The organism is Sphingopyxis sp. NJF-3 (assembly GCF_053514865.1).
In genome coordinates this window covers 2826441-3047116 of sequence record NZ_CM130726.1, presented here as the reverse complement: position 1 = coordinate 3047116, position 220676 = coordinate 2826441, and the positions used below count along the sequence as shown (strand labels likewise).

225 protein-coding genes and 2 pseudogenes (2 of these 227 cut by a window edge) are annotated in these 220676 nt (G+C 67.6%); 107 read left to right on the top strand and 120 right to left on the bottom strand.

Features of this window, described 5'->3' with window-relative positions; all coding sequences use genetic code 11:
• On the bottom strand, positions 1-861 hold the 5' portion of the coding sequence (locus tag ACOTSS_RS14860) for a fatty acyl-AMP ligase (protein WP_448688881.1). It extends 891 nt beyond the left edge of the window; the window shows 861 of its 1752 coding nt (coding positions 1-861); it begins with the start codon at positions 859-861; its stop codon lies beyond the left edge, outside the window.
• Positions 862-1084: 223 nt separating this feature from the next.
• On the opposite strand from ACOTSS_RS14860, the gene ACOTSS_RS14855 reads away from it, so the two are divergent.
• From ACOTSS_RS14855 to ACOTSS_RS14840, 4 genes and pseudogenes are all read left to right on the top strand, one after another.
• Complete coding sequence (locus tag ACOTSS_RS14855) at positions 1085-1615, top strand: hypothetical protein (protein WP_448688880.1); 531 nt, start codon at positions 1085-1087, stop codon at positions 1613-1615.
• Positions 1616-1648: 33 nt separating this feature from the next.
• Complete coding sequence (locus ACOTSS_RS14850) at positions 1649-2110, top strand: DUF192 domain-containing protein (RefSeq protein ID WP_448688879.1); 462 nt, start codon at positions 1649-1651, stop codon at positions 2108-2110.
• A gap of 76 nt (positions 2111-2186) precedes the next feature.
• Positions 2187-2573: an NADH:ubiquinone oxidoreductase subunit NDUFA12 gene (locus tag ACOTSS_RS14845; RefSeq protein ID WP_448688878.1), complete on the top strand. Its 387-nt coding sequence runs from the start codon at positions 2187-2189 to the stop codon at positions 2571-2573.
• Positions 2574-2581: 8 nt separating this feature from the next.
• Positions 2582-2983, top strand: a pseudogene (locus tag ACOTSS_RS14840) (DUF2155 domain-containing protein); the annotation flags it as partial.
• Between the two features lie 44 nt (positions 2984-3027).
• Here the strand turns inward: ACOTSS_RS14840 and aat are convergent.
• Together aat and ACOTSS_RS14830 are read right to left on the bottom strand one after the other, a co-directional pair.
• Positions 3028-3789 (bottom strand): leucyl/phenylalanyl-tRNA--protein transferase, encoded by a 762-nt coding sequence (aat, locus tag ACOTSS_RS14835; RefSeq protein ID WP_448691361.1) that lies wholly within the window; start codon positions 3787-3789, stop codon positions 3028-3030.
• A gap of 273 nt (positions 3790-4062) precedes the next feature.
• Entirely contained in the window at positions 4063-4884 is an 822-nt protein-coding gene (locus tag ACOTSS_RS14830) for a class I SAM-dependent methyltransferase (RefSeq protein WP_448688877.1), read from the bottom strand.
• 79 nt (positions 4885-4963) lie between these two features.
• Between ACOTSS_RS14830 and ACOTSS_RS14825 the strand changes: the two genes are divergently transcribed.
• Complete coding sequence (locus ACOTSS_RS14825) at positions 4964-5155, top strand: hypothetical protein (protein WP_448688876.1); 192 nt, start codon at positions 4964-4966, stop codon at positions 5153-5155.
• A 12-nt stretch (positions 5156-5167) separates the two neighbouring features.
• On the opposite strand, the gene ACOTSS_RS14820 is transcribed toward ACOTSS_RS14825, so the two are convergent.
• The gene (locus ACOTSS_RS14820; protein ID WP_448688875.1) at positions 5168-6652 is read right to left on the bottom strand and encodes a CpaF family protein; all 1485 of its coding nucleotides are present in this window, start codon (positions 6650-6652) and stop codon (positions 5168-5170) included.
• A 148-nt stretch (positions 6653-6800) separates the two neighbouring features.
• Here ACOTSS_RS14820 and ACOTSS_RS14815 point away from each other — a divergent pair, with 148 nt between their 5' ends.
• A complete protein-coding gene (locus tag ACOTSS_RS14815) occupies positions 6801-7262 on the top strand; it encodes a DUF6265 family protein (protein WP_448688874.1) in 462 nt (153 codons plus the stop codon).
• A gap of 272 nt (positions 7263-7534) precedes the next feature.
• Here the strand turns inward: ACOTSS_RS14815 and ACOTSS_RS14810 are convergent, their stop codons facing one another.
• From ACOTSS_RS14810 to ACOTSS_RS14790, 5 genes are all read right to left on the bottom strand, one after another.
• Positions 7535-7792 (bottom strand): ATP synthase F1 subunit epsilon, encoded by a 258-nt coding sequence (locus tag ACOTSS_RS14810; protein WP_095388666.1) that lies wholly within the window; start codon positions 7790-7792, stop codon positions 7535-7537.
• A gap of 152 nt (positions 7793-7944) precedes the next feature.
• The gene (gene atpD, locus ACOTSS_RS14805; protein WP_448688873.1) at positions 7945-9480 is read right to left on the bottom strand and encodes a F0F1 ATP synthase subunit beta; all 1536 of its coding nucleotides are present in this window, start codon (positions 9478-9480) and stop codon (positions 7945-7947) included.
• 24 nt (positions 9481-9504) lie between these two features.
• Positions 9505-10386, bottom strand: a complete 882-nt coding sequence (locus tag ACOTSS_RS14800) for a F0F1 ATP synthase subunit gamma (protein WP_448688872.1) — start codon at positions 10384-10386, stop codon at positions 9505-9507.
• 101 nt (positions 10387-10487) lie between these two features.
• Positions 10488-12017, bottom strand: a complete 1530-nt coding sequence (gene atpA, locus ACOTSS_RS14795) for a F0F1 ATP synthase subunit alpha (RefSeq protein WP_448688871.1) — start codon at positions 12015-12017, stop codon at positions 10488-10490.
• Positions 12018-12055: 38 nt separating this feature from the next.
• Complete coding sequence (locus ACOTSS_RS14790) at positions 12056-12622, bottom strand: F0F1 ATP synthase subunit delta (RefSeq protein WP_448688870.1); 567 nt, start codon at positions 12620-12622, stop codon at positions 12056-12058.
• A 257-nt stretch (positions 12623-12879) separates the two neighbouring features.
• Here ACOTSS_RS14790 and ACOTSS_RS14785 point away from each other — a divergent pair, with 257 nt between their 5' ends.
• On the top strand, positions 12880-13557 hold the full coding sequence (locus ACOTSS_RS14785) for a dienelactone hydrolase family protein (RefSeq protein ID WP_448688869.1): 678 nt from the start codon (positions 12880-12882) through the stop codon (positions 13555-13557).
• Between the two features lie 12 nt (positions 13558-13569).
• Here ACOTSS_RS14785 and ACOTSS_RS14780 read toward each other — a convergent pair whose 3' ends face one another.
• Together ACOTSS_RS14780 and ACOTSS_RS14775 are read right to left on the bottom strand one after the other, a co-directional pair.
• On the bottom strand, positions 13570-15129 hold the full coding sequence (locus ACOTSS_RS14780; RefSeq protein ID WP_448688868.1) for a S1C family serine protease: 1560 nt from the start codon (positions 15127-15129) through the stop codon (positions 13570-13572).
• A gap of 52 nt (positions 15130-15181) precedes the next feature.
• On the bottom strand, positions 15182-16003 hold the full coding sequence (locus ACOTSS_RS14775) for a DUF2306 domain-containing protein (RefSeq protein WP_448688867.1): 822 nt from the start codon (positions 16001-16003) through the stop codon (positions 15182-15184).
• A gap of 160 nt (positions 16004-16163) precedes the next feature.
• Between ACOTSS_RS14775 and ACOTSS_RS14770 the strand changes: the two genes are divergently transcribed.
• The 4 genes from ACOTSS_RS14770 to ACOTSS_RS14755 are packed head-to-tail and all read left to right on the top strand — an operon-like array spanning position 16164 to position 18938.
• On the top strand, positions 16164-16634 hold the full coding sequence (locus ACOTSS_RS14770) for a DUF1203 domain-containing protein (protein WP_448688866.1): 471 nt from the start codon (positions 16164-16166) through the stop codon (positions 16632-16634).
• Positions 16631-17692 carry a bifunctional DNA-binding transcriptional regulator/O6-methylguanine-DNA methyltransferase Ada gene (ada, locus tag ACOTSS_RS14765; RefSeq protein WP_448688865.1) on the top strand — a complete coding sequence of 354 codons (1062 nt, stop codon included), beginning with the start codon at positions 16631-16633 and terminating at the stop codon, positions 17690-17692. Before ACOTSS_RS14770 ends, ada begins: the two co-directional genes overlap by 4 nt.
• 14 nt (positions 17693-17706) lie before the next feature.
• On the top strand, positions 17707-18138 hold the full coding sequence (locus tag ACOTSS_RS14760) for a nuclear transport factor 2 family protein (protein WP_095388345.1): 432 nt from the start codon (positions 17707-17709) through the stop codon (positions 18136-18138).
• A 41-nt stretch (positions 18139-18179) separates the two neighbouring features.
• On the top strand, positions 18180-18938 hold the full coding sequence (locus ACOTSS_RS14755) for an isocitrate lyase/PEP mutase family protein (RefSeq protein WP_448688864.1): 759 nt from the start codon (positions 18180-18182) through the stop codon (positions 18936-18938).
• A gap of 130 nt (positions 18939-19068) precedes the next feature.
• Here the strand turns inward: ACOTSS_RS14755 and ACOTSS_RS14750 are convergent, their stop codons facing one another.
• The 5 genes from ACOTSS_RS14750 to ACOTSS_RS14730 form a co-directional block, all read right to left on the bottom strand.
• Entirely contained in the window at positions 19069-20667 is a 1599-nt protein-coding gene (locus ACOTSS_RS14750; RefSeq protein ID WP_448688863.1) for an alpha/beta hydrolase, read from the bottom strand.
• A gap of 55 nt (positions 20668-20722) precedes the next feature.
• On the bottom strand, positions 20723-22303 hold the full coding sequence (locus tag ACOTSS_RS14745; protein WP_448688862.1) for a hypothetical protein: 1581 nt from the start codon (positions 22301-22303) through the stop codon (positions 20723-20725).
• Between the two features lie 72 nt (positions 22304-22375).
• A complete protein-coding gene (locus ACOTSS_RS14740) occupies positions 22376-24544 on the bottom strand; it encodes a primosomal protein N' (protein WP_448688861.1) in 2169 nt (722 codons plus the stop codon).
• A 135-nt stretch (positions 24545-24679) separates the two neighbouring features.
• Positions 24680-25774 (bottom strand): PepSY-associated TM helix domain-containing protein, encoded by a 1095-nt coding sequence (locus ACOTSS_RS14735; protein WP_448688860.1) that lies wholly within the window; start codon positions 25772-25774, stop codon positions 24680-24682.
• Positions 25775-25778: 4 nt separating this feature from the next.
• Positions 25779-27944 carry a TonB-dependent receptor gene (locus ACOTSS_RS14730; protein WP_448688859.1) on the bottom strand — a complete coding sequence of 722 codons (2166 nt, stop codon included), beginning with the start codon at positions 27942-27944 and terminating at the stop codon, positions 25779-25781.
• 293 nt (positions 27945-28237) lie between these two features.
• Between ACOTSS_RS14730 and rmuC the strand changes: the two genes are divergently transcribed.
• Positions 28238-29596, top strand: coding sequence for a DNA recombination protein RmuC (gene rmuC / locus ACOTSS_RS14725; RefSeq protein WP_448688858.1), 1359 nt, complete (start codon positions 28238-28240; stop codon positions 29594-29596).
• A 253-nt stretch (positions 29597-29849) separates the two neighbouring features.
• A complete protein-coding gene (locus ACOTSS_RS14720) occupies positions 29850-30752 on the top strand; it encodes an IS1595 family transposase (protein ID WP_448688857.1) in 903 nt (300 codons plus the stop codon).
• Positions 30753-30832: 80 nt separating this feature from the next.
• Here the strand turns inward: ACOTSS_RS14720 and ACOTSS_RS14715 are convergent, their stop codons facing one another.
• Positions 30833-31792, bottom strand: coding sequence for a hypothetical protein (locus ACOTSS_RS14715; RefSeq protein ID WP_448688856.1), 960 nt, complete (start codon positions 31790-31792; stop codon positions 30833-30835).
• Positions 31793-31901: 109 nt separating this feature from the next.
• Between ACOTSS_RS14715 and ACOTSS_RS14710 the strand changes: the two genes are divergently transcribed.
• Positions 31902-32066 (top strand): hypothetical protein, encoded by a 165-nt coding sequence (locus ACOTSS_RS14710; protein ID WP_167919835.1) that lies wholly within the window; start codon positions 31902-31904, stop codon positions 32064-32066.
• A 59-nt stretch (positions 32067-32125) separates the two neighbouring features.
• On the opposite strand, the gene ACOTSS_RS14705 is transcribed toward ACOTSS_RS14710, so the two are convergent.
• The 8 genes from ACOTSS_RS14705 to ACOTSS_RS14670 all read right to left on the bottom strand — a co-directional run bounded on the left by ACOTSS_RS14705 (position 32126) and on the right by ACOTSS_RS14670 (position 38197).
• On the bottom strand, positions 32126-32827 hold the full coding sequence (locus ACOTSS_RS14705) for an META domain-containing protein (RefSeq protein ID WP_448688855.1): 702 nt from the start codon (positions 32825-32827) through the stop codon (positions 32126-32128).
• Between the two features lie 105 nt (positions 32828-32932).
• Positions 32933-33751, bottom strand: coding sequence for a TrmH family RNA methyltransferase (locus tag ACOTSS_RS14700; protein WP_448688854.1), 819 nt, complete (start codon positions 33749-33751; stop codon positions 32933-32935).
• Positions 33752-33755: 4 nt separating this feature from the next.
• Positions 33756-34034, bottom strand: a complete 279-nt coding sequence (locus ACOTSS_RS14695; protein ID WP_095388412.1) for an HPr family phosphocarrier protein — start codon at positions 34032-34034, stop codon at positions 33756-33758.
• Positions 34031-34426, bottom strand: coding sequence for a PTS sugar transporter subunit IIA (locus ACOTSS_RS14690; protein WP_448688853.1), 396 nt, complete (start codon positions 34424-34426; stop codon positions 34031-34033). The genes ACOTSS_RS14695 and ACOTSS_RS14690 overlap by 4 nt, the downstream gene beginning before the upstream one ends.
• A 47-nt stretch (positions 34427-34473) precedes the next feature.
• Positions 34474-35415, bottom strand: coding sequence for an RNase adapter RapZ (rapZ, locus tag ACOTSS_RS14685; RefSeq protein WP_448688852.1), 942 nt, complete (start codon positions 35413-35415; stop codon positions 34474-34476).
• Positions 35412-35858 (bottom strand): HPr kinase/phosphorylase, encoded by a 447-nt coding sequence (locus tag ACOTSS_RS14680; protein WP_448688851.1) that lies wholly within the window; start codon positions 35856-35858, stop codon positions 35412-35414. The genes rapZ and ACOTSS_RS14680 overlap by 4 nt, the downstream gene beginning before the upstream one ends.
• Before the next feature lie 46 nt (positions 35859-35904).
• Positions 35905-37521, bottom strand: coding sequence for an ATP-binding protein (locus ACOTSS_RS14675; RefSeq protein WP_448688850.1), 1617 nt, complete (start codon positions 37519-37521; stop codon positions 35905-35907).
• Positions 37487-38197, bottom strand: coding sequence for a response regulator (locus ACOTSS_RS14670; RefSeq protein ID WP_448688849.1), 711 nt, complete (start codon positions 38195-38197; stop codon positions 37487-37489). The genes ACOTSS_RS14675 and ACOTSS_RS14670 overlap by 35 nt, the downstream gene beginning before the upstream one ends.
• 282 nt (positions 38198-38479) lie before the next feature.
• On the opposite strand from ACOTSS_RS14670, the gene ACOTSS_RS14665 reads away from it, so the two are divergent.
• A complete protein-coding gene (locus tag ACOTSS_RS14665) occupies positions 38480-40081 on the top strand; it encodes a phosphoenolpyruvate carboxykinase (protein WP_448688848.1) in 1602 nt (533 codons plus the stop codon).
• A 48-nt stretch (positions 40082-40129) separates the two neighbouring features.
• Positions 40130-40582 (top strand): hypothetical protein, encoded by a 453-nt coding sequence (locus ACOTSS_RS14660; protein WP_448688847.1) that lies wholly within the window; start codon positions 40130-40132, stop codon positions 40580-40582.
• A 36-nt stretch (positions 40583-40618) separates the two neighbouring features.
• Here ACOTSS_RS14660 and ACOTSS_RS14655 read toward each other — a convergent pair whose 3' ends face one another.
• Positions 40619-42472 (bottom strand): DUF885 domain-containing protein, encoded by a 1854-nt coding sequence (locus ACOTSS_RS14655; RefSeq protein WP_448688846.1) that lies wholly within the window; start codon positions 42470-42472, stop codon positions 40619-40621.
• A 221-nt stretch (positions 42473-42693) separates the two neighbouring features.
• Positions 42694-43086: a DUF3597 domain-containing protein gene (locus tag ACOTSS_RS14650; RefSeq protein WP_095388422.1), complete on the bottom strand. Its 393-nt coding sequence runs from the start codon at positions 43084-43086 to the stop codon at positions 42694-42696.
• Positions 43087-43256: 170 nt separating this feature from the next.
• On the opposite strand from ACOTSS_RS14650, the gene ACOTSS_RS14645 reads away from it, so the two are divergent.
• On the top strand, positions 43257-43862 hold the full coding sequence (locus ACOTSS_RS14645) for a DUF937 domain-containing protein (RefSeq protein WP_448688845.1): 606 nt from the start codon (positions 43257-43259) through the stop codon (positions 43860-43862).
• Positions 43863-44068: 206 nt separating this feature from the next.
• Here the strand turns inward: ACOTSS_RS14645 and ACOTSS_RS14640 are convergent, their stop codons facing one another.
• From ACOTSS_RS14640 to rplU, 3 genes are all read right to left on the bottom strand, one after another.
• On the bottom strand, positions 44069-44683 hold the full coding sequence (locus ACOTSS_RS14640; protein WP_448688844.1) for a GNAT family N-acetyltransferase: 615 nt from the start codon (positions 44681-44683) through the stop codon (positions 44069-44071).
• A 240-nt stretch (positions 44684-44923) separates the two neighbouring features.
• Positions 44924-45193 carry a 50S ribosomal protein L27 gene (gene rpmA, locus ACOTSS_RS14635; protein WP_184096126.1) on the bottom strand — a complete coding sequence of 90 codons (270 nt, stop codon included), beginning with the start codon at positions 45191-45193 and terminating at the stop codon, positions 44924-44926.
• 44 nt (positions 45194-45237) lie between these two features.
• Complete coding sequence (gene rplU, locus ACOTSS_RS14630; RefSeq protein WP_448688843.1) at positions 45238-45708, bottom strand: 50S ribosomal protein L21; 471 nt, start codon at positions 45706-45708, stop codon at positions 45238-45240.
• 228 nt (positions 45709-45936) lie between these two features.
• On the opposite strand from rplU, the gene ACOTSS_RS14625 reads away from it, so the two are divergent.
• A complete protein-coding gene (locus ACOTSS_RS14625) occupies positions 45937-46458 on the top strand; it encodes a hypothetical protein (RefSeq protein ID WP_448688842.1) in 522 nt (173 codons plus the stop codon).
• Between the two features lie 117 nt (positions 46459-46575).
• Here the strand turns inward: ACOTSS_RS14625 and pspF are convergent, their stop codons facing one another.
• Entirely contained in the window at positions 46576-47604 is a 1029-nt protein-coding gene (pspF, locus tag ACOTSS_RS14620; RefSeq protein ID WP_448688841.1) for a phage shock protein operon transcriptional activator, read from the bottom strand.
• Positions 47605-47781: 177 nt separating this feature from the next.
• Here pspF and ACOTSS_RS14615 point away from each other — a divergent pair, with 177 nt between their 5' ends.
• The 10 genes from ACOTSS_RS14615 to ACOTSS_RS14570 all read left to right on the top strand — a co-directional run bounded on the left by ACOTSS_RS14615 (position 47782) and on the right by ACOTSS_RS14570 (position 51474).
• Positions 47782-47955 (top strand): hypothetical protein, encoded by a 174-nt coding sequence (locus ACOTSS_RS14615; RefSeq protein ID WP_448688840.1) that lies wholly within the window; start codon positions 47782-47784, stop codon positions 47953-47955.
• A gap of 92 nt (positions 47956-48047) precedes the next feature.
• The gene (gene pspA / locus ACOTSS_RS14610) at positions 48048-48710 is read left to right on the top strand and encodes a phage shock protein PspA (RefSeq protein WP_448688839.1); all 663 of its coding nucleotides are present in this window, start codon (positions 48048-48050) and stop codon (positions 48708-48710) included.
• Between the two features lie 12 nt (positions 48711-48722).
• Entirely contained in the window at positions 48723-48998 is a 276-nt protein-coding gene (pspB, locus tag ACOTSS_RS14605) for an envelope stress response membrane protein PspB (protein WP_448688838.1), read from the top strand.
• Position 48999: 1 nt separating this feature from the next.
• Entirely contained in the window at positions 49000-49380 is a 381-nt protein-coding gene (pspC, locus tag ACOTSS_RS14600; protein WP_448688837.1) for an envelope stress response membrane protein PspC, read from the top strand.
• A gap of 29 nt (positions 49381-49409) precedes the next feature.
• Entirely contained in the window at positions 49410-49709 is a 300-nt protein-coding gene (locus tag ACOTSS_RS14595; protein WP_448688836.1) for a hypothetical protein, read from the top strand.
• A gap of 16 nt (positions 49710-49725) precedes the next feature.
• Positions 49726-50043 carry a hypothetical protein gene (locus ACOTSS_RS14590; protein WP_095388433.1) on the top strand — a complete coding sequence of 106 codons (318 nt, stop codon included), beginning with the start codon at positions 49726-49728 and terminating at the stop codon, positions 50041-50043.
• 86 nt (positions 50044-50129) lie between these two features.
• Complete coding sequence (locus ACOTSS_RS14585) at positions 50130-50327, top strand: hypothetical protein (RefSeq protein WP_448691360.1); 198 nt, start codon at positions 50130-50132, stop codon at positions 50325-50327.
• A gap of 34 nt (positions 50328-50361) precedes the next feature.
• Positions 50362-50625, top strand: a complete 264-nt coding sequence (locus ACOTSS_RS14580) for a hypothetical protein (RefSeq protein WP_095388435.1) — start codon at positions 50362-50364, stop codon at positions 50623-50625.
• A 23-nt stretch (positions 50626-50648) separates the two neighbouring features.
• Positions 50649-50903 carry a hypothetical protein gene (locus ACOTSS_RS14575; RefSeq protein WP_095388436.1) on the top strand — a complete coding sequence of 85 codons (255 nt, stop codon included), beginning with the start codon at positions 50649-50651 and terminating at the stop codon, positions 50901-50903.
• A gap of 160 nt (positions 50904-51063) precedes the next feature.
• Positions 51064-51474 carry a SufE family protein gene (locus ACOTSS_RS14570; protein WP_448688835.1) on the top strand — a complete coding sequence of 137 codons (411 nt, stop codon included), beginning with the start codon at positions 51064-51066 and terminating at the stop codon, positions 51472-51474.
• Positions 51475-51714: 240 nt separating this feature from the next.
• On the opposite strand, the gene ACOTSS_RS14565 is transcribed toward ACOTSS_RS14570, so the two are convergent.
• The 6 genes from ACOTSS_RS14565 to ACOTSS_RS14540 form a co-directional block, all read right to left on the bottom strand.
• Positions 51715-54300 carry a TonB-dependent receptor gene (locus ACOTSS_RS14565; RefSeq protein ID WP_448688834.1) on the bottom strand — a complete coding sequence of 862 codons (2586 nt, stop codon included), beginning with the start codon at positions 54298-54300 and terminating at the stop codon, positions 51715-51717.
• 352 nt (positions 54301-54652) lie between these two features.
• Positions 54653-55921, bottom strand: a complete 1269-nt coding sequence (clpX, locus tag ACOTSS_RS14560) for an ATP-dependent Clp protease ATP-binding subunit ClpX (protein WP_448688833.1) — start codon at positions 55919-55921, stop codon at positions 54653-54655.
• Positions 55922-56103: 182 nt separating this feature from the next.
• Positions 56104-56754: an ATP-dependent Clp endopeptidase proteolytic subunit ClpP gene (clpP, locus tag ACOTSS_RS14555; protein ID WP_448688832.1), complete on the bottom strand. Its 651-nt coding sequence runs from the start codon at positions 56752-56754 to the stop codon at positions 56104-56106.
• A 720-nt stretch (positions 56755-57474) separates the two neighbouring features.
• Positions 57475-57813 carry a ferredoxin FdxA gene (gene fdxA, locus ACOTSS_RS14550; RefSeq protein ID WP_448688831.1) on the bottom strand — a complete coding sequence of 113 codons (339 nt, stop codon included), beginning with the start codon at positions 57811-57813 and terminating at the stop codon, positions 57475-57477.
• Between the two features lie 113 nt (positions 57814-57926).
• A complete protein-coding gene (locus ACOTSS_RS14545) occupies positions 57927-58286 on the bottom strand; it encodes an RNA-binding S4 domain-containing protein (protein WP_448688830.1) in 360 nt (119 codons plus the stop codon).
• A complete protein-coding gene (locus ACOTSS_RS14540) occupies positions 58286-61045 on the bottom strand; it encodes a helicase-related protein (RefSeq protein WP_448688829.1) in 2760 nt (919 codons plus the stop codon). The genes ACOTSS_RS14545 and ACOTSS_RS14540 overlap by 1 nt, the downstream gene beginning before the upstream one ends.
• Before the next feature lie 341 nt (positions 61046-61386).
• On the opposite strand from ACOTSS_RS14540, the gene ACOTSS_RS14535 reads away from it, so the two are divergent.
• From ACOTSS_RS14535 to ACOTSS_RS14520, 4 genes are all read left to right on the top strand, one after another.
• Positions 61387-62928 carry a M23 family metallopeptidase gene (locus ACOTSS_RS14535; protein ID WP_448691359.1) on the top strand — a complete coding sequence of 514 codons (1542 nt, stop codon included), beginning with the start codon at positions 61387-61389 and terminating at the stop codon, positions 62926-62928.
• Between the two features lie 184 nt (positions 62929-63112).
• Positions 63113-64111, top strand: a complete 999-nt coding sequence (hemB, locus tag ACOTSS_RS14530; RefSeq protein WP_448688828.1) for a porphobilinogen synthase — start codon at positions 63113-63115, stop codon at positions 64109-64111.
• A 13-nt stretch (positions 64112-64124) separates the two neighbouring features.
• Complete coding sequence (locus ACOTSS_RS14525; RefSeq protein ID WP_448688827.1) at positions 64125-66374, top strand: spermidine synthase; 2250 nt, start codon at positions 64125-64127, stop codon at positions 66372-66374.
• Positions 66371-66928: a gamma carbonic anhydrase family protein gene (locus ACOTSS_RS14520; protein WP_448688826.1), complete on the top strand. Its 558-nt coding sequence runs from the start codon at positions 66371-66373 to the stop codon at positions 66926-66928. Before ACOTSS_RS14525 ends, ACOTSS_RS14520 begins: the two co-directional genes overlap by 4 nt.
• A 20-nt stretch (positions 66929-66948) precedes the next feature.
• On the opposite strand, the gene ACOTSS_RS14515 is transcribed toward ACOTSS_RS14520, so the two are convergent.
• The 5 genes from ACOTSS_RS14515 to ACOTSS_RS14495 form a co-directional block, all read right to left on the bottom strand.
• Entirely contained in the window at positions 66949-67620 is a 672-nt protein-coding gene (locus ACOTSS_RS14515; protein WP_448688825.1) for an inner membrane-spanning protein YciB, read from the bottom strand.
• The gene (gene ftsY / locus ACOTSS_RS14510) at positions 67617-68543 is read right to left on the bottom strand and encodes a signal recognition particle-docking protein FtsY (protein ID WP_448688824.1); all 927 of its coding nucleotides are present in this window, start codon (positions 68541-68543) and stop codon (positions 67617-67619) included. The genes ACOTSS_RS14515 and ftsY overlap by 4 nt, the downstream gene beginning before the upstream one ends.
• A complete protein-coding gene (locus ACOTSS_RS14505; RefSeq protein ID WP_448688823.1) occupies positions 68540-69772 on the bottom strand; it encodes a MiaB/RimO family radical SAM methylthiotransferase in 1233 nt (410 codons plus the stop codon). Before ACOTSS_RS14505 ends, ftsY begins: the two co-directional genes overlap by 4 nt.
• A complete protein-coding gene (dapF, locus tag ACOTSS_RS14500; RefSeq protein WP_448688822.1) occupies positions 69769-70575 on the bottom strand; it encodes a diaminopimelate epimerase in 807 nt (268 codons plus the stop codon). Before dapF ends, ACOTSS_RS14505 begins: the two co-directional genes overlap by 4 nt.
• A gap of 89 nt (positions 70576-70664) precedes the next feature.
• Positions 70665-72302: a putative bifunctional diguanylate cyclase/phosphodiesterase gene (locus tag ACOTSS_RS14495; RefSeq protein WP_448688821.1), complete on the bottom strand. Its 1638-nt coding sequence runs from the start codon at positions 72300-72302 to the stop codon at positions 70665-70667.
• A gap of 584 nt (positions 72303-72886) precedes the next feature.
• On the opposite strand from ACOTSS_RS14495, the gene ACOTSS_RS14490 reads away from it, so the two are divergent.
• The 8 genes and pseudogenes from ACOTSS_RS14490 to ACOTSS_RS14455 all read left to right on the top strand — a co-directional run bounded on the left by ACOTSS_RS14490 (position 72887) and on the right by ACOTSS_RS14455 (position 78523).
• Positions 72887-73285 (top strand): hypothetical protein, encoded by a 399-nt coding sequence (locus tag ACOTSS_RS14490; RefSeq protein WP_448688820.1) that lies wholly within the window; start codon positions 72887-72889, stop codon positions 73283-73285.
• 71 nt (positions 73286-73356) lie between these two features.
• Positions 73357-73908 (top strand): hypothetical protein, encoded by a 552-nt coding sequence (locus ACOTSS_RS14485; protein WP_448688819.1) that lies wholly within the window; start codon positions 73357-73359, stop codon positions 73906-73908.
• Positions 73909-73946: 38 nt separating this feature from the next.
• Positions 73947-74834 carry an IS1 family transposase gene (locus ACOTSS_RS14480; RefSeq protein WP_448688818.1) on the top strand — a complete coding sequence of 296 codons (888 nt, stop codon included), beginning with the start codon at positions 73947-73949 and terminating at the stop codon, positions 74832-74834.
• A gap of 194 nt (positions 74835-75028) precedes the next feature.
• Entirely contained in the window at positions 75029-76495 is a 1467-nt protein-coding gene (gene ffh, locus ACOTSS_RS14475) for a signal recognition particle protein (protein ID WP_448688817.1), read from the top strand.
• A gap of 91 nt (positions 76496-76586) precedes the next feature.
• Positions 76587-77012 (top strand): annotated as a pseudogene (rpsP, locus tag ACOTSS_RS14470) (30S ribosomal protein S16); the annotation flags it as partial.
• 369 nt (positions 77013-77381) lie between these two features.
• Positions 77382-77837, top strand: a complete 456-nt coding sequence (gene rimM, locus ACOTSS_RS14465; protein WP_448688816.1) for a ribosome maturation factor RimM — start codon at positions 77382-77384, stop codon at positions 77835-77837.
• 30 nt (positions 77838-77867) lie between these two features.
• Positions 77868-78149, top strand: a complete 282-nt coding sequence (locus ACOTSS_RS14460; protein ID WP_448688815.1) for an AbrB/MazE/SpoVT family DNA-binding domain-containing protein — start codon at positions 77868-77870, stop codon at positions 78147-78149.
• A complete protein-coding gene (locus tag ACOTSS_RS14455; protein ID WP_448688814.1) occupies positions 78146-78523 on the top strand; it encodes a PIN domain-containing protein in 378 nt (125 codons plus the stop codon). The genes ACOTSS_RS14460 and ACOTSS_RS14455 overlap by 4 nt, the downstream gene beginning before the upstream one ends.
• A gap of 21 nt (positions 78524-78544) precedes the next feature.
• Here ACOTSS_RS14455 and ACOTSS_RS14450 read toward each other — a convergent pair whose 3' ends face one another.
• Positions 78545-78703 carry a hypothetical protein gene (locus ACOTSS_RS14450; protein ID WP_448688813.1) on the bottom strand — a complete coding sequence of 53 codons (159 nt, stop codon included), beginning with the start codon at positions 78701-78703 and terminating at the stop codon, positions 78545-78547.
• A 103-nt stretch (positions 78704-78806) separates the two neighbouring features.
• On the opposite strand from ACOTSS_RS14450, the gene ACOTSS_RS14445 reads away from it, so the two are divergent.
• The 6 genes from ACOTSS_RS14445 to ACOTSS_RS14420 all read left to right on the top strand — a co-directional run bounded on the left by ACOTSS_RS14445 (position 78807) and on the right by ACOTSS_RS14420 (position 83535).
• Complete coding sequence (locus ACOTSS_RS14445; protein ID WP_448688812.1) at positions 78807-79724, top strand: LysR substrate-binding domain-containing protein; 918 nt, start codon at positions 78807-78809, stop codon at positions 79722-79724.
• Positions 79721-80467 (top strand): tRNA (guanosine(37)-N1)-methyltransferase TrmD, encoded by a 747-nt coding sequence (gene trmD, locus ACOTSS_RS14440; protein WP_448688811.1) that lies wholly within the window; start codon positions 79721-79723, stop codon positions 80465-80467. The genes ACOTSS_RS14445 and trmD overlap by 4 nt, the downstream gene beginning before the upstream one ends.
• Positions 80464-80841: a 50S ribosomal protein L19 gene (gene rplS / locus ACOTSS_RS14435; protein WP_095388457.1), complete on the top strand. Its 378-nt coding sequence runs from the start codon at positions 80464-80466 to the stop codon at positions 80839-80841. Before trmD ends, rplS begins: the two co-directional genes overlap by 4 nt.
• A gap of 110 nt (positions 80842-80951) precedes the next feature.
• Positions 80952-81977 carry an aspartate-semialdehyde dehydrogenase gene (locus ACOTSS_RS14430; protein ID WP_448688810.1) on the top strand — a complete coding sequence of 342 codons (1026 nt, stop codon included), beginning with the start codon at positions 80952-80954 and terminating at the stop codon, positions 81975-81977.
• A gap of 156 nt (positions 81978-82133) precedes the next feature.
• Positions 82134-82763 carry a DUF2238 domain-containing protein gene (locus ACOTSS_RS14425; RefSeq protein WP_448688809.1) on the top strand — a complete coding sequence of 210 codons (630 nt, stop codon included), beginning with the start codon at positions 82134-82136 and terminating at the stop codon, positions 82761-82763.
• Between the two features lie 34 nt (positions 82764-82797).
• Positions 82798-83535 (top strand): DUF4336 domain-containing protein, encoded by a 738-nt coding sequence (locus ACOTSS_RS14420; RefSeq protein WP_448688808.1) that lies wholly within the window; start codon positions 82798-82800, stop codon positions 83533-83535.
• A 42-nt stretch (positions 83536-83577) separates the two neighbouring features.
• Here ACOTSS_RS14420 and ACOTSS_RS14415 read toward each other — a convergent pair whose 3' ends face one another.
• The 3 genes from ACOTSS_RS14415 to ACOTSS_RS14405 form a co-directional block, all read right to left on the bottom strand.
• Entirely contained in the window at positions 83578-85170 is a 1593-nt protein-coding gene (locus tag ACOTSS_RS14415) for a DHA2 family efflux MFS transporter permease subunit (RefSeq protein WP_448688807.1), read from the bottom strand.
• A gap of 197 nt (positions 85171-85367) precedes the next feature.
• Positions 85368-86498, bottom strand: a complete 1131-nt coding sequence (locus tag ACOTSS_RS14410) for an HlyD family secretion protein (RefSeq protein ID WP_448688806.1) — start codon at positions 86496-86498, stop codon at positions 85368-85370.
• Entirely contained in the window at positions 86495-86950 is a 456-nt protein-coding gene (locus ACOTSS_RS14405; protein ID WP_448688805.1) for a MarR family winged helix-turn-helix transcriptional regulator, read from the bottom strand. The genes ACOTSS_RS14410 and ACOTSS_RS14405 overlap by 4 nt, the downstream gene beginning before the upstream one ends.
• A 134-nt stretch (positions 86951-87084) precedes the next feature.
• Here ACOTSS_RS14405 and ACOTSS_RS14400 point away from each other — a divergent pair, with 134 nt between their 5' ends.
• The 3 genes from ACOTSS_RS14400 to ACOTSS_RS14390 all read left to right on the top strand — a co-directional run bounded on the left by ACOTSS_RS14400 (position 87085) and on the right by ACOTSS_RS14390 (position 91119).
• Entirely contained in the window at positions 87085-87732 is a 648-nt protein-coding gene (locus ACOTSS_RS14400) for a DsbA family protein (RefSeq protein ID WP_448688804.1), read from the top strand.
• 703 nt (positions 87733-88435) lie between these two features.
• On the top strand, positions 88436-89191 hold the full coding sequence (locus ACOTSS_RS14395) for an alpha/beta fold hydrolase (protein WP_448688803.1): 756 nt from the start codon (positions 88436-88438) through the stop codon (positions 89189-89191).
• Positions 89192-89265: 74 nt separating this feature from the next.
• Positions 89266-91119, top strand: coding sequence for a M2 family metallopeptidase (locus tag ACOTSS_RS14390; RefSeq protein WP_448688802.1), 1854 nt, complete (start codon positions 89266-89268; stop codon positions 91117-91119).
• A gap of 247 nt (positions 91120-91366) precedes the next feature.
• On the opposite strand, the gene ACOTSS_RS14385 is transcribed toward ACOTSS_RS14390, so the two are convergent.
• Entirely contained in the window at positions 91367-91696 is a 330-nt protein-coding gene (locus tag ACOTSS_RS14385) for an ArsR/SmtB family transcription factor (protein WP_448688801.1), read from the bottom strand.
• Between the two features lie 48 nt (positions 91697-91744).
• Here ACOTSS_RS14385 and ACOTSS_RS14380 point away from each other — a divergent pair, with 48 nt between their 5' ends.
• Positions 91745-92227 carry an SRPBCC family protein gene (locus tag ACOTSS_RS14380; RefSeq protein WP_448688800.1) on the top strand — a complete coding sequence of 161 codons (483 nt, stop codon included), beginning with the start codon at positions 91745-91747 and terminating at the stop codon, positions 92225-92227.
• Between the two features lie 68 nt (positions 92228-92295).
• On the opposite strand, the gene ACOTSS_RS14375 is transcribed toward ACOTSS_RS14380, so the two are convergent.
• From ACOTSS_RS14375 to ACOTSS_RS14360, 4 genes are all read right to left on the bottom strand, one after another.
• On the bottom strand, positions 92296-93171 hold the full coding sequence (locus ACOTSS_RS14375; RefSeq protein ID WP_448688799.1) for an OmpA family protein: 876 nt from the start codon (positions 93169-93171) through the stop codon (positions 92296-92298).
• A 185-nt stretch (positions 93172-93356) separates the two neighbouring features.
• Positions 93357-94130: an SDR family NAD(P)-dependent oxidoreductase gene (locus ACOTSS_RS14370; protein WP_448688798.1), complete on the bottom strand. Its 774-nt coding sequence runs from the start codon at positions 94128-94130 to the stop codon at positions 93357-93359.
• Positions 94127-95611, bottom strand: a complete 1485-nt coding sequence (locus ACOTSS_RS14365; protein WP_448688797.1) for an AMP nucleosidase — start codon at positions 95609-95611, stop codon at positions 94127-94129. Before ACOTSS_RS14365 ends, ACOTSS_RS14370 begins: the two co-directional genes overlap by 4 nt.
• Before the next feature lie 87 nt (positions 95612-95698).
• Complete coding sequence (locus ACOTSS_RS14360; protein WP_448688796.1) at positions 95699-96178, bottom strand: redoxin family protein; 480 nt, start codon at positions 96176-96178, stop codon at positions 95699-95701.
• Positions 96179-96533: 355 nt separating this feature from the next.
• On the opposite strand from ACOTSS_RS14360, the gene ACOTSS_RS14355 reads away from it, so the two are divergent.
• Positions 96534-97097, top strand: coding sequence for a YqgE/AlgH family protein (locus tag ACOTSS_RS14355; protein ID WP_448688795.1), 564 nt, complete (start codon positions 96534-96536; stop codon positions 97095-97097).
• Between the two features lie 44 nt (positions 97098-97141).
• Here ACOTSS_RS14355 and ACOTSS_RS14350 read toward each other — a convergent pair whose 3' ends face one another.
• Entirely contained in the window at positions 97142-97540 is a 399-nt protein-coding gene (locus ACOTSS_RS14350) for a hypothetical protein (RefSeq protein ID WP_448688794.1), read from the bottom strand.
• Between the two features lie 417 nt (positions 97541-97957).
• Here ACOTSS_RS14350 and ahcY point away from each other — a divergent pair, with 417 nt between their 5' ends.
• Positions 97958-99364: an adenosylhomocysteinase gene (gene ahcY / locus ACOTSS_RS14345; protein WP_448688793.1), complete on the top strand. Its 1407-nt coding sequence runs from the start codon at positions 97958-97960 to the stop codon at positions 99362-99364.
• Positions 99365-99421: 57 nt separating this feature from the next.
• Here ahcY and ACOTSS_RS14340 read toward each other — a convergent pair whose 3' ends face one another.
• From ACOTSS_RS14340 to ACOTSS_RS14330, 3 genes are all read right to left on the bottom strand, one after another.
• Positions 99422-101017 (bottom strand): sulfotransferase, encoded by a 1596-nt coding sequence (locus ACOTSS_RS14340; protein ID WP_448688792.1) that lies wholly within the window; start codon positions 101015-101017, stop codon positions 99422-99424.
• Between the two features lie 11 nt (positions 101018-101028).
• Positions 101029-101814, bottom strand: a complete 786-nt coding sequence (locus tag ACOTSS_RS14335) for a hypothetical protein (protein WP_448688791.1) — start codon at positions 101812-101814, stop codon at positions 101029-101031.
• An 80-nt stretch (positions 101815-101894) separates the two neighbouring features.
• Positions 101895-105089, bottom strand: a complete 3195-nt coding sequence (locus ACOTSS_RS14330) for a TonB-dependent receptor domain-containing protein (protein ID WP_448688790.1) — start codon at positions 105087-105089, stop codon at positions 101895-101897.
• A 334-nt stretch (positions 105090-105423) separates the two neighbouring features.
• On the opposite strand from ACOTSS_RS14330, the gene ACOTSS_RS14325 reads away from it, so the two are divergent.
• The 7 genes from ACOTSS_RS14325 (at position 105424) to trxA (ending at position 116995) form a co-directional block, all read left to right on the top strand.
• Positions 105424-107781: a PAS-domain containing protein gene (locus ACOTSS_RS14325; RefSeq protein ID WP_448688789.1), complete on the top strand. Its 2358-nt coding sequence runs from the start codon at positions 105424-105426 to the stop codon at positions 107779-107781.
• Positions 107778-108230, top strand: a complete 453-nt coding sequence (tsaE, locus tag ACOTSS_RS14320; protein ID WP_448688788.1) for a tRNA (adenosine(37)-N6)-threonylcarbamoyltransferase complex ATPase subunit type 1 TsaE — start codon at positions 107778-107780, stop codon at positions 108228-108230. The genes ACOTSS_RS14325 and tsaE overlap by 4 nt, the downstream gene beginning before the upstream one ends.
• Positions 108215-109216, top strand: coding sequence for an aminoglycoside phosphotransferase family protein (locus tag ACOTSS_RS14315; protein WP_448688787.1), 1002 nt, complete (start codon positions 108215-108217; stop codon positions 109214-109216). Before tsaE ends, ACOTSS_RS14315 begins: the two co-directional genes overlap by 16 nt.
• On the top strand, positions 109213-109932 hold the full coding sequence (locus ACOTSS_RS14310; protein ID WP_448688786.1) for a nucleotidyltransferase family protein: 720 nt from the start codon (positions 109213-109215) through the stop codon (positions 109930-109932). Before ACOTSS_RS14315 ends, ACOTSS_RS14310 begins: the two co-directional genes overlap by 4 nt.
• A 150-nt stretch (positions 109933-110082) precedes the next feature.
• On the top strand, positions 110083-113058 hold the full coding sequence (gene addB / locus ACOTSS_RS14305) for a double-strand break repair protein AddB (RefSeq protein WP_448688785.1): 2976 nt from the start codon (positions 110083-110085) through the stop codon (positions 113056-113058).
• Entirely contained in the window at positions 113055-116639 is a 3585-nt protein-coding gene (locus ACOTSS_RS14300) for a UvrD-helicase domain-containing protein (RefSeq protein WP_448688784.1), read from the top strand. Before addB ends, ACOTSS_RS14300 begins: the two co-directional genes overlap by 4 nt.
• A 35-nt stretch (positions 116640-116674) precedes the next feature.
• Positions 116675-116995 (top strand): thioredoxin TrxA, encoded by a 321-nt coding sequence (trxA, locus tag ACOTSS_RS14295; RefSeq protein WP_448691358.1) that lies wholly within the window; start codon positions 116675-116677, stop codon positions 116993-116995.
• A 101-nt stretch (positions 116996-117096) separates the two neighbouring features.
• On the opposite strand, the gene argJ is transcribed toward trxA, so the two are convergent.
• The 11 genes from argJ to clpA all read right to left on the bottom strand — a co-directional run bounded on the left by argJ (position 117097) and on the right by clpA (position 130576).
• Positions 117097-118323, bottom strand: coding sequence for a bifunctional glutamate N-acetyltransferase/amino-acid acetyltransferase ArgJ (gene argJ, locus ACOTSS_RS14290; RefSeq protein ID WP_448688783.1), 1227 nt, complete (start codon positions 118321-118323; stop codon positions 117097-117099).
• A 173-nt stretch (positions 118324-118496) separates the two neighbouring features.
• Positions 118497-119930, bottom strand: coding sequence for an aldehyde dehydrogenase family protein (locus tag ACOTSS_RS14285; RefSeq protein WP_448688782.1), 1434 nt, complete (start codon positions 119928-119930; stop codon positions 118497-118499).
• A gap of 85 nt (positions 119931-120015) precedes the next feature.
• Positions 120016-121341, bottom strand: a complete 1326-nt coding sequence (locus tag ACOTSS_RS14280; protein ID WP_448688781.1) for a M20/M25/M40 family metallo-hydrolase — start codon at positions 121339-121341, stop codon at positions 120016-120018.
• A gap of 237 nt (positions 121342-121578) precedes the next feature.
• Positions 121579-122991 (bottom strand): type I glutamate--ammonia ligase, encoded by a 1413-nt coding sequence (glnA, locus tag ACOTSS_RS14275; RefSeq protein WP_448688780.1) that lies wholly within the window; start codon positions 122989-122991, stop codon positions 121579-121581.
• A gap of 70 nt (positions 122992-123061) precedes the next feature.
• Positions 123062-123400 carry a P-II family nitrogen regulator gene (locus ACOTSS_RS14270; protein WP_095388486.1) on the bottom strand — a complete coding sequence of 113 codons (339 nt, stop codon included), beginning with the start codon at positions 123398-123400 and terminating at the stop codon, positions 123062-123064.
• A 472-nt stretch (positions 123401-123872) separates the two neighbouring features.
• Entirely contained in the window at positions 123873-126056 is a 2184-nt protein-coding gene (locus tag ACOTSS_RS14265) for a PQQ-dependent dehydrogenase, methanol/ethanol family (RefSeq protein WP_448688779.1), read from the bottom strand.
• 190 nt (positions 126057-126246) lie between these two features.
• A complete protein-coding gene (gene map / locus ACOTSS_RS14260; protein WP_448688778.1) occupies positions 126247-127086 on the bottom strand; it encodes a type I methionyl aminopeptidase in 840 nt (279 codons plus the stop codon).
• A 46-nt stretch (positions 127087-127132) separates the two neighbouring features.
• Positions 127133-127516 (bottom strand): type II toxin-antitoxin system death-on-curing family toxin, encoded by a 384-nt coding sequence (locus ACOTSS_RS14255; RefSeq protein ID WP_448688777.1) that lies wholly within the window; start codon positions 127514-127516, stop codon positions 127133-127135.
• Between the two features lie 9 nt (positions 127517-127525).
• On the bottom strand, positions 127526-127753 hold the full coding sequence (locus ACOTSS_RS14250; RefSeq protein ID WP_448688776.1) for an AbrB/MazE/SpoVT family DNA-binding domain-containing protein: 228 nt from the start codon (positions 127751-127753) through the stop codon (positions 127526-127528).
• A gap of 51 nt (positions 127754-127804) precedes the next feature.
• The gene (locus tag ACOTSS_RS14245; RefSeq protein WP_448688775.1) at positions 127805-128137 is read right to left on the bottom strand and encodes a DUF2185 domain-containing protein; all 333 of its coding nucleotides are present in this window, start codon (positions 128135-128137) and stop codon (positions 127805-127807) included.
• 102 nt (positions 128138-128239) lie between these two features.
• A complete protein-coding gene (gene clpA, locus ACOTSS_RS14240; protein WP_448688774.1) occupies positions 128240-130576 on the bottom strand; it encodes an ATP-dependent Clp protease ATP-binding subunit ClpA in 2337 nt (778 codons plus the stop codon).
• 388 nt (positions 130577-130964) lie between these two features.
• Between clpA and ACOTSS_RS14235 the strand changes: the two genes are divergently transcribed.
• Positions 130965-132449, top strand: a complete 1485-nt coding sequence (locus ACOTSS_RS14235; RefSeq protein WP_448688773.1) for a peroxidase family protein — start codon at positions 130965-130967, stop codon at positions 132447-132449.
• 42 nt (positions 132450-132491) lie between these two features.
• Here ACOTSS_RS14235 and ACOTSS_RS14230 read toward each other — a convergent pair whose 3' ends face one another.
• Positions 132492-132689, bottom strand: coding sequence for a DUF1192 domain-containing protein (locus ACOTSS_RS14230; protein WP_095388491.1), 198 nt, complete (start codon positions 132687-132689; stop codon positions 132492-132494).
• Between the two features lie 117 nt (positions 132690-132806).
• On the opposite strand from ACOTSS_RS14230, the gene ACOTSS_RS14225 reads away from it, so the two are divergent.
• From ACOTSS_RS14225 to ACOTSS_RS14215, 3 genes are read left to right on the top strand one after another with little or no spacing between them, the layout of a single operon-like run.
• Positions 132807-133805, top strand: a complete 999-nt coding sequence (locus ACOTSS_RS14225) for an NAD(P)H-quinone oxidoreductase (protein ID WP_448688772.1) — start codon at positions 132807-132809, stop codon at positions 133803-133805.
• A 47-nt stretch (positions 133806-133852) separates the two neighbouring features.
• Entirely contained in the window at positions 133853-134431 is a 579-nt protein-coding gene (locus ACOTSS_RS14220; protein ID WP_448688771.1) for a phosphoribosyltransferase, read from the top strand.
• Positions 134424-135449, top strand: a complete 1026-nt coding sequence (locus tag ACOTSS_RS14215; RefSeq protein ID WP_448688770.1) for an adenosine deaminase — start codon at positions 134424-134426, stop codon at positions 135447-135449. Before ACOTSS_RS14220 ends, ACOTSS_RS14215 begins: the two co-directional genes overlap by 8 nt.
• 12 nt (positions 135450-135461) lie before the next feature.
• Here the strand turns inward: ACOTSS_RS14215 and ACOTSS_RS14210 are convergent, their stop codons facing one another.
• The 6 genes from ACOTSS_RS14210 to ACOTSS_RS14185 all read right to left on the bottom strand — a co-directional run bounded on the left by ACOTSS_RS14210 (position 135462) and on the right by ACOTSS_RS14185 (position 142437).
• On the bottom strand, positions 135462-136502 hold the full coding sequence (locus tag ACOTSS_RS14210) for a rod shape-determining protein (protein WP_095388495.1): 1041 nt from the start codon (positions 136500-136502) through the stop codon (positions 135462-135464).
• 164 nt (positions 136503-136666) lie between these two features.
• Entirely contained in the window at positions 136667-138766 is a 2100-nt protein-coding gene (locus ACOTSS_RS14205; protein ID WP_448688769.1) for a TonB-dependent receptor plug domain-containing protein, read from the bottom strand.
• Positions 138763-139518, bottom strand: a complete 756-nt coding sequence (locus ACOTSS_RS14200; RefSeq protein ID WP_448688768.1) for a hypothetical protein — start codon at positions 139516-139518, stop codon at positions 138763-138765. The genes ACOTSS_RS14205 and ACOTSS_RS14200 overlap by 4 nt, the downstream gene beginning before the upstream one ends.
• A gap of 119 nt (positions 139519-139637) precedes the next feature.
• Positions 139638-141350 carry a M56 family metallopeptidase gene (locus tag ACOTSS_RS14195; RefSeq protein ID WP_448688767.1) on the bottom strand — a complete coding sequence of 571 codons (1713 nt, stop codon included), beginning with the start codon at positions 141348-141350 and terminating at the stop codon, positions 139638-139640.
• Entirely contained in the window at positions 141347-141724 is a 378-nt protein-coding gene (locus tag ACOTSS_RS14190) for a BlaI/MecI/CopY family transcriptional regulator (protein WP_095388498.1), read from the bottom strand. The genes ACOTSS_RS14195 and ACOTSS_RS14190 overlap by 4 nt, the downstream gene beginning before the upstream one ends.
• Positions 141725-141969: 245 nt before the next feature.
• Complete coding sequence (locus tag ACOTSS_RS14185) at positions 141970-142437, bottom strand: GNAT family N-acetyltransferase (RefSeq protein ID WP_448688766.1); 468 nt, start codon at positions 142435-142437, stop codon at positions 141970-141972.
• A gap of 345 nt (positions 142438-142782) precedes the next feature.
• Here ACOTSS_RS14185 and ACOTSS_RS14180 point away from each other — a divergent pair, with 345 nt between their 5' ends.
• The 12 genes from ACOTSS_RS14180 to ACOTSS_RS14125 all read left to right on the top strand — a co-directional run bounded on the left by ACOTSS_RS14180 (position 142783) and on the right by ACOTSS_RS14125 (position 151123).
• Positions 142783-143256 (top strand): hypothetical protein, encoded by a 474-nt coding sequence (locus ACOTSS_RS14180; protein WP_448688765.1) that lies wholly within the window; start codon positions 142783-142785, stop codon positions 143254-143256.
• Positions 143257-143291: 35 nt separating this feature from the next.
• Entirely contained in the window at positions 143292-144581 is a 1290-nt protein-coding gene (locus tag ACOTSS_RS14175; RefSeq protein WP_448691357.1) for a DNA-packaging protein, read from the top strand.
• A gap of 154 nt (positions 144582-144735) precedes the next feature.
• Positions 144736-145035 (top strand): GIY-YIG nuclease family protein, encoded by a 300-nt coding sequence (locus tag ACOTSS_RS14170; protein ID WP_448688764.1) that lies wholly within the window; start codon positions 144736-144738, stop codon positions 145033-145035.
• Positions 145036-145117: 82 nt separating this feature from the next.
• Positions 145118-146224 (top strand): phage portal protein, encoded by a 1107-nt coding sequence (locus tag ACOTSS_RS14165; RefSeq protein ID WP_448688763.1) that lies wholly within the window; start codon positions 145118-145120, stop codon positions 146222-146224.
• Positions 146225-146333: 109 nt separating this feature from the next.
• On the top strand, positions 146334-146645 hold the full coding sequence (locus ACOTSS_RS14160) for a DUF6127 family protein (RefSeq protein WP_448688762.1): 312 nt from the start codon (positions 146334-146336) through the stop codon (positions 146643-146645).
• The gene (locus ACOTSS_RS14155; protein WP_448688761.1) at positions 146642-147094 is read left to right on the top strand and encodes an HK97 family phage prohead protease; all 453 of its coding nucleotides are present in this window, start codon (positions 146642-146644) and stop codon (positions 147092-147094) included. The genes ACOTSS_RS14160 and ACOTSS_RS14155 overlap by 4 nt, the downstream gene beginning before the upstream one ends.
• Positions 147095-147099: 5 nt before the next feature.
• Complete coding sequence (locus tag ACOTSS_RS14150) at positions 147100-148239, top strand: phage major capsid protein (RefSeq protein WP_448688760.1); 1140 nt, start codon at positions 147100-147102, stop codon at positions 148237-148239.
• Between the two features lie 107 nt (positions 148240-148346).
• The gene (locus tag ACOTSS_RS14145; RefSeq protein ID WP_448688759.1) at positions 148347-149732 is read left to right on the top strand and encodes a tail fiber domain-containing protein; all 1386 of its coding nucleotides are present in this window, start codon (positions 148347-148349) and stop codon (positions 149730-149732) included.
• Complete coding sequence (locus ACOTSS_RS14140; protein ID WP_448688758.1) at positions 149729-149890, top strand: hypothetical protein; 162 nt, start codon at positions 149729-149731, stop codon at positions 149888-149890. The genes ACOTSS_RS14145 and ACOTSS_RS14140 overlap by 4 nt, the downstream gene beginning before the upstream one ends.
• An 11-nt stretch (positions 149891-149901) precedes the next feature.
• Positions 149902-150183, top strand: a complete 282-nt coding sequence (locus ACOTSS_RS14135; RefSeq protein ID WP_448688757.1) for a phage fiber-tail adaptor protein — start codon at positions 149902-149904, stop codon at positions 150181-150183.
• Positions 150180-150731: a head-tail connector protein gene (locus tag ACOTSS_RS14130; protein WP_448688756.1), complete on the top strand. Its 552-nt coding sequence runs from the start codon at positions 150180-150182 to the stop codon at positions 150729-150731. Before ACOTSS_RS14135 ends, ACOTSS_RS14130 begins: the two co-directional genes overlap by 4 nt.
• Positions 150728-151123, top strand: a complete 396-nt coding sequence (locus ACOTSS_RS14125) for a DUF3168 domain-containing protein (RefSeq protein ID WP_448688755.1) — start codon at positions 150728-150730, stop codon at positions 151121-151123. Before ACOTSS_RS14130 ends, ACOTSS_RS14125 begins: the two co-directional genes overlap by 4 nt.
• Positions 151124-151162: 39 nt before the next feature.
• Here ACOTSS_RS14125 and ACOTSS_RS14120 read toward each other — a convergent pair whose 3' ends face one another.
• Entirely contained in the window at positions 151163-151498 is a 336-nt protein-coding gene (locus tag ACOTSS_RS14120; RefSeq protein ID WP_448688754.1) for a hypothetical protein, read from the bottom strand.
• 49 nt (positions 151499-151547) lie between these two features.
• Here ACOTSS_RS14120 and ACOTSS_RS14115 point away from each other — a divergent pair, with 49 nt between their 5' ends.
• From ACOTSS_RS14115 to ACOTSS_RS14090, 6 genes are all read left to right on the top strand, one after another.
• Complete coding sequence (locus ACOTSS_RS14115; RefSeq protein WP_448688753.1) at positions 151548-151955, top strand: phage major tail protein, TP901-1 family; 408 nt, start codon at positions 151548-151550, stop codon at positions 151953-151955.
• Positions 151956-151969: 14 nt separating this feature from the next.
• The gene (locus tag ACOTSS_RS14110; RefSeq protein ID WP_448691356.1) at positions 151970-152278 is read left to right on the top strand and encodes a gene transfer agent family protein; all 309 of its coding nucleotides are present in this window, start codon (positions 151970-151972) and stop codon (positions 152276-152278) included.
• Positions 152279-152409: 131 nt separating this feature from the next.
• The gene (locus tag ACOTSS_RS14105) at positions 152410-153786 is read left to right on the top strand and encodes a GTA baseplate fiber-binding domain-containing protein (protein WP_448688752.1); all 1377 of its coding nucleotides are present in this window, start codon (positions 152410-152412) and stop codon (positions 153784-153786) included.
• A gap of 9 nt (positions 153787-153795) precedes the next feature.
• Complete coding sequence (locus ACOTSS_RS14100; RefSeq protein WP_448688751.1) at positions 153796-154251, top strand: DUF2793 domain-containing protein; 456 nt, start codon at positions 153796-153798, stop codon at positions 154249-154251.
• Between the two features lie 130 nt (positions 154252-154381).
• On the top strand, positions 154382-155500 hold the full coding sequence (locus ACOTSS_RS14095; protein ID WP_448688750.1) for an OmpA family protein: 1119 nt from the start codon (positions 154382-154384) through the stop codon (positions 155498-155500).
• Positions 155501-155739: 239 nt separating this feature from the next.
• Positions 155740-156165, top strand: a complete 426-nt coding sequence (locus ACOTSS_RS14090; RefSeq protein ID WP_448688749.1) for an ExbD/TolR family protein — start codon at positions 155740-155742, stop codon at positions 156163-156165.
• A 47-nt stretch (positions 156166-156212) separates the two neighbouring features.
• Here ACOTSS_RS14090 and ACOTSS_RS14085 read toward each other — a convergent pair whose 3' ends face one another.
• Complete coding sequence (locus ACOTSS_RS14085; RefSeq protein ID WP_448688748.1) at positions 156213-156749, bottom strand: DUF1993 domain-containing protein; 537 nt, start codon at positions 156747-156749, stop codon at positions 156213-156215.
• A gap of 15 nt (positions 156750-156764) precedes the next feature.
• Positions 156765-158570, bottom strand: coding sequence for an ABC transporter transmembrane domain-containing protein (locus ACOTSS_RS14080; RefSeq protein WP_448688747.1), 1806 nt, complete (start codon positions 158568-158570; stop codon positions 156765-156767).
• 175 nt (positions 158571-158745) lie between these two features.
• Between ACOTSS_RS14080 and ACOTSS_RS14075 the strand changes: the two genes are divergently transcribed.
• On the top strand, positions 158746-159963 hold the full coding sequence (locus ACOTSS_RS14075) for a polyhydroxyalkanoate depolymerase (RefSeq protein ID WP_448688746.1): 1218 nt from the start codon (positions 158746-158748) through the stop codon (positions 159961-159963).
• A gap of 329 nt (positions 159964-160292) precedes the next feature.
• Here the strand turns inward: ACOTSS_RS14075 and ACOTSS_RS14070 are convergent, their stop codons facing one another.
• On the bottom strand, positions 160293-160688 hold the full coding sequence (locus ACOTSS_RS14070) for a YkvA family protein (protein WP_448688745.1): 396 nt from the start codon (positions 160686-160688) through the stop codon (positions 160293-160295).
• Positions 160689-160712: 24 nt separating this feature from the next.
• Between ACOTSS_RS14070 and ACOTSS_RS14065 the strand changes: the two genes are divergently transcribed.
• Positions 160713-161705 (top strand): dipeptide epimerase, encoded by a 993-nt coding sequence (locus ACOTSS_RS14065; RefSeq protein WP_448688744.1) that lies wholly within the window; start codon positions 160713-160715, stop codon positions 161703-161705.
• Here the strand turns inward: ACOTSS_RS14065 and ACOTSS_RS14060 are convergent.
• Positions 161698-162093, bottom strand: a complete 396-nt coding sequence (locus tag ACOTSS_RS14060; RefSeq protein WP_448688743.1) for a DUF805 domain-containing protein — start codon at positions 162091-162093, stop codon at positions 161698-161700. The genes ACOTSS_RS14065 and ACOTSS_RS14060 overlap by 8 nt on opposite strands.
• Before the next feature lie 65 nt (positions 162094-162158).
• Complete coding sequence (locus ACOTSS_RS14055) at positions 162159-162539, bottom strand: VOC family protein (RefSeq protein ID WP_448688742.1); 381 nt, start codon at positions 162537-162539, stop codon at positions 162159-162161.
• An 83-nt stretch (positions 162540-162622) separates the two neighbouring features.
• Here ACOTSS_RS14055 and soxR point away from each other — a divergent pair, with 83 nt between their 5' ends.
• Positions 162623-163093, top strand: coding sequence for a redox-sensitive transcriptional activator SoxR (soxR, locus tag ACOTSS_RS14050; RefSeq protein WP_095388523.1), 471 nt, complete (start codon positions 162623-162625; stop codon positions 163091-163093).
• An 8-nt stretch (positions 163094-163101) separates the two neighbouring features.
• Here soxR and ACOTSS_RS14045 read toward each other — a convergent pair whose 3' ends face one another.
• The 8 genes from ACOTSS_RS14045 to ACOTSS_RS14010 form a co-directional block, all read right to left on the bottom strand.
• Positions 163102-163905, bottom strand: a complete 804-nt coding sequence (locus ACOTSS_RS14045; RefSeq protein ID WP_448688741.1) for an SDR family NAD(P)-dependent oxidoreductase — start codon at positions 163903-163905, stop codon at positions 163102-163104.
• A gap of 5 nt (positions 163906-163910) precedes the next feature.
• On the bottom strand, positions 163911-164201 hold the full coding sequence (locus ACOTSS_RS14040; protein WP_448688740.1) for a putative quinol monooxygenase: 291 nt from the start codon (positions 164199-164201) through the stop codon (positions 163911-163913).
• A gap of 16 nt (positions 164202-164217) precedes the next feature.
• Positions 164218-164814: a carboxymuconolactone decarboxylase family protein gene (locus ACOTSS_RS14035; RefSeq protein WP_448688739.1), complete on the bottom strand. Its 597-nt coding sequence runs from the start codon at positions 164812-164814 to the stop codon at positions 164218-164220.
• A 15-nt stretch (positions 164815-164829) separates the two neighbouring features.
• Positions 164830-166011 (bottom strand): acetyl-CoA C-acyltransferase, encoded by a 1182-nt coding sequence (locus tag ACOTSS_RS14030; RefSeq protein WP_448688738.1) that lies wholly within the window; start codon positions 166009-166011, stop codon positions 164830-164832.
• Positions 166012-166074: 63 nt separating this feature from the next.
• Positions 166075-166533 (bottom strand): MaoC family dehydratase, encoded by a 459-nt coding sequence (locus tag ACOTSS_RS14025; RefSeq protein ID WP_448688737.1) that lies wholly within the window; start codon positions 166531-166533, stop codon positions 166075-166077.
• A 94-nt stretch (positions 166534-166627) separates the two neighbouring features.
• Positions 166628-167818, bottom strand: a complete 1191-nt coding sequence (locus tag ACOTSS_RS14020; RefSeq protein ID WP_448688736.1) for a mechanosensitive ion channel family protein — start codon at positions 167816-167818, stop codon at positions 166628-166630.
• 263 nt (positions 167819-168081) lie between these two features.
• Complete coding sequence (locus ACOTSS_RS14015; RefSeq protein WP_448688735.1) at positions 168082-169464, bottom strand: putative O-glycosylation ligase, exosortase A system-associated; 1383 nt, start codon at positions 169462-169464, stop codon at positions 168082-168084.
• Complete coding sequence (locus tag ACOTSS_RS14010) at positions 169457-169621, bottom strand: hypothetical protein (protein WP_448688734.1); 165 nt, start codon at positions 169619-169621, stop codon at positions 169457-169459. The genes ACOTSS_RS14015 and ACOTSS_RS14010 overlap by 8 nt, the downstream gene beginning before the upstream one ends.
• Positions 169622-169731: 110 nt before the next feature.
• Here ACOTSS_RS14010 and ACOTSS_RS14005 point away from each other — a divergent pair, with 110 nt between their 5' ends.
• Positions 169732-170952, top strand: a complete 1221-nt coding sequence (locus tag ACOTSS_RS14005; protein ID WP_448688733.1) for a TIGR04063 family PEP-CTERM/XrtA system glycosyltransferase — start codon at positions 169732-169734, stop codon at positions 170950-170952.
• Between the two features lie 14 nt (positions 170953-170966).
• Positions 170967-171791 (top strand): hypothetical protein, encoded by an 825-nt coding sequence (locus ACOTSS_RS14000; RefSeq protein ID WP_448688732.1) that lies wholly within the window; start codon positions 170967-170969, stop codon positions 171789-171791.
• Positions 171792-171817: 26 nt separating this feature from the next.
• On the opposite strand, the gene ACOTSS_RS13995 is transcribed toward ACOTSS_RS14000, so the two are convergent.
• Together ACOTSS_RS13995 and ACOTSS_RS13990 are read right to left on the bottom strand one after the other, a co-directional pair.
• On the bottom strand, positions 171818-172144 hold the full coding sequence (locus ACOTSS_RS13995; protein ID WP_448688731.1) for a hypothetical protein: 327 nt from the start codon (positions 172142-172144) through the stop codon (positions 171818-171820).
• Positions 172141-172404, bottom strand: a complete 264-nt coding sequence (locus tag ACOTSS_RS13990) for a hypothetical protein (protein ID WP_448688730.1) — start codon at positions 172402-172404, stop codon at positions 172141-172143. The genes ACOTSS_RS13995 and ACOTSS_RS13990 overlap by 4 nt, the downstream gene beginning before the upstream one ends.
• Before the next feature lie 125 nt (positions 172405-172529).
• Between ACOTSS_RS13990 and ACOTSS_RS13985 the strand changes: the two genes are divergently transcribed.
• Positions 172530-173198, top strand: a complete 669-nt coding sequence (locus tag ACOTSS_RS13985) for a S24 family peptidase (protein WP_448688729.1) — start codon at positions 172530-172532, stop codon at positions 173196-173198.
• Between the two features lie 27 nt (positions 173199-173225).
• On the opposite strand, the gene ACOTSS_RS13980 is transcribed toward ACOTSS_RS13985, so the two are convergent.
• The 6 genes from ACOTSS_RS13980 to ACOTSS_RS13955 all read right to left on the bottom strand — a co-directional run bounded on the left by ACOTSS_RS13980 (position 173226) and on the right by ACOTSS_RS13955 (position 178196).
• Complete coding sequence (locus tag ACOTSS_RS13980) at positions 173226-173546, bottom strand: DMT family transporter (RefSeq protein WP_448688728.1); 321 nt, start codon at positions 173544-173546, stop codon at positions 173226-173228.
• Between the two features lie 190 nt (positions 173547-173736).
• A complete protein-coding gene (locus tag ACOTSS_RS13975) occupies positions 173737-174687 on the bottom strand; it encodes a hypothetical protein (RefSeq protein WP_448688727.1) in 951 nt (316 codons plus the stop codon).
• Positions 174672-175271: an ABC-type transport auxiliary lipoprotein family protein gene (locus ACOTSS_RS13970; RefSeq protein WP_448688726.1), complete on the bottom strand. Its 600-nt coding sequence runs from the start codon at positions 175269-175271 to the stop codon at positions 174672-174674. Before ACOTSS_RS13970 ends, ACOTSS_RS13975 begins: the two co-directional genes overlap by 16 nt.
• Before the next feature lie 11 nt (positions 175272-175282).
• Positions 175283-176224, bottom strand: coding sequence for an MlaD family protein (locus ACOTSS_RS13965; RefSeq protein WP_095387063.1), 942 nt, complete (start codon positions 176222-176224; stop codon positions 175283-175285).
• A complete protein-coding gene (locus ACOTSS_RS13960) occupies positions 176224-177090 on the bottom strand; it encodes an ABC transporter ATP-binding protein (RefSeq protein ID WP_448688725.1) in 867 nt (288 codons plus the stop codon). The genes ACOTSS_RS13965 and ACOTSS_RS13960 overlap by 1 nt, the downstream gene beginning before the upstream one ends.
• Positions 177090-178196, bottom strand: a complete 1107-nt coding sequence (locus tag ACOTSS_RS13955; protein ID WP_448688724.1) for an MlaE family lipid ABC transporter permease subunit — start codon at positions 178194-178196, stop codon at positions 177090-177092. Before ACOTSS_RS13955 ends, ACOTSS_RS13960 begins: the two co-directional genes overlap by 1 nt.
• Before the next feature lie 101 nt (positions 178197-178297).
• Between ACOTSS_RS13955 and ACOTSS_RS13950 the strand changes: the two genes are divergently transcribed.
• Positions 178298-179008: an HAD family hydrolase gene (locus ACOTSS_RS13950; RefSeq protein ID WP_448688723.1), complete on the top strand. Its 711-nt coding sequence runs from the start codon at positions 178298-178300 to the stop codon at positions 179006-179008.
• Between the two features lie 180 nt (positions 179009-179188).
• Here the strand turns inward: ACOTSS_RS13950 and ACOTSS_RS13945 are convergent, their stop codons facing one another.
• The 6 genes from ACOTSS_RS13945 to lgt form a co-directional block, all read right to left on the bottom strand.
• Positions 179189-180511: a cystathionine gamma-synthase family protein gene (locus tag ACOTSS_RS13945; RefSeq protein ID WP_448688722.1), complete on the bottom strand. Its 1323-nt coding sequence runs from the start codon at positions 180509-180511 to the stop codon at positions 179189-179191.
• Between the two features lie 71 nt (positions 180512-180582).
• Complete coding sequence (locus tag ACOTSS_RS13940) at positions 180583-181866, bottom strand: MFS transporter (protein ID WP_448688721.1); 1284 nt, start codon at positions 181864-181866, stop codon at positions 180583-180585.
• Positions 181867-181925: 59 nt separating this feature from the next.
• Positions 181926-182696 carry a peptidoglycan editing factor PgeF gene (gene pgeF, locus ACOTSS_RS13935; RefSeq protein ID WP_448688720.1) on the bottom strand — a complete coding sequence of 257 codons (771 nt, stop codon included), beginning with the start codon at positions 182694-182696 and terminating at the stop codon, positions 181926-181928.
• A complete protein-coding gene (locus tag ACOTSS_RS13930) occupies positions 182693-183211 on the bottom strand; it encodes an N-acetyltransferase family protein (protein ID WP_448688719.1) in 519 nt (172 codons plus the stop codon). The genes pgeF and ACOTSS_RS13930 overlap by 4 nt, the downstream gene beginning before the upstream one ends.
• Positions 183208-184245, bottom strand: coding sequence for a class I SAM-dependent methyltransferase (locus tag ACOTSS_RS13925; RefSeq protein ID WP_448688718.1), 1038 nt, complete (start codon positions 184243-184245; stop codon positions 183208-183210). The genes ACOTSS_RS13930 and ACOTSS_RS13925 overlap by 4 nt, the downstream gene beginning before the upstream one ends.
• 25 nt (positions 184246-184270) lie before the next feature.
• Positions 184271-185146 (bottom strand): prolipoprotein diacylglyceryl transferase, encoded by an 876-nt coding sequence (gene lgt / locus ACOTSS_RS13920; protein WP_448688717.1) that lies wholly within the window; start codon positions 185144-185146, stop codon positions 184271-184273.
• 77 nt (positions 185147-185223) lie between these two features.
• On the opposite strand from lgt, the gene ACOTSS_RS13915 reads away from it, so the two are divergent.
• From ACOTSS_RS13915 to ACOTSS_RS13900, 4 genes are all read left to right on the top strand, one after another.
• Positions 185224-186930 (top strand): class I adenylate-forming enzyme family protein, encoded by a 1707-nt coding sequence (locus tag ACOTSS_RS13915; protein WP_448688716.1) that lies wholly within the window; start codon positions 185224-185226, stop codon positions 186928-186930.
• A gap of 181 nt (positions 186931-187111) precedes the next feature.
• On the top strand, positions 187112-187945 hold the full coding sequence (locus ACOTSS_RS13910) for a cytochrome b/b6 domain-containing protein (protein ID WP_448688715.1): 834 nt from the start codon (positions 187112-187114) through the stop codon (positions 187943-187945).
• Complete coding sequence (locus ACOTSS_RS13905; RefSeq protein ID WP_448688714.1) at positions 187942-188721, top strand: molybdopterin-binding protein; 780 nt, start codon at positions 187942-187944, stop codon at positions 188719-188721. Before ACOTSS_RS13910 ends, ACOTSS_RS13905 begins: the two co-directional genes overlap by 4 nt.
• A gap of 24 nt (positions 188722-188745) precedes the next feature.
• Positions 188746-189981: a class I SAM-dependent methyltransferase gene (locus ACOTSS_RS13900; RefSeq protein ID WP_448688713.1), complete on the top strand. Its 1236-nt coding sequence runs from the start codon at positions 188746-188748 to the stop codon at positions 189979-189981.
• An 11-nt stretch (positions 189982-189992) separates the two neighbouring features.
• Here ACOTSS_RS13900 and ACOTSS_RS13895 read toward each other — a convergent pair whose 3' ends face one another.
• Together ACOTSS_RS13895 and ACOTSS_RS13890 are read right to left on the bottom strand one after the other, a co-directional pair.
• Positions 189993-190430, bottom strand: a complete 438-nt coding sequence (locus tag ACOTSS_RS13895; protein WP_448688712.1) for a DUF1801 domain-containing protein — start codon at positions 190428-190430, stop codon at positions 189993-189995.
• Between the two features lie 41 nt (positions 190431-190471).
• Positions 190472-191500 (bottom strand): hypothetical protein, encoded by a 1029-nt coding sequence (locus ACOTSS_RS13890; protein WP_448688711.1) that lies wholly within the window; start codon positions 191498-191500, stop codon positions 190472-190474.
• 161 nt (positions 191501-191661) lie between these two features.
• Here ACOTSS_RS13890 and ACOTSS_RS13885 point away from each other — a divergent pair, with 161 nt between their 5' ends.
• From ACOTSS_RS13885 to ACOTSS_RS13865, 5 genes are all read left to right on the top strand, one after another.
• On the top strand, positions 191662-192879 hold the full coding sequence (locus ACOTSS_RS13885; protein WP_448688710.1) for an argininosuccinate synthase: 1218 nt from the start codon (positions 191662-191664) through the stop codon (positions 192877-192879).
• Positions 192880-193188: 309 nt separating this feature from the next.
• Complete coding sequence (locus ACOTSS_RS13880) at positions 193189-193350, top strand: hypothetical protein (RefSeq protein ID WP_448688709.1); 162 nt, start codon at positions 193189-193191, stop codon at positions 193348-193350.
• A gap of 151 nt (positions 193351-193501) precedes the next feature.
• Positions 193502-194239 carry a hypothetical protein gene (locus tag ACOTSS_RS13875; protein ID WP_448688708.1) on the top strand — a complete coding sequence of 246 codons (738 nt, stop codon included), beginning with the start codon at positions 193502-193504 and terminating at the stop codon, positions 194237-194239.
• A gap of 41 nt (positions 194240-194280) precedes the next feature.
• Complete coding sequence (locus tag ACOTSS_RS13870; RefSeq protein WP_448688707.1) at positions 194281-195291, top strand: threonine aldolase family protein; 1011 nt, start codon at positions 194281-194283, stop codon at positions 195289-195291.
• Positions 195288-196253 carry a DMT family transporter gene (locus ACOTSS_RS13865; protein ID WP_448688706.1) on the top strand — a complete coding sequence of 322 codons (966 nt, stop codon included), beginning with the start codon at positions 195288-195290 and terminating at the stop codon, positions 196251-196253. The genes ACOTSS_RS13870 and ACOTSS_RS13865 overlap by 4 nt, the downstream gene beginning before the upstream one ends.
• Here ACOTSS_RS13865 and murA read toward each other — a convergent pair.
• From murA to ACOTSS_RS13840, 5 genes are all read right to left on the bottom strand, one after another.
• Entirely contained in the window at positions 196250-197536 is a 1287-nt protein-coding gene (gene murA, locus ACOTSS_RS13860; protein ID WP_448688705.1) for a UDP-N-acetylglucosamine 1-carboxyvinyltransferase, read from the bottom strand. The two genes, ACOTSS_RS13865 and murA, sit on opposite strands and share 4 nt — an antisense overlap.
• 63 nt (positions 197537-197599) lie before the next feature.
• Positions 197600-199177, bottom strand: a complete 1578-nt coding sequence (locus ACOTSS_RS13855; protein ID WP_448688704.1) for an ABC-F family ATP-binding cassette domain-containing protein — start codon at positions 199175-199177, stop codon at positions 197600-197602.
• 131 nt (positions 199178-199308) lie between these two features.
• A complete protein-coding gene (locus ACOTSS_RS13850) occupies positions 199309-200277 on the bottom strand; it encodes a magnesium and cobalt transport protein CorA (RefSeq protein ID WP_448688703.1) in 969 nt (322 codons plus the stop codon).
• Positions 200278-200338: 61 nt separating this feature from the next.
• Complete coding sequence (locus ACOTSS_RS13845; RefSeq protein WP_448688702.1) at positions 200339-200800, bottom strand: N-acetyltransferase family protein; 462 nt, start codon at positions 200798-200800, stop codon at positions 200339-200341.
• A 1-nt stretch (position 200801) separates the two neighbouring features.
• On the bottom strand, positions 200802-201371 hold the full coding sequence (locus ACOTSS_RS13840) for a hypothetical protein (RefSeq protein WP_448688701.1): 570 nt from the start codon (positions 201369-201371) through the stop codon (positions 200802-200804).
• A 209-nt stretch (positions 201372-201580) separates the two neighbouring features.
• On the opposite strand from ACOTSS_RS13840, the gene ACOTSS_RS13835 reads away from it, so the two are divergent.
• The gene (locus ACOTSS_RS13835; RefSeq protein ID WP_448688700.1) at positions 201581-202243 is read left to right on the top strand and encodes a cell cycle transcriptional regulator TrcR; all 663 of its coding nucleotides are present in this window, start codon (positions 201581-201583) and stop codon (positions 202241-202243) included.
• A 3-nt stretch (positions 202244-202246) separates the two neighbouring features.
• Positions 202247-203374: an MBL fold metallo-hydrolase gene (locus tag ACOTSS_RS13830; protein ID WP_448688699.1), complete on the top strand. Its 1128-nt coding sequence runs from the start codon at positions 202247-202249 to the stop codon at positions 203372-203374.
• A gap of 25 nt (positions 203375-203399) precedes the next feature.
• On the opposite strand, the gene ACOTSS_RS13825 is transcribed toward ACOTSS_RS13830, so the two are convergent.
• Positions 203400-203675 carry a hypothetical protein gene (locus ACOTSS_RS13825; RefSeq protein ID WP_448688698.1) on the bottom strand — a complete coding sequence of 92 codons (276 nt, stop codon included), beginning with the start codon at positions 203673-203675 and terminating at the stop codon, positions 203400-203402.
• A gap of 133 nt (positions 203676-203808) precedes the next feature.
• Between ACOTSS_RS13825 and ACOTSS_RS13820 the strand changes: the two genes are divergently transcribed.
• Positions 203809-204966, top strand: a complete 1158-nt coding sequence (locus ACOTSS_RS13820) for a DUF481 domain-containing protein (protein ID WP_448688697.1) — start codon at positions 203809-203811, stop codon at positions 204964-204966.
• On the opposite strand, the gene ACOTSS_RS13815 is transcribed toward ACOTSS_RS13820, so the two are convergent.
• The 9 genes from ACOTSS_RS13815 to ACOTSS_RS13775 form a co-directional block, all read right to left on the bottom strand.
• Positions 204963-205418: a VOC family protein gene (locus ACOTSS_RS13815; protein WP_448688696.1), complete on the bottom strand. Its 456-nt coding sequence runs from the start codon at positions 205416-205418 to the stop codon at positions 204963-204965. The two genes, ACOTSS_RS13820 and ACOTSS_RS13815, sit on opposite strands and share 4 nt — an antisense overlap.
• A gap of 3 nt (positions 205419-205421) precedes the next feature.
• A complete protein-coding gene (locus ACOTSS_RS13810) occupies positions 205422-206945 on the bottom strand; it encodes a fumarate hydratase (protein ID WP_448688695.1) in 1524 nt (507 codons plus the stop codon).
• A gap of 104 nt (positions 206946-207049) precedes the next feature.
• Entirely contained in the window at positions 207050-207514 is a 465-nt protein-coding gene (locus ACOTSS_RS13805; protein WP_448688694.1) for a Fur family transcriptional regulator, read from the bottom strand.
• Positions 207515-207605: 91 nt separating this feature from the next.
• Positions 207606-208037: a MerC domain-containing protein gene (locus tag ACOTSS_RS13800; RefSeq protein WP_255247115.1), complete on the bottom strand. Its 432-nt coding sequence runs from the start codon at positions 208035-208037 to the stop codon at positions 207606-207608.
• Positions 208038-208157: 120 nt separating this feature from the next.
• The gene (gene cobT, locus ACOTSS_RS13795; protein ID WP_448688693.1) at positions 208158-209981 is read right to left on the bottom strand and encodes a cobaltochelatase subunit CobT; all 1824 of its coding nucleotides are present in this window, start codon (positions 209979-209981) and stop codon (positions 208158-208160) included.
• Entirely contained in the window at positions 209978-211168 is a 1191-nt protein-coding gene (locus tag ACOTSS_RS13790) for an alpha/beta hydrolase (RefSeq protein WP_448688692.1), read from the bottom strand. Before ACOTSS_RS13790 ends, cobT begins: the two co-directional genes overlap by 4 nt.
• 95 nt (positions 211169-211263) lie before the next feature.
• Positions 211264-212253, bottom strand: coding sequence for a cobaltochelatase subunit CobS (gene cobS / locus ACOTSS_RS13785; RefSeq protein ID WP_448688691.1), 990 nt, complete (start codon positions 212251-212253; stop codon positions 211264-211266).
• A gap of 199 nt (positions 212254-212452) precedes the next feature.
• A complete protein-coding gene (locus tag ACOTSS_RS13780; RefSeq protein ID WP_095387093.1) occupies positions 212453-212890 on the bottom strand; it encodes an ester cyclase in 438 nt (145 codons plus the stop codon).
• Between the two features lie 11 nt (positions 212891-212901).
• Positions 212902-213492, bottom strand: a complete 591-nt coding sequence (locus tag ACOTSS_RS13775) for a DnaJ domain-containing protein (RefSeq protein ID WP_095387094.1) — start codon at positions 213490-213492, stop codon at positions 212902-212904.
• A 28-nt stretch (positions 213493-213520) separates the two neighbouring features.
• Here ACOTSS_RS13775 and ACOTSS_RS13770 point away from each other — a divergent pair, with 28 nt between their 5' ends.
• From ACOTSS_RS13770 to ACOTSS_RS13745, 6 genes are all read left to right on the top strand, one after another.
• Positions 213521-213799: a BolA family protein gene (locus ACOTSS_RS13770; protein ID WP_255247116.1), complete on the top strand. Its 279-nt coding sequence runs from the start codon at positions 213521-213523 to the stop codon at positions 213797-213799.
• An 11-nt stretch (positions 213800-213810) separates the two neighbouring features.
• Positions 213811-214167, top strand: a complete 357-nt coding sequence (locus ACOTSS_RS13765) for a DUF2200 domain-containing protein (protein WP_448688690.1) — start codon at positions 213811-213813, stop codon at positions 214165-214167.
• Positions 214168-214192: 25 nt separating this feature from the next.
• Positions 214193-215077, top strand: coding sequence for a pirin family protein (locus tag ACOTSS_RS13760; RefSeq protein ID WP_448688689.1), 885 nt, complete (start codon positions 214193-214195; stop codon positions 215075-215077).
• A gap of 421 nt (positions 215078-215498) precedes the next feature.
• Positions 215499-216434 (top strand): alpha/beta fold hydrolase, encoded by a 936-nt coding sequence (locus tag ACOTSS_RS13755; protein ID WP_448688688.1) that lies wholly within the window; start codon positions 215499-215501, stop codon positions 216432-216434.
• Positions 216435-216454: 20 nt separating this feature from the next.
• On the top strand, positions 216455-217699 hold the full coding sequence (locus ACOTSS_RS13750; protein WP_448688687.1) for a low temperature requirement protein A: 1245 nt from the start codon (positions 216455-216457) through the stop codon (positions 217697-217699).
• 1 nt (position 217700) lies between these two features.
• Positions 217701-217946 (top strand): hypothetical protein, encoded by a 246-nt coding sequence (locus ACOTSS_RS13745; protein WP_448688686.1) that lies wholly within the window; start codon positions 217701-217703, stop codon positions 217944-217946.
• Between the two features lie 389 nt (positions 217947-218335).
• Here the strand turns inward: ACOTSS_RS13745 and ACOTSS_RS13740 are convergent, their stop codons facing one another.
• The gene (locus tag ACOTSS_RS13740; RefSeq protein ID WP_448688685.1) at positions 218336-218734 is read right to left on the bottom strand and encodes a hypothetical protein; all 399 of its coding nucleotides are present in this window, start codon (positions 218732-218734) and stop codon (positions 218336-218338) included.
• Positions 218735-218742: 8 nt separating this feature from the next.
• Between ACOTSS_RS13740 and ACOTSS_RS13735 the strand changes: the two genes are divergently transcribed.
• Positions 218743-219897 (top strand): serine hydrolase domain-containing protein, encoded by a 1155-nt coding sequence (locus ACOTSS_RS13735; RefSeq protein WP_448688684.1) that lies wholly within the window; start codon positions 218743-218745, stop codon positions 219895-219897.
• A gap of 121 nt (positions 219898-220018) precedes the next feature.
• On the opposite strand, the gene ACOTSS_RS13730 is transcribed toward ACOTSS_RS13735, so the two are convergent.
• On the bottom strand, positions 220019-220676 hold the 3' portion of the coding sequence (locus ACOTSS_RS13730; RefSeq protein ID WP_448688683.1) for a PhzF family phenazine biosynthesis protein. It continues 167 nt past the right edge of the window; the window shows 658 of its 825 coding nt (coding positions 168-825); its start codon lies off the right edge, out of view; its stop codon occupies positions 220019-220021.

Below are 220676 nucleotides of genomic sequence, written 5' to 3'. Positions count from 1 at the left end.
GCCGAAGGTCGGCGAATAGCTGAGGGTCGTGCCCTGATTGCGGCTGATCAGGTCGAGCCAAGCGAGCGGGCGGCGGGCGAAATCCTCGGTCTTGAGATAGTCGACCGACACCTGATTCGCGACCGGCGACAGGAAGCAGCCGACGAGGCCCATGTCGTGATACCAGGGCAGCCACGACACGCAGCGGTCGCTGTCCTGGAGGTGCATGCCGTGCGAATGCGCCGACAGATTGTTGAGCAGCGCGCCGTGGGTGACCGCGACGCCGTGCGGGAAACGCGTCGAGCCGCTGCTGTACTGGAGATAGCAGGTTTCGTCGGTCTTCTGCTCGGGAAGCTCGGTGACGGGGGCGGCGCGCTTTTCGAACTCGCTCCAGTCGACGGGGGCGACAGCCTTCGCCTCGGCCGCCTCGGTCGCCATCGCCGCGATCTCGGGCGGGAAGAACAGCATCACGGGGTCGCAGCTGGTGAGCTGGACGATGAGCTGGCCGACATAGGATTCGCGGCCGCCGAAGCTGGTCGGGAGCGGCAGCGGGACCGGCCAGGCGCCCGCGTAGATGGTGCCGAAGAAGAGCGCGGCGAATTCGGGGCCGGTCTCCGCGATCAGCGCGATGCGGTCGCCGGGCTTCACGCCTGCGGCGACGAGCCGGTAGGCGGCGCGCTTCGCATCCTCCTTGAGCTCGCGATAGCTGTAGGCGCGCACCAGCTTGCCGCGCGGATCGTGAAAATTGAGCCCGCGCGTCCCCGCGGCGGCATAATCGAGCGCTTCGCCGACGGTGGCGAAGTCCGAAAAGCGGCGCGGCTGCGCGCATTCGGTGGGCGTGGGGACGAGTTCGTCCGGTGCGACGTTGTTTTTTTCGGTCATAGGGGGTGCAAAGTCCCGGGAAGCGGGGTGCGCGGCAACAAGCATGTCATCTTTCGGATCCATGATGGCGCTCGGCGATCCCTTGCAAGTGGAACAAATCGGCCCTTTTCGGACCTTGATGGCCCGATATGGCGGCGCTGGTCGTTCTCAATCGGGCCCGACTGTGGCATAAACATGGCATATGCCCAATCGCCGCGCTCCATCCGACCGCCGGAAAAAGTCGTTGGACGCCGCACGGCTCGACGAGCTGGCGCTCGCCTATGTCGCGCGATTCGCGACGAGCAGGGCCAAGCTGGCACGCTATCTCGCTCGAAAGATACGCGAATCCGACTGGACGGACGAAGCGGACGCCATGACGTCATGCGAAGCGGTCGTCGCGAAAATGGAGCGGCTCGGCTTCGTCGACGACCGGCAATATGCGGCGATGCGCGGCGCGGCGATGACGCGGCGCGGGCTCGGCGCGCGGCGGGTGAAGGCGCAGCTCTGGGTCGACGGCATCGGCGAGGCCGACGCGGGCGAGGCGATCGAAAGCGCCGAGGCGGCGGCGTTCGCCGCGGCGATCGGCTTTGCACGGCGGCGGCGGGTCGGCCCCTATGCGAGCGGGCCGACCGCCGACCCCGCACTGCGCGAGCGCCAGGTCGCGGCCTTCGCGCGCGCGGGCCACGCGCCCGGCCTCGCGCGCCGCATCCTCGCGATCGCGCCGGGTGACGAAGCGGCGCTGGCGGCGCTGGACGAGGGCGCGGCGCTCGACTAGGAAAAGCCCCCGTTCTGGCGAAAGGAAGTGCCGATGCGCGTGATCTTGACCGCTCTTGCTCTGACGATGGCGATGCCGATGTCCGCCTGCGCCAGGGACAGCGACGCCCAATCGGAAAGCGCGGCGACGATCCCGCTGACGATCCGGGAAGGCGGCAAGACGCACAAGTTCAACGTCGAGGTCGCCCGCACCAGCGAGGAGCAGGCCCGCGGGCTGATGTTCCGCACCAGCCTGCCCGCCGACGGCGGCATGATCTTCCCCTTTCCCAAGCCGCGGATCGCGAGCTTCTGGATGAAGAACACGCTGATCCCGCTCGACATGATCTTCATCCGCGCCGACGGCAGCATCGACCGGATCGCCGAGAACACGATTCCCGAATCCCTCGATCCGGTGGTCAGCGGCGGCGACGTCGCGGCGGTGCTCGAACTCGCGGGCGGCACCGCGGCGAAGCTCGGCCTCGACGAGGATGCGACGGTGAGCTGGAAGGATCGTTGAGGCGGGCGCATAAACGTCCGAGCCGCGCCCTTTCGCGCTTGCGAAGCGCACGGCCTTACCTGTAAACGCCGCAGCCATGAGCATCCTGGGCAAGATTTTCACCTGGTGGGACGGCGCGACCGTCGGCACGTTGTTGAACAGCTGGCGCACCGGCACGCAGGTCGGCGAGGACGGCCTCGGCAACCGCTATTTCCGTTCGCGCGACGGCAAGCGGCGCTGGGTCCTCTACAAGGGGTCGAACGATGCGAGCCGGGTGCCGCCCGAATGGCACGGCTGGCTGCACGGCACCTTCGACGAACTGCCCGCCGAGGTGCTGCCTGCGCCGCGCGCGTGGGAAAAGGATCCGACCGCGAACCTGACCGGCAGCCTCGGCGCCTATCGCCCCGCGGGCGCGCTCGAACGCGGCGGCCGCCGTGCCGCCGCGACCGGCGATTACGAGGCCTGGCGGCCCGGCGCCGAGTGAGCCTCGTCATGCCGCGTCCGCTTGCTTCCGCGCTCGTCCTGCTGCTGGCGGTTCCGGCGCTGGTGGGATGCGACCGCGCGGCGGACAAGACGGGCGGAAACGCCAAGACGCCCGAGGTCGTGCGCTCCGAAACCGTGCCGCAGGAAGTCGGCGGCATCGAAGGCGCGACCCCGATGGGCGAGCGCGTCGCGGTGCTCGGCCTGCTCAACAAGCGCAACGGGCTGGTCCGCGACCTTGAGATGAAGCCCGGCGAATCGGTGCGCGTCGGCCGCGCGATCGTGCGCCTGCGCGCCTGCGAGCAGACCGCGCCGTGGGAAGATCCGCCCGAGACCGGCGCCTTCGTGCAACTGACGGTGCAGGATCAGCGCGACGACAAATGGTATCGTGTCTTTTCGGGCTGGATCTTCAAGGAACGGCCCGAGCGCAACATCATCCAGCACCCGATCTTCGACGTCTATGTCAAAAGCTGCGCGATGACATATCCGGGCGGTGAACCCGTCGCGCGGTCGGTGCCCAAGGCCGCATCGGGTGCGGCGCCCAAGGCGTCGAGTGCCCCCCAGTCGCCGGCGACGAACGGTGGCGAAGGCAGTGCGGCGCCGCCGGCCGCGCCTGCTGCGCCCGCGCCAGCCGCTCCCTCGGCGCCCGACAGCACCGAATAAAGCCGCGCGAGATAGTCGGCCTGCGGGATTTCGATCGCGCCGAGGCTCGCGAGATGCGGGGTGATGAACTGGCAGTCGAGCAATCGCCAGCCGCCCGCGCGCAGCCGCGCGACGAGGTGCGCGAGCGCGACCTTCGACGCATCGCGCGCCCGGCTGACCATCGATTCGCCGAAGAAGGCGCGCCCGAGCGACACGCCGTAGAGCCCGCCCGCGAGCTCGCCGTCCAGCCAGCATTCGACGCTGTGCGCGTGGCCGAGGCGGAACAATCGCTCGTAACTCGCCTTGATCACCGGATTGATCCAGGTCGTCGGCCGGTCGGGGGCGGACTCGGCGCAGAGCGCGAGCATGTCCGGAAAGACGGTGTCGGTGGTGACGCGGAAGCGGTCGGCGACGATCGTTTTCCTGAGGCTGCGCGACAGGCGGAAGCCATCGAGCGGCAGGATCGCGCGCAGCCGCGGCTCGACCCAATGCACCGACGGGTCGTCGGCCCCGTCGGCCATCGGGAACAGCCCCTGCGCATAGGCGCTGAGCAGCAGCGCGGGGTCGATGGTGCCAATGTGACGGGTCACAATCCGCCCTTCGCGCGACCGAGGCGTCAAAATGGCGAAGAGATCGGACGGAAATGCCCGCCGGGAACAGTGGTTCTGTTTTCAAGGGCATTTTCGTTCGAGATCGAAGCCATTTTGACGTCCCTCCGGGATTTGACCGATTTTGCCCATGGCCGCGTCAGCGAGCCTTGGAATATTCTTATATGCCTGCGCCTCACTTCCTCGCCCTGAACAAAATCGCTTCAAACCTCGGTCGCGTGAAGGGCGGATTGTGACCCGGGGTCAGGGCGCGGGCTTCACGAATTTCAGCGTCATGCGGTCCGATTCGCCGATCGCCAGATATTTTTCGCGCCCCTCGTCCTTCTGGCTCAGCGTCGGGGGCAGCGTCCAGACGCCGCCCGGATAATCGTGCGTGTCCTTCGGGTTGGCGTTGACGTCGCTTTCGCCCGCGAGCTTGAAGCCCGCGGCCTCGGCGAAGCCGACGACCGACGAGCGCTTCATATAGCCGCTCTTTTCCTCGAGCGCTGAATCCATCGCCTCGGGCAGGCGGTGGTCGACGACGCCAAGAGTGCCGCCGGGCTTGAGCATCGCATAGATCTGCCGGAACGCCTCGGCGGTATTGTCGCTGCCGTCGAAGCGCCAGTTGTGGACGTTGCGGAAGGTCAACACGACGTCGGCGCTGCCGTCGGGCACCTTCGTGCCGTCCTTGTTCGGGAATTCGGCGAGCTTGACCGCGCCATAGACGTCGGGCTTGCCCGCCTGCCACGCTTCGATCGTCTTGAGCCGGCCCGCGGGCGCCGCGGCGTAGAGGGTGCCGCCGCCGGCCCTGGTCAGCGGGGCGAGAATTTCGGTGTACCAGCCGCCGCCGGGCCACAGCTCGACGATCGTGTCGCCGGGCTTCACGCCGAAGAAGGCGAGCGTTTCGGCGGGGTGGCGATAGCGGTCGCGCGCGGTGTTGGCGGGGGTGCGGCTCGGCGCGGCGACGGCGGCGTCGATCGCGCCCTTGTCGGTGCTTTCCTGCGCGGTGGCCTTGCCCGACGGGGCGCTGCATGCGGCGCAGGCGGCGATCAGAAGGGCACTTGCAACGGAAGGAAAATGACGCATATCGGCACCTCTCGGCTGGGGAGGACCGGTCGCGCCGGCCCGGGTGGGCGGCGGCCATAGTGCGAAGGGAGCCCGATCAATGCAAGTGTCCATGCTGTCGGTCAGCATCGGCGCCGCCGCGCTGTTCGGGGTCGCCGAGGTCGCCGACTGGCGCCGCCGCCACCGCCGCGACGTCGACAATGTCGGCTTCATGCCGTGGCGCGGAATCGCGCTCGCCTCGGTCGCGGTCGCGCTGCTGAGCGCGGCGGTGTGGCTGCATCAGGGCGGCTAGGCGCGGCGGCGCCTAGAGGCACGCCTCCAGAAACGGCTGGTCGAACCCGAATTGGCGGGCCTTTTCCAGCGTATAGGGGCGCAGGCCCATCGCGCGATATTCGCCGACGATCTTGCCGTCCTTGTCCTCGTCCAGATATTCGAACTTGAACAGTTCCTGGGTGACGATGACGTCGCCTTCCATGCCGATCACCTCGGTGACGTTGGTGACACGGCGCGAGCCGTCGCGCAGGCGCTTGATCTGGACGATCAGGTCGACCGAGTCGGCGATCTGCTTCGAGATCGCCTCCTTCGGGATCTTGATGTCGCCCATCAGCACCATATTCTCCATACGGCCGAGGCATTCGCGCGGGCTGTTCGAGTGGAGCGTGCACATCGACCCGTCGTGGCCGGTGTTCATCGCCGCTAGCAGGTCGAAGCATTCGGCGCCGCGGACCTCGCCCATGATGATGCGGTCGGGACGCATGCGGAGAGCGTTCTTGACGAGGTCACCCATGTGGATCGCGCCATTGCCCTCGAGGTTCGCGGGGCGCGTTTCGAGCGGCAGCCAGTGCGGCTGCTGCAGGCGGAGTTCGGCGGCGTCCTCGATCGTCAGCACGCGTTCGCCGGGGTCGATCATCTTGGAGAGGGCGTTGAGCATCGTCGTCTTGCCCGAGCCGGTGCCGCCCGAGATGACGATGTTGAAGCGGCTGGCGCCCGCGATCTTCAGCGCGGTGCACATCTTCTGACTCATCGCGCCCCATTGGCAAAGCATGTCGAGCGTGATCGGCTTGGCCGAGAATTTACGAATCGAGATCGCGGTGCCGCGCAGGCTCAGCGGCGGCACGATGACGTTGACGCGGCTGCCGTCCTTCAGGCGCGCGTCGGCGAGCGGCGTGGTCTGGTCGACGCGGCGGCCGACCAGGTTGCAGATGCGCTGCGCGATCTGAAAGAGATGCTGTTCGTCGCGGAACTGGATCGGTGCGATGACGAGCTGACCCTTGCGCTCGACATAGGTCTGGTAGGGGCCGTTGACCATGATGTCCGAAATGTCGGGGTCGGCGAGCAATTCCTCGAGCGGGCCAAAGCCGAGCAATTCGTCGACGAGCACCTTCTCGAGCGCGAACTGCTCGCGGCGGTTGAGCGTGATGCGCAGCTCGGCGAGCACTTCGAGGATGATCGGGCGGAATTCCTCGGTCAGCTCGTCCTTGCTCAGCGTCGCCGCGGCCTCGGGGTCGACGCGTTCGAGCAGGCGCGGCAGCACCTGTTCCTTGATCTTGTGCACCGACGCCTCGAAACCCTGGAGCTTCTCGGGCTCCATCGCCTCGGCGCTCGACCGCTGGTTCAGCCGGTCCATCGCCTCGAGCTCGGGAGTAAGGCCGCCCGGCGCGGGCTCGGGGATCGGCGCCGTATCGAGCGCGGGGAACTGGCCGCCGCCGGCGGCGCCCCCCTGCATCGGCTTGGCCACGCCAAAGGCGGGGCGGCCCGCGGTTCCCGGTCGGCGTCCGAATGCACTCATCGTTTCACCCTGCTTCGCTTCGGTCCTATTGCGGGAGTTGCCGCGGCTTTCGCTGGCGAACCCCCGTCGAGCAGGGTGAATAAGGGGGAAACTTTGATATTCTCCTAATGCCGCGGCGGGATGTTCCGCGCGGAGGAGGGGAATGACGATGCGAATCATGATCTTGGGGCTGGCGGCCCTGCTCGCGGCGTCGCCGCTCGCGGCCGCCGATTCGCCCGAACTGCCCGGCTGGATGGAGGGAGCGTGGGAGCAGACGGCCTCCGAAGGGCGCTGGGCCGACGAATATTGGACCCCGCCGCGCGGCGGCATCATGGTCGGCGCGGCGCGAATCGGGAAGGGCGACGCCCTCGGCGTGTTCGAGCATACGCGGATCGTGCGCAAGCCCGACGGAACGCTCGCCTTCGTCGCGCAGCCGTTCGGGGGGGCGGCGGCGGAATTCCCGATGGTCGCGGTGGGGGAGCGGATGATCGAGTTCGCCAACCCGGCGCATGATTATCCGCAGCGCATCCGCTATTGGCGTGAGGGGAACCGGCTGAAGGCGCGCATCTCGCTGATGGACGGCAGCAAGGCCGAGGATTGGGATTACGGCCGGATGGGCGGCGGGGGATAGGGGCGTCAGGCCACAATGAATGCGGGCCGAGAGAACGTCCGTTCATGACCGGTTGCTGCCATATCCGACGTGTACCCCGGCGAAAGCCGGGGCCCAGGGCTTCGTCGCGCATCCCTAGCTTTTTATCGCCCTGGACCCCGGCTTTCGCCGGGGCACACAATGGAATGGAAACGTCCGCTTCCCACCCCAAAGCCCGCATTCCCACCCGGCAGGACAGGCAAAGAAAAGGGCCCCGAAGGGCCCCTTTGATCCGGCGATAAGCCGTGCGCGCGTCAGCCCGCGATATGTTCGGCGAGGACGGTCAGGCCCGCCTCGTTCACTTCGGCGAAGCCGCCTTCGACCTCGATCGTCTCGGGCGCCGCGCCCGCGCTCGCGTAGATGGTCAGCGGGCCGTTGCGCAGCGTCGCCATGAAGGGCGCGTGGCCTTCGAGCACCGAGAAATCGCCCTCGCTGCCCGGCACGGTGACCATATAGACGTCGCTCGACCGCTCGAGGCGGGCGGGGGTGACGAGTTCGAACTTCAGGGCCATAGTTTCTGTTCCTATAGCCCCTCCCCTTCAGGGGAGGGGTTGGGGTGGGGCCGCCGGCATGGCGCTGCCGTTCTGGCCCACCCCGCTGCGACTAGCCGGCAAAGCCGGCAAGTCTCGCTGCCTCTCCCCTGAAGAGGGGAGAGGATAAGGGATTACGCCTCTTCGGCCAGCTTCGCGGCCTTGGCGACGACTTCGTCGATGCCGCCGACCATGTAGAAGGCGGCTTCGGGCAGATGGTCATATTCGCCGTCGACCACCGCCTTGAACGACTTCACCGTGTCCTCGATCGCGACGAACTTGCCGGGGATGCCGGTGAAGACTTCGGCGACGTGGAAGGGCTGCGACAGGAAGCGCTGGATCTTGCGCGCGCGGGCGACGACCAGCTTATCTTCTTCCGAAAGCTCGTCCATGCCGAGGATGGCGATGATGTCCTGCAGCGACTTGTACTTCTGCAGCGTTTCCTGAACGCGGCGGGCGGTCTCGTAATGCTCCTGTCCGACGGTCGCGGCGGTCAGCACGCGCGAAGTCGAGTCGAGCGGGTCGACCGCGGGATAGATGCCGAGTTCCGAGATCGCGCGGTTCAGCGTGGTCGTCGCGTCGAGGTGGGCGAAGGAGGTCGCCGGCGCCGGGTCGGTCAAGTCGTCCGCGGGGACGTAAATGGCCTGCACCGAGGTGATCGAGCCCTTGTTGGTCGAGGTGATGCGTTCCTGCAGCGCGCCCATGTCGGTCGACAGCGTCGGCTGGTAGCCCACCGCCGAGGGAATGCGGCCGAGCAGCGCCGACACTTCCGAACCCGCCTGCGTGAAGCGGAAGATGTTGTCGACGAAGAAGAGCACGTCCTGCCCTTCCTGGTCGCGGAAATATTCGGCCATGGTCAGGCCCGAGAGCGCGACGCGGGCGCGGGCGCCCGGGGGCTCGTTCATCTGGCCGAACACCAGCGCCACCTTCGACCCGTCGGGGGTCGGGTTGCCGTCCTTGTCCTTGGCGATGACGCCGGCGTCGAGGAATTCGTGATAGAGGTCGTTGCCTTCGCGGGTGCGTTCACCGACGCCCGCGAACACGCTGACGCCGCCGTGGCCCTTGGCGATGTTGTTGATCAGTTCCTGGATGAGCACGGTCTTGCCGACGCCGGCGCCGCCGAACAGGCCGATCTTGCCGCCCTTGGCATAGGGGGCGATGAGGTCGATGACCTTGATGCCGGTGACGAGGATCGCGGCTTCGGTCGACTGGTCGACGAATTCGGGAGCCTTGGCGTGGATCGGCGCCTTCATGTCGGTGCCGACCGGGCCGCGTTCGTCGATCGGGTCGCCGATGACGTTGAGGATGCGGCCGAGCGTCTGAGGGCCGACAGGGACCGAAATCTGCGCGCCGGTGTCGGTGACAGGCTGGCCGCGGGTCAGGCCGTCGGTCGCGTCCATCGCGATCGTGCGGACGGTGTTTTCGCCGAGGTGCTGCGCGACTTCGAGGACGAGGCGGTTGCCGTTGTTGTCGGTTTCGAGCGCGTTCAGAATCGCGGGCAGCGCGCCGGTGAACTGGACGTCGACGACGGCGCCGATGACCTGCGCGATACGGCCCGTGGCGGTGCCGGCGGGGGCCGCCTTCTTGGGAGCAGCGGCCTTCTTCGGCGCGGCAGCCTTGGGCGCGGCGGCCTTCTTGGCGGGAGCCTTCTTCTCGGGAGCGGTAGCCATTAGTTTCTTCCTTGCCTGGATAGCTTAGAGCGCTTCGGCGCCAGCGATGATTTCGATGAGTTCGGTGGTGATCGCCGCCTGACGCGTGCGGTTGTAGACGATGGTCAGCTTGTTGATCAGGTCGCCCGCGTTGCGCGTCGCATTGTCCATCGCGGTCATCGACGCGCCCTGTTCGGACGCGGCGTTTTCAAGGAGGCCCTTGAAGATCTGGATGGTGACGTTGCGCGGCAGGAGGTCGGCGAGGATCGCCTCCTCGTCGGGTTCATATTCAACCGAAGCCCCGGACCCCGATCCGGGGGCGGCGCCTTCGGGCGGCGGGACCGGGATCATCTGCTGCCCGGTCGCGATCTGGAGCAGCGCCGAACGGAACTTCGAATAGAAGAGGTGCGCGACGTCGAAGGCGCCGGCTTCGTAAAGCTCCATCACCTTCGCCGAGATTTCGTGCGCCTGTTCGAAGCCGATGTCGCGGATGCCGGTCGTCTCATACTGTTCGATGATCTGGCCGGGGAAGAGGCGCGCGATCACCGGGCGGCCCTTGCGGCCGACGAGGTAGAAGAGAACCTTCTTGCCCTCGGCCTGCAACTCGAGCGCCTTGTCGCGCGCCGCCTTGACGATGTTCGAGTTGAACGCGCCGGCAAGGCCGCGGTCGCTGTTGAGCACGACGAGCAGGTGCGTGTCGCTCTTGCCCGTGCCGGCCAGCAGCTTCGGCGCCGAATCCGACGCGCCGACCTTCGATGCGAGGCTGGCGACGACGCCTTCGAGGCGCTCGGCGTAAGGACGCGCGGCCTCGGCCGCGGCCTGCGCCTTGCGCAGTTTCGCCGCGGCGACCATCTTCTTGGCCTTGGTGATCTTCTGGGTCGATTTGACCGAGACGATCCGCCCTTTGAGTTCCTTAAGCGATGCCATTACGGCCCCTTTAATTCGTCATCCCAGCGAAAGCTGGGATCGGTATCGGACTGTCACTCCATCCCGGAAGCGATCCCAGCTTTCGCTGGGATGACGGAAAATTACGCGAAAATCTTGGCGAAGGCGTCGAGCGCCGCGACCAGACCCTTCTTGGCGTCGTCGCCCAGATCCTTGCTGTCGCGGATCGCCTTCAGCACGTCGGCGTGGTCGCTGCGCAGATAGGCGAGCATCGCCTGCTCGTAGCGCGAGACGTCGGTCGTCGCGACAGTGTCGAGATAGCCGTTGGTGCCGGCGAAGATCGACGCGGTCTGTTCCTCGAACGGCATCGGGTGGAACTGCGGCTGCTTCAGGAGCTGCGTCAGGCGCGCGCCGCGGTTGAGCAGCTTCTGCGTCGAGGCGTCGAGGTCCGAACCGAACTGCGCGAAGGCTTCCATTTCGCGATACTGTGCGAGCTCGAGCTTGATCGAGCCCGACACCTTCTTCATCGCCTTGGTCTGCGCGGCCGAGCCGACGCGCGACACCGACAGACCGACGTTGATCGCGGGGCGGATACCGGCGTTGAACAGGTTGGTTTCGAGGAAGATCTGGCCGTCGGTGATCGAAATCACGTTGGTCGGGATGTAGGCCGACACGTCGCCCGCCTGCGTTTCGATGATCGGCAGCGCGGTGAGCGAGCCTGAGCCATTGTCGCTGTTCATCTTCGCGGCGCGCTCGAGCAGGCGGCTGTGGAGATAGAAGACGTCGCCGGGATAGGCTTCGCGGCCCGGCGGGCGGCGCAGCAGCAGCGACATCTGACGATAGGCGACCGCCTGCTTGGAAAGGTCGTCATAGACGATCACGGCGTGCATGCCGTTGTCGCGGAAAAACTCGCCCATCGTCACGCCGGTGTAGGGCGCGAGATATTGCAGCGGTGCGGGCTCCGACGCGGTCGCGGCGACGACGATCGAATATTCCATCGCGCCATTTTCTTCGAGCTGGCGGACGATCTGCGCGACGGTCGAGCGCTTCTGGCCGACGGCAACGTAGATGCAGTAAAGCTTCTTCGATTCGTCGGTGCCCTTGTTCGCTTCCTTCTGGTTGATGAAGGTGTCGATCGCGACGGCGGTCTTGCCGGTCTGGCGGTCGCCGATGATCAGTTCGCGCTGGCCGCGGCCGACGGGGACAAGGGCGTCGAGCGCCTTGAGGCCGGTCTGGACAGGCTCGTGGACCGAGGTGCGCGGGATGATGCCCGGCGCCTTCACCTCGACGCGCATGCGCTTGTCGGCCTTGATCGGGCCCTTGCCGTCGATCGGGTTGCCGAGGCCATCGACGACGCGGCCGAGCAGGCCCTTGCCGACGGGGACGTCGACGATCGTGCCGGTACGCTTGACGGTGTCGCCTTCCTTGATCTCCGAGTCCGAGCCGAAGATCACGATGCCGACATTGTCGGCTTCGAGGTTGAGCGCCATGCCCTTCACGCCATTGGCGAACTCGACCATTTCACCGGCCTGGACATTGTCGAGGCCGTGGACGCGGGCGATGCCGTCGCCGACCGAGAGAACCGAGCCGATCTCGCTGACCGTGGCGTCGGTCCCGAAATTGGCGATCTGGTCCTTGATGACCTTGCTGATTTCAGCGGCGCGGATTTCCATTATTCAGCCTTTCATCGGGCAGTGTGGCGTAGGGCTTTTCAGCCCTTCATCGCCTGTGCGAAGCTATTGAGACGGGTACGGATGCTGCCGTCGATCAGCTGGCTGCCCAGCTGGACGACGAGGCCGCCGAGGATGGCGGGGTCGACGGTCGTGGCGATGCTGACATCGCGGCCGACACGGGTCTTGAGATTGGCGGCGAGCGCCTTGATCTGCTCGGCGCTGAGCGGGTGCGCGCTGGTGACCTTTGCGGTCACTTCGCCGCGGTGCGCCGCCACGATCGCGTCGAAGGCGCCGATCATGCCGGAAAGGTCGGCGAGACGGCGGTTTTCGGCGAGCACGCCCAGAAACCTGGTCGTCAGCGAATCGAGCTTCATCGCCTTGGCGACGGCGGCCACGGCGTTGGCGGCGTCGGTGCGGCTGACGACGGGGCTGGCTACGAGCGCTGCAAGATCGGCCGAATCGGCGAGCCCCTGGCGTAGCGCGGCGAGACTGGCCTGAACGCTGTCGATGGCGTTCGATTCGCGCGCCAGATCGAACAGCGCGCTGGCATAGCGGCCCGCGAGGCCCGCCGTGATGTTGCCCTGAATGCCGCCGGAATTCTCCACGCGCGAAAGTCCTTCTTTAACGATCCCGAGGGGGATGGCTGCGCGGATTTCATGGCGTCCGAAGATGCCCCCGCTGCACAGTCGCGGCGCGCGTAGCAACGATTTTGCTGCAATGCAAGGCGGGGGTGGGGGCTTATACCACAGGACCCCATGTCCGTTCGTCCTGAGCTTGTCGAAGGACCGTCCTTTCTCCTAAGTGGCGAAGGAAGAACGGCCCTTCGACAAGCTCAGGGCGAACGGGAAACGGAGGAAGGTTCATGGGCGAGATGATCCGGATGACGATGGACGACCGTGCGGAGATTGCGGTCTATCACGCCCGGGCCGAGGGCGAGCGCCGCGGCGGGCTTGTCCTCATCCAGGAAATCTTCGGGGTCACCGACCATATCCGCGAGCTATGCGACGAATATGCCGCCGACGGCTATGAGGTGCTGTCCCCCGCGCTGTTCGACCGCGAGCATCCGGGGTTCGAGAGCGACTATTCGGGGCCGCAGTTCGAGCGCGCGATCGAACTGGCGCGGACGCTCCACCCGTTCGAGCAAAGCCTGAAGGACGCGCAGACCTGCATCGACGCGCTCAAGGGCAAAGGTCCCGTCTTCATCACCGGCTATTGCTATGGCGGGTCGGTCGCGTGGCGGATGGCGCAGATCAGCCCCGACCTCGCGGCCGCGTCGGCCTATTACGGCAGCCTGGTGCCGACGCAGTTCGCCGACGAGGCGCCGGGGTGCGCGGCGATCGCGCACTTCGGCCGTTTCGATGCCGGCATCCCGATGGAAGGCGTCGAGGCGCTGATCGCCAAGGATCATCCGACCGCGCAGGTCTTCGTCTATGAGGCGGGGCACGGCTTCAACAGCGACCGCCGCAAGGATTATCACGAGCCGAGCGCCGATCTCGCGCGCGAGCGGACGTTGATGCTGTTCAAGGCGTGCGGGGGATAGGGGGCGAGACCCTTATTCCTTCGCGGCGGCGGACGCCGCCTGCTTCGCCGCCGGGCCGCCGAGCTTCTGGCATTCGTAGACCAGCCGCTCGTTGGGGGTCGGCGGCAGCGCGCTCTTGATCGCTTCCTGCTGGGTGGCGAAGGCGGCAAGCGCTTCGGCGTCGGCGGTGCAGCCCTTGATCGTCGCGCCGGCGCGGATCTCGCGCGCCTTGGCCATCGTCTCGGCGTCGAGCAGATAGCGGTCGACGCGATATTCCTGCCCGGCGGGGTCGATCGACGCGATGGTCACCGTCGCTTCCTCATTGGGAACGAGGATGCGCTGCCAGCGCCCGTCGGAGCCTTGCGCATATTGGGTGCGCTGGTTGACGCAGCCGCCCTTGCCGAGCGTGACCGGAACGTCGTTGGTCGACGACACGGTGATGCGGCTGCGGTTCGGCTGGATCGTGCAGAGGAAGCTGCCCTCGGCGAGCGCCGGGATCGCGGGCGTCGCGGCGGGGTCGGCGGCCGCATCGTCGGCGACGTCGGCGTGCGCGTCGGGGCGGGTCAGGAACAGGATCGCCGCGATCAGGATCAGCGCCGCGCCGCCGCCGCCTGCGATCTTGGCCTGGCGCAGCTTCCGCTGGCTGTAGAAGAGCAGGCCCGCGCCGCCGCCGAGCGCGCCGAGGACGAAGAGCACCCCGGCGAGCGCGATGCGATTCTCGCGCGAGACCAGCGCGGCGTCGTTCGCGCGCTGCAGCTTCGCTTCGCGTTCGAGCTTCGCCGCCGCGGCCTTGGCGGCATTCGCTTCGGCGGTGGCGCGCGCTTCGGCATCGGTCGCGGCGCGGTCGCGCTCCGACGCTTCGGCGAGCGAGAGGCAGGGGGTGCCGACGCTGGTGTAGTCCTGCCGCGCATCGGCGAGGAAGCGCGCGATCTCGCGCACCGAAATCGCGAAGGCGAAGGGCGAATCGCCATCGTCGGCGCGGGTGATGAAGGTGTTGATACCGACGATGCGCCCGCACTGGTCGACGAGCGGCCCGCCCGAATTGCCGCGCGAGATCTTGGCGGTGTGGACGAGCGTCGCGATGCCGTCGACGCTCTGGGTGTTCGATATATTGCCCTCGCTGCGCACCGGGGTGCGCGGGGTGATATAGTCGGCGGCGCTGCGCGCGGTCGCGAGGTCGACGTTGCCCGGATAGCCCAGGGCGACGACGTCGGCGCCCGAATCGAGCGGGCCGGTGTAGATGGCGGCCGACGGCACGCGTCCCTCGGTGATTTCGATCAGCGCGAGGTCGCGCTTGGTGTCGATCGCGATCAGCTTGCCGGCATAGCTTTTCTGCCCCTCCGACGGGACGACGCCGAGCGCGACATTCTGCGGATATTTGGCGGCCGATTCGACGACATGCGCGTTGGTCAGGATCCGCGTCGGTGTGAGCGCGATGCCGCTGCCGTGACCGAAGCCGACGACCTCGCCTTCGACCATCGCGACGGTGACGACGCGGACGACGCTGCGTGAGACCGCGCTGATGTCGTCGGCGGCGCGCGCCGGCAGGGTGAGAGCGAAAAGGGCGAGCAGCAGCGTGATCAGGCGGGTCATGGGGCGACCCTAATCGCTGAGGCGGCGAAGGCAAGCGCGCCCGGGTCGGACCCTAGATATAGGGGCCCCACATCATCATCCAGGCCCCGGCACTGCCGATGAGAATGACGAGGCCGCTGAGTAGCAGAAGCGCTGCGATGCCCGCCTTGGCCCTTGGCGTTCCGCGCGCGCCGACGCGGAGATAGAGCTCCGTCACGGCAAGCGGCAGCAGCGAATTGGCAAAGGCAAGGAAGAGGTCGAAGGGACCGTCCATCGCCCGGCCGATCCCCGCGCCGCCGGTCGCGATGCCCCAGGCCATATAACCCACGCGCATGAACCATACCGCGCTTGCGACCGCGAAAAGACGCAGCGCCCAGCGGCGATGCTCGACAAAGCGGCGCGCACGGGCGGTTCGATAAGCCATGGCGGCGAAAGCCAGGATAAGGAGGGCGTCGAGCGTGATGCCGAACGCGCCCGTCAGATTGAGCCACGTCCCGCGTCCCCAGGTCAGCCACAAGCCGCCGAGCGACAGCATCAACGCACTGACCAGATAGAGTCGCCCGTTCCAGCGGTGAAGGACGGGCCAGCGGCCGCGGATTGCGGGGACGAGCTGGACCAGCCCGCTGAAGGTGATGACGGCCGCCATCACGACATGCGCGGCGAAGAAGAGATTCCCGCTCGTATCGCCCGCGACGAAGCCCTTGATCAGGGGTTTGGTGTTCCATGCAGCGAAATCGCCCGAGAGCGACGAGGGATAGTAGAAGAAGAGGATGAAGGCGGTGAAGAGAAGCTGCCCCGCCGCGATCGAAAGATAGCATAAGGTCGCGGCGCGGGAGAGCCAGTCGATGCGCCGCGCGGAACGGGCGGGCGCGAACGATGCGTCGACGGTCGCCATGAGCTCTCCTTCGAATCGGCGCAAAGATGTCCGAGATCCACAGGTGAGTCAATGATATAATACAGTAATACACTTGGGCTTCGCGCTTTGAACGCAAGCATCGGGACGCGTTGATCGGCGCGGCGTGGCAGAGGGGATCAAGACGAGAAAGGACGACGATATGACCTATGCCATTACCGGCCTCGACCCCGAACCCTTCGCGCCGCTGTTCGCGATGAGCGACGCCGAACTCGCGGCGCGCGGCGCCCGCCGGGTGACGGCGGACGCCGACCGCGGCTTCCCGTGCCGTATCAGCCTCGACGATGCGCGCGCGGGCGAGGAACTGATCCTGCTCCACCATGTCCACCACGATGTGGCGACACCCTATCGCAGCGCCTATGCTATCTATGTGCAGCAGGGCGTCGCGGCGGCGACCTGGCGCAACGCCCCGCCGCCGGTGTTCGCGGGCCGTACGCTCGCGCTACGCGCCTTCGACGGCGAGGGAATGCTGCGAACCGCGCGGCTCGCGGGGCCGGGCGAAGCCGACGGCGCGATCCGCGACCTGTTCGCCGACCCCGCCACTACCTATATCGACGCGCATAACGCCGCCTACGGCTGTTTCGCCGCGCGGATCGAAAGGGACGAGCCATGAGCTTCGCCGCGATGACCGACGACGAGCGCTGGGAGGCGATGCGCCGCCGCGACAAGGCCCATGACGGGCGCTTCATCGTCGGGGTGCTGACCACCGGCATCTATTGCCGGCCGAGCTGCGGCGCGCGTCAGCCCTTGCGGGCGAACGTCCGCTTTTTTGCCGACGGCGCCGGCGCACGCGCGGCGGGGCTGCGCCCGTGCAAGCGCTGCCTGCCCGACGACGTCGGGCGCGACGAGGCGGCGGTGATCGCGGCGATCGCCGCGATCAAGGGAAGCGAGGAACCGCTCGCGCTCGCCGATCTTGCGCAGCGCACCGGCTATTCGCCGACCCATTTCCAGCGCGTCTTCACCCGCCACACCGGCCTGTCGCCCGCCGCCTATGCCCGCGCGCTGCGCGAGGAGCGGGCGCGCGCGGCGCTGAGCGACGCGGAACGGGTGACCGACGCAATCTATGACGCCGGCTTTTCGGGGCCTTCGCGCTTTTACGGACATATGGAGGGACGCATGGGTATGACGGCTTCGGCCTGGGTGAATGGCGGCAAGGGCGCGACGATCCACTGGGCGGTCGTGCCGACGAGCCTCGGCGACATGCTGGTCGCGGCGACCGACAAGGGCGTGTGCCGTCTGTCGTTCGCCGAGGGGCGCGAGGCGCTGGAGAACCGCTTCCCGGCCGCGATGCTGGTCGAGGGCGGCGCCGAGTTCGAGGCGCTGCTGAAGGAGGTCGTCGACGCGGTCGAGACGCCCGCGCAGGGCTTCGACCATATCCCGATCGACGTGAAGGGCACCGCCTTTCAGGAAGCGGTGTGGCGCGAGCTCCGGAAAATTCCCGCGGGCGAGACGCGCAGTTATAGCGATATCGCCGCCGCGGTGGGCAAGCCCAATGCGGTGCGCGCGGCGGGGAGCGCCAATGGCGCAAATAACGTGGCGGTGCTCATCCCGTGCCACCGCGTGGTGCGCAGCGACGGGTCTCTGGGCGGCTACGCCTATGGGCTGGAGATCAAGGACGAGTTGCTGCGCCGCGAATCCGCGCCTGCGCAGCGCCGCCTCGGCGAATTCTGAAAAAGGCGCGCGCCATGCAGGGCAAGGAAGCCGCTTTCGCCATCTGGCGCGCCTTTGCGACGCGCGATGCCGACGCGATTCGCGCGGTCCTGACCGAGGATGTCGAATGGCGGGCGCCGCCGCGTAACGCGACGGCGATGGCGTTGGGGGTGACCGATCATATGATCGGCCCCGACGCAATCATCCGTTTCATCCTCGAGGATTTTCCGAGGCTGTTTTCCGCTGGCATGCGGGTCGAACCGATTTCGGTGACCGCCGAGGGCGAGCGCGTCGTGTTCGAGCAGCGCCAGAGCGCGACCTTGGCCAACGGGCGTCGCTATGCGATCGATTATGTCTTCATCTTTGAAATGAAAGGGACGCGCGTCCATCGTATCCGCGAGTATATGGATACGCAGGGCGGCCGTGATCAGGTCTTCGGTTCGGCGCCGGCCGGCCAGATCGTCTGAGGCGCAAATGCCATCCACATCGAACCCATGGGAGTTGTCGCATGACTGACAAGATTGCCGAATTCCGCGCGCTGCATGTTCCGGGCGACCCGCTGATCCTCGTCAACATCTGGGACGCGGGAAGCGCGAAGGCGGTGGCCGCGGCGGGCGCGAAGGCGATCGCGACCGGCAGCTTCGGCGTCGCGGGCGCGCAGGGGCGGGCCGACGGCGAGGACTTTCCGATCGAGGATGTGTTCGAAAATCTCGCGCGCATCCTGTCGGTAACCGGGCTGCCCGTCACCATCGACATGGAATCGGGCTATGGCGCCGATGCGGCGGCGGTCGGCGCCTCGGTCGGTCGCGCGCGGGCGGCGGGCGCGGCGGGGATCAACATGGAGGACCGGCTGCCCGGCGCGAACGAGCTCCTGCCGGTCGGCGAAGCGGCCGCGCGCTATCGCGCGGCGGCCGATACCGGCCTCTTCGTCAACGCGCGCTGCGATGTGTTTCGCGGGGCCGATGCAGCGAAGGACGGCGACGCGCTCGTTGCCGCGACGCTCGAACGCGCGCGCGCCTATGCCGACGCCGGGGCGGGCGGGCTGTTCGTGCCCTTCCTCGCCGACGCGAAATGCATCGGCGCGATCTGCGAGGGCTCCCCGCTGCCGGTCAATATCCTGCGCGGCAAGGGCGGTCCGACGCACAGGGAGCTCGCTGGATTGGGCGTCGCGCGGATCAGCCACGGGCACCAGCCGTGGGCGGCGGCGATGGCGTGGCTGACCGGGCAGGCGGCTCAGGTGCTGGGCGGGGACGAGCCGGATTATTGAGGGCAGCAAGGGCGCGACGCTCATCGGATTCGTCATTGCGAGGAGCGAAGCGACGCGGCAATCCAGCATGGCGTAAACCGCCCTGGATTGCTTCCCCCGGCTTTCGCCGGGTCGCAATGACGAGGGTGGGTCAGGGCGCCTTCGCCCCCTCCGGCCGCGCCACCGCATACATCTCCTTGGCGATGGTCTTCATCAGCGCCATCCGGTCGTCGCCCTCGCTGTAGAGGTCGAAATGGGTGCGGCCGGGGACGAAGCGGAACGAGGATTTCGCGCCGAGCCCGTCGAGCACCGCTTTCAGCCGGCGCGCCGGCCCGTCGAGGTAGAAGGTGTCGGCGTCGCCGACGATCAGGTGGATCTTGCCGTCGAGGTCGGGCTGGAGACGCGTCCAGTCGCGCGCGACGATATGCGCGATGTCGTAATGGTCGCGCCAATAGCCGGCGACCGCGGGGTCGATTTTGCCGGTCGCGCGGTCGAACAGCGGACACGGGCGCCCGTCGGGGCAGCGCGGCGAGAAGACCCAGTCGAAGCTCGCGAACTGGCCGCCATAGGCGCCGAGCGCGGCTTCGAGCTGCGCGAACTGACGGAGCGTCGCGATCACCTTGCCCTTGTCGCGGATCAGCGGGAAATCCTGCCCGTCGGCGCCGGCATAGGCATTGGCGTTCGCGGCGTAGATGTCGATATTGGTGAAGTCGTGGAAGTCGCTGGCGTCGGGTGCGGTCGGCCAGGTGCCGCCGAAGACCTTGGGATAGGCGACTTGCAGCCACAGGGTCGACCAGCCGCCCGAGCTGTGGCCGTTGAGGAAGCGTCCCGAGGCGCGCGCGTCCATGCGATATTTGGCTTCGAGCGCCGGGATCGCCTCGGTCGTCAGCGCCGCGCCCCATGGGCCGTTGTTCGCCGAATCGGCGAATTCATGGGTTCCGGTCGCGATATGATGGTCGAGGATCACCCAGATCATCGGCGGCATCTCGCCCTTCGCCATCATCGCCGCGACGCCCGCCGCGTTCATCTTCGCGCTGTCGAGCGTGCTGCCGAAGCCGCCGTCCGAATAGGCGGTCGGATAGGTGCCTTTCCCTTCCTTGTAGCCCGGCGGCAGCGCGACCCAGCCCTTGATCGCGGTCGCGCGGCCCGAGAAGCCGGTCATCAGCTTCGACGGGATGTCGACCGCCTCGACATTCTTCAATCCCGCTTCGACTTCGGCGCGTTTGTCGGCGGGAAGCGATGCGAGCCGCGCGTCGAAGCCGCGCGCCGGGATTTCGGTGGACAGCGTCAGCGTCGGGACCGGGCCGGGCAGCGTCGCCTCGACCACTGCCGAAACGAGGTCGCCCGCGCCGCGCCCGCCGTAATTATAGTCGTGGTTGCGGTCGAGCACCGCCTGCAGCCGGTAGGTGCCGGGAGCGAGCTTCGACCAGGCGGTCGGGAAGGCGTCGGCTTCCGTCCCGACAAGCGCGGGGGTGTCCGGAGCGAGATGCGCGACCTCGAGCGCGGCGACCGCGGTGCCGGTCGGGTCGAAGGGCGAGGTATCGACCTCCTCCTGCGGCTTGGCGCCAGGCTCGATCCTTTGCGCGAAGACGAGCAGCCGGCCGCTCGCGTCGCCGCCGATATCCTGCGCCGTGACCACCGGCACCGCGAGCGGCGCGGGGTCGGCGTGGACGGCGCCCGGCGCGGCGAGCGCCAGGGCGATGGCGGGGACGAGGAGCGAAAGCGCGCGGTGCGAGACGGAGCGGATCATGGCGCAGGTCTAACCCTGCGACGCCCGCTGTAAAGCCCGTTCGGCCGCGCGGGCCCTACTTCTCGCCCTCGCTTTCCATCTTCTTGAAGATTTCGGCGATCTTGGCGCGCGCCTCGTCGAGCTTCTTGTCGTCGATCGCCTTGACCACCGCGAGCAGCAGATTCTCTTCCTTGCCCTCATGACCCTGGAAGGCGATCGGCGCGATCACCGTGCGCGCGAGGTCGCCCTTGCCGTCGTCGAGCAGCTGGCGCGTCATGAGCAGGCGATATTGCGGATCGAAGGAGGCTTCGGGATAGACCTGTTCGAGCGCGGTGACGGCCGGCGCCGGGATCGCCTCGCCCGCTTGGCGGAAAGAGAGATAATAGCCGACCGCCGGGCGCGGATCGAGTTCGTCGAGGTGGCGCGCCTTGATGAAATAGGGCCGCGCCTTGGCATAGGCGCTCTTGTCCGCCTTGCCGCGGCCCATGAACACATTGGCCTTCAGAAGATTGGCGGCGGACGATTCGGGATCGAGCGTCAGCGCCCGATCAGCGGCGGCATCGGCGGCATCCCAGTTGCGTGCGTCGATCTGCGCTTCGCCAACCCAGAGTTGCGCGGGCAGGCTGCCGGCAAAGGCCGCGTCCTTGCCCGCCACGTCGCTGGCGACATCGCGCGCCTCCTTGCGGTCGACCCCGCGCTGCGAGCGCATATGGTCGCGGATCAGCGCTTCTTCCGCCGCGGTCAGGCGGCGCATCGCGACCTTGGGTTCGACATAATGACCGGGCTTCACGTCATAGCCGAGGAAGGGACCGCGCTTGTAGCGGCGCACTTCCCTTTGCAGCGCATCGAGGTCGCCGAAGACGCGCTTCGCGGCGGTCAGGCTGTCCTCGCCGCTGTTGAGCGCCTTCAGATAGGTGAGGAGCTGACCCTTCCGCTCGGGCGCGAAGTTCAGATAGTGCGAGAGCAGCCAGCCGAAGGTGTAGGACTGATACTGCTGCATCCCGCTCAGCGTCGCCTTGGTGTCGAACAGGCGGACGAGCGGGATGTCGGGCAGGGCATCGAGCGCTGCGCCGCGCGCCTGCGGGACGTCGCCGACGTGGAAGCTGCCGTCGTCCATGAAGCGGATGGTGCTGTAGAGTTCGGCCGAGCCTTCGGTATACCATTGCGGATAGGCGGTGCTGAAGTTCGACAGCATGAAATGGTGCGTATATTCGTGGAGCAGTACCGTCCTGATGTCGAGCCGCGGCCCGGTCTGGATGCCCTTGCTCGTCGCGATGCGCTCGCGTGCCGGGACGAAGGCGACCGGATTGCCCGCGCGCGGAATATAGAAGCCGGCGACGCCCGATCCCGATGCGTGGGCGAAGACCGCGATATTGTCGGTGTCACCGGTGCGATAGACCTTGACCCGGTTCGCCGCGCCGACCTCGGGGCCGGGGACCGGCATGCCCTGGAGCGTGCGCAGCGCGTTGTCGAACCGTTCGAGCAATGCCGCGAATTTCTCGGCATCATCGCGATCGCTTTCCGAATAGACGACGAAGTGCGAGGTCTGCGCTTCCCACCATTCGGCCCGCGCCGCCGGACTGGCGAGCATCGCGAGCATCGCTGCCACCGCGCCCAGGAGCCGTGCGGCCCCGCGCTTCCATGCCGTCCCCGTCACTGTCCATATCCCCCTTGCTGTTCCTCAGCGGCGCAGCATAGCGGGCGCCGCCGCGCCTTCAAGTGTTTGGGTTCAAACGAAGCTGTAGGGATCGACGTCGATCGCGAGCCGCGCCTTCGCCGGCCAGTCGATGCGCCCGACCCAGTCGCGGATCGCTCCCTGCAGGTCGAAGCTGCGCGGGGCGTGGAGGAGGAGGCGGAAGCGGTGGCGGCCGCGCAGCATCGCGAGCGGGGCGGGGGCGGGGCCGTAGATGGCGAGGCCGTCCGCGACCGGCGCCTTCTGCCCCAGCCGCTGCGCGACCCCGCGCGCGACCTCGATATCCTCCGACGAGATGACGAGCGCGGCGAAGCGGCCATAGGGCGGAGCGCCGGCAAATTTCCGTGCCGCCGCCTCGGCGGCGTAGAAGCCCTCGCGGTCGTTCGCGACGAGCGCGGCCATGACGGGAGCATCGGGAACGCGCGTCTGGATCAGCACCTCGCCCGGCTTGACCCCGCGCCCGGCGCGCCCCGCGACCTGCGCGATCTGCTGGAAGGTGCGCTCCGACGCGCGAAGGTCGCCGCCGTCGAGGCCGAGGTCGGCGTCGACGACGCCGACGAGCGTGAGGTTGGGGAAATGATAGCCCTTGGTGACGAGCTGGGTGCCGATGATGATGTCGATGAGGCCGCCCTCGACATTGTCGACGAACTCGGCGGCCTTGGCGGGCGACCAGAGCGTGTCGGAGGTGACGATGGCCGTCCTTGCCTCGGGAAAGCGTGAGCCCACCTCGTCGGCGACGCGCTCGACACCGGGGCCACAGGCGACGAGGCTGTCCTCGTCCTCGCATTCGGGGCAGAGCCGCGGCGGCGGCATGACATGGCCGCAATGGTGGCAGGCGAGGCGGTGGACGAGCCGGTGCTCGACCATCCACGCGGTGCAGTTCGGGCACTGGATGCGGTGCCCGCAGGTGCGGCAGAGGGTCAGCGGCGCGAAGCCGCGGCGGTTCAGGAAGAGGAGGCTCTGCTCGCCCTTGTCGAGCCGGTCGGTGAGGGCATCGACCAGCGGCGGGGCCAGCCAGCGGCCGCGGTCGGGCGGGTCCTGCCGCATGTCGATCGCCGCGAGGTCGGGCAGCGTCGCGCCGCCGTAGCGGGCAGGGAGGATGATGTGGCGGTAGCGTCCGGCCTCGACCTGAGCGAGGCTTTCGAGCGCCGGGGTCGCGCTCGCGAGGATCACCGGCAGCCCCTCGAAATGCCCGCGCATCACCGCGACGTCGCGCGCGTGATAATGGACGCCGTCCTCCTGCTTGAAGCTCGTCTCGTGTGCTTCGTCGACGACGATGACGCCGAGGCGGGCATAGGGGAGAAAGAGCGCCGAGCGCGCCCCGACCACGATCTTCGCATCTCCGCTCGCAATGGCGTGCCACGCGCGGCGGCGCTCGGTCGAGCGCAGCCCCGAGTGCCACGCGACGGGCTCGCAGCCGAAGCGCGCCGCGAAGCGGGTGAGCATCGGCTCGGTCAGCGCGATTTCGGGAAGGAGGACGAGCGCCTGCTGGTCCGCTTCGATCGCGGCGGCGATCGCCTCCATATAGACTTCGGTCTTGCCCGATCCGGTGACGCCGTCGAGGAGCAACGTCTCGAAGGTCGCGGCGGCGACCGCCTCGCGGAGTTGCTGCGCCGCGGCCGATTGTTCGGCGGACAGGTCGGGCGGGGCGAAGGCCGGGTCGGGTTCGGGATAGAGGGCGTCGGCCGACACGCTCACCGCCTCGAGCGCGCCGGCTTGCACCAGCCCGCGGATCACCGCCTCGCTGACCTCGGCGAGCGCGGCGAGTTCGCGCACCATGCCCTGCCGGTCGCCGATCTTTTCGAGCGCCACCGTGCGCTGCGGCGTCATCCGCGTGGGCCGCTCGCCGGTGGCGCGATATTCGACGATCGGCCGCCGCGCGTCGGCGAAGGCGGCGCCGGGCAGCACCATGCGCAGCACCGCGCCGGGCGGCGCGAGGTAATAGTCGCTCGTCCATTCGACGAGGCGGCGCAGCGGCGCGGGCACCGGCGGCACCGGCACGATCTCGTAAAGATTGCGGAGGCGATTGTCGCCGACAGCTTCGGGGGCGCCGAAACTTTCATCCTCCCACACCACTCCGCCCATCCGCCGCGGTCCGAGCGGCGCGACGACGACGCTGCCGAGCGGCGCCTCGCTGCCGTAGGGCACGCGATAGTCGAGCGGGCCGAGAGCGGCGGTGAGAAGGAGGACGCGGGCGCGGGTCATGGGGCTGGGCAGGATATAGGGCGCTGCCGGAAATAGGAAAGCGACGGTTTGAGAGTTGTCGCCCCCGCGAAGGCGCGGGCCATTGTCGGCGTAGCGCGAGGTCGCCAGCGGCCCCCGCCTTCGCGGGGGCGACGGTCAGCTTGCCGCCAGCGCCGCCGTCTTCATCGCCCGCCTTGCCGGCTTCGGTCGGCGGAACCAGAAGGTCCAGACCGCGAAGCTGCCGAGCATGGTCAGCGACAGGCCCGAGATCGTCAGCACGAGCCGCCAGGGAAGCCCGCCGACCTTGCCCGCGTGGAGCGGATAGGCCTTGTTGAACGCCTGCGCGCCGGGCGCCATCGCCAGCGCGTCGCGCGCGCCGAGCACGCGGCCGGTCGCTGCGTCGAACCACAAGGTCGTGCGCCCGTTGGGCAGCCATTCGGCCTGCTGCCGCATCCGCAGGCTGATCGGCTCGCCGGCTTTGCGCGGCAGGCTGAGGATGCGGAATTCGGCGCCCGGAAAGCGCCGCCGCGCCTCGGCGAGCATCGCGGCATAGTCGGGCTTCGCGGCGAGCGGCCCGCTTTCATATTTCGGCGGTTCCATCGACTTCACGGTTTCGGCGACGGGCCCGAAGGGCGCGACCATCGCCATCGCGAAGGGGCGAAAGATCATCATCGTGCCGGTGACGAGCGACAGGAGGAGCAGCGGCGCGACGACGATGCCGAGGTCGCGGTGGTGCGTGACGATGGCGGGGCGGCTCATCCGCTTCGGCCACAGGCGGAGACGGAAGGTCTTGCGGGTGCGCCACCACAGGATCACGCCCGAGATCACGAAGAACAGGCCGCACAGCCCCGCGGCGCCGATCACCCATTCGCCGTTGTCGCCCGCGAAAAGATGGTGGTGGAAGTCGAAGATCCAGAGTTCGGGCCGCTCCCACTGGCTCGCCCAGCGCGTCATGACCTGGCCCGATTGATCGGCGTAGAAGCCGGCGCCTTCGCCGAACGTAAAGCGCCCCTGATGCAGCCCGAAGCCGTCGCGGGCATAGATGATGCCTTGAGGGCTTCCGGGCAGCGCCATGATCGCCTCGGTCGCGGCGGTGACGCTCGCGAGGTCGGTGCGCAGCGGGTCGCCCGCGTGCGCGACGCCGATCCACGCGTCCTTGTGGAGCAGGATCGTGCCCGACAGGCCGAGCAGCGCCAGCACGAGGCCGATCAGGCCCCCTGTCCAGCGATGGAGCGTGTCGAGCAGCTTCACGGGGCTAGAACCGGTAATCCCAGCCGAGCGTGAAGGTGCGCCCGCGTCCGGCGAAGTTGAAGAAATTGTCGGTCGGGCGCTGGGTGTCGCTCGCGTAGCTGATATATTGCTCGTCGAACAGATTCTGCACCGCGAGGCTGAGGCCGCCGAAACCGGTCTGATAGCGGACGAGGGCGTCGGTCAGCACATAGCCTTCGAAATCATTGCGCGGGTCGCGGCCGGGCCCGTCGAACCCGCGCGACAGGTAGAATTGGGTCTGCACGCGCGCCGATAGCGGACCCCGGGCATAGGCGGCGGCTAGGTTGACGCGATCGGGCGAGATGTTCGCACCGTCGAGGTCGGTATCGACCACCCCGTCCTGATCCGCGTCGAAGCGGCCGTTGATGTGCGAATAGCCGGTCGACAGCGTCAGCCCCTCGATCGGCATCTTGACCGCGAGGTTGATCTCGATCCCCTCGATCTCGACGCGCTGGCGCACGACGTCGAAAATGCCGTCGGGCCGCGCGATCAGCAGTTGGCCCTTGGTGCTCGTCGACCAGAAATAGGTCGCGCTGGCGTCGAGCGGGCCGCGTTTCACCTCGACCCCGATTTCGCGGTTGTTGGTGACGATCGGCGAGATGTCGAGGAAATCGTCGATATCGACGCCGCTGGTCTTCACCGCGCGGGTGATGCGGCCGACGTCGGGCGCGGTATAGCCCTCGGCGTAGCTCGCATAGGCGCGAATGCCGGCAAGCGGCTCGACGATGACGCCGCCGTTGATCAGCACGTCGTCGAACGACGGACTGCCGCCCGCGACGTCGACCCCGCCATAGGTCGCCGGATCGCTGCCGTCATAGGTGTTCGCGGCGAGGGTGTGATAGCCCGAGATCTTGATCTTCACATTCTCGTAGCGCGCGCCGCCGGCGAGGCGCACGACGCCGTCCATCAGCTTCAGGTTCGCCTGCCCGAAAGGCGCGAAGCTGCGGAACTCGGTCGGCGGCACCCAGACGCGGTCGGTCGCGATCAGTCTTTGCTCGGTCGTGTCCCACAGCGCGTCGAAGCCCGCGATCAGCGTCAGCGCCTCGAAGCCCGGCACCGCCCGCTCATAGCTCAGCTTGCCGCCGATCTTGCGGCTGCGGTTCTGCGACTGGTCGAACAAGGTGCCTTCGGGCGCGATCGCCGGGTCCTGGAAGCTCGCGATCGGATTGGGCTCGCCGCCGAAGGTGTCGCGGCTGCGGTTCCAGAAGATCTGGCTGATGAAATTGCCGCCGCCAAGGTCGGTGTCGGTCAGCGACAGGGCGACGCTTTCGGTGCGGTTGGTGGCGGGCACGCCGGGCGGCGTTCCGCGCCGCGCGCTGGTCGGCAGCCCCGCCGCCTTGTTGCCCGCGACCGCCTCGTAATCGCCGTCGCCCTCGAGTTCGAAGCGGCTGGCGATCAGGTCGAGCCGCATCGTGTCGGTGACCGCATAGCCGAAGCGGCCGAAAAGCGAGAGCGCCTGCGAATCCATGGTTTCGCCCTGCGTCAGGTTGATCCCGATCGGCCGGCCCTCGCCGTCGCGGAACAGGCCGCGCCGTTCGTAAGCGGCGCCGACCGACGCGTCGAAGCGCCCCGCCTTGTACTGGACCAGCCCCGCGACCTTGCCGCCCATGCCCGCGCCCGAAAAATCATCGTCGGCGGTACCCTGGAGCAGCGCGCGGCCGGTGACGCCCTCTTCGCTTGGGGCGCCGACGGTGACCTGATTGACGATGCCGCCCGTGCCACCGATTCCCTGCAGCGCATTCGATCCGAAGATCACCTCGACCCGGTCGACGAAGAAGCCGTCGATGGTGAAACCGTCGCGGCTGCCGTCGCGCAGCGGGGTCGACTGCGGGATGCCGTTGATCGCATAAAGCGGCGCGCGGCCGCGCAGCGTCTCGCCCGCGCCCGACAGTTTCTGCCGTGTCGGCGAGAAGCTGGGGATCAGCGTCGCGACCGCGTCGGTCACCGAACCCGAAATCGCGATCTGCTGGTCGAGCGTCTCCTTGTCGATCACGTCGATCGTCAGCGGCAGCGCGTTCGGCGGCAGGATGGTGCGCGCGGCGGTGACGACGATGCTGTCCGCATCGTTGCCCGCGGCCGCGGGGTCCTGCGCGAAGGCGGGCGAGGACAGCGCGGTGCAGGCAAGCGTGGCGGCGACCAATTTGCGATTCATTCTCATCTCCTGTTCCGGAGTGGCCGCTAATGCGAGCGATTTGCAGATGCAAGGCTTTTCGGCTTGCCCGGCTGGAAGGCCGTTTTCGACCGGAAGTGGACAAAAATAACGTGATCCCCGGCGAAGGCCGGGGTCCAGAGCGTAACCGCGCAGCGTCGGCGCTCCAACGCCCTGGACCCCGGCCTTCGCCGGGGATCACAAAAGAGGGAAACGTCCGCTTCCCACCCCAAAACGGACCTGCCTGACCAATTAGCCCCTAGCCAAGCCCCAGGCGTTCATTCTATGTTCCGCGCATGACCATCGCCTCGCTGCTCACCGCCCTTGTCGCTCTCGTCGTCGGCGCGCTGATCGGCTGGCTGTTCGCGGGGCGGCAGGCGGGCGGGCTTCAGGCCGAGCGCGACGGACTCGCCGAACGGTTCAAAACCGCGGTGGCCGACCTCGCCGCCGAGGCCGAGGCGCGCAAGGCGGCCGACCTGCAGCTTTCGGCGCTGCTCGCCGAGCAGAAGGCGCGCGATGCGGCGCATGATGCGCAGATCGCCCAGCTCAAGGATGCGCAGACGGCGCTCACCGCGCAGTTCCGCGAGGTCGGGCAGGCGATGCTCGGCGAGGCGCAGAAGGCCTTTCTCGAACGCGCCGAAGCGCGCTTCAAGCAGAGCGAGGAGAGTGCAGGAAAGAGTTTAGAGGCACTGCTGCAGCCGGTTCACCAGCGACTCGCCAAATATGAGGAGGCTGTCGGCAAGGTCGAAGCTGATCGGCAGAGTGCCTTCGGAATTCTGCAAGGGCAGATCGAATCGATGCGGGCACAGAACGAGCGCGTTTCGAGCGAAGCGGCAAAGCTGGTCAACGCGCTCAGGAACGCGCCCAAGGCGCGCGGGCGCTGGGGCGAACAGCAACTCCGCAATGTGCTCGAAAGCTGCGGGCTTTCCGAATACGCCGATTTCCAGACCGAGGTCAGCGTCGCGGACGGCGACGGCGGGCGGCTGCGTCCCGACGTCGTCGTGAAAGTGCCGGGCGGGCAGAGCCTCGTCATCGACGCCAAAGTGTCGCTCAACGCCTATCAGGATGCGTTCGGCGCGGTCGACGAGCGCGAGAAGGTCAAGCACCTTGCCGCGCATGCCGCGGCGATGAAGGCGCACGTCAATACGCTCGGCGCCAAGAGCTATTGGAACCAGTTCGACGACACGCCCGACTTCGTCGTGATGTTCGTACCGGGCGAACATTTCCTCGCCGCCGCGCTCGATCAGGACCACGAGCTTTGGGATTATGCCTTCGAACGCAAGGTGCTGCTTGCCACCCCGACTAACCTAATAGCGATCGCGCGTACCATCGCGGCGGTCTGGCGGCAGGAGAAGGTTGCAGGACAGGCGCGAGAGATCGCGGCTCTTGGCAAAGAGCTCTATGCGCGCATGTCAGTGATGGGCTCGCATATCGCGCGGGTTGGTCGCAATCTTGATCAGGCAACGGGTGCGTACAATGCCTTTGTTGGCAGTTTCGAATCGCAGGTGCTGACGCAAGCGCGACGTTTCGAGAGTTTGGACATAGAAACTGGAGACAGGTCACTTGCGACTCCGCCCGCGGCGGAGCAGAATGCTCGTCTCATTACTCGAATACCGACGACCGAGCCTCCAACGGAGAACGGCGTCGATGCCTAGCTTGACCAGCTGACCCCATTAACGGGAGGAATGTAATATGGGCCCATAAAGATTGAAATGAGCGGAACGTGCCGTGACGGTGATGCTAAGATTCCCTTAGAAGATCTGACTATCCTCCCGAGAGATTGTATTTCATTGCAGCGACGGGGTTTTCGGAAGTCCTATTTATATTCTTGCTGAACAACAATCGCGGTTCGTCTGATGGGGGTGTATCCCCTTTACATACGTAACGGATTGAGCTATACAATGAGGCATGAGCACGAAGCCCCTAACCACCGCGCAGTTCTTTCGGGTCTATCCTGACGACGAAACCTGCCTCCAGCACCTGTTTGACGTTCGCTTTGGACAGGGCTTCACCTGCCCCTCGTGCGAGCGCCCCGCTAACTGGTATCGCATCAAGGCGGAGCGCGCCTATTCGTGCCAGTGGTGCGGCCATCACCTGCACCCGACTGTCGGCACGCCGTTCGAGCAGACCCGCACCCCGCTGCAATTCTGGTTCTATGCCATCCATCTTTTCACGGTGACCCGGCACGGCGTCAGCGCGAAGGAATTGCAGCGCCAGCTTGGCGTCACTTACAAGACGGCTTGGCGCATGGCCGCGAAAATCCGCGAGCATATGGCCGACGTTGACGGCGAGCGCCCGATCGGTGGCCCCGGCACCAATGTCGAAATCGACGAAACCCTTATGGGCGGCGTCAAGAAGGGCACTCACAATCGCGGTAGCGCAGCCAAGACGGTCGTTGTCGGCGCCCTAGAGCGCGGTGGTGACATTGTGACGGCGGTTGTCCCCAACCAGCGCCGCGAGACGCTGGAGCCGTTCGTGAAGACCAATGTGCGCCTTGGCGGCAATATCCATACCGACGAACTGCGTAGCTATGCGCGCCTTTCGGAAGCCGGTTATCGCCATGCCCGCGTGAACCACGGCGCGGAAGAATATGCCTATTACGATTATCGCCTTGCCGAGACGGTGACCGTCAACGGGATCGAGAATTTCTGGCGTCACCTGAAATGCTCGATCAACGGCACTCACACCAGCGTCAGCGCCAAGCACCTTGGCCGCTACGTCAAAGAGTTTGAATATCGCTTCAATCGTCGCAGTCGTCCGCAGACGATGCTTCCTGAGCTTCTTTCGACGTTCCGGCCATTGAAAGGATAGTCCTTTCGAGGGCGTCAGCGTCGCCAACGTCGCCATCATGCTCGGCGATAAACTGGTCTAGCTTGCCCTCGTCGCGGGCCTTACGAAGGGTCGTCATCCAAAAGGTCTCCTTGCTTCCCGTCGCCGCCGTTGATCAAGCTGTGCACCTTGATGATCGCAAACGACGGTTCAGCATCCGGGTCAATCCGTGATGTCGTCATCTCCATCTCGACATCGAGCCAATAAGGGATGTCGAAGTGTATCTGCCCCGACTGAAAGCGGCCTAGCCACTCCAAGTCGTCCATCGAAGCCCATACGGCGCGGCTAGCCCATTTTATCTCCCATTGCGCCTTGCCTTCATTGCGCTGCGTCCTGACGCTTACAATCGTCCTTATTGGCGTCCGGTTGTAAGGGTCCGCTTCGGGCGCCGGAAGTAGGTGGTTCGGCGGCTGTGCGATGAATTCCTTCGCTTCGTCCTCGTTCCACTCCACGGTGGGTTTATTGTCCCGGTAAAACCCAAGGGTCTTATAGCCAGGGGTTTCGAGCGGCCTCAGAACCTTCTTCCCAAGCTCGATCATTTGCGGATCAGAGGCCAGCAAATAAGTGTTGTTGTTGACCGTGATCGGTGAACCGCCGCCGTCCTGAATGATCGTGGTTTGCCCGCCGTGCTGCTCAGTTTCGAGCGCAATCGGAGGGGCGTTCTTTTCCGTCGAAAATCGCTTCCAAAACCAGAATACACCACCGGCAACACCGCCCGGAAGAAGCAAGTCAAGCAACTCGGCTATCTCTTTGGCGGTCTTGTATTGCTCCGTCCCGAAAAGGTGCTTGGCGCTTTCAAGAATGCTTTGGACGATGTGAATGTCGAGCTGGAAGCACTGCTGCTCCACGTCCGCTTTCACAAGAACCTTCATCGACGCCGCATCGCCATTGAATTTTTTGTTGGCGAGTTGAACCATTTCGGCGAGGGCAAGCAAAGCAGGCGCCAGCGCCTGAACGTCCATTTGATGATCGTCGAGGGCCGGGCCGTCGTATCTAATCGTGGTCGTGACGTGCTTGCTCATGGATTCCCCCGTTTAGGCCCTACGGGCCTAACACATCCTGAACCGCCGATTCACGTATGCGAAGGGGATACACCCCGTCTGATGTGGCCCTCCATAGAGGAGAACAGCTATGTCGATGCTGCACAAATATTGCGCTGAAGTTGAGCCGAACGCTTGGCAGTGGTTTATCACCACTCCGGAAGGCCGATGGATTGCGGTATCTGCATGCAAGTTTCCGAATTTTTCGGAAGCAATGCAAGCATTGAAGAGCTTTCTTAAGTTGCTGAAGCCTTAGCTGAAGCGCGAGATTGCTGGTCGAGGAGAGGCAGGCGAAATTCGCCTGCCTCTTTCTATTTAGATCACCCGCTTCAGCACCGCCGTCTGCCCGCCGGCACCGGTCAGGATCAGCGTGCCGTCGGACGGGAAGGTCAGGCTGACCGGGCTCGCCATCAGCTTGAAGAAGGCGCCTTCCTGCGCCATTCCCGCGCCCGGGCATGCCATTTCGGTCGCCATCAGCGGCCCCGCGCTCAGCGTCCGGCCGTCGCTGGTATAGGTCCCCGAAAAGCGGTTGCAGCCCGCGCTGCCGCTCATCTTCTTGCCGTCAAAGGCGAGCGAGGTCGGTCGATCCTTTGCGACCGTCGCGCCGCCGATCGACACGAAGATCCAGTTCGTCCCCGCGAGTTCCTCGGGCGCGAGGATGCCGCCGCCGCAGCCCTTCACCCTCTTGCCGTCGGCGGTGACGGTCACCGTGTCGCGATAGCGGCGGTCGCTCATCCCGTCGCTGCATTCGGCGTGGGTGACGTCGACGGCGAGTCGCTTGCCGGCATAGCGCTCGCCGTTGAACGATGGCCGCGCGCCGGGGTTCGGCTCCAATATCTTCGTGTCGCCATAGTCGCCGGTATAGTTGAGCAGGCCCGGCGTGATCTCGAGCGTCCAGCCGGGCTCGGTGCCGATCGCCATATAGGCGGCGGGCTGGGCGCCGGGCGCCTGCGGCGGAATCGCGGTGCACGCCGCGAGGGCGAAGGGCAGGGCGAGCAGGGGCAGGAAGCGGGTCACGGCAGCTATCTCCTTCTTCCGTCATGCTGAAACAGGTTCAGGGTGACGAAACTCTGTGAGCGCGGAGCATAGCTGCGGCTCAGATGTCAGGACGCTGAACCGCGACTATCGGTTCCGCCGCTGGTTCAGCACCTCATAGGCCATCACCGCGCCCGCGACCGCGGCGTTGAGGCTGTCGGCCTTGCCCATCATCGGCATCTTCACGCGCACGTCGGCAGCCGCGGCATAGGCTTCGGGCAGGCCCTGCGATTCATTGCCGATGAGGATGAAGGTCGGCGCGGCGTAGCGCACCGCCTGATAATCCTTCGTATCGCCCCCCAGCCAGGTCGCGACCAGTTCGCCCGGCCCCGCGCGCAGCCAGGCGAGGAAATCGTCCCAGCGTGCCTGCACCAGCCGCTGCGTGAAGATCGCCCCCATGCTCGCGCGCACCGCCTCGACCGCATAGGGATCGGTCGATTCGTCCAGGAGAATCAGCCCGCCCGCGCCGACCGCGTCGCCGGTGCGCAGCATCGTGCCGAGGTTGCCCGGATCGCGCAGCCGCTCGGCGACGAGCCAGATCGGCGCGGCGGCGCGGTCGAGATCGGCGAGGCGCGTCTTCGGCTCGGCGTAGATGCCGACCACCGTTTGCGGATTGTCCTTGCCCGACAATTTGGAGAGGATCGCGGGCGTCGTGTCGACCACCTCACCGCCGCCCGCCAGCGTCGCCTCGACCAGCGCCTTCGTCAGCGGATGCGCGGCGGCGCCTTCGTCGGCGAGGAACAGCCATTGCGGGAGCACCCCCGCCTCGCGCGCCTCGGTCGCGATGCGCAGCCCTTCGGCGAGGAACAGCCCCTCGGCGCGGCGGTGGCGCTTCTCGCGCAGCAGCCGCATCCGCTTGACCAGCGGATTGGAGAGGCTTTCGATTCTCGAGCGGCGACCCGTCATGGGATCAATCCTCGCCGAAGCTGTCCTTGACCAATCCGACGAGCTTGAGCAGCGCGGCGTCGGCGCCGTCGCCCTTCGTGTGGATGGTGATCGAATCGCCCTTCGCGGCGCCCAGCATCATCAGCCCCATGATCGAGGTGCCATTGACGCGGTTGCCGCCCTTTTCGACCTCGACCATCACGCTCTCGGGCAGGCGACTGACGAAAGTGACGAATTTGGCGCTGGCGCGCGCGTGAAGACCGCGCTGGTTGGTGATTTCGACGGTCTCCGACAATTCGCTCAAAGGCCCACTCCCAGCATTTCCGACGCCACCGATATATATTTCTGTCCCGCCTCGCGCGCGGCGATCACCGCCGGGCGTAGCTCCATCGTCTTGCGCGCACTTTCGAGCCGGATCAACATCGGCAGGTTGACGCCCGCGATCACCTCGGTCCGTCCGGCTTCGAGCAGGCTGATCGCGAGGTTGGAGGGGGTGCCGCCGAACAGGTCGGTCAGCATGATGACGCCGCGGCCCTCGTCGACCGCGCGAATCGCCTCGGCGATTTCGCGCCGCCGCATCTCCATATTGTCGTTGGGGCCGATGCACACGGTCGCCACCGCGCGCTGCGGGCCCACGACATGCTCCATCGCGGTGACCATTTCCTCGGCGAGTCGGCCGTGCGTCACGAGAACCATTCCGATGAGCGGCAATGCTTTATCGCTAGGCATGCAGTCGGGGACCCTTATGCTTTGCCGCCGGATGCGGGCGGGGGCTTGCCCTCAAGCCCATCTTGCGGGGCCGAGTCAAGATTGCGATGGATGACGTTGGGGGCGTGGCCGGCGATGCGCAGCGCGCTCGCGACGCGCTCGGCGACGTGCACCGAGCGGTGCCGCCCGCCGGTGCAGCCGAACGCGATGGTGACATAGCTTTTTCCCTCTGCGCGGTAGCGCGGCAGCAGGGTGAGCAGCAGCGCCTCGATCTGCGCCACCGTCATTTCATAGGCGGGGTCGGCCGCGATATAGGCGGAGACGTCGGCATCGAGCCCGGTGCCCGGGCGCAGCTTCGCGTCCCAGTGCGGATTGCGCAGATAGCGCATGTCGAACACCAGGTCGGCGTTGCGCGGCAGCCCGCGCGCGAAGCCGAAGCTCATCACGGTCAGCGACGGCTCGTCGTCGCCGACGTCGGCGAAGCGCTGGCGGATTTCCTGTTGCAGGTCGTTGCTGCTGTAATTGGTCGTGTCGACGACATGCTCGGCCCAGCGGCGGAGCGATTCCATCATCTCGCGCTCGCGGGCGATGCCGTCGGCGGCGGGGCGGTCCTCGGCGAGCGGATGGCGCCGCCGCGTTTCGGAAAAGCGGCGTTCGAGTTCGGCCCCGGCACAGTCGAGGAACAGCGTCTGGATGTCGCGCCCGCCCGCCTCGCGCAGTTCCTTGATCCGCTTGACGAGCCGCGACGGCTTGAAGCCGCGGCTGCGGCTGTCGATGCCGACCGCGATCGGGCGGCTCGCCTCGCTCGGCTTGGCGGGGGCCTCGATCAGCGCTTCGAGCAGCGACAGCGGCAGATTGTCGACGACCTCCCACCCCAGATCCTCGAGCACCCTGAGCACGGTCGACTTGCCCGCGCCCGAGAGGCCGGTGACAAGGAGCAGGCGCGGCTCGGCGGCCGCCGGCATCGAATCGCTCATGCCGCGGCCTCCAGCCGGTCGAGCGCGAGCAATATCTTGACGGGCGCCGAGGCTTCGAACGCCGACAGGGTCACCGCGGGAAGCGTTTGTCCCGCCACCGTCTCGACCTGGTTCGCAGGAGGCATGCGCTCGTAGCGCTCGGCCAGTCGCACCGCGAGAGCGATCGGCACCGGTGCGGTCCATGGCTGTTCGACGATGCCGATGCCGCGCACTTCCATCTTGCCCGCGAGCTCGGCGGGCGGGCGGCACCACAGTCGGCCGCGATCGGACCAGACGTCGCAGCGGTCGTCGGCGACCAGCCGCGCGCCGCGGTCGATCAACCGCAATGCCAGATCGGACTTGCCGCGCCCCGACGGGCCGAGCAGCAAAATCCCCCGGCTGCCGGCAGCGACGCAGCTTGCGTGGATATTGGCAACGGGGCGAGTGGTCCGGCTCGGAAGCATGCGGCGAGGCTTACCGGCGCGCGCGCGGCGCCGCAAGGCGGATGGGCTATGCTGTCCCGCCTTCTTCGGCCGCGGGCAGGGTGATCAGCAGGCTGGCGCCGGGCTTGCCGTCGTCGCGATCGGCGGCGGCGATCGTCCCGCCATGCCCCTCGACGATCGTGCGCGCGATCGCGAGGCCGAGCCCGCTGTGGCGCCCGAAGGCCTCGCCATCGGGGCGCTCGCTGTGAAAGCGGCGGAAAATCGCCTCGCGCTGCGCGGGTTCGATCCCCGGCCCATCGTCGTCGACGCCGATATGCACCTCCTGCCCCAGCCGCGTCGCGCGCACGCAGACGAGACCGGCCTCGGGCGAGAAGCTGATCGCATTGTCGATGATATTGTCGATCGCGCGCTCGAGCCGGTGGCCGTCGCCCATCACCGTCGCGGTGCCCTTGCGCGGGCGCGCGAAGGCGATGCGCGGCTGCGGGCCGCCGCCCTGCTCGGCGCGCGCGGCGCGCGAGGCGAGCATCGATTCGATCATCAGCCCGACGTCAATCGGCTCGAACAGGGTGCGCGACAATTGCGCGTCGATGCGGCTTGCATCGCTGATGTCGCTGACCAGCCGGTCGAGCCGGCGCACATCCTCGTCGGCGATGGCGAGAAGCTGGGCACGCTGTTCGTCGGTCCTGACCCGCCCGAGCCCCTCGATCGCCGAGCGCACCGAGGCGATCGGATTCTTGAGCTCGTGCGTCACGTCGGCGGCGAAATGCTCGCCGGCGTCGATGCGCTCGCGCAGCGCCTGCGTCATGTCGCTGAGCGCGCGGGCGAGGGTGCCGATCTCGTCGCGGCGGCTCGGCAGGCGCGGGACGACCACCTCGCGCGCGCGGCCGAGGCGGACGCGCACCGCGGCGCGCGCGAGGCGGCGCAGCGGGCGGACGATGGTGCGCGCGAGGAAGAGCGAAAGCAGCACCGACGCGATCAGCACCATCGCGAGGACGACCGCGAGGCGGAAGCGTTCGGCGCGCACCGTCCGCGTGATGTCGCGGGCGTTGATCGTCATCAGCATCACTTCGGGGGTTTCGAGGTCGACCACCCGCGTCGCGCTGAGCAGCGGGGTGCGCTCGGGCGCGTAGCGGAAGCGGCTCGTGCCCTCGCCGCTGCGCTGCGTCTCGACGACCTCGGGCCAGGCGCCGCCGCGATCGATCGCGGGCTCCTCGAACTCGGGATAGGCGGGCGCGCCGACGATCCAGTCGATGCCGCGGTCCATCGCGCGCGCCGCGTCGCGCTTCCACGGCTGCAGATCGGGATCGCGCAGCGTGTAGGTCGGCGGGCCGTGCGCGAAGCTGTCGTCGAGCTTGTGCCCGTCCGGGGCATAGAAGCGCAGCCGCGACTCGGTCGCGCGGGCGAATTCGCCGATCAGCCGCTCGCGCTGGTCGGGCCGCGCCGATTCGAGCGCGCTGTCGAGCATCGCGAGCTGGTCCTCCATCACCCCGATCCGCGTGTCGATCAGCCGGGTGCGATAGGTGTCGAGATAGAAGAAGCCGCCCGCGAGCAGCGCGACCGCGAGGATGTTGACCACCAGGATGCGCGTCGTCAGCGACCAGCGCGCCGACCAGACGAGCGGCAGCTCCTCGGCAGCGGCGGCGCGGTTGTCAGCCCTCGTCAGCAAAGCGGTATCCGGCGCCATAGAGGGTCGCGATCGCGTCGAAGTCGGGGTCGACCTCGCGGAACTTGCGGCGCAGGCGCTTGATGTGGCTGTCGATCGTGCGGTCGTCGATATAGACGTCGTCCTGATAGGCCGCATCCATCAGCTGGTTGCGGCTGCGCACGATCCCGGGGCGGCTGGCGAGCGTTTCGAGGATCAGGAATTCGGTCACGGTCAGCGTCACGTCCTGGCCATCCCAGGCGACCTTGTGCCGCGCCGGGTCCATCGTCAGCCGTCCGCGCGTGATCGGTTCGGCGACGGGCTCGTCCTCCTCGCTCGGTGCGCTCCTGTTGAGTTCGACGCGGCGCAGGATCGCGCGGATGCGCGCGATCACCAGCCGCTGCGAGAAAGGCTTGGCGATATAGTCGTCGGCGCCCATCGCGAGCCCCAGCGCCTCGTCGATCTCGTCGTCCTTGCTGGTCAGGAAGATGACGGGGAGCTGGCTTTTCTCGCGCAGCCGGCGGAGCAGTTCGAGCCCGTCCATCCGCGGCATCTTGATGTCGAAGACCGCGAGGTCGGGCGGATTGTCGATCAGCGGCTTCAGCGCCGCCTCGCCGTCCGAATAGACGCGCGTGACGAAGCCTTCGGCCTGTAGCGCGATCGACAGGGATTGCAGGATGTTGCGGTCGTCGTCGACCAGCGCGATGGTTGCCGTCATGCTCTTTCCGTAGGGGCGGGACCCGGTGCCGGATTAACCGATACCGCACCCACCGACAACCGCGGTGGCATGTCACCGGTTCCCCTACGGCGCACTCGTCGCGCGCCCGGCACGGGTCCCGCTTTAATCTTTGACCTCATCGGCCATCGCCGCTAACGCGACCGGGAATTTTCGGAATCGGCGTCATCGTCGGCACCCATTCACGATGCGGGCCTGCCCTTTTGCTCGGCGGGCGTTGCATAGGTATGCAAGGGTCCGGCGGCAAAGGGAAAGGCCAGGGCAATGACCAAGGTGGTGATCGGTAGCGAGACCGTGGAAACGCGGGCGGACGTGGCCGAAAACTGGGGCACGGCGCAGCTCGTCGAGGAAGCGGCGCGCCACGGCGAAGGCCTGCTCGCCAAGGACGGCCCGCTTGTCGTCGCGACCGGCCAGCACACCGGGCGCAGCGCGAAGGACAAGTTCATCGTCCAGGACGGCGAGACTGTCGACACCATCTGGTGGGGCAAGACCAATGTGCCGATGACGCCCGCGCACTTCGCCGCGCTGAAGGCCGATTTCTTCGCGCATCTCGCCTCGCGCGACCGCCTCTATCGCCAGCAGCTCTTCGGCGGCTCGCAGGCGGAGCATCGCGTCGGCGTCCAGGTCGTCACCGAACTCGCGTGGCACAGCCAGTTCATCCGCACCCTGCTCTGCCGCCCGACCGCGGCCGAGCTCGCGGCGTTCGAGGATGAATATACGATCGTCGACCTGCCGAGCTTCCGCGCCGACCCCGCGAAGCACGGCACGCGCAGCGAGACGGTGGTCGCGGTCAACTTCGCCGAGAAGCTCGTGCTGATCGGCGGCACCGCCTATGCGGGCGAGATGAAGAAGTCGGTGTTCGGTATCCTCAACTATCTGCTCCCGGTGAAGGGCGTGATGCCGATGCACTGTTCGGCGAACATCGGTCCCGATGGCGATACCGCGGTCTTCTTCGGGCTTTCGGGCACCGGCAAGACGACGCTGTCGGCCGACGCCTCGCGCACGCTGATCGGCGACGACGAGCATGGCTGGTCGGACACCGCGGTCTTCAACTTCGAGGGCGGTTGCTACGCCAAGATGATCCGCCTGTCCGAAGAGGCCGAGCCCGAAATCTATGCGACCACCCGCCGCTTCGGCACGGTGCTCGAAAATGTCGTGATCGACCCCGCGACGCGCACGCTGGATCTCGACGATAACAGCCTCGCCGAGAACACCCGCGGCGCCTATCCGATCGACTTCATCCCGAACGCGTCGGAGGCGAACATGGGGCCGGTGCCGCGCACCGTGATCATGCTCACCGCCGATGCCTTTGGCGTGCTGCCCCCGATCGCCAAGCTGACCCCCGACCAGGCGATGTATCATTTCCTGTCGGGCTATACCGCGAAGGTCGCGGGGACCGAGATCGGCGTGACCGAGCCCGAGGCGACCTTCTCGACCTGCTTCGGCGCCCCCTTCATGCCGCGCCACCCGTCGGTCTATGGCAATCTTTTGAAGGACCGCATCGCCAAGGGCGGGGTCCAGTGCTGGCTCGTCAACACCGGCTGGACCGGCGGCATGGCGACGATGGACGGCATCAAGCGCATGCCGATCAAGGCGACCCGCGCGCTGCTCAACGCCGCGCTCGACGGTAGCCTGAACGATGCCGAGTTCCGCAAGGACCCGAACTTCGGCTTCCTCGTCCCGGTCGCGGTTCCGGGGGTCGACGCCGCACTGCTCGACCCGCGCGAGGCGTGGGCCGACAAGGCGGCCTATGACCGCACGGCCGAGGCGCTGGTGCAGCAATTCATCGACAATTTCGCGCAATTCGCGGACCATGTCGACGAAGGCGTTCGCCAGGCCGCTCCGCAGGCGGCCGTCGCAGCCTGATTCCGCCCGGTTCCTCCGGGTGGCCCATCACCCGGAAGGAACCGGACGATGACCATCGATTATTCGCCGCGCCTGTTCGAGCGCGACCATGACATTCGCGCGCTCGGCGAGGGGCTGCTCGCCTGCGCCTTGCCGCGCGAGGCGTGGACGCACGAGGCGCATCTCGCCGCCTGCCTGTGGCTGCTGACCGAGCGGCCCGACATCGACGTCGATGCCGAGATCGCGGGGCTGATCCGCCGTTTCAACGAAAGCGTCGGCGGCGTGAACGACGACAGCCAGGGCTATCACGACAGCATCACCCGCGCCTATGTCGCGGGGGTGCGGCTGTTCCTCTCGGAAACGGCCGAGACAGGGCTGGCGGCGCGCGTCAACGCGCTGCTGCTGTCGCCGATGGGCGGGCGCGATTGGCCGCTGCGCTTCTACAGCCGCGAGCTGCTGTTCTCGGTCGCGGCGCGGCGGGGGTATGTCGAACCCGACCAAGCGCCTTTGCCGGGAGGGTAAGGCGACCCCCCGGGTCGAGACCGGGGTGACGTCGGTTCAGACCTTCGCCCCCGCGATATATTCGTCGACATTCTTCGCGAGCACGTCGAGCGGGACGTTGCCACCTTCGACCACGACATTATCGAAATCGCGCAGGTCGTATTTCGCCCCCAGTGCCGCCTGAGCGCGGCCGCGCTGGCGGACGATCTCGCTGTGGCCGACCTTGTAGCCGCACGCCTGGCCCGCCCAGCTGCAATAGCGGTCGACCTCGCTCGACACTTCGAGCGGGTTCGATCCGTTGCGCTCGACGAAGAAGCGGACGCCCTCCTCGCGCGTCCAGCGTTTCGCATGGAGCCCGGTGTCGACGACGAGGCGGCAGGCGCGGAAGGCCAGCGACTGGAGATAGCCGAGCCGCCCGACCTCGAAATCGTCGTAGAGGCCGAGCTCGTCGGCGAGCTGCTCGGCATAGAGCGCCCACCCTTCCGAATAGGCGTTGAAGGCCAGCATCGAGCGGATCAGCGGCATCTTGTTGGCATATTCGCCCTGCCAGACATGCCCCGGGATCGCCTCGTGCATCGCAAGGTCGGGGAGCGAATATTTGCTGTGCAGGTCGGTGGTGCGCAGGTTGATCCAGAATTTTCCCGGAATGCTGCCGTCGATCGACCCCGCGCCGCCATAGGCCGCTGGCGCGCCGGGTTCCTCGGCCAGAGGGAGCCGCTTGACCTCGACATTGCCCTTCACCAGCGTGCGGAAGGCGCGCGGCAGCTCGGCGCGAATCTTGCCGAGCCAGGTCTGGATATAGGCCTTGATCTCCTCGCGTCCCTTGTCGCCTTCGGGGAATTTGTAGCGCGGGTCCCGCGCGAGCGCGTTCATCCGCGCGCCGACCGGGCCCTCGCTGTAACCGAGTTTCTTGAGGATCGGGTCCATCCGCCCGTGAAGCTCGGCGAGTTGGTCGAGCCCCATCTGGTGGACCTCGTCGGGGGTCATGCGGGTGGTGGTCGAGGCGCGCAGCCCCCAAGCATACCATTCGTCGCCGCCCGGCCGCGCCCATAGTCCTGCGTCCATCGTCGCCTTGGGCCGCTGCGCGCGCATCTCGGCGATCTGGCGTTCGAGCGCGGGAACGACCGCGCCCTTGACGATCCGTTCGGCGCGGGCACCCCAGTCGCCGGAGATCTTCTGTTCCCCGGTCCGTTGGACGAGGCTGGCGACCAGCCCGCCTCCCGCGTGCGCGTCGGCAAGGCTCGCGTCCATCTGCTTCAGCGCGGCGTCGATCAGGAAGGCGGGGGCGATCACTCCTTGCGCGCGCGCCGCCTTCAGCCGCTCGGTCTCGCCGTCGAGTGCGGCGGGATAGGCGTTGAGGCGCGCGAGATACGCCTCGGCATCGGCGGCACTCCGCACCGGATGATCGCTGTCGAGAAAGCGCGGCACGTCGAGATAGGCGCCGACATTCTGGATCACGACATAGGGCGTGTTGCGCCAGCCGCCGACCGCGACGTCGCCATAGGGGAGAGCGAAGCCCTCGAGCGCGACGCTGTAGGCGCTGTCGACGACCGCGAGGCTGGTGCGCGTGGCATGGTCGAGCCCACTCGAGTCGACGGCGCGCACGCGCGCGAGGTCGGCCTTCAGCGTCGCGGCGAGAGCGGCGACCCCGGCGGGCGAGCGGTCGGACAATTGTCCGCGCATCCGGGCGCGATCGCCGGTGTCGATGCCGAGCGCGGTCGCGCCCTCGGGGCCGTGGGTGAGGAGATTGTCGGCGACCGAGTCGAGCAGCGCCGATGCTGGGGGTGTGGCGGGCGCGGTTTCCGCCGCGGCAGCGGGGACGCGCGCGGCGATGGCGAGGCCCGCAGTGCCGGCGCCGAGTGCAGCGAGCGTCTGGCGGCGGCTGACGGGGGTGGAAAATCTGTCTGACATGCGGCGGCTCCCTCGCGACCTTGTTTCTTGTGAAACCTTCCTAGGGGGCAGGACGCGTCGGTCAATGGCGCCGCACTTAAAAGCCCCTCCTCTTTAGAGGAGGGGTTGGGGTGGTGGCGCGCGACAGCGCGCACGGAGCCATGCACCACCCCGCTGCGACTAACGAGCAAGCTCGTAAGTCTCGCTGCCCCTCCTCTGAAGAGGAGGGGCGACATTCACGCTCAGTCCGTCAGGTCGGCCGGCACCTTGCCGCCGTTGGCCGCGAGTTCGCGCATCACCGCCTTGTGCAGCCAGATGTTCATCTCGGCGCTGCCGTTGAGTTCGCCGGTATAGCCGAGCTCCTGCGCCAGTTCCTTGCGGTTCTGGAGGCTGGGGTCGATTTCGAGCAGCTTCATCAGGTCGACGATCGACGTGCGCCAGTTGAGCGGTTGGGTCGCATAGGCGTTCTGCGCGGTCAGGATGGCCTCGACATCGACCTCGCTGATCGCGGCCGGCGCGGCGGGGACGGGCTGCGGCGCAGCCGGAGCGGCGGTCGTCGCGGGGGCGGCGGCGGGCTCGGCGGCCGCAGCCTTCTTGCCGAAAATCGCATCCTTGATCTTGCCGAAAATGCTCATGATTGGGACTCCCACTTTCTTGGTGCGGCTGATCCGAAGATAGACGGCCGCAGACTGCATAGTGACGCAGCGGGATGACAGGAGAATGAACGGACTCGTCCTCCCCCCGCGCGCTGCTATAACAACCCGCATCGGCGCATTTCGATCCGCGCCATCAGACGGAGGCATCCATGAATCTGACCGACATTCTCCAGCAGGCCGGCGGCATCGAATCGATGGCGAAGGAATTGGGCGTTTCGCCCGGCGTCGCGCAGCAAGGCGCCGACGCGCTGCTCCCCGCGATCCTCGGCGGATTCAAGAAGCAAGCGCAGGGCGGGGGGCTCGAAGGGCTCGGCGGCCTGATCGGCCAGCTCGGCGGTGGCGGATTGCTCGACTCGGTGCTCGGATCGCAGCCGACCCCGGTCGGGCAGGGTAACGAGGTGCTCGGCCAGATCTTCGGCTCGAAGGACGTCAGCCGCACCGTCGCGGGCGACGCGGCGGCGAAGACCGGCCTCGACGCCGGGCTGCTCAAGCAGATGCTGCCGATGCTCGCGATGATGGTCGCGGGCTATATGGCGAAGCAGGGCGGCGAGGGCGGCGAGGGCAGCGGTGGCGGGCTGGGCGGGCTCGGTGGCATCCTCGGCAATGTGCTCGGCGGCGCGGTCGGCGGCGGTGCCGCGCCGTCGGCGGGCGGGCTCGCGGGCAGTCTCGGCGGTCTCGGTAAGCTCATCGACATGGACGGCGACGGCAACCCGCTCGACGATATCCTCGGCATGGCGGGCAAGCTGCGGGGGTGACCCCTGTTAGGCCCTCCCCTTCAGGGGAGGGCAGCGAAACTTGGCGGCTTGCCGCCTAGTTGCAGCGGGTGGGGGTAGCGGCCTTGCGCAAGGCCGATGCCCCCCACCCCAACCCAGTGTCAGGTAAACCGTCCCCCGGACGGTTTAGGTCATGCCGGGGGCATGACCGGCCTGACACTCCTGAAGGAGAGGGGCTTATCGATCGATCACGCGGCCTGCAGCCGCCATTCGTCGCGAAGGGTGTCGGGCCATCGCGCGGCGCCGAGCATGGCGACGGGCCCTTCGTCGCCGTCGCCATCATTGCCCGGCGCCGCGATGTCGCGGGCATATTCGACCGTCGGCGCGGCCCGGCCGCGGCCGAGGCTGCCGCGCAGCGGACGCCGCCCGGTGGGCCGGAAGCCGAGCTTGCGCAGCACCGCGCCCGAGGCCGGATTGTCGGCGAAATGCGAGGCGACCAGCCGGCCGATGCCGAGCGTGCGGGCAAGGTCGATCATGTGCCGCCCCGCCTCGGTCGCATAGCCGAGACCCCAGAAGGGCCGCGCGACCCAATAGCCGAGCTCGACCTCGCCGCTCTCCATCCGGTCCATCCCGACGCCGCCGATCAGGCGCGGTGCGCTCGCGGTGCGCTGGATCATCAGGAAGCGGCTCGGGTGGCCCTCGGTCCAGGTCGACAGAAAGGCGCGGGCGTCGTCCTCGCGATAGGGCCAGGGCGCGCGCGACAGGTTGCGCACGATCGCCTCGTCGCCGATCGCGCGCGCAAGTGCGGGAGCATCTTCGTGCCAGCCGGGCCGCAGCAAGAGTCTTTCGGTGCGTGCAAACATTTTCGTCACTCCCATTTGCCGGTCGCCGTGGCGCCAGATGGTGACGCTTTGACGACAGTTGATATGCGAGGGAGATGATCGGCCCCATTTTCGCGCCCGGCGCCGAAGCGGCGGATTTCGGGCAAGAAAAAAGGGAGACCGGGGGCGACCCGTCTCCCTCTTTTCGAACCTGGTTTCCGCGTTGGGCGGAAAGGGCGGCTCCGGGTCGTCCCTGGTGGACGACCTCGGTGAAGTCGTCCCTTATTCGGCGGCGTCTGCCATACAGTCGACCGACACATATTTGCGGCCAAGCTTGCCGTCGTGGAATCGGACGCGGCCGTCGGCGGTCGCGAACAGCGTGTGGTCCTTGCCCATCCCGACGTTGACGCCCGGATAGACCTTGGTGCCGCGCTGACGCACGATAATGTTGCCGCCGATCACGTCCTGACCGCCGAACTTCTTCACGCCAAGGCGGCGGCCGGCTGAGTCGCGACCGTTGCGCGAAGAACCGCCTGCTTTCTTATGTGCCATGACTGATGCTCCTTAATCTCTTGGGCCGAGCCGCGGGGTCGCGCTCAGGCGTCCTTCTTGGGGGCCGCCTTCTTGGCGGCGGGCTTCTTGGCGGGCGCGGCCTTCTCGGCGGCGGCTTCCTTCTTGGGGGCAGCGGCCTTCTTAGGCGCGGCTTCCTTGGCCGGGGCGGCGTCGTCCGCCTTCGGAGCGGCTTCCTTCTTCGGCGCGGCCTTCTTGGCATCGCCGACGGCGAGGATGCGCAGCAGCGTCAGCGACTGACGGTGACCGTTGCGGCGGCGGTAGTTGTGCCGGCGGCGCTTCTTGAAGACGATGACCTTTTCGCCGCGCGTCTGGGCGATGATCTCGGCCGAGACGGCCAGACCCTTGGCGTCCTTCATCTCGCCGCCGTCGCCGGCCAGCAGGACGTCGCCCAGCGACACGGTGTCGCCCGCTTCACCTTCGATTTTCTCGACGGCGATCTTGTCTCCAGCGGCGACGCGATACTGCTTGCCGCCCGTGCGCACGATTGCGAACATGGTCTTCCATCCAATCAGAAACTAAAACACCCGCGCTGCCGGTCACCCGCCGAGGCAGATGATTTTTCCGGCATGCGGGAAAGTCAGCGCCACTAGCGAGCCGGGGCGGTGCTGTCAACCGCATATTTCCGCGTTTTTCGGGGTTTCGGCCGCGCCCCGCGAGCCGGTGCGCGTCCGGGCCCCGATTCGGCTTGCCGCCCGGCGCCGCGGCCCATATCAGGAGCGGCGATGACGCGCATCCCCCATCTTCTCCCCGCGGCGATCGCGGCCTCCCTGTCGCTGTCGGCGTGCGCCGCGGCGCAGGAAAGCCATGCCCCGTCGCTCGCCAAGCGCCCGGTCGAGGGGCGATTCGACGTCGCGCCGCCCGCGGTGGTCGTCGCGCCGCCGGGGCCGCTGCCGACCGATCTCGCGGGGCGGCTCGCGCGCTGGGAATCGGACGCGGTCCAGGCGCAGCAAGCGTTCGCCGCAGAGCGCAACATCACCGCGCCGCTCGTGGCATCGGCCGCGGGCTCTGCGATGTCGAGCGAGCGGTGGGTGGTCGCGCAGCAGGCGATTTCGCGGCTGATCGCGACGCGCGCGCCGCTGACCGGCGCGCTCGCCGACATCGACCGCCTCTATGTCGACCGCAGCGTCGAGGAGGCGATCGACGGCTTGCCCGACATCTATGCGCTGCGCGACCGGCTCACCGAAATGGTGTCGGCGCAGGACGCGGTGATCGGCGCGCTCGAGGCGCAGCTGCCGGGGCGGTAGGGGCATTTGATATAGAGGGCGTCGCCTCCGCGAAGGCGGGGGCCGCTGGCGACCTTCTCCTGCGATGCTGTGCAAAACGACGACGGCCCCCGCCTTCGCGGGGGCGACGTTGTCAAATCACTGATTCAATCCGTGCTTCTTCAGCGCGTGGCGGATCTGGTCGTAGCTGAGCCCGAGCACTTCGGCCGCGACCTTCTGGTTGTAGCGGCAGCGCGCCATCGTGTCGGCCAGTATCTGCCGCTCATAGCCGTCGACCGCGGCGCGCAGGTCGCTGACCGGGCCGGCGGGCGGCGCGGCGGCGGCGGGGTGCGAGGGAGCGGGCGCCGCCGCGGGCGCTGCGCCGTCTTTCACCTTGGGCCGGTGAACCGGCTGCCACGGGCTCGCGAAGGGGTCGAAGCTCAGCGCGTCGACCGGCTTTTCGGGGTCGGGCCAGCGATAGATGGCGCGCTCGATGACGTTTCGCAGTTCGCGGACATTGCCCGGCCAGTCGTGGCCCTCCATCTGCGCGAGAGCGCGCGGGCCGAAGCCGGGCCATTCCTCCCAGCCGAGCACTGCCGCCATGCGCTGCCCGAAATAGGTGGCGAGCACCTCGATGTCGCCTTCGCGAGCGCGCAGCGGGGGAAGGGTGATGACCTCGAACGACAGCCGGTCGAGCAAGTCGGCGCGAAAGCGGTTCTCCTCGACCAGCGCGGGCAGATGCTCGTTGGTCGCCGCGACGATGCGCACGTCGACGCGGATCGGGCGCGACGAACCGACGCGCGTCACCTCGCCATATTCGACCGCGCGCAAGAGGCGCTCCTGCGCACCCATCGACATGGTCGCGAGCTCGTCGAGGAACAGGGTGCCGCCGTCGGCCTCCTCGAAGCGTCCGGCGCGGCTGCGCGTCGCGCCGGTGAAGGCGCCCGCCTCGTGCCCGAACAGCTCCGATTCGATCAGCGTCTCGGGCATCGCGGCGCAGTTCATGATCAGATAGGGCTTGTCCCAGCGCGCCGACAGGCGGTGGAGGCGCTCGGCGATCAGTTCCTTGCCTGTGCCGCGCTCGCCGATCACCAGCACCGGGCGGTCGAGCGTCGCCGCCTGGCTCGCGCGTTCGACCGCGTCCTGGAAGGTCGCGGACTGGCCGATGAACTGCGTTTCGCGCTCCATTCCCAATCATTGGCAATATTTCCCGCTGATTGGCAAGCCAAATCGGCTTTAAACCCAAATCCGATGCGAGTCCGCGCGTTTTTCTGCCGTTCGGGCCAATTGGCACACCCCCTGCATAGGTTCGAGGGAACCGGCACGACTTTGCGCCGGAGCAGCGAGAACAGGGAAGGTTGATCCATGAAAACGACGTTTGCCCAGGCCGCCACTTTCGCGCTCAGCGCGGCGGGAGCGCTGGCCATCCTCGTTGGCGTGATCGACCAGCCCCAGGTCGCCGTCAGCGCCACCGGACACCCCGTCGGCGCGCTGGCGGTGACCGCTGCGATAGCCCCGGCGGTCAGTCCCTTGGCCTGACCGGCTCTGGTGCCGGGGCACTCTCCCCCCTTGCCCCGCCCCGGCACCAGCATTCATTCAAGGTCTCAAGAGTTTCGACAGGAGTTAGTAACATGGGTATTTTTTCACGGACCCGCGACATCATCGCCGCCAACGTCACCGATCTGCTCGACCGCGCGGAGGATCCCGAAAAGATGATCCGCCAGATCATCTTCGAGATGAACGAGACGCTGGTCGAGGTCCGCGCGTCGGCCGCCCGCACCATCGCGGACCAGAAGGAAATGCGCCGCCACATCGCCAAGCTCGAAGGGCTGCAGGACAGCTGGAAGGAAAAGGCCGAGCTCGCGCTGTCGAAGGACCGCGAAGACCTCGCCACCGCGGCGCTGGTCGAAAAGCAGAAGGCCGGCGACATGGCCGAGCGGCTGAAGAGCGAGATTGCGGTTCTCGACGATGCGCTCAAGGGCTATGAAGCCGATATCGCCAAGCTGCAGAAGAAGCTCAGCGAAGCGCGCGCGCGCCAGTCGAGCGTCGTCAACCGCCTCGAAAGCGCCGAGAATCGCTACAAGCTGCGCGAAATGACCAACGGCGACCGCGTCGAGGATGCCTTCTCGCGTTTCGAAATCCTCGAACGCCGCGTCGACGAAGCCGAAGGTCGCGCCGAAGCGCTGGGCCTCGGCTACAAGAAGTCGCTCGACGAGGAGATTGCCGAGCTGCAGGCCGCCGACAAGGTCGCCGACGAGCTCGCCGCGCTGAAGGCCGCGCAGGGCAAGAAATAAGGAGCCGGAGCGATGGACGAGATCATCATCGTACCCGTCGTCATCGGCACCCTCTTCCTCGGCCTGCCGTGGCTGATCCTCCACTATATCACCAAGTGGAAGCAGGCGAAGACGCTGACCGGCGAGGACGAGCAACTGCTCGACGAACTTTACGATACGGCTCGAAGGCTCGAGAATCGTCTTCATACCGTGGAACGCATCATCAGCGCCGACCATCCCGACTTCCGCCCCGCGGTACGCAGCGACGAGGATCTGGCGCAGCTCGAAAATACAAGCAGGAGGAACTGAGATGTCTGCCAGCCGCACGAAATTCTATCTCGACAAGCAGAACGCCAAATGGAGCGGCGTGTGCGCGGGGATCGCGGACTATAGCGGCGTCGATGTCCTCTGGGTGCGCGTCGGCGCGGTGCTGCTGACCTTGATGGGCGGCTTCCCCTGGACGCTGATCGCCTATTGGATGGTCGCCTGGATGGGAACGCCCAAGCCCTTCGCGCTCTACGGCTCGAACGAGGAGGCGCGGTTCTGGCAGGGCGTGCGCTCGAACCCCAGCGCTTCGGCGCGCGACATCCGTTCGCGCTTCCGCGACATCGACCGCCGGATCGCCGACATCGAGCAATATTACACCAGCCACAACCGCCGCCTCGCCGACGAAATCGACGCGCTGCGCTGAGCGAAGGCCGGGCAACAGGGAGAAGAGCTATGAGTTTCGGTGGCCCCGCCTTCGTCCTCGCCATCATCGCCATGTCGATGATCGGATGGATGGCGACGACATGGATGCGCGCCAAGCACGGCTATCCGGTCGAGAATGAATGGGGCGGCACGGTTCATCGAACCGCCCCCGACGCTGATCGAAAAATCGCGCTGCTCGAAGGCGACAATGCCAAGCTGGCCGACAAGATCACGCGGCTCGAAGACCGGATTTCGGTGCTCGAGCGGATCGCGACCGACGCGAACGGTGGGGCGGCTCAGCTCGCCGACCAGATCGACCGGCTGCGCTGAGAGGAAAGAGAAGATCATGAATCTCGATATTTTATATGCCCTGGCCCCCGTCGCCGCGATCATCGGCGTCAGCGCGGTCGGCGGCTGGGTGCTGACGACCTGGATGCGGATCAAGAACGGCTACCCGCTCGACGGCGCCTGGGGCCAGGCGATCTATCCCAAGACCAGCGACGAGACGATCGAACGCGTCAAGCTGATCAGCCAGGAAAACGCCCAGCTTCGCGCCGAGCTCGGTTCGGTCAAGGATCGCCTCGCGGTGATCGAGCGCATCGTCACCGACGAGAGCCACCGGGTGGCGAGCGAGATCGAGGCGCTGCGGCGCCCGGCGAACTGAACGAAAGGAGCGCGCCCGTGGACAGCTGGGTTCAATTCTTCCTCATCGTCGTCGGTCTGCCCGTCGTGCTCGGCATCGGCAGCGACATGTTCCGCCGCCATCTGAAATTCAAGGAACGGCAACTGACCGCGATATCGCACGAAACGGCGGAAAAGGCCGCGCAATATGCGGCGCAGACCGAACGGCTGGAGGAACGCGTCCGCGTCCTCGAACGCATCGTCACCGACAAGGGCGTCGATGTCGCCGACGAAATCGAAAAGCTGCGCGACGCGCCGCTCAACTGAACAACGACAAGAATCAGGCGAAAGGATCCTTCCCATGAACCCCTTTGAAATGGTCATCGGCATCGTCCTCATCGTGACGATCGGGAGCATCATCCGCGCGAAATACGGCGTGCGGCGCGACCATCGCGGCGGCGAATATTTCGTGGCCCAGGACAATGCCGAGACCAAGGCGCTGCAGGCCGAGATTCGCGCGCTCAAGGAGCGCATCCAGGTTCTCGAACGCATCGCCACCGACCACAACCGCGCCGCCAGCCTCGACGAAGAGATCGAGAAGCTGCGCGACCGGTCCCTCCCGTAACGCGACGAAGAAGGAGCCGACCCATGGCCGCCATAACGTCCGAGATTAGCACCCATCTGATCACCGCCGCGATCGCGCTCAGCGCCCTGACCATCATCAGCCTGGTCGCGCTGCGCGGCTGGCGCGACTGGATCCAGCTCAAGCGCGAGGAACTCGCGGCGGGCCATACCCCGGCGCAGGATGCGACCGTGCCGCACGCCGGATCGCGGATCGAAATCGCCGATCTGAAGGAACGGCTGCGCAAATTGGAAGCGATTGCCGCGGGGGTGGATCTGTAACCCTCCAACCATAAATCCGCGTCATTGCGAGCGAAGCGAAGCAATCCATGGCGGTTTACGCACACTCTGGATTGCTTCGCTCCGCTCGCAATGACGCTATTGGGATGGCGAACCAGTCGCCCTCTTTCCCTCCGGGGTAGTTTCTGCCACTGCCGCGCCCATGCGCAGCCTCTCCGACATCTTCGACGAATATGATTTCCTCGACGGCGACGATCGCTATCGCCTGCTGATCGAGCTCGGGCGCGAGCTTGAGCCTATGCCCGAGGCGCTCAAGACCGACGCGACGCTCGTGCGCGGCTGCTCGGCGAGCGTCTGGGTCTATCCGGTGCCGCAGGATGATGGCCGGCTCCATTTCCTCGCCGACAGCAATGCCGCGATCACGAAGGGTATCGTCGCGCTCGTCCTCGCCGCGGTGCAGGACAAGCCCGCGGCCGAGGTGGCGGGCATGGACATCGCCGCCGCGCTTGCTCCCTTCGACCTGACGCGCCAGCTCTCGTCGAACCGCACCCAGGGCGTCCCCAACATGATCGCGCTGGTCCAGGACACGGCGCGCAGGATCGCCGCGGGCTGAGCACGGCTCCGCGATGGGAGCATCGCTGGTGACGGCTTTCCGGTTTTTATCGGCACTCTGTGATCCCGGCGAAAGCCGGGGTTCAGAGCGCGACCGCGCAGCGCCAGCGCTATAACGCCCTGGACCCCGGCTTTCGCCGGGGATCACGTCGGATAGGATTGCAATCGGTCGAACACTGCCAACAGAAAAGGGCGCGGGAGTTGCCTCCCGCGCCCTGATCTTTTCCGGCGATGCCGCGGCTTAGAAGCCGACGATGATCGAACCGATGAAGGTGCGCGGCGCGCCGATCTGGACGAACGGGGCCGAATTGTCGACCAGCTGACCGTCGAAACCGCCGACATAGAGCTTGTCGAACAGGTTGGTGACGTTGAACTGGAAGTAGGTCTTGTCGCCAAGGCCCGCCCATTCGAGACCGACGCGCGCGTCGAGGTCGACGATCGTGTAGGCCGGGGTCTTCGCCTCGTACACCTTGTTTCCACCGATGACCAACGGCAGGTTCTGGTCGTTCACGTAGCGCGGGCCGGTCCGCTTGACCTGCGCGCCGAGCTGGATCGGACCAAGTTCGCCCTGCACACGGCCGCCGAAGGTGTAGACGGGCGAGCCCGATTCACGCTTGCCCTTGGTCAGCGCATAGGCCGGGTCGCCGACGGTCTCGCACAGCGCCTGATTGTTATCGACCTGGCTCTGGCTGCAGATGCCGTTCTGGACATTGTCCTTGATCTTCGACTTCAGGTACGAACCGAAGGCGTAGATCGTGAACTCGGGGATCGGACGGTAGGAGACGCTGCCGTCGATGCCATATTTGTCGACACGGCCGAGGTTCCGATAGACGTTGCGCTCGGTCTCGGGGTCGAACGACGAGGCGAGACGATCGTTGAAGATCGTGTACCACAGCCCGACCTGCGCCTGCACCTGGCTGCTGCTGTAGCGCACGCCCGCGTCGAAATTGTCGGTCGTTTCCGGGATCGGGTTGGCCGACGGGGTGTTCGCGGGGAAGAAGAAAGCGTTGTAGAGGTTGTCCGTGCCCGGAACCTGCACGCCCTTCGAATAGTTGGCGAAGACGCTGAGGTCTTCGGTCACGTCATAGGTCAGGCCGACGTTCGGCGTGAACTTGTTATACTTGCGAACGCGGCGCTGCGGGCCCTGCACCGGCGAGGTGACGCCGGGGCCGGTCGAAACGGTCGGATTGTGCTCCAGCCATTCCGCCAAGGCTTCGTCGTTGGTGCTGAAGCACTGGACCGAACCCGACACGCTCGAGGCGACGCAATTGTTGGTCAGGTCGCGCTTGAACATCTTGTACGAACCGCCGATCTGGATCGTCAGCGCGCCGAATTCGCCGCGATACTCGCCGCCGAACATGTTCAGCATGGCGATCGACTTGCGGTCGCGCTTCTGCAGGACGTTGCCATCGGCATCGGTCAGCGGATCGTTGACCGGGAAGACGTCGATCGGCGAACCGTCGAGCTTCAGGAAGCCCGTCTGGCCGGTCTGACGATGGCTGGCGCGATCGAAGCTGTAGAAGACGCGGAAGGTGTTGCTGTCGTCGAGGTCGTAGCGCAGACCCGCGATGACGCCGACGCGGTCGGTCTGCGTCTGGCTGGGCGCCAACACACGGACGGTGTCGAGCAGGTCGCCGTCGCCGTTGAGGTCGCGGCCGTAATAGGGGCTGTTGTTGATGTAGCCGGTCTGCAGCGAGACGCCCGCGGTCGGATCGACGTCGGCGAAGCCTTCGTTACCGGTCGCCGTGCCGCCGCCGTTGGCCTTCACATATTGATAGCTCGGATCGATCGTCAGGACGAGGCCGTCCGACAGGGTGAAGCGCGAGTTGACGCGGATGTTGCCGGTGTTCGACGGGTTGAAGCGTTCGTCGAAGGTCGAGCCGCAGCTGTTGGCCGTGTCGCGGACGCCGGGGGTCGCCACCGTGTTGATCTGGCAGCGCGCGATCCCATAATCGCGTTCGTCCTTGGTCTGGGGGAAGCCGCCCGTAACGTCGCGGTCGGTGCGCAGGCCGACCGAGCCGAAGAAATTGTTGCGGTTCTCGTTATAGTGGCCCGAGATCGCGACGAAGTCGCCATTGTCGCCGATCGGCTGATAGATTTTGGCGTTGTACTGCTGCTTGTCGATCTTGCCCTTGTGCGACGGGACGCCGGGCATGTCGACATTGCCGAACACCGTGTCGTTGGTCGCGGTGCTGGCCGAGAAGAAGGCGCGCGTGCCCCACGGGGTGAAGACGCCCGTGTCGACCATGCCGAAGATGCGGAAGAAGTTGAAGTCGCCGGCCGAGCCGACGAGCTTGACGCCGAATTCCTCGCCCGGGTTGCGGGTGCGGTAGTTGACGGTCGAGCCCGAGGCCGCGGCGGTCGGGCTGTCGACGTCGGTCGAGCCGAGGTTGACGTTGACCTGCTCGATCAGTTCGGGGTCGAGCTGCTGGTTCGAATAGAGCGCATAGTTGCCCGAGTCGTTGAGCGGGATGCCGTCGAAGGTCTGGTTGATGCGGGTGTTGTCGAAACCGCGGATCGACATCTTGCCGCCGGCCGAGCCGAAGGGGTCGTTGTTCTGGAAGCTGACGCCGGGAAGCTGGTTGATGATGTCGTTGACGGTCTGGCCCGGCGCCTGGTGCGCGATGAATTCCTGGGTCAGGACGGCCTTCGCCTTGGTCGTGTCGGGCGCGACGACGCCGCCGACGCCCTGGTTCGCACGCGAACCGGTAACGACGATCTCGTTTTCGAAGTCCTGCGAACCCGTCGACTGGGCAAAGGCAGGCGTGGAAATCAGCGCGACCGGAATCAGCGCGACGCTGGCGGCAAGCGTGTGACGAAATTTCATGACAGGATGTCCCCTTGGTGGTTGGCTGTCGGCCGTAGCGTGCGACAGGCACGCGATAACCTGGCCGGGCCCCTGACGCCCCTCTATGGCATGATTGTGACAGTGCAACCCCGCAGCTGACGTCGCGCGAAGAGGATGCAGCGGAAAAGCGCGGTTTTTCTGTTACAATGAACAGGGATCCGCCAAGGCGGGCAGATATTTTTTCGGCAACTGTTGCTGCAATGCAACATCGGGCCGGGGCCGACTCGGTCCGCCACGCCCGTCGTCCGTTTCGGCGTCGGCGCGGCGGACGGAGATGCGGCGCGGAGGGGGACGGCCGGTGGCGGCCTGGAAGCGGTGCGCGCGCCGCGACTCAGGCGGCGTCGCCCGCTTCCTTTGCCTTGTCGGCATAGACGCGCACCGGCTGCTTGCGGCCCTCGACGACATCCTTGTCGACGACGATCTCGACCACGTCGGTCAGGTCGGGCAGGTCGAACATCGTATCGAGCAGGATCGCCTCGACGATCGAGCGCAACCCGCGCGCGCCGGTCTTGCGTTCGATCGCCTTCCTGGCGACCGCGACCAGCGCATCGTCGGTGAAGGTCAGCGCGACCTCCTCCAGATCGAACAGCTTCCTGTACTGCTTGACCAGCGCATTCTTGGGCTCGCCCAAAATCTTGACCAGCGCATCGACGTCGAGGTCCTCGAGCGTCGCGATGACGGGGAGGCGGCCGACGAATTCGGGGATCAGGCCGAACTTGAGGAGATCCTCGGGCTCGATCTGCTTCAGCACCTCGCCCGCGCGACGCTCGTCGGGGCCGGCAACATGCGCGCCGAAGCCGATCGACTTGCCCTGCAGGCGGTCGCCGATGATCTTTTCGAGGCCGGCGAAGGCGCCGCCCGCGATGAAGAGGATGTTGGTCGTGTCGACCTGCAGGAATTCCTGCTGCGGATGCTTGCGCCCGCCCTGCGGCGGAACGCTCGCGGTCGTGCCTTCCATCAGCTTCAGCAGCGCCTGCTGCACGCCTTCGCCCGACACGTCGCGGGTGATCGAGGGATTTTCGGCTTTGCGGCTGATCTTGTCGATCTCGTCGATATAGACGATGCCGCGCTGCGCCTTTTCGACATTGTAGTCGGAGGATTGCAGCAGCTTGAGGATGATATTCTCGACATCCTCGCCGACATAGCCCGCCTCGGTCAGCGTCGTCGCGTCGGCCATGGTGAAGGGCACGTCGAGGAAGCGCGCGAGCGTCTGCGCCAGCAGCGTCTTGCCGCTGCCGGTCGGGCCGACGAGCAGGATGTTCGACTTCGCCAGTTCGACATCGTCGCCGCGGCCGCTGTTCGCGAGGCGCTTGTAATGGTTGTGCACCGCGACAGACAGCACGCGCTTCGCGGTGTTCTGGCCGATCACATAGGCGTCGAGATGCTGGCAGATCTCCAGCGGCGTCGGCACCGCGCCGTCCTTGCGCGCGGCGACCCCGCCCTTGATCTCTTCGCGGATGATGTCGTTGCAGAGCTCGACGCATTCGTCGCAGATGAACACGGTCGGTCCGGCAATCAGCTTGCGGACTTCGTGCTGCGACTTGCCGCAGAAGGAGCAGTAGAGAGTGCTCTTGCTGTCCGAGCCGCTCAATTTGGTCATAAAACTTCCTTTGGCCGGCACCAGAAAGGGCGCCGCCGCCTATATCCTAGCCCCCGTCCACCCAATTACAATATGGCAATTGGGTGACACGGAGACAATGTTTCGCCCCGGTTCTGCCTAGCGACGGGCGGCGAAGGACGCGTCAAGAAACGCGGTTACCGCGATCTTGCCGCGCCTGGCGCTCAGGGTGTCGGGCCTTCGCTCGGCTCGCTCGGCGCGTCTGTATCGGGCATGCCCGGGCGGCGGTCGAACACCTGGTCGACGATGCCGAATTCCTTGGCTTCGTCGGCCTCGAGGAAGGTGTCGCGATCCATCGCCTTCTCGATCTCTTTCAGCGACTTGCCGGTATATTTGACGTAGAGGTCGTTCATCCGCTTGCGGATGCGGAGGATTTCCTTGGCCTGGATCTCGATGTCCGACGCCATGCCGCGCGCGCCGCCCGACGGCTGGTGCACCATCACGCGCGCGTTCGACAGCGCGACGCGCATGCCGGGCTCGCCCGCGGCGAGGAGGAAGCTGCCCATCGACGCCGCCTGGCCGATGCACACCGTGCCGACGCGCGGGCGGATATATTGCATCGTGTCGTGGATCGCCATGCCCGCCGTGACGACCCCGCCCGGCGAGTTGATGTACATATAGATGTCCTTCTTCGGGTTTTCCGATTCGAGGAACAGCAGCTGGGCGACGATCAGCGAGGCCATCTGGTCCTCGACCTCGCCGGTGACGAAGACGATCCGTTCGCGCAGCAGGCGGGAGAAGATGTCGAAGCTGCGTTCGCCGCGGCTCGTCTGTTCGACGACGACGGGAACAAGGGCGGCGAGCGGGTCGATCATGCGAATTTCGTCCTTATTTATCCGGGTTGCCGCGCCGAGGACCGGCCGACTGCCCCACCGCGTTCTACATCGGCGGCAAGGCGACGGGTTTCAAGGGGGCAAATCGGGCCGAATGGTTCAAGAGGCGGATCGTTGACCTTCGCTTCCGGGCAGGAGGCGATGAAGGGGATGACCCGCGACATTTTTTTCAAAGGTCACGAAGTTCACGGCGCGTCTTATCGCGGCCTAGGTCCGGGATCCGTCGGCCAACGGCGGCGCGGCAATTCCAAAGTTCAGGAAAGTTCAGCCTATTGCATTCCCCCGATGTCGGCCTCGCGGTGCGCTGAATGCTCCGGGTACGCCTCGCCATGGCCGCCCCGGTAAGCTGGGCCGCTCCACCGACTGAAAGCTGGCACAGCCGGATAATGTAGGAAAGACCTATTTGAGGGCGATGTCTGCTTTGGGGTGGGGAGCGGACGTTGCGTCCCGATAAGCCTCTCCCCTTCAGGGGAGGGGCAACGCAGACTTGGCAGCTTGCTGCCTAGTCGGAGTGGGGTGGGGTCTATCGGCCTTGCGCAAGGCCGATAGACCCCACCCCAACCCCTCCCCTGAAGGGGAGGGGCTTTCTCTCTGCCTATGGCTGCAACCGACCGTTAGCGGCCCTTGCGAACCATCGCCCCGGCCAAAAGGAAAAGGGGCGGGAGTGACCCCGCCCCGATCGCCCGTCGCCGGTTCCGCGAATCAATCGCCCTCGCCGGGTTCGGCCGAGAAGAATTTCTCATATTTCCCTTCGACGCCCTTATATTCGTCGGCGTCGGCGGGGCTGTCCTTCTTGGTCGTGATGTTCGGCCATTCGGCGCTGAACTTCGAATTGACCTCGAGCCATTTCTCGAGGCCGCTTTCGGTGTCGGGCAGGATCGCCTCGGCCGGGCATTCGGGTTCGCAGACGCCGCAGTCGATGCACTCGTTCGGGTTGATGACGAGCATATTCTCGCCCTCATAGAAACAGTCGACCGGACAGACCTCGACGCAGTCCATATATTTGCAGCGGATGCAGGCGTCGGTGACGACATAGGTCATGGGTAACGGCTCCCTTATCGCGGCGCATCGGCGCCGTTCGACTGTACTGATTCCCCGCCTCTATGCCGCGTGGCGGCGGCGCGTCAACGCTTTCGGGCAGTTGCGAATCACTCTCACTCCATAGGCTCCGCGGCGCCATCATGGGCGACAGCTTTTCCTTCGCCGCTGATAGCCGCGTTGGGGGCGGCCGGCGGGTCGGGGGTCAGCCGCCGGTAATGCGCCTGCGCCTCGCTTGCCGGGCCGCGGCGGCCGGGGAGCGACAGGAGGCGCAGCACCTCGATCCGTTCGCCGATGGGGAGGACGAGCGTCTGTCCCGCGTGCACCGCGCACGACGCGCGGGTGACCCGCCGCCCGTCGAGGCGGATATGCCCCGCCGCGATCAGCGCCTGGGCGAGGCTGCGCGAGCGCGCGAAGCGCAGATACCACAGCAGCTTGTCGAGCCGGATGCTCCCTGCCGCGCCGGGGCTCGCCATCAGTCCTCCCGCGCGCCCGCGAGCAGAGCGGCGAGCCCGGCGAACGGGCTGTGCGGTGAGGGACCGCGACGCGCGGGGCGGTCGGGCCGCGCCGGACGGGGCGCGGCGGACGGAGGCTTGCCGTTCTTGCCTTTCTTCGGCCTCGGCGGCTTCGCGGCGCGGGGCGCCTGGGCGTTCTGCGGGCCGGGGCGGGGCTCGGCGCCCTTGCGGCGGTGCCGGGGGCCGCGTCGCTTCTCGCCACTGCGGCGGCCGAGCCAGCGCCAGCGCTCGAGCGCCGGATCGCCGACGCTGCGGAAACCGAAGCTGCCGAGCAGCGCGCGCCGCGCCTCGGCGTCGAGGCCGAGCGAGGTGGCGAGCGCGGGGTCGATCGCGAAGCCGGGTGGCTCCGCGGCCTGCGCCTCGTCGCCCTCGTGCACTTCGGTGTCGTCGTGCGGCTCGCCGCCCGCGATCGGCGCGGTCGGCGGCGCGACCGCCTGCATCCGTGCCGCATGCGCCTGGCGCGCGAGCTTTTCGGCCATGTCGATGCGCAGCCAGCCGGTGGCGCAGCGGCGAAAGCCCGCGATGCGCAGCCCCTCGGGACTGCCCTGCTTCTGCAGGACGGCGCCGTGCGGCGGCAGCGCGGGCATCGCGCCGCCCTGCTGCGCGGCGATCAGCGCGGCGCGCCAGCGCACCGCCTCGGGCTTCAACAGCTGCGGGTGGAAGATGTCGAGCGACCCGATGGTGAGGCCGAGCTTGCGGAGCTGCGGCCGCTCCTCGGCGCTCATCGCCGCGAGCTGCTCGTCGACGGCGGCGCGCTCGACCAACCCGCTGCCGTCGGCCATCGCCGCGAGCAGCGCGCGGACGCGCGGCGGGGTGAACAGGTCGCCTGCCGCCGCGCCCATCGCGGCGAGCGGCGCGGCATGGCGTGCGAGCTGCTCGGCGACGAACGCCTGCAGCCGCTCGGCGATCGCCTGCACCTGCGGCGGGTCGAGCCGGCGCAGTGCGGGTTCGAGCAGGACGGCCGGCTGGACCAGCGTCGTGCCGCGCGCGAGCGTCGCGATCACATGGCCGTGCCAGGCGAGCCGCGGCGGCGCGCCCGCCTCGCCGACCAGCGACAGCGCGCCGCCGTCGCCTTCGGCCAGCGCGGTGGCGCGCCGCGCGAGCTCGGCGCGCAGATGCTTTTCGGCGGCGGCGAGCAGCAGCCGGTGGTCGCTCGCCCGCGCCTGTGCATCGACCTTGAACTGGAATCCGGTCAGCGTCCCGATCGGCTCGCCGTCGACCGCGACCGTGCCGTCGGCGCCGACCGCGACGGGCAGCGCGGCGTGGCGCTGCCCCGCGTCGCGGATGAGGAGCGCGAGCCGGCGGTCGACGAAGCGCTGCGCGAGCGCCGCGTGCAGCGCGTCGGAGAGGCGCGCTTCAAGGTCCTGCGTCCGCGCCGTCCAGCCCGCGGCGTCGGCGATCCAGTCGCCGCGCTGCGCGATGAAGCAGAGCGTGCGCACCGCCGCGATCCGGCTCGCGAGCTGGTCGATGTCGCCCTCGACATCGTCGAGCCGCGCCAGCCGCCGCGCGAACCAGTCGGGGTCGATCATCCCGTCGCCGTTCGTCCGCCATTGCCACAGCTTCAGCACCGTGCGGCTGTGATGCTCGGGGCCGAGCTGCTCGAAGTCGGGCAGGCCGCACGCATCCCACAAGCGTGCGACCGCGACGGCGTCGGTCGCGCGCGCCAGCACCTCCATGTCGCCCGCGAGATGCTTCAGCACCGCAAGGTCGACCGCCTCGGGCGCGGCGCGCAGTGCAGCGTGCACGGGCGGGCGGCCGAGATCGCCGATCAGCCGGTCGAGCGAGTCGAAGCGCGGGCTCGGCTCGCGCCAGAACAGGCTGGCGAGCGGCGGGAAATGATGCCCTTCGATCGCCGCGATTTCTTCGGGCGTCATCCCGCCCTGCGGCAGGCCGATGGTGCCGAAGCTGCCGTCCTGCTGGTGCCGCCCGGCGCGCCCCGCGATCTGCGCCATCTCGGCGATGGTCAGTCGGCGGAGGCGGCGCCCGTCGAACTTCTGGAGGCTCGCGAAGGCTACATGCTGGACGTCGAGGTTGAGCCCCATGCCGATCGCGTCAGTGGCGACCAGATAGTCGACCTCGCCCGCCTCGAACATCGCGACCTGCGCGTTGCGGGTGCGCGGACTGAGCGCCCCCATCACCACCGCGGCGCCGCCCGCGAACCGGCGCAGCATCTCGGCGATCGCATAGACCTCCTCGGCCGAGAAGGCGACGATCGCCGACCGCCTGGGCAGGCGCGACAGCTTCATCGGCCCCGCGTAGCTCAGCGTCGAAAAGCGCGGCCGGGTGACGATTTCGGCCTCGGGCACCAGGTCGCGGACGAGGCCCGTGATGCTCGCCGACCCCAGGATCATCGTCTCTTCGCGTCCGCGCGCGCGCAGCATCCGGTCGGTGAAGACATGGCCGCGCTCGGGATCGGCGCCGAGCTGCGCTTCGTCGATGCCGACGAAGGCGACGTCGCGTTCCACCGGCAGCGCCTCCATGGTGCCGAGCAGATAGCGCGCGTCGGGCGGCATGATTCGCTCTTCGCCGGTGACCAGCGCGACCTGATTCGCGCCCTTGATCCGGGCGACCCGGTCATAGACCTCGCGCGCGAGCAGGCGCAGCGGAAAGCCCATCATGCCGCTGGCATGGGCGGTCAGGCGCTCGACCGCCAAATGGGTTTTGCCGGTGTTGGTGGGGCCAAGGACGGCCTTGACCGGATGGGACGAGGGAGATGGCATATTCTTGTGGCGCGATGCTGGCATGGGCGGCGTTGCGGTGCAACAGGCGATCGGTGAGCAGCGGCGATTTGGACCTCACCGTCATCCCGGCGAAGGCCGGGATCTCGACCTCGCATCGCAACGCACCGGCGAGATCCCGGCCTTCGCCGGGATGACGGGGGTACGGGTTACCCCGCCCCGGCCACGGCCCGTCGCAACGCGAATCGGCGAGCGGGGCGTTAAATTGACTTTAACGGCCTTTGTTTACACAAAACGGCACGGAGACACATCGGCGCGATCGCAAAATGGGCGCGCCGAGCGGGGGTTGCATCTTGTACCAGCGCCACGAACCCATCGCGGGGATGACCGGCAATGCGGCCGCGTTGGCGATGTCGCAGGCCATTCCTCTGCAACGGGGACACGCCGGCGCCGAGCCGCTGCTGACATGGCGCGAACGCCTCGCCCAGCTCGACCTCGTTCCCGATCTTGGCGCCGATATCGGTTCGGGCGAATGGTGGCGCGGCCTTGCGACGCTGACACTGCTGTGCGGCGCGGCGATCGCGACCTTCCCCGGCGTCGAGCCGCTCGGCGTCGGCGGCGCGCCCGCGCTCGACACCGCCGATTTCAACGAAGCGCGCGCGCAGATGATCGTGCCGCTCGCGCTCGGTGCCGACACCGGCCGCCACATGGCGGCGACCGACGCGGTGCGCCCGCTGGCCCAGACCCCCGAACGGCCGCAGATCGAACTCACCGCCACGCTGGGCAGCGGCGACAGCTTCGCGCGCCTCCTCGAACGCTCGGGCGTCGGCAGCACCGAGGCGCAGGCGCTCGCGAGCCAGGTCGCGGCCGCCGTCCCGCTCGCCGATATCGCGCCGGGCACGCGCATCGACCTCATCCTCGGCCGCCGCGCGGCGCGCACCATGCCGCGTCCGGTCGAGGCGCTTGCGATGCGCGCGCGCTTCGACCTTCGGATCGAGATGGAACGGGCGGGCGATCGCCTGGTGATGCGCCGCATCCCGATCGCGGTCGACGCGACGCCGCTGCGCATCCGCGGCCGGGTCGGCGACAGCCTCTATCGCGCGGCGCGCGCCGCCGGGGCGCCGCCCGAGGCGATCCAGTCCTATCTGCGGGTGATCAGCCGACAGATGCCGGTTTCGGCGATCCGCGCCTCCGACGAATATGACATCATCGTCGAGCACCGCCGCGCCGAGACGGGCGAGAGCGAGACCGGCAAGCTGCTCTATGCCGGGCTGATCCGCGGCGGCAAGCCGAAGCTGTCGATGCTCGAATGGACCAAGGACGGCCGCGCGCAATGGTTCGAGGCGTCGGGCGTCGGGCAGCAGCGCGGCGGCATGGTGCGCCCGACCAACGGCCGCGTCACCTCGACCTTCGGCATGCGCCGCCACCCGATCCTCGGCTACCGCCGCATGCACAGCGGCATCGATTTCGGCGGCGGCTACGGCGCGCCCATCTATGCCGTCAGCGACGGCGTGGTCACCGTCGCGGGCCGCACCGGCGGTTTCGGCAATTATGTGAAGCTCAACCACGGCGGCGGCCTCGGCACCGGCTATGGCCATATGAGCCGCATCGCGGTGCGCGCGGGCCAGCATGTCCGCCGCGGCCAGGTGATCGGCTATATCGGCACCACCGGCCTGTCGACCGGCCCGCATCTCCACTATGAGCTCTATCGCAACGGCCATGCGGTGAACCCGGCGTCGGTGAGCTTCGTCACCAAGGCGCAGCTCGAGGGCAAGGAACTCGCCGATTTCCGCGCCCGCATCCGCCAGCTCACCGCAGTCGCGCCCGGCGCCGCGCTGGCGCCGATCGCCCCGAAGCAGATTGAGGGACCGAAGCTCGGCAGCCTTGCCGATGTTGCGTCGAAGCGGGCGGGGGACGGGATTTGACGGGGCTACGCCCTCCCCTTCAGGGGAGGGCAGCGAGACTTGCCAGCTTGCTGGCTTAGTCGCAGCGGGTGGGGGCTATCCGCCTTGCGCACGGCCGATAGACCCCACCCCAACCCCTCCCCTGAAGGGGAGGGGCTTTAGAAGAACCATTTGCCCGCCGTCAAAGCGCGGCTATGCACGCGCCATGACTCACGCCGCTTTCCCCGACCTTCGCCTCCGTCGTACCCGCCGCACCGGCTGGAGCCGCGCGATGGTGCGCGAAACGCAGCTTTCGCCCGCGAACCTCATCTGGCCGCTGTTCGTGTGCGCGGGTGAGGGGACCGAGGAGCCGGTCGCGAGCCTGCCCGGCGTGTCGCGCTGGTCGGTCGACCTGCTCGTCGAACGCGCGAAGGATGCGGTCGCGGCGGGCATCCCCTGCCTCGCGCTCTTTCCCTATACCGAAGCCGACCGCCGCAGCGAGGACGGCGCCGAGGCGCTCAACCCCGACAATCTGATGTGCCGTGCGACCGCCGCGATCAAGGAGGCGCTTGGCGACGCCATCGGCGTGCTCACCGACGTCGCGCTCGACCCCTATACCAGCCATGGGCAGGACGGGCTGCTCGACGAAGCGGGCTATGTGGTCAACGACCCGACGGTCGAGGTGCTCGTCGGCCAGGCGCTCAACCAGGCACGCGCGGGCGCCGACATCATCGCGCCCAGCGACATGATGGACGGCCGCGTCGGCGCGATCCGCGCCGCGCTTGAGGCCGAGGGCTTCGGCCATGTCCAGATCATGAGCTACGCCGCCAAATATGCCTCGGCCTTCTATGGCCCGTTCCGCGACGCGGTGGGCTCGCGCGGGCTTTTGAAGGGCGACAAGAAGACCTATCAGATGGACCCCGCCAATGCCGAGGAGGCACTGCGCGAGGTGGCGCAGGATTTGGCCGAGGGCGCCGACAGCGTGATGGTCAAGCCGGGCCTGCCCTATCTCGACATCGTCCGGCTGGTGAAGGATCATTTCGCGGTCCCCGTCTACGCCTATCAGGTGTCGGGCGAATATGCGATGATCGAGGCCGCGGTGGCCGCCGGCGCGGGGGAGCGCGACGCGCTCGTCCTCGAAACCCTGCTCGCCTTCCGCCGCGCGGGCGCGTCGGGGGTGCTCAGCTATCACGCGCTCCACGCGGCGCGGCTGCTCTCCAGTTGATCGACGAGGGCGCATGACCGCTTCGCCGCGCCGCTGGCTGTTCGTGCTGACGATCCTCGTCGGCAGCTTTCTGCTCTTCCTCGTCCAGCCGATGGTCGCGCGGATGGTGCTGCCGCGGCTCGGCGGCGCGCCGGCGGTGTGGAACAGCGCGATGCTGGTCTATCAGGCGCTGCTGCTCGGCGGCTACGCCTATGCGCATTGGCTCGGACGGTTCGCGATACGCCGGCAGGCGGGAATCCATCTCGCGCTGCTCGTCCTCGCGGCGATCTGGCTGCCGATCGGCATCGCGCAGCTGCCGCCGCCCGCGCCGGGGCAGGAGGCGCTGTGGGTGCCCTTGCTCCTCACCGCTTCGATCGGCCCGGTGTTTTTCGTCGTCGCGGCGCAGGCGCCGCTGATGCAGCGCTGGTTCGCCGCCGACGTGCGAGCGGGCGATCCCTATATCCTCTATGCCGCGTCGAACCTCGGCAGCTTCGCGGGGCTGATCAGCTATCCCGCGCTCGTCGAGCCGAACCTGCCGCTTGCGGTGCAAAGCTGGGGCTGGACCGCGGGCTATGCGGTGCTGGTGCTGCTCGTCGCGGCGAGCGCCGTGGCGCGCTGGCGCGGCTCGGTGGCGCTTCCCGATGCCGCCGCCGATGCGGGCGAGCCGCGCCCGGCGCTGCGCCGCCAGCTTCACTGGCTGGTCATCGCCGCGGTGCCCTCGGGGCTGATGCTGTCGACGACGACGCACCTCACCACCGACATCGTCGCGATGCCGCTGCTCTGGGTGTTGCCGCTGGGGCTTTATCTGCTGAGCTTCGTCATCGCCTTTTCGACCGCCGATCGGGCGACGCAGGTGGTGACGGCGATCGCGCCGGCGGTGCTGCTGGCGGTCGGCGGGCTCGCGCTGCTGAGCTCGGGCGGCGGGTCTATGATGGTCGCACTCGCCAGCCTCGCGATGCTGTTCGTCGTTGCGACGGCGCTTCACGGCTATCTCTATCATTTGCGCCCGGCGCCGCAGCATCTGACGCTTTTCTACCTTGTCATGTCGGCGGGAGGAGTGCTCGGCGGGCTGTTCGCGGCACTGATCGCCCCGCTGCTTTTCGATTGGGTCTATGAGCATCCGCTGCTGATCCTCGCGGCGGCGATGCTGCTGCCGCTGCCCGTCCTGTTCCCGTGGGACAAGTGGATCGGGCTCGCGCCGAAGACCGCGCGCTTCGTCGTGGCCGGGCTGGTCGCGGTCGCGGCCTTCGCCTGCTGGCACATGGCGAGCGGCTGGACCGGGCGGCTCGAGGGCGCCACCCTGGCATGGGGGGCGGGACTGCTCGCGATCGGGCTGGCGGTGATCGGCTGGCGCTGGGCCTATGTGCCCGTGCTCGCGCTGCTCATGCTTGGCGTCGGCGGCTGGGACACGGTGCAGGAAAGCTTTACCGGCATGCGTGTGCGCAGCTATTTCGGCGTCTATACCGTCACCGACGATCCATACCGCGAGCAAAGGCGGCTCGCACACGGCACGACGTTGCACGGACTTCAGCGCACCGACGCGGGACATGAATATGACCCGACGACCTATTATGGCCACCAGTCGGGGGTCGGGCTGACGCTCGACAAAGCGGCGGTGCTCGCCGGGCCCGACGCGGCGATCGGAATCGTCGGGCTGGGGGCCGGAACATTGTCCTGTTATCGGCGGCCCGGACAGCATTGGACGATCTTCGAAATCGACCCGGCGATGGTCGATATCGCGCGCGATCCGGCCAAGTTCAGCTTTCTGTCGCATTGCGCGGGGAATACGCCGATCGTGCTGGGCGACGCGCGGCTCGAGATCGCCAAGCAACCGCCGGCGCGGCTCGATATTCTCGTCATCGATGCCTTTTCCTCGGACGCGATCCCGCTCCATCTGCTGACGAGGGAAGCAATCGGCATCTATGCCCGCGCGCTGAAACCCGACGGCATATTGCTGATCCATATCTCGAACCGCTTCTTCGACCTCGAACCCGTGCTCGCGGCCGAGGCGGAGGCACGCGGCTGGTCGGCGGCGATCCGCATGGACCCGTCGGGGCAGGAGGATGAGTATAGCGCGCTCACCGGATCGAACTGGGTCGCGCTGACCGCGACGCCGGGGCGCCTTGCGCAATTGACGGGCCCCCTCCGGCCGCGCGACAAGGCGCAGGAGGATGGCGTATGGGTGCCGCTGAAGGCGCGGCCGCATTTCGACCGCTGGACCGACGATTATGCCTCGACGCTGCCGGTCCTGCTTTGGAACCACATCATCGGAGGCCGCGAATGATGCGCAGCGACATCTCTATCATCAGCGTGAATGGCAAGACGCCGCGAATCGACCCCAGTGCCTTCATCGCGCCCGGCTGCCGCATCATCGGCGACGTCGAGATCGGGCCCGACGTCAGCATCTGGTACAATTGCGTTCTGCGCGCCGACGTCAGCCACATCCGCGTCGGCGCGCGCAGCAACATCCAGGACGGCAGCATCGTCCATTGCGACGGCCCGATGCCGCACCGGCCCGAAGGCTATCCGACGATCATCGGCGAGGATGTGCTGATCGGCCACCTCGCGATGGTGCACGGTTGCACCCTCGCCGACCGGGCGTTCGTCGGCCTCAAGGCGACGGTGATGAACGGCTGCCGCGTGGGCAGCGACGCGATGCTCGCGGCGGGCGCGCTGCTGACCGAGCATAAGGAAATCCCCTCGCGCGAGCTATGGGCCGGCGCCCCGGCGCGCCGCGTACGCGAGATCGACGACGCGCAGGCGGCGGGAATGCAGGTGGGGGTCGCGCATTATGTGCTGAACGGACGGATGCACAAGGCGGCGGTGGAGGGGGATTAGACGGGAGAATTTGGTCGGGCTCAGCCTTCGGCTTCCTCCGCGACCGCCAGCCCGTTCTTCATCATCACCGGTAGCTGGGTCAGCGTGAAGAGGAAGGAAAGGGCGGTCACGCCCCAGACCTTGATCGTGAGCCAGAGGTCGAAGCTCATCCGCCCCGCCTGGATCAGCTCGTACATCGCATGATTGGCAACCCCGAGCGCCGCGAAGAACAGGCCCCAGTTGCGCGACAGCGCCAGCCAGCCCGTCTCGGTCAGCCCGTCGAGCGCCGATTGCAGCAGATATTTGAGCATCGGCTTTTTGAGCGCCCAGCCGCCGAGCAGAAGGACCGCGAAGGCGGCATAGATGATCGTCGGCTTCATCACGATGAAGCGTTCGTCGTGGAACCAGACGGTCAGCGCGCCGAAGCCGAGAACGAGGATGCCCGACATCCACAGCATCGGCGAGATCTTGCCGAGCTTCCATTTCGACACCGCCATCGCGATGACGATCGCGACCATGAAGGCGAGCGTGCCCTTGATCGCGCCCGCCGTCGCCGCGAAGGCGCCGGTGCCGCCCGAGGTGAATTTATAGGTCAAGAAGAAGACGAGCAGCGGCCCGAAATCGATCGCGAAATTGAGCCAGCCATGCCTGGCGGGCGGCGGCGCCGGGATGGCTTCGGGGCCGGAGGGAAGCTGGTCGAGCGGCTCGCTCATCGGATATTTCCTGCAATGATGCCCGCGATCTCGTCGGCGTCGAAGGGGCGAAGGTCGTCGATCGTCTCGCCGATTCCGATCGCGTGGATCGGCAGGCCGTGCCGCTCGGCCGCGGCGACGAGGACGCCGCCGCGCGCGGTGCCGTCGAGCTTGGTCATGACGAGGCCGGTGACCCCCGCGACCTCGCGGAACACGTCGATCTGCGACAGCGCGTTCTGTCCCGTCGTCGCGTCGAGGACGAGCACGACGTCGTGCGGCGCGGCGGGGTTGAGGCGGCCGAGCACGCGCTTGATCTTGGCGAGCTCGTCCATCAGTTCGCGCTTGTTCTGAAGGCGGCCGGCCGTGTCGACGATCAGCACGTCGATGCCGGTCGCGGTCGCCTGCTTGACCGCGTCGAAGACGATGCCCGCCGCGTCGCCGCCCTCGGGCCCCGCCATGATCGGCACGCCGAGCCGCTCGGCCCAGACCTTCAATTGCCCGATCGCGGCGGCGCGGAAGGTGTCGCCCGCGACGAGCATCACGCCATAATCCTGTTCCTGGAACAGGTGCGCGAGCTTGGCGATCGTGGTCGTCTTGCCCGATCCGTTGACGCCGATCACCAATATGACCTGCGGGCGCGGAAAAGCGTCGACTTCCAGCGGTTCGGCGACGGGGCGCAGCACCGCCGCGATCTCGTCGGCGACGATCTTGCGCAGCTCCTCGGTGCCGCCCGCGACCGCGTCGCGCCGCGCGGCGAGCCGCTCGCGGATGCGCCCCGCCATGCCGGGGCCGAGGTCGGCGGTGATCAGCGCATCCTCGATCCGGTCGAGATCGTCGTCGTCGAGCCGCGCCTTGCCGGTCAGCCCGGCGAGATTCTCGCCCAGCCGCTCCGACGTGCGCTTGAGGCCGCCGAACAGCCGCTCGCTCCAGCTCGCGCCGCTCATGCCGCGATCCTTTCGGCGATCATCCGGTCGCCGTCGCGCGCGGCGAGGCGCACCGGCACGATGCTCCCGGGCGCGGCGGGAGCGGTCAGCGCCAGCGCGGCGAAAGTCTCGCCATGTCCGGTCAGCCCGTCGCGCTCGACCAGCATCGCCGCTGTGCCGCCCGCCTGCGCGTCGAGCCACGCATGGCGCCGCCGCGCATTGGCCGCGCGCAGGGTCGCCGCGCGCTCGCGCGCCACGCTGCGCCCGACCTGCGGCATCCGCGCGGCGGGGGTGCCGGCGCGCGGGCTATAGGGAAAGATATGGCCGAAGACGATGTCGGCATCGTCGATCAGGGCCAGGCTGTTGGCGAACATCTTGTCATCCTCGGTCGGAAATCCGGCGATCAGGTCGGCGCCGATCGCGATGGCGGGCCGCGCGGCCTTCAGCCGTTCGGCGAGCCGCACCGCGTCGGCGCGGCGGTGGCGGCGCTTCATCCGCGTCAGCACCATGTCGTCGCCCGCCTGCAGCGACAGATGGACGTGCGGCATCACCCGCGCTTCCTCCGTCAACAGCGCGAACAGCGGGTCGTCGACCCGGTCGGGGTCGAGCGACGAGAGGCGGAGGCGCTCGACGGGCAGCGCCAGCAGCGCCTCGACCAGCGCGGCGAGACTGGTGCCGCTGTCGTCGCCATAGCTGGCGAGATCGACCCCGGTCAGCACGATCTCGCGCTGCCCGCGGTCCAGCGCGATGCGCGCGGCGGCGAGCACGGCGTCGACGGTGGCCGAGCGCGCGGCGCCGCGCGCAAGCACCGTGGCGCAGAAGGTGCAATCATGCGAACAGCCGGTCTGGACGCCGAGGAAGGCGCGGGCGTGGTCGGCGCCGGAAAGGGCGGGGGTGTAGGCACCCTTCGACGGGCTCGGGGCGAACGGTTCAGGGAGAGATGCTTCGTAGCTTTCCGTCGCACCCTTGGCATCATTCGACACCACCCGCGCGCCCATGTCGGCAAAGCGCTGCGCCTCCAGTTCCGCCGCGCATCCGGTCACCACGACGTCCGCGCCCGGCCGCTCGCGCAGCGCGCGGCGCACCGCCTGTCGCGCCTGCCGCACCGCTTCATCGGTCACCGCGCAGCTGTTGAAGACGATCGTATCGGCCGCGCCCGCGCGCAGCGCCGCCGCGCGCACGGCCTCGCCCTCGGCGATGTTGAGCCGGCACCCGAAATTGACGACCTCGACGCCCGCGGCAGCGCTCATCCGAAGCGCGCCCAGTCGGTTTCGCCCTCGAACACGCGCGTCGCCGCGCCGCTCATCACGATCGGCTCGCCTTCGGCCCAGCGGATGACGAGGTCGCCCCCGGGCAGCGAGATGGTGACCGGCGACTGGACCAGCCCGGCGCGGATTGCCGCCACGGCGGTCGCGCAGGCGCCGGTGCCGCACGCCTGCGTCAGCCCGACCCCGCGCTCCCACACGCGGAGCTGCAACTGGTTCTCGCCATCGAGGCTCGCGACATTGACGTTGACGCGCTCGGGAAACAGCGGGTCGGTCTCGATCCGCGGCCCGAGGTCGGCGAGCGCGACCGCGTCGGCCTCGGGCACGAAGAAGATGATGTGCGGATTGCCGACATTGACCGCCGCGCCATGTTCGAGTTCGTCCCACGCGACCGGCATGTCGCGCGTGTCCATCGGCATCGCGAGCGGGATCTGCTCCCATTCGAAGGCGGGTTCGCCCAGCGTCACCTCGGCGCCGCCGTCGGCCGGCGTGACGCGCAACATGCCGCCCAGCGTCTCGATCACCGCGGGCTGGCCGATCAGCGTCGCGACGCAGCGCGTCGCATTGCCGCACGCCTCGACCTCGCCGCCGTCGGCGTTGAAGATACGCATCCTCACATCGGCATTCTCGGAGGGTTCGAGCAGGATCAGCTGGTCGCAGCCGATGCCGTGGCGCCGGTCGGCGATCGCATGCGCGCGCGCCGCCGTCATCTCGACCGCGCCCTCGCGCGCGTCGATCACGACGAAGTCGTTGCCGAGGCCGTGCATCTTGGTGAAGCGATCCGCCATGTTCGCGCATGTAAGGGCGCGCAGGCGGGAAGTCTAGCGAGGCAGGCGCGGGCGCGTCGGTCTATGCGACCGCGAAGGGAGGGGAGGGCTTAGGCTGTCTTGCGCAGCGGTGTATCGTGCGCTGGGTCAGCTTCCATTGGCACCACCGGCGTCCGCAGCAGTCCGCGCTCGGCGAGCATCGCGGCGGTGTCGCCGGCCGACATCGCGCGGCCATAGTGCCAGCCCTGGCCCTTGGCGCAGCCGAGCCGCGTCAGTTCGGCCGCGGTCGCGGCATCCTCGACGCCTTCGGCGGTGATCGGCATGCCCAGGCTCTCGCCCAGCCGGACGATCGCGACGACGATCGCCTGCGCGTCGGCGCTGCCGCGCATCGCGGCGACGAAGCTCTTGTCGATCTTGATCCGGTCGAACGGCAGCGCGCGCAGGTGCGACAGCGAGCTGTAGCCGGTGCCGAAATCGTCGAGCGCGAGCGAAACCCCCTGATTCTTGAGGCTGGTGACGATCGAGCGGACGAGCGGCAGATTCTCGAACAGCGAGCTTTCGGTGATCTCGACCTCGAGCTGGCTCGCGGGGAAGCCCGTTTCGACGAGCAGCTTGGTCAGCTTCTGGCTGAACCACGGATCCTTCAATTGCTGCGGCGAGATGTTGACCGCCAGCGCGATCGACGGGTCCCAGCCCTTGGCGACCTCCATCGCGTCGCGGATGACGCGCAGCGACAGCTCGCCGATGAGCCCGCTGTCCTCGGCGACCGGAATGAAGCGTTCGGGCGGAATCATGCCATGCTCGGGCGAATCCCAGCGCATCAGCATCTCGAATCCCATCAGCCGGCCGCTGGCGATGTCGACCTGCGGCTCGAAATGCGGAACGAATTCGCCGCGCGGCATGCCAGCGCGGATGCCGGTTTCGATCTGATTGCGGACCTGCACCGCCATTTCCATGCCGGGTTCGAACCAGATATGGCGGTTCCGGCCCTTTTCCTTGCAGTGATACATGGCGATGTCGGCCTGGCGCACCAGCGTTTCCATCGCCGCGTCGCTGCCGGCTGCGAGCGCGATGCCCAGCGAGCTGCCGATGCGGATCTGCTGGCCTTCATAGGCGACCGGCTCTTCGAGCGCGAGGACCAGCGCCGCGGCGAGCGCGTCGATATCGGGCCGCGCCGCGGGTTCGAAGACGAGCATCGCGACGAATTCGTCGCCGCCCAGCCGCGCCTTGGTCGCGCTCGGCGGCAGGATCGCGGTGATCCGCTCCGCGGCGACCTGCAGCACGCGGTCGCCCGCGACATGGCCGTGGATGTCGTTGACGGTCTTGAAATGGTCGAGGTCGAGCAGCAGCAGCGCGACATGGCGTTTTTCAGCGGCAGCCGCGGCGATCAGCGACGGACCGGCGGCGAGCAGCGCGCGGCGGTTGAGATAGCCGGTCAAGGGGTCGGTGTCGGCGAGGTAGCGCGCCCGCTTCTCGGCGAGCGTGCGCTCGCGAATCTCGCGGTTGAGGTCGTCGTAACGGCGCCAGCCGAACAGGATCAGCGCGATATTGAGGATCAGCGTCGCCGCGAGCACCTGGTCGGTGCCGCCGCCGACGCCGCCGAGCGCGCGCACCACCGACTGCATCACATTGCTGCCGGTGCCGACGAACAGCAGGATGGCAGCCACGACGATGCCGCCCGCGACGATGTCGCGCCTCGCCCCCTCGCTGCGATCCCATTCTTTCGGCACGGCCGTCCCAACGGTCATAGACATGTCCCCACAGTCGGGCCTCCTTGCACCCGAAGCGGTGAAATTTGCGTTAAGTGAGGAAGGGCGCCGTCTTTGCGGCTCGGGGTAGTGGGCCAGTTTGAATTTCCACCTGTGGATGGTTCGCGCACCTCTCTTATCGCGTCACCCTGAACTTGTTTCAGGGTCCATGGCCTGTCCTCGAATAGTGCGCGGCGGGGCAGGAGAGACCTGGCCATGGATGCTGAAACAAGTTCAGGGTGACGAAGGAAGAAAAAGCCCGCTCTTTATCCAAGCGGAAATTCAAACTGACCCACTACCCGGCTCGGGGTAGTGTCTCAGTTTGAATTTAGCCGGAGATATGCCGGAAGCTCCGCACCGCGCCACCGGATGGAACCTTGAACTAGCCGGGAGGGTTCCCATATCAAGGTCCAAGGGATTTGACGCTGAGAGCGCGAATCAGGCGAGCGGAGCACTCCGCCTCCGTATTACGGCCCGAGACGCGAGGGCCGTAATACGTTGCACTTTCATTGTCAATCGCCTAGAGTTTGCGGAAGGCGTTCCGCGAGGTTCAGGCCGCGTTCAATCGCGATCTCTTAACGTGAATGAAACGCTTACAGTGGATGGAGTTTATCATGCCTAGGGGTCCGCAAGGACAAAAGCGACCAGCCGACGTGATTGGTAACGCAATTATGGTTGGCCGGATTGCCACGGGCGATTTGGTTGACGAGACAACCAGCGGGGCTGGCCGATCCGCTGGTGGCATAGGAAGGGCGAAAGCTCTTTCTCAGGCCAAGAGAAGGGAAATTGCCAGCGGAGCTGCAAGGGCACGTTGGCATAAAGATGAAATGGAAAATGACATGACACATACCGCGCAAAAGGAGACTACCGCGACCAGTGGTCGTGAGGCTGTGCGTATGTATCCGAACAACAGCCTCCGCGACCCGGTTCGTGAGTTCGAAAACACCGTTTTGACTGTCGTCAAAAACACCTTTACGAAATAACTGTTTCGTAGCAGAGTTTGGCCCCCCGTCCGCAAGGACGGGGGGCTTTTCTTTTTGTTCGGTAGAAAAAAATGATAGAGAACATTTTTCGCGCATTGGAAGACGAGACTTATTTTGTCGAAAAGGTTGGGGCGCATTTTAGGTCAGTTCCGAACGAGTTAAACCCGGTTCTGCAATGCCAGGTCGAGGTCGATGATGCTCGTCTGAAATTCGCTCACAATGAATATACGCAAGGTGTGAAACGCTTCTCGATGTTTCTGCAATCGGGCGATCCCGATCATTATAAACGGGCAGGAGCATTGCTACACGCGCTCTACCTGAGCGAGCCAATCGTGAGCGTTACGTTCGACCCTCAACTGGAAGACGTTGATACGCTGTCTCAGCCTCTTGGGGTGTCCTATGGCGACGCCGAAGACTGCCTATCGTTCGGGCATTTTTATCACGAGTATCATAATGAATTTACGGCGTTCTCTCTCGCATTCGATAGCTGCCGTCAGTTCGTTCTAGCAGAACCAACTGCAATCGATTTTGAATATGTCCATACCGTCTGCACGTATCTGAGAAACAACGGAAATCTTAGCGTAGAATCCCTGTTCATAATGTTCAAAAGTCTTATGCGATAATGCTTGCATAGGCAAAAAAGTTCAGTATGAATTGGGGCATGAACAAGCTGCCCCTCGCCAAACGCATCCAAATCCTCGCAATGCTCTGCGAAGGTTCGTCGATGCGGTCGATCAGCCGCGTTGCCGACGTGTCGATCAACACCGTCTCGAAGCTGCTCGTTGAAGCTGGCGAGGCTTGCCTGACCATCCACGACGAAGCGGTGCGCGACGTGAAGGCCTCGCGCATCCAATGCGACGAGATTTGGTCTTTCTGCCATGCCAAGCAAAAGAACGTCGCGGCTGCGAAAGCCGCGCCGGAAGGCGCGGGCGACGTCTGGACTTGGACCGCGATTGACGCCGATACCAAGCTTATCGTGTCCTACTATGTTGGCGACCGCTCGGGCGAAAGCGCGATGGTGCTTATGGACGATTTGCAATCGCGCCTCGCCAATCGCGTCCAGCTCACCACCGATGGCCACCGCGCCTATCTGGAAGCCGTCGAAGGCACGTTCGGCGGCGACGTCGATTATGCCCAGCTCGTGAAGCTCTACGGCCCGACGATCACCGCACCGGGCCGCTACAGCCCCGCCGAGTGCATCGGGGCAAAGAAGGTCCGCCGCGAAGGCAATCCCGACATTGCCCATGTCTCGACCAGCTATGTCGAGCGCCAGAATCTGACCATGCGCATGTCGATGCGTCGGTTCACCCACCTGACCAACGCCTTCTCAAAGAAAATCGACAACCATATCCACGCGCTGGCGCTCTATTTCGTGTTCTACAATTTCACCCGCATCCATAAGACGCTGCGCATGTCGCCCGCGATGGCCGCTGGCATCACCGACCGCCTTTGGTCGCTGGATGATGTGATTGCCAAGGTCGACGAGCTGGCACCGGCACCCGCGAAGCGCGGCCCTTACAAGAAACGGGGCGAGGCAAATTCAAACTGAGACACTACCCGGCTCGGGGTGGACTTGCCTTCTTCCCCGCTTTCCCGTAAGGGCGCCCCGTTCGGCCGCATCTTGCGGGCGGGCATATCGACATCCGCGACGGGAAAGTCTGTCCACGGATAGCCGCTGGTTGGCGAGGTTTCGCTCACCGGCGTCTTTTGCGTTGCGGTGTCGAAGGAAGGATTTTGGGCCACATGTTCGACAGTCTGAGCAATCGGCTTGGCGATGTTTTCGGGAAGCTCCGCGGCCGCGGCGCGCTGACCGAGGCCGACGTGCGCGCGGCGATGCGCGAAGTGCGAATCGCCCTGCTCGAAGCCGACGTCGCGCTGCCCGTCGTGCGCAGCTTCGTCGATCAGGTCACCGAACTCGCGGTCGGCCAGAATGTCCTGCGCTCGGTCACGCCGGGGCAGCAGGTGGTCAAGATCGTCAGCGACGCGCTGACCGAAATGCTCGGCTCCGAAACCGCCGAGCTCGACCTCAATGTCACCCCGCCGGCGGTGATCATGATGGTCGGCCTGCAGGGCTCGGGCAAGACCACCACCACCGCGAAGATCGCGAAGCGGCTGAAGGACAAGGAGCGCAAGAAGGTGCTGATGGCGTCGCTCGACGTCAACCGCCCCGCCGCGCAGGAACAACTCGCCGTCCTCGGCACCCAGATCGACGTCGCGACGCTGCCGATCGTCGCCGGCCAGCAGCCGGTCGAGATCGCGAACCGCGCGATGCAGGCGGCGAAGCTCCAGGGCTATGACGTCCTCATGCTCGACACCGCGGGCCGGCTCCACGTCGACCAGCAGCTGATGGACGAGATGCAGGCGGTGTCGCGCGCCGCCAACCCGGCCGAAACCCTGCTTGTCGTCGACAGCCTGACCGGCCAGGACGCGGTGCAGGTCGCGCAGCGCTTCACCGATCAGGTGCCGCTCACCGGCGTCGTCCTGACCCGGATGGACGGCGACGCGCGCGGCGGCGCCGCGCTGTCGATGCGCGCGGTTACCGGCAAGCCGATCAAGTTCGCGGGCACGGGCGAGAAGCTCGACGGGCTCGAACTCTTCCAGCCCTCGCGCATCGCGGGCCGCATCCTCGGCATGGGCGACGTCGTCAGCCTCGTCGAGCGCGCCGCCGAGACGATCCAGGCCGAAGAGGCCGAGGCGATGGCGAAGAAGATGGCGAAGGGTCAGTTCGACCTCGACGATCTTCGCACGCAATTGAACCAGATGCGCCGCATGGGCGGCATCGGCGCGCTCGCGGGGATGATCCCGGGCCTCAAGAAGGCGCAGGCGGCGATGGCGCAGAGCGGCGCCGACGACAAGATGCTGGTCCACTTCGACGCGATCATGGGGTCGATGACCCCCAAGGAGCGCGCGAAGCCCGACCTGATCAACGCGAAGCGCAAGATCCGCATCGCCAACGGCTCGGGCACCAGCGTGCAGCAGGTGAACAAGGTGCTCAAGATGCACCAGGAAATGTCCACCGCGATGAAGCGCATCCGCAAGATGGGCGGGCTCAAGGGGCTCGGCGCGCTGTTCGGCAAGGGCGGCGGCATTCCCGGCATGGGTGGCGGCGCCATGGGCGGCATGGGCGGCGGCGGTCCCGCCGGCCTGCCCGGCCTCGGCGGCGGGGCGATCCCGCCCGAGCTCGCCAATCTGATGAATAAGAAGAAGTGACGGCCCCGACAGGCCGTCATCCCCGCGAAGGCGGGGATCCAGAGTTTACGAAGACCCAGGTTTGAATTGAATTAGAAAGAAGGATTACATCATGGCTACCTCCATTCGCCTTTCGCGCGGCGGTTCGAAAAAGCGCCCCTATTACAAGATCGTCGTCGCCGATTCGCGCAGCCCGCGCGATGGCCGCTTCATCGAGCGTATCGGCAGCTACAACCCGCTGCTCGGCAAGGACAATCCCGAGCGCGTGAAGCTCGACGGCGAGCGTGCCGCGCACTGGCTCTCGGTCGGCGCGCAGCCCACCGACCGCGTCGCCCGCTTCCTCGATGCCGCGGGCATCAAGGAACGCGCCGCGCGCAACAACCCCAAGAAGGCCGAGCCGGGCGAGAAGGCCAAGGAACGCGCCGAAGAAAAGGCCGCGAAGCTGGCCGAGGCCGAAGAGGCTGCCAAGGAAGCCGCCGCCGCTCCGGCTGAAGAGGCGCCCGCCGAAGAGGCCGCCGCTCCCGAAGCCGCCGAGTCCGACGCGACCGGTTCGGTGAAGAGCGAGGAAACCGCCGAAGCCGTCGCCGACGCGGTGGCCGACGAAGTCCCCGCCGAAGCGACCGCCGAAGACGCGGCCGCGATCGCCGAGGAAGTCGCCGAAGGCGGCCCGGTTGCCGAAGAAGCGCCTGCCGCTGAAGAGGCTCCGGCCGAAGAAGCCGGCGAAGAAAAGGCCGAAGGCTAAGACATGTCTCCCCCCTCCCCTTCAGGGGAGGGGTCGGGGGTGGGGGCTCGCAGACGAGCGCCTGCGCCCGCTACCCCCCACCCCAACCCCTCCCCTGAAGGGGAGGGGCTTGAGAGTCGTGCGAATCGCCCCGTCACCCTCGCCGCCATCGCCGGCGCGCATGGGGTGCGGGGCGAGGTCCGCCTCAAACTGTTCGGGGAAGGCGCGGACGCTCTCCGCGCCTTTTCCGCATTCGACGCGGGCGCCCGCAAGCTGACGCTGGCATCGGTGCGCCCCGTGAACCAGGGCGCGGTCGCGCGCTTTGCCGAGGTCACCGACCGCGCCGCCGCCGAGGCGCTGCGCGGGACGCTGCTGACCGTTCCCCGCTCGGCGCTGCCGCCGCTCGGCCCCGGCGAATATTATCATCACGACCTGATCGGCCTCGCCTGCACCTCGACCGACGGCGAAGCGCTGGGAACTGTCGTCGCGGTCGAGAATTTCGGCGCCGGCGACATTCTCGAGATCGAGCGGCCGGCCGAACCCGGCAAGAAACCGGGGCGCTTCATGGTGCCGATGATCCCGCAGGCGGTGCCCGAATGGAGCGACGCGGTGGTCCTGATTGACGCGGCCTTCGTCGAATAGTATATACATTTTGTATATACGGAGCGCGCCATGACCAAGGAATATCGAGCGAAAGTCTTCAAATCGGGCAATTCACTGGCGCTGCGTCTGCCCAAGGCGCTCGGGCTGGAAGAAGGCACCGAAATGATCGTCCGCGAAGAGCGCGGTGAGTTCCGTTTCGAGCCCGCAGACAAGCCCAAGGCGAAGATCGACGTCAGCGGTTTCTGGGGCAAGGCGCCGTGGTTGAAGGTTCCTCCGCGCGAAGATTTCGAGGAGCGGCCGAGCACGGTCGCGGCGCGCAAGGCCGCCGAGGAAGCGGCAAAGAAGGGGTGATCCGCTACCTCATCGATGCCGATTGCGCGATTTATGCGATGACGGCGCGCTACGAACCGCTGCGCACGCGGCTCACTGCATGCGCGCCGGGCGACGTCGCCATTTCGGCGATCAGCTTCGCCGAGATCGCCTTGGGGAGCGAGCAGGGGAGGCCGCCGCTACCTGAGGTTCTGGAGGCTTTTCTCGCGGCCATCCCCCTCGTTCCTTTCGATGAGTCCGCGGCGCGGGCCTATTCGAAACTCCCTTTCCGACGCGCGCGCTTCGACCGCTTGCTGGCGGCCCATGCGCTGAGCCTGGATGTCGTGGTTATCACCAACAACGAAGGCGATTTCGCCGATGTGCCAGGGCTCCGCGTCGAGAATTGGACGCGGTAACCCCGGCTTTGGCTAATTTTCTCACACGCCGATGCGCCGGCGGACGTCGATGTCGCGCGCGTCGCGGCGGCGGCGCAGTCGCGCGATTGCGCCTGCGATTCGCGCGAAGCCGCGGTCGAGGTCGGCGCTGAAGCGGCCGTGATTTTCGGCCCAGCCGCGCATCCACATTTCGTCGATCATCGATTGTCTCCTGCCGGGTGGTTGCCCCTCAGATGCGCCTTGCGCGGCGAGCCGGCCAACAAAAGCTTTGCGGCACAGCATAAGGCAGGCTTATAGGTCTCCGATGTCGAAACTGCCGCCCCTTGCCGCGATACGCGCCTTCGAATCGGCCGGAAGGCTGGAGAATTTCTCGCGTGCCGCCGAGGAACTCGGGATGACGCAGGCCGCGGTCAGCTATCAGGTCCGCCAATTGGAAGACCGGCTCGGCCGCGCGCTGTTCGTGCGCGAGAAAGGGCGGGTGCGGCTGTCGGAAACGGGGCAGCGGCTGCTTCCCGCGATCCGCGCCGCTTTCGCCTCGATGGACGACGCCTTCGCGGCGCTCGGCGACGACGAGGCCGAGGTGCTGACGATCAACGCCGCGGTGACCTTCGGCGGCACCTGGCTCAGCGCGCGCATCGGGCGCTTCCAGCTTCGCTACCCCGATCTTGCGGTGCGGCTCTCGATGTCGAACGACTATGTCGATTTCGACGCGTCGAACGTCGACGTCGCGATCCGTATCGGCCGCGGCGGCTGGCCGGGGCTGCGCGGCGATTTCCTGTTCCGCAGCCATGTGACGCCGATCTGTTCGCCCGCCTTTCGCGACGCCAACCGGATCGCGGCGCCCGCCGACCTGCTGCGCGTCGAGCGTCTCGCGCCGAACGACGGCTGGTGGGCCGGCTGGCTCGCCGAGGCCGGCGTCGACGTCGCGCCGCCGCCGCGCCGCGGGGTCGTGCTCGACAGCCAGCTTCAGGAGGCGAGCGCGGTGCAGGGCGGCTATGGCATCGCCTTGATGACCCCGCTGCTGTGGCGCGCCGAGCTCGACAGCGGGCGGATGGTCCAGCCTTTCGACACGCTCTACCAGCCCGGCAGCGCCAACTGGCTCGTCTATCGCGAGGGCCGCAGCCGCGTCCGCAAGATCGAACGCTTCCGCGAATGGTTGCACGAGGAGATGGAAAAGGATCGTCCCCTGCTTCCCGAGGCGCTATGGCGGCCGCTGCCATGACCTTCACCGCCGTCCCCCTGACCCTCTATCCCGACATGTTCCCCGGCCCGCTCGGGCACAGCATGGCCGGGCGCGCGCTCGAGAGCGGGACATGGGCCTGCGCGCCGGTGCAGATTCGCGACTTCGCGACCGACCGGCACCGCACCGTCGACGATACCCCCGCGGGCGGCGGCGCGGGGATGGTGCTCAAGGCCGACGTGCTGGGCCGCGCGATCGATCACGCGGCCGCCGCGCATCCGGGGCTGCCCCTGCTCGCGATGACGCCGCGCGGCGCGCCCGTGACCCAGGCCCGCGTGCGCGACCTTGCGGCGGGTCCGGGGGCGATCATCCTCTGCGGCCGGTTCGAGGGCTTCGACGAGCGGATTTTCGACGCACGCCCCGTCGAACAGCTGTCGATGGGCGACATCGTCCTTTCCGGCGGAGAGATGGCGGCGCTGCTGCTTCTGGACGCTTGCATTCGGCTGCTTCCCGGCGTAATGGGCGCGTCTTCCAGCGGGGACGACGAATCGTTCGAGAACGGTCTGATCGAATATCCGCACTATACCCGACCTGTCACATGGGAAGGGCGCACGATCCCCGAAGTGCTGCGATCGGGGGATCATGCGAAGATCGCTGCCTGGCGGAAACAAAGGGCGGAAGAGGACACACGGTTACGCAGGCCGGACCTTTGGGAGCGCCATGAGGGCGCTCGGGCCCGACCTGCCTCTGGCGCGCGGCAACAGAAGAAGGACCAGAGGCCATGAACCTCATCCAGACGATCGAAGCCGAAGAAATCGCCAAGGCCGGCAAAGAGATTCCGACGTTCCGCCCCGGCGACACGCTGCGCGTCGGCGTACGCGTCGTCGAAGGCGAGCGCACCCGCGTCCAGAATTTCGAGGGCGTGTGCATCGCGCGTTCGAACAAGGGCATGGGCTCGAACTTCACCGTACGCAAGCTGTCGTTCGGCGAAGGCGTCGAGCGCGTCTTCCCGCTCTATTCGCCCAACATCGACAGCATTACCGTCGTCCGCAAGGGCGCCGTCCGTCGTGCGAAGCTCTATTATCTGCGGGGCCGCACCGGTAAATCGGCGCGTATTGCGGAACGCCGCGAATACCGGTCGGAAGCCGGCGAAGGCTAAGGAGAGCTTCTCCTTCATAAAGCCGAAACAGCTTTCCAAAACGACCGGTTCCGCCAACAGGCAGAACCGGTCGTTTTTCGTTTCAGACACCAGCATCAAAGGACAAATTCATGGGTTACCGGATCGTCGTCGCGGGTGCGACGGGCAATGTCGGACGCGAAGTCCTCGCCATCCTCGCCGAGCGCGAATTTCCCTATGACGAACTCGCGGCGGTCGCCTCGTCGCGCAGCCAGGGCGACGAGATCGAGATCGGCGACACCGGCAAGACCGTGAAATGCCAGAATATCGAGAACTTCGACTGGGCGGGCTGGGACATGGCGATCTTCGCGATCGGCTCCGACGCGACCGCGATCCACGCGCCCAAGGCCGCGGCGGCGGGCTGCGTGGTGATCGACAATTCGTCGCTCTACCGGATGGACCCCGACGTGCCGCTGATCGTGCCCGAGGTGAACCCCGACGCGATCGACGGCTACACAAAGAAGAATATCATCGCCAACCCGAACTGCTCGACCGCGCAGATGGTCGTCGCGCTGAAGCCGCTCCATGATGCGGCGACGATCAGGCGCGTCGTCGTCTCGACCTATCAGTCGGTATCGGGCGCGGGCAAGGCCGGGATGGACGAGCTGTGGAACCAGACGCGCCAGATCTTCGTCGGCGACGAGAAGGACGTGAGCAAGTTCACCAAGCAGATCGCCTTCAACGTCATCCCGCACATCGACAAGTTCCTCGACGACGGCTCGACCAAGGAGGAATGGAAGATGGTCGTCGAAACGAAGAAGATCCTCGATCCCAAGATCAAGGTCACCGCGACCTGCGTCCGCGTGCCGGTGTTCGTCGGGCATAGCGAGGCGATCAACGTCGAAATGGAGAAGGAATTGTCGGCCGAGGAAGCCCAGCGCCTCCTGCGCGAGGCGCCCGGCGTCGTGCTCCACGACAAGCGCGAGGACGGCGGCTACATCACCCCGGTCGAAGCCGTCGGCGATTTCGCGACCTTCGTCAGCCGCGTCCGCGAGGACCCGACGATCGAGAACGGCCTCAACCTCTGGTGCGTCAGCGACAATCTCCGCAAGGGCGCGGCGCTCAACGCGGTGCAGATCGCCGAACTGCTTGGCCGCCGGCATCTGAAGAAAGGGTGAGTGTCCAAGCCCCTCCTCTTCAGAGGAGGGGCAGCGAGCCCCGGATAAGTCCGGGGCGCAGCGGGGTGGTCTCCCTCAAAGGCGTCCACCACCCCAAACCCCTCCTCTGAAGAGGAGGGGCTTAAATGCCTCGATGGGAACGGCTAGGAATGGGTCATGCCCGCCGGCCTCTCCGCCCTCCCCCGCCTCCAGCGCCTCCTTCTCGGCCTGCTCCTCGCGCTGCTTCTCCTCGCGCAGATCGCCCAGCCTTACCCCGCCATCGCGCCGCTCCAGCACATCCCGACCGCGCTGCTGCTCGTCGCCGCGCCGTGGCTGCTCAGCCGCTGGCCGCTCTCGACCCCGGCGCTCGCTTGCATCATCCTGTTCTTCGCGCTGCACACGCTCGGCGGCCGCTATATCTACAGCAACGTCCCCTATGACGAGTGGGCGCGTGCGTTGACCGGCCGGGGACTGTCGGAGGCATTCGGCTGGACGCGCAACCATTACGACCGCCTCGTCCATTTCGCCTTCGGTCTGCTTTCGACGGTGCCGGTGGCGGAGGTCGCGCGGCGCTACGGCGGCCTGTCGCGGTGCGGCGCGATGCTCGCGGTCGCCGGGTGGGTTCTGTCGCTGTCGTGCCTCTACGAGATTTTCGAATGGCTGCTGACGATCGTCGCTGCGGGCGAGACCGCCGACCGCTACAATGGGCAGCAGGGCGATATCTGGGACGCGCAAAAGGACATGGCGCTCGCCGCGCTCGGCGCGGTCATGGTGGTGGCGCTGCCGCGCGGCAGGGCGGCGATTTGAACCAACCGCCGCTTTGCTGATAGGCTGCGGCGCGATGGACAGTTTCACGCCCTATGCGCCGCTCTATGTCCCCAAGCCGTTCGGCGAAGCGATCTGGATCGTCGACGGCCCCGAAATCCGCATGGATTATGCCTTCGGTTCGATCCCCTTTCCGACGCGGATGACGGTGGTGCGGCTCGCCGACGGCGGGCTCTGGCTCCATTCGCCGGTCGCGCCCGACGACGCGCTGTTCGCGGCGATCGACCGGCTGGGGCCGGTGGCCTGGCTCGTCGCGCCGAACAGCATCCATTACTGGCATGTCGCCGACTGGCAGCGGCGCTATCCGCACGCGAAGACCGCCGCGGTGCCGGGGCTCGCCGAAAAAGCGAAGCGGCCCTTTCGCATCGACGCGGTGCTGGAGGGCGATGGCGCGCCGTGGCCGCGCGAAGAGGTGGAGGCCGTGCTCGTCCCCGGCACCGCGGTCAGCGAGGCGGTCTTCTTCCACGCCACGTCGCGCACCGTGATCCTCGCCGACCTGATCGAGAATTTCGAGCCGCGGCGCGTGCGCAATCCCCTCTATCGCTGGCTGATCCACCTCTCGGGTGCCGCCGCGCCGCACGGAAAGGCGCCGATCGACCTCCGCCTGACCTTCTGGCCGAAACGGCGCGCGGTGCGCGCGGCGGTGGCGTCGATCCTCGCCTGGCCCTGCGAGCGCATCGTCATGGCGCACGGCTTGCCTTATGCCCTGGACGGCGCCGCCGAACTGCGCCGGGCTTTCGCATGGGCGCGGTGAGGGGGAAGGGCGGCCGTTATCACGGAATGGCGATGAAGTGCCCTAATGCCCCATGTCCGCCGCCGACGCTTTCGGGCCGCCGCGGGCGGGCGGGCGCAGCAGGATGACGAGCGGCACCGACAGCAGCGTCACCCACATCATCGCCCAGAAATCGTCGATATAGGCGACCATCGCCGCCTGCCGGTTGATCTCGGCATTGACCATCGCCATCGCACTCGCGCCGAATGAGCCGAGGCGGTCGGAGGTCGAGGGGTCGATCAGCGGCACCGCGGTGCTCGTGATATGCGCGACCAGATCCTCGTGGCTGCGCTGGGTGTTCGCGCCGAGCAGCGTCGTCACCACCGAAATGCCGACCGACGCGCCCACGCTGCGCACGAGGTTGAGCAGGCTCGCGCCGTCGGTCCGGTGCGTCGGGCCGAGCGTCGCGAAGGCCATGGTGTTGAGCGGGATGAAGACCAGCCCCATGCCCAGCCCCTGCACCAGCCCGCTGACGACCACCGGCCAGGCGCCCATCATCAGCGACCATTGGCTCATCTGGTAGAGCGAGTAAGCGGCGATGAGCAGGCCGCTGCCGACCAGCCAGCGCGCGTCGATCCGCCCGAGCAGCTGCCCGGCGACCGACATGCTGATGAAGATGCCGATGCCGCGCACCGCGAGCACCCAGCCGGTGTCGATCACCGGCCAGCCGAACAGCCGCTGAAGCATCGGCGGCAACAGCGCCATCGACGAGAACATGACGATGCCGATCACCACCATGAAGCCAAGCGCGGTGAGCAGGTTGCGGTCGGCGAGCATCTTGCGGTCGAACAGCGTGTTGCGCCCCGTCAGCAGGTGAACGAAGAACATCCACAGGCAGGCGGCGGCGACGCCGGTTTCGATCCATATCTCGATGCTGTCGAACCAGTCCTTCTGCGCGCCGCGGTCGAGCATGAGCTGGAGCGAGGCGAGGCCGAGCGCGAGCATCGAAAAGCCGAACAGGTCGAACTTGCGGTCCTTGCGCGCAGTCGCGGGGAGCAGCGCCCACATCAGCGCCAGCGTCGCGAGCCCGACCGGCAGGTTGACGTAAAAGACCCAGCGCCAGTTGACCGACTCGGTCAGCCAGCCGCCGAGGATCGGCCCCATGATCGGCCCGACCATGATCCCCATGCCCCAGATCGACATCGCGCGCGCGTGGCGCTCGGGCGGATTGATGTCGAGCATCACCGACTGCGACAGCGGTCCGATGAAGGCGGCGCTGATCCCCTGGAGAAAGCGGAAGGCGACCATTTCCTCGAGATTCTGGGCCGCGCCGCACGCCATCGAGGCGATGATGAAGCCGACGACCGAGGCGAGGAACAGCGGGCGCCGGCCGATGCGGTCGGCGAGCCAGCCGGTGATCGGCATCGCGACCGCCGAAGCGATGATATAGCTGGTCAGCACCCAGTTCACCGTCTCGCTCGTCGCGCCGAGGCTCGACTGCATGTGCGGGATCGCGACATTGGCGATCGTCGTGTCGAGGATCTGCATCACCGACGCGCCCATCACGGCGACGGTCAGCAGGCCGCGATAGCGGACCTGCTCGTGGAGCGGGCGGTCGTCGCTGACGACCGTCGCCGCGGGCGCGGCGCGGCGGCGGGGAAAGGCACGGCTGACCATTACGCGGCGTTTGCGGGGCTAAAGCCCCTCCCCTTCAGGGAGGGGTTGGGGTGGGGTCCATCGGCCTTGCGCAAGGCCGATGGACCCCACCCGCTGCGACTAGCGAGCAAGCTCGCAAGTCTCGCTGCCCTCCCCTGAAGGGGAGGGCGGGAGTTGGGCCGCGAAGCACGGCCACCAGGCCCACGTCAGCCATAGTCTCACTTGCCCTTTGCCGGGCACCCGCCCGACGTGATCACCTTCACCTCGGTCGAAAGTCCGGCGATCATGTCGCGCTTCGCGACCTCGTCGAAGGCGATGCGCACCGGCACGCGCTGGGTCACCTTGACCCAGTTGCCGGTCGCGTTCTGCGCGGGCAGCACCGAAAATTCGCTGCCCGTTCCCGCGCCGATCGTCTTCACATGGCCGCGCACGACCAGCCCCGGATAGGCGTCGAAGCGCATTTCGGCGGGCTGGCCGACGCACATGTCGGCGAGGTCGGTCTCCTTGAAATTGGCCTCGACCCACGGATGTCCGGTGTCGACCAGCGTTACCGCGGGCAGCCCCGCGACCATCATCTGCCCGACCTGCAGCCGATCCGATTCGGCGACGCGCCCCGCGCTCGGCGCGCGCACCTCGGTGCGGCCGAGGTCGACCTGGGCCTGCGCGCGCTGGACGCGCGCGGCTTCGACCTGCGGGTTGGTGCCGCTGGCGCCGGTGGCGAGCTTGGCACGCGCCTCGGCGGCGTCGGCGCGCGCCTGGCCCAGGCTCGCGCGCGCCTGCTCGACCGCGTGCTTCGCGGCGTCATAGGCGGCCTTGGTCGTGAAGCCCTTGTCCATCAGCGCGGCCTGCCGCTGGAAATTGGCCTCGGCGAAGGCGATATCCTCTTCGGCCGCCTTGATGTCGACGTTGGTCGCGGCGAGGCTCGCCGACAGATTGCCGACGTCGACCTTGGCGGCGTCGATCGCCGCGCCCGCCTGCGCGACGGTCAGCGCATAGGGGCGCCCGTCGATGCGGAACAGCAGGTCGCCCGCCCTGACCTCCTGACCCTCGCGCACCGCGACCTCGGTGATCAGCCCGCCGACCTCGGCCGCGACCGACACCTTGTCCATCTGGACATAGGCGTTGTCGGTCGACACCGATCCGCCGCTGGTCAGCCACCAGACGCCGCCCGCGATCGCGAGCGCCGCGGGCACGCCGAACATCAGCGCGCGCGTGCGCCAGCCCGGTTTGGCCTCATCTTCGGGTGCGGGGGAGGCGGGGGCGGCCGGTGGCACCGGATCGGCCTTGGGGGCGGCGCGCGGCGGCTTGGCGTCCTCGGCCTTGGGGCGGGTGGGGGAGAGCTGGGTCATTCTGCGGCCTCTGTTTCGGTCTCGGTGTTCGCGTCGCGGCGCGACAGGTTGCAGCGGACGCGCCCGACGAGCGCGATCAGCTGCGCCCGTTCGGCGTCGTCCAGCCCTTCGGTGGCTTCCTCGGTCAGCCGGTCGGCCGTCCGGCGCATGACCTTCAGAAGGTCGCGCGCGCGCGGCGTCAGGTGGAGCTGCCAGGCGCGGCGGTCGGTCGGATCGGCGCGGCGCTCGACCAGCCCGGCCTCGGCCAGCCGGTCGACCATCCGCGACAGGGTGATCGGCTCGACCTCGATCAGCTCGGCGAGCGGCCCCTGCCGGATCCCCTCGTGGCGTTTCAGATAGCTGATCAGCCGCCACTGCAGCGCGGTCACGCCGCTGTCCTTCGTGCGCGCGTTGAACGCGCGGCGAAACAGCCGCGCGGTGTCGTTCAGCAGAAAGCCGATCGTCTCGTTCATGGCAGCAGATATAATAGCAATAGCTATTATAGGCAATGCCGCAGTGCAACATGGGCGAAACGCTTTGGGTTCATTCCGGTGGCAATCATCCCGACGATGCTTGCGCCGCGCCGCTTTTTGGGCAGGATGCCCCCATGAGTCTTTCCGCCGACCTCTTCTGGTCCTTTCGCTCGCCCTATTCCTACCTCGCGATCGGCCGCTACCGCGCGCTTGCCGCGAGCCATGCGGTCGACATCAACCTGCGCCCCGTCTACCCGCTCGCAATCCGCCAGCCCGACTTCTTCGAGCGCAACCATCCCAACTGGCTCAGCTACACGATGCGCGACATGATCCGCGTCGCGCAATTCCACGGCATCCCCTTCGGCCCGCCGCGCCCCGACCCGATCGTCCAGAATGTGACGACGCGCGAGATCGCCGCCGAACAGCCCTATATCTATCGCCTCACCCGGCTCGGCCAGGCCGCCTCGCGCCGCGGCAAGAGCCTCGCCTTCTGCGACGAGGCTGCGCAGCTCATCTGGGGCGGGGCAAAGGACTGGCACCTCGGCGACCATCTCGCCGGTGCGGCGAAGCGCGCCGGGCTCGACCTCGCCGAACTCGACGCCGAGGCCGAGCGCGACGCCGAGGCGCTCGATACCGAAATTGCGGCCAACCAGGTCGCGCTCGAAATCGCGGGCCATTGGGGCGTGCCGACGCTGGTTTTCGATGGCGAACCTTTCTTCGGGCAGGACCGGATCGAGATGGCGCGGTGGCGCATGGAGCAGAAGGGGCTGCAGCCGCGCTGAATGGGTGCGGGTGATGTTCGGGCGTAATCGGGGTGCGAAAGGCTGGGAAGGGGTGGAGAGCGGACCTCCCCATTTTCCCTATCCCGGGTCCCGATCCGGGATCGATGGCCGCAAGGGCGTATGGGACTTAGGGTCCGGCACCGGCCGGGAACCCTGCAGCAATATTGGCAAAGTTCAGGAAAGTTCAGCCCTGTGGATCGCCGGATCTGGACCTCCCCGCGTGCGGGATGCCGGGCACGCCCCGCGGTGATCGCACCGGCGAGCGACAGTCTTTATCCACCCAATGAAAGAGCCCGATGAAGGCTGACACAGCGGAATAATGTAGGAAAGGCCTATTTGAAGGCGGCGCCGGTTTGGGGTGGGGAGCTGCCATTTCCCACTTTCGTCATTCCCGCGAAAGCGGGAACCCAGTGTGGGACCAGCCGACGCACGCTCTGGGTTCCCGCTTTCGCGGGAATGACGACGTTATGGGACGCGGAATGTCGCTAAGCGGTCGGTTTCAGATAGTCGTCATCCCGGACTTGATCCGGGATCCATTCCTTCCACGGAGCGTCAATGGATCCCGGATCAAGTCCGGGATGACGATCAAAATAATGTCGTCTTCCGGCCGAAAGCGGCTATTCCCGCTCGTGTCGAGCGAAGTCGAGACAGCCGCTCCCATTCGCCGTTGCGTGAACCGGAATGCGGCGCGTAAGGCAAGGTAATGACGATCGAACCCCAATATTTCGAAGCGCGTGACGGCGTGCGGCTGGCATGGCGCGAAATGGGCGAGGGCGCGCCGGTGGTGCTGCTGCACGGCCTCTTCTCGAGCGCCGAGGTCAACTGGATCAAGTTCGGCACCGCGGCGCGCGTCGCCGCGGACGGCTTTCGCGTCATCATGCCCGACCTGCGCGTTCACGGATCGAGCGCGGCGCCGCACGGGGCGGAGCATTATCCGCCCGACGTGCTCGTCGACGACCTTCAGGATCTGGTCGCGCACCTCGGCCTTTCCGATTTCGACCTCGGCGGCTTTTCGCTCGGCGCGCGCACCAGCGTTCGCGCGGTGGTCGCGGGGATGCGCCCGAAGCGGCTGATCCTCGGCGGCATGGGGCTCGCGGGGCTCGCCGGCTGGCAGCGGCGCGGGGCATTTTTCAAGCGGGTGATCGCCGAATATGACAGCGCGAAGCGCGGCGACGACACCTGGCTGTCGGTGCAGTTCATGAAGACGATGAAGGTCGACCGGATCGCCGCAGGGCATCTGCTCGACAGCTTCACCGATACCGCGCCGGACGCGCTCGCGGCGCTGACGATGCCGGTGCTCGTCGTGTGCGGTGACAAGGATCAGGACAATGGCTCGGCCGGGGAGCTGGTCGCGGCGCTGGCCGACGCAAGGCTCGCGACGATCCCGGGAACCCATATGTCGAGCGTGACCGAGCCCGAACTCGGCGAGGCGATCGCGCACTTCCTGACCGCCGCTTGACCGGGCTGGCGGGGCGGTCCAGACTGGCGGCCATCGCGCCACAGAGCGCCATGATCATCCAGAGGACGCACCCCATGAAAGCCATGATTTCGACCCTGTCGCTTGCGCTGTCGCTCGCGCTCGCCGCGAGCCCGGCGCTCGCGCAGGAGGCCGCGCCCGCCGCGGCCGAGGCGACGCCGGCCGCTGCCCCCACCGCCGCCGATGCCGACGCCTTCATCGCCGCCGCCGAAAAGGATCTGTTCGACTATTCGGTCGAGGCGAGCCAGGTGAACTGGGTCAACTACAACTTCATCACCGAGGACACCGACGCGATGGCGGCGCGGATCAATGCCGTCGGCACCGAGAAATCGGTCAAATATGCGCTCGAAGCCGCCAAATATGTGAATGTGCCGGGGCTGAGCGCCGACACGAAGCGCAAGCTCGACATCTTGCGCAACGGCATCGTGCTCCCCGCCCCGACGACCGAGGGCGCCGCGACCGAGCTCAACCGGATCGCGACCGATCTCTCGTCGCAATATGGCAAGGGCAAGGGCACCCTCGACGGCAAGCCGATCTCGGGCTCCGACATCGAGGCCGAGATGGGCAATCTCGAGCATACGCCGGCCGAGTTCGCCGAGATGTGGACGAGCTGGCACGACAATGTCGGCGCGCCGATGAAGGACGACTACGCAAAGATGGTCGGCATCGCCAACGAGGGCGCGAAGGAGCTGGGGTTCGCAGATACCGGCGCGATGTGGCGGTCGGGATACGACATGCCGCCCGAGGAGTTCGCGAAGACCACCGAGCGATTGTGGCAGGAGGTGAAGCCGCTCTACATGGCGCTCCACACCTATGTCCGCTGGAAGCTGAACGAGAAATATGGCGACGCGGTGCAGCCCAAGACCGGCCCGATCCGCGCCGACCTGCTCGGCAATATGTGGGCGCAGGAATGGGGCAATATCTACCCGCTCGTCGCGCCCGCGGGTTCGGGCGACCTCGGCTACGACATCGGCGATCTGCTGAAGGCGAAAGGCAAGACGCCGCTCGACATGGTCAAGGCGGGCGAGAATTTCTATTCCTCGCTCGGCTTCGCGCCGCTGCCCGAAACCTTCTGGAAGCGCAGCCTGTTCGTGAAGCCCGCCGACCGCGAGGTCGTGTGCCACGCCTCGGCGTGGGACATCGACAACAAGGACGATGTCCGCATCAAGATGTGCACCAAGGTGAATTCGGACGATTTCGTCACGATCCACCACGAACTCGGCCATAATTATTACCAGCGCGCCTACAACAAGCAGCCGTTCCTCTACCTCAACGGCGCCAACGACGGTTTCCACGAAGCGATCGGCGATTTCGTCGCGCTGTCGATCACGCCGCAATATCTGGTCGACATCGGCCTGCTCGACAAGGCGCAGGTGCCCGGCGCCGACAAGGATGTCGGCCTGTTGCTGCGGCAGGCGATGGACAAGGTCGCCTTCCTGCCCTTCGGCCTGCTCGTCGATCGGTGGCGCTGGGGGGTGTTCGACGGCACGATCCAGCCCGCCGACTACAACAAGGCGTGGACGCAGCTCCGCCTGCAATATCAGGGCATCATCCCGCCGGGCGAGCGGCCCGCGAATGCCTTCGACCCGGGCGCCAAATATCATATCCCGGCGAGCACCCCCTATTCGCGCTATTTCCTCGCGCGCGTGCTGCAGTTCCAATTCTATCAGGCGGCGTGCAAGCAGGCGGGATGGAAGGGCCCGCTCCACCGCTGTTCCTTCTATGGCAACAAGGCGGTCGGCGCGAAGCTCAATGCGATGCTCGAAATGGGCGCCTCGAAGCCCTGGCCCGACGCGCTCCAGGCCTTCACCGGCAGCCGCGAGATGTCGGGCAAGGCGATGGCCGACTATTTCGCGCCGCTGAAGAAATGGCTCGACGAACAGAACAAGGGCAAGCCGACGGGGTGGTGATTGCGGTTACGAGGATGTGACAAGGGCCGGGGAGGCGACTCCCCGGCCTTTTTTCATGCGGAATGCAAGGGCGTTTTGGGGTGGATTTGAGCCATTCCCCTCCCTTTTAGGGAGGGGTTAGGGGTGGGTGCGCGAGTGGAGCGAGCCACGAAAGAACGCCGACTTCGGCGGCTACCCACCCCCAGCCCCTCCCTAAAAGGGAGGGGAGAAGGTATGGCCGCTATCGGTCATGGGCTGCCGTTCCCCGTCATCGCCCCGCCTCCACCGCCTGCTTGAACCGCGCCAGCCGCGCTGTCGCCGCGGCGGCGTGCGGGCCGATCCAGCGGTCGTGGATGTCGTGGATCGGCATCGCGTCGAGGTGGTTCCAGCGCTCGCGCCCTCGACGCTCGGCGATGACCAGCCCGGCATCTTCCAGCACTTTCAGATGTTGCATCACCGTGCAGCGGTCGATTTCGGGGAAATGCTCGCACAGCGTGCCGGTGGTCAGCGGCTGGTCCTTGAGGTCGTCGAGGATCTGGCGCCGCACCGCATGGGCGAGCGCCTTGAAGATGCGGTCGTAATCGTCGTGGATTGACATGTTATAAATTTATAACATAAACTGCACCAACTCAAGCGGAGAATGATCATGGAACTGAAATTCCGAGTCGCGGCGCGGATCGCGAAGCCGGTGCACGAGGTGTTCGAGGCGGTCGCCGACCCCGCGAAGCTGTCGCATTATTTCACCACCGGCGGCGCCAAGGGCCGGCTTGAGACCGGGGCAACTGTCGAGTGGGACTTCCATGACTTTCCGGGGGCCTTCCCCGTCTATGTCATCGAGGTCGTGGAGGACGAGAAGATCGTGCTCGAATGGCAAGCGAGCGAGGGTGAGGCGCACAATGTCGAGGGCAGCGAGCCCAAGGACGCCGATTACCGCACGCGGGTGACGATGAGCTTCAAGGGCCTCGACGACGGCCGCACCCTGGTCGAGATCGCCGAGGAAGGCTGGCGCGAAAACCAGGGCGCGCTCAGCGCATCCTACGGCAATTGCCAGGGCTGGTCGCAGATGCTCTGCGCGCTCAAGATGTGGATCGAGCACGGCATCAATCTGCGCGAGGGCATGTATAAATAACCGGCCCTCCCCGCGGCGAAGCGGGAAGGGCCGGGAATGCAGGGTGGGCGAACGCCCTCCAATGCATCCTAGATTCCGTCGACAGCCTTGCTGACGAGGATATTCACCGCGACGCGGCGGTTCTGCGCCTTGCCTTCGGGGGTGCTGTTGTCCGCCGCCGGGTCGGCCTCGGCCATGCCGGTCGGGGTCAGCATGCGATAGGGTTTCCAGCCGCAGGCCTGCTGCAGGTAATTGACGACACCGCTGGCGCGCTTTTCGCTCAGCGTCTGGTTCAGTTCCTGGCTTCCCGTGGAATCGGTGTAGCCGACGACGAGCAGCAGCGCATTGTCCATCGCCTCGGCCTGGCTCGCCGCGGCGCAGAGATCGGACTTCGCCTGGGCCGACAGCACCGCCTTGCCGGTGTCGAAGTTCACGTTCGTCGTGCCTTTGACGTTATACTGGTCGATGTCGCCCACGCGACCACGCAGCGCCTCGGTCGCCGCAGTCTGTTCGGCGAAGCGCTGGTTGGTGCCGGTGCGGATCATCGACGCGGTCCGCAGATCCTTGTTCTTGAGCGCGATCTTGCTCGCCACCAGGCCGCCTTCCCACTGCAGCGTCTCGACGCTGACCGGGAGGCCGTTGAGCAGCGAATCCGCCGCCAGCTTGTCGCTGCTGAGCCCCAGGAACCCGCCGCTACCCTTGATCCTGGTCGCATCGACGAGGGCGATCGTCGTGTCGGCGCCGTCGGCGGTCGTGACCTGCATGCTGCCGTCGCTCCGCGCGGAGATGATGCCCTCGATTTCGGGCCCCTTCGCCATCTGGGCGAGGTCGGGCATGAGCTGGCCGTTGACGATCACATTGTCGCTTGCGGGCGCATCCTGCGCCTGCGCGGCCAGACTGACCGTTGCCGTCCCCGCAAGCAGGGCGAGCAACATGAATTTCGGACTCTTGGAAACCGCTCCCATACGCTACTCCTTTGAACTGGATCGGCAGGGTCCTGCGGTTGACATGGCCCCTTCCGGCACAGGATTACGCCCGGCAAGGACGGAAGTTGCGCAGGTCGTCGAGCGCATTGCACGGCTCGGCTAATCGTGCGGAGGGAGCAAAAGCGCCCGAATCCGCGCCTTTTTGACAATTAAACGAGCTATATTCAGGCGTTACGCGCCGTCAGCCCGCCGTCGACGGGAATCACCGCCCCGGTGATGTAGCTCGCGGCGGGAAGCACGAGGCTCAGCGTCACATGCGCGACCTCTTCGGGCTCGCCATAGCGGCGGAGCGCGGTGCGGCGCCTGGCGAAGACCGCCTTGTCCGCTTCGGGCACGGCGTCGGTCATGCCGGTGCGGATCGGGCCGGGGCAGATGCAGTTGACCATGATCCCCTCCTTGCCGAGATCGACCGCGAGCCCGCGGGTCAGGCCGGTGACCCCGGTCTTCGCCGCGACATAGGGCGTATCGCCCGGCGTCGCGCCGAGCCCTTCGGTCGAGGCGATGTTGACGATCCGCGCGGCGTCGCTCCGGCGGAGCCACGGCAATGCGGCGCGGACCATGCGCTGGTGCGCGGTCAGCATCACCGCGATCGCGCGGTGCCAGATCGCTTCATATTCGTCCTCGGCGTCGAGCGGGGCGAAGCTCGAGACACCGGCATTGTTGATCAGGATGTCGATGCCGCCGAAATGCGCCGCGACCTCGCCGACGACATGGCGGATCGCGGCGCCGTCGGACACGTCGAGCGCGAAGGCCTTCGCATCGGGGCCCGCTTCGGCCGCGACCGCCTCGCACGCGGCGAGGTCGAGGTCGGTGACCGCGACCTTCGCGCCCTCGCTCGCGAGGAGCAGCGCCGTCGCGCGGCCCATGCCGCTCGCGGCGCCGGTGACGATCGCGACGCGGCCGGCGATGGAGCGCGAGAGGGTGGGGGCACCGCTCACCGGAACGGCGGCTCGTTGAAGGCGCGCAATTTTCGGCTGTGCAGCTTCGCGCCTTCGTCGTGGAGCAGTTCGCAGGCGCGGATGCCGATCTGGAGGTGCGCGGCGATCGCTTCCTCATAGAAACGGTTCGCCTGCCCCGGCAGCTTGAGTTCGCCGTGGAGCGGCTTGTCCGAAACGCAGAGCAGCGTCCCGTAAGGCACGCGGAAGCGATAGCCCTGCGCGGCGATGGTCGCCGATTCCATGTCGATGCCGATCGCGCGCGACTGCGAGAAGCGCAGCGCCGAATCGGTGTAGCGCAGTTCCCAGTTGCGGTCGTCGGTGGTGACGACGGTGCCGGTGCGCATCCGTTTCTTGAGGTCGGCCCCGCTGGTCCCCGACACCGCCTCGGCGGCGCTGGCGAGCGCCTGCTGCATTTCGGCGATCGGCGGGACCGGGATTTCGACCGGCAGCACCGCGTCGAGGATATGGTCGTCGCGAAGATAGGCGTGCGCCAGCACATAGTCGCCGATCCGCTGGCTGGGGCGGAGGCCGCCGCAATGCCCGATCATCAGCCACGCCTCTGGCCGCAGCACCGCGAGGTGGTCGCAGATCGTCTTGGCGTTCGAGGGGCCGACCCCGATGTTGACGAGGGTGATGCCGCTGCCGTCCTCGGCGATCAGATGATAGGCGGGCATCTGGTGCCGCCGCCACGCGCTGTCGGCGACGAGCGCGCTCGCGTTGGTACCGGGCTGGTCGACATAGAGACCCGCGGCCCCCGCGAGCGCGGTATAGCGGCCCTGGCCGACCTGCGCGCCCGCCCAGGCGACGAATTCATCGACATAGCGGTGATAGTTGGTGAACAGGATGTAGCGCTGGAAATGCTCGGGCGCGGTGCCGGTATAGTGGCGCAGGCGCGCGAGGCTGAAATCGGTGCGCAGCGCGTCGAACAGCGCAAGCGGCTGCGGCGCGGTCGGGTCGAGCCCGAAAAGGCCGTCGGCGAGCTCGTCGCCGATGTCGGCGAGCTCCGTGGTCGGAAAATGCCGCGCGAGTTCGAGCGGTGTGACGCGGCCCATATCCGACCCGTCGCTCGCGTCGAGCACATAGGGAAAGGGGATCTGCTGGCCGGTGCGGATCACCGAGAGGTCGACGTCATAGTGGCGCGTGAGCAGCATCAGCTGCGCGCGCAGATAATCCTCGAACAGGTCGGGGCGGGTGACGGTGGTGACGAATTCGCCGGCATGTTCGAAACGGCCGAAGGCGAGGTTATGCCCCTGGCCTTCGCGCAGCTCGCCATTGGTGACGAGACGCAGCGCCGGATAGTCGAAAAGACCGGTCGAAGCGGCGTCGGCGGGCGGCAGCGTGCCGTCGTGTACATAAGCGGCGATGGCCGATTTGAGAGCGGAAACCGATGCCTTGAAGCGGCTTTTCAGCTCGTCGAGAATGTCCTCGACGCGGGCGGTGGGATCGGCGGTGTTGGATGTTTGCGATGAGGATGATGTCATCGCGACGCTGTTGCACGAAATTGTGACAAAAGGGAAGAGGGCCCCACCTTAAGCCCCTCCCCTGAAGGGGAGGGGTTTGAGGCATTCCTACAGCTGTTCGAGCATATGGTCGGCGCTCGACACCTTGAATTCGCCGGGCGCTTCGACGTTGAGCTGTTCGACGACGCCGTCGTTGACGATCATCGAAAAGCGCTGGCCTCGGGTGCCCATGCCGAACGCCTTGCCGTCCATCGTCAGGCCGACCGCCTTGGCGAAATCGCCATTGCCGTCGGCGAGCATGGTAATCTGATCGGCGTCGCCGGCCTTGCCCCATGCGCCCATGACGAAGGCGTCGTTGACCGCGGTGCAGGCGATCTCGTCGATGCCCTTGGCCTTCAATTCCTCGGCCTTGTCGACATAGCCGGGCAGATGCTTCGCCGAGCAGGTCGGGGTGAAGGCGCCGGGAACCGAGAAGAGCGCGACCTTGCGGCCCTTGAAATATTCGGCGGCGTTCACCTGTTCGGGACCGTTGTCGGTCACCTTCACCAGCGTCGCTTCGGGCAGCTTGTCTCCGGTCGCAATGGTCATCTCGGCATCCTTTCGTTGAGGGGATATCTGGAACCCGAGAGATTGGGGCGCGGGCGGGTGGAGTCAAGCGGGGCGGGGGAATTTCGAGGATGGCGGGTAGCGGCCGGTAGCGGCCAATCAAATCCTCCCCGCTTTGCGGGGAGGGGGACCGCCGAAGGCGGTGGAGGGGGCAGGCGGTCTGAAGCGGGCGCCGCGTAAGGACGCGAACCCCCTCCGTCAGCCGCTGCGCGGCTGCCACCTCCCCACAAGTGGGGAGGATCTGAACATCCGCTCCCCACCCCATCGCTGCCACTCCCCGCGAGGCCTCGACCCAAAGAGGCTGGACCCACCGCGCGGGCACGTCCATGATGGGGCGATGGATACGGCGCCCCCTTGGTTCACCGGCCAGCTGCTGCTCGCGCTGCCCGGGATCGGCGATCCCCGCTTCGAGCATTCGGTGATCGCGATGATCAGTCACGATGAAGAGGGCGCTATGGGGATCGGCGTCGCCGACCCGATCGGCGGCATGACCGTGGGTGCGGTGCTCGACCAGCTCGAGATCGCACACGAGGATCCGCTCGATGGGCCGGTGTTTCTCGGCGGGCCGGTCGAGCCATCGCGAGGCTTCGTTCTGCACAGCCGCGACTGGGGCGGCGAGGGAGCGGTGCAGGTGTCGGACCGCTGGATGATTTCGAGTTCGCACGACATCTTGCGCGCGATCGGCGAAGGGCGCGGGCCTGCGCGCTGGCTGGTCGCGCTCGGCTATGCCGGCTGGTCGCCGGGGCAGCTCGAGGGGGAAATGGTGCGCCACGGCTGGCACGTCACGCCGGGCAGCGATGCCTTATTGTTCGACACGCCGCCCGACCGGCGCTGGCAGGCGGCCTTCGCCGAAGCGGGGGTCGATGCGCGGTTGCTCACCACGGAGGGCGGCGAGGCGTAACCGGTCGCGGCCCCCGCTTTCAAAGGGGCGACGGCTTTCGTCGATTAGTGCGCCAGCGCGAGCTGTTCGCGGCCGCCGGCGAGGTTGGCAAGGGCGGTGCGCGCGGCCCAGCGCGAGTCCATGTAATCGCCGTTCGCGAGTTCGAGGTCGTAGCGGATCGGGCTGACGGCCGCGGCTTCATAGGCCGCCTTCGCGTCGGCGGTGCGGCCGAGCCGGGCATAGGCGGTGCCGAGGTTGATCAGCCGCGACGGATCGCGCGCGTCGAGCCGGGTGTCGCCGGTCAGTTTTTCGACCGCCGCCTGATTCTCGCCCGCCCGCAGTTCCGCAAAGGCGACCGGCAGCACCGTCTCGTCGGTTTGCGGCGCGGTAACCACCACGATCGATTGCGCCGCGGCGGGCGTTGCAAAGACCAGAGCGACGAGCGGCAGCAGGATTTTTTTCATCTCGATTATCTCCCCGAAAACTTGGACCGATTTTCTCGCTCGCAGGCAAAAAAGTCAATGTTTTCGGCTATTTGTAACATAGTTGTCACAAATGCCATCTATGCTTATCGCAAGTCGCATTATAAGTCAGGATTTTCAGAATCTTGGCGGTGGGCGACTCGTGTCACAATTCTCGCGCTCCGATTGTCATAATGGGTGCGGCGGAAAAAAATTTTCGACGTCGCCGACGTGGGCGGCCAGTGATTCGCGCCCCGGTTGCGGTTCGGGTTTCGGTTCGCCCGTCCGGTGAGCCGCGCTTCCCTTGCGATATAAAGAATAGTTTATATTTGATCCCAAGAGCTCTTTGGGCTAGGGCGCGCAACATAATTGCGCCGCCGCGTCGACGCGTCCGCGCCCGCCTGACAGGAGACATGCATCGTGGCCACTCTCGCCGCCGACACCCGTGACTATGTGATCGCCGACATCGCCCTCGCCGACTTCGGCCGCAAGGAAATCGCGATCGCCGAAACCGAAATGCCCGGCCTGATGGCGCTGCGCGCCGAATATGGCGCGGCGCAGCCGCTGAAGGGCGCGCGCATCACCGGCTCGCTGCACATGACGATCCAGACCGCGGTGCTGATCGAGACGCTGATCGCGCTCGGCGCCGAGGTGCGCTGGGCGACCTGCAACATCTTCTCGACCCAGGACCATGCCGCCGCCGCAATCGCCGCGGGCGGGACGCCGGTGTTCGCGGTGAAGGGCGAAAGCCTGGCCGATTATTGGGACTATGTCGGCCGCATCTTCGACTGGGGCGACACCACGTCGAATATCATCCTCGACGATGGCGGCGACGCCACCATGTTCGCGCTGTGGGGCGCGAAGATCGAGGCCGGCGCGACGCTGCCCGCGCCCGAGAATGAGGAAGAAGTCGAGTTCCAGCGCGCGCTGAAGGCGTTCGTCGCGGCGAACCCCGGCTATCTGACCAAGACGGTCAAGGCGCTGAAGGGGGTGTCGGAAGAAACGACGACCGGCGTGCATCGCCTGTACGAGATCGCGAAGAAGGGCGAGCTGCCCTTCCCGGCGATCAACGTCAACGACAGCGTCACCAAGTCGAAGTTCGACAACCTCTATGGCTGCAAGGAAAGCCTGGTCGACGCGATCCGCCGTGCAACCGACGTGATGCTGGCGGGCAAGGTCGCCGCGGTTGCGGGCTTCGGCGACGTCGGCAAGGGCTCGGCGGCGTCGCTTCGCAACGGCGGCGCGCGCGTGCTCGTCACCGAAATCGACCCGATCTGCGCGCTGCAGGCGGCGATGGAGGGCTATGAGGTCGTGACGATGGACGAGGCGGTCCAGCGCGCCGACATCTTCTGCACCGCGACCGGCAACGCCGACGTGATCACCGCCGAGCATATGGCGGCGATGAAGCCGATGGCGATCGTGTGCAACATCGGCCATTTCGACAGTGAGATCCAGATCGCGGCGCTCGCCAATTACAAGTGGACCGAGGTCAAGCCCGGCACCGACCTCGTCCAGTTCCCCGACGGCAAGGAAATCATCGTCCTCGCCAAGGGCCGCCTCGTGAACCTCGGCTGTGCCACCGGCCACCCGTCGTTCGTGATGTCGTCGAGCTTCACCAACCAGGTGCTCGCGCAGATCGAATTGTTCACCAAGGGCGAGCAGTACGAGAACGACGTCTATGTCCTGCCCAAGCACCTCGACGAGAAGGTCGCGGCGCTGCACCTTGAGAAGCTGGGCGTGAAATTGAGCAAGCTGACCCAGAAGCAGGCCGATTATATCGGCGTGCCGGTCGAGGGGCCCTTCAAGCCCGATCATTATCGTTACTGAGCGCAACCTCGCGCAGTGCGGATGGAAAGGGGGCGCCGGAGTTTCCGGCGCCCTTTTCTATTCCGCCAAGTCCCCCAGCGCGTCACGCAGCGGGCCGAGCCATTCGGCATAGGGGCGCCAGACCTCCATGCCGTCGCGGTTGAGCGGACGGCGCACCTGCTCGCTCGACGGGGTGCGCACGACGCGGTCGAGCTTATGGAATTCGAGGATCGCGGGGTCCCAGTCGAGCCCGAGATGCGTGAGCGCCGGGCGTAACTGCGATTCGGGATCGGCGACCAATGCCGCATAGTCGATGTGGTGAACGAGCCCCGGCGCGACGCGACCGAGATGCGTCATCAGCCGCACATAGTCGACATAGCATTGTCCGATGTCGGTGAGCGCAAAGGATGCGCCGTGCGCGCGAGAGAAATTCTGGGTGAAGTTGGAGAAGCAGCAGTCCATCGCCGGGCGGCGGATGTCGAGGAACTTCGCTTGCGGCAATATCTTGCGCAGGAACAGGATGTTGCTCCAGTTGTGCGGGAGCTTGTCGACGAAATAACGCTTGCCGGTCCTGCGGTGCAACGCCGCGCGGCGGAGATAGTCCTCGCCCATCGCCGCTGCCTGATCGGGGCCGATGCCGGCAATGAGCTGCGGCACGGTGACGGGGCCGCGCCGCGTCGCCATCTCGATCGCGCCGCGCAGGATCGCCGGGGCGTAGGCGAGTTCGCCGACGGATTCGATATCGCGATGGCTACCGAGCATCTGTTCGAGCAGGGTCGAGCCCGAGCGTGGCAGGCTGACGATGAACACCGGCACGCTGTCGCCGAGCGATGCGGCGGGTAATACATCGAAGAAGGCCGGGCCGATCGACTGCTCGATTTCGGTGACTTCGGCGGTCAGTTCGCGCGCATCGTAGCCGATGCTGTCGGCGCGTTGGCGATTCGCCTCGGCATAATGACGAAACGCCTCGGCATATTGTTCGCGATCGTGGAGCGCGCGCGCGAGCGCAAAATGCAGCGGTGCGCTGTTGCGCACATCGACCGCGACGGCGATTCCCCGGCGAATCTCGGCGATGTCGGCGTTGCTGAGCAGCTTGCGCTTGATGCTGGCGAGGCTCCACCAGGCTTCGCCATATTCATAGTCGAGCGCGGCCGCCTTGCGATAGGCGGCGGCGGCGGCGGTGGAGTCGCCGGCAGCGCGCAGACTGTGCCCGAGCGCGACCCAGTTGGCGGGCTTGCCGGGCTCGGTCTCGGTCAGCCGCTGCTGGATCGTCCGCGCTTCGTCCACCCGCCCGAGTTTTTCGAGGATATGCGCGCGGGCGGCCGGCAGCTCGGTATCCGGGTTGCCCTCCTCGAGTGCCGTCAACATGGCTTCGGCCTCGGCTAGTCGTTCCTGCTGTTCGAGAACCGAGGCAAGCTGGCGGCGGAGCGCCCGGCTGTCGCCGCCCTTGGCGAGTGCGGCGCGCAGGAAATGCTCGGCCTGGCCGAGCGCGCCAAGCAGGACCGCGATCCTGCCGAGCGTGGCGAGTCCCTGCGGTTCGTCGGGGTTGCGGCGCAGATGTTCGATGGCCCGCTGGGCGGCTTCCTCGTAGCGGCCGGCGGCGATCAGTTCGTCTGCCTTGGCGAGCAGCGAATAGGCGACGACATCACCCTGCCGGCGGTTGGACGGTGGCATTCGGTCCCCCCTCAATCATAGCCGAGCAGCGCGCGCAGCCCCGGCGCCTGATAATCGACGAGCGCGCGGTGGCGCGGGCCGAGCGTATCGGGAAGTTCGATGCCGATGCCGGTCAAATTCTCGCGCGCGGTGCCGCTTTGCTTGCGATCCGACCCGACGCGAATCCGCTCGCGCCAGTCGCCGGGACGCTCGATCCCGCAAGCGTCGAGCAGGGCACCGAAAAAGGCGTCGGCATCGGGCGTGTCGAGCGCCCCGACGTGACGCACCATGTCCTCATAGGTCACGACATGGACCCGCGCGCCCAGCCAGGCGGCCGCATTCATTTCATAGATGTCGCGCAGCGACGGCGCTTTGCCCGGCAGGCCGAAGATCATCATCGTCAGCAACTCGTCGGCGGTGAGCGCGCCCGATTTCAGATGATCCATATTGCTGGCGAATTGTTCGGAAATGAAGAAGCGCGCGCGCGCTAGCACCCAGTCATAGGGGTCGCGATAGAGGAGGATGCGGCGCGCCGGCGCGGTTTCGATCGCCGAAGCGTCGGCGAGGAACAGATGGCCCCAGCTCAGCATCGGGCGCGCCGGATCGAAGGCGGCGCGATGCTGCGGCAGATTGGCCCATTGGATGAAGTCGCGGCCGTATTGCTGTTCGACCGGCACGAACATGCGCAGGATATTGCGCAGCAAGTGACTGCCACTTTTCGGCACGCTGTTCAGGAATACCGGCTGGCGCAGCGGCATTTGCGCAAAGCGGCGATTTTCGTCGTCGAGCGTATCGGCCTGGACGCGGACGGTTGGCATGGCCCGGCGGGCTCCCTTCGATCAAATGAAACGGGGCGGCATGTTGCCATGCCGCCCCGTCCCGCCGTCTGTCAAATCGATCAGAATTTGCTCGAGATGTTCAGGAAGGCGCGGCGCCCCGTGAACGGATATTGCGACGCGACGATCACCGGCCCGAGCGTCGAAATCTGGCCGCCGTTCAGCACCGACACGCGCGGCGGGCGGGTGTCGAACAGATTGGCGATGCCGAAGGTGATCTCGAACCGGTCGGCAATCTCCTGCGAGACCGAGACGTTGTGATAGAAGGTCGCCGGCGCCGTCAGCTTCGGGCAATAACGCCCGCGCAGCGACGAATCGATGCACGGATCGTCGCCGTTGCGGCGCAGGAAGTCGCCGACGTCCGACGTGCCGCCGATGACGTTCATCCCATAGAAGAAGGTGAAGCCGTCGCCGCTTTCCCAGGTGGCGCGGAAATCGCCGACCCATTGCGGCGAGCCGGCTTCGCCGTTCGTCGAGCTGGCCACCGAATTGGGGAGCAGCTTGAAGTCATCCTTGGTCTGCCAGGTCATGCCCGCAGTGAACGACAGGCGGCCGAGCTTCCCGAGGTCGTGGCGCAGGTTGAGCTCGACATCGACGCCGCTGTTCCGCTGGCTCGCGATGTTGACATATTGGTCATAGACCTCGTTCACGGCCAGCGGATCGGCGGTTTGGCCGCGCGTGAACAGGTTGCACAGCGGTTCGTTCGCGAAATCTTCCGAATCGTAGCAGCCGAAGACGATATTGCTCGCGCCGAGCTGGGTGATTTCGCTCTTCACCCTGATGTCGAAATAATCGACCGCGAGGTTGATCGTCGTGTCGGGCAGGAAGTCGAACTTCGGCGTCAGGATGGCGCCGGCCACCCATGCGCGCGAGGTTTCCGACCGCAACTGGCCGAGACCGCCCTGCGAAAAGGTGGTGGCGGTGATGTTGCCACCCGCATAGTCATCGGGAATCCCATCGGCGGCGCAATTGTCGGCCACGCGCCGCGTCGTCGAGCCGTCATCCACACCTTGCCCCCAGTTGACGCACGGGTCGATATCGCGCGCGCTGATGAAGCCGGTTTCGTTGGCGAGGAATTGTTCGAACAGCGCCGGGGCGCGGAACGATGTGCCATAGCTGCCGCGGAAGCGCAGCCAGTCGTTCACCGCCCAGTTGAGGCCCAGCTTATAGGTCCAGTTGCCATTGTCGCTGTCCGACACGCCGTCCGACTTGCGGGTCGATTTGACGCTGGTGACACGCGCCGCGGCCGACAGCGTCAGCTCTTCAAAGAAGGGCTTGTTGGCGAAGATCGGGATGTTGATTTCGCCGAACGCCTCCTTGGTGAAGCTCTTGCCCGCGGTGATCCCCGCCGCCGTCGAGCCCCAGGCGTTGCCGGCGCGGGTGATCTCACCCGGCACGTCGTTGATCCGGTCCTCGCGCCCGTTGAAACCGAGCGCGATCGCGACCGGGCCGGCGGGCAGGTCGAACAGCTTGCCCGACACCGTCCCTTCGATCGTTTTCTGGGTATAGACGGTCTTGCCTTCTTCCCAGTCGAACATGAAATCGACCTGTTCGGGCGTCATGTCGCCGCGCAGGAAATAAGGATCCATCCACGGCAGGTCGATGCACTGCTTGCCCGAGACCGGCAGGACCGTGCCGACGCACGAGCCCGCGAACTGCAGCCCCTGCGCGCGCCCGGAGTTGTAGACGTCCTGCAAAATCTGTTCGCTGCGATAGCGGCCGATGCTCTTGCTGTACTGGCCGTAGACTTCCCAGCGCCAGCCGCCGAAGAAGCTCCCGTCCTCGGGCGCCTCGCCGCGCAGGCCAAAGACGCCGCGATAATAATCGACCTTCTGGCTGTTGTCGGCGTGATTGGTGATCCCGGTCGGGCTGACGGTGTTCACGCCGCTCCAGCCGGGCGCCCAGATATTGGTGTTGCTGCCGGTGCCATAGAGGTCGCCGGTGTAACCGAAGTTCCAGAACTGGCGGAATCCGTTTTGGTAGGTCTTGCGCCGATTGAACAGGAATTCGCCGAACGCCTCGACCTCGTCCGACAGCTCGAAGGAGCCTTCGGCATAGGCGGTGATCAGCGTCGTCTTGGGGATGATCGTCTGTTCGTCATAGAAGGGGTGGTAATTATTCTGCACCGCCAGCGTGTCGGTGGTGTAGCCGACCGGGAACCAGCCCGCCGGGACGCCGATGTCGGCAGCGCCGGGGGCAACGAAGTTCCCGTCCCCGTCAAAGGTGGGGCCATATCCATAGGACGGCGGGCCGAAGGCAGGGATGCCCAGCCGCTCGCCCGGATACTGATACTGGATCAGCGTAACGGGGCCGCCCCGTGTCGTGTCGATACCCGTGTCGGGGCCGCCCGGCCCGTCGAGCCGCATGTTGCCGATATAGTCATAGGTCCAGACATGGCCCCACGGCAGATCCTCGCACTTCGGCTTGCCGGTGCGCGGGTCGATCAGGTCCGCGCGGCTCCCGTCCTCGCGGAAGGTATAGGCCTCGGGGCAGGCAAGATAGCTGCGATCGCCGCGCTTCAGTTCCTTGACGTGGGTATAATCGGCGGCGAGCAGAATGTGGCCGCGGCTGAAGGTCTTGCCCCATACGGCGCTGGCGCGATATTCCTCGCCGCCGCTGTCGAAGGGAACCGAGGTGTTCAGATTGAGTTCGAGCCCGTCGATGTCGGTTTTGGTCTTGATGTTGACAACGCCTGCGACCGCGTCGGAGCCATAGACCGACGAAGCGCCGGTTTTCAGGATTTCGACGCTGCCCGCGATCGAGGCGGGAAGGACGTTGAGGTCGAACGACGACACGCCGCCGCGGGTGCCCGCCGGGCCGGCGCGGCGACCGTTGAGCAGCACGAGAGTACGATTGGCGCCGAGGCCGCGAAGGTCGATCGTCTGCGCGCCGGGGCCGCCGTTGGTGACGAAGTTCGACGAAATCGCGGCGGTGATCTGGGTCGATCCGGCTGCGACCGGCGAGCTCTGCAGCGTCGAGGCGAGGTCGAACTTGCCTTCCTTCGATGCGATGCCGGGATCGATGACAGTAATCGGGTCGGGGCTGTTGAACGGCGTGACGGTGCTGATGCGCGAACCCGTGACGACGATCGAATCCTCGGGACTGGCAGGCGTCGGCGCGGCGACCGCTTCGTCATTCTGCGCGGCGTCGTCCGATTGCGCAAAGGCCGGCGTCGCGAGCATCACGGCCATCGCCGACACGCTCGCCAAACCCAGATTCCGCCGCAGACGCGGCGCGGCGCTCTTCATATCCTTCATATCGATGTTTCCCCGGTTTTTATTCAAGGCCGCATTTGCCCATTTGGCCTTACCAAAACGTCAAGTCCTTCGGGCGTCTTGGCGCCCTGGGACTTGCCATGACGGCGAGCGTTCCAAAGCTTTGCCCGCAAGTCAAGCGGGTTAGGGCGGCGCCCGATCCTTTCGGAAAGCGGCTGTGGCCGAACTGTCGCAGTCGACCAAGCGGCGTCCAGCTGCGACCGGCCGCTTCGGCGGCGCTGCGCCGAACGATTGAATCGCTCCATGACTGTCGATAGGGCGAGCATATGTCCATTGCACGACAGCCTGTCTTCCCACCGGTTCGGGCGCGACGCCGATGACGCAACCCCCGGGGGCGGTGTTCGCGCTGGGCCTGTTCGCGGCGCTGTGGCTGCTCGCGGGGCTGTGGGCGGTGGGGCGCGGGATCGCGATGCAGCGGCGCTCGGCCTTCGTCGCGGCGCAGACCGAACGGCTCGCGAGCCTGGTCGAGGCTTCGCCCTATCTGCCGGTCGTCGTGCGCGGCGATTGGCGGATCGAGGCGAGCGAGCGGCTCGGGCGCTGGCTGGGGCTCGACCGGGGCCCGCGCAACTTCGACGAACTCGCGGGGATCGAGCAGGGGCTCGACGCCGACGGGATCGAGGCGCTGCGCCAGGCCATCCTCGGCGCGCAGCGCGGCGCGCGGCCTTTCACGCTGAGCCTGCGGCCGCAGGGCGGCAGCCGCACGCTGGTGATCCAGGGCGCCGCGGCGCCGGTTGCGGTCGGCGGGCCGGGCAGCGTACTCCTGTGGCTGAGCGACGCGACCGACGGCGAGCAGGCGCTTGCCGACATGCGCCGCGAGCGCGACGAGGCGATGGCGGCGTTCGAGGCGCTGTCGGGGCTGATCGAGGCGGCGCCTTTTCCGATGTGGTTCCGCGACACCGAGCTGCGCCTCGCGCTCGTCAACCGCGCCTATGTCCGCGCGGTCGAGGCGGGGAGCGCGGGAGCGGTGATCGACGGCGGGGTGGAGCTGTGCGAGCCGGTCGCCGGGGTGAGCGCGGCCGACGCCGCCGATCAGGCGCGCGCGGCGGGTGCGGCACAGATGCGCACGGTGCCGGTGACCATCGAGGGCGAGCGCCGCATCATGCGCGTCGTCGACGTGCCGCTGGCGCCCGAGGGCGGCCGCGCGATCGGCGTCGCGGGCTATGCGATCGACGTTCAGGAGCTGGAAAGCGAGCGCGGGGTGCACCGGCGTTTCGCCGACACCCAGCGCGAACTGCTCGACCGGCTGTCGGCGGCGGTCGCGCAATTCGGCCCCGACCAGGCGCTCGTCTTTGCCAATCAGCCCTTCCGGCGGCTGTTCGACATCGATGGCGACGATGTCGCCGAGGGGACGCCCTTTGCCCGGTTGCTCGACGCGTGGCGCGAAAAGGGGAGGGTGCCCGAGGTGCGCGACTATCCCCAGTGGCGCGGGGCGCATGTCGGCTGGTTCGCGCTGCCGCGGGCGAGCGAGGAGGAGTGGTTGCTGCGCGACGGCACGCACCTGCGTCTCGTCGCTCAGCCGAGCCCCGACGGCGGGCTGCTGCTGATCGCCGAGGACCGCACCGAGCAGGTGCAGCTTGCAGGCGCGCGCGACACGCTGCTGCGCGTCCGCACCGCGACCTTCGACAATCTGTTCGAAGCGATCGCGGTCTTCGCCCCCGATGGCCGCTTGCACCTGTGGAACCAGCGTTTCCGCCGGCTGTGGGGAGTCGACGAACCGACGCTCGCCGCGCATCCGCGCGTCGACGCGCTGATGAACGGGCTCGCCGACCGGCTGGCGAAGCCGAACCAGATCAGCATCGTGCAGGAGGTGATCCGCGCCGCGACCCTGGAACGGACGCAGCGCGCAGGGCAGATCCGCTTCGGCGACGGGCGCCATTTCGATTTCGCCTCGATCCCGCTGCCCGACGGCAACGCGCTCCTCATCATGCTCGACGTCACCGACAGCCGGCGGATCGAAAGCGCGCTCCGCGAACGCAACGAGGCGCTGGAGGCGGCCGACAAGGTCAAGACCGCCTTCCTGTCGCGGATGAGCTATGAACTGCGCACGCCGCTGACCTCGATCGGCGGTTATGGCGAGATGCTGCAGGCGGGCTATGCCGGCAAGCTCGGCGACCAGCAGCAAGGCTATGTCGATGCGATCATGGATTCGGTCGCGGTGCTCGGGCGCCAGATCGACAATGTGCTCGACCTCGCGCAGGGCGAGGCGGGGACGCTCGCGATCGAGCGCGCGCCGGTCGACGTGCGCGCGCTGCTGGGGCAGGCGCTGGCCGATGCGCGGCCGCTCGCCGACGCCGAAGGGATCGAGTTGGTCGACAACATCTCCGCCGAACTCGGCACGATCGAAGGTGACGCGCCGCGGCTGTCGCGGCTCGTCGCCGGGCTGCTCGACAATGCGGTGCGCTTCACCGCGCCGACGCGGCGGACCGGCGGGCGGGTGCTCCTCCACGCCGAGGGCGATGCGCGCGGGGTCGACATCGTCGTCTCGGACAACGGCCCCGGCATGCCCGAGGCGGTCGCCGCGGTGACGCGGGGGCAGCAGGCGGGAACGCCGAGCGGTGGCATCGGCCTCGCCCTCGCGCGCCAGCTCGTCGCCGCGCACGGCGGCACGATGGAGGTGCTGAGCGAGAAGGGCCAGGGGACGCTGGTGCGCGTCAGCCTGCCGCGCGGGGCATGAGCGACTTTTCGTGCGGCTATGACCTGTCCGACGCCGACCGGATCGGCGGCGCGATCGGCTTGGCGCTCGCGCCGGGCGACGTGGTGTTGCTGTCGGGCGATCTCGGCGCGGGAAAGACGACGCTGGCGCGCGCAATGCTGAAGGCGCGGGGGCTTGCGGGCGAGGCGCCGAGCCCGACCTTCGCGATCGTCCAGCCCTATGCGCCGCCCGAGGTCGACCTCGCGATCGCGCACGTCGATCTCTATCGGATCGAGGACGAGGGCGAGCTGGTCGAGCTCGGGCTCGACGATTATCTGTACGACGGCGCGCTGCTGATCGAATGGCCCGATCGGCTGGGGGGGGCGGGCTGGCCCGACGCGCTGGCGCTGACGATTTCGGGGAGCGGAGCCGCGCGCGTCTTGACAGCCGATGTGCCGCCCGCTTGGGAGGCGCGATGGCCGCTCCGATGATTCCGCCCGCCCATGCGCCCGCCTTTCTCGCCGCGCACGGCTGGGGCGACGCCCAGATCCTGCCGCTCGCCGGCGACGCTTCGTTTCGCCGCTATTTCCGGGTCGTGGGCAAGGACCGGCAGGCGGTGCTGATGGACGCGCCGCCGCCGCACGAGGACCCCCGGCCCTTCGTGGCGGTCGCCGAATTCCTCTGTGCGCAAGGGCTGACCGCGCCCGCGATCATCGCGCGCGACCTCGACCTCGGGCTGCTGCTGATCGAGGATTTCGGCGACGTTCGGCTGCGCGAGACGCTCGACGCCGCGCCCGACGCCGAGGAACGATATTATGCCGGGGTGACCGACCTCCTCGTCCATCTGCATGCGCGGCCGCCGATGGCGGGGCTGCCGGTGCACGGGATCGAGCAATGGCTCGACGAGGTGATGCTGTTCACCGACTGGTATTGCCCCGCGGTGGATCTCGACGTCGACCGCGACGCTTTCCGGGCGGCGTGGGAGGCGGCGCTGGCGCCGGTCGCGGACGACGGGCTGCCGCGCGTCACGGTGCTGCGCGATTTCCACGCCGAGAATATCATGCTGGTCGAGGGGCGCGACGGGATCGCGCATTTCGGGCTGCTCGATTTCCAGGACGCGCTGGTCGGCCATCCCGCCTACGACCTCGCCTCGGTGCTCGAGGATGCGCGTCGCGACGTGTCGCCGGCGGTCGAGGCGACGATGCTCGATCGCTATGTCGCCGCGGCGGGGCGGGGAGAGGCCTATCGGCGCGCCTATTGGGCGCTCGCCGCGCAGCGCAACACGCGCATCCTGGGCGTCTTCGTCCGGCTGTGGAAGCGCGACGGCAAGCCCGGATACCGCCAGTTCCAGCCGCGCATGTGGGGGCTGCTCGAACGCGACCTCGCGCACCCCGCGCTTGTCGCCGTCCGGCAATGGTTCGACGCCAATGTCCCGGCTTCGAAACGGGCGGAGCTTTGGGTGGAGAAGGGGGCGTGAGCGCGAAGATCGACAGCGCGATGGTGATGGCGGCGGGGCTCGGCAAGCGGATGCGGCCGCTGACCGCGACGCGGCCGAAGCCGCTGGTGCGCGTCGCAGGCAAGCCGCTGATCGACCACAGCCTCGACCGGATCGCGGCGGCGGGCATCGGTCATGTCGTCGTCAACGTCCATTATCTCGCCGACGCGCTCGAGGCGCATCTCGCGGCGCAGAAGCGGCCGTTCAGCATCGCGATCTCCGACGAGCGCGGCCAGCTCCTCGAAACCGGCGGCGGGATGGTCAAGGCGCTGCCGCTGCTGACCGGTGACCCGATCCTGATCGTCAACAGCGACAATATCTGGACCGATGGGCCCGAGGACAGCATTCAGCATCTCGCCCGTCATTGGGACGCCGAGCGGATGGATGCGCTGCTGCTGCTGATCCGGCAGGCGAGCGCGTCGGGGCATGGCGGCAAGGGCGATTTCCACATGGACGGCGCGGGGCGGCTGACGCGCCGCAAGGCGGGGCGGATCGCGCCCTTCGTCTATACCGGCATCCAGCTGATTTCGCGGCGCTTTCTGGAGGGCGCGCCCGAGGGGCCGTTTTCGACCATGCTCCTCTGGGAACGCGCGATCGCGGCGGGGCGCCTCTATGGCCTGTCGCACATGGGGCAATGGTTCGACGTCGGCACGCCCGCGAGCATCGCACCGACCGAGGCGGCGCTCGGCGAGATTTGATTTCGCACATCGTCATTGCGAGGCCCCGGAGGGGCCGTGGCAATCTCCAGCAATCGTCCAACTTTGCCGATAGCTGGAGATTGCCTCGTCGCCTTCGGCTCCTCGCAATGACGATTCACAGAGGGGCGATCAATCTGTAAGCCGGGTTCGATGTCGTCGGCCAAGCATCCCACCCTCACCTCCATCCCGGTCCACCGGGCGTTCGCCGACGCGCTCGCCGCGGGGCTGATCGCGCGCTTCGCCGACGGGGCGCTGGGGCTCGCCGAGGGGCTGATCCTGCTGCCGAGCAACCGCGCGCGCAGCGCGGTGCAGGCGGCGTTCGTGCGCGCGGGGGGCAGGGGGCTGCTGATGCCGCGGCTCGCCGTGATCGGCGACGCCGACCTCGACGAGTCGGTGGCGCTCGCGCTCGACGGACTTGACGACGATCCGATTCCGCCCGCGATCGACCCGCTGCGCCGCCGCCTGCTGCTCGCCGAGCTGATCGAGCGCCACACGCCCGAAGGCGAGGCGCCGATCGCGGGCGCCGCGGCGTTCCAGCTTGCCGACGGGCTCGCGCGGGTGATCGACCAGCTCCATTATGAGGAGGTGCGGCCCGCAGCCCTGGTCGACCTCGACCTCGGCGCCTTCGCGGGCCATTGGCAGGCGTCGCTCGGGCGGCTGCGGCTGCTCGTCGATCATTGGCCCGCGGCTCTTGCGAAGACGGGAAGCATCGACCGCGCCGAGCGCCGCAACCGGCTGCTCGACCGGGTCGCGGCGGGATGGCAGGGCTCGCCGCCCGCGCGCTTCACCGTTGCAGCGGGGATCACCACCGCGGCGCCAGCGATCGCGCGCCTGCTGCGGACGGTCGCCGATCTGGAGCGCGGCATGGTCGTGCTGCCGGGGCTCGACCAGGCAATGGCGGCCGAGGAATGGGAGGCGCTCGGCCCGACGCGGTCCGACCCCGAAAATCCGGCGCGCCCGCTGGAAACCCATCCGCAATATCATCTGAAGCTGCTGCTCGATCGCATGGGCGCCAGCCGCGACGAGGTGACCCTGTGGGACGCGACGTCGGAGTATGACGGGCCCGCGGCGCGCACGCCCTTCGTCTCGTTGCTCTTCGCGCCCGCCGATTATACCGCGCAGTGGCAGGCGTCGGGCGACCTGTCGGCGGCGACCGCCGGGATTTCGGGCGCGGTCTTCGCCGACGACGGACAGGAGGCGCAGGGGATCGCGCTGCTGATGCGCGAGGCGGTTGAAACGCCGGGACGCACGGCGGCGCTCGTCACCCCCGACCGTGGCCTTGCCGAGCGCGTCGCGGCGGCGCTCGCGCGCTGGGGCATTTCGGTCGACGACAGCGCGGGCCAGCCCCTGTCGCGCACGCCGCCGGGGGCGCTGCTGTTGCTCCTCGCCGAGCTGGCCGCCGATTTCGATCCGGTCGCGCTGATATCGCTGCTCGGCCATCCGCTGGTCTGCAAGGGCGAGGGGCGGAGCGCGTGGCTCGACCAGGTCCGACGGCTCGACCTGACCCTGCGCGAGCCCGGACTGCGGCCCGGCTGGGACGGGGTGAGCGCGCGCATTGCGGAGCGCGCCGCCGACCCCAGGGCGCGCGGGCACGGGCCGGCGGTGCAGGTCCGCCCGTGGTGGGACGAGGTGGCAGGCACGCTGGGCGCGGCACTGGCGCCCTTCGCTTCGGGCCCCACGCCACCCGCAACCCTGCTGGCGTCGCTGCAGACGGGGCTCGAAACGCTCGCCGGCGATGCCGTCTGGGCGGGTCCGGCGGGGCGGATGCTCGCCGAGCTGTTCGACCAATGGGCGCTAGCGCGCGGCGACGGGCCGGCGCTCGTCGATCCGGCCGACTTTCCCGCGATGCTCGGGCAGTTGCTCGCGCAGGCCAGCGTGCGTCCGCCCTATGGCGGGCATCCGCGCCTCTTCATCTGGGGGCTGCTCGAAGCGCGGCTGCAGCGCGCCGACCGGATGATCCTCGGCGGGCTCGACGAGGGGCGCTGGCCCGCCGCAACCCAGCCCGACCCGTGGCTTGCGCCCGGCATCCGCCGCCTGCTCGGACTGCCCGCGCCCGAGCGGCAGCAGGGAATGGCGGCGCATGATTTCGCAGGCGCGCTCGGCGCGGGCGACATCGTGGTGACGCGCGCAGAGCGCAGCGGCGGCGACCCGGCGGTCGCCTCGCGCTTCTGGCTGCGGCTCGCGGCGCTGGCGGGCGACCTGCCCGAGCCGCGACCGGGCGGAGTGCCGCTGACCCGGCTCGCGGCCGAGCTCGACGCGCCGCCCGGCGATCCGCAGCCGGCGCCGCGGCCGGCGCCGCGCCCGCCCGCCGCCGATCGCCCGCGCCGGATCAGCGTCACCGCGGTCGATCGGCTCGCGCGCGATCCCTTTGCCTATTATGCGAACGCGATGCTCGGCCTGTCGGCGCTCGACCCGCTGAGCGCCGCCCCCGACCCACGCTGGCGCGGGACGCGGGTGCATCAATTGTTCGAGGATTGGGTGCGCGGCGGCGCGACGGCGGACGGGTTCGAGGCCGAACTCGCGGCGCTCGCCGCCGATCCCGCGCTCGACGCGCTCGACCGCGCCTTCTGGCTGCCGCGCATCGAGCCCGCGCTGCGCTGGGCGGCGGCGCAGGTCACCGGGGCCGAGGGACGCGTGCCGGTCGGGGTCGAGATGCGCGGCGAGATGGCGGCGGACGGCATCGCGCTGCACGGAAAGGCCGACCGTATCGACCGCGACGGCGAGGGGCGCCTTGCCATCGTCGACTATAAATCGGGCGGCGCGCCGAGCGCCAAGGCCGCGTTCGACAAGCTCGATAACCAGCTCGGTCTGCTCGGCCTGATCGCGCAGGCGGGCGGGGTCGAGGGCGTCGCGGCGGCCGAGGTCGGCGCGCTCGAATATTGGAGCCTGCGCCCCGATCGCCGCGCCGATGGGGTAGGGAAAATCTCCAACACTTACGGGCCGCGCAGCGGGCTCAAGAGCGCCGAGGAGGCGATCGGCCACGCCGCCGACGCGCTCGCCGACCTCGCCGGGCGCTTCCTGCTCGGCGACGCGCCCTTCGTGCCGGGCGAGGCGGCGGGCTATGGCGATTATGATCAGCTGATGCGCCGCGACGAATGGTTCGGGCGCGGCGAGGGCGAGCGATGAGCAAGCCCGTCGGCCTCGCGACGCTCGATCCGCGACAGACCGCCGCCGCCGATCCCGAAAGCCACGTCTGGCTCGGCGCATCGGCGGGGACGGGCAAGACGCAGGTGCTTTCGGCGCGCGTGCTGCGGCTGATGCTCGATGGCGTGTCGCCGGAGGCGATCCTGTGCATCACCTTCACCAAGGCGGGTGCCGCCGAAATGGCGCACCGCATCCATGAACGGCTTGCCGCCTGGGTGCGGATGGACGACGGCGACCTCCGGCTCGACCTGCGCGCGCTGGGGCTCGAATGGGACCGGCCGGGGCTGATGGCGCGCGCGCGGTCGCTGTTCGCCACGGTGATCGACAGCCCGGGCGGCGCGATCCGGGTACAGACGATCCACAGCTTCTGCCAGACCCTGCTCGCGAGCTTTCCGCTCGAAGCGAAGCTGCTGCCGGGCTTTCGCGCCATCGAGGAGGATGAGGCGGAGGCGCTCAAGCGCGCGGTGCTGGGCGCTTTGCTAAGCCCCTCCTCTTCAGAGGAGGGGTTTGGGGTGGTGGACGCCGGTGTGGGACACCACCCCGCTGCGACTAGGCCCGGCTTCGCCGAACCAAGTCTCGCTGCCCCTCCTCTGAATAGGAGGGGGGGAGAAACCGAACTGAACGACGCCGCGGCGATGCTGTCGCGGCGGCTGGGTCCCGATGCGGCGCTGGCTTTCCTTTCGCGCTGCGCCGCGGCGTTCGGCGGCCCGCGCGCGTCGCTGCCGCCCGCGGCGCACGACCTGCGCGCGGCGTTCGACCTGCCGGCGGGCGACGCCGATGCATGGGTTCGCGAACAGGTGGCGGCGGGCGCGATCGCCGATGCCGACATCAAGGCGGTCGCCGCGAGCGGGGCGGCATGGGGAACGAAGACCGGGCTCGCCTGCTCCGACGTGATGGTCGGCTGGCTGATGGGCGATACCGATGCGCGCGCGGCGATGCTCGGCGAGCTGATCGCCTGCTTCCTGACCGGCAAGGGCGAGCTGCGCGCCGATTTCGCGGGCGACAAGGGCAAGATGAAGGATTGCCTCGATGCGGCGGTGCGGATCGTCGAGGCGGCGCAGGGGATAGTTGGCACGGCCACCGCGATGCGCGTCGCCGACGAGCTCGCGGCGGCGTGGAAACTCGGCAGCCGTTTCGCCGAAGCCTATGCGCTCGCCAAGCGCGAGGCGGGGCTCGCCGATTTCGACGATCTGATCAGCCTCGCGGGCGCGCTGCTGCGCGTCAGCAGCTTTGGCGAATGGGTGCGCTTCAAGCTCGACCAGCGCACCGACCATATATTGGTCGACGAGGCGCAGGACACCAATATGCGCCAGTGGGGGATCGTCCTGTCGCTCGCCGAGGAATTTTTCGCGGGTAGCGGAGCGAAGGACGAGCGCATCCGCACGCTGTTCACCGTCGGCGACCGCAAGCAGGCGATCTTCGGCTTTCAGGGCACCGATCCGGGCGCCTTTGCCGACGCAAAGACGCTGTTCAAATTGCTGGCCGAGGAGACCCCGAATCCTCTGCAAGAGGTGGATCTCGTTTCCAATTACCGCTCGACCCCGGCTGTCTTGCAGGTCGCGGACGCCTGGCTGGAGGCGGGAGGGACCGGCCTGATGGGCCTCGACGGGGACGAGCCGCCGCACCGGCCGTTCCGCGATGTTCACGCGGGGCAGGTCGAATTGTGGGCGCCGCTGCCGGTCGGCAAGGCGCTCGACGCCGAAGCCGAGGATGCGGGCGAGGAAGAGAGCGGCGACGGCACCGCCCCGGCGTCCGACCCCGCCTCGATGCGGCTGGCGCGGGCGATCGCCGACGAGGTGCGGGACTGGACGCTGAACGGCAAGGACGGGCGCCCGGTCTCGCCGGGCGACATCATGATCCTCGTCCGGCGGCGGCGCGACCTCGCGGCGCGGATCGTCGCGCGGCTCCAGGCGCTGCATGTCCCCGTCGCCGGGGTCGACCGCTTCGCGCTGACCCAGCCGCTGGCGGTGCAGGACCTGATGGCGGCGATGCGCTTCGCGGTGCAGCCGCTCGACGATCTGAACCTCGCCGCGCTGCTCGTCTCGCCGCTGATCGGCTGGACGCAGGATCAGCTTTACGAGCGGACCCACAAGCGCGGCCGCGCGGCGATCTGGGAGCATCTGCGAAGCGCCGAGGGCGACGTTCCGGCAGCGACGATGGACGCCTTGCGCCACCTGCTCGGCATGGCCGATTTCACCACGCCCTTCCGCTTTCTGGAAACGGTGCTGTCGGGGCCGATCGACGCGCGGCGCAAGCTCTATGCGCGGCTGGGACGCGAGGCGCGCGACCCGATCGACGAGCTTCTGAACCAGGCGCTCGCCTTCGAGACGCGCGAGACGGTGTCGCTGCTCGGCTTCCTGACCGCGGTGTCGGGGAGCGGCGCCGACATCAAGCGCCAGACCGAGGCGCGCAGCGACGTGGTGCGGGTGATGACGGTGCACGGGTCGAAGGGGCTGCAGGCGCCGATCGTCATCCTCGCCGACGCGACCGACGATGCGGCGATCGGCCACCGGCCGTTCCGGGTCGACGTCGCGGGGTGGGAGAAGCTCCCCGTCTTCGCGCTGCCCGCCGACGAACGGCACGGGGCGCTTGCCGAGGCCTATCAGAAGGAAGCGCTGGCGGCGGCCCAGGAGCATTGGCGGCTGTTCTACGTCGCGATGACGCGCGCCGAGGAGATATTGGTCGTTGCGGGGGTGACGAAGAAGCCCGACCGCAGCATCCCCGAGGCGAGCTGGCACGCCGCCGTCGAGGACGTGCTGTCGGGCATGGGCAGCGAGTGGGAGGAGGCGGGCCCGATGTGGGGCCGCCGCCGCGTCCACCGCGCCAACGCCGGCAAATGGGCGCGCCGCGAAAAGGCGGCGAGGGCCGCGCCGCCGCCGCTCGTGCAGCCGGCCTGGGCGCACGCGCCGGCGCCCGAGGAAGCGCGCCCGCCGCGCCCGCTCGCGCCCTCGGCGCTGGGCGAGGACGATGTCGCGGTGCCGCCGCAAGGGACGGCGCGCGTCGCGGCGGTGACGCGCGGGCTGCTGCTCCACGCGCTGTTCGAGCGATTGCCGCCGGTCGCGGCGGAGAAGCGCCGCGCGGCGGCGCTGCGCTGGCTGGTCGCGCAGGCCCCGGCGCTGGACGATGCAGCGCGCGCGGCGATGGTCGACGAGGTGCTGGCGGTGCTGGACGACCCGGCGCACGCGGCGTTGTTCGGCCCCGGCAGCCTCGCCGAGGTGCCGCTATCGGCGGTCGTCGACGGAGGGTTGGTCGTGGCGGGGATCGTCGACCGGCTGCTCGTCACCGGGGATGCGGTGACGGTGATCGACTACAAGACCGGGCGGCAGGTGCCCGACGGAGCCGCCGACGTCGCGCCCGCCTATCTGCGGCAGATGGCGGCCTATCGCGACGCGCTCGGCGTCATCTTCCCGGGGCGGCGGATCGAGGCGGCGCTGCTCTATACCGCCGGGCCGAAGCTGATCCTTCTGGGCGACGATATTCTCGGCCCGCACAAGCCCGCCTTGCTGGCCGCCAAGGCGAATTTGCCGCCGGCGGGACTTGAGCCGGGGCCGCCGACTGCTTAGCTTGGGCCCCAAGAGGGAATTCAGGAGTGAAGATGATGGGTACCAAAGCGATCACCGACGACAGCTTCCAGGCCGATGTGCTCGACAGCGACACGCCGGTCCTCGTCGATTTCTGGGCCGAATGGTGCGGTCCGTGCAAGATGATCGGCCCGGCGCTCGAGGAAATCTCGGATGAATTGAACGGCAAGGTGGTGATCGCCAAGCTCAACATCGACGACCATCCGAACGCCCCCGCCAAATATGGCGTGCGCGGCATTCCGACGATGATCCTGTTCAAGAATGGCGAGATCGCCGAAACCAAGGTCGGCGCGGCGCCGAAGAGCGCATTGAAGGGCTGGCTCGAAGGAGCGCTGTAAAGCCCGGGGCCGTCGCCCCCGCGAAGGCGGGGGCCGCTAGCAACCTTACGCTACTCCGATAGCGGCCCCCGCCTTCGCGAGGGCGACGGTTTATAGAAAGCTCAGCTCCGATAATCGGCGTTGATGCTGATGTAGCCGTGGGTGAGGTCGCACGTCCACACCGTCGCGCGGCCTTCGCCGAGACCCAGGTCGGCGCCGATGCGGATTTCGAGACCCTTGAGATGCGCCGCGACCGGCGCCTCGTCATAACCGTCGACCGGCAGGCCGTCCTTCGCCACCCAATGGTCGCCGAAGCGGATCGCGAGACGGTCGCGGTCGGCGGGTTCGCCGGCCTTGCCCACCGCCATCACGACGCGGCCCCAATTCGCATCCTCGCCGGCGATCGCGGTCTTGACCAGCGGCGAATTGGCGATGGCGAGCGCGACGCGCTTCGCGCTGTCGTCGCTGACCGCGCCCGTCACCTGCACCTCGATGAATTTCGACGCGCCCTCGCCGTCGCGCACCACCTGATGCGCGAGGTCGAGCGCGACCTGCCGGATCGCGGCGTAGAGCGCATCGGCGCCGACATCGTCCCATGAGGCGAGGACAGGATTGCCCGCCTGGCCCGTCGCGAAGAGCAGCACCGTGTCGCTGGTCGAGGTGTCGCTGTCGACGGTGATGCTGTTGAACGTCCCGCCGGTCGCCTCGCTCAGCATCTGTTGCAGCAGCGGCGGCGCGACCGCGGCGTCGGTGAAGATATAGCCGAGCATCGTCGCCATGTCGGGGGCGATCATTCCCGATCCTTTGACGATCCCTGCGACCTGGACGATGCGGTCGCCGATGACGGCGCTCGCGGCGGAGCCCTTGGCGAAAGTATCGGTCGTGCCGATGGTCTCGGCCGCCGCCTCCCACGAACAGGGCGCGGCGGTCAGCGCCGCGGCGACGCCCTCGCGCGCCTTGTCCTTGGGCAGCGGCACGCCGATGACGCCGGTCGAGCTGACGAAGACTTCTTGCGGTGCGCAGCCGAGATGTTCGGCGACCTGCCCCATGATCTGCTCGACCGCCTCGCGCCCGCGATAGCCGGTGAAGGCGTTGCTGTTGCCGGCGTTGACGATCAGTGCGCGGCCCGCGCCGCCCTTCACCTGCTCGCGGCCGAGCTCGACCTCGGACGAGCAGCAGATATTGCGTGTGAACACGCCCGCGACGGTGGTGCCCGGCGCCAGCTCGACATAGGTGAGGTCGCAGCGGTCCCATGCCTTGTAGCGCGCGCGCGCGACGCGGAGCGTGACCCCGGCGATGTCGGGGAGGGCGGGGAAGGATGCGGGGGCGAGGGGGGAGCGGGTGGTCATGGTGGGGTGCGTTTAGCGGCAGATTGCCCAACGCAAAACCCCTCCTCTTCAGAGGAGGGGCAGCGAGACTTACGCGCTTTGCGCGTTAGTCGCAGCGGGGTGGTGCAAGCCGTCTTGCGCGCTATCGCGCGCCACCACCCCAACCCCTCCTCTGAAGAGGAGGGGCTTAAGGATCAGGCCGGTATCCCGCTGATCGCCTTGACTTCCATGAAGTCCTTGAGGCCGAAGAGCCCGCCTTCGCGGCCGTTGCCCGACGCCTTGTAGCCGCCGAAGGGCGCGCCCGGGCCGGGGCCCCAGGCGTTGACCGCGACCATGCCGGCGCGCAGCTTCGGCGCGACTTCGGCCGCTTTGGCGGGGTCGCCCGAGACGACGGCGGAAAGGCCATATTCGGTGTCGTTGGCGATATCGACCGCCTGATCGAGATCGTCATAGGCCATCACGGTCGCGACGGGGCCGAAGATCTCTTCCCTGGCGATCCGCATGTCGGGGGTGACGCCCGAGAAGACCGTCGGCTTGATATAATAGCCGCGATTGACGTTCGACGGCAGACCGGTGCCGCCGGTCTCCAGTGTCGCGCCTTCGTCGATCGCCGACTGGATCAGGCCCTGGATCTTGTCGAACTGTGCCTTGTTGACGACGGGGCCGATATGGCCGCCCTCGGCCATCGGGTCGCCGACCTGCGTGCCGTCGAACATCGCCTTGATCACGCCGACGGCCTCGCTCTCGCGGTCCTTGTGGACGAGAATGCGGGTCGGGGCGATGCAGCTCTGGCCGGTGTTGACCAGCACGCCCTGCACCGTCGGCGGCAGCACCGCCTCGAGGTCGGCGTCGGGGAGGACGATGTTCGGGGACTTGCCGCCGAGTTCCTGATGGACGCGCTTGACCGTGTCGGCCGCCGCCTTGGCGACGAGGATGCCGGCGCGGGTCGAGCCGGTGAAGCTCACCATCTCGATTCCCGGGTGAGCCGAGATCGCGTTTCCGACGGTCGGCCCGTCGCCCTGGACGAGGTTGAAGACGCCCGGCGGCACGCCAGCGGCGTCGAGGATCTCGGCGAAGATCGTCGCGTTGCCGGGGCATTCCTCCGACGGCTTCAGGACCATCGTGTTGCCCGCGGCGAGCGCCGGGGCGACCTTGAGCGCGATCTGGTTGAGCGGCCAGTTCCACGGCGTGATCATGCCGACGACGCCGATCGGTTCGTAGACGACCGTGTTCGCGCCATGCTGTTCGCTGAAGCTGAAATCCTTGAGCGCGGCGATCGTGCCCATGAAGCCGCCGATACCGGCGCCGACCTGCGCGGTGCCCGCGAAGCTGACCGGTGCGCCCATTTCGGCCGCCATCGACTGGGCGAGATCGGCGCCGCGCTTCTTATACTCCTCGACGATCCGGCCCAGCACCTCGAGCCGCTGCTCGCGGGTGGTCTGCGACCAGCTCTTGAACGCTTCCTTCGCCGCGGCGACGGCATCGTCGACGTCGGCCGCGGTGCCGAGCACGATGGTCGAGGCGGGTTCTTCGGTCGCCGGGTTGATGACCTGATGTTCCTTGCCGCCCTTGCTGTCGACCCACTGGCCGCCGATGAAATTCTGCTTGAGATGCTGTTCGGTGCTCATGTCGTTTCTCCCATCGGCGTGAAATACGTCTCGCTTTGCTACCTAAGCGCTGGCGCGAATGAATCAAGCGCCGCCGGGCGCGAAATTATCGCCGCTCGGCGGCGAGGCGCGACATCAGGATCGCGGCGCGCGTCGCCTGGCGCGCGATCGACGGCAGTTCGACCGTTTCGCCCGGCGCATGATCGCCGGTGCTGTAGGTGCCGAGCCCGGCGAGGCTGTCGACATCGGCGGCGACGAAGCTGATGTCGCCGGCGCCGCGCTTCAGCGGGTCGAGCGCCGCCATTTCGGCGAGGCCGAGGTCGCGGTTGACCCCGTTGAGCTTGGCGAGCAGCGCCTTGTTGCCCTCGGTCGGCGCCATCGCGGGATAGCCGACCGGATCGAAGGCGAGCGTTGCGCCGGTTCCGGGCGCGTGATCAGCGACGATCGCCGCCATCTTCGCCTTCACCCGCGCCGCTTGTTCGACCGACAGGGTGCGCAGGTCGCCGCGCGCCACGGCGGTCGCGGCGATGATGTTGGTCTTGCCGCTCGTCGTCGCGCGAATGCCGCCTTCGTCGAGCGACACCTCCTGCCCGCCGGCGACCAGCCCCACGTTGAAGGTCAGGTTGGGCTCGGGCAGCTCGGTGCGGAAGCGCTGGATGATGCGCGCGAGCTCATAGATCGCCCCGTCGCCCGATTCGGCGCTGAAAATGCCCGAGCTGTGACTGGCCTTGCCGGTCGTGGCGACCGTCCAGCTTTCGGAGGAGCGGCGCGCGATCGATCCCATGTCGGCGCCCCCCTTATCCCCTGGGCCGTCGCGCACCAGCCCCTCGAAATCGAGCGCGACGTCGCTGCGCTTGCCCGCGGCGATCAGGTCGGCGCGCGACTTGGCGATGGGGTCGCCCGCATCCTCTTCGTCGCCGGTCAGGTGGATTTCGATGTTCGCGTCTTTCAGCGTTCCCGCGGCATGCATCGCCCGCAGCGCCGCGACGATCACGACCATGCCGCCCTTGTCGTCGCCCACCCCCGGCCCTTCGGCAAGGTCACCCTTGCGGGTAAAGGTCTGGAAAGGCGAGTCGGGTTCGAACACCGTGTCGAGGTGGCCGATGAGAAGCAGCTTCTTGCCGCCCTCGCGCCCCTTGTGGACCGCGATCAGATGGCCGGCGCGCTTCGTCTCGGGCATCGGTTTCCACGTCACGGCGAAGCCGAGCGGTTCGAGCTCGGCGCGCATCATCGCCCCGACCTTCTCGACCCCTTCGAGATTGAGCGAGCCGCTGTTCTGATTGACGAGGCGTTCGAGCAGCGCGATCGAGCGGTCCTGCTCGGCGGCGACGGTCTTTGTCATTGTGGCTTCGGCCTTCGACAGCTGGGCCGCCGCCGGCGTTGCGAAGGCAAGCGAGGCGGCGATCAGGGTGGCGAACGGCAGGGATTTCATCGAGAACTCCAACGTCAAATTTGTAAAATCGTCGCCCCCGCGCAGGCGGGCGCCGCTGGATGGTAGCGCCAGGTTGCCGGCGGCTCCCGCCTTCGCGGGGGCGACGGCATTTGTGCCTTGTCGGAAGCTCAGGCGCAAGCCGTCAGCCGGTGGTCGCAATCGACATGACCGCCAAAAGAAAAGGGCGCCCGGCTCCCCTCGAGCCGGACGCCCCTTGGCTTCGCCGATCGTGGACGATCAGGCGCTGTAATACATGTCGAACTCGACCGGGCTCGGGGTCTGTTCGAAGCGATAGACCTCGTCCCACTTGAGTTCGACATAGGCCTCGATCTGATCCTTCGAGAACACGTCGCCCTTCAGCAGGAAGTCGTGGTCGGCCATCAGCGAGTCGAGCGCTTCGCGCAGCGATCCGCAGACGGTCGGGACTTCCTTCAGTTCCTCGGGCGGCAGGTCATAGAGATTCTTGTCCATCGCCTCGCCCGGATGGATCTTGTTCTGGATGCCGTCGAGCCCCGCCATCAGCAGCGCCGCATAGCAGAGATAGGGGTTTGCCATCGCGTCGGGGAAGCGGAACTCGACGCGCTTCGCCTTGGCGCCCGCGCCGTAAGGGATGCGGCACGAGGCCGAACGGTTGCGGCTCGAATAGGCGAGCAGCACCGGCGCCTCGAAGCCCGGGACGAGGCGCTTGTAGCTGTTCGTCGTCGGGTTGGTGAAAGCGTTCAGCGCCTTGGCGTGCTTGACGACGCCGCCGATGAAATAGAGGCACATGTCCGAAAGGCCCGCATAGCCATTGCCGGCGAAGAGCGGCTTGCCCTTTTCCCAGATCGAGATGTGGGTGTGCATGCCGCTGCCGTTGTCGTCCTTGATCGGCTTGGGCATGAAGGTCGCGGTCTTGCCATAGGCGTGCGCGACCTGGTGCACGACGTACTTGTAGATCTGCATGCGGTCGGCGGTCTGGGTCAGTGTGCCGAAAGTCAGGCCCAGTTCGTGCTGCGCTGCGGCGACCTCATGGTGATGCTTGTCGCAGGGCAGGCCCATTTCGAGCATCGTCGAGACCATCTCGGCGCGGATGTCGACCGCGCTGTCGACCGGCGCGACGGGGAAATAGCCGCCCTTGGCGCGCGGGCGGTGGGCGAGGTTGCCGCCTTCGTAGCTGCGGCCGGTGTTGGTCGGCAGCTCGATATCGTCGAGCTCGAAGCCCGACTTGTTGTAGCCGGTTTCGAAGCGCACGTCGTCGAACATGAAGAATTCGGCCTCGGGCCCGACATAGACAGTGTCGCCGATGCCGGTCGAACCGACATAGGCCTCGGCGCGCTTCGCGGTGGTGCGCGGGTCGCGGGCATAGCCCTCGCCGGTCGCGGGCTCGACGATGTCGCAGACCATGATCAGCATCGGGGTCGCCGAGAAAGGATCGTCATAGACCGCGTCGAGGTCGGGCTTCAGGATCATGTCGCTCTCGTTGATCGCCTTCCAGCCCTCGATCGACGAGCCGTCGAACATCAGCCCGTCCTCGAGCGAATCCTCGTCGATCACCCCGGCGCACATCGTCAGGTGATGCCACTTGCCCTTGGGGTCGGTGAAGCGCAGGTCGACCCACTCGATGTCGTTTTCCTTGATCCGCGCGATGATATCCTTGGGCTTGGTGGCCATGGTCTGAACGTCCTTCTTGCGATGATGTCCCGGTCGTCCGGGGGTGTTGAACTGGAATGGCGGGTGGACCCTAGAGCGCGTCCTCGTTGCGTTCGCCGGTGCGGATGCGGAGCGCGGTCTCGATGGGCATGACGAAGATCTTGCCGTCGCCGATGCGGCCGGTCTGCGCGGCGGCGGCGATCGCCTCGACCACGCGTTCGGCCATATTGTCGTCGACCACGACCTCGAGCTTCACCTTGGGCAGAAAGTCGACGACATATTCGGCGCCACGATAAAGTTCGGTGTGACCCTTCTGGCGGCCGAAGCCCTTGGCCTCGGTGACGGTGATGCCGCTGACTCCGACCTCGTGCAGCGCCTCCTTCACCTCGTCGAGCTTGAACGGTTTGATAATCGCCTCGATCTTCTTCACGCGTCTGATCCCCTTTGGACTGCCTGCCACGGCTCGCAGTCAAAGCCGGATCAGGCGCGCCTGGTCCGGTTCGGCCGGTCGAGTCGGTGCGGTGTCCCGCCATCTTGCACCAATCAAGACCCGTGCCAATTGCCGAATCGCGGGGTTTCGCGGAGATTTGCGGCGGGGAAAGGCGAGCGTGCTCAAGTCGTAGGCAGCGACGTGATTTTGCTGCCTAAAATATGGGCATTGGCGTTGGGGCGGTTTGATCTTGTTACACGCGAAGACGCAAAGGCGCGAAGGAAGTCGCGTCATTGTGCTGACCTTGTTTGTCGATCGCGCGAAGCGCTTTTCAAGGTCGCCTGCGGCGACAAATAAACGATCGGGTTCTGTGCGCGACCTTCTTCTTCGCGTCTTCGCGTCTTCGCGTGAAAATTTCCTATCCCACCCTCTCCGCAGTCTCATCGGTTGCAGAGAGGGGCGGGATTTCGTCCTAGCGCCCCACTGGAGCCGACGCTTCGGGCAGATTGGCCTTGGTCCATGTCGATCGGTCGATGACATAGGCGCGGATGGCCTCGGCGTCGGCGGGGGTGAGGACGCGGGCGAAGCTGACCATGCCGCGGTCCTTCAAGGCGCCGTCGAGGATCACGCTCTTCCACGCATCGGCATTGGTGAGCGTGCCCGAGACGCGGAGGTCGGGGGTGAAGCCGTTGCCGATCGCGCTGTCGCCATGACAGACCTGGCAATAACGCCCGAAGTGCGCCTTGCCCGCCGCGATCTGCTCCGGCGTGCCGAACTGCGGCGGCGGGTTCCACGCGAGCGTCGTCGCCGCCGGCGCGGGCAGCTCGACCGTACCGCCGAGCTTGAGCACGACGAGGCGCGGCAGGTTCGGGAGCTTGCGCGTCACCCCGCCCGCGACCCCGGCGACGAGCGGGAAGGCGCCGCCCTTGCCGGTCTGGAAGGCGACATATTGGACGCCGCCGACACGGAAGGTCGACGGCGCGCTGACGATCCCCGACTGCATGTCGAGGTCGAGCAGCTGCTTGCCCGTATCGGCGGCATAGGCGCGGAAGCGACCCGTGCTCGTGCCCTGGAAGACGAGATTGCCCGCGGTCGTCATCGTGCCGCCGTTCCACGCGGCGGGATAGTCGACGCCCCATGCCACCTTGCCGGTGCGCGGGTCGAAGGCGACGAGGCGTCCGGTCGTCGCGGCGATCGCGGCGCGGAACGCCTTCGCGTCGTCGGGCAGCATCGTCTTGTTGAGCGAGGTGCCGACGTTGAAACCGAGCACCTTCCTCTTGTCGAGTTCGTCCATGTCCTGGAGATAGCCCTGCGGGATCTGCTGCGCCGGGATATAGACGAGACCGGTCTTGGGATTGAAGCTCATCGGGTGCCAGTTGTGTGCGCCGAGCGCGCCCGGGATGGCGATGAAGGGCTTGCCGGTCCTGTAGAAGCGCGATTCGGGATTCTCGATCGGGCGGCCGGTCGCGAGATCGTAACCGGTCGCCCAGTTGATCCCGTCGACATAGGGCTTGGCGTCGATCAGCTTGCCGGTCGTGCGGTCGATCGTGAAGAAGAAACCGTTCTTCGGCGCATGGTACAGCACCTTGGTCGGCTTGCCGCCCACCTGCTGCTCGGCGAGGATGATCGGCTGGGTCGCGGTATAGTCCCACGTCTCGGCCGGGGTTTCCTGATAGTGCCATTTATAATTGCCGCTATCGGCGTCGAGCGCGACCACCGAGGAGAGGAACCAATTGTCCCCCTCGCCGTTCGAGCGCAGCCCGTGGTTCCACGGATTGCCGTTGCCGACGCCGAGATAGATCTGGTCGAGATCCTTGTCATAGACGATCGCGTCCCACACCGTACCGCCGCCGCCCGACACCTTCCATTCGCCCTTGTCGGACCAGGTGGCGTTGCCCTTCGACGCGAAGATGTCGTCCGACGCGGCGCCGTCCTTCTTCTTCTCGGGATTGGGTGCGGTGTAGAAGCGCCAGCGTTGCTTGCCGGTGTCGGCGTCGTAGGCGGTCACATAGCCGCGCACACCGAACTCGGCGCCGCCGTTGCCGATGAGCACCATGTCCTTCACGACGCGCGGCGCGCCGGTGATCGTATAGGGCTTGCGCTTGTCGAAGGTCTGCGTCGACCAGATCTCCTGGCCGGTCTTGCGGTCGAGGGCGATCAGGCGGCCGTCGAGCGCGCCGACGAAGACCTTGTCGCCCCACACCGCGACGCCGCGGTTGACGACGTCGCAGCAGGCGCTGACAGCGCGCTCGCCGGGAACCTTGGGGTCGAAGGACCAGAGCTTCTTGCCGGTCGCCGCGTCCCAGGCGTCGACCTTCGACCAGGCGTGGCTGACATAGAGGGTGCCGTCGACCACCACCGGCGTCGCTTCCTGGCCGCGCGCATCCTCGAGATCGGCGAACCAGGCGATGCCGAGGGTGCCGACATTCTGGTCGTTGATGTCGGTGAGCGGGCTGAAGCGCTGCTCGTCATAGCTGTAGCCGATGCCGGCCCAGTCGTCGCCGTTGCCGCCGGTCTTGAGCAGCGCTTCGCTCGCCTTCTCGGCCTCGTCGAGCGATCCGCCGCCCGAGGTGCTGTCGTTCTTCGAGGCGTTGCACGCCGCCAGCGCCAGTGCCGCGCAGCCAAGCAGCGCAGCCGAAAAGACCCGTTTCGCCATCCCATGCTCTCCCGTTCGACGCCTATGCTTGACGTTAACGTCAAGTCTGCGCTGGAAGAGGCGGGGGCGCAAGGGAGAAATGCTGTTCCCCGGCGAACGCCGGGGTCCAGAGCGAAAGAACGCCAAAGTTATGTGAGGACGCCCTGGGCCCCGGCTTTCGCCGGGGAACACGCCTGATTTCGTGCTTGGCTTACTGCCAGGGCGGCGCGTTCAGGCCCTTGGGGCTGGCGGTGAAGATTTCGCAGCCGTCCTCGGTGATGCCGATGCTGTGCTCGAACTGCGCCGAGAGCGAGCGGTCGCGCGTCACCGCGGTCCAGCCGTCGGGGAGCATCTTCACCGCATATTTGCCGGTGTTGATCATCGGCTCGATGGTGAAGAACATGCCGGGTTTCAGCTCGGGGCCGGTGCCGGGGCGGCCGGCGTGGACCACTTCAGGAGCGTCGTGGAACATCTGGCCGAGCCCGTGGCCGCAGAAATCGCGGACGACCGAATAGCGGTGGCGTTCGGCATGTTGCTGGATCGCGTGCGCGACGTCGCCCATGCGGTTGCCGGGCTTCGCCTGCTCGATGCCGAGCATCAGGCATTCGTAGGTGACCTCGACCAGCCGCCGCGCCTTGATCGGCACCTCGCCGACCAGATACATGCGGCTGGTGTCGCCGTGCCAGCCGTCGACGATGCTGGTGACATCGACGTTGATGATGTCGCCCTCGCGCAGCGGCTTGTCGTCGGGAATGCCGTGGCAGACGACATGGTTGATGCTGGTGCAGCAGCTATGCGTGAAGCCGCGATAGCCCAAGGTCGCGGGGATGCCGCCGCCGTCGAGCATCATCCGGCGGACGAGATCGTCGATCGCGCCGGTCGTCACGCCGGGCTGGATGAAGGGGACGAGCGCGTCGAGGATTTCGGCCGACAGCTGCCCGGCCTTGCGCATCCCGGCAAAGCCCACCGCGTCGTGCAGCTTGATCGTGCCGTCGCGGACGGGCGTCGGGGCCGCGGCATCGGCGGTGGTGACGGAGATATAGTCGTACATGCGGGTAATATAGGCGCTGGAGGCTGAAAAAGCGAGGGGCGCGATGTCAGGGTGCGGACAGATGATCGCGAAACCAGTCGGTCAACTCTTCTTCTGCAAGCTCGCCCGCTGCAAGCGCGAGGAACGTCACGACCAGTTCGGCATCGGTAGCATACAGCCAGCCGCCGTTGCGGACCAGGAAGGTTTCGCTGACGACCGCGGCCGTCCGCTTGTTGCCATCGACGAAGGGGTGGTTGCGCGCGATTCCGAAGGCATAGGCCGCGGCGAGTGCGGCAAGATCGGGATCGCTATAGGCGGCCAGATTTTGCGGTCTCGCCATCGCGCTTTCCAGCAGCGTTGCGTCACGAACGCCGCTGCCGCCGCCGTGCTCTGCAATCTGTTCATGGTGCGCTGCCAGAGCAGCCTCCAGCGACACCCACTTCCAGTTCATGGGTCCCGCCTATTTCGCCAGTTCGCGTAGCGCGCGTTTGCGGCGCGCCATCACTTCGCGAGCGGCGGCCATCTCTTCCTCGAAATCGGCGTCGAAAGGCGCCAACTCGATGCCGCGTTCGGTGTCGCGTACTGACAGCATATCGCCCTGCACCGCGCCCAGGCGCGCCAGCAATTCCTTGGGCAGGATGACCGCGGCGCTATTGCCGACCTTGGTTATCTTAAGTGGCGTGTTCATACATGTGTTATAACGCTGCCGCTCAAGCAATTCAAGAAGCGACGCGCGTAACTAGCTGCGCGACGGAGCCCAATCGGTTACAAGGACAAAATCCGTCGCTCCGGGCACTTTCTCAAAAACGCTGCCAACGGGTGCATCGAGAAACGGGATGACGGAGCGGTCACAGTTGGCGATCGTGTTCACGTCATAGATGTCGTGGTTCGCGGCATCATTCATATATGCATCGTCTTCAGTGCCGGAAAGGAAGGCCCATCCGCTATCCTGTGGATTATGCGGTTGCTGTCGATACATGAATCGGACGGGAAGACCATCTATGGTTATGCGGTCGGACGCTATGCATCCGCCGCGCCCGGTCGCGAGCGGGTGAATGTCGTCCTTTGACATTCTGTAGATCTTTCCCGCGGCCATTAGTTTCGCCCCTCCCAAAGCGAACAGGGCAGTCGCGGCAAACCCGAAGGCCGATAGACTGCCCTGCGCGCATAATCGCTACTCCGCCGCCTTCTCGGCCTTGCCCTTCGCCTTGCCCTTGCCCGCTTTCGGCGGGGCGGGGGTGATTTCGAAGGTGAGGGGGTTGCCGACCTTGGCGTCCTCGCCCTCCTTCATCCGCACCTTGACCTCGCCGCCGTGGACGAGCTTGCCGAACAGCAGTTCCTCGGCGAGCGGCTGCTTGATCTTCTCCTGGATCAGGCGGCCCATCGGGCGCGCGCCGTAGAGCTTGTCATAGCCCTTCGCGGTCAGCCATGCCCGCGCCGCATCGTCGAGCTGGATGTGGACGTTGCGGTCGGCGAGCTGCAGCTCGAGTTCGAGGATGAACTTGTCGACGACGCGTGCAACCACCTCGGGCGGCAGATAGCCGAAGGGGACGATCGCATCGAGGCGGTTGCGGAATTCGGGGGTGAAGAGATTCTTCACCGCTTCCTCCTGCACATCCTCGCGCGTCGCCTGGCCGAAGCCGATCGACTCGCGCGCCATGTCGCTCGCGCCCGCGTTGGTCGTCATGATCAGGATGACGTTGCGGAAATCGACGGTCTTGCCGTGATGATCGGTCAGCCGGCCGTGGTCCATGACCTGCAACAGGATGTTGAACAGGTCGGGGTGCGCCTTCTCGATCTCGTCGAGCAGCAGCACGCAATGCGGGTTCTGGTCGATCGCGTCGGTCAGCAGGCCGCCCTGGTCGTAGCCGACATAGCCCGGAGGCGCGCCGATCAGGCGGCTCACCGAATGGCGCTCCATATATTCCGACATGTCGAAGCGCTGGAGCGGGATGCCGAGCAGATGCGCGAGCTGCTTCGCAACCTCGGTCTTGCCGACGCCGGTCGGGCCCGAGAAGAGGTAGTTGCCGATCGGCTTTTCGGGATCGCGGAGGCCGGCGCGCGACAGCTTGATCGCCGACGACAGCACCTCGATCGCGACATTCTGGCCGAACACGACACGCTTCAGATCGGTCTCGAGCGTTTCGAGCACGCGCTTGTCGTCGCTCGACACCGATTTGGGCGGGATGCGCGCCATCGTCGCGATCACCGCCTCGATCTCCTTGGCGGTGATCGTCTTGCGCCGCTTCGACGGCGGAACGAGCATCTGCATCGCGCCCACCTCGTCGATCACGTCGATCGCCTTGTCGGGGAGCTTGCGGTCGTTGATGTAGCGCGCCGAGAGGTCGACCGCCGCGTTGATCGCGTCGCTCGTATATTTGACGTTATGATGGGTCTCGAACGCCTCGCGCAGCCCGGCGAGGATCTTCTTGGTATCCTCGAGGCTCGGCTCGATCACGTCGATCTTCTGGAAGCGGCGCAGCAGCGCGCGGTCCTTTTCGAAATGGTTGCGGAACTCCTTGTAGGTCGTCGATCCGATGCAGCGGATGACGCCGCCCGACAGCGCGGGCTTCAGGAGGTTCGACGCGTCCATCGCGCCGCCCGAGGTGGCGCCAGCGCCGATCACCGTGTGGATCTCGTCGATGAACAGGATCGCGTGCGGCAGGCCTTCGAGTTCGGAGACGACCTGCTTCAGCCGTTCCTCGAAGTCGCCGCGATAGCGCGTGCCGGCGAGCAAGGCGCCCATGTCGAGCGAATAGATCACCGCTTCCTTCAGCACCTCGGGCACGTCGCCTTCGACGATCTTGCGCGCGAGCCCCTCGGCGATCGCGGTCTTGCCGACACCGGGGTCGCCGACATAGAGCGGGTTGTTCTTGCTGCGGCGGCAGAGGATCTGGATCGTGCGGTCGACCTCGGCATTGCGGCCGATCAGCGGGTCGACCTTGCCGCCTTTCGCTTTCTCGTTCAGGTTGACGGTGAACTGGTCGAGCGCGGTTTCCTTCTTGTTCTTGGCACCCTCCTTGTCCTTCGCCTCTTCCTTCTCCTCGGGCTCGGCCTGCGCGGCGGGCTTGCCGCCCTTGCCGACGCCGTGGCTCAAATAGGAGACGGCGTCGAGGCGCGTCAGGTCCTGCTGCTGGAGGAAATAGACGGCATAGCTCTCGCGTTCGGAGAAGAGCGCGACGAGGACGTTGGCGCCCGTCACCTCATCCTTGCCCGACGACTGGACGTGCAGGATCGCGCGCTGGACGACGCGCTGGAAGCCGCTGGTGGGGGAGGGGTCGCTGTGCCCCTCGACCTTCAGGCTGTCGAGTTCGGTGTCGAGATAATGGACCACCGCCGACTGGAGATCGTCGAGCGCGACGCCGCAGGCGCGCATCACCTCGGCGGCATGGTCGTCGTCGATCAGCGCATAGAGCAGATGCTCCAGTGTCGCATATTCGTGGTGACGCTCCGACGCGGCCTTGAGCGCGTTGTGCAGGGTCTTTTCGAGGGACTCCGAAAAGGACGGCATGGTCTTTCTCCTTGCGGGACCAGCCGGGGAGAGGCCGCCCCTAGGAAACTAACGTGGCGATGCCGCCGCCCCGCCGCAAGGGAAAAGCGGAGGCGGATATGAAATTACGATGACAGGATTGCGCTATGGTTAACGGCGCGTTGAGAGATTGAACGCCGACAATCGTTCCGGTGCGGAGGATCGTGTGACGCTGCACGGCCTGTCCCGCCTTTGCTGCAGCCCGGCAGGTAAACCTGAGGTTAGCCTTCAATAATCTTGGACACTGCCTCCGCTGTGCGCAAGCCTGAGTCCCTTGGTGTCGTGCCAGAACAGCGGATGCGCGCCGTCTCTCGTCGGCGAAGCCCTCCCGACAATCGCACATCGTTAGAAACTAGCAGGAGAGACTGCCATGCCTCGTCACGGCGTATATCCGCGCGACATCGTTCCGCCGCGCTCAAAATATTCGGACGCCGGCCGCTTCGGCCGCCTGTTCGGAGAACTTCCGCCCTTTGCCGCCGACACCCCCGACGTCCGCGCCGCGCTAATGGAAATCGGGAAGCCCGGCGGCATCATGGACGCCAAGGACAATCTGACCAAGACCCCCGCCGAACTCATCACCGATCCGGCGCTGTCGGCGAAGAACAGCGACAACCCCAATCTGACCGCGGGCTTCACCTTCCTCGGCCAGTTCCTCGACCACGACATGACTTTCGACCCGACCTCCAGTCTCGAACGGCAGGTGGACCCCGAGCAGATCGCCAATTTCCGCACGCCCAGCCTGGGACTCGACAATGTATACGGCGCCGGGCCGGGCGGCAGCCCGCACCTTTACGACACGCAGGGCGGCAAGGGCGGCAAGTTCCTGCTCGAGGCGACCGGAACCGCGGACCGGTTCGACCTGCCGCGCAACAGCCAGAAGGTCGCGCTGATCGGCGACCCGCGCGACGACGAGAATCTGATCATCAGCCAGCTTCAGGTCGCCTTCCTGAAGTTCCACAACGAGGTCGTCGAACATGTGAAGACCAAGATCAAGCTGACCGGCTCTGACGAGATTTTCGCCGAGGCGCAGCGGATCGTGCGCTGGCATTATCAATGGATGATCGTCCACGAATTCCTGCGCCGGACCTGCGGCGACGCCGTGGTCGACGACGTGCTGGCGAACGGCCGCAAATATTATAGCTGGCACAATGAGCCCTATATTCCGGTGGAGTTCTCGGTCGCCGCCTATCGCTTCGGGCACAGCCAGATCCGCCCGTCGTACCGCGCGAACTTCACCGGCGACGGCGGCAATCCCTTCTTCGCGATGATCTTCAAGCCGACCCCGTCGGACCCCGACGATCCCGACGATCTTTCGGGCGGTTGCCGCGCACCGCGGCGCTTCGTCGACTGGCCGACCTTCTTCGACTTCGCCGACGGCAATGTGAAGCCGAACAAGAAAATCGACACGACGCTGTCGACCGCGCTGTTCCGCCTGCCGGGCTCGGTGGTGCCGAACCCCGATCCGAAGACGAACCCGGCCTCGCTCGCGCAGCGCAACCTGCTGCGCCACCTGACCTTCGCGCTGCCGTCGGGCCAGCGCGTCGCGCGCGCGATGAAGCTGCCCATGTTGTCGAAGGGCGACCTGGCCGACCTCAAGCCGCACGGCCTCGACGACCGCACCCCGCTCTGGTTCTATATCCTGCGTGAGGCGCAGACGGTGGAGAATGGCGAGCGGCTCGGCCCCGTCGGTGCGCGGATCGTGACCGAGGTCTTTCTAGGGCTGCTCCAGGGCGACAAGGGGTCCTATCTGGCGCAGGACCCCGAATGGCAACCCTTCCTGCCGACCGTCGACCCGTCGAAGAAGGGCGACGATTTCAAGATGGTCGACCTTCTGCGCTACGCCAAGGTGGCCTGACGCGCCAAAGCCCCTCCCTTCAAAAGGGGAGGGGCTTTGCCATTACCCCTTGCGGAACAGCGCCTCCGCGCTCGCCTTGAAGCCGCCGGCGGCGGCCTTGTGCGCCTTGATGCGTTCGATCTCGGCCTGAAGCACCGCGATGCGGTCGTCGAGTTCGTCGACCGACAGCGGATCGAGCGGCTGGCGGGTCAGGGCCGCGAGCGCATCGTCGCGGCGGCGGGGAAGGTCGTCATCGTCCATGGCGTGTCCTTTCTCGCTGGTCCCTGCATTTCACAGGCGCGCGACTGTTGACCCGCGCGCCGCGCCTGTCAATAAGGCGCGCCGAGTGGAAAACATATGGGAAGTGGGGGATTTAGCGTGACCAGCGTGCCCGAAAGCATGACCGCCATCGCCATCAGCGAACCGGGCGGGCCGGAGGTCCTTGTGCCCGGGACGCGCGCCGTACCGCGCCCCGGTCCGGGCGAGGTGCTGATCCGCGTCGCTGCGGCGGGGGTCAATCGCCCCGACGTGCTCCAGCGCATGGGTTTCTATCCGCCGCCGCCGGGCGCGTCCGACCTGCCGGGGCTCGAGGTCGCGGGCACGATCGCCGCGATCGGGCCGGGCGGCGATCCCGAACTTCTGGGGCAGGCGGTATGCGCGCTCGTCGCCGGCGGCGGCTATGCCGAATATTGCGTCGCGCCGGCGGGAAGCTGCCTGCCGGTGCCCAAGGGCTTTTCGATGGCCGAAGCCGCGGCGCTGCCCGAGACGATGTTCACCGTCTGGCACAATCTGTTCGAACGCGCCTGGGTGAAGGAAGGCGACACGGTGCTCGTCCACGGCGGCACCAGCGGCATCGGCACCACCGCGATCGGGCTGTGCGGCCTGTTCGACATCCGGGTGATCGTGACCTGTGGCAGCGCGGAGAAGTGCGACGCGGCGCGCGCGCTCGGCGCGGACCTCGCGGTCGATTATTCGAGCGAGGATTATGTCGCGGCGGCAAAGGCCTTCACCGGGGGGCGCGGCGTCGACGCGGTGCTCGACATGGTCGGCGGCGACTATGTGCCGCGCAACCTCGCCGCGCTCGCCGACGACGGGCGCCACGTCAGCATCGCCTTTCAGCGCGGCGCGAAGGCCGAGATCGACATGTCGGAGGTGATGCGCCGCCGGCTGACGCTGACCGGATCGACGCTGCGCGCGCGGAGCGCCGACTTCAAGGCCGCGCTCGCCGACGAGATTCACCGCACTGTCTGGCCGCTGCTGTCCGGCGGCGCGTGGAAGCCCGCGATGGACCAGGCCTTTCCGCTCGCCGGAGCCGCCGCCGCGCACGCGCGGATGCAGGCGGGCGCGCATGTCGGGAAGATCGTGCTGACCGTATGAGGCGGGGCCTGCTTCCATCTGGGGGAAACAGGTTCTAAACCCCGCACATGAGCGACGACGGGAAGATCTACATCGACGCGAACGCGCTGCTCGCCGACTCGCTGCGGCTCGGCATGCAGGTGCTCGAAAGCGGCTTCGCGCCGACCCATCTCGTCGGCATCTGGCGCGGCGGCGCGCCGGTCGGGATCGCGGTGCAGGAACTGCTCGACTATCACGGCCAGTCTTGCGACCATATCGCGATCCGCACCTCCTCCTATCACGACATCGACCGGCAGGATCCCGAGGTGAAGGTGTTCGCATTGGGTTATCTGATCGATACGCTGAACCCCGACGACCGCCTGCTCATCATCGACGACGTCTTCGATTCGGGACGCAGCATCCGCGCCTTCCTGTCCGAACTCAGGGCGCGCTGCCGCCACAATATGCCGCGCGACATCCGCATCGCCACCGTGTGGTACAAGCCGCGCCGCAACGTCACCGACCTGAAGCCCGACTTCTTCGTCCACGAAACCGACCGCTGGCTGATCTTTCCGCACGAATTTCACGGCCTGTCGATCGACGAGATCCGCCGCCACAAGTCCGAGGCGGCGATCATCCTGGGAGAGGAGACGGCATCGCATGGCTGATGGATTTGCCTCCGCCGCCGAGCGCGCGGCGTTCATCGCGGGGCTCCCCAAGGCCGAGCTCCATCTTCATATCGAAGGCTCGCTCGAACCCGAGCTGATGTTCGAGCTCGCGCGGCGCAACGCGATTCCCATCCCCTTCGCGAGCGTCGAGGAGGTGCGCGCGGCCTACGCCTTTTCGAACCTCCAGGATTTCCTAGACATCTATTATCAGGGCATGAGCGTCCTCGTCACCGAACAGGATTTCCACGACCTGACCGCGGCCTATCTCGCCCGCGCGCGCGCCGACAATGTCCGCCATGTCGAGATCTTCTTCGACCCGCAGGGGCATACGGAGCGCGGAGTCGCGTTCGAAACCGTGATCGCGGGGATCACCCGCGCGCTGGGCGAAGCGCGCGAGCGGCACGGGCTGACCTCGAAGCTGATCCTGTGCTTCCTTCGCCATCTGAGCGAGGCGGAAGCCGAGGCGACGCTCGATGCGGCGCTGCCATGGCTCGATCGCATCGACGGGGTGGGGCTCGATTCGTCGGAGGTCGGGCATCCGCCCTCGAAGTTCGAACGCGTCTTCGCGCGGGCGCGCGGCCTGGGGCTGAAGCTGGTGGCGCATGCGGGCGAGGAGGGACCGCCCGCCTATGTCGTGGAAGCGCTCGACCTCTTGAAGGTCGACCGGATCGACCATGGCAACCGCAGCCTCGAGGACCCGGCGCTCGTCCGCCGTCTCGCCGATGCGGGGCTGTGCCTCACCGTCTGCCCGCTGTCGAACCTCAAGCTCTGCGTCGTCGACGACATCGCGGCGCATCCGCTGCGGACGATGCTCGACGCCGGGCTCGCCGCGACGGTCAATTCGGACGATCCCTCCTATTTCGGGGGCTATGTGAACGCCAATTATCAGGCGGTCGCCGACGCGCTCGACCTGTCGAAGGCCGAGCTCGTCACGCTGGCGCGCAACAGCTTCACCGGATCGTTCCTGGAGGACGACGCGCGCGACCGCCACCTGGCGGCGATCGACGCCTACGCCTAGGCTTTGAGGAGATCAGGCGGCGATCAGGACGCTGCGATAGGTGCTGTCCTCGAGCGCCTGCCCGGCGCCCATCGCGACGCACATCAGCGCATCGTCGGCGACCCGGACGTCGAGCCCCGTCGCCTTCGCGATCGCCTCGTCCATCCGGCGGAGCAGCGCGCCGCCGCCGGTCAGCGTGATGCCGGCGTCGATGATGTCGGCCGCGAGCTCGGGCGGCGTCTGTTCGAGCGCCGCGCGCACCGCGCCGACGATCTGCCCGACCGGCTCGACCAGCGCCTCGGCGACCTCGGCCTCGGACACGCGGACCTCCGCGGGGCGGCCGTTGACGAGGTCGCGGCCCTTGACGCCCATGACCAGGCCGCTGCCCTCGGGCGCGACCGCGCAGCCGATGGTGAGCTTGACGCGCTCGGCGGTCATCTCGCCGACCATCAGATTATGCTTGCGGCGGATGTAGGAGGAAATCATGTCGTCCATCTTGTCGCCGCCGACGCGCACCGAATTGCTGTAGGCGATGCCGCCCAGCGACAGCACCGCGACCTCGGTCGTCCCGCCGCCGATGTCGACCACCATCTCCCCCATCGGCTCGGCGACCTGCAGCCCGGCGCCGATCGCGGCGGCGAGCGATTCCTCGATGAGCTGGACGGTGACCGCGCCGGCATTGGAGGCGGCGTCGCGGATGGCGCGGCGTTCGACCATCGTCGATCCCGACGGAACGCAGATCACGACTTGGCTGCGCTGGCGAAAGCGGCTCTGGCCGTCCATCACCTTGGTGATGAAGTGCTTGATCATCTGCTCGGCGACGTCGATGTCGGCGATGACGCCGTCGCGCAAGGGGCGGATCGCCTGGATATTGGCCGGCGTCTTGCCCATCATCAGCTTGGCCTCGTTGCCGACCACCTTGACGCGCCGGACGCCGTCGCGCGTTTCGAGCGCGACGACCGACGGTTCGTTGAGCACGATCCCCTTGTCGCGGACATAGACGACCGTGTTCACGGTCCCGAGGTCGATGGCCATGCCGTGCGACGACGCCCCGAAGCGATGGAAAAAGCTCATATCCGAAAAAACGCCCTGTCTGGAAAATCGGGCGTTCCGGGCCGTTCGAGTCCGGGCGACCGCCTTCTCCCCCCGCTTGTGACCCCGGTCGGGGGGCGTCAACTGATGGGGGAGCCAGAGCGTTGGTTTCTCAGGGCGGGCCGATGGCGCCTGGGGTCCTGACCCTAGAATTTTCCCCGCACCGAGAAGGCGAAGATCGGGCCGATCAGCCGGTCGCGGCTTTCGTGGAAGGCGACGGGGGTTTCCCCGCGCAGCCCTTCGTAGACCGTCCGCTCGCGCCGCGACCGCGCACCCACCGCATTGGCGAACTCGGCGCGCACGGTCAGGCCCATCACATCCTTGTTCTCGACGAACAGCGAGGCGAAGACCGGCCCCTCCCAGGTGCGATTGACCTCGTTGCGGCGGTAATTGGGCTGGTAATGGCCGTAGCTCGCGGTCGCGCCCCACGCCCAGTCGCTCCCCGGAATGTCGTGGCGCAGCGAAAAGTCCGCCGAGCGGTCCTGGAAGCCGCTCCACTGGCGCTTCTCGCCGGTGAAGGGATCGCGCAGGCCCGATTTCTCGATATCGACGCTGGCGTCGATCTTGACGCCCTTCAGCCCCGCCGGGTCGAGGTTGATCGTCGCCGACCACACGACCGCCGCCGCCCATGCCTTCGGAATGTTGCCGACCGATTCGCCGCCGTCGACGGGGACGACGTCGACGAAATCCTCGGCATCGACATAGACGAGCTGGAGCTTGGTCGAGCCCCATTTGCCGAGCGACTTGTTCGCCTCGAACTCGTAGCGCCAATTCTGCTGGGGGCGCAGATCGGCGTTGCCCGCGTTGCTGTTGTCGTCGTTCAAAAAGGCCTGCGCGAGGAAGTCGTAGAAATCGAGCTGTTCGACCTGCCGCTGCGCCTTCAGGGACAGGTCGAGGCCCGCGGCGGGCGTCCAGGCGAGGGTGAGCGACCCCTTGGGCCGGAAGAAACTGCGTTCGAGCCCGTTCGCGCCGTCCTGGGTCAGCGTCGAATGCTCGGCGCCCGCGACGAGTTGGAACGACAGCTTGTCCGTCAGCTTGCGGCCGAAGCTCAAAAGCGCTTCGTAGCGGTCCTCGCGCACGCCGCCCGTACCCTGGGGGAAGGGCAGCTCGACGAAGTCGTCCGTGGCCGGATCGAGCGCGTAGAGCCGCGCGACATTGTCGAGCGTGTTGAACGCCGCCTCGCCCGAGAGCTGCCAGTCGCCGCCGAACATCTTCCAGTCATATTCACCGCGGCCGATCGTCTCGCCGACGTCGCCGGTCTGGGTGAAGCGGTCGCCGCTGGCGGGCGAACCGTCGGCGGGGCGCAGCACCACCTCCTGCGACACCGGCTCGTGGCTGAAGCGGCGGAGCCCGATCAGCTTGAGCTTTCCGGGGCCGAGGCCGAACTGCCAATCGCCGTTGACCTCGTAATTCCATGTCGTCTCGGTCTCGCGCACGGTGCGCAGCCGGTCGGTCTCGCCGGGCGCGGTCCAGACGCCGTCCTCGTCATAGCGATACCAGCGGCGCTGATAATGGGCGCCGAGATGCGCGATGCTGTCGCCCGCGGGATCCCAGGTCAGCTTCGCCGACAGCTTGGGCGTGTCGTAATGGGTGTTCCAGATGTCCTTGCGGTGCTCGACGACCGCGCCCGCGCCATCGGTGATGACGGTGCCGCCGCCGGCGCCGCTGCGTGAACTCGTGTCGTTGTTGAGGCCGAGCTCATATTCGACGTCGCCCCTGCGCCCGCGCACCGAAATGTCGGCGCGGGTGAACAGGGGGTCGGTGAAATGCGGCCGGAACTCGGGCTTCCACGAGAATTGGCCCGAGAAGCTGTCGGCGCGGAAGACGATGTTCGCGACCTGGCCCGAAAGGCCCGGGAGGTCGAGGCTGGCGCCGTCGACGATCTCGATCCGCTCGACATTGGCGGCGGGGATGCGGGTGAGCTGGGTGACGATCGTGTCCGACTTGGTCGAGGGCCGCGCGCCGTTGAACAGTACATTGCCCGTCGCCTGCCCCAGCCCGCGCACCGTGTCGTTCTCGCGGATCGAGAAGCCGGGTACCTGGTTCAGCATGTCGTAGGCGTTCTTGGGCGCGTAGCGGGTGAAGTCGGCGGGGGTGTAGACTTTCCCCGCGAGCGTCTTCGCCAGCGTCGCGGTCGGGTCGGCGGCTGGCGGCGGAGCTTCGCCGCTCGCGGGCGCGTCCTGCGCGAGCACGGGCTGGACCGAAAGGGCGGCGGCCATCGCGAACAGGCTGGCGGCGATCTTCACTGGTTCGCCTCCGTCGCCGCGACATTCATCCGGCGGGCATAGTCACCGGTGACGCCGAGCGCCTTGAGCGAGACGACATCCTCGACCGACAGCTTCGTATAGCCGGCATCCGCGAGTTCGCGGACGTAGCCGGCGTCGACGCCGAGCGCGCGGCACGCGAAGGCGTCGTCGAGCGAGGTGAGCTTCATCGGCGCGGCGCGGAGGTCGCGGACATAGGCGGGGGTGACGTGCAGCGCCGCCGCGGCGATCAACTCGCCCGCGTCCTCCGCACGGAGGCCCGCGTCGGCGAGCCCGTCGGCGAGTTCGACCGTCGCGTCGACGAGGAGCATCGCGAGCAGGTCGCGCCGCTCGTCGGGGGCGATGCCGCGCTTCGCGAGCGCCTGTTCGAAGCCGGGGTCGGCGGTGAAGCGGCAGTCGCCCTTGCCTTCGTAGCGGCGCGACAGCCGGCCGTCGCAGGCCAGCGTTCCGGCCTGGTGGGCGACGGTGAAGGCGACCGGCCCGGCGCCGCCGGCGAGCGCGCGCTTCGCCGCCGCGACCTCGGGGCGCGAGCCGTCGAGCGCGAGGCTGCTGCTCGACCGGTCGGAGCGGATGCGCAAGTGCGGCTCGTCGCCGTCGGCGCCCTCGCCATCGGGGGGAAGGATATCCCAGCGGATATCGGTCAGCACCGGCGGCGATCCCGCAGGCTGCAGCGGCGCCGCCGAGGCCAGCGCGGACAGCATGGCGAGGCTGGCGGTAACGATCAGGGCTTTCATGGCACGTCTCCTCCGGGCCGCGGATCGCGGGCGAGCGCCGTCGCTCGCCGTGGATGCGGCGTTTCAGACCTTGGGGTTGGGGTTGGTGGCGGGCGCCCGGCCGGGCCGGGCGTCCGGCGTCAGTCGTTCGTTGCGGGCGGCTGCGGCGGGCCGGGCGGCTGCGGGGTCTCGACGCGCATCGCCGTGCCGTCGGGGCCGTGCATGTCGACCACCGCCACGCCGTCGCGGCTGACGCTGACCGACGAGTTTCGGGTCGCGTTGCTCACCGCGTGCGACACGACCTGGGAGATATTGATCCCGCTCGCCGCGCGAAGCTCGATCGCGTCGTCGGGGGTCGACACGCGGACGCCCGACTTGCGCATGTCGCGGACGAAGGCGCCGGTGACGCCGACCGCGCGCATTCCGCTGAGATCGTCGATCGTGACGCGCGGGAACCAGGATTTCATCTCGCGGGCGTAGCCGGTGTCGATCCCGAGCGCCGAGGCGCCGATCAGATCGTCCATGTCGGCGTTCGGGAACAGCGCGCGCATCCGGTTTAGATAGGCGGGGCTGGCGCCGGTCGCCTTGGCGGCGATGACGTCTTCGGGGTCGAGGCCACCCTTGTCGCCGCGCATTCCGCGCACGTCGTCGGGGGTTATGCCCATCGCCTTCATGCTGACGAGCTGGTCGACCGGCAGCTTGGCGTGGGCGGGAGCGGGCTCCTGGTCCCCTAGCGCGGCTGCGGCCGCGGTCTTGGGCGTCGCGGCGGGGGTGACGGCGGCGAACCTGTCGCCCGGCTCGTCCACGGCGCGCGCGCCAGTGGCCGAGAAGGCGGCGAGCGGGACGGTGACGCCGGCGAGGAAGGCGAGGGTCATCGCGAACCAGCTCGCGCTCGCCGGGCCGCGCCTGGCGCGGGCGTCGAGGACGCGGGTGATGCGGCGCTTGAGGCTGTTCTTGCCCGGCGCGACGCCGTGCGCGGCGATCAGCGTCCCCTTGTTGTCGTGGCGCGCCGCGCCGACGAGCAGGGTCGCATAATCGGGGCCGTCGATGTCGGCGAGCAGCACCGCGTCGTCGGCGGCTTCCTCGCGGAGCTGATGGCTCTCGCGCGCCAGCATCCAGACGAGCGGGTTGAACCAGAACATCGCGCACGCGAGCCGCGCGGCGAGCAGCTTCGCCCAGTCGAGCCGCGCGACGTGGGCGAGCTCGTGCGCGATAATCGCCTCGGCCTCGCCGACCGCCTCGACCGCCTTGGGGCTGAGGACGATCGTCGGGCGCAGCACGCCCCAGCTGATCGGTGAGCGCAGTTCCTCGCTGACGAGCAGCGCGGTGCCGTGCTTGAAGCCCATGCGCCGCTGCGCCTCGGCGAGCGCCGACAGCCACGAGGGCTGGACGAGCACGTCGGCGCGGCCGCGCATCGCGAACAGCCGCACCACCGCGACCAGCATCGTCGCGAAGAGCAGGGCGAGCGGCAGCGCATAGACCCAGAGCGCGAGATCGGAGAGCGAGGGCAAAGAGGCGAGCAGCGACGCCGATGCCGGGGCGGCGGAATCCGCCGCGGCCGGGACTGGAGCCGCGGCGGAAGCAAGGTCGGCGGTGACCGGGGCCGCGGCCGCCTGGACGCTCGCCGCCGCGGGGGCGGCATCGGCGAACCAGGCGGCGGGCAGCGGCGCCCATATCGGAAGCAGCAGGGTCGCGACCGGGAAGGCGAGCAGGGCGGCGAGGCCGACATGCGCGATCAGCGAGCGCTCGGCGGCCGAGCGGACACGCGCGAGACGGAGGAGGAAGAGGGTGAGGCCGGCGATCAGCGCCGATTTCCAGGCGAGACCGATGAGCATGGTTGCGGTGATCATCATTTCGTCCTCCCGTCGCGCGCTTCGGCGATCAGTTTTTCGAGTTCGTCGAGTTCGGACGCGCTCATGGCGTCCTGCATGCCGAGCAGCGCCGCCGCGGCGCTCGTCGGCGAGCCGTTGAAGAAGACCCGCACGACCTGGCTCAGCGCCGACTTGCTCGCCGCCTTGCCCTCGACGCTGGGGGCATAGAGGAAGCCGCGGTCGGACTGTTCGCGGGCGACGAAGCCCTTGCCCTCGAGCCGCTTCAGCATCGCGCGGATCGCCGAGCCCGACAGCGCGTCGCTGAGCGATGCGGCGATCTCGGGCACCGTCGAGGCGCCGTTCTCATAGAGGATATCGACGATTTCGCGTTCCCGCGGCGGCAAACTGGACAACATGCGAATCACCTTTCGCGCTACATTTGTAGCGTGGCTACATTTGTAGCGCGGGGATGGCAAGCGATTTATTTGGGTAATACGGTGGCGCGTGGTCCTCCCCCTTGGGGGAGGGGGACCACCCGCAGGGTGGTGGAGGGGCAGGCGCGTCTGTGGCGCCCCCCTGTCTTGAGCGAAGTGTAGACCGTCTGTGCCCCTCCACCACCTTCGGTGGTCCCCCTCCCCGTGCCGGGGAGGATCGTTGCGCTTCAGCCGGCGGCGTAGCGCCAGCGGATCAGCGGGCCGTCCTCTTCGTCGATGCGCTCGCCCACCGGTACGAAGCCCGCGGCTTCGAGGACGCGCTGCGACGCGCGGTTGGCGGTCGCGGTCTCGGCGGTGAGCGCATCGACGTCGTCGCGGCTATCGGCCCAGGCCGTGATCGCGCGGAGCGCCGCCTGCATATGGCCGCGGCCCTGGCGGCCCGGCGCGATGCCGTAGCCGAGGTCGACCTCGCCGTTCGCGGGTGGGCGGGTGATCGAGCAGAGCCCGACGAGCTCGCCGTCGTGGACGATCAGCCAGGAGGCGGGCGCGAAATGCGCGTGCACCCGTGCCGCGACATCGGCGAGCATCGCGAGCACCGCGGGCGGCGCGATCGGCGGATCGAGCCAGAGGAGCGCGCGCGGCGCCGCGCCGCGCAGCAGGGCGGCGTAATCGTCTTCGGTGGTTTCCAATATCATGGGAGGCTTTCGAAATGCGGCAGCGCGCCAGGCGGCGCTGCACAGGGTCATTCCGCGGGCGTCAGCACCCGGCCGCGCGCACGCACGGCCGCACCGGCCCGCGATTGCGGTCCAAGGCGAACGGGGTGAGCAAAGGCAATCTCCTGAAAAGCCGGGACGATCTGGCACGGCGGCGGCGGGTTGTAAAGCGCCGCGTCGCAGTGGTGCAAGTCGACAGATAACCATATAGGTTATTTTCTATTGACATCGTCACGCTGATATGGCACAAGTGTCGCATCATGAAGAATTGCGAATCGGGCCGGCGCCTTGGGGCGTGCGGTCCGATTGTCTTTGGAGGGACGGGCGATGGGGCGAGCGGCGAAAGGCGAAGGTGCAGGGCACGCGCGGCCCGGCAGCGGGCAGATGGACAGCTTCCTCGACGTGCTTGCCGAAACGTCGAACGTATCGGCCGCAGCGCGCGCGGCGGGAATCGCGGCCAATGCCATGTACCGCGAACGGCGGCGCAACCCGGCCTTTGCCGCGCGGTGGCACGAGGCGCTGTGCGAGGGCTTTGCGCGGCTCGAGGCCGAGCTTCTGTCCGAGGCGCTGATCGCGCCGAACGGCAATGTGAAGGATGCGACGCTGAAGTCGCGGGCGCAGAAATACCGGCTCGGCCTGTCGCTGCTCGCCGCGCATCGCGCCGCGGTGCGCGGGACGGTGCCTGTCGCGCCCGGCACAGGGGCGGCCGATGCGAAAGCGCGGCTCGGTGCGAAGATTCGGGCGATGCGGGCGCGGGTGCGGGCAGAGGCGGGATCGTCCGCCGAGGATGACGCGCCTTGAAGCGCGCGACTCCCCCGAAGCGCGCGATCGACTGGGTGGAGGGAAAGTCCGAGGCTTTCGAAGCCTGGCACAAAGCGCTGCGCAAGACGAAGGCCGAAGCACTGCTGACCGACTGGAACTGGTGGCGGCGTGACGACCAATGTCCGCCGGCGGGAGACTGGCGCGTGTGGCTGCTCCTCGCGGGGCGCGGGTTCGGCAAGACACGGACGGGGGCAGAGTGGGTGCGCGCCTTTGCCGAGACGACGCCGGGCGCGCGAATCGCGCTGGTCGCGGCGACGCTGCACGAGGCGCGGCAGGTGATGGTCGAGGGCGAAAGCGGGCTGCTGGCGATCGCGCCGGCGGCGATGCGGCCCGATTATGAAAGCAGCCTGCGGCGGCTGACCTGGCCCAATGGCGCGGTCGCGACGCTCTATTCGGCCGCCGAGCCCGAGAGCCTCCGCGGGCCGGAGCATGGCGCGGCGTGGTGCGACGAGATCGCCAAATGGCCGGCGGGCGAGGCGGCGTGGGACAATCTGATGCTGACGATGCGGATCGGCGACGCGCCGCGGACCATCGCGACCACGACCCCGCGCGGCGTGCCGCTGGTGCGGCGGCTGATCCGCGAAGACGGAGTGGAGGCGACAGGTGGCGGAACCGAAGCCAACCGCCACAATCTGTCGGGGTCATGGCTGGCGGCGATGAAGCGCATCCATGGCGGCACGCGGTTGGGGCGGCAGGAACTCGATGGCGAATTGCTCGAGGATGTCGAGGGCGCGCTATGGACGCGGGGGCTGGTCGAGCGGTGCCGCGTCGATGCGGCGAGCGTCGGCAAGCCGGTGCGCGTGGTGATCGGCGTCGATCCGCCCGCGACGAGCACGGGCGATGCGTGCGGGATCGTCGTCGCGGCGCTGCTGCGCGACGGGCGGCTGGCGGTGGTCGAGGATGCGAGCGTCGAGAATCCGCCGCCGCACCTATGGGCGCAGGCGGTCGCGGCGGCGGCGGCGCGCTGGGACGCCGACCGGGTGGTCGCCGAGAATAATATGGGGGGCGAGATGGTGACCGCGGTGCTGCGCCAGGCCGAGGTGACGCTGCCCGTGGTCGGCGTTCATGCGAGCGTCGGCAAGGCGCGGCGAGCGGAGCCGGTCGCGCTCGCCTATGAGCGCGGGCAGGTGGTGCACGCGGGCGCGTTCGCCGAGCTGGAGGACCAGCTTTGCGGGTTCCAGGTGGGCGGCGGCTACGTCGGACCGGGGCGCTCGCCCGATCGCGGCGATGCGTGCGTGTGGGCGCTGGCGGTGTTGCTGGAGGGACTGCGGACGGGATGCGAGCCGGGGGTGCGGCGGGTTTGAGACCGAAAGGGCGGGAGATCGACCAGCAGCGGGACCCCGGGTCAAGCCCGGGGTGACGATGACTGGTAGGGACACATCCATAACGGTTCGGGTTGGCACCCATTTTCGTCACCCCGGGCTTGACCCGGGGTCCCGCTTTTTGGATGCATCCGCAATGGAACGCGAGCGGCAGGGCGGCTGGGTTTATATCATGGCCGACCGGTACCGCGGTACGATGTATGTAGGCGTCACGTCGCATCTTACAGCCCGCATTCACCAGCACCGAAACGGCGATGGTTCAAATTTTTGTGTCCGGTACGGGCTCGACCGGCTCGTTTGGGCGGAGCGTGGCGACGATATCGCCCAATGCATTGGCCATGAGAAGCGGATCAAGCGTTGGCATCGGCAATGGAAATTCGATTTGATCGAACGGGGCAATCCCGAGTGGCGCGATTTGTTCGAATCGCTTGTCTGAGGAAAAAGCGGGACCCCGGATCAAGTCCGGGGTGACGAGGGTCTGGAACGCGGCTTCGCGGGGCGGCGGATAGGAGAATCTTATGAACTGGTTTGGCCGCAAGGCCGCGCAGGTGCCTGCGCGGCCCGCCTTGTCGCGCGTGTATGGAAGCTGGAGCACGCCCGCGCCTTTGACGTGGGAGGCGCAGGTGCGCGAGGGGTATCTGGGCAATGCGATCGTGCAGCGCAGCGTTCGGCTAGTCGCCGAGGCTGCCGGAAGCGCGCCGCTGGTGGCGAGCGATCCGGCGCTCGCGGCGCTCGTCGCGGCGACGTCGGGCGGGCAGGGGCTCGTCGAGACTTTGGCGTCGCAACTGCTGCTCCACGGCAATGGCTATGTGCAGATATTGACCGACGGGGCGGGAGCGCCGGCGGAGCTGTTCGCGCTGCGGCCCGAGCGGGTGACGGTCGAGGCCGACGCGCGCGGCTGGCCGGTCGCCTATCGCTATAAGGCCGGCGGATCGACGGCGGTGCTGCCCGCCGAGGATGGAGCGGGGCGGCCCGCGGTGGTGCAGGTGAAGACGCTGCATCCGCTCGACGACCATTATGGCGCGGGGTGCCTCGGCGCGGCGGCGGGGGCGGTCGCGGCGCATAATGCGGCGGCGAAGTGGAACGCGGCTTTGCTGGAGAATGCGGCGCGGCCGTCGGGCGCGCTGGTGCACGATCCGGGCGACAAGGGGATGCCGCTGTCGGCCGAGCAGGTCGACCGGCTGCGCGAGGAGCTCGCCGAAAGCTTTGCGGGGGGCGCGAATGCGGGGCGGCCGCTGCTGCTCGAAGGCGGATTGAAGTGGCAGGCGCTGTCGCTGTCGCCGGCGGAGATGGATTTCCTGGCGCTGAAGGATTCGAGCGCGCGCGAGATCGCCATGGCGTTCGGGGTGCCGCCGATGCTGCTCGGGCTGCCGGGGGATGCGACCTACGCCAATTATCGCGAGGCCAATCGCGCGCTGTGGCGGCTGACCGTGCTGCCGTTGTGCGCGAAGATATTGGGCGCGCTGGCGCAGGGGCTGCGCGGCTGGTTCGCGGGCGCCGAGCTGCGGGTCGATCTCGACCGGGTGCCGGCGCTCGCCGAGGACCGGATGGCGCTGTGGCGCGAGGTGTCGGCGGCGGACTGGCTGACGGCGGAGGAGAAGAAGGCGCTGTTGGGGGTGGGTTAGTCTTGGCGGGCAAGGGCCCACCCCCACCCAGCTTCGCCTAGGCAGCAAGCTGCCAAGGCTGCGCAACCCTCCCCCGTCCCAGGGGGAGGGATGATGTGAGGAATTCGACATGGACGAGGAAGAGGCGCTGGCGCGGTTGATCGCGCTGGCGGGAACGGGTGCGGCCGGCGACGGCGCGGTTTTGCGCGCGCTGGTCGAGGAGGCGAGCGAGCTGGGGGCGCGGCGGGCGCTGGCGCGGCTGGGGCTCGCCGACGCGGCGGCGCGCGACGACATCGGGGATTTGCGGCAGCTTCTGGGTGCGTGGCGCGACGCGAAGAAAAGCGCGTGGAAGGCGGCGGTCGACTGGGCGGTGCGCGGGATGCTCGCGCTGCTGGTGGTCGGGCTGGCGGTGAAGCTGGGGCTGCCGGGGTTGCTGAAATGAGAGGGCAGGCGAGGCCGCGGGACGCCACCCCCAGCCCCTCCCCTGCAGGGGAGGGGGGCATCAGGTTCGCGGGCTATGCGGCGGTGTTCGATCGCGTCGACCGTGGCGGGGATGTCGTGCGCGGCGGGGCGTTTGCCGCGAGCTTGCGCGCGGGGCGCGGGGTGCCGCTGTTGTGGCAGCACCGGCCCGGCGCGGTCGTCGGGGTGATCGAGGCTTTGGCGGAGGATGCGCGCGGGCTGCGCGTCGTGGCGCGGGTGACGCACCCGACCGCGGCGGGACTTGTCGCGCGTGGGGCGCTGACGGGATTGTCCTTTGGCTATCGGGTGCGCGCGGCGCGCGGGGTGCGGCCGCGCGAGCTGCTGGCGCTCGACCTCGCCGAGGTGAGCCTGGTCGCGCAGCCGATGCAGCCGGCGGCGCGGGTGATTGCGGTGGATTTGGTGAAGGAGTGACAAGCATGGACGATATGGAAGTGAAGGCGGACGCGCTCGAGGGGGCGTTCGACGCGGTTCTGGCCGCCGAGGCGGTCGATGATCTGAAAGCCTCGGTCGCGGCGCTGAAGGCCCAGGTCGACGCGCAGGCGGTCGCGGCGTCGCGGCTGCCGCTCGACGGGGCGAAGGCGGCCGATCCGGCGCGCGACGCCTTCGTCGAGCGCTATCTGCGGCGCGGGATCGATGCCGGGGTGGAGATGAAGAGCCTGTCGGGCGCGTCGGGCGGCGAGGGCGGCTATGCGGTGCCGCGCGAGATCGACGGGACGATCGCGGCGACGCTGAAATCGCTGTCGCCGATCCGCAGCATCGCGAGCGTCGTGCAGACGGGGACGAGCGGTTATCGCAAGCTGGTCGCGACCGGATCGATGGGCGCGGGCTGGGTCGGCGAGACCGCGGCGCGGCCCGAGACCGCGGCGCGCACCCTCGCCGAGATCGCGCCGCCCTCGGGCGAGCTCTATGCCAATCCGGCGGCGAGCCAGGCGATGCTCGACGACGCGATGTTCGACGTCGAGGACTGGCTGGCGACCGAGATCGCGCGCGAATTCGCGGTGGCCGAGGGCGCGGCCTTCGTGAGCGGCAACGGAACGAACCGGCCGCGCGGCTTCCTCGATTATGCGGCGACCGACGAGAGCGACGCGATCCGCGATTTCGGGACGCTGCAATATGTCGCGAGCGGCGCGGCGGGCGGCTTCGCCGCGGCGAGCCCGCAGGACGGGCTGATCGAGCTGGTGCATGCCTTGCGCGCGCCCTATCGTCAGGGCGCCTGCTGGGTGATGAATTCGGATACGCTGGCGCGCATCCGCAAGTTCAAGACGAGCGACGGCGCCTTTCTGTGGCAGCCGGGGCTGGTCGAAGGGCAGGCGGCGACCTTGCTCGGCTATCCGGTGGTCGAGGCCGAGGACATGCCGGACATCGCGGCCGACAGCCTGGGAATCGCCTTCGGCAATTTCCGCGCCGGCTATCTGGTCGCCGACCGCGGCGAGACGCGCATCCTGCGCGATCCGTTCAGCAACAAGCCCTTCGTGCATTTCTATGCAACCAAGCGGGTGGGCGGCGCGATCATCGATTCGCAGGCGATCAAGCTGATGAAATTCGCCGCCAGCTAAAGCGGCTGGCGCGCGATGCGGCGCCCGGTTCGGCCCTTCCCTTTCGGGCCGGATCGGGCGCCTGTCATTTTCTCGACGATGATTATTGCGGAAAGGATGGCCCTGCCATGCCGAGCCTGTTTTTTGCCGACCTGGTGCGCGAGCATTGCCACGAGGGCGGCGCGGGGGCGCTGACGCCCGCGGGGGCGCTGCCGGGGCATCGCGCCTTTGCCGATGCGGTGCCTGCCGACATGTCGTTTCACTATGCGATCGCCGGAATCGCTTTCGCCGATGAGTGGGAGGTCGGGACCGGCCGGATCGACGGCGCGGGGCGGCTGGTGCGCGACAGCATCGCGGCGTCGTCGAGCGGCGGCGCGGCGGTCGATTTCACGCCGGGACTGAAGACGCTGGCGCTGACGGTCGGGGCCGACTGGTTCGCAGCGCGCGACGCCGGCGCGGCGGCGCTCGAGGCGGCGCTGGACGGCAAGCAGCCGCTTTCGACGCTGCACGCCGACGCCGCGACCGGCGCGGCGGGCGACCTGATCACTGTGCGGCGCGCGGAAGGGTGGGTCAATGTTCCGATCGCGTCGTTCGCCTATCGGGAGGCCGGCGGAGCGGTGACGGTGGGCGGGCCGCTCGGCGCGCATAGCGGTAGCGCGGCGGCGCCGTCGATCAGCTTTGCCTCCGATCTCGACAGCGGGCTGTTTTGCGCGGCGCCGAACGTCGTGGGGCTTGCGACCGGCGGCGCCGAGCGCGTGCGGATCGACGCCGCGGGCAATGTCGGGATCGGCGCGCCCGCGCCCGCAGCCAGCCTGCATGTCGTCTCTCCCGCGGGACGCCGAACGGCGATTCTCGATTCGGCCAGCGCCGCCACCGACGAGGAACGCGCGCTGCGATTCCATATCGGCGGAACCCATTTCGCCAGCATCACGGTTCCGGTGGGGAGCGGCGGGGCGATCGCCTTTTGCACCGGAAACGGCCTTGCCGGCACCGTTGCCGAAAGGGTGCGCATCGGCCCGAACGGCCACGTTCGCCCCGCCGCCGACGACGCCCAGACGCTTGGACAGGCGTCGTATCGCTGGTCGGTCGCCTATGCCGGAACGGGCTCGATCAACACGTCGGACGCGCGCGACAAGACCTGGCGGGGCGCGCCGACCCTCGCCGAGACGGCCGCCGCGCGCCGCATCGCGGAGGGGCTGGGATTCTATCAATGGAATGACGCGATCGCCGCGAAGGGCGCCGACGGCGCGCGCCGGCATTTCGGCGTTCGTGCGCAGGCGGCGTGGGCGATCATGGCCGACGAAGGGCTGGTCGATCCGATCGGCGACGACGGGTGTCCAGGCGCGACTCCCTATGCCTTTCTGTGCTGGGACGCATGGGACGAGGAGCGCGACGCGGCGGGCGATGTCGTGCGCGCGCCAGGCGACCGGTTCGGCATCCGTCCCGATCAACTCGCGCTGTTCCTGATCGCCGGGCTGGAGACGCGGATCGCGGCATTGGAGGCGGCGGCATGACGGCGGGCGGGGCGATCGGATCGCGGGCGATCGGCGACGGCGGGCGGCGCGATCTTCCGACCGAGTGGGGCGGACCCGACCCGTCGGCGGCGCAGGCACAGGAGCGGGCTTCGCGGCGCGGGCGCGACGGGCGCCGCATGGCCGTGCGCAAACCTTGAGGAGGTGGGGCATGACGTTGGTGGTGAAGGATCCGGGCAGCCGGATCGATTATGAATTCGACTGGAGTGCGGCCTATCCCGACGGGCAGGCGCTGGTCGCCAGCGAATGGGCTGTGGCGCCCGTCGAAGCGGACGGCGTCGCAGTCGTGGCGGCGGCGCACGACCTGGCGCGGGCGACCGCGACGCTGGCGGGCGGAGCCACCGGGCGCGTCTATCGCGTGACCAACCGGGTGACGATGAGCGACGGGCAGATCGACGAGCGGTCGATGACCGTCCGGGTGGAAGAGCGATGAGCGCGGCGGGCGCGGTGCCGGCCGCGGTTCCGGTGAGCCTCAACGAAGCGCGCGGCTGGCTGCGGCTGGAGGCGACGACCGACGATGCGGTGGTCGCGGGGCTGGTGCGTGCGGCAACCAACATCTGCGAAGCCTTCATCGGCCAGTGGCTGATCGAGCGCGCGGTCGAGGAGGTCGTGCCGCTGGGCGGCGGTGGTGCGGTTCGGCTGACGGTGCGTCCGGTCGCCGCGGTCGAGGCGGTGACGTTGCTCGCCGCCGATGGCAGCGCGAGCCTGCTCGAGCCGGACGACTGGCGGCTGACGATCGGGCGCGAGGGCACGGGGCGGCTGGCGATCGACCGACCCGGCGCCGCGACGCGCGCGCGCGTCGCCTATCGCGCCGGAATGGCGGCGGACGCCAACGCCATTCCCGAGGCGATCCGGCAAGGCATCATCCGCATGACGCAGCATATGCACGAAGCGCGCGGCGACGACGGGCTGGCACCGCCGGCGGTTATCGCGGCGCTGTGGCAGCCGTGGCGGCGGATCGGGCTGGGAAGCGGGGTATGACGGGCGGCGCCGAGCAGGCGGTGCGGGCGCGGGCGCTGGCGTTGCTGGTGGCCGACGCCGAGCTGGCGGGGCTGGTGCACTGCGTGTTCGATGGCGTCCCGCCGCGCGTCACCGCGCCCTATGTGTCGATCGGCGCGGCGGAAGGGCGCGACTGGGGCACCAAGGATCGGCCGGGGCGCGAGGTGCGGCTGACGCTGGCGCTGATCGGAACCGGCGCGAGCGACGGCCGCGCGGCGGCTTGCATCGAAGCGGCGCTGGATGCGCTGCGCGGAGCGGCGGAGGACTGGCAGATCGTCGGCGCGCGGGTGCTGCGCACCCGCTTCGCCTTTCAGCGCGACGGCGGCTGGCGCCACGAGCTGGTCGTACGCTGCCGATGTTTGAGCGCGGCGTGAGGCCCGTTGTCCCCTCCCGCAAGCGGGAGGAAGAGGGGATCAATCGGCGGGCATGGTGTTGGTTTCGGAGTAATCCTTGAACTGGCCGACGAAATTGTCGTGGTAATCGCCGATCTGCATGTTGGCGTCTTCGGTCGCGTCGGCTTCCGAATCGCCGCTCGCGCGGTCGAGTGCGATCACCGCCTTGCGAAAGGCATCGCGTTCGGCCTGGCAGATGGTGTCGATCGCGGCCTCATAGTCCGCGGGCGTTTTCTTGGCGTCGAGCGATTTCTTGAGATCGGTGCGCAGGCACTTGGTGAAGGCGGCGCGCGTCGTGCCGACGTCGGCGGCTGGCGAAGGCGCGGCGACGGCCAGGAGAAGGGTAGCGATCAACATCCTGCGACTCCCCGTTTGTGCAGTGATTTCGTGTCGAGGAGAATAGACGATGGCAATTGAAAATGGGAGCACTTTTCTGCTCCGGATCGGCGACGGCGCGGTGCCGCCCGCGTACCAGACCGTCGCCGGACTGCGCACGACGCAGCTGTCGGTGAACGGCGAGGCGGTGAACGTCACGACCAAGGATTCGGGCGGCTGGCGTGAGCTGCTGTCGGGCGCGGGGGTAAGGTCGGTATCGGTGAGCGCGGCGGGGATCTTTACCGGATCGGGCGCCGAGGTGCGGCTGCGCGGCCACGCGCTGGCCGGAACGATCGACGATTATGAGCTGAGCTTCGAAAGCGGCGAGCGGATGCAGGGGCGCTTTCTGGTGACGCGGCTCGACTATGCCGGCGATTATAATGGCGAGCGCCAATATACGCTGAGCCTCGAATCGAGCGGCCCGGTGGTGAGCCTGTGAGCATGGGGACGACGATGGGGGCGAACCCGCTGCGCGGCGAGGCCGAACTGCGGATCGGCGAACGGGTGCTGGTGTTGCGGCCGAGCTTCACGGCGCTGGTCGCGGCGGAGGAGGAGCTGGGGCCGCTGTTCGCGCTGGTCGAGCGCGCCGCGGGCGGCGGACTGGCGCTCGGCGAGATGGCGGCGCTGTTCTGGCATTGCGTGCGTGAGCGGCCCGAAGAGCTGACGCGCGAGGCGATCGGCGAGGCGGTGGTGGCCGGCGGGCTGGCGGCGGCGACACCGGCGCTGCGGGTATTGCTCGGGCAGATACTGCAGGGGCGGTAGCGTGGGGCCCTTCGGTGCGTCGGCCCTGCGACTGCTCGGGTTGATGGCGCAGGTCGCGGGGTGGCGGCCCGGCGAATTCTGGGACGCAACGCCGGCCGATGCCGCGGCGGTGCTGGCGGCATGGCTGCCCGATGCCGGTGCGGAAGGCATGGAGCGAATCGGCGCGCGACCTGATCGAGCGGCGCCGCGCGTCGCTGGGATCGCTGCCGGGGGCGATCCGGCTGCGCCACTATGAACCCGAGCGCGACTATCAATTGGGGCAGCAGACGAGCGCGGTCGCGGGCGGCGGGGTGCGCGAGGAGCGGGTCGACATGCCCGCGGTGCTGGCCGCGGACGCGGCGCGCGCGCTGGCGCGGCAACTCGCCGCGGCGGCGGCCGACGAGCGCGAGACCTGCGTGTGGCAGGCCGATCTTGCGGCGCTGGCGCTGCCGGTCGGGGGCCGGGTGATTCTCGCTGATGGCGGGATATGGCGGCTGGCCGGACGGACGGTGAAGGACGGCGGCGTCGAGGTCGAGCTGCGGCGGCATCAGCCGGCGAGCGTTACCGCGCTGCCCGCCGATCCGGGGCTTCCGGTCGGCGCGTCCGACTGGCCCGACGCGATCGGCACGGTGCGGCTGTTCGACCTGCCGACGATCGGCAGCCCGGTCGCCGATGCGCCGCGGCTGCTGGTCGCCGGGGCGGGCGACAACGACGGCTGGCGCGGCGCCGACTGCTGGATCGTGCCCGCGCCGGGGGCCGCGCCGCTGGCGCTGGGCACGGTGCGCCCGGCCGTGGCCCTGGGGGCGCTGGCCGCGCCGCTGGCGGCGGCGAGCGATCTGCTGGTCGACCGCGCGAACATCGCGGTCGTGACGCTGGTCAATCCGTCGATGACGCTCGAATCGGTCGACGACGCGATGCTGCTCGGCGGCGCCAACCGCGCGATGATCGGCGGCGAGTGCATACAGTTCGGGACGGCCGAGGCGGCCGGGCCGGGGGTCTGGCGGCTGTCGCGGCTGCTGCGCGGCCGCGCCGGGACGGCGATGAACGCCGCGCACGCGGCGGGCACGCCGTTTGTGCTGCTCGACGATCCGGCGCTGCTGACGGTGCCCGCCGACCTCGCCGCTTGGGCGCCCGGCGGCGGCGCGCGGCTGCAGTGGGCGGCGCGGAACGACATGGAGATTACCGAGATTCCCGTCCCCGGCGCGGCCGTGGCGCTGTGTCCGCTCGCGCCGGTGCATGGCCGCGTACGCGCCGATGGAGAAGGCGGGCTGCGCGTCAGCTGGATTCGTAGAAGCCGCCTCGACACCGGCTGGCGCGACGGGGTCGACCAGCCGCTGGGCGAAAGCCGCGAGCTCTACCGTGCGGCACTGTCGCCCCCGGTGGCGGGCGTCGGCCCCTGGGAGTGTGGGACGCCCGAACTGCTGCTGGATGGCGCGGTGATGGCAGCCCTGCCGCCGGGCACGACGCTCGAAATTCGCCAGACGGGGGATTTTGCGCTGTCGCCGCCGCTGCTCGTTTCGCTGACATAAGGAGACATCATGACCGATCTGCCGACCACCGCCCGTTTCGGACTGCCGCTGCTCGCAGTCGCGCAGGCGCAGAAGGAAATTACCCATAATGAGGCCCTGACGCTGCTCGATGCGCTCGCGCACGCCGCGGTCGAGGGCGGGCCGCTGGCCGACCCGCCGCTGGCCGCGACGGTGGGCCAGTGCTGGCTGGTCGGCGATGCGGCTACCGGCGCCTGGACGGGGGCGGCGGCGGGGTCGCTTGCGATTTCGACTGCAGGCGGCTGGCGCTTCATCGCGCCGCGGCCGGGCATGCGGGTCCTCCGCCTGGTGGACGGCGCGCAGCTGCGCTTCGCGGGCGGCGCATGGGCCGAGCCGGGCGCGATCGCGAATCCGGACGGCGGGATGATTATCGATTCCGAAGCGCGCGCCGCCATTGCGGCCTTAATTCTGGCGCTGTCCGCGCAGGGGCTGTTGATTTCCGGCTGAGATATTGGTGGTTTAGGGCGAGGAGTGCGACTTTTTGGCAACAGATTTGCGATTTGTTATCTTGCGTGGAACCAAAGCGGCGCGTAGGACGTCTGACGAGACGTAAATCTCAATTGAAAGGGGAATTTCTATGAGGAAGCTTGCCGTCGCCGTGGCGTTGGCCTCCACTGCCCTTGCGTCGCCCGCCATTGCGCGCGACAACTCCTGGTATGTGGGAGTGGGTGGTGGCGTGATGCTGGTCGAGGACATGGACCTCGATATCGGCACCGTCGACAACGCCGGCACTCTCGATCACAAGAAGGGTTACGACTTCGAAGGTACCGTCGGTTACGACTTCGGCGCGTTCCGCGCGGAAGTGGAAGTCGGCTATCGCGAAGCCGACATCAAGAGCGGTCGCTTCGTGGCGCCGGGGATTCCGCAGTCCGCGTCGGGCTCGGGCCCGCTGACCACCGGTGATTACGCCATGAACGGCGACACCAATGCGCTGAGCTTCATGGTCAACGGCATGTTCGACTTCGGCGATGACGATGGCCTGCAGGGCTTCGTCGGTGGTGGTGCCGGTGTCGCGCGCGTCAGCGTCGCTCCGGTCTTCGCCGGTCCGTTCCTCGACGATTCGGACACCGGCTTTGCGTGGCAGGCGATCGCGGGTATCCGCGCTCCGCTGACCCGCAACATCGATGCCGGCCTGAAGTATCGCTTCTTCAACGCCAGCGGGCTCGACCTGGTCGACCAGCTTGGCCGCGACGTTTCGACGCGCTTCCGGTCGCACTCGATCCTGGGCACGCTGACCTTCAACTTTGGTGGTGCGGAGCCGCCGCCGCCGGCCGAACCGCCGGCGCCGCCGCCGCCTCCCCCCCCGCCGCCTCCCCCGCCGCCCCCGCCGCCGCCGCCGGTGTGTGCGCCTGGGCCGTACATCGTGTACTTCGACTGGGATCAGTCGGCGATCACGCCGGAAGCGGCTTCGACGCTGGACAACGCGATCAGCGCCTACAACCAGGGCTGCAGCGGTCAGCAGGTCATGCTCGCCGGTCACGCCGACCGTTCGGGTTCGGCCAAGTACAACGTCGGCCTGTCGCAGCGTCGCGCCGATGCGGTGCGCAGCTACATGACCGCGCGTGGCGTTTCGGACACGTCGATCACGACGCAGGCGTTCGGCGAAACCCGCCCGGCGGTTGCGACCGCCGACGGCGTCCGCAACGACCAGAACCGTCGCGTGGAAATCACTTACGGTCCGGGTTCGGGCATGTAAGACCGGTTTCCATTCCCGACAGGGACTGGACGAAAAAGAGGGGCGGCACCGCAAGGTGTCGCCCTTTCTTTATGCGAGCGCGGCAGGACCGCCCGCCCGCGCTTTTTATTTGCATAGAATATAAAATGTTATATCATAACAAAGATCGGTAACCGCTCGCGAGCGGTGCGGGTGGGCCGGTCATGGCGGTGGTGCGCCGGGTACCGACGGTGATCGACCGCCCGACAGGGAGAGAGACGATGCGCCGACGCCGCAGCATTTTTCGCACCGACCCCAACGCCGACCCGATGATCAACACGACGCCGCTGATCGACGTGATGCTGGTGATGCTGGTGATGTTTATCATCACCATTCCGCCGCCCACACACAGCGTCGATGTCACGCTGCCGAAAGATGCGCCAATTCCCGCACCGGTTCGTGACGAGAATCATATCACGATCGACACGACCGATGTCATCCGCTGGAACGACGAAGCGGTCGACCTCGCCGAGCTGGGGCTGCTGGTCAAGGCCGCGGCGGACCGGCCCGAACCGGCGACCCTGATGTTCGAGCCCGAGGCGCGGGCGCGCTATCTGCGGGTCGACGAGGCGATCGGCGCAATCCGCCGCAACGGCGGCACCCGGATCGCCTTTCCGGGCATTCACCGATATGGCGGGCTGATCTGAATCGGTAACGTCTTCCCGTCGCTTTCGGGCGGCGGGGACCGGCTTCGTCAGCCGGCAGGGGCGGTGCCGGGCCGCAGATGCTGCATCATGTAGCTCGCATAGTCGGCCTTGCCGAGCGGCACGCCCATGTGGCGCATGATCGCGTAGGCCGCGACGATGTGGAAATAGAATTGTGGTAGCGCCCAGTCGCGGACATAGGCGGCGGCGCTGAGGTCGAAGACCATGCCGTTCGGCAGCGAGAATTCGACCGCGCGGGCGCCGTCGTCGCCGAGCGCGGCGGGATCGATCGAGGCGAGAAAGGCGAGCGTCCGCGCGACCTGATCCTGCATCGCGGCGAAGCTGTCGGCGTCATCCGCGAAGTCGGGCGCGCCGGCCGCGCCGAGCCGCGTCACCGCCTGGAGCGCCTGCCCGCAGGAAAAGCGGATCTGGGTGGGCAGCGGAAACATGTCGGGGGCGAGCCGGGCTGCGAGTAATTGCAACTCGCCGACATTGTTGTCCGCGCCCCAGGCGAGCGCCTTGTCGAGCTGGGCCGACAGCGCGCGGAGCGCATTTTCATAGGCGGGAACGGTCAGGCTGTGCAGCATCGAAGGCTCCTGTGATCAGGCGGCGGTGAGATTGCTCTGGAACTGGAGGTGCGCGAGGCGGGCGTAGAGGCCGCCCGCGGCAACGAGCGCATCGTGGCGCCCTTCCTCGACGATGCGGCCTTCGTCCATCACGACGATCCGGTCGGCGGCGCGCACGGTGGCAAGGCGATGCGCGATGACGATCGTGGTGCGATCGTGCATCAGCGCCTCTAGCGCGTCCTGGACGAGCTTTTCGGATTCGGCGTCGAGCGCCGAGGTCGCTTCGTCGAGCAGCAGCAGCGGGGCGCGGCGCAGCAGCGCGCGCGCGATCGCGATGCGCTGGCGCTGGCCGCCGGAGAGGCGCGCGCCGCCTTCGCCCATGAAGGTGTCGAGACCCTGCGGCAGCTTGCGCAGAAACTCCTCGGCGTTGGCGGCACGGGCGGCCTCCCACAATTCCTCGTCGCTGGCGGACCAGTTGCCGTAGCGGAGGTTGTCGCGTGCCGAGGCGGCGAAGATTACCGTCTCCTGCGGCACCATCGCGATGCGCGCGCGGATGTCGGCGGGGTCGGCCTCGGTCAGCGGGACGCCGTCGAGCCGGATCGTGCCGGCTTGGGGATCGTAGAAACGCTCGGCGAGCTGGAAGAGGGTCGACTTGCCGGCCCCCGACGGGCCGACGATCGCCACGGTCTCGCGCGGAGCGATCGCCAGCGAAAAGTCGTGGAGCGCGGGGGCGTCGGGCCGGGTCGGATAGCGAAACTCGACGTTCGAGAATTCGAGCGTGCCGACCGGCGGGGCGGGAAAGGCGCGCGGATGCGCGGGCGGCGCGATCTCGGGTTCGGCGTGGAGCAGTTCGGAGAGCCGCTCGGCGGCGCCGGCGGCGCGAAGCAGGTCGCCATAGACTTCGGTAAGCGCGCCGAACGCACCCGCCACCAGCCCGCCGGTGAGCACGAAGGCGGCGATCGTGCCGCCGGTGATCGTCCCCGCGGCGACGCCCGCGGCGCCGTACCAGAGCAGGGTCGTGATCGCGCCGAACAGCAGGCCGATGACGATCGCGGTCATCGCCGCGCGCAGGCGGATGCGGCGTTTCGCGGTAGCGAAATTGGCCTCGACCGCGGCGCCGAAGCGGTCGGCCTCGCGCGTTTCCTGGCCGAAGGCCTGGACGATCTTCATCGCCCCCAATTGCTCGGCGGTCGTCGCGCCGATGTCGGCGACGCGGTCCTGGCTCGATCGCGAGACATTCTGGAGGCGGCGGCCGAGCAGGACGATCGGCATGATGATGACCGGGATGCCGATCAAAATGCCGCCCGTGAGCCTGGGCGAAAGGGTGAAGAGATAGGCGATGCCGCCGATCCCCATCACGAGGTTGCGTAGCGCAACCGAGACGGTGGTGCCGACCACCTGCTCGATGATCGCGGTGTCCGACGTCATGCGCGAGGCGATTTCGGAGGGGCGGTTTTCCTCGAAGAAGCCCGGCGCGAGACGGAGCAGGTTGCGCTGGACCGCCTGGCGGATGTCGGCGACCGTCCGCTCGCCGAGCCAGCTGACGAAATAGAAGCGCAGCGCGGTCGCGAGCGCGAGGACCACGACGATGACGTAGAAAAGGCGGAAATGCGGCGCGACGTCGCCGCCGCCCGCGACGAAGCCGCTGTCGATCATCTCCTTGAACTGCCAGGGGATCGCCAGTGTCGCGAGCGCCGCGACACCGAGCGCGATGGCGGCGACGAGAAGCTGGAGCGGATAGCGGCTGGCATAGCGCCAGATCATCCGGAGGCTGCCGAGCTTGCGGGCGCGGGCTTCCTGCGGTGCGGCGGAAGGGGCGGGTCGGTCGGGTGAGGTCGCCATCGCGCATCGCCCTAGCAGCCACGCGAAGGCTGCTCAACGGCAGAGAATGGCGTGCCGCTTCAAGGCGCTTGAAGCGGCACGAAATGATGCGTTGCACAATGGCACTGATCGCCTAGGATGCGAAGGACGACAGGCGCCGCGAGAGCGCCCCCAGGACGCAAGGAAATTTCACCACATGCTGTATCACGCTTTCGACATGCAGAAGAGCTGGCTCGCGGGGGCGAGCGCGCTGGCGACCGCCGGCGCGCAGGCCATGCAGCACCCCGCGAATCCGCTCGGCTATTTCGGCGGCAGCCCGCTGTTCGCCTCGGCGCTCGAGGTGTTCGCCCACGCCGCCGCGCCGCGCGGCAAGCCGGGGTTCGACCTTTACGAGACGGTCGTCGACGGCGAGACGGTGCGGGTGAGCGAGGTGATCGAGGCGCGCAAACCCTTCGGCCAGCTCAAGCATTTCAAGCATAAGGGCGCAAAGGACGCGCCCAGGCTGCTGATCGTCGCGCCGATGTCGGGGCATTATGCGACGCTGCTGCGCGGCACGGTCGAACGGATGCTGCCCGGCCACGATGTGTGGATCACCGACTGGCGCGATGCGCGCAACGTGCCGCTCGAAGCCGGGAAGTTCGATCTAGATGATTATGTCGACTATCTGGTGTCGTGGCTCGAGCATATCGGTCCCGGCGCGCATATGCTCGCGGTATGCCAGCCGTCGGTGCCGAGCCTCGCCGCCGCGGCGGTGATGGCGGCCGCCGGAAATAACTGTCGGCCGAAGACGCTCACCATGATGGGCGGGCCGATCGACACGCGCAAGGCGCCGACCGCGGTCAACCAGCATGCGACGACGCGGCCCTACGCCTGGTTCCAGGAAAATGTCATCGCGACGGTGCCGGCTTGGTATCCGGGGGCGGGGCGCCGCGTCTATCCGGGCTTCCTGCAGCTTGCGGGCTTCATGTCGATGAACCTCGGCAACCACATGATGAGCCATTGGGAGATGTTCAAGCATCTGGTCGACGGCGATGGCGAGAGCGCCGACAAGACCAAGGAATTCTATGACGAATATCGGTCGGTCTGCGACATGACCGCCGAATTCTACCTGCAGACCGTCGATGTCGTATTCCAGCGCCACCTGCTGCCCAAGGGCGAGATGCTGCACCGCGGCCAGCCGGTCGATATCGGCGCGATCGAGGATATCGCGATCCTCGCGATCGAGGGCGAGCGGGACGATATTTCGGGGATCGGCCAGACCAAGGCGGCTTTGACTCTCGCCAAGGCGCTTCCGGCGGCGAAGAAGAAATATCTGATGGCGAAGGGTGTCGGTCACTATGGCATCTTCAACGGCCGCAAATGGCGCGACGAGATCGCGCTGGTGGTCGAGGGATGGATTCGCGCGAACGGGTGAGAAGGCGGGTTTCGGCCGGTAGCGGCCGGTGGTCGATCGTCACCCCGGACTTGATCCGGGGTCCCGCTGGATGTCCAAGCCAGTCGATGCCTCAAAAAGCGGGATCCCGGATCAAGTCCGGGATGACGAATGTCGGGAATCGACCGTAGCGGCCATTTCACCATCGTCACCCTGAACTTGTTTCAGGGTCCATGGCCTGCCGTCTACTTCGACGCGGCATCGAACGAGAGGTCTGGCCATGGATGCTGAAACAAGTTCAGCATGACGTGATTTTGAACGGCACCTCCCCACCCCAAAGCGGTCTTCGCACCGCCCGCCCTCAGCGACGTTCAATGCCAGGGGGACGTCCGCACGCTCCAATAGACGATGGTGAGCAGCGCCGCCCAGATCAGCAGGATCGCGATCATGCCGGCGCGGCTCGACGGGCGTTCGCTCGCGGTTTCGGCGGCGGCGTGGAGTTCGGCCCAGAGCGGCGCGGGGATCAGCCGGCGCACCGCCCACAGGCCGGCGGGGACGAGGATCAGGTCGTCGAGCCAGCCGAGCACCGGAATGAAGTCGGGGACCAGGTCGATCGGCGACAGCGCATAGGCGGCGACCGCGACCGCGAGCAGGCGTGCCAGCATCGGCGTGCGCGGGTCGCGCGCGGCGAGCCAGGCGGCGTGCGCTTCGACGGCGAGGCGATGGCCGAATTCGGCGATGCGTTCGGAAAGGGATTTGCCGGGCATGGCGTGCAGCATTACTGTTCTTCGATGGCCATCCAACTGAAAAGCGCGCGCGTCGAGCGCTGGCCGGTCGCGGGCGAGTTCGTGATCGCGCGCGGCGCCAAGGATCATGTCGACGTCGTCGTCGCCGAGATCGAGAGCGACGGCGCCGTCGGCCGCGGCGAGGGAACGCCGATCTATTATCATGGCGAGGATGCCGCGGGGTGCCGCGACGCGATCCTGCGCGTGGTGCCGCATCTCGCCGGGATGAGCGCCGCCGAGGCGCGCGCCGCGGTGCAGGAATTGCTCGATGCCGGCGCGGCGCGCAACGCGCTCGACTGCGCGCTGTGGGATCTCGAGGCGCGGCAGCGCGGGGTGCCGCTGTGGCGGCTCGCGGGATGCGACGGGCCGCCGACCCCGCGCGTCACCGCCTTCACCATCTCGCTCGCGGCGCCCGACCGGATGGCGGAGCAAGCCGCAGCCGCCGTCGCCGACGGCTGGCGGCTCCTCAAGCTCAAGCTGACCGGCGAAGGCGACCGCGCCCGCGTCGCGGCGGTGCGCGACGGTGCCCCCGACGCGCGGCTGATCGTCGACGCCAATGAAAGCTGGGGCCAGCTTGACCTGCTCGGCGAGGCCGAGGCGCTCGCCGAACTCGGGGTCGAGATGATCGAGCAGCCGGTCCCGGTCGGCGCCGACGCGCTGCTCGACGGGGTCTATGCGCCGCTGCCCTTCGTCGCCGACGAAAGCTGCCAGACCGCGGCCGACATCGCGCGCATCGGCACCTTCTACGACGGGGTGAACATCAAGCTCGACAAGGCCGGCGGGCTGACCGAGGCGCTGCGCCTCGCCGACGCCGCCGACGCGGCCGGGCTCGGCATCATGGTGGGCTGCATGCTGTCGACGAGCCTCGGCATCGCGCCCGCCTTCGTCCTCGCGCAGCGCGCCCAATGGGTCGACCTCGACGGCCCCGCGCTGCTGGCGCGCGACCGCGAGGACGGGTTCCGGTTCGAGGACGGGCGGATCAGCGGGCCGGTTACCTGATGATGCGTTCGTTCTCCGGAACATCCGCAGCGACAGCCGCGACACAAATGGCAAGCAGCATCACCGTCGCCGAAACATTCCAATAATAAGGGCCGATCGGAATGACGATCGCCAGAAGCGTCGGGACCAACCAGCCTCGTGAGATGCCCGCTGATCGGAATCGGCGCGCGGTCAGGATGAGCAGGCCGATGAAATACGCAAGGCAGACGACGAACAAAGTCAAACCCGAAGCCGTGGAGGGGAAATGGATTGTTCCCCGACTGCCGTGCTGCCAAATGGCGGCAAGCAGCAGGATTTCGGCAGGAACAATCACCGCGAGCCAACGGTAATATTCAGCGCGGCTCGTATAGCCATGCCACGCGAAATGTCGGGCGAACCAAGCGCTCATGCCGTCTTATCGTTAGAGCAGAAGGGGATGTCCAGCCGCCGGCATCGCGCCTTCAAATTTGGCGCTCAGGCATAGCTCACCACCTCATATTCGATGCCGTCGGGGTCGAGGAAATAGAAGCGGCGGCCGGGGTCGTAGTCGGCGTGGTTGAAGGGAACGAGGCCGACCGCCTTCACCCGCGCTTCGATCGCGTCGAGATCGTCGACCTGCACCCCGACATGGTTGAGCGGTTCGCCCTTGGGCCAGCGCGCTTCGGCATGCTCGCCGCCGGGGCCGGTGTAGAGTGCCAGATAGGCGCGGTCGCTGCCGACATGGATGGTGGTGCCGCCATCGCGCGCGGGGCCGCGCCAGCGCTCGTGCCAGCCGAAGATCGCCGACAGCAGCCGCGCGGTGCGCTCGGGATGGCTGACGGTGACGTTCACATGCTCGATGAAGGGGTGCGCCACGATAATTCTCCTGATTCGGGTTGACGCGCGGCTTTTGCAATCTCAAGTCAGGTTTAGATCAAGTGGCAAATGAGGGCCTGCGCATGCACCGCACCGACCTGATCGCGATCGGCGAGCTCGCGGCGCGCACCGGGGTCGCGGTGTCGGCGATCCGCTTCTACGAGGCGAAGGGGCTCATCGAGGCGCTGCGCTCGGGTGGCGGACAGCGGCGCTTCCTGCGCGCCGACATCCGCCGCGTCTCCTTCATCCTGATCGCGCAGCAACTGGGGCTGAGCCTCGAGGAGATCGCCGCCGAACTGGCGCAGCTGCCGGCGCAGCGCACCCCCAATGCCGCCGACTGGACGCGGATCAGCACCGATCTGCGCGCGCGGATCGACGCGCGGATCGCGGCGCTGGAGCGCACGCGCGAGCTGCTCGACCAGTGCATCGGCTGCGGCTGCCTGTCGTTGAAGAAATGCGGGCTCTACAACCGCGGCGACAAGGCGGCGCAGCGCGGCGCCGGACCGCGCTACCTGCTCGGCGACCGCGCGGGGGAGATTGCGGAAGTCGGTTAGGTGGCGCGCTATCCGACGCGAACGCTGGCGCCGCCGTCGACCGGCAGCAGGGCGCCGGTGACGAAGCGCGCCTCGTCGGAGGCGAGGAACAGCGCCGCGTTGGCGGTGTCCCACGCGTCGCCCATGCCGCCCTTCAGCGGTACCATCGCCGCGCGCGCGGCGCGCTGTTCGTCGAGGCTGCGGCCGTCGCGCGCCGCGGTGCCGTGGATCGCCATCGGCGTGTCCATCAGTCCGGGGAGGATGGCGTTGCAGCGCACGCCTTTCGATGCGGAGCCTTGCGCGGTCGCGGTGGTCAGCCGGTTGAGCGCGGCCTTCGAAATCTCATAGGCGATCATGTTCGCGCCGGCGATCGCGGCGAGCGACGAGATGTTGATGATGACTCCCGCCTCCGCCGCGCGCATCGGCGCGAGAACGGCGCGGGTCAGGCGGCGCGCGCCGGTGAAGTTGATCTCGAAGACGCGCTCGAACGCTTCGTCGCTGGCGCGGTGCGCGGGACCGTCGCCGGGCGATCCGACACCGACATTGTTGACGAGAATGTCGATGCGGCCCCAGCGGTCGAGCGCTGCCGCGACGATCGCCTCGATGCCGGCGATCCGGGTGATGTCGGCGGCGTGAGCGAAGCCCTGGCCGCCCGCCTCGCCGATCATCGCGGCGGTTTCCTCGGCGCGTTCGGCGACCCGGTCGACGCACAGCACCTCGGCGCCTTCGCGCGCGAAGGTCAGCGCGATGGCGCGGCCGTTGCCGATCGTGTCGCCGGGTTGCTGCCCGGCGCCGACGACGATCGCCGCCTTGCCCGCGAGCCGGCCCGCCATCCGGATCAGACCGCGCCCAGCCGCTCGATTTCGGGCGCGCCGGCGAGGCAGGGGCCGAGCTTCGCGCCGAGGGTGCGAAAATGGTCCGAGGCGCGGTGCGCTTCGACCGCCGCGGCATCGTCATAGCATTCCAGGACTTTGTAGACCCCGGCCTCTTCGGTGCGGAACAGGCGGTAAAAGCTGTTGCCGGGTTCGTTCGTGCGCACCGCTGGCGCGAGTTCGGCAAACACGCCCTCGAACTCGGCTTCCTTTCCGGGCTGCACGCGCAGCGTCGCGATCACGCCGATGGCGCTCATGTCTCTCTCCCTCTTTTCAGGCGCGAAGGTCGGGATCGACCTCCCATCCCTCTTCGACCTGGATGCCGAAGCTGTTCAAAATCATCGAAACCTGGGTGTATTGGCCGATGGTGAAGACGAGGTCCATGCGCCCCTTGTCGCCGAGCGGCGCGAGCGCGGCCCAGGTTGTATCGCGCACGAAATGGTTTCGGGTCAGCTCGTCGGCGGCGCGCAGCATCGCGCGGTCGAGGTCGCCCCAGCCCTCGGCATCGGGGCCGGCCTTGATGCGCTCGACCTCGGCTTCGGACAGGCCGCAGTCGAGGCCGATCCGCTTGTGCTGCGTCCACTCATAGCCCGAGCGGCAGTTGTAGCCGGTGCGCAGGATGACGAGCTCGCGATCCCGCGCCGACAGCGCATTGCGCTTCGAGAGGATATAGCTGCCCCAGCCGAGGAAGGCGGTCAGCGCCCGCGGCGCATGGGCAAGGGTGCGGAAGATGTTGAGCACCCGCCCGCCCCCGACCTTGCCGCCAACCACTCCGGTATTGGGGGCAAGGAAGGGCTCGAGCGCGGCACGCTGCTCGGCGTCGAGCCGGTCGAGATCGACCGGTTCGACGCGCGGGGCGGCCAATCTCACTGAACGGGCCGCAAATCAGAAGACCTCGAACAGGCCCGCGGCGCCCTGGCCGCCGCCGATGCACATGGTGACGACGACATATTTGGCGCCGCGGCGCTTGCCCTCGATCAGCGCGTGGCCGGTGCAGCGCGCGCCGGTCATGCCGAAGGGGTGGCCGATCGAGATCGAGCCGCCGTTGACGTTGAGCAGTTCGCCCGGAATGCCGAGCTTGTCGCGGCAATAGAGCACCTGCACCGCGAACGCCTCGTTGAGTTCCCACAGGCCGATATCGTCCATCTTGAGCTCGAAGCGTTCGAGCAGCTTGGGGATGGCGAAGACCGGGCCGATGCCCATTTCGTCGGGTTCGGTGCCCGCGACCGCCATGCCGACATAGCGGCCGAGCGGGGTCAGGCCGCGTTTCTCGGCAACCTTGGCTTCCATCACGACGCACGCCGACGACCCGTCCGAAAGCTGGCTCGCATTGCCCGCGGTGATCGTATGGCCCTCGCCCATCACCGGCTTCAGGCTCGCGAGCCCTTCCAGCGTCGTGTCGGGGCGGTTGCATTCGTCCTTGTCGGCGACGACCTCCTTGTAGGAGACTTCCTTGGTTTCCTTGTCGACGATCGCCATCGTCGCCTTGCAGGGGACGATCTCGTCGGCGAACTTGCCCGCGGCCTGCGCGGCGGCGGTGCGCTGCTGCGACTGGAGCGAATATTCGTCCTGCGCTTCGCGGCTGATGCCGTAGCGCTTGGCGACCACCTCTGCCGTGCCGATCATCGGCATGTAGATGTCCTTGTGCATCGCCAGCAGTTCCTGGTCGGCCTCGAAGAAGACCTTGCCGCTGCCGCTGACTTTCGAGATGCTTTCGACGCCGCCCGCGACGACGATGTCCTGGCGGTCGACGATGATCTGCTTCGCGGCGGTCGCGATCGTCATCAGCCCCGACGAGCATTGGCGGTCGATCGACATGCCGGGGACGGTGACGGGCAGGCCGGCGCGCAGGCCGATCAGCCGCGCGACGTTCGAGGTCTGCGACCCCTGCTGCATCGCGGCACCGAACAGGACGTCGTCGATCTCGCCGCCTTCGAGCCCGGCGCGCTCGACCGCGGCCTTGACCGAAAAGGCGCCGAGCGTCGGCGAGGGGGTGTTGTTGAACGAGCCGCGCGCCGCCTTGGTCAGCGGGGTGCGGGCGGTGGAAACGATGACGGCGTCACGCATGTCGATAGTCCTTCTGCTTGGGTCCGGTGGTCTTTTCGGGGGAGGTCGGCCGGTCGAAAATCATCAGACGAAGAATTGCGTGATCCACTCGGCGATCAGCGCGGGCTTTTCCTCGCCCTCGATCTCGACGGTGATCTCGTTGGTCTGCTGCCACTGGCCGGGGCGCTTCTCGTCGAGTTCGAGCAGCTTCACATGGCTGCGCACGCGCTTGCCCGAGCGGACGGGGGCGAGGAAGCGCACCTTGTTGCCGCCATAGTTGACGCCCATCTTGATGCCTTCGATCTTCGGCCCGTCGGTGCGTGCGCCGAGCATCGGGATCAGCGACAGCGTCAGGAAGCCGTGGGCGATGGTGCCGCCGAACGGCGTCAGCTTCGCCTTCTCCGCGTCGACGTGGATGAATTGATGGTCGCCCGTCGCATCGGCGAACTTGTCGATCATGTCCTGATCGACGAGCACCCATTCGGAGGTGCCGAGATGCTCACCGACCCTGGTCTGCAATTCCTGCGGCGTGATCGTGGCCATTCATCATCCCCTCAAAGACTGGTTCGGGGGCGTTCTAGGCCTGTCTTGCCGCGTTGCACAAGACCCCGGGGCTTTGCGCTACGGCGCCGTAGCGTCAGCCCGGCTTCGCGGTCCTGGCGGGCGCCGTCTTGGGCTTCGGGGACTCGGCGTAGGGCATGATCATCGTGCCGTCGGGCGCCGCGGTGAAGGTCGTTTGCGTCGGATAGGCGAAGTCATAGCCCGCCTCGCCGAGCGCCTCGACGATGCGGATCGCGATGTCGGTTCGCGCCGCGGTGACCTGATCGAAATCCTCGCTGAACACATCGAACAGAAGCTCGAAATCGAGGCTCGAGGCGCTGAACGTCACGAGGCTCGACCGGATGAATTGATGCCCCGCCGCCTTGACCTGTTCCTCGAGCAGTCCGGGCAGCGCGCGGAGCATTTCGGGGCTCGTCTGATAGACGATGTTGAGGAGGAAGGTCACGCGCCGCCGGTGGAGATGCGCGTAGTTGGTGATTTCCTTCGACAGCAGATTGGTGTTGGAGATCACGAGCAGTTCGCCGTTGATCGAACGGATGTGCGTGCTCTTGAGCCCGATGCGTTCGACCGTGCCCGACGAATTGTCGTATTTGATCGCCTGCCCGACCCGGAACGGCCGGTCGAAGATGATCGACAGCGAAGCGAAGAGGTCGGAGAAGATGCCCTGCGCGGCGAGGCCGATCGCGATGCCGCCGATGCCGAGCCCGGCGACGAGGCCGGTGACGTTGACCCCCATATTGTCGAGGATCACGATTCCCGCGATCGCGAACAGCGCGACGCTGATCAGCAGGCGGATGATTCCCATCGCGTTGGTCAGCGTCTCGTTATGCCCTTCGGCGGCGCGGCGCTGAATGAGGCCGATGACGATCTCGCGCGCCCAGATCGCGGCCTGGAGGACGACCGCGATGGTGAAGACGAACTGGATCGTGGCGAGGATGATCGCGGGCGGATTGGCGTAGCCCGCGACGAGCCGGATCGCGATGATCGCAAGCACCGTCGATTTGGTCTTGTGGATCACCCGCCCGACGATGTCGGTCAGCGTGAACTGCCCCGGCGCCGATTGCGCCCGCTTCAGCGCGAAGGTGCGCAGCAGCGACAGCAGGAAATAGATGATCAGGCCGGCGCCGACCGCGATGCCGATCTGCAGCCAGTGATGGTTCACCCAGGCAATGCTGCTGTCCCACCAATAGCGCAGGTCCTCGAGCGGGTTCGTCCGCGCGGCGGGGGGCGTGGCGGTCTTGGCGGCGGCGAGAAGGGAGAAGGTCACGTCGATCCTCGTGGGTCTTTTTCTGAAGGGTCAGGCGGAACGGAGCAGGGCGGCGGCGGCCGGTGCCTGCTCCAGATAGGCCAAAAAGCCGCGCTCGTAACGCGAAACATATCTGGTCGCGCGTGGCAGCGGACCGGCGGCGGCGTCTGGGCAGACGGGGTTGTCGCAGACAGAGAAGAAGGGCGCGGGCATGGGAGGATAGCGCGTCGGAAGGGATGATGGTTCCGGTCCTTGAGGTCCCTTTCAGGGGAAAGCGCGATCGGTCATTCCGCGCTCGCCACCCGATGCCGCGCGGGAACCTGCGCCGGGCGCGCGGTCAATGGCCGCCACCCCGCCTGCTGCTCGCGCCGCCGGCAATAGGTCCACAGCCCCATTTCGAGCGCCAGCATCATGTAGATGAAGGGCTGGAAAGCGATCCCGACGAACAGCGATCCGACCATATAGACGACATGGCCGTGCTGGAGCGCGGTCGCGAGCGGCGCGATCCATTGCTCCTCGGCGCGGCGCGTCCTGAGATAGCGCCGCCTGAGGCGCTCCATCTGGAAAAGGCCGCTGATATGCAGGATCAGCCAGAGCGCAAGGCCCGGATAACCCTGTTCGCCGAGCATCTCGAAATAGCTCGAGTGATAGGCGCGGGCATGATCCTCATAAACGACCGGCTCGTCGGACTGCGGCGCGTCGGGGTCATAGGCGCCCGCCGCCATCTTCACCCGGACATGGTTCTGAAGATAGGCGTTGAACCCGCCGCCGAACGGATGATCCTTCGCATAGTCCCAGGTCCATTTCCACACCGCGACGCGGGTCGAGGCGGACTCGTCGGATTGATAGCCCTCGATCGTCTCCATGCGCTGGGTGAAGCTCTGCGGCAGAAAGGGCACTGCGGCCGCCGCGAGCAGGCCGGCGCCGACCATGTAGAGGATCCGATGCTTGACCGCGCGCAGCGACAGCACCGCGAGCACGACGAGGCAGACGAGCCCGGTGCGCGCCTGCGTCCCCACGGGCAGCAGCATGCAGGCGAAGCAGAGCGCGAAGCAGAAGAGCGACACGCGCCAGTCGGGCGGAAAGATGGTGCCGTGGCGGCGGTACCAGAGGATCAGCGGAATGATCGAAATGCCGACGGTCGACATGATCGACCCTTCGTAGAGGCCGAAATTCTCGTTGAGCAGCAGTTGCAGCGAGCCGTAACCGCCGCCGCCCGCGGCGGTCTTGATCCCGCCCGCGATCGCGATCGATGCGGCCGACAGCAGCATGATCAGCGTCAGCGCCTCGATGCGCAGCTTGGTGCGCAGGGTCAGCGGCAGGAAGATCGCCCAGACCAGCGCCTTCCACACCCAGCTCCACTTGTCCTGCGCCTCGACCGGGAAATCGGCCTGGATCGTGGTGATCCCGCAATAGAGGAGTAGCAGGATGAGCAGGATTTGCCGGCCCGACCACCGCGTGTCGCGCTTGTCGTCGACCGCGAGCCAGCCGGCGATCGCGAGCCCGAAGACGATGAGCGAGATCGGGATCGAGTTGATCAGGAAATAGCTCAAACGCTGCGGCGCGACGATGTCGATGTAGCAGAAGCAGAGGATGAACAGGAACGGCTTCCGAAAACCGATCCCGATGAAGGCGAACAGAAAGGCGACGAAGGCGAGGTCACGCATCGCCCGCTGCCTCCTTCTCGGCCTGCTCGGCGTCGCGGCGCTGTTGCCACGCCATGCGCGGGCTGACCTCGCGGTCGAGGTCGCCGCGATAGAGCAGCCGCCACAGCGCGATTCCCATCAGCACATGGGTCAGGGCAATGGAAAAATTGTCGACCATCTACGCGGCAAGGCCCAGCTTCGCTTCGACCCCCGCGGGGCCCCGGTGCTGCGGCTCTACCCGATCGGGGTTGACGCGGCGTTAAGGCTTGTCTGGCAGAGCGCCGCATAATGACCCGCATCTTGCATATTCTGGATCACAGCCTGCCAGCGCACAGCGGCTATACCTTCCGCACCCGCGCGCTGATGAAGGCGCAGGTCGCGAAAGGCTGGGAGGTGGCTGGGGTCACCGGCGTGCGCCATCCCGAAGCGGGCCCCGATGGCGAGACCGTCGACGGGCTCACCTTCTACCGTACTCCGCCCATCGCGCCCGCGCGCGCGCCGATTCGCGAATGGCGCGAGATCGGCGCGCTCGCCGCGCGGGTCGAGGCGCTGGTCCGCGACTGGCGGCCCGACCTGCTTCACGCCCATTCGCCCGTCCTCGACGGACTCGCGGCGCTGCGCGTCGGCAAGCGGCTCGGCATTCCGGTGGTCTATGAGATTCGCGCTTTCTGGGAGGATGCCGCGGTCGGCAACGGCACCGGCCGCGAGGGCAGTCTGCGCTACCGGCTGACCCGCCACCTCGAAACCCGCGCGGTCAAGCGCGCCGACGCGGTCGCCGTCATCTGCGAAGGGCTGCGTGGCGATCTGATCGGGCGCGGCGTCGATGCGGGCAAGATCATCGTCTCGCCCAACGGCGTCGACCTCGACCTGTTCGGCGACCCGCCGCCGCGCGACGCGGCGCTTGCGGAACGGCTCGGCCTCGAAGCGGGCGACGCGGTGATCGGCTTCATCGGCAGCTTCTATGATTATGAAGGCATCGACGATCTGATCGCGGCGATGCCCGCGCTCGCCGCGGCGCAGCCGCAGGTGCGCCTGCTGCTCGTCGGGGGTGGGCCGATGGAGGCGGCGCTCATGGCGCAGGCGGCCGCCTCGCCCGTCGCGGATCGCATCCATTTCGTCGGCCGCGTCCCGCACACCGAGGTCGAGCTTTATTATTCGCTGATCGACATCCTCGCCTATCCGCGCAAGAAGATGCGGCTCACCGATCTCGTCACCCCGCTGAAGCCGCTCGAGGCGATGGCGCAGGGCAAGCTCGTCGCCGCGTCGGACGTCGGCGGACACCGCGAGCTGATCGAGGACGGGGTCACCGGAACGCTCTTCGCCCCCGACGACCCCGCCGCGATCGCGGCGGCGCTGACCGCCCTGCTCGGCGCGCGCGGCCATTGGGATGAACGGCGGCACACCGCGCGTCTTTTCGTCGAAACCCATCGTAACTGGTCGTCAAACATTTTACGTTACGAACCGGTTTACCAGCGGCTGCTGCGCGATGCCGCGCCATCGGCAGCCTAGGATTCGGAAGCGATATGGACGACAGCAGCGAAAAATCGTGGCAGGACGGGGCCTATGCGCTCGTGCGGGCGCTGCGTCCCGCCGTGCCGGCCGTGATCGGCGCCGCCGCGCTGACTTTCCTGTTCGCGGCGGTCATGCCGCTCGCCTGGGTCGCCGGGATCAGCTGGAATCTCTATCTCGACCGCCTGTCGGAGCTGTTCGTGCCGCCGGTCGGCAACGGCGGACGCCTCGCGCTCGCGCTCGTCATGGCGGCGGTCGCCGCGGTCATTGCCGGGCTGGTCGCGCTCGCGCTCGCGAAGCCCCATGCGCTGCGCCGCCGGAAAGGCGCCGCCGACGCCGAAGATGCGCCGCGCCGCCGCCGCGCCGATGTCCATCCTGACGATCCGCCGCGCCCGCCGCTCCGGGCGGGCCGCGACCTGCCACCGCAGGGGCTGGGTCCGGTGGTTGTGCCGCCGCCCGTCGAGCCTCCGGTTTATGCCGATGCGCTGGACGAAACCGACGAGGCGTTCGAATTCACCCCCGCCGACACGGTCGAGCCCGAAGGGGAAGAGCTCATGCTCGCCGACCTTGCGCCCGCCGAGCCGGCGCCGGGCGAGGAGCCCTGGCTCCAGTCCGCCGAAATCGCGGCGCCCGTTACGACGATGCCCGACCCCGCCGACCAGTCGCTCGGTGCGATGGTCGCTCGCTTCGAGGCCGGCCTCGCGCGCCGCCGTGAAGCGCGGCTCGCGCCCCAGACGGCGAGCGCTCCGGCGAACGAAGACGAGGCGGAGACCATCGACTTCGCGCTCGAGGCCGCGCTCGGCACGCTCCAGCGCCTCAACCGCCAGGCGGTCGGCTAACCCTGCAGGCGCGCGCGGCAAGAGGCTCAGTCCTCGACCGTCAATATCTCGATCCGCAATTCGCTGGCTTCGCCTGCGACCTCCACGGCCGCATCGGCGACGATATGGCCGGGCAGGTGCCATTCGACGCTTTCCAGCCGCGCCTGCAACGCCGCGCGCAATGGCTCCGCCTCGCCGACCGCGAAGGCGCAGGGAAAGAGGTGGCGCGCGCCGACGAAATTGGCGCTCGCCCAGGGGCGCAGCGTCGAGGGACCGAGCGACAGGCCGTGCGGCAGCTCGCGCGCGAGCAGGCGGCGCAGCCGACGATGCGGACAGCCGGGGCGCGACGGAACGGCGGGCGACCAGATCTTCATTGCACGGCCCCTGCCTCGGCCTTGCGGACCAGGCTGACGCGGCGATCGCCGCTCGGTCCCACCCGGCCCGCGCGTCGGTCGGCTCGCCATTTGTTCATGAAATGTTCCGCACGTCCCGCGATCCGGCTTCCGGGAACGCGACCTCCGCGCAAGTCGCTGACGAACCGCGGGTCGCTCACCGCATGGCGGCCGAAGACGCTGGGAGGCATCCCGGTTTCCTTCAGGAAGGCGTTGATCCGTTGCAGCAGGCTACGCTCCATTGTTTTCTCCCATGGCTCGCGTGATGGGCGACTCGCCCAATAGGATATTTCCTATCTGAGCCACGATTTCCTACTTGTCTAGGAAAAATCCTATCGCTATAAGCGAAATAGGAAGGACCGATCCCGTGTCAGATTTCGTCGACGATCCGCGCGCCGCGCTCGACCGCCTGTTGCAGGAAAAGGGCATCGACTATGCCCAGCTGTCGGCGCGCATCGGGCGCAACCCCGCCTATATCCAGCAATATATCAAGCGCGGTTCGCCCCGCCGGCTCGCCGAGGAGGATCGCGCGCGCATCGCCGCCTATCTCGGCGTGCCGGAGGCGATGCTCGGCGGGCCCACGCCGCGCGTCGCGGCGGCAAGCCGGGCGCGCGGACCCGGGATGGTGCTGGTTCCGAAACTCGCGATCGGCGCCTCGGCGGGCGCGGGGGCGAGCATCGACGGCGAACCGGTCGAGGGCGAACTGGCGTTCGACCCCCGCTGGCTGCGCGGCCTCGGCGCCGACCCGCGCGCGCTCAGCATCATCCGCGTCGCGGGCGATTCGATGGCGCCGACCCTGAACGACGGCGACGACATATTGGTCGACGGCAGCGACGCCGCCGGGCGGCTGCGCGACGGCATCTACGTGCTGCGCATGGACGACGGGCTGATGGTGAAGCGCGTCGCGCGCGCGCCGGGGCAGGGGCGGCTGTCGGTGATCAGCGACAACCCGCAATATCCCAGCTGGAACGACCTGCCGATGACCGCGGTGCGCCTCGTCGGCCGCGTCGTGTGGACGGGCCGGCGGGTGCGCTGAGGCCCGCGCGGGAGCCGGCCGAAACCTTCAGTTCGCCGCGAACAGCTTCGTTCCCGCGACCCCGACGACGATCAGCGCCATGAAGCCGACCTGCATCGCGCTCACCTTCTCGCCGAAGATGACGATCCCGCCGATGATCACCCCGACCGCGCCGAGTCCGGTCCAGATCGCATAGGCGGTGCCCGCCGAAATCTCGCGCATCGCGAAGGCGAGCAGCGCCATGTTGACGAAGCTCAACGTCACCGGCACCGCCGATGCCTGCCACGTCCCGAGCGTCGCGGCCCATTTGAGGCTGAGCGCCCAGCAGATTTCGGTGAAAACGGCGATGGCGAGGATGATCCATCCCACGAGCATATCCTTTCGGTCGGCGGGCTCGTCGGAAAGGTGCAGGGCCGGAAACCCGGAAAGAGGCGCTGCACGGGGCGACCTTCAAGTCGCGCGCGAGCCCCCTAGAGGCGACCAGGCGAATTGGCAAGCGCAGGAACCGGACTTGCGAGCCGTCCGCGACCTTTCTCGATGCGGCGGCTCACGAACGGCCTCATTCCACGGCAGCCGCGTCCCGCCGGGCGGTCTCGGTCGTGGCGTAGAGGAAATTGGCCCAGTTGATCCTGCCGTTGAAGGGCGAGACCGTGACCGTCAGGATCGCTTCCGGTCGGTCGACCGTGAATTTGCAGAAACCGATATATTCGCTGGGCGTGCATTCATAGGCGACGGGCGTGCCGACGATCGGCTTCAGGATGGCGAGCTGCTTTCGCAGCGCCGCGATCCCGACACCCTTCTCCTCGACGATGTTGACCTGGTGCACGACATCGCGTCGGTTCGTTTCGACGCCTTTCAATTCGGCGAGCGGAACGGGAGGTTCCGTCGCCGCGCCCGCCACGACATAGTCGGCGAACAGCTTCACCAGCGCATCGCGTTCGGCCATCGCGGCTTGCCGCTTCGCCGTTGCCGCCTGCTGCTCGGCCTCGGTCAGCTTGCGGGCGATGGGCGCGGGCGGCGCGGGAGGGACCATGACCGGTGGCGGATGGGCTTCGCGTTCCGCGCGCCGGCCCGCTGTCTCGAACCGGATGACGGTGACATAGGGGAACTGAAACTCGGCATCGAAGACCGCATGATAGGCCTGCCCGTCGCGGCAGGACAGCTCGACGGCATACATTCCGAGGTGCGACCGCCATTTGACCGGCGCACTGCCCTTGCACCCGGCGACGCGCGCGGCGAATTCCCGCGGCGTCTGCACCAGCGCGGAGTCATCGCCGATGTTGCTCACGCTTGCGATCTTCTGCGCTGCCATCTCGGCCTTGCCCGACTCGATCGCGTCGATCAATTTGACCACGGCCGCAAGCTGCCGGGGTTCGTCGACCTTGTCGGCGGCGAACGTCGGGGTATGCGCCAGGGCCATCGCTGCGATCAGGGCGGCGCTTCGTAACGGCGATCTGGCGTGCGGACCGCTGGGGAACCAGCCGGCCGCACTGCTCATTCCGCCAGCCACCCCGCCACCTCGCCCGCGACCTTGTTCGCCGCGGCGGTCAGCGCCTCGCCGACCGGCTTCGCCTCGACCTTGCCGGCGATCGGCTCGCGCGCCTCGAAGCGGCGCTGGGTGACGCTCTTGCCGCCGCTGTTCACCAGCATCGCCTGATAGACGACGACCGCCTCGTTCGTCGCCTCGTCGACGCCGAATTCCATGAGCTGCCCCGCGAGCTGTTCGCCCGGCGCGGTCAGATATTGCCCCTCGTCGAGCACGACGCGGCTCGAGCGCGCGGCGACGGTTTCGGACAGCAGGCGCTGGAACAGGCGCTGCGGCGCCTCGACCCATTGCGCGTCCTTCACATAGGCGATGCTGGCGTCGTCCTGCTGCACCGGGATGCGCTGGGTGCGCAGCTTCTGCGGCGCGGTGGGGATCAGGATGGTCAGCGCCTGCGCCTCGTTCGCGGTGCGCGCTTCGCCGGCCGCGGGAGCGGCGTCGGCGGTGAGGGTCAGCAGGAAGGGCGGCGGCTTGGCGCCGAAGCTGACGCAGGCGGACAGCGTCGCCGCGCCGAGGGCGGCGAGCATCGGGATGCGGAGGCTGCGGAGCATGGTCGGATACCTCATGGCTTGTAGTCGGGAAGCTTGCTGCCGCCGATCACCGCGCCGGCGCCCTGCTGGTCGAGCTTGTCGGTCAGGCTCGACAGCGAGGAGGAGGTGCGGCGAAGGTCGCGGATCAGCGCATTGGCTTCGGGGATCGTCGTTTCGCTGAAGGTCTTGAGGCCGGGGCGCGCGTCGGCGATCGCGCTTTCGAGCGTCTTCATCGATTCATTGGCGGAGGCGAGCGTGTTGCGCAGATTCTGCATCGCCGGGTCGACGTTGCGGTCGATCGTGCCCTGCGCAGAGGCGGCGAGATTGCCGATCTGCTCGGCGGCGTTGCCCGTCTGCTGGATCGCGATGCGCGTGTCGGCGAGCGCCTTTTCGATGGCCGGGCCGTTGCGCGCGAGGATCGCGGTCGATTGCTCGACATTCTTGAGGATCGCCGCGAAGCTCGCCTGATTCTTGTCGTCGGCGAGTTCGGCGAGGCGCTCGGTCAGCGTCGACAGGCGCTGGAGGAGCTGCGGCGCGGTGTTGAGAATCTCGCCGAGACCGCCGACGCGGTTCGGGATGACCGGCTTGCCCGCGGGCCCCTTGTCGGTGATCGGCGGCGCGCCCTTGACCGCGCCGTCGAGCGCGATCTGCGAGACGCCGGTGAAGCCCACGCCCTCGAGCGCGGCGGTGGTGCCCTGCAGGATGGGCACGCTTTCGTCGACCTCGATGCGCACACGCACGAATTGCGGGTCGTCGCGCCATAGCTCGATCTGGCGCACCTGGCCGACCGGAACGCCCGAGAATTGCACCTGCGACCCCTTGTTCAGCCCGTCGACCGACTGTTTGAAGAAGATGTCATATTCGCGCTTGGCGCCGCCGCTGTCGTTCGCCATCCAGACGACGAAGATCGCGATCGCGAGGGTGAAGAAGAGCACGAAGGCGCCCACCAGCACATTGTTCGAGCGAGTTTCCATCAGCTTGTCCTGTCGTGCGCGGCGCGGCCGTGCGACGTCGTCGCGGCGCGCCCGCGCGGCCCGTTGAAATAATCCTGTATCCACGGATGCTCGGTGGCAAGCAGTTCCGGGATGGTGCCGACCGCGATCACCTTTTTCTCCGCCAGCACCGCGACGCGGTCGCAGGTCGCATAGAGCGAGTCGAGGTCGTGGGTGATCAGGAAGACGGTGAGCCCCATCGTGTCGGCGAGTTCGCGGATCAGCTCGTCGAACTTGGCGGCGCCGATCGGGTCGAGCCCGGCGGTCGGCTCGTCGAGGAACAGGAGCGCCGGGTCGAGCGCGAGCGCACGGGCGAGCCCGGCGCGCTTGACCATGCCGCCCGACAGCTCGGCGGGAAATTTGGGGCCGGCATCGGACGGCAGGCCGACCATCGCGACCTTGTAGGCGGCGATCTCGTCGAGCAAAGCCTGGTCGAGGCGTGGATAATATTCGCGCAGCGGCACCTGGATATTCTCGGCGACGCTCAGCGTCGAAAAGAGCGCGCCGCCCTGGAACATCACCCCCCAGCGGCGGCGAAGGTCGCGCGACTCCTCTTCATCGGCGATGGTGTCGAGCGACTTGCCATAGACCTCGATCTCGCCCGCGGTCGGCGTCTGCAGGCCGACGATCGAGCGCATCAGCACCGATTTGCCGGTGCCCGACCCGCCGACCACGCCCAATATCTCGCCCGAGCGCACGTCGAGGTCGAGATGGTCGTGGATCACCGCGTCGCCGAACTGGTTGACGAGGCCGCGCACGCGGATCGCGATGTCGAATTTCTCGGGGCGCACCGCGTCGGCGGACGCGAGCTCCTGCCGGATTTCCTTCTCTTCCTCTTCGTCGGCCATCAGTTCCACCCGATCGACGAGAAGAAGACCGCGAAGAAGGCGTCGAGCACGATGACGAGGAAGATGGCGGCGACGACGGCGGAGGTGGTGCGGCGCCCGACCTCCTCGGCATTCTGGCGCACCTGCATCCCCGAATAGCAGCCAGTGACGCCGACGAGGATGCCGAATACCGGCGCCTTGATCAGCATCGCCCAGAAATCGGTCATCGGGATGATCTCGCGCAGCCGCTGGATATAGGTGATCGGCGGAATATCGAGCCCGATCCACGAAAAGACCCCGCCGCCGACGATCGCGCAGATGCTGGCGTAGAAGCCGAGCAGCGGCATGATGATCGTCGAGGCGGCGACGCGCGGCAGCACGATCGCTTCCATCGGCGACACGCCGATCGTGCGCATCGCGTCGACCTCTTCGGTCAGTTTCATCGTGCCGATCTGCGCTGCGAAGGCCGATCCCGACCGGCCCGCGACCATGATCGCGGTCATCAAGAGGCCAAGCTCGCGGACCGAGGCGCGGCCGACGAGGTTGATCGTGAACACCTCCAGCCCGAACTGGCGGAGCTGCACCGCGCCCTGCTGCGCGATGACGATGCCGATCAGAAAAGCCATCAGCCCGATGATCGGCAGCGCATCGACCCCGACGCTCTGGAACCGGGTGACGATCGCGTGCCAGCGAATCCGGCGGCGCGCGCGGAGCTGGGTGAGGAGGGCGACGATCATCGCGCCGAAGAAGCCGACGATGCCGATGAACTCGTTCCATACGCCGACGCTCGCGGTGCCGAGTTCCTCGAGCATGCGCGCCCACATCGGACGGCGGTCGCGGTGGACGCGATAGCCGCTCTTGTCGTCGGCGAGCGCCTTCAGCAGCCGCTGCGCATCCTCGCTCGCGCCGGTGACCTTGGCGTCATGCGCACGCGCGGTGCGGGTGACGATCCAGGCGCCGACGGTGTCGATCCGCTCGATGCCCGACAGGTCGAGCGTCCTGATCGGGCCAAGCGCGTCGAGCCGCGCCGGCAGGTCGCCGAGGCGCGCGAGGGTCAGGCGCCCGGTGAAGCGCACACCGACACCATCGGCTCCTTCGTCCGTTTCGAAATCCGCGCTGGCCGCCATTGCGCGGGCGACCTTGGATGATTTGCCGAATAACGGCAAGCAAATCCGTGACATCCTTGCCGGACTTGGCCGGCTGGCGCGGGGACGCTATGGCGCCGCATATGGAAGCGCCCGCCGTCCGTCCCGTCGCGCACCGCGTCGCCATGTACGACATGGACCGGACGATCACGCGCGCGGGCACCTACAGCGGCTTCCTGATGCACGTCGCGCGGCGGCGGCAGCCGTGGCGACTGCTGCTTCTGCCCGTCGTCGGTCTTGCAGGGCTCGCCTATTGGCTTCGGCTGATCGACCGGTCGCGGCTCAAGGCGATCAACCTTCGCCTGCTGGTCGGCAGGCGCTTCAGCCGCACCGAAATCGCCCCGCTCGCCGAAAGCTATGCCGACAAGGTCGTGGCGCGCGGGCTGCACCCGGCGGCGCTCGACCAGATCGCGGCCGATCGCGCGGCGGGCTACCGGCTCCTGCTCGCGACCGCCTCCTTCCACCTCTATGTCGACGCGATCGCGCGGCGGCTGGGCATGGACGACGTCCTCGCGACGCGGCTCGACGAGCCCGACGGCGGCGACCATATCCACGCGCGGCTCAGCGGCGACAATTGCTATGGCGATGCGAAGTTCGCGCGCATCACCGGCTGGCTCGCGGACAATGCGATCACCCGCGAGGACGCGCATATCCGCGCCTATTCGGACCATGTCTCCGACCATCCGATGCTCCGCTTCGCCGACGAGGCGGTCGCGACGACGCCGTCGCGAAAGCTGCGCCGCCTCGCGCCGCGGATGGGGTGGCAGGTGGTCGATTGGCGGGGACGGAGATAGGTATCGGTATATCGCAAACCCGACGCTTTTCCTGTTCATGGTGATCCCCGGCGAAAGCCGGGGTCCAGAGCGGAAGGGACCGGCGCTGCGTAATTAGGCCCTGGACCCCGGCTTTCGCCGGGGATCACGCCGGATATGGATCGTTTCCAGCCATTGAGGCGGACGGCCGGCGCGCGAGCGCTACACCGCGGCCAGCGCCTGGTCGAAATCGGCGATCAGATCGTCCGCATTCTCGATACCGATCGACACGCGCACCAGATTGTCGGTGATGCCGAGCGCCGCCTTGCGCTCGTCTGGGACCGAAAGATGCGTCATCGCCGCGGGGTGGCTCGCGAGCGTCTCGGTGCCGCCAAGGCTGACCGCGAGCTTCGCGATGCGGAGCGCGTCGAGGAAGCGGAAGCTCTCGGCCTCGCCGCCCTTGATGAACAGCGAGAAGGTCGACCCGGCACCGGTGCAGTGGCGCTCGAAAATGTCCTTCTGCGGCCCATCTTGGAGGAAGCCGAGATAGCCGAGCCCCTCGACCTTCGGATGCTGTTTCAGGAAGGCGCAGACCTTTTCAGCATTCTCGCCGGCGCGGCTCATCCGGAGCTCGACGGTTTCGAGGCTGCGCAGCAGCATCCACGCGGTGTGCGGGTCGCAGATCGTCCCGATCGTGTTGCGCATCATGCGGATGGGGCCGAGCCACTGCTTCGCGCCGAGCACGCCGCCCGCGACGAGGTCGCTGTGGCCGCCGGCATATTTGGTCAGGCTGTAAAGGACGATGTCCGCGCCGTGGGCGAGCGGCTTCGACCAGAGCGGCCCGAGAAAAGTGTTGTCGATCGCGATCGGCGGGCGGGCGCCCTCGGCAAAGGCGGCGTCGACCGCGGCGCGCATCGCCTGAACGTCGACGAGCGCGTTGGTCGGGTTCGCGGGGCTTTCGAGATAGACCATCGCGACCTTGCCGCCCTGCTTCGTCGCCATCGCCTGCGCGCGGGCGAGGATCGCGTCCATCTCCTCGCGCGAGGCTTCGGCGGGGAAGTCGACGTAGGTGGCGCCGAAGCGCGACAGGATGCGCGCGATCAGCGTCTCGGTCGCGGCATAGAGCGGCCCCGAGTGGACGATCACGTCGTTCATGTTGACGTGCGCGAGCAGCAGGGTCGCGATCGCCGACATGCCCGAGGAGAAGACGAGCGCGTCCTCGGCCTTTTCCCAGACGCCGAGCCGCGCCTCGAGAATCTCCTGGTTCGGGCCGTTGAAGCGCGAATAGACGAGGCCCTCGGCGCCGCCGGGGCGCTTGCCGGTGATGCCCTCGAAATGGCGCTTGCCCGCCGCGGCGCTTTCGAAGGCGAAGGTCGAGGTGAGGAAGATCGGCGGCTTCAGCGAGCCTTCCGACAGCATCGGATCATAGCCATAGCCCATCATCAGCGTCGAGGGCGACAGCGTGTGGCCGCCGAGTTCGGTGACGTCGGCCTTGGGCTTGCGGCGCGTCGTGCCGGTGAGGTCGTTATTGTCGATGTCGGGCATGGTCGGACTCCGATGGATTTGGTTTCACCTGCAACTAGCGCGCTTTTGATCGCCGGTCACCCTGCGATAACTCAGTCCTCGACGATAAGGCTCCGCTCGCGGGTTTCGGGCAGCAGCAGCGTCGCGACGCCCGCCAGCCCGATGACCAGCGCGACGTAGAAATAGAACATCCATTCGACCCCCTGACCCTTCAGCCAGAGCGCGACCATCTCGACCGTGCCGCCGAAGATCGCGTTGCCGATCGCATAGGGCAGCGCGACGCCGAGGCCGCGGATATGCGCGGGGAACAGCTCGGCCTTCACCAGCGCATTGTTCGCGGTGTAGCCGCTTTGCAGGGTCAGGGGCACGAGGATCAGCAGCGTCGCCGCGATGGGCGAGCTCACCCGTTCGAGCGCGAAGAAGGTCGGCGCCGCGACGATCGCGCCGCCGATGCCGAACAGCAGCAGCATCGGCCTCCGTCCGAAGCGGTCGGCGAGCGCGCCGAAAACGGGTTGCATCGCCGCAAACCACAGAAGCGCCGCCGCGATGATCCAGGTCGCGGTTTCCTTGTCGAAACCGACGCTGTTGAACAGGAATTTCTGCATATAGGTGATGTAGGTATAGGCGCCGATCCCGCCACCCGCCGACAAGAGGCCGACGAGGATGCTTTCGCGCCGATGCTCGCGCCACAGCCGCTTCGCGGTCGACGCCGGCCGGTCGGCCGCCTGATTCTCGAACGAGGGGGTTTCGGCGAGATTGCGGCGCAGCACATAGACACCGAGCGCTAGCAGCGCGCCGATCACGAAGGGGATGCGCCAGCCCCAGGCGGTCAGCTCGGCCTCGGTCAGGAAGGCTTGCAGGATGATCGCGACGAAGATCGCGCAGAGCTGGCCGCCGATCAGCGTCAGATACTGGAAACTGGCCCAGAAGCCGCGATGTTCGCGCGGCGCCATTTCGGACAGGTAAGTCGCGCTGGCGCCATATTCGCCGCCGAGCGACAGACCCTGCAGGACGCGCGCGGCGATCAGCACCGCGGGGCCGGCGAGCCCGGCCTGCGCATAGGTCGGCGCGACCGCGATCAGTAACGAGCCGCCGAACATCAGCGCCACCGACAGCGTCAGCCCCGCCTTGCGCCCGCGCGCGTCAGCGAAGCGCCCCATCATCCACGCGCCGATCGGCCGCATGACGAAACCGACGGCAAAGATCGTCGCGGTGCTCAGAAGCTGTGCGGTCGGGTCGGCCTTCGGAAAGAAGACCGGCGCGAAATAGATGGCGAAGGCGGCATAGGCGAACCAGTCGTACCATTCGACGAGATTGCCCGCCGAGCCGCCGATGATCGAGACCAGCCGTTTGCGCGGTATCGCCAGGGCTTTCATTCGCTGATCCTCCCTTCCCATCTTTTCGTCATGCGGGATCAAGTCCGGGGTGACGGATATCAGGTCGGCTCTTTCACGCCGATCACCGACAATTGTCGGCCATAGCCATTCTCGCCGCGCAGGCAGGCGCGGCGGTAGCTGAAATAATCGGCCTCCTCGGCGCAGGTATCCTGCCCGCCGATCGCGACCGTGCCGACCCCCGCGCCGGCGAGGCGCGCGGCGACATAGGCGGCGATGTCGAACATCGCGTGGCCGGGGCGGCCGGCGGCGAAGAAATGCTCGTTGGCGGGGTTGTCGGCGAGGAAGCGGCCGACGAAAGCCTCGTCGACCTCGTAGGAGGCGCGGCCGATGCACGGGCCGATCGCGGCGGCGATCGCTTCGCGGCGCGCGCCGAGGCTCTCCATCGCATCGAGAGTCGCCTCGGCGACTCCGGCGATCGCGCCCTTCCATCCCGCGTGTGCGGCGCCGACCACTCCGGCTTCGCGGTCGGCGAAGAGGATCGGCACGCAATCGGCGGTGAGGATGCCGAGCAGGATGCCGGGGGTGCGGGTCGCCAGCGCATCGGCCTCGCGTCGCGCGGCGAGGTCGGTCGCGTCGTCGATTGTGACGCAGCGATGCCCATGCACCTGATAGACGCCCGCGAGCGCCGCGCCGGGCAATATGGCGTCGGCGACGCGGTGGCGGTTCTCGGCGATCAGCGCCGGGTCGTCGCCCGAGCCGAGGCCGCAGTTCAGAGAGGCAAGCTCGCCCGTCGACACGCCGCCGCGCCGTCCGAAGAAGCCGTGCGCGACGCCGGCGAGCGGCGCGGCGGTGGTGAAGGGCGCGCTCACAGGTCGAGCCTCCAGATACGGTCCTCGTCGATATGATTGCCGACGCGAAAGGCGTTGCGGCCGACGTCGACGAAGCCGTAGCGGCGATAGAAGGCCTGCGCGCGGTCGTTTTCGGTGAAGACCGAGAGATAGAGGATCGACGCCCGCTCGCGCGCCCAGGCGATGCCCCATTCGATCAGCGCCGCGGCGACCCCGCGCCCCTTCGCCGCTTCATCGACATAGAGTTGGTGGAGCTCGGTCGCGTCGGTGGCGGGCTGACCCTCGGGCAGGTCGAAGTCGATCGGGCCGAGCTTGATGAAACCGAGGATCGCGCCGTCGTCGCCGCGCACCAGCGCGATCGTCCACTCGGGGTCGGCGATCTGCGCGCGGATGCGGTCGGGCGGGTTCCATCCCGCCAGGAAGGCCGCGAGGTCGGCGGGGTCGTAGATGTGGCCGAAGGTGTGCCGGAACGAGCCCTCGGCAAAGGCGGAGAGCGCCTCGGCGTCCGATGCGTCCGCCGGAATAATCGCGGTCATGCGGGACCTCCCATATCCGGAAACCCTTCGGGCAAGGGCCAGCCCGATGCGTGGATCGCCATCGCCCGGAACAGCTCGCCCATCGCCTGCGGCTGGACCAGCCGGTCGCGCTGGCCGGCGAGTTCCTCGGCCCGGCCCGGCGATGCCGCGGCGAGCGCCTCCATCCGCGCGTCGATGCCGAGTCGCCGCAGCCATTCGCCCTGGCCGACCGGCCCCGCGACCAGCGCCCCCGCACCGCGCGCCGCAAAGGCGAGCGCGGCGAAATCGACGTGCGCGGTCAGATCGACCTCGCCCGGCCGCGCGAAGGGGTCGGCGAAGCGGTGATCCTTGACCGCCTGCAGCGTATCGCCCGCGGCGGGGCCGCTATAGCCATAGTCGATCGTCAGCATCGCGCCGCCGTGGCGCGCGAGGCGAAATGCGCAGCTCTGCATGATCGCGGCGGCGGCGGGCGCCGTCTCGACGATCGTGCCCTCGCCATGGTGGCGCAGCGCCGGGGGCACGGCCTCGTCGGCGGGGGCGCCGCCGGCCCTCGGTACCAGCCCGCCACGGTCGCGAACGACGACGCGTTCGCGCCAGCCGTCGGCGGTGCGCACATATTGGTGGATCGGCAGCGCGTCGAAAAACTCGTTGGCGACGATGATCGGCGCGACATCGTCGGGCAGTGTCGTGATATCGTCATGGTGCACCGCGGCGGGCAGCCGCGCCGCCTGCGCCGCGCGCAGTGCCGGGCTGGTCTCGACGAGATGGACGCCCTGCGGCGCGGCGCCGAAGCGCGCCATCGCGCGCAGCGCATCGGCGGCGAGCGTGCCGCGGCCGGGGCCGAGCTCGACATAGCGGAAGGCGGGTTTGCCCGCGCGCAGCCAGAGGTCGGCGATCCAGATGCCGACCATCTCGCCGAACATCTGGCTGATCTCGGGCGCGGTGGTGAAGTCGCCCGCCGCGCCGAGCGGGTCGCGCGTCGCATAATAATGCGCGTTTGCGGCCGCCATATAGTCGGCGACGGTCATCGCGCGCGCGCTGGCGATCTGAAGCATGAGATGAGCGGGCGTCGGTGGGCCGTCAGGCAATGCTGTCGGCCCCCGCAATCGGTTCGATGCGCTGGCGGCGGCCCTTGGCGGTGGCGACGAGCCACACGCCGGCGGCGAGCATCGGCACGGTCAGCGTCTGACCCATCGTCAGCCCCCACGACAGCGTGCCGAGCTGGACGTCGGGCTCGCGGACGAATTCGAGGCTGAAGCGGCTGAGGCCGTAAAGGATCGCCGCCATGCCGAACAGGAAACCGGGCTTGTAGCGCGCGTCGGTGCGCCAGAAGAGGAAGGCGAGGACCAGGAACATCAGGATGCCCTCGAGCCCCGCCTCGTAGAGCTGGCTCGGGTGGCGCGGGTCCATCGTGCCGCTGCTCGGGAAGATGATCGCCCAGGGCACGGTGGTCGGCCGGCCCCACAGTTCGCCGTTCACGAAATTGGCGAGGCGGCCGAAGAAGAGGCCGAAGGGAACGACGCAGGCGATATAGTCGCAAAAGCGCAGGAAACTGAGCTTTTCCTTGCGCGTCACATACCAGATAGCGATCAGCACCCCCGCGACGCCGCCGTGGAGCGACATGCCGCCGTCCCACAGCTTGAAGATCTCGACTGGGTGCCGCAGATAATTGCCGAGGTTGTAGAAGAGGACGTAGCCCAATCGGCCGCCGACGATGATGCCGAGCATCGCATAGAAGATCATGTCGTCGGCGTGGCGGCGCGCCATCGGGGCGCCCGGCTGCGCGATCAGCTTGAGCAGATACCAATAGCCGACGAAGATACCGGCGAGATAGGCGAGCGCGTACCAGCGGATGGGCAGGCCGAAGACGCTGAAGGCGATTTCGCTGTTTTCGCCCATCAAATCACGAAAATTGAGATATTGCGTTGCTTCCGCTAGGAGCGCAGAAAATGTCATAAAAGTCTCGGCCCTTCCCCAGGAGAGGCCTTCCCCATAGGGGGTAAGTGCTGCGAGACCAAGAGGAGAGATATCCGATGCCATCCGCGCTCGATTTGCGCCTGGAAGCCGCGTACAATCTGATCACCGGTCCTGGGGGACCGATCCAGGTCGGGACCATCGAACGCCACGGTCGCGAACTGCCTTTCATCACCAACGCGCCGTCGAACATCGTCGATTATGTCGCCTATTTTTGTGCGCAGCACGGCGACGCGACCTTCCTCGTCGAGGGTAATGAGCGGCTGAGCTTCGCCGAGGTCTATGCCGCGGCGCGCAAGGTCGCGGCGGGGCTGGTCGAAGGCTATGGGGTGAAGCGCGGCGACCGCGTCGGCATCGCGATGCGCAACGCCAACGCCTGGTGCGTCGCCTATCTGGGCGCGCTGATGGCGGGGGGCTGCGCGACCCTGCTCAACGGCTGGTGGCAGGGCGCCGAACTGGCGGCGGGGATCGAGGACAGCGAGACGAAGCTCGTCATCGCCGACCCGCAGCGCGCTGAGCGGCTCGCCTGCGCCGAACATGGCGCGAAGGTGATCGCGCTCGACATCACGCGCCCGATCGACGAGGCGATCGCGCCGATCACCGCGGCGGGCGGCAGCGAGGCCACCGAACTACCGCAGCTCGGCCCCGACGATCTCGCCACCATCCTCTTCACCTCGGGCTCGACGGGCCAGTCGAAGGGCGCCTATTCGCGCCATCAGGCGGTGGTGCAGGGGATTTTCAACTATATCGCGCAGACCGCGAGCATCGTCCACCTGCTGACCGAGGACGGGCAGATGTCGGACATCCAGCCCGCGACGCTGATCTGCACCCCGCTCTTCCACGTCACCGCGGAGATTCCGGTGTTCCTGCAGAGCTTCGCGCTCGGACGCAAACTCGTGCTGATGCCCAAATGGAACGCCGAGGAGGCGATGCGGCTGATCCAGGACGAGCAGGTCAATTATTTCGTCGGCGTGCCGCTGATGAGCTACGAGATCCTCGTCCACCCCAATCGGTCGAAATATGATCTGTCGACATGCAAGAGCTACGCGGGCGGCGGCGCGCCGCGCCCGCCCGAGCATGTGAAGCGCCTCGCCACCGAAATGGGCGAGGGCAAGCCGCTGCTCGGCTATGGCCTGACCGAGACCAACGCCGTCGGCTGCGGCAACCTCAACGAGAATTATCTCGAAAAGCCGCTGTCGACGGGCCCGGCATCGAAGCCGCTCGTCGATCTCGCGATCCTCGACGACAACGGCAACGCGCTGCCGCAGGGCCAGGTCGGCGAGGCGTGCATCCGTTCGATCGCCAATTTCGAAGGCTATTGGAACAATCCCGAAGCGACGAAGGCGGCCTTTTTCGACAATGGCTATTTCCGCACCGGCGACCTCGGCTATCTCGACGAGGACGGCTATCTGTTCATCGTCGACCGAAAGAAGGACATCATCATCCGCGGCGGCGAGAATATCAGCTGCCAGGAGGTCGAGGCGGCGATCTACGAGCACCCCGATGCCCAGGAATGCGCGGTGTTCGGCCTGCCCGACGAGCGGCTGGGCGAGGTCGTCGGCGCGGTCGTGTGGATGGCGCCGGGCAGCAAGGCCGATGCCGCGATGCTCGCCGAATATCTGGCCGAGCGGCTCGCGCCCTACAAGGTGCCGAGCAAGATCTGGCTGAGCGCCGACGCGCTGCCCAAGCTCGGCACGGAAAAGATCGACAAGGTGACGCTGCGCAAGCAGTATCGCGAGGAATATGCCGCGGAGCTCGCGGCGTAACCGGATGGCGCCGGGCACCGAACCCCTTTAACCCCTCCCCTTCAGGGGAGGGGTTGGGGTGGGGTCTGTCGGCCTTGCGCGAGGCCGACAGACCCCACCCCACTACGACTAGGCAGCAAGCTGCCAAGTCTGCGTTGCCCCTCCCCTGAAGGAGAGGGGCTTAAAAGGTGCGCTCGAAACGATGACCGATCTTCCTCCCGCGATGCCGCCGGTGCGCGTCTATCGCCACCGGCTCCCGACGCGCCTCTGGCACTGGCTGAACGCGCTGACGCTGCTCGTCCTGCTGATGAGCGGGCTGATGATCTTCAACGCGCACCCGCGCCTCTATTGGGGGCAATATGGCGCGAACCACGACCGTGCCTGGCTCGAGATCGGGTCGACGCGCGACGCCGGCTATCTGCGCGTCGGGTCGTGGAAGGTCGACACGACGGGCGTGCTCGGACGCTGGACCGACGGCGCGGGGGTGGAGCAACGCTGGGCCTTTCCGGGATGGGCGACGATCCCCACCCGCTACAGCCTCGCCGACGGACGGCGCTGGCACCTGAGCTTCGCCTGGCTGCTCGCGATCGCGCTGACGCTCTACATGCTGTGGACCGCGTTCGGCGGGCATCTGGCGAAGGATCTGCACGTCCGGCGCGGCGAATGGGCGCCGCGCCATATCTGGCGCGACATCAAGGACCATGCGCGGCTGCGATTCCCGACGGGCGAAGCGGCGGCGCGTTACAATGTCCTGCAGAAACTCTCCTATATCGGGGTGATTTTCGTGGCTCTGCCGCTGATGATCTTCACCGGCCTCGCCATGTCGCCGGGGTTCAACGCGACGGCGCCGTGGCTGATCGACCTGTTCGGCGGGCGGCAGTCGGCGCGCTCGATCCACTTCATCGCCGCCTGGGTGCTGGTCCTCTTCTTTATCGTCCATATCACGATGGTGCTGCTCGCGGGGCCGGTCAACGAAGTGCGCTCGATGATCACCGGCTGGTTCCGCCTGCCGCCCGCGAAGGGAGAGCGGGCGTGAGCGGGATCGTCCTGCCGCGGCGGCAGCTGATCGCGCGCGCGGGCAGCCTCGTCGCCGCGGCGGGCGCGCTGCCGCTCCTGTCGGGCTGCGACGCGATCAACGAGGCGCCCGCGGTGCGCAAGATATTGTCGATGGGCGAGGAGATGCACCGCGCGAGCCAGCGGGCGCTGACCGATCGCGATGCGCTCGCGCGCGAATTCACCCGCGCCGACCTGTCGCCCGTCTTTCGTCCCAACGGCACGCGGCTGCCCGAAGGCACCGCCTATGCCGCGCATGCCGCGCGCGGTTTCGCCGACTGGCGCGTCGCGGTGACGGGGCTTGTTGCGCGGCCGCTGTCGCTGTCGATGGCCGATATTCGCGCGATGCCGCAGCGCAGCCAGATCACCCGTCACGACTGCGTCGAGGGCTGGAGCGCGATCGGCGAATGGACGGGGGTGCAACTGAGCCGCGTGCTCGCCGCGGCGGGGCTGAAGGACAGCGCGCGCTATATCGTCTTCCGCTGCGCCGACCGGATCGGCGACACCGATTATTACGAAAGCTGCGACCTGATCGATGCGCTGCATCCGCAGACGATCCTCGCCTGGGCGCTCAACCGCGCGTTGCTGCCGATCGCCAACGGCGCGCCGCTGCGCCTCCGGATCGAGCGGCAGCTGGGCTACAAGCACGCCAAATATCTGACCGGACTCGAGGCGGTCGCGAGCCTCGACGGCATCGGCGCAGGAAAGGGGGGTTACTGGGAGGATCGCGTGGACTATGAATGGTATGCGGGGATCTGAATAAGAATAAGGAGGTCGCTCCCCATGTCCATTCTCCGCCCCTTTCTCTCGCGCATCGTTCGCCAGGGCCGGCTGACCGTCATCGATCCCGACGGCGGCGAGGAGCATTTCGGCACGCCTACGCCCGCTTTCCCCGAGGTGACGATCCGCTTCACCAGCCGCAAGGGCATGCGCCGGATCATCCTCGACCCGCGGCTCGGCGCCGCCGAAGCCTTCATGGACGGCGAGATGCGGATCGAGCGCGGCGACATCATGGAGCTGATCACGCTGATCCGCGCCAACACGCCGTGGGACCGCGGCGCGAAGCTCAAGGACAAGACGGCGGCGGGCGAGGCGGTCGACTGGCTGAAGACGCGGATCAATTCGATCAACCGGCGGAGCCGCTCGCGCGCCAATGTCGCGCATCATTACGATATCGGCAACGACCTCTACCGCCTCTTTCTCGACAGCGACATGCAATATAGCTGCGCATACTGGCCGCGCGCGGACATGACGCTCGATGAGGCGCAGGCGGCGAAGAAGGCGCATATCGCGGCGAAGCTCGCGCTCGCGCCGGGTCAGCGCATCCTCGACATCGGCTGTGGCTGGGGCGGCATGGCGATCACCTTGGCGAAGCTCGCCGAGGTCGAGGTGCTGGGAATCACGCTGTCGGAAGAGCAACTGGCGCTCGCGAAGGAGCGCGCCGCCGCGGCGGGGGTCGCCGACCGCGTGTCCTTCGAGCTGATCGACTATCGCGACCTCGCGGCACGTGACGCGGGGCGTTTCGACCGCATCGTGTCGGTCGGCATGTTCGAACATGTCGGCGCGCGCAATTTCGAGACCTTCTTCCGCGCCGCCGCCAATCTGATGACGGCGAACGGCGTGATGCTGCTCCACACCATCGGCCGCTTCGGCAAGCCGGGGTCGACCGACGCCTTCACCCGCAAATATATCTTCCCCGGCGGCTATATCCCGGCGCTCAGCGAGACGCTCGCGGCGAGCGAGAAGAGCCGGCTGATCGTCACCGATGTCGAGACGCTGCGCCTTCATTATGCGCTGACCCTGCGCCAATGGTACGCCCGCACCCTCGCGCACGAGGCCGAGATCGTCCAGATGATGGGGATGCGCTTCTTCCGCATGTGGACCTTCTACCTCGCCGGCGCGACCTCGGCGTTCGAAAGCGGCGGGATGGGCAATTATCAGATCCAGTTCGCGCGCAGCCGCCACGCGCTGCCGCTGACGCGCGATTATATCGGCGAAGCCGAAAGGCGTTATTCGTAGGGGCGACCAGGTCAGGCGGGATATATCGCGTTCATGCTGTCCCAACTCAGCGCGACGAGCCGTTCGAGAATGTCCAGATCTACGTCGGCGAGCTTGTTGATGTACAGGCAGGACTTGCCGGTCCTGTGCTTGCCCAGCTTCGCGAACAGCGCATCGGCCTCATTCTGCTCGTCGCCGTAATGACCCATCAGATAGACCGTCATCGCCGCCTTGCGGGGGGAAAATCCGGCGCGGCACATCGTTCCCGAATGGCCGCTGTCATAGACATAGTCATAGCTGCCATAGCCGATGATCGACGGTCCCCACATCCGGGGCTGATGCCCGGTCACGCGGCGATGGATGGCGTCGACGATCGCCGCCTCCTCGCGCCGCCGCGCGTCGGGGACCGCGGCGATGAAATCGGCGACGCGCACCCCGGTCGCCTCGGTCTTGATGCCGGCTTTGGCCACAAACGCTCCCTCGCGCCCACCATAGCCCGTTTCGGCGATTTTCAGTAGGCCTTCGACGCCAGCACCGTGTCGTTCAGCGCGTCGGTGATGGTCACCTGTTTGTAATTGGCCCGGATCGCCGACTGGTCGCTGAGTTTCAGAAAACTCGACCCCGCCGGGACGAAGGTCACGGCAACCTCGACCTCGCGCTGGCTGTTGCGCTGGGAAAAGGCGGCGGCGGCTTCGCGCGACATGGTGATGGGGGGTAACAGCGCCGGTGCTTTAAAGTCGACCTGTCCGGCCACGCCGGTATCGACATCGCCGAAATAGACCCACCATTGCGACATTTTTTCGAATTTATAGATGCGCGACTTATCCCTGTTCGGACATTGCGGCGCGACCAGCGACGCCTGAAAATAGGCGATCGCATTCTCTCCGGTCGAGGAGGTTCGCAATTGGACCGTGGCGCCATCGTGAAAGTCATCGATCGCCTTGATCGCCTTGGGCTTGAAGGACGTGGCTCGCCCCGGCTGCTGCAACGGAAAGGCGCCGGTGCTTTCGTTCCACTGGCCCAGTCGCGCGGTAAAATAGAGCGTCAGTTCGCGCGGTTGGCTGGCGGCCCAGGTCTTGAGTTCGGTGCGGGCCTGGGTGAGCGCGGCCTTGCCGCGTTCGCGGTCGCCGAACTCGCCGGCCAGATCGTCGCTCATCTGGATGCCGCGATCGCACGACCGGATCGCGGTGTACCACACCCAGATCGGTTCAAACGCCTCGGTCACCAGCGTGTCGTTGGCCACCGCCCACAGGGTGAAGGGGACCGTCGCCAGCATCTGCTGACGCGCGCTGCGTTTGTTCTTGCTGTCGTCCGAACCCGGTTCGCCGGCGCCGTAGGTCACGTTGCGGTCCCAGTCGGATGGCATCCACGACGGCGGCATCAACAGCGCGTCTTCGAGCGGCGCCGCGGGCTTCGAAGCCGCAGCGGCGGTATCGGTGCTTGCCTCCGCGCCATCGCTCGCCTGGCTGTTACCGCCGCCGCAACCGGCTAAAATCAACGCCAGCGAAGCCGCGCCGGCCTGCCTCCATCCTGATGCCATGATCAAACCCTTCCCGTTCCGATGCCGTTGTTGGTCAGGATTTGCCATCGCGGTGCCGCCTGCGTCTTGATGGAGTTTTGAAGGATTCCTAAAGCCCGCGTTGCGCGGCGCGAGCGAGCCTGATAGGCGCGCCCGCGTCGTTTCCAGCCAGGGGTGCCCCCATGTCCGAGTCCATCAAGCGCGTCGTCCTCGCCTATTCGGGGGGGCTCGACACCAGCGTCATCCTGAAATGGTTGCAGGTGACCTATGGCTGTGAGGTGGTGACCTTCACCGCCGACCTGGGGCAGGGCGAGGAATTGGAGCCCGCGCGCGCCAAGGCCGAGCTGATGGGGATCGCGCCGAATCACATCTATATCGACGATCTGCGTGAGGAGTTCGTGCGCGACTTCGTCTTTCCGATGATGCGCGCCAATGCCCGCTACGAGGGCGATTATCTGCTCGGCACCTCGATCGCGCGGCCGCTGATCTCGAAGCGGCTGGTCGAGATCGCGAAGGAAACCGGTGCCGATGCGGTCGCGCACGGCGCGACGGGCAAAGGTAACGACCAGGTGCGTTTCGAACTGTCCTGCTATGCGCTGAACCCCGACATCAAGGTCATCGCGCCGTGGCGCGAATGGGATCTGACCAGCCGCACCGCGCTGATCGACTTCGCCGAGAAGAACCAGATTCCGGTGCCCAAGGACAAGCGCGGCGAAAGCCCGTTCAGCACCGACGCGAACCTCCTCCACACCTCGTCGGAGGGCAAGGTGCTCGAGAATCCGTGGGAAGAGACCCCCGATTACGTCTATTCGCGCACGGTGAACCCCGAGGACGCTCCCGACGCGCCCGAATATATCACCATCGATTTCGAGCGCGGCGACGGCGTCGCGCTGAACGGCCAGGCGATGTCGCCCGCGACCCTGCTCGCGGCGTTGAACGACCTCGGCCGCAAGCACGGCGTCGGCCGCCTCGACCTCGTCGAGAACCGCTTCGTCGGCATGAAGTCGCGCGGCATGTACGAAACGCCCGGCGGCGAAATCTATGCGCGGGCCCATCGCGGGATCGAGAGCATCACGCTCGACCGCGGCGCGGCGCATCTCAAGGACGAGCTGATGCCGAAATATGCCGAGCTCATCTACAACGGCTTCTGGTTCGCGCCTGAGCGCGAGATGCTGCAGGCGGCGATCGACCACAGCCAGGAAAAGGTGTCGGGCACGGTGCGGCTGAAGCTGTACAAGGGCAACGCGAGCGTCGTGGGGCGCAAGTCGCCGCACAGCCTGTACAGCGAGCGCCACGTCACCTTCGAGGACGACGCCGGCGCCTATGACCAGAAGGACGCGGCGGGCTTCATCAAGCTCAACGCGCTGCGCCTCAAGCTGCTCGCGCGTCGCGACCAATAGGGACGCGGCGGCAACCGGCGCCGCTTCCCCCACTTTGCCCATTTCGAGTGGCGGCGGTGCTTACGTCGTCCGACGCACCGTGCTTTCGGGGCCGGATTGCGCTGAAACGCGCCGTGCGTGCGACATAGCCAAGTGCAAAAAACTGCCAAAATGGTAGTGTTCCGGCGGATTTGACCAGTCCGACGTATTCCAGAAGCATAAAACATCATTCGCATTGGGTGGGGGCTTGCCGGGAAACAGCGCGAGGTTCTCATGTCGATTCCAGCGTCAAACGACCCTAATGACTATGAATGGCAGTCATGCGTCATCATGTTTCCACGCATCGGCACGATGCTGAGTCGCCACGGTGCGCGGATGCGCCTGATCCTTCCGGGACATTATCTGGTGCGCCGTTCGCGGACGCTCGGTGGCCGTATCTACCGGCGTCTGTCGACGTCGGACGAACTCGGCGACCAGGGGCAGGGCCCCTAGTCGCGTCCGTACCTTCCGTTCCCCGCGCCTTCGCTCCGAAGATTGGGGTGGCGCGGCCGGCGTGCAGGCGGCAAGACAGCATCGTCCGACGGTCCGGAGCCGATAACGGCTTTCCGGGTCGGCTGTCCGGGCTGGGAAGGTTGTCGCCGCCGTGCGCCTGTTCGATTTCTCCTCGTGGCACAGCATCGGCGCGACGCTGCTGAGCCTTGCGCTCTTCACGCTCATCGGTGTCGGCATTCGGCTGATGGTCATGCAGACCATCCAGCAGCGCCGCGAACGGATGAACCGCCAGATCAACGAGCGGCTGCGGACGCTGATCGCGGCCTACAAGACGCTCGGCGGCTCGTTCACCGGCGACCTGATGGTCGATCCGCGGCATTTGCGCGACCTGCGCCGAGCGGCGCAGGCGGAAACCCCGGACGCGGAGCCGGTGCTCGACCTGCCGCGCGGCGGCGGAGAAGAATCCGATCGCGCCCGGCGCATCCGCGACGCGGTCGAAGCGGCGCTGTCCGACATCATCCTGCTCGGCACCGAGGAACAGGTGCGGCTCGCGAGCCGCGCGGCGCAGGAACTGGTCGAAGGGCGGCCGGTGCACACCCATGCGCTCGTCGTGGCGCTGCGCGATTTCATCCGCAAGGCGCTCGATCTCGACCCGGTGCCCGCCGACGCCGCGATCCCGCTTCAGGGGCCGACGCGCCCGGCAAGCTCGGGCGGCAAGGGCGGCGGGGCGAAGGGCGGCGAGGGCGGCAGCGGCGGTGGCCGGGGCGGCGGCGGAGGCGGCGGAATGGGCATGGCCGGCGGCATGGGGCTCGCGGGCGGCGTGGGGCTGGCGCATGGCACGACCTCGGGGGCCACCGAAACCGATGCCTCCGACAGCCCGCCTCCATGAAGCATTAGCATGGGGCCGCGACCTGCGCTAAGGCGCGCGGCATGACCGCGACCCGCTTCTTTTCCGACAACGCCGCCGCCGTCCACCCCGCGGTGATGGAGGCGATCGCCGCCGCGAACCATGTCGACACCGCCTATGACGGCGACGCGCTCAGCCAGTCGCTCGACGCCGCCTTTTCGGAGCTGTTCGAGACGAGTTGCGAGGTCGTGTGGATTCCGACGGGGACGGCCGCGAACAGCATCATCCTCGCCCATTTCGTGCGCCCGTGGCAGGGCATCCTCTGTCACGAGGAAGCGCATATCGAGGTCGACGAATGCGGGGCTCCGGCCTTCTATTCGGGCGGCGCCAAGCCAATGCTTCTGCCGGGGCGCGGCGCGAAGGTCGACGCGGATGCGCTCCGCCGGCGTATCGCGGGCATCCGCAAGGACGTGCACCAGGTCCAGCCCGCGGCGATCAGCATCACCAACGCGACCGAATATGGTCTCGCGTGGCGTGCCGACGAGATCGGGGCGATCGGCGAGACCGCCCGCGCCGAGGGGATGAAGCTGCACATGGACGGCGCCCGCTTCGCCAACGCGGTGGCCTTCTTGGGCTGCGCCCCTGCCGACGTGACGTGGCGTGCGGGGGTCGACGCCCTCTCCTTTGGCTTTACGAAGAATGGCGCGATGATGGCGGAGGCGCTGGTCTTCTTCGGCGGCAGCGGCGGCGCGGGGGTGCGTGAGCTCAAGAAGCGCGGCGGCCACCTGCTCAGCAAGGGGCGCTTCGTCGCGGCGCAAATCCGCGCGATGCTGACGAACGATCTCTGGCTCGCCAATGCGCGCGCGGCCAACGCCGGCGCGGCGGCGCTCGCCGCAGCGTGCGGCGACCGGCTTCTCTATCCGGTCGAGGCGAACGAGTTGTTCGTCCGCCTGACCGCCGACGAGGCGGCGCGGCTGCGCGGCGCGGGCTATGATTTCTACGACTGGGGCGAGGGCGCGGCGCGCCTCGTCGTGAGCTGGGATCAGGATGCCGCCGCGGTCGCGCCGCTCGCCGCCGCGATCGCGGCGCTATGAGCGGGGTACAGCCGACGCTGCTCACCCCGCGCGTCCTCCTCCCCTTTGCGCTCGTGACGCTGATCTGGGGATCGACCTGGATCGTGATCACCGGGCAGCTCGGCGTCGTGCCGCCGAGCTGGTCGGTGACCTACCGCTTTACGGTCGCGGCGCTGGCGATGTTCGCCTTCGCCGCGCTGCGCCGTGAGCGGATCTGGCTCGATCCGCGCGCGCTGGCCTTCGCGGCGCTGCTCGGCATCGCGCAGTTCACCTTCAACTTCAATTTCGTCTATCGCGCCGAACAGCATATCACCTCGGGTCTCGTCGCGGTGCTGTTCGCGCTGCTGATCGTGCCCAACACGCTGCTCGGCCGCGCCTTTCTGAAGACGCCACTCGAGGGGCGCTTCCTCCTCGGCGCCGGGATCGCGATCGCCGGGGTCGCGATGATGATCGTCCACGAATATCGCGCCGCGGCGCTCGGGCCGGCAGCGGTGATTACCGGCACCGCCTTCACGCTTTCGGGCGTGCTCAGCGCCTCGACCGCCAACGTCATGCAGGGAACGGCCCTCGCTCGCGCGCAGTCGATGACGGTTATGATCGCCTGGGCGATGCTGTTCGGCGCACTCGCCGACGGCGCCTTCGCGTGGATCACCACCGGGCCGCCGGTGATCGAGACGAGCTTCGTCTATCTGGGCGGCGTGCTCTATCTCGGCGTCATCGCGAGTGCGGTGACCTTTCCGCTCTATTTCAATATCATCCGCGCGGTGGGGCCGGGGCAGGCGGCGTGGTCGAGCGTGCTGATCCCGATCATCGCGATGGGCTTTTCGACCGTCTTCGAAGGCTATCGCTGGTCGCTGCTGTCGATCGCCGGCGGCGCGGTCGCGCTCGTCGGATTGGTGATCGCGGTGGCGAAGCGGCCCGTGCGACCCTCGGTCAGTGGCAATATGGTATCGGTGCCCTGTGAGGAGCCCGTCGAGGATTAGCCTGCGCTGATCCGCTCGATGTCGGCGCCAACCGCCTGCAGCTTTTCCTCCAGCCGCTCATAGCCGCGGTCGAGGTGATAGACGCGGTTGACTTCGGTTTGCCCTTCGGCGGCAAGGCCGGCGATGATCAGACTCATCGAGGCGCGCAGGTCGGTCGCCATCACCGGCGCGCCGACCAGCTTGTCGACGCCGCGGACGATCGCGGTGCGGCCCTTGACCTGGATGTCGCAGCCCATGCGCGCGAGTTCGGGGACGTGCATGTAGCGGTTCTCGAAGATCGTCTCGGTGAACAGCGAAGCGCCGGTGCCGAGCGTCGCCATCGCCATGAACTGCGCCTGCATGTCGGTCGCGAAGCCGGGGTAGGGCGCGGTCGACAGCGTGACCGGCTGGGCGCGGCCCGCCATGGCGACGCGGATGCCGGCCTTGGTCTCCTCGACCGTCGCGCCCGCCTCGCGCAGCGCGGCGAGCGTCGCTTCCATCTCGGCCGCCTTGGCCCCGACCAGCTCGACGTCGCCCTCGGTGATCACCGCGGCGCAGGCGTAGCTGCCCGCCTCGATGCGGTCGGCCATCACGCGATAGGTCGCGCCGTGCAGCCGGTCGACGCCCTCGATCGTCAGCGTCTCGGTGCCGATGCCGTCGATCTGCGCGCCCATCGCGACGAGGCAGTTGCAGAGGTCGACGATCTCGGGCTCGCGCGCCGCATTTTCGAGCACGCAGGTCCCCTTGGCGAGCACCGCTGCCATCAGCGCATTCTCGGTCGCGCCGACCGACACGACGGGAAAGGTGAACTTGCCGCCGGGCAGGCGGCCGCCACCCGGCGCGCTGGCCTTCACATAGCCCGAGGCGAGCTCGATCTCGGCGCCGAAGGCTTCCAATGCCTTCAGGTGAAGGTCGATCGGGCGGTTGCCGATCGCGCAGCCGCCGGGGAGGCTGACCGTCGCTTCGCCCGCACGCGCGAGCAGCGGGCCGAGGACGAGGATCGAGGCGCGCATCTTGCGCACGATGTCATAGGGCGCGACGGTCGAGGTCAGCGTCGTCGTCCGCGCGGTCATCACCCGCCCGAAATCCTCGGGCCGCGATCCCTCGATCGTCGTCGAGCAGCCGAGCTGGTTGAGAAGGTGGCCGAAACCGTCGACATCGGCGAGCCGCGGCAGGTTGCGCAAGGTCAGCGGCTCGTCGGTGAGCAGCGCGCAGGGCAGCAGCGTGAGCGCGGCATTCTTGGCGCCGGAGATGGGGATACGGCCCTTGAGTCGCTGGCCGCCGCGAATGACGATCTGATCCATCGGGTGTCTTTAGCGGATGCACGGGACCGCGCAAGCGGCGCGGTGGCGCGCCCGCCCTCGGCATCAGCAGAGCTCGATGGTCCGCGCGATGCCGATCGCCTCCAGAAACGCTCCGTCGTGGCTGACGACGAGCAGCGCGCCGTCATAGGCCGCGAGCCCGGCCTCGACCGCGGATAGCGAGTCGAGGTCGAGATGGTTGGTCGGCTCGTCGAGGATCAGCAATTGCGGCGGCGCCGGCGCGCCGAGCGTGCAGGCGAGCCCCGCGCGCAGCATCTGGCCGCCGCTCAGCGTGCCGGCGACGCGGTCGGCGGCCTCGGCGCGAAAGCCGAAGCGCGCAAGCGCGGCGCGGCACTGGTTGTTCGTCGTCCCCGGATTGAGCCGCGCGAAATTCTCCGCGATCGAACGGGCGGGGTCGAGCAGCGACACGCGCTGGTCGAAGAAGGCGAAGCGAACCGGCGTCCGAACGCTGCCCTGCCACGGTTCGAGTGTCCCGGCGACGAGCGCGAGCAGGGTCGACTTGCCCGAGCCGTTGGGGCCGGCGAGCGCGATGCGTTCGGGGCCGGTGATCGTCAGCGACAGGTCGCGGATGACCGGCCGCCCGCGGACATGGCCCGCGGTGACGTGGTCGAGTTCGAGCACGGTGCGCGACGCGGGCAGGCCGCTCGACGGCAGCGCGACCGCGAGCGGGTCGACGACCTCGACGCGGCGGCGCGCCTCGGCGAGCTGCTCTTCGGCGGCGTCCCGCTGACGATCGGCGAGGCGGCTGCCGGCGGCGCGGCTTTCTTCCGCGCGGCGCTTGCGAGCACCGATCAGGATGTTCGGCAGGTCGCCGCGCGCTGCCTTCCGCCGCCCGCCCGCGTCGCGCCGGTCCTGCCGCTCGCTCGCCGCCTGCGCCCGGCGCTGCGCCTGGCCGACGCCCTTTTCGGCGCTCGCGAGCCGGGCTTCGGCGGCCGCCTGTTCGGCCTCCTTGCGCGCGCGATACGCACTCCAGCCGCCGCCGGTGCGCGCGGCGCCCAGCGTCGTCAGTTCGACGATCGCGTCCATGTCCTCGAGCAGCTCGCGGTCGTGACTGACGACGATCGCGCCGCCGCGCCATCCGGCGAGCAGGTCGCGCACTGCGGCGCGGCCGTCGCGATCGAGATTGTTGGTCGGCTCGTCGAGCAGCAGGAAATCGGGCGCGGCGAAGATCGCGCCCGCAAGCGCGGCGCGCGTGCGCTGGCCGCCCGAGAGGGCGGCGAGCGGCGTGTCGGGCGAAAGTGGCAGGCGGGTCTTCGCGAGCGCCTCCTCGATGCGCGCATCGAGCGTCCAGTCGGCCTCGGCGATCTCGTCGGCGGTGGCGTCGCCTGCTTCGGCCTTGCGGACGAGCGCGAGCGCCGCGCGCGCGCCGAACAGGTCGGCGATCGTTTCGTCCCCGCCCACCTGCACCGTCTGGCGCAGCATCGCGATGCTGCCCTCGATGGCGATACTGCCCGCGGCGGGGGAAATCTCGCCGGCGATCAGGCGCAGCAGCGTCGATTTGCCGACGCCGTTGCGCCCGACGATGCCGGTGCGTTCGCGCTGGAACTGGAGGTCGAGGTCGGTGAAGACGGCGCGGCCGTCAGGGGTGGACCAGCGAAGACGGGTGATGGTGATCGAAGGCATGAACAGGGGCTTTCCAGGCAGCAAGGCGGGTGGGCGATGCGGTCAGCCTGTTGTCCATGACGAGGTCACTCCGGTTCGATCGAGCTCTTAATCTAGGGATTGCGGCGGAGCGATGCAACCGGGGCGGGCATCTAGAGCCAGCCGATGCTCTTGAATCGCCAGTAGAGGAGGCCGCAGATGCCGCCCATCAGCGCGAGCGCGAAGGGATAGCCGAAGGTCCAGCCGAGCTCGGGCATATGCTCAAAATTCATTCCGTAGATGCCCGCGATCGCGGTCGGTACGGCAAGGATCGCGGCCCAGGCGGCGAGCTGGCGCGTGATGACGCCCTGGCGCTGCTGTTCGAGAAGGCCGTTGGTCTCGATCACGCTCGCGGCGATGTCGCGCAGCCCGGTCAGGCGGAATTCGGCGCGTTGGACATGATCCCATACGTCGCGGAAGAAGGGGCGGACCGGATCGTCGATGCACGGCAGCGGCGTCGTCGCGAGCTTCCACGTCACATCCTTCATCAGCCCGGCGAGCCGCTGGAAGCGTATGATCTCGTGCCGCTGGGCATAAAGGTGTCGGATTTCGTCGGCATCGAGCGGCGTGTCCATCACGCTTTCCTCGAGCAGCAGCATCCGGTCCTCGATCGCGTCGATCACCGGGAAATAGCCGTCGACGATGAAGTCGAGGATGGCGTGGAGGACATAGTCGGGGCCGTGCCCGAGCAGCGTCGGCGAGGCTTCGAGCCGCGCGCGCACCTCGGCATGGCCGCGCGCCGAGCCGTGGCGGACGCTGACGATGAAATGGCGGCCGAGGAAGAAGGCGGTTTCGCCCGGCTGGATCGTGTCGGCGTCGAGATTGGCGGTGCGCGCGATGACGAAGAGCTGGTCGCCATAGACGTCGGCCTTGGGGAGCTGGTTCGCCTTCAGCGCATCCTCGACCGCGAGCGGGTGCAGGCCGAAGCGGGCCGCGATGCCCTGGAGTTCGGCCGCGGTGGGCTCGTAGAGGCCGAGCCAGAAGAAATCACCCTCGGCGCACTGGTCGGGGATCGCCTCTTCGGGGCCGATGTCGCGCACCAGCTTGCCTTGATTGTAGAGACGGGCGGCCATGATCGGCATTGGCGGGCATCCTGCTGGGTCGGCGCGAGCATAGCCGCGGACGGAGCCGCCGCAAGGCCGGTCACAGCATGATGCGATAGACGAGGAAGCCCGAGCGTTCGGCGATCGCGTCGTAGAGGCGGCGCGCGGTGTGGTTGGTCTCGTGCGTCTGCCAATAGACGCGCGCGGCGCCCGCCGTGCGCGCTTCCTCGGCCACCCGCAGGATCAGCGCCGAAGCGATGCCGCGTCCGCGCGCCGCTTCGGCGGTGAACAGATCCTGCAGGTAGCAGATGTCGGCGATCGAGGTCGTGCTGCGGTGATAGAGATAATGGACGAGGCCGAGAAGTTCGCCCTCCGCCTCGGCCACGAGCGCATGCACCGGCTGATCGGGGTCGAAGAAGCGCACCCAGGTCGCCGATGTGACGTCGGAAGGGAGCGCGGTGGTGCCGCTGCGGCCGTAGAATTCGTTATAGCCCTGCCACAGCGGCAGCCAGCGGTCGAAATCGCTTTGCACGGGCGCGCGGATCAGGAGGTCGGTGGGCATTTCAGCGAGCCGGGCGCCGCGTGTCGACGGCGATCCAGTTCTCCTCCCACGTCGCGCCGCCGTCGGCCGAATAGGCCTGTTCGAAGCGCGCCTCGTCGGCCGAGGCGCGGGTGATGACGAAGCGGACGAGGATGACGCGGCCATCCAATCGATCCTGCCCGTAGAACAGGCCGCGGCCCGCCGCGTCGAACCCGCCATAGATGGGGGCGGTCAGCTCGCCGCCGCCCGCGCTCGCATAATTGAGGCTCCACTGGCCGGTCTTGGGGTTGAAGAGCCGCAGCGAGCCGCCCTCGATCGTTCCCGCGTCGCCCGATACCGCGAGATCGACGAAATTGGCGCGGCCGCCCATCAGCGGGCGCACGACGCTGGTGCCGCGATATTCGGCCCAGTCGGGCGCGGTCCCGGACAGCGGATTGCGGCGCACCTTCACCACCGTCGTCCATGTCCCGATCTCCCAGTCGAACGCGGAGGCGCCGGCTGGCGCGGTGGCGTCGCTCCGGGCCGGCTCGGCGACAGCCGGCGCGGCGGAGAGCGCGAGCGCGGCGCTCAGGAACAGGGTGCGGACGATCATGGGTCTTCCTTTGCCGGACGGGCTTCGTGCGTCTCATAGTGGCGCAGCGCGGACAGGCTGTCCAATCGGGAAATGCGCGGGATGGTCATGGCGACCGATGCGTTCGTCCGCCTCTTGCCCCCTTCGTCAATCCGGTATAGAGCGACCGTCAATGTCCGGCCGCCCCGCGAGGGGCGGCCCTTATTATTTCCGCTTGGAGAAACCCAGCCATGGCCAACGCCAATCCGACCCCGCTGATGCCGCACGCGACCGCCGCCTGGCTGGTCGACAACACCGGCCTGACCTTCGCCCAGATCGCCGAATTTTGCGGCATCCACATCCTCGAGGTGCAGGCGATCGCCGACGAGACCGCGGCGACCAAATATACCGGTCGCGATCCGGTGCGCGCGCACGAGCTGTCGATGGAAGAGATCGAGAAGGGCCAGAAGGACCCCGAATACAAGCTCAAGATGAGCGTGCAGGGGCAGGACACGATCCGCCGCACCCGCGGGCCGCGCTACACCCCGGTCAGCAAGCGCCAGGACAAGCCCGACGGCATCGCCTGGATCCTGAAGAACCATCCCGAGGTGTCGGACGGCGCGATCGGCAAGCTGATCGGCACGACGCGCAACACGATCGGCGCGATCCGCGACCGCAGCCACTGGAACAGCGCGAATATCGTGCCCAAGGACCCCGTGACGCTCGGCCTCTGCTCGCAGCGCGAGCTCGACGCGCTCGTCGCCAAGGCCGCGAAGAAGGCCGGGATCAAGGCGCCGGAAGACAGCCGTTTCGAGGGCGACCGTGAGGCGCTGATCGAGGAACTGCGCGCCGAACGCACCGCCGCCGCCGAAGCGCGCGCCGCCGAGGAAGCCGAAGCCGGCGACGAAGCCTGACGCGTGGCGAGCGCCGGTGAAGAGGACGGCATTCCGGCGGCCAGCGGCTCGCCGGATGCCTCGCTGACGCAGGACGACAGCTTCACCGCGACGAGCCATGCGGGGCTCACCTATCCGTGGGGCGACGCTGCGCCGGGGACGGGCGAGACGATCCGCATCGCGAACGGGATCAGCTGGGCGCGCATCCCGATGCCGGGCTCGCTCGGCCATATCAACAGCTGGCTGCTCGACGATGCGGACGGAATCGCCGTCGTCGATACCGGCATCTGCCTGACTTTGTGCTCGGATGCCTGGAAGGCGCTCTATGCGGGCGCGCTCAAGGATGCGCGGATCACCCGCGTCGTCGGCACCCACCTCCACCCCGACCATATCGGGCTCGCCGGCTGGATCGCGAAGAAGCATGGCGTGAAGCTGTGGATGACGCGCGGCGAGATGCTGACCGCGCGCGCGATCGTCGCCGATTCGAGCGACAGCGCGCCCGACGAGGTCATCGCCCAGTCGCGCGCCGCGGGCTGGGACGAAGTGGCGCTGGAGGCACAGAAGGCGCGCGGCTGGAACATGTTCCAGCGCATGATCTTTCCGCTGCCGCGCAGCTATGTGCGGATGCAGGATGGCGACCGCATCGACATGGGCGCGCACCAGTGGCGCGTCGTCACCGGCTCGGGGCATAGCCCCGAACATGCGTGCCTGTGGAACGAGCGCGAGGGCGTGCTGGTGTCGGGCGATCAGGTGCTGCCGCGGATCAGCTCGAACGTGTCGGTCAACATCACCGAGCCCGACGCCGATCCGCTGGGCGAATGGCTTGCGTCGATCGACAAGCTGCTCGGCATCATTCCCCCCGACGTGATCACCTGCCCTGCGCACGGCGAACCGTTCAAGGGGCTGCATGTCCGCCTGATGGCGCTGCGCGACGAGCACCGCATGCGGCTCTACAAGCTCGCCGAGGCGATCGCCGAGACGCCGATGCGCGCGGTCGACTGCTTCCCGCTGCTCTTCAACCGCCCGATCGGCGAGCACAATCAGGGCCTTGCGACCGGCGAGGCGCTCGCGCATCTGAAACGGCTTGAGCTCGAAGGGCGGGTACGCAAGGAAGACCGCGACGGCGTGTGGTGGTACCACGGCGTGGCGTGACCATATCAGCCGTTGATTCTTCCCCTCAATCCCCCCGGTGCATCACCCAGCTGAACGCCAGCGCGTTGAAGATGGTGTAGAGGCCGTAGAGCAGCAGCCCGGTGAACCAGTTGCGCGTCGCGATCGCCATCGCGCCGACGAGCAGCAGGAATTCGAAGACATAGGTGATATGCGGCCCGACCTTGTCGGCGAGCGGCTTCACCATCTGCTGCACCAGCGGGTCGTCGCTCTCCATGAAGGCGCGGTGCATAGCGAAATTGCCGACGCCGGCGCAGAATATGGCGAGGATCGCGATCAGCATAGGATTGCAAATGGGGCCTTATCACTGGAAATGCCAGCGCGTTTGCGGTTATGGGGGGGGCGAAGGGAGGCGAAGCCCTTTATCCCGATCGAAAATCCTGCCCTCTTTCCTCCCCCGGAGAAGGACCCGTTCGATGAGACAATCCACGCGCCTTTCGGCCGCCACGCTCCTGATTGCCGCCGGCGCCCAGCCGGCATGCGCCGACGTGCCCGGTCTGGCACTTCCTTCGGGTATCGCCCCGATGGTCGTGTCGACGGTGGAAGCCCGACCCATACCGCTGCCCGATCCGGTGCGCGCGATGATCGAGGCCGCGATCGAAAGCGGCGAGCGCAAGGATGTCGAAACCGTGATCGCGCTGGCGAAGGCGACGAACCCGCGTTCGCTAGCCGACATCGACGCGATCCTTGCCGCCTGGCAGGCGCAGGGCAAGGGCGAACCCGAGCCCGACCCGATCCGCCAGATGCTCGCCGCGGCGATGGCGAGCAAGAAGGACGGCGACGTCGAGGCGGTGGGCGCGCTCGCGAAGAAGACCAGTCCCGACCGGGTCGCCGACATCGATGCGCTGCTGACCGACTATCGCGCAAGGCGCGCCGCCGAAAAGAAGGCGGCCGCCGACGCGGCGCGCGCCAAGCTCGCGGCTTCGAAATTCTGGGAGAATTGGAAGGGGGAGGGCCAGATCGGCGCGTCGCACAGCAGCGGCAACACCGATTCGGTCGGGCTCAGCCTGGGCATCGCGCTCAACCGCAAGGGGATCGACTGGAGCCACCGGCTGCGCGCGCAGGGCGATTATCAGCGCACCAACGGCCGCACGACGGTCGAGAAATTCCTCGCCGAATATGAACCGCAGGCCCGCATCGGCGACCGCGCCTTCGCCTTCGGACTCGGGCGGTGGGAGCGCGACCGGATGGCGGGTTATGACGCGCGGTGGAACGTTTCGGGCGGGCTCGGATACAAGGTCATCGCGAAGAAGGACCTGACCCTCAACCTGAAGGCCGGACCGGCATGGCGCCAGACCGATCTCGTCTATGGCGACACCGAAAGCGAACTCACCGGGCTCGCGGCGCTCGATCTCGGCTGGAAATTGTCGCCGACGCTCAGCCTGTCGCAAGTCGCCTCGACGATCGTCGGCGAACGGACGACGACGACCAGCTCGCTGACCGCGCTCAACGCCAAATTGTCGGGCGCGCTGTCGGCGCGCGTTTCCTATTCGGCCGAGCTCGACAGCCATCCGCCCGTGGGGGTCGAGAATCTCGACACGCTGACGCGCTTCACGCTGGTTTACGGCTTCTAGTCCAGCGCCTGGGTGCCGCCGATTTCCTGCCCCTCGGCGAGCAGGCCGGCGCCGGGGACGTGGTTGAATTCGATCCGGATGCCGTCGGGGTCCTCGAACAGGATCGAATAATAGCCGGGCGCCCAGGGTTCTTCCTGCGGGCCGTGGACGAAGACGATGTCGCCCCGGTCCTTCAGAAAGGCATGAATGCGGTCGACCGCGGCGCGGTCGCGCAGACGGAAGCAGGCGTGGTGGAGCCCCGGCGCGCCCTGATCGAAGCGCTTGCCGGCATTTTCCGGACTCCCGGTGCGGATGCCGATCGCGGTGCGGCCGCCGACGCCATAGAGCATCGCATCATTGTCGAGCACGACCTTGAGGCCGAGATAACGGATGACGTCGCGCCAGAAGGCGGTCGACCGCGCGAAATCCCCCGCGGTCAGGATGACATGCGCGACGCCGTTGAGGTCGGACATGGCTCAGGCCTTCTCCAGCAGCCTCTCGTCCCTGATCCTTTTCTGCCAGACGAGTGGCGCGTTGACGTGGACGTTCTGGCCTTCGCTGTCGACCGCGACGGTAACGGGGAAGTCCTTGACCTCGAATTCGTAGATCGCCTCCATGCCGAGGTCGGCGAAGCCGACGACCTGGCTGCCCTTGATCGCCCGCGCGACCAGATAGGCGGCGCCGCCGACCGCCATCAGATAGGCGCTCTTGTGCTTGGCGATCGCCTGCGTCGCGGCGGGGCCGCGCTCGGCCTTGCCGACGCAGGCGAGCAGGCCCTGTTCGAGCATCATGTCCATGAACTTGTCCATGCGCGTCGCCGTGGTCGGGCCCGCGGGGCCGACGATCTCCTCGCCGACCGGATCGACCGGGCCGACATAATAGATGACGCGGCCCTTGAACTCGACGGGCAGCTTCTCGCCCTTCGCCAGCATGTCGGTGATACGCTTGTGCGCGGCGTCGCGGCCGGTCAGCATCTTGCCGTTGAGCAGGATGCGGTCGCCCTGCTTCCAGCTTGCCACGACTTCGGGCGTCAGCGTGTCGAGGTCGACGCGGATCGCCGCCTTGTCTGGCGCCCAGTCGATCTGCGGATAGTCGGCGAGCACCGGGGGTTCGAGGAAGGCGGGGCCGCTGCCGTCGAGCGTGACGTGGGCGTGGCGCGTCGCGGCGCAATTGGGGATCATCGCGACCGGCTTCGACGCCGCATGGGTCGGCCAGTCCCTGATCTTGATGTCGAGCACGGTCGCGAGACCACCGAGGCCCTGCGCGCCGATGCCGAGTGCGTTGACCTTTTCATAAAGCTCGATGCGCAATTCCTCGATCGGCGAAGCCGGGCCGCGCGCGAGCAGTTCGGTCATGTCGATCGGGTCCATCAGCGATTGCTTGGCGAGCAGCATCGCCTTTTCCGCCGTGCCGCCGATGCCGATGCCGAGCATGCCGGGCGGGCACCAGCCGGCGCCCATCTGCGGCACCATGTCGAGCACCCAGTCGACGATCGAGTCGCTGGGGTTCAGCATCTTGAACTTCGACTTGTTCTCGCTGCCGCCGCCCTTCGCGGCGACATCGATATGCACCTTGTCGCCGGGCACCATCTCGACATTGAGGACCGAGGGCGTGTTGTCCTTCGTATTGACGCGGCTGAACGCCGGGTCGGCGAGAATTGAGGCGCGCAGCTTGTTGTCGGGGTGCAGATAGGCGCGACGTACGCCCTCATCGACGACCTGCTGGAGGCTACGGGGGCTGTCGAGGCGGCAGTCCATGCCCCATTTGACGAAGACGGTGACGATGCCGGTGTCCTGGCAGATCGGGCGGTGCCCCTCGGCGCACATCCGGCTGTTCGACAATATCTGCGCCATCGCGTCCTTCGCGGCGGGCGACACCTCGCGCTCATAGGCCGCACCCAAGGCGCGGATATAGTCCATCGGGTGGAAATAGCTGATGTACTGGAGCGCGTCGGCGATGGTTTCGACGAGGTCATCCTCGCGGATGATGACGGTGTTCATATGCAGCCCTCTTGCCCGTGTTTCGGAGTCGGGGCTTCCCCTAGACCCGGGGCGGGGCGACGAAAAGGGGGCTTGCGGGAGTAGGCGTCGCGATCAGCGCGGCGCTATTGGCACTCGGCGCATTTGCCGCGCACTTCGATCACCGGGCGTTCGGCAGCAAAGCCGGCCGCTTCGGCGGCGGCGCGCACGCCGTCCGACAGGCTGTCGTTGTCGACATGCACCGCGGCGCCGCAACTGTCGCAGATCAGGAAAATGCAGTCGTGCAGGCAGCCGGGGTGGCTGTTCGCGACGAAGGCGTTGGCGCTTTCGACGCGGCGGACGAGGTTGTTGGCGACGAACAGATCGAGGATGCGATAGACGCTGTTGGGCGCGACCCGCTTCCCGCGCTTTTGCGAGACGATGTCGGCGATCTCATAGGCGCTCGCGGGCTTGCCGATTTCGGCGACCGCGTCGAAAATCTGCGCGCGCATGTCGGTCCACGCCTCGCCGGCCTGTTCGAGCGCGGCCTGTGCGGCGTTGGCAAGCGAGGCGCCGCTGGCCTCGACGTGCGGATGATCATGCTTGCCCATCGGCGGGTTCCTCAGCGCGCGGCGCGGACCGGCCGGCGCATCCTTAATGTAGGCCTTTAGAGGGGCGCCCGCAAGCCGCGGGCGCGGCGCGTCAGTGCGTCGCGCGCCGGTTGAGGTCGTGGCCGAGCGCGACCACCGCGACGCCGATCATCGTCGCGAGCACTTCGCTGCCGTCGTGTGGCCGCGACAGCGCGCCCGCCATCATGCCGAGCCCGAAGCTGCCGACCGCGAAGGGCATCATGTAACCGTGGCTGAGCACCCCGGCGACAAGTGTCACCAGCGCGAAGCCGATCGCGATGACCAGCCCGACCTCGTGGAACAGGTGATTTTCCAGCACCCCGCTGACCGAGGCGATCGAGGCGAAGAAGATGGTGGTGGCGAGGCAATGGACGAGGCACAGCCCCGACAGCCCCACCGCGAGCTGGTCGCCCGAAAGCGAGGTCAGCGGCCGCGAATCGCGCGCAGCCCGAACGATCGCGCCGAGGCGCGTGCGAACAGGGGCAAGGCTGGCGACGTCGGTCACCCGATTCTCCGTTGGGGCAATTGCGATGCCTGATATGGCATAACATGACAAAGGTTACAACATCACATCGCAAGATTTTGCCGGACGCCCAAAGCGCCCGTCACCCCGCGATGGGGCGACTCAGTCGATGTCGAACAATCCCGCGAGCTGCTCGACCATCGTGCCGCCCAGTTGCTCGGCATCCATGATCGTCACCGCGCGGCTGTAGTAGCGCGTGACGTCGTGCCCGATGCCGATCGCACAGAGCTCGACCGGCGAGCGATTCTCGATCCATTCGATCACCTGCCGCAGATGCTGGTCGAGATAGGCGCCGTGGTTGACCGACAGCGTGCTGTCGTCGACCGGCGCGCCGTCCGAAATCACCATCAGGATACGGCGTTCCTCGGGGCGGTTCACGATGCGGCTGTGCGCCCACATCAGCGCCTCGCCGTCGATATTCTCCTTGAGCAGCCCCTCGCGCATCATCAGCCCCAGCGAGCGGCGCGCGCGGCGATAGGGCTCGTCGGCGGGCTTGTAGATGATGTGCCTGAGGTCGTTGAGGCGGCCGGGGTGCGGCGGGCGGCCCGCGGCGAGCCAGTCCTCGCGGCTCTGCCCGCCCTTCCACGTCCGGGTGGTGAAGCCCAGAATCTCGGTCTTCACCCCGCAGCGTTCGAGCGTGCGCGCGAGGATGTCGGCGCTGATCGCGGCGATGCTGATCGGCCGCCCGCGCATCGACCCCGAATTGTCGATCAGCAGCGTGACGACGGTGTCGCGGAAATCGGTGTCGCGCTCGATCTTGTAGCTCAGCGAATGGCCGGGCGAGACGACGACGCGCGCGAGGCGGGCGGCGTCGAGCTGGCCTTCCTCCTGGTCGAAGTCCCACGCGCGGTTCTGCTGCGCCATCAACCGGCGCTGGAGGCGGTTCGCGAGCTTGGTCACCGCGCCCTGCAGATGCGTCATCTGCTGGTCGAGATAGGCGCGCAGCCGCGTCAGTTCGTCGGCATCGCAGAGCTCGGTCGCGGCGACGATCTCGTCATGCTTTTCGGTGAAGCGGATATAGTTGAAATCGGGAACGTCGGTCGGCAGGCGGTTCGGGCGCACGGGCAGCATGCCCTCGTCGCCTTCGCCGCCCATTTCGGGTTCGCCGTCGGCTTCCATTTCCTCGGCGTTCGGATCGGTGTCGCCGTCGTCGGCCTGATCGCCCGCCATCTCGGCGCGCGCGTCGACTTGGCTTTCGCCGCTGCCGCCGTCCTCGCTCTCCTGTTCCTCCTGGCTCTCCTCGGCCTCGGTTTCATTCTCCTCGCCGCCGTCCTCGGCGCCTTCCTCCATCGGCTCGTCGCCATGGATGAGGTCGAGGTGGCGGAGCGCGAGCTTCGCGGTCTCGGCGAACGCCGCCTGATCGTCGAGCAGCATCGACAGCGCGGTCAGGTCGCCGCCCGCTTCCTTGGCGATCCATTCGCGCACCAGCGACAGGCCGGTCTCGGTGCCCTGCGGCGCCTGGTCGCCGGTCAGCGCCTCGCGCAGCATCAGTTCGAGCGCGCTCGAAATCGGGACATCTTCCCTGGTCTGCGCGCGGCTGATCGGGTCCGACCGCATCCGCATCGCGAGGCTCGCCGCCAGATTGCCCCGCATCCCTGCCATATGGCGCGCGCCGAGCGCCTCGACCCGCGCGCGCTCCATCGCGTCGAAGGCGGCGGCGGCGAGCGGCTCGGCGGGGCGCGCCGCGGCGTGCAGCTTCTCGCTGTGATGCTTCATGCGCAGCGCATAGGCGTCGGCGAAGCCGCGCGCCTCGGCGACCTGGTCGGCGGGCAGGGTGCGCGACGGGGTCGGCACCTTGATCGCCTTGCCGATCTGCGCCGGCGCGTCGGCGGTGAAGCCGACCTCGACCTCGGGATCGCGCGTCACCGCGCGCGCGACGCTCGACAGCGCAGTCTTCAGGTCGTCGAGGGGGGAGGGGTTGGTCATGGCGTCGCGGCGTCGGGGGTTCGGTTGCAGAGGATGTCGTCGCGTTCCTTGGGCGCTGCCGGGTCCGGAAGCAAGCGGAAGACGTGACCCAGATGCGTCGGCGCGCGCTCGGGCCGCGTCCGCTTGCCCGCGACGACGTCGACGAAATCGCGGCAGACGACCGCGCTGCGCAGGAAATTGCTGTGCCCGGTCGACCCGCGCGAGACGTCGGTGGTGTCGATCACGGTCAGGCCGGGGATCGCGGCGGGATAGCAGCGTTCGGGGCGGCCCTTCGCTTTCAGCTCGGCCGCCTCGAACGGATCGAAGCAATAGGGCGAACCGAGCCGCGGATAGCCGTGCAGCGCGCGCGAGGCGGCGAGCGCCTTGTCGCGGAGCGAGGCGTAGACGGTGATATGCCGGCTTCGCGCGACCTTCGCGGGGGTCAGGACACCGTCGGCGACGTCGCGCTCGAAACTCTCACGGTCGATGTCGGGCGAGGCGAGGATGATGTTGGAGATGTTGCGGCTGTCGGCGCTCGGTGCGGCGCGGTCGACATAGGCGATCGCGGGGACGACGAGCCGCGCGCCGAGCGAGTGCGAGACGATCACCACCTCCCTGACCCACGGCTGCTCGGCGAGCGCTTTCAGGAACTCGCGGAAATTGCGGACGTCGTGGTACATGTTGGTCTCGTCGACCGCATAGCCGAGGACGCGGTGCTGCGACGGCCAGCTATAGGCGATCACCGGTCCGTCGAAGCCGGTCATTCGCGCGATCTGCGCCGTGTCCTTCGTCGTCGTCTCGAAACTCTCGCGATAGCCATGGACATAAAGGAGAACGCGGCCCTGCCGCCGGTCGGTCTCGGCCTGCAGCGCGCGCCACCAGTCGCCGGGCTCCTGCAGCGCGAGCGGGGTATGGAATCGCGTCTTGCCGCCCACTTCCTCGTCGCGCGGCGCCGCGAAGCGCCCATAGCGCACCCGGTCGCCGCGATGGCCGAGCAGCGCGATGTCGGCCGTCCGGCAATCGGGAAGCCGGCTGGTGACGAAGAAGAGCGGCATCGCCGCACCATCGACCGGCGCTCCGGCGCGCGGCGTGCAGCGCGCGTCGGCAACATAGTCGGCGTGGCGGACGTCGCCATAATCGACCGGCGTGATGCAGCCGGCGAGGGTGAGGGCGGCGACGATCGCCATCCATATCGAATGCCGCTTCATGCCGCGCCGTCACCCTCTCCGCTGCGACTAACGCGCAAGCGCCAAAGTCTCGCTGCCTCCCCCATCGAGGGGGAGGGAGAGAGGGCGCGCCGGCCTCACTTGCCGATGACGCCTTCGGGCAGGTCCTCTCCGAACACGCGCTGATAATATTCGGCGACGATCATCCGCTCGGCCTCGTCGCACTTGTTGAGGAACGACAGGCGGAAGGCGAAGCCGAGGTTGTTGAAGATCGCGGCGTTCTGCGCCCAGCTGATCACGGTGCGGGGCGACATCACGGTCGAGATGTCGCCGTTGATGAAACCCTGGCGGGTCAGATCCGCGACCTTGACCATATTGGCGACCGTCGCGTCGTCGGTGCCGGGCACCTTGGCGAGGATGATCGCGCTCTCGGTCGCCGCGGGCAGATAGTTCAGCGTCACGACGATGTTCCAGCGGTCCATCTGGCCCTGGTTGATCTGCTGCGTGCCGTGATAGAGGCCGCTCGTGTCGCCGAGCCCGACGGTGTTCGCGGTCGAGAAAAGGCGGAAATGCGGGTTCGGGCGGATCACGCGGTTCTGGTCGAGCAACGTCAGCTTGCCCTCGGCCTCCAGCACGCGCTGGATCACGAACATCACGTCGGGGCGCCCCGCGTCATATTCGTCGAAGACGAGCGCGGTCGGGGTCTGCAGCGCCCAGGGGAGCAGGCCTTCGCGGAATTCGGTGACCTGCTGGCCGTCGCGCAGCACGATCGCGTCGCGGCCGACAAGGTCGATGCGGCTGATGTGCGCGTCGAGGTTGACGCGGATGCACGGCCATTTGAGCCGTGCCGCGACCTGTTCGATATGCGTCGACTTGCCGGTGCCGTGATAGCCCTGCACCATGACGCGGCGATTGAACTTGAAGCCCGCGAGGATGGCGAGCGTCGTGTCGCCGTCGAAGACATAGGCGGGGTCGAGGTCGGGAACGCGCTCGTCGGCCTCGCTGAATGCGGGAACCTTCATGTCGATGTCGACCCCGAATATTTCGCGCGCATCGACCTCGGTATCGGGCGCGGCGATGAGCGTCGAGCCGTGATGGTCGGGGAGGCTGTTCGGGATATCGGTCATCGTTGGCGTCCATTCATTTTCGTCATGCTGAACTTGTTTCAGCATCCATGGCCTTCACTCTCGTTTGGCGCCGTGACGGCGGATAAGGTCGGGCCATGGACCCTGAAACAAGTTCAGGGTGACGGGAAGAGGAGTCGGCGCGTTTCCGCCGACCGTCCGAGCGCGGTATCGTCATGGGTTGCGGCTTGCAACGCCTTATTCAGAAGATGCCGAGCGCCTTCATCACCGCCGCCTGGTCGTAATAGGGGCGCTCGCAGACGATCTTGTCGCTGCCGGAAGCGAATTCGAAGCTTGCCGCCATGCGGATGCGGAACGCCTTGCCGGTCGGCTCGATCGTGCGCAGGCCGAGCCGGAGCGGCCCGAGGTGCGTGCCGGTCAGCCAGAATTCGACGAGGACCGTATCGGTCGCGGCATCGGCGGCGATCGCGATCACCTCGTTCGCCTGGTCGGGAAAGGGCTCGCGCGACGAGGCGAAATAGGACCGCACCGCCGCCTCTCCGTCGAAAACGGTGCCGGGGCCGAGCAGTTCGTAGCGTGGGTGCTCGAAGGTCGCGAGGACGCCGTCCCAATCGTGCGTGATCTCGAGCGCCATGTGGCGGCGGACGGTTTCGATACGCCTTTCGTCGAGATCGTTCATTGTCCCTCTCCCTATGCGAAAACCCGGCTCTTCCTCAAAAGCTGATAGGCCGCAACCACTTCGCCGAGCCGCGTTTCGTGACTGCGGTCGCCGCCGTTGCGGTCGGGGTGATATTTGCGGACGAGTTCGCTGTAGCGGCGGCGGAGCGCGGCGCGGTCGGCGTCGGGGGCGAGCGCCATCAACTGCAGCGCGCGATGCTCCTCGCGGGTGAAGCGCGGATCGGCCGCCTCGCGGCGCGCCTCGTCCATCCGCTGGCGGAACCGGGCGCCGAGCGCATCCATCGGATCCTTGAAATCGGCCCAGCGCGGCGGCAGGTCGGCGCTGCCCGCGGCGCGAAAGGCGCGGCTTTCGGTTTCCCAGCCCGCGGTCGGCGACTGCGCGGCCATGATCTGGTCGGCATTCATGCCCTCGAAGAAATTATAGCCGCTGTTGAACTCGCGAACATGGTCGAGGCAAAGCCAGCGGTAAGGCGGCGGCCCGTCGGGCGAGCGGTGCGACGATAGGGGCGCGCGAAACTCGCCGGGCTCGCGGCAACCCGGAACGGCGCAAGCGGCTTCGCGCGGAACGCGGCCGTGGAAACGATTGGATCGGGGGCTTGTCATGCTGTTCTTTCCTCCCCAACATGGGGGCATGAGCGAAAAAGGTCCAGTGCAACGCGAGATGGAAGGGCTGCTTTCCGCCGCTTTTCCCGATGCGGATTTCACCCTCAGCAACGACAGCGCGAAGCATCACGGCCATGCCGGCGACGACGGCAGCGGCGAATCGCACTTCAGCCTGTCGATCCTGTGGGCGGGCTTCGCCGGGCAGTCGCGTGTCGCGCGCCAGCGCGCGGTGAACAAGGCGCTCGGCGATCTGCCGGGCCAGCGCGTCCACGCGCTCGCGATTCGGGCGATCGCGCCGGGCGAATAGGAGGATCGGCCATGGCCGGCGACCGGGTCTATCGATATAGTTTCGCGAGCGTCTATCCGCACTATGTCGCCAAGGCGGAGCGCAAGGGGCGCACCAGGGCCGAGGTCGACGAGATCATCCGCTGGCTGACCGGATATAGCCAGAAGCAGCTCGAGGATCAGATCGCGGCCAGGACCGACCTCGAAGGCTTTTATGGCGCCGCGCCCGCGATGAACGGCGCGCGCAGCCTGATCAAGGGCGTCGTCTGCGGCGTCCGCGTCGAGGATATCGAAGAGCCGCTGATGCGCGAAATCCGCTATCTCGACAAGCTGATCGACGAACTCGCCAGGGGAAAGAAGATGGAGAAGATCCTGCGGCGCCCCGAATAGCTCCCGACCCGAAAGGAACGGCCGAATGTATACCGTCATCACCCCCTCGACCCACGACATCGGCGCCTTCGACGTGCGGCGGACCCTGCCCAACAAGGACCGCACGATGGTCGGCCCCTTCATCTTCGTCGACCAGTTCGGCCCGGCCCATTTCGACATCGGCAAGGGAATGGACGTGCGCCCGCACCCGCACATCAACCTTGCGACCGTCACCTATCTGTTCGAGGGCGCGATCGACCATCGCGACACGCTCGGCACCTATGCGACGATCCGGCCCGGCGCGTGCAATCTGATGACCGCGGGCCGCGGTATCGCGCATTCGGAACGCACCCCCGCCGCCGAGCGGAGCGCGGGGTCGGCGATCTCGGGGATGCAGACCTGGCTCGCGCTGCCCGACGGCAAGGAGGAGATCGCGCCCGCGTTCGAGCATGTCGCCAAGGAGGACCTGCCGCTGGTCGAGGATGCGGGCGTGTCGGCGCGCGTCATCATGGGCAGCCTGTGGGGCGCGACCTCGCCGATCACCCAGCATAGCGCGACCATCTATGCCGACATATTGATGAACGCGGGCGCGTCGGTCCCGATCGAAGCCGAGGCCGACGAGCGCGCGGTGCTCGTGGCGCTCGGCGACGCGAGCCTCGATGGCGAGGCGCTCGACCGCTACAGCCTCTATATCCTGAAACCCGGTCAGGCGATGACCCTGCGCGCGACCACCGATGCGCGCGTGATGCTGCTCGGCGGCGAGGCCTTCACGACCCCGCGCCATGTGTGGTGGAACTTCGTGAGCTCGTCGCGCGAGCGGATCAACCAGGCGAAACACGACTGGAAGGAGGGCGCGTTCGGCCTGATCCCGGGCGACAGCGACGAATATATCCCGCTCCCCGAAGTGCCCAAGACGGTGAGCTATCCTTGAGGGGTGGGCTGACGTTCGGGTAGTCCGGTCCGCAATCGGCCGGCAGCGGTCACATGCGACGTGATCCCCGGCGAAACCGGGGTCCAGGGCGTCAGAAACCGATGCTGGCTGGTCGCGCTCTGGACCCCGGCCTTCGCCGGGGATCACCAGATGGACCACCCACCGGAGCCTGCGCCTGTCTTTCATCGTCATCCCGGACTTGATCCGGGGTCCCGCTTGATGCCCAAGCCAGTCGATACCTCAAAAAGCGGGATCCCGGATCAAGTCCGGGATGACGAATGTCGGAAACGACCGATTGTGGTCATACCTTCTCCCCTCCCTTCTAGGGAGGGGAATGGCTCAAACCCACCCCAAAGCAGACTTGCCAGCCGCGCCATTCCCCGCCACCTTCGTTTCGAATTGAAACCAAAGGGAGCGAATGATGACGGGCGATTTCGAGCAGCGGCGGGTGGCGCTTTCCACGGGGGTCGAACTCGACGTCGTCGACATGGGGCCGAAGGACGCGCCGGCGTTGATCTTCCTCCACGGTTTTCCCGAATCGCACCGCACCTGGCGGCACCAGCTTCCGCATTTCGCGACCCGTTTCCGCTGCATCGCGCCCGACCAGCGCGGCTATCGCGGCTCGTCGAAGCCGCAGGATGCCGAATCCTACACGCCCGACAAGCTGATCGCCGACATTTTCGCGCTGGCTGATGCGCTGGAGGTCGGGAACTTCTCCATCGTCGGCCACGACTGGGGTGGCGCGATCGCCTGGGGCGTGGCGCTCGGCGGACAGCCGGGCGGGCTGCACCCTGCATGGGCGGGCCGGGTGACGCGCGCGGTGATCGCCAATGCGCCGCATCCGGCGATCTTCCAGCGGCTCCTGCTCGCCAATGCCGAGCAGCGCGCCGCAAGCCAGTATATCCGCGTCTTCCGCGATCCGGCGAGCGACGCGATCATCGAGGAGCAGGGCATCGCCGGCCTGTTGGCCCATGCCTTCAAGGATCGCGTGCCGAGCGGCGGCATCCAGCCGCCCGACGAGATCGCCCGGCTGCTCGCCGATTGGAGCGATCGCGACGCCTGCCGCGCGATGATCAACTGGTATCGCGCATCGCCCGCCAACGTCCCCGCGATGGACGAGCCCTTCGCCGAGCCACCCGCAACGCCCTTTCCCCTGCTCGCGATCCCGACGCTCATCATTTGGGCGCTCGACGATGTCGCGCTGCCCGCGTGCAATCTTGACGGGATCGGCGATCTCGTGCCCAATGCGGCGATCGTCGAGGTGCCCGGCTGCGGCCATTTCGTGCCGTGGGAGGCGCCCGACGCGGTCAATGCGGCGATGGACGGCTTCCTCGAACGGACGGCCGCCTCCGCCTGAAGCGAGCGAAGGGGCGGCTTATGGGCAAGGGGAGCGCGGACCTGTTCCGGACGCGCAGCGCGCACGGCCACGCACCGGTCACCTATATCGAGCTCTTCTTCGACCTCGTCTTCGTCTTCGCGATCACCCAATTGTCGCACGGCCTGCTCGAGCATCTGGGCTGGACGGGCGCGCTCCAGACGCTGATCCTGCTCTTCGCGGTCTGGTGGGTGTGGATCTATACCACCTGGGTCGCGAACTGGCTCGACCCCGACCGCGCGCAGGTGCGGTTGCTGCTGATCCTGCTGATGCTCGCCGGGCTCGCGCTGTCGAGCGCGATTCCCTATGCCTTCGGCGCGCGCGGCTGGGTGTTCGCCGCCGCCTATTGCACGATGCAGATCGGCCGCTCGCTCTACATGGTGTGGGCGAGTTGGGGCGTGCACCAGCCTCGCGCGCGCAATTTCCTGCGCATCAGTTTCTGGGCGCTCCTGTCGCTGCCGCTGTGGGTCGCGGGCTGCCTCGTCGAGGCGGAAACGCGGATGCTGCTCTGGGCGGCCGCCCTGCTCGTCGATTATGCCGGACCGCTCAGCTTCTTCCCGACCCCAGGGCTCGGCCGGTCGAGCGGCGCCGACTGGGATATCGCGGGCGGGCACATGGCCGAGCGCTGCGCGCTGTTCGTCATCATATCGCTCGGCGAGGGCGTGCTCGTCACCGGCGCGACCTTCGCGACGCTGCCGCAGGACGGCGTCCACTGGATCGCCTTCGCCTGCTGTTTCCTCGGCAGCGCCGCGCTGTGGTGGCTCTATTTCGATACCGGCGCGCGGCGCGGCAGCGAGGTGATCGCGACGAGCGAGCAGGCCGGGCTGCTCGCGCGCAACGCCTATACCTATTGGCATATCCCGATCATCGCGGGCCTCGTCGTCTCGGCGGTCGCCGACGAGATGCTGCTCGCGCATCCGCACGGTCCCATCTCGCCTGCTTTCCTCGCCACCTCGATCGGCGGCACGCTGCTGTTCCTGATTGGCAATATGGCGTTCAAGAAGGCGACGACCGACCGGCCGCTGCCGCCCTTTTCGCACCTGCTCGGCAGCGCGGCGCTGCTCGCCGTGGGCGCCGCCGCCTGGTTCGGCCACTGGCAGCCGCTGACGCTCGGCTTTGCGGTCTTCGCCGTGCTGGTGTTCACCGCGATCTGGGAATGGGGATCGTTCCATGGCGGCTGGCAGCGCTGGACGCCGTGGCTCGGCCGGCTGTTCGGCGCCGACCCCGGCGTGCAGAGGGAGGGTTGATATGTCGCACACCGCCATCATGCTGGCGATCGGACTCGCGCTGCTGATCGGGCTGCGCCTGACGATCCGCGATGCTGCGCGCGCGACGCGGCTGTTCCTGTGGCTCTGGCTCGCCGTGTCGTTCGCCAACCTGCTTTTCGGCGTGCTCGCCGCCGGCTATGGCTGGGGCGAGGAGGCGGTGGTGTGGCTGCTCGTGTTCGGGGTGCCGGCGGCGATCGCTCTCGCGACGCGGCGGGTCGCGCGATAGCTCAGCGGCCCGCGCGCACCAGCGAATCGAGCCAGCGGTCGGCGCTCGCCTGACCGTCGCGAAGGACGGGATCGATTAGATCCTGGTCCCCATTCTATTTCGTCATTCCCGCGAAAGCGGGAACCCAGAGCAGATGTCGGCTGACCCCATACTGGGTTCCCGCTTTCGCGGGAATGACAAGGGCGGGGTGTCCACTGACGGCGGGTGGGCGACGTTATTTTACTCGTCATCCCGGACTTGATCCGGGATCCATTCACGCAGCGCTTGAGCCAATGGATCCCGGATCAAGTCCGGGATGACGAAGTTGAATGGGTGGCCGCTTCCCACCCCGAAACCGACGTCTTCGCTTGTGTGTGCAATCGAAATAATCGCCACCTAATAAACCCTGTCTAATCGGCGGGCGACAGCAGGCAGCCGCTCGCGCCGGCATAGCGCGCGCTGCGCGAGGCGAGCAGCGGGACGCTGCCGGTGATCGTTTTGGTCTCGGGATCTTCGCTGACCGACACCATCTCCATGCCGGGCTCGAAGTCGGTCTGGCAGCTTTCGAGGCTGCGGCCCTCGACATAGCGGCATGAGCAGCCGACGCGCGCGGCATAAGCCGATCCCAATTCGGCCTGCGCCTTGAACGACGGGAATTTCCAGATCAGCAGGGCCGCGAGCAGGACGAGGGCGATCAGCGCCCACGGCAGGCATCCGCTCCAGCGGCTCGGTCGGCGCGGCGCTTGCGCGGCGGGCGATTCCGGCGTCGGTTCGGGCGTTGCCGGCTCGGGCGGGTTGGTGTTAGTCACGGGGCGCCATGATCACCAAAAAAGCCATGCTGGCAAGTACCGCGCTCGCGCTCCTCGGCGCCTGGTCGCTGACGCAGGCGGCGGGGCAGGGCGCGATGGCGCCGGCCTCGCCCGCGCCGCGCTTCGGCGCCTCGCTGCCGTCCGAGCCGGTCGATGCGCCGCGGCCGCTGCCCGCGCTCGATCCCGCGATCAAGGCGAAGGCCGACGCGCTGTTCACCGACGCGGACGATGTGGGGGAGACGCGCGCGCTGCTCGTGCTGCGCGATGGCGAGCCGATCTACGAACGCTACGGCGCGGGCTTCGGCCCCCAGAGCAAGCTGATCAGCTGGTCGATGGCGAAGAGCATCACCGCGGTGCTCACCGGCTTCCTCGTTTCCGACGGGCAATTGTCCCTGGATGGCCCCGCTCCGGTCGCGGCGTGGCAGCGCAGCGGCGACCCGCGCGGGGCGATCACGCTCCGGGACCTGCTTCACATGTCCTCGGGTCTCGAGCATGTCGAGGAGGGCGATCCGATCTGGGCGGGCGACACGGTGGCGATGCTGTTCGGCGGCGGCGCGCAGGACATGGCGGGCTTTGCCGAGGCGAAGCCGGCGGTGGCGCGGCCGGGCGAACTCTTCAACTACAGCTCGGCGACCAGCGTGATCCTTGCGGATATTCTCGCCGACACGCTGACGCCCGCCAAGAGCGCCGATGCGCGGCGCGACGCGATGCGCGACTTCATCGCCGGCCGGCTGACCGAGCCACTCGGCATGACCAGCCTGACGCCCGAGTTCGACGCGAGCGGCACGATGATCGGCGGTTCGATCATGCACGCGACCGCGCGTGACTATGCGAAGTTCGGCGAATTCCTGCGCAAACACGGGGTGGTGAACGGTCAGCGGCTGCTCCCCGAAACCTGGATGCGCTTCATGCTGACGCCTTCGCCCAACGATGCCGGCTATGGCGGCCACATCTGGCTCAACCGCCCGCGCCCGGCCGGGGTAACCCCGGCGCTGTGGCCCGACCGCGGCCCCAACGACCTCTTCGCCTGCATCGGCCACCAGGGCCAATATATCATCGTCTCGCCGTCGCAGCGCGTGACGATCGTGCGGCTGGGGATAACGAAGGACGACCAGTTCCCCGAACTGCGCCGCCACCTGGCGGATCTGCAGGGCGCGCTTTGATCCGCCGAACCGTCATTGCGAGGCCCGTCAGGGCCGTGGCAATCTCCAGCCAACGGTAACGCCGGCCGATGGCTGGAGATTGCTTCCTCGCCTCCGGCTCCTCGCAATGACGAACCCAGAATTACAGCAGAAACTCGCCCGTCAGCGTCGTGACGCACGTCCCCGACAATTCCACCCTATCCCCGTCCAGCCGGCAGCCGACATGGCCGCCGCGCGCGCTCGCCTGATAGGCGGCGAAGGCGTCGCGGCCGAGCCGCGCGGCCCAATAGGGCGTCAGCACGCTATGCGCCGAACCGGTGACCGGGTCCTCGTCGATCCCGGCGCCGGGCGCGAAGGCGCGGCTGACGACGTCGGCGCCCGACGGATCGCCGGCCCCCGGCGCGGTCGCGATGTAGAGCATGTCGCCGCCGGCTTTCAGCGCGCGCAAATCGGGTTCGAGCGCCCGCACGCTCGCGGCATCGGCGTAGACGATCAGCGCATAGCCGCCCGCGTGCCACAAGGTCTCGACCGGCTCGCCGCCCATCGCGGCGGCGATGTCGGGCATCGCCTTCGGCGCGGGCGGATAGGCGGGGAGCGCCATGCGATAGCCCGTCGCCTCGCCCTCGCCGGCGCGCGCGACGCGCAATATCCCGGCCTTGCGGGTGCGGAAGCGCATGTCGCTCCGCCACGGCGCCGCCGACAGCAGCACATGCCCGCTCGCCAGCGTCGCATGGCCGCACAGCGCGACCTCGACCCCCGGCGTGAACCAGCGCAGCTCATAATCGGCCTCGCCGCTTTCG

Bases quoted from the DNA above. Each gene is read 5' to 3' on its own strand.
- ACOTSS_RS14850 (WP_448688879.1), top strand. From the start codon at position 1,649: ATGCGCGTGATCTTGACCGCTCTTGCTCTGACGATGGCGATGCCGATG.
- ACOTSS_RS14845 (WP_448688878.1), top strand. From the start codon at position 2,187: ATGAGCATCCTGGGCAAGATTTTCACCTGGTGGGACGGCGCGACCGTC.
- ACOTSS_RS14830 (WP_448688877.1), bottom strand. From the start codon at position 4,884: ATGCGTCATTTTCCTTCCGTTGCAAGTGCCCTTCTGATCGCCGCCTGC.
- ACOTSS_RS14825 (WP_448688876.1), top strand. From the start codon at position 4,964: ATGCAAGTGTCCATGCTGTCGGTCAGCATCGGCGCCGCCGCGCTGTTC.
- ACOTSS_RS14820 (WP_448688875.1), bottom strand. From the start codon at position 6,652: ATGAGTGCATTCGGACGCCGACCGGGAACCGCGGGCCGCCCCGCCTTT.
- ACOTSS_RS14815 (WP_448688874.1), top strand. From the start codon at position 6,801: ATGCGAATCATGATCTTGGGGCTGGCGGCCCTGCTCGCGGCGTCGCCG.
- ACOTSS_RS14810 (WP_095388666.1), bottom strand. From the start codon at position 7,792: ATGGCCCTGAAGTTCGAACTCGTCACCCCCGCCCGCCTCGAGCGGTCG.
- atpD (WP_448688873.1), bottom strand. From the start codon at position 9,480: ATGGCTACCGCTCCCGAGAAGAAGGCTCCCGCCAAGAAGGCCGCCGCG.
- ACOTSS_RS14800 (WP_448688872.1), bottom strand. From the start codon at position 10,386: ATGGCATCGCTTAAGGAACTCAAAGGGCGGATCGTCTCGGTCAAATCG.
- atpA (WP_448688871.1), bottom strand. From the start codon at position 12,017: ATGGAAATCCGCGCCGCTGAAATCAGCAAGGTCATCAAGGACCAGATC.
- ACOTSS_RS14785 (WP_448688869.1), top strand. From the start codon at position 12,880: ATGGGCGAGATGATCCGGATGACGATGGACGACCGTGCGGAGATTGCG.
- ACOTSS_RS14780 (WP_448688868.1), bottom strand. From the start codon at position 15,129: ATGACCCGCCTGATCACGCTGCTGCTCGCCCTTTTCGCTCTCACCCTG.
- ACOTSS_RS14775 (WP_448688867.1), bottom strand. From the start codon at position 16,003: ATGGCGACCGTCGACGCATCGTTCGCGCCCGCCCGTTCCGCGCGGCGC.
- ACOTSS_RS14770 (WP_448688866.1), top strand. From the start codon at position 16,164: ATGACCTATGCCATTACCGGCCTCGACCCCGAACCCTTCGCGCCGCTG.
- ada (WP_448688865.1), top strand. From the start codon at position 16,631: ATGAGCTTCGCCGCGATGACCGACGACGAGCGCTGGGAGGCGATGCGC.
- ACOTSS_RS14760 (WP_095388345.1), top strand. From the start codon at position 17,707: ATGCAGGGCAAGGAAGCCGCTTTCGCCATCTGGCGCGCCTTTGCGACG.
- ACOTSS_RS14755 (WP_448688864.1), top strand. From the start codon at position 18,180: ATGACTGACAAGATTGCCGAATTCCGCGCGCTGCATGTTCCGGGCGAC.
- ACOTSS_RS14750 (WP_448688863.1), bottom strand. From the start codon at position 20,667: ATGATCCGCTCCGTCTCGCACCGCGCGCTTTCGCTCCTCGTCCCCGCC.
- ACOTSS_RS14740 (WP_448688861.1), bottom strand. From the start codon at position 24,544: ATGACCCGCGCCCGCGTCCTCCTTCTCACCGCCGCTCTCGGCCCGCTC.
- ACOTSS_RS14730 (WP_448688859.1), bottom strand. From the start codon at position 27,944: ATGAATCGCAAATTGGTCGCCGCCACGCTTGCCTGCACCGCGCTGTCC.
- rmuC (WP_448688858.1), top strand. From the start codon at position 28,238: ATGACCATCGCCTCGCTGCTCACCGCCCTTGTCGCTCTCGTCGTCGGC.
- ACOTSS_RS14720 (WP_448688857.1), top strand. From the start codon at position 29,850: ATGAGCACGAAGCCCCTAACCACCGCGCAGTTCTTTCGGGTCTATCCT.
- ACOTSS_RS14715 (WP_448688856.1), bottom strand. From the start codon at position 31,792: ATGAGCAAGCACGTCACGACCACGATTAGATACGACGGCCCGGCCCTC.
- ACOTSS_RS14710 (WP_167919835.1), top strand. From the start codon at position 31,902: ATGTCGATGCTGCACAAATATTGCGCTGAAGTTGAGCCGAACGCTTGG.
- ACOTSS_RS14700 (WP_448688854.1), bottom strand. From the start codon at position 33,751: ATGACGGGTCGCCGCTCGAGAATCGAAAGCCTCTCCAATCCGCTGGTC.
- ACOTSS_RS14690 (WP_448688853.1), bottom strand. From the start codon at position 34,426: ATGGTTCTCGTGACGCACGGCCGACTCGCCGAGGAAATGGTCACCGCG.
- rapZ (WP_448688852.1), bottom strand. From the start codon at position 35,415: ATGAGCGATTCGATGCCGGCGGCCGCCGAGCCGCGCCTGCTCCTTGTC.
- ACOTSS_RS14680 (WP_448688851.1), bottom strand. From the start codon at position 35,858: ATGCTTCCGAGCCGGACCACTCGCCCCGTTGCCAATATCCACGCAAGC.
- ACOTSS_RS14675 (WP_448688850.1), bottom strand. From the start codon at position 37,521: ATGGCGCCGGATACCGCTTTGCTGACGAGGGCTGACAACCGCGCCGCC.
- ACOTSS_RS14670 (WP_448688849.1), bottom strand. From the start codon at position 38,197: ATGACGGCAACCATCGCGCTGGTCGACGACGACCGCAACATCCTGCAA.
- ACOTSS_RS14665 (WP_448688848.1), top strand. From the start codon at position 38,480: ATGACCAAGGTGGTGATCGGTAGCGAGACCGTGGAAACGCGGGCGGAC.
- ACOTSS_RS14660 (WP_448688847.1), top strand. From the start codon at position 40,130: ATGACCATCGATTATTCGCCGCGCCTGTTCGAGCGCGACCATGACATT.
- ACOTSS_RS14655 (WP_448688846.1), bottom strand. From the start codon at position 42,472: ATGTCAGACAGATTTTCCACCCCCGTCAGCCGCCGCCAGACGCTCGCT.
- ACOTSS_RS14650 (WP_095388422.1), bottom strand. From the start codon at position 43,086: ATGAGCATTTTCGGCAAGATCAAGGATGCGATTTTCGGCAAGAAGGCT.
- ACOTSS_RS14645 (WP_448688845.1), top strand. From the start codon at position 43,257: ATGAATCTGACCGACATTCTCCAGCAGGCCGGCGGCATCGAATCGATG.
- ACOTSS_RS14640 (WP_448688844.1), bottom strand. From the start codon at position 44,683: ATGTTTGCACGCACCGAAAGACTCTTGCTGCGGCCCGGCTGGCACGAA.
- rpmA (WP_184096126.1), bottom strand. From the start codon at position 45,193: ATGGCACATAAGAAAGCAGGCGGTTCTTCGCGCAACGGTCGCGACTCA.
- rplU (WP_448688843.1), bottom strand. From the start codon at position 45,708: ATGTTCGCAATCGTGCGCACGGGCGGCAAGCAGTATCGCGTCGCCGCT.
- ACOTSS_RS14625 (WP_448688842.1), top strand. From the start codon at position 45,937: ATGACGCGCATCCCCCATCTTCTCCCCGCGGCGATCGCGGCCTCCCTG.
- pspF (WP_448688841.1), bottom strand. From the start codon at position 47,604: ATGGAGCGCGAAACGCAGTTCATCGGCCAGTCCGCGACCTTCCAGGAC.
- ACOTSS_RS14615 (WP_448688840.1), top strand. From the start codon at position 47,782: ATGAAAACGACGTTTGCCCAGGCCGCCACTTTCGCGCTCAGCGCGGCG.
- pspA (WP_448688839.1), top strand. From the start codon at position 48,048: ATGGGTATTTTTTCACGGACCCGCGACATCATCGCCGCCAACGTCACC.
- pspB (WP_448688838.1), top strand. From the start codon at position 48,723: ATGGACGAGATCATCATCGTACCCGTCGTCATCGGCACCCTCTTCCTC.
- pspC (WP_448688837.1), top strand. From the start codon at position 49,000: ATGTCTGCCAGCCGCACGAAATTCTATCTCGACAAGCAGAACGCCAAA.
- ACOTSS_RS14595 (WP_448688836.1), top strand. From the start codon at position 49,410: ATGAGTTTCGGTGGCCCCGCCTTCGTCCTCGCCATCATCGCCATGTCG.
- ACOTSS_RS14590 (WP_095388433.1), top strand. From the start codon at position 49,726: ATGAATCTCGATATTTTATATGCCCTGGCCCCCGTCGCCGCGATCATC.
- ACOTSS_RS14585 (WP_448691360.1), top strand. From the start codon at position 50,130: ATGTTCCGCCGCCATCTGAAATTCAAGGAACGGCAACTGACCGCGATA.
- ACOTSS_RS14580 (WP_095388435.1), top strand. From the start codon at position 50,362: ATGAACCCCTTTGAAATGGTCATCGGCATCGTCCTCATCGTGACGATC.
- ACOTSS_RS14575 (WP_095388436.1), top strand. From the start codon at position 50,649: ATGGCCGCCATAACGTCCGAGATTAGCACCCATCTGATCACCGCCGCG.
- ACOTSS_RS14570 (WP_448688835.1), top strand. From the start codon at position 51,064: ATGCGCAGCCTCTCCGACATCTTCGACGAATATGATTTCCTCGACGGC.
- ACOTSS_RS14565 (WP_448688834.1), bottom strand. From the start codon at position 54,300: ATGAAATTTCGTCACACGCTTGCCGCCAGCGTCGCGCTGATTCCGGTC.
- clpX (WP_448688833.1), bottom strand. From the start codon at position 55,921: ATGACCAAATTGAGCGGCTCGGACAGCAAGAGCACTCTCTACTGCTCC.
- clpP (WP_448688832.1), bottom strand. From the start codon at position 56,754: ATGATCGACCCGCTCGCCGCCCTTGTTCCCGTCGTCGTCGAACAGACG.
- fdxA (WP_448688831.1), bottom strand. From the start codon at position 57,813: ATGACCTATGTCGTCACCGACGCCTGCATCCGCTGCAAATATATGGAC.
- ACOTSS_RS14545 (WP_448688830.1), bottom strand. From the start codon at position 58,286: ATGGCGAGCCCCGGCGCGGCAGGGAGCATCCGGCTCGACAAGCTGCTG.
- ACOTSS_RS14540 (WP_448688829.1), bottom strand. From the start codon at position 61,045: ATGCCATCTCCCTCGTCCCATCCGGTCAAGGCCGTCCTTGGCCCCACC.
- ACOTSS_RS14535 (WP_448691359.1), top strand. From the start codon at position 61,387: ATGACCGGCAATGCGGCCGCGTTGGCGATGTCGCAGGCCATTCCTCTG.
- hemB (WP_448688828.1), top strand. From the start codon at position 63,113: ATGACTCACGCCGCTTTCCCCGACCTTCGCCTCCGTCGTACCCGCCGC.
- ACOTSS_RS14525 (WP_448688827.1), top strand. From the start codon at position 64,125: ATGACCGCTTCGCCGCGCCGCTGGCTGTTCGTGCTGACGATCCTCGTC.
- ACOTSS_RS14520 (WP_448688826.1), top strand. From the start codon at position 66,371: ATGATGCGCAGCGACATCTCTATCATCAGCGTGAATGGCAAGACGCCG.
- ACOTSS_RS14515 (WP_448688825.1), bottom strand. From the start codon at position 67,620: ATGAGCGAGCCGCTCGACCAGCTTCCCTCCGGCCCCGAAGCCATCCCG.
- ftsY (WP_448688824.1), bottom strand. From the start codon at position 68,543: ATGAGCGGCGCGAGCTGGAGCGAGCGGCTGTTCGGCGGCCTCAAGCGC.
- ACOTSS_RS14505 (WP_448688823.1), bottom strand. From the start codon at position 69,772: ATGAGCGCTGCCGCGGGCGTCGAGGTCGTCAATTTCGGGTGCCGGCTC.
- dapF (WP_448688822.1), bottom strand. From the start codon at position 70,575: ATGGCGGATCGCTTCACCAAGATGCACGGCCTCGGCAACGACTTCGTC.
- ACOTSS_RS14495 (WP_448688821.1), bottom strand. From the start codon at position 72,302: ATGACCGTTGGGACGGCCGTGCCGAAAGAATGGGATCGCAGCGAGGGG.
- ACOTSS_RS14490 (WP_448688820.1), top strand. From the start codon at position 72,887: ATGAAACGCTTACAGTGGATGGAGTTTATCATGCCTAGGGGTCCGCAA.
- ACOTSS_RS14485 (WP_448688819.1), top strand. From the start codon at position 73,357: ATGATAGAGAACATTTTTCGCGCATTGGAAGACGAGACTTATTTTGTC.
- ACOTSS_RS14480 (WP_448688818.1), top strand. From the start codon at position 73,947: ATGAACAAGCTGCCCCTCGCCAAACGCATCCAAATCCTCGCAATGCTC.
- ffh (WP_448688817.1), top strand. From the start codon at position 75,029: ATGTTCGACAGTCTGAGCAATCGGCTTGGCGATGTTTTCGGGAAGCTC.
- ACOTSS_RS14460 (WP_448688815.1), top strand. From the start codon at position 77,868: ATGACCAAGGAATATCGAGCGAAAGTCTTCAAATCGGGCAATTCACTG.
- ACOTSS_RS14450 (WP_448688813.1), bottom strand. From the start codon at position 78,703: ATGATCGACGAAATGTGGATGCGCGGCTGGGCCGAAAATCACGGCCGC.
- ACOTSS_RS14445 (WP_448688812.1), top strand. From the start codon at position 78,807: ATGTCGAAACTGCCGCCCCTTGCCGCGATACGCGCCTTCGAATCGGCC.
- trmD (WP_448688811.1), top strand. From the start codon at position 79,721: ATGACCTTCACCGCCGTCCCCCTGACCCTCTATCCCGACATGTTCCCC.
- rplS (WP_095388457.1), top strand. From the start codon at position 80,464: ATGAACCTCATCCAGACGATCGAAGCCGAAGAAATCGCCAAGGCCGGC.
- ACOTSS_RS14430 (WP_448688810.1), top strand. From the start codon at position 80,952: ATGGGTTACCGGATCGTCGTCGCGGGTGCGACGGGCAATGTCGGACGC.
- ACOTSS_RS14425 (WP_448688809.1), top strand. From the start codon at position 82,134: ATGCCCGCCGGCCTCTCCGCCCTCCCCCGCCTCCAGCGCCTCCTTCTC.
- ACOTSS_RS14420 (WP_448688808.1), top strand. From the start codon at position 82,798: ATGGACAGTTTCACGCCCTATGCGCCGCTCTATGTCCCCAAGCCGTTC.
- ACOTSS_RS14415 (WP_448688807.1), bottom strand. From the start codon at position 85,170: ATGGTCAGCCGTGCCTTTCCCCGCCGCCGCGCCGCGCCCGCGGCGACG.
- ACOTSS_RS14410 (WP_448688806.1), bottom strand. From the start codon at position 86,498: ATGACCCAGCTCTCCCCCACCCGCCCCAAGGCCGAGGACGCCAAGCCG.
- ACOTSS_RS14405 (WP_448688805.1), bottom strand. From the start codon at position 86,950: ATGAACGAGACGATCGGCTTTCTGCTGAACGACACCGCGCGGCTGTTT.
- ACOTSS_RS14400 (WP_448688804.1), top strand. From the start codon at position 87,085: ATGAGTCTTTCCGCCGACCTCTTCTGGTCCTTTCGCTCGCCCTATTCC.
- ACOTSS_RS14395 (WP_448688803.1), top strand. From the start codon at position 88,436: ATGACGATCGAACCCCAATATTTCGAAGCGCGTGACGGCGTGCGGCTG.
- ACOTSS_RS14390 (WP_448688802.1), top strand. From the start codon at position 89,266: ATGAAAGCCATGATTTCGACCCTGTCGCTTGCGCTGTCGCTCGCGCTC.
- ACOTSS_RS14385 (WP_448688801.1), bottom strand. From the start codon at position 91,696: ATGTCAATCCACGACGATTACGACCGCATCTTCAAGGCGCTCGCCCAT.
- ACOTSS_RS14380 (WP_448688800.1), top strand. From the start codon at position 91,745: ATGGAACTGAAATTCCGAGTCGCGGCGCGGATCGCGAAGCCGGTGCAC.
- ACOTSS_RS14375 (WP_448688799.1), bottom strand. From the start codon at position 93,171: ATGGGAGCGGTTTCCAAGAGTCCGAAATTCATGTTGCTCGCCCTGCTT.
- ACOTSS_RS14365 (WP_448688797.1), bottom strand. From the start codon at position 95,611: ATGACATCATCCTCATCGCAAACATCCAACACCGCCGATCCCACCGCC.
- ACOTSS_RS14360 (WP_448688796.1), bottom strand. From the start codon at position 96,178: ATGACCATTGCGACCGGAGACAAGCTGCCCGAAGCGACGCTGGTGAAG.
- ACOTSS_RS14355 (WP_448688795.1), top strand. From the start codon at position 96,534: ATGGATACGGCGCCCCCTTGGTTCACCGGCCAGCTGCTGCTCGCGCTG.
- ACOTSS_RS14350 (WP_448688794.1), bottom strand. From the start codon at position 97,540: ATGAAAAAAATCCTGCTGCCGCTCGTCGCTCTGGTCTTTGCAACGCCC.
- ACOTSS_RS14340 (WP_448688792.1), bottom strand. From the start codon at position 101,017: ATGCCACCGTCCAACCGCCGGCAGGGTGATGTCGTCGCCTATTCGCTG.
- ACOTSS_RS14335 (WP_448688791.1), bottom strand. From the start codon at position 101,814: ATGCCAACCGTCCGCGTCCAGGCCGATACGCTCGACGACGAAAATCGC.
- ACOTSS_RS14330 (WP_448688790.1), bottom strand. From the start codon at position 105,089: ATGAAGGATATGAAGAGCGCCGCGCCGCGTCTGCGGCGGAATCTGGGT.
- ACOTSS_RS14325 (WP_448688789.1), top strand. From the start codon at position 105,424: ATGACGCAACCCCCGGGGGCGGTGTTCGCGCTGGGCCTGTTCGCGGCG.
- tsaE (WP_448688788.1), top strand. From the start codon at position 107,778: ATGAGCGACTTTTCGTGCGGCTATGACCTGTCCGACGCCGACCGGATC.
- ACOTSS_RS14315 (WP_448688787.1), top strand. From the start codon at position 108,215: ATGGCCGCTCCGATGATTCCGCCCGCCCATGCGCCCGCCTTTCTCGCC.
- addB (WP_448688785.1), top strand. From the start codon at position 110,083: ATGTCGTCGGCCAAGCATCCCACCCTCACCTCCATCCCGGTCCACCGG.
- ACOTSS_RS14300 (WP_448688784.1), top strand. From the start codon at position 113,055: ATGAGCAAGCCCGTCGGCCTCGCGACGCTCGATCCGCGACAGACCGCC.
- trxA (WP_448691358.1), top strand. From the start codon at position 116,675: ATGGGTACCAAAGCGATCACCGACGACAGCTTCCAGGCCGATGTGCTC.
- argJ (WP_448688783.1), bottom strand. From the start codon at position 118,323: ATGACCACCCGCTCCCCCCTCGCCCCCGCATCCTTCCCCGCCCTCCCC.
- ACOTSS_RS14285 (WP_448688782.1), bottom strand. From the start codon at position 119,930: ATGAGCACCGAACAGCATCTCAAGCAGAATTTCATCGGCGGCCAGTGG.
- ACOTSS_RS14280 (WP_448688781.1), bottom strand. From the start codon at position 121,341: ATGAAATCCCTGCCGTTCGCCACCCTGATCGCCGCCTCGCTTGCCTTC.
- glnA (WP_448688780.1), bottom strand. From the start codon at position 122,991: ATGGCCACCAAGCCCAAGGATATCATCGCGCGGATCAAGGAAAACGAC.
- ACOTSS_RS14265 (WP_448688779.1), bottom strand. From the start codon at position 126,056: ATGGCGAAACGGGTCTTTTCGGCTGCGCTGCTTGGCTGCGCGGCACTG.
- map (WP_448688778.1), bottom strand. From the start codon at position 127,086: ATGTACGACTATATCTCCGTCACCACCGCCGATGCCGCGGCCCCGACG.
- ACOTSS_RS14255 (WP_448688777.1), bottom strand. From the start codon at position 127,516: ATGAACTGGAAGTGGGTGTCGCTGGAGGCTGCTCTGGCAGCGCACCAT.
- ACOTSS_RS14250 (WP_448688776.1), bottom strand. From the start codon at position 127,753: ATGAACACGCCACTTAAGATAACCAAGGTCGGCAATAGCGCCGCGGTC.
- ACOTSS_RS14245 (WP_448688775.1), bottom strand. From the start codon at position 128,137: ATGTCAAAGGACGACATTCACCCGCTCGCGACCGGGCGCGGCGGATGC.
- clpA (WP_448688774.1), bottom strand. From the start codon at position 130,576: ATGCCGTCCTTTTCGGAGTCCCTCGAAAAGACCCTGCACAACGCGCTC.
- ACOTSS_RS14235 (WP_448688773.1), top strand. From the start codon at position 130,965: ATGCCTCGTCACGGCGTATATCCGCGCGACATCGTTCCGCCGCGCTCA.
- ACOTSS_RS14230 (WP_095388491.1), bottom strand. From the start codon at position 132,689: ATGGACGATGACGACCTTCCCCGCCGCCGCGACGATGCGCTCGCGGCC.
- ACOTSS_RS14220 (WP_448688771.1), top strand. From the start codon at position 133,853: ATGAGCGACGACGGGAAGATCTACATCGACGCGAACGCGCTGCTCGCC.
- ACOTSS_RS14215 (WP_448688770.1), top strand. From the start codon at position 134,424: ATGGCTGATGGATTTGCCTCCGCCGCCGAGCGCGCGGCGTTCATCGCG.
- ACOTSS_RS14210 (WP_095388495.1), bottom strand. From the start codon at position 136,502: ATGAGCTTTTTCCATCGCTTCGGGGCGTCGTCGCACGGCATGGCCATC.
- ACOTSS_RS14200 (WP_448688768.1), bottom strand. From the start codon at position 139,518: ATGAAAGCCCTGATCGTTACCGCCAGCCTCGCCATGCTGTCCGCGCTG.
- ACOTSS_RS14195 (WP_448688767.1), bottom strand. From the start codon at position 141,350: ATGATGATCACCGCAACCATGCTCATCGGTCTCGCCTGGAAATCGGCG.
- ACOTSS_RS14190 (WP_095388498.1), bottom strand. From the start codon at position 141,724: ATGTTGTCCAGTTTGCCGCCGCGGGAACGCGAAATCGTCGATATCCTC.
- ACOTSS_RS14185 (WP_448688766.1), bottom strand. From the start codon at position 142,437: ATGATATTGGAAACCACCGAAGACGATTACGCCGCCCTGCTGCGCGGC.
- ACOTSS_RS14180 (WP_448688765.1), top strand. From the start codon at position 142,783: ATGGGGCGAGCGGCGAAAGGCGAAGGTGCAGGGCACGCGCGGCCCGGC.
- ACOTSS_RS14170 (WP_448688764.1), top strand. From the start codon at position 144,736: ATGGAACGCGAGCGGCAGGGCGGCTGGGTTTATATCATGGCCGACCGG.
- ACOTSS_RS14165 (WP_448688763.1), top strand. From the start codon at position 145,118: ATGAACTGGTTTGGCCGCAAGGCCGCGCAGGTGCCTGCGCGGCCCGCC.
- ACOTSS_RS14160 (WP_448688762.1), top strand. From the start codon at position 146,334: ATGGACGAGGAAGAGGCGCTGGCGCGGTTGATCGCGCTGGCGGGAACG.
- ACOTSS_RS14155 (WP_448688761.1), top strand. From the start codon at position 146,642: ATGAGAGGGCAGGCGAGGCCGCGGGACGCCACCCCCAGCCCCTCCCCT.
- ACOTSS_RS14150 (WP_448688760.1), top strand. From the start codon at position 147,100: ATGGACGATATGGAAGTGAAGGCGGACGCGCTCGAGGGGGCGTTCGAC.
- ACOTSS_RS14145 (WP_448688759.1), top strand. From the start codon at position 148,347: ATGCCGAGCCTGTTTTTTGCCGACCTGGTGCGCGAGCATTGCCACGAG.
- ACOTSS_RS14140 (WP_448688758.1), top strand. From the start codon at position 149,729: ATGACGGCGGGCGGGGCGATCGGATCGCGGGCGATCGGCGACGGCGGG.
- ACOTSS_RS14135 (WP_448688757.1), top strand. From the start codon at position 149,902: ATGACGTTGGTGGTGAAGGATCCGGGCAGCCGGATCGATTATGAATTC.
- ACOTSS_RS14130 (WP_448688756.1), top strand. From the start codon at position 150,180: ATGAGCGCGGCGGGCGCGGTGCCGGCCGCGGTTCCGGTGAGCCTCAAC.
- ACOTSS_RS14125 (WP_448688755.1), top strand. From the start codon at position 150,728: ATGACGGGCGGCGCCGAGCAGGCGGTGCGGGCGCGGGCGCTGGCGTTG.
- ACOTSS_RS14120 (WP_448688754.1), bottom strand. From the start codon at position 151,498: ATGTTGATCGCTACCCTTCTCCTGGCCGTCGCCGCGCCTTCGCCAGCC.
- ACOTSS_RS14115 (WP_448688753.1), top strand. From the start codon at position 151,548: ATGGCAATTGAAAATGGGAGCACTTTTCTGCTCCGGATCGGCGACGGC.
- ACOTSS_RS14110 (WP_448691356.1), top strand. From the start codon at position 151,970: ATGGGGGCGAACCCGCTGCGCGGCGAGGCCGAACTGCGGATCGGCGAA.
- ACOTSS_RS14105 (WP_448688752.1), top strand. From the start codon at position 152,410: ATGCCGGTGCGGAAGGCATGGAGCGAATCGGCGCGCGACCTGATCGAG.
- ACOTSS_RS14100 (WP_448688751.1), top strand. From the start codon at position 153,796: ATGACCGATCTGCCGACCACCGCCCGTTTCGGACTGCCGCTGCTCGCA.
- ACOTSS_RS14095 (WP_448688750.1), top strand. From the start codon at position 154,382: ATGAGGAAGCTTGCCGTCGCCGTGGCGTTGGCCTCCACTGCCCTTGCG.
- ACOTSS_RS14090 (WP_448688749.1), top strand. From the start codon at position 155,740: ATGCGCCGACGCCGCAGCATTTTTCGCACCGACCCCAACGCCGACCCG.
- ACOTSS_RS14085 (WP_448688748.1), bottom strand. From the start codon at position 156,749: ATGCTGCACAGCCTGACCGTTCCCGCCTATGAAAATGCGCTCCGCGCG.
- ACOTSS_RS14080 (WP_448688747.1), bottom strand. From the start codon at position 158,570: ATGGCGACCTCACCCGACCGACCCGCCCCTTCCGCCGCACCGCAGGAA.
- ACOTSS_RS14075 (WP_448688746.1), top strand. From the start codon at position 158,746: ATGCTGTATCACGCTTTCGACATGCAGAAGAGCTGGCTCGCGGGGGCG.
- ACOTSS_RS14070 (WP_448688745.1), bottom strand. From the start codon at position 160,688: ATGCCCGGCAAATCCCTTTCCGAACGCATCGCCGAATTCGGCCATCGC.
- ACOTSS_RS14065 (WP_448688744.1), top strand. From the start codon at position 160,713: ATGGCCATCCAACTGAAAAGCGCGCGCGTCGAGCGCTGGCCGGTCGCG.
- ACOTSS_RS14060 (WP_448688743.1), bottom strand. From the start codon at position 162,093: ATGAGCGCTTGGTTCGCCCGACATTTCGCGTGGCATGGCTATACGAGC.
- soxR (WP_095388523.1), top strand. From the start codon at position 162,623: ATGCACCGCACCGACCTGATCGCGATCGGCGAGCTCGCGGCGCGCACC.
- ACOTSS_RS14045 (WP_448688741.1), bottom strand. From the start codon at position 163,905: ATGGCGGGCCGGCTCGCGGGCAAGGCGGCGATCGTCGTCGGCGCCGGG.
- ACOTSS_RS14040 (WP_448688740.1), bottom strand. From the start codon at position 164,201: ATGAGCGCCATCGGCGTGATCGCGACGCTGCGCGTGCAGCCCGGAAAG.
- ACOTSS_RS14030 (WP_448688738.1), bottom strand. From the start codon at position 166,011: ATGCGTGACGCCGTCATCGTTTCCACCGCCCGCACCCCGCTGACCAAG.
- ACOTSS_RS14025 (WP_448688737.1), bottom strand. From the start codon at position 166,533: ATGGCCACGATCACGCCGCAGGAATTGCAGACCAGGGTCGGTGAGCAT.
- ACOTSS_RS14015 (WP_448688735.1), bottom strand. From the start codon at position 169,464: ATGCGTGACCTCGCCTTCGTCGCCTTTCTGTTCGCCTTCATCGGGATC.
- ACOTSS_RS14010 (WP_448688734.1), bottom strand. From the start codon at position 169,621: ATGGTCGACAATTTTTCCATTGCCCTGACCCATGTGCTGATGGGAATC.
- ACOTSS_RS14005 (WP_448688733.1), top strand. From the start codon at position 169,732: ATGACCCGCATCTTGCATATTCTGGATCACAGCCTGCCAGCGCACAGC.
- ACOTSS_RS14000 (WP_448688732.1), top strand. From the start codon at position 170,967: ATGGACGACAGCAGCGAAAAATCGTGGCAGGACGGGGCCTATGCGCTC.
- ACOTSS_RS13995 (WP_448688731.1), bottom strand. From the start codon at position 172,144: ATGAAGATCTGGTCGCCCGCCGTTCCGTCGCGCCCCGGCTGTCCGCAT.
- ACOTSS_RS13990 (WP_448688730.1), bottom strand. From the start codon at position 172,404: ATGGAGCGTAGCCTGCTGCAACGGATCAACGCCTTCCTGAAGGAAACC.
- ACOTSS_RS13970 (WP_448688726.1), bottom strand. From the start codon at position 175,271: ATGCTCCGCAGCCTCCGCATCCCGATGCTCGCCGCCCTCGGCGCGGCG.
- ACOTSS_RS13965 (WP_095387063.1), bottom strand. From the start codon at position 176,224: ATGGAAACTCGCTCGAACAATGTGCTGGTGGGCGCCTTCGTGCTCTTC.
- ACOTSS_RS13960 (WP_448688725.1), bottom strand. From the start codon at position 177,090: ATGGCCGACGAAGAGGAAGAGAAGGAAATCCGGCAGGAGCTCGCGTCC.
- ACOTSS_RS13955 (WP_448688724.1), bottom strand. From the start codon at position 178,196: ATGGCGGCCAGCGCGGATTTCGAAACGGACGAAGGAGCCGATGGTGTC.
- ACOTSS_RS13950 (WP_448688723.1), top strand. From the start codon at position 178,298: ATGGAAGCGCCCGCCGTCCGTCCCGTCGCGCACCGCGTCGCCATGTAC.
- ACOTSS_RS13945 (WP_448688722.1), bottom strand. From the start codon at position 180,511: ATGCCCGACATCGACAATAACGACCTCACCGGCACGACGCGCCGCAAG.
- ACOTSS_RS13940 (WP_448688721.1), bottom strand. From the start codon at position 181,866: ATGAAAGCCCTGGCGATACCGCGCAAACGGCTGGTCTCGATCATCGGC.
- ACOTSS_RS13930 (WP_448688719.1), bottom strand. From the start codon at position 183,211: ATGACCGCGATTATTCCGGCGGACGCATCGGACGCCGAGGCGCTCTCC.
- ACOTSS_RS13925 (WP_448688718.1), bottom strand. From the start codon at position 184,245: ATGCTTCAGATCGCCAGCGCGCGCGCGATGACCGTCGCCGACTATATG.
- lgt (WP_448688717.1), bottom strand. From the start codon at position 185,146: ATGACATTTTCTGCGCTCCTAGCGGAAGCAACGCAATATCTCAATTTT.
- ACOTSS_RS13915 (WP_448688716.1), top strand. From the start codon at position 185,224: ATGCCATCCGCGCTCGATTTGCGCCTGGAAGCCGCGTACAATCTGATC.
- ACOTSS_RS13910 (WP_448688715.1), top strand. From the start codon at position 187,112: ATGACCGATCTTCCTCCCGCGATGCCGCCGGTGCGCGTCTATCGCCAC.
- ACOTSS_RS13900 (WP_448688713.1), top strand. From the start codon at position 188,746: ATGTCCATTCTCCGCCCCTTTCTCTCGCGCATCGTTCGCCAGGGCCGG.
- ACOTSS_RS13890 (WP_448688711.1), bottom strand. From the start codon at position 191,500: ATGGCATCAGGATGGAGGCAGGCCGGCGCGGCTTCGCTGGCGTTGATT.
- ACOTSS_RS13885 (WP_448688710.1), top strand. From the start codon at position 191,662: ATGTCCGAGTCCATCAAGCGCGTCGTCCTCGCCTATTCGGGGGGGCTC.
- ACOTSS_RS13880 (WP_448688709.1), top strand. From the start codon at position 193,189: ATGTTTCCACGCATCGGCACGATGCTGAGTCGCCACGGTGCGCGGATG.
- ACOTSS_RS13870 (WP_448688707.1), top strand. From the start codon at position 194,281: ATGACCGCGACCCGCTTCTTTTCCGACAACGCCGCCGCCGTCCACCCC.
- ACOTSS_RS13865 (WP_448688706.1), top strand. From the start codon at position 195,288: ATGAGCGGGGTACAGCCGACGCTGCTCACCCCGCGCGTCCTCCTCCCC.
- murA (WP_448688705.1), bottom strand. From the start codon at position 197,536: ATGGATCAGATCGTCATTCGCGGCGGCCAGCGACTCAAGGGCCGTATC.
- ACOTSS_RS13855 (WP_448688704.1), bottom strand. From the start codon at position 199,177: ATGCCTTCGATCACCATCACCCGTCTTCGCTGGTCCACCCCTGACGGC.
- ACOTSS_RS13850 (WP_448688703.1), bottom strand. From the start codon at position 200,277: ATGCCGATCATGGCCGCCCGTCTCTACAATCAAGGCAAGCTGGTGCGC.
- ACOTSS_RS13845 (WP_448688702.1), bottom strand. From the start codon at position 200,800: ATGCCCACCGACCTCCTGATCCGCGCGCCCGTGCAAAGCGATTTCGAC.
- ACOTSS_RS13840 (WP_448688701.1), bottom strand. From the start codon at position 201,371: ATGATCGTCCGCACCCTGTTCCTGAGCGCCGCGCTCGCGCTCTCCGCC.
- ACOTSS_RS13835 (WP_448688700.1), top strand. From the start codon at position 201,581: ATGGCCAACGCCAATCCGACCCCGCTGATGCCGCACGCGACCGCCGCC.
- ACOTSS_RS13825 (WP_448688698.1), bottom strand. From the start codon at position 203,675: ATGCTGATCGCGATCCTCGCCATATTCTGCGCCGGCGTCGGCAATTTC.
- ACOTSS_RS13820 (WP_448688697.1), top strand. From the start codon at position 203,809: ATGAGACAATCCACGCGCCTTTCGGCCGCCACGCTCCTGATTGCCGCC.
- ACOTSS_RS13815 (WP_448688696.1), bottom strand. From the start codon at position 205,418: ATGTCCGACCTCAACGGCGTCGCGCATGTCATCCTGACCGCGGGGGAT.
- ACOTSS_RS13810 (WP_448688695.1), bottom strand. From the start codon at position 206,945: ATGAACACCGTCATCATCCGCGAGGATGACCTCGTCGAAACCATCGCC.
- ACOTSS_RS13805 (WP_448688694.1), bottom strand. From the start codon at position 207,514: ATGGGCAAGCATGATCATCCGCACGTCGAGGCCAGCGGCGCCTCGCTT.
- cobT (WP_448688693.1), bottom strand. From the start codon at position 209,981: ATGACCAACCCCTCCCCCCTCGACGACCTGAAGACTGCGCTGTCGAGC.
- ACOTSS_RS13790 (WP_448688692.1), bottom strand. From the start codon at position 211,168: ATGAAGCGGCATTCGATATGGATGGCGATCGTCGCCGCCCTCACCCTC.
- cobS (WP_448688691.1), bottom strand. From the start codon at position 212,253: ATGACCGATATCCCGAACAGCCTCCCCGACCATCACGGCTCGACGCTC.
- ACOTSS_RS13780 (WP_095387093.1), bottom strand. From the start codon at position 212,890: ATGAACGATCTCGACGAAAGGCGTATCGAAACCGTCCGCCGCCACATG.
- ACOTSS_RS13775 (WP_095387094.1), bottom strand. From the start codon at position 213,492: ATGACAAGCCCCCGATCCAATCGTTTCCACGGCCGCGTTCCGCGCGAA.
- ACOTSS_RS13770 (WP_255247116.1), top strand. From the start codon at position 213,521: ATGAGCGAAAAAGGTCCAGTGCAACGCGAGATGGAAGGGCTGCTTTCC.
- ACOTSS_RS13765 (WP_448688690.1), top strand. From the start codon at position 213,811: ATGGCCGGCGACCGGGTCTATCGATATAGTTTCGCGAGCGTCTATCCG.
- ACOTSS_RS13760 (WP_448688689.1), top strand. From the start codon at position 214,193: ATGTATACCGTCATCACCCCCTCGACCCACGACATCGGCGCCTTCGAC.
- ACOTSS_RS13755 (WP_448688688.1), top strand. From the start codon at position 215,499: ATGACGGGCGATTTCGAGCAGCGGCGGGTGGCGCTTTCCACGGGGGTC.
- ACOTSS_RS13750 (WP_448688687.1), top strand. From the start codon at position 216,455: ATGGGCAAGGGGAGCGCGGACCTGTTCCGGACGCGCAGCGCGCACGGC.
- ACOTSS_RS13745 (WP_448688686.1), top strand. From the start codon at position 217,701: ATGTCGCACACCGCCATCATGCTGGCGATCGGACTCGCGCTGCTGATC.
- ACOTSS_RS13735 (WP_448688684.1), top strand. From the start codon at position 218,743: ATGATCACCAAAAAAGCCATGCTGGCAAGTACCGCGCTCGCGCTCCTC.